General features: G+C 38.5%; 196 protein-coding genes and 2 riboswitches (2 of these 198 running past the window's edge). Of the genes, 117 read left to right on the top strand and 79 right to left on the bottom strand.

What is annotated here, in order from left to right:
- The 6 genes from KYH19_RS08490 to KYH19_RS08515 form a co-directional block, all read left to right on the top strand.
- Nucleotides 1-644, top strand: partial view of a response regulator transcription factor gene (locus KYH19_RS08490; protein ID WP_219078338.1) — the 3' portion only. 28 nt of this gene lie to the left of the window's left edge; the window shows 644 of its 672 coding nt (coding positions 29-672); its start codon lies beyond the left edge, outside the window; it ends in the stop codon at nucleotides 642-644.
- 232 nt (nucleotides 645-876) lie between these two features.
- Complete coding sequence (locus tag KYH19_RS08495; protein ID WP_219078339.1) at nucleotides 877-2,523, top strand: hypothetical protein; 1,647 nt, start codon at nucleotides 877-879, stop codon at nucleotides 2,521-2,523.
- 440 nt (nucleotides 2,524-2,963) lie between these two features.
- A complete protein-coding gene (locus KYH19_RS08500; protein ID WP_219078340.1) occupies nucleotides 2,964-3,515 on the top strand; it encodes a hypothetical protein in 552 nt (183 codons plus the stop codon).
- 446 nt (nucleotides 3,516-3,961) lie between these two features.
- Nucleotides 3,962-5,491 (top strand): DEAD/DEAH box helicase, encoded by a 1,530-nt coding sequence (locus KYH19_RS08505; RefSeq protein ID WP_219078341.1) that lies wholly within the window; start codon nucleotides 3,962-3,964, stop codon nucleotides 5,489-5,491.
- A gap of 656 nt (nucleotides 5,492-6,147) precedes the next feature.
- A complete protein-coding gene (locus tag KYH19_RS08510) occupies nucleotides 6,148-6,600 on the top strand; it encodes a GNAT family N-acetyltransferase (RefSeq protein WP_132400011.1) in 453 nt (150 codons plus the stop codon).
- Between the two features lie 120 nt (nucleotides 6,601-6,720).
- Nucleotides 6,721-6,969, top strand: coding sequence for a DUF3253 domain-containing protein (locus tag KYH19_RS08515; RefSeq protein ID WP_219078342.1), 249 nt, complete (start codon nucleotides 6,721-6,723; stop codon nucleotides 6,967-6,969).
- Between the two features lie 100 nt (nucleotides 6,970-7,069).
- Here KYH19_RS08515 and KYH19_RS08520 read toward each other — a convergent pair whose 3' ends face one another.
- Complete coding sequence (locus KYH19_RS08520) at nucleotides 7,070-7,309, bottom strand: hypothetical protein (RefSeq protein WP_219078343.1); 240 nt, start codon at nucleotides 7,307-7,309, stop codon at nucleotides 7,070-7,072.
- A 476-nt stretch (nucleotides 7,310-7,785) separates the two neighbouring features.
- On the opposite strand from KYH19_RS08520, the gene KYH19_RS08525 reads away from it, so the two are divergent.
- The 3 genes from KYH19_RS08525 (at nucleotide 7,786) to KYH19_RS08535 (ending at nucleotide 9,828) form a co-directional block, all read left to right on the top strand.
- The gene (locus KYH19_RS08525) at nucleotides 7,786-8,661 is read left to right on the top strand and encodes a DUF72 domain-containing protein (protein ID WP_255562596.1); all 876 of its coding nucleotides are present in this window, start codon (nucleotides 7,786-7,788) and stop codon (nucleotides 8,659-8,661) included.
- Nucleotides 8,662-8,775: 114 nt separating this feature from the next.
- The gene (locus KYH19_RS08530) at nucleotides 8,776-9,039 is read left to right on the top strand and encodes a DUF3606 domain-containing protein (RefSeq protein WP_219078344.1); all 264 of its coding nucleotides are present in this window, start codon (nucleotides 8,776-8,778) and stop codon (nucleotides 9,037-9,039) included.
- Between the two features lie 15 nt (nucleotides 9,040-9,054).
- Entirely contained in the window at nucleotides 9,055-9,828 is a 774-nt protein-coding gene (locus KYH19_RS08535) for a DNA-formamidopyrimidine glycosylase family protein (protein ID WP_219078345.1), read from the top strand.
- Nucleotides 9,829-9,955: 127 nt separating this feature from the next.
- Here the strand turns inward: KYH19_RS08535 and KYH19_RS08540 are convergent, their stop codons facing one another.
- Nucleotides 9,956-10,444 carry a DUF4385 family protein gene (locus KYH19_RS08540; RefSeq protein WP_219078346.1) on the bottom strand — a complete coding sequence of 163 codons (489 nt, stop codon included), beginning with the start codon at nucleotides 10,442-10,444 and terminating at the stop codon, nucleotides 9,956-9,958.
- Nucleotides 10,445-10,546: 102 nt separating this feature from the next.
- On the opposite strand from KYH19_RS08540, the gene KYH19_RS08545 reads away from it, so the two are divergent.
- Nucleotides 10,547-11,005: a PA2169 family four-helix-bundle protein gene (locus tag KYH19_RS08545; protein ID WP_219078347.1), complete on the top strand. Its 459-nt coding sequence runs from the start codon at nucleotides 10,547-10,549 to the stop codon at nucleotides 11,003-11,005.
- A gap of 63 nt (nucleotides 11,006-11,068) precedes the next feature.
- Here KYH19_RS08545 and KYH19_RS08550 read toward each other — a convergent pair whose 3' ends face one another.
- Complete coding sequence (locus KYH19_RS08550; protein WP_219078348.1) at nucleotides 11,069-11,623, bottom strand: hypothetical protein; 555 nt, start codon at nucleotides 11,621-11,623, stop codon at nucleotides 11,069-11,071.
- Between the two features lie 120 nt (nucleotides 11,624-11,743).
- Here KYH19_RS08550 and KYH19_RS08555 point away from each other — a divergent pair, with 120 nt between their 5' ends.
- On the top strand, nucleotides 11,744-12,766 hold the full coding sequence (locus tag KYH19_RS08555) for an LLM class flavin-dependent oxidoreductase (protein WP_219078349.1): 1,023 nt from the start codon (nucleotides 11,744-11,746) through the stop codon (nucleotides 12,764-12,766).
- Nucleotides 12,767-12,935: 169 nt separating this feature from the next.
- On the opposite strand, the gene KYH19_RS08560 is transcribed toward KYH19_RS08555, so the two are convergent.
- The 3 genes from KYH19_RS08560 to KYH19_RS08570 form a co-directional block, all read right to left on the bottom strand.
- Nucleotides 12,936-13,160 carry a hypothetical protein gene (locus KYH19_RS08560; protein WP_219078350.1) on the bottom strand — a complete coding sequence of 75 codons (225 nt, stop codon included), beginning with the start codon at nucleotides 13,158-13,160 and terminating at the stop codon, nucleotides 12,936-12,938.
- A 338-nt stretch (nucleotides 13,161-13,498) separates the two neighbouring features.
- The gene (locus tag KYH19_RS08565) at nucleotides 13,499-14,668 is read right to left on the bottom strand and encodes a hypothetical protein (RefSeq protein ID WP_219078351.1); all 1,170 of its coding nucleotides are present in this window, start codon (nucleotides 14,666-14,668) and stop codon (nucleotides 13,499-13,501) included.
- The gene (locus tag KYH19_RS08570) at nucleotides 14,622-15,230 is read right to left on the bottom strand and encodes a hypothetical protein (RefSeq protein ID WP_219078352.1); all 609 of its coding nucleotides are present in this window, start codon (nucleotides 15,228-15,230) and stop codon (nucleotides 14,622-14,624) included. Before KYH19_RS08570 ends, KYH19_RS08565 begins: the two co-directional genes overlap by 47 nt.
- Before the next feature lie 432 nt (nucleotides 15,231-15,662).
- On the opposite strand from KYH19_RS08570, the gene KYH19_RS08575 reads away from it, so the two are divergent.
- The 12 genes from KYH19_RS08575 (at nucleotide 15,663) to KYH19_RS08630 (ending at nucleotide 26,514) form a co-directional block, all read left to right on the top strand.
- Nucleotides 15,663-17,198, top strand: a complete 1,536-nt coding sequence (locus tag KYH19_RS08575) for a hypothetical protein (RefSeq protein ID WP_219078353.1) — start codon at nucleotides 15,663-15,665, stop codon at nucleotides 17,196-17,198.
- Nucleotides 17,199-17,504: 306 nt separating this feature from the next.
- Nucleotides 17,505-18,227, top strand: a complete 723-nt coding sequence (locus KYH19_RS08580) for a hypothetical protein (RefSeq protein WP_219078354.1) — start codon at nucleotides 17,505-17,507, stop codon at nucleotides 18,225-18,227.
- 186 nt (nucleotides 18,228-18,413) lie between these two features.
- Nucleotides 18,414-19,562, top strand: coding sequence for a DUF3800 domain-containing protein (locus KYH19_RS08585; protein WP_219078355.1), 1,149 nt, complete (start codon nucleotides 18,414-18,416; stop codon nucleotides 19,560-19,562).
- A 98-nt stretch (nucleotides 19,563-19,660) separates the two neighbouring features.
- Nucleotides 19,661-20,242: a hypothetical protein gene (locus KYH19_RS08590; protein WP_219078356.1), complete on the top strand. Its 582-nt coding sequence runs from the start codon at nucleotides 19,661-19,663 to the stop codon at nucleotides 20,240-20,242.
- A gap of 1 nt (nucleotide 20,243) precedes the next feature.
- On the top strand, nucleotides 20,244-21,119 hold the full coding sequence (locus KYH19_RS08595; RefSeq protein ID WP_219078357.1) for a ComEC/Rec2 family competence protein: 876 nt from the start codon (nucleotides 20,244-20,246) through the stop codon (nucleotides 21,117-21,119).
- 1,246 nt (nucleotides 21,120-22,365) lie between these two features.
- The gene (locus tag KYH19_RS08600) at nucleotides 22,366-22,644 is read left to right on the top strand and encodes a helix-turn-helix domain-containing protein (protein ID WP_219078358.1); all 279 of its coding nucleotides are present in this window, start codon (nucleotides 22,366-22,368) and stop codon (nucleotides 22,642-22,644) included.
- A 376-nt stretch (nucleotides 22,645-23,020) separates the two neighbouring features.
- Nucleotides 23,021-23,659 carry a DUF6266 family protein gene (locus tag KYH19_RS08605; RefSeq protein WP_219078359.1) on the top strand — a complete coding sequence of 213 codons (639 nt, stop codon included), beginning with the start codon at nucleotides 23,021-23,023 and terminating at the stop codon, nucleotides 23,657-23,659.
- A gap of 63 nt (nucleotides 23,660-23,722) precedes the next feature.
- Nucleotides 23,723-24,097 carry a hypothetical protein gene (locus KYH19_RS08610; RefSeq protein WP_219078360.1) on the top strand — a complete coding sequence of 125 codons (375 nt, stop codon included), beginning with the start codon at nucleotides 23,723-23,725 and terminating at the stop codon, nucleotides 24,095-24,097.
- On the top strand, nucleotides 24,016-24,579 hold the full coding sequence (locus KYH19_RS08615; RefSeq protein WP_255562597.1) for a peptidoglycan-binding protein: 564 nt from the start codon (nucleotides 24,016-24,018) through the stop codon (nucleotides 24,577-24,579). Before KYH19_RS08610 ends, KYH19_RS08615 begins: the two co-directional genes overlap by 82 nt.
- Nucleotides 24,566-25,051, top strand: coding sequence for a hypothetical protein (locus KYH19_RS08620; RefSeq protein ID WP_219078361.1), 486 nt, complete (start codon nucleotides 24,566-24,568; stop codon nucleotides 25,049-25,051). Before KYH19_RS08615 ends, KYH19_RS08620 begins: the two co-directional genes overlap by 14 nt.
- Nucleotides 25,052-25,197: 146 nt before the next feature.
- Nucleotides 25,198-25,785 (top strand): Crp/Fnr family transcriptional regulator, encoded by a 588-nt coding sequence (locus tag KYH19_RS08625; RefSeq protein ID WP_219078362.1) that lies wholly within the window; start codon nucleotides 25,198-25,200, stop codon nucleotides 25,783-25,785.
- A 66-nt stretch (nucleotides 25,786-25,851) separates the two neighbouring features.
- Complete coding sequence (locus tag KYH19_RS08630) at nucleotides 25,852-26,514, top strand: hypothetical protein (protein ID WP_219078363.1); 663 nt, start codon at nucleotides 25,852-25,854, stop codon at nucleotides 26,512-26,514.
- Between the two features lie 123 nt (nucleotides 26,515-26,637).
- Here KYH19_RS08630 and KYH19_RS08635 read toward each other — a convergent pair whose 3' ends face one another.
- From KYH19_RS08635 to KYH19_RS08670, 8 genes are all read right to left on the bottom strand, one after another.
- Complete coding sequence (locus tag KYH19_RS08635) at nucleotides 26,638-27,462, bottom strand: glycerophosphodiester phosphodiesterase family protein (protein ID WP_219078364.1); 825 nt, start codon at nucleotides 27,460-27,462, stop codon at nucleotides 26,638-26,640.
- Nucleotides 27,459-28,751: a metallophosphoesterase family protein gene (locus tag KYH19_RS08640; protein WP_219078365.1), complete on the bottom strand. Its 1,293-nt coding sequence runs from the start codon at nucleotides 28,749-28,751 to the stop codon at nucleotides 27,459-27,461. The genes KYH19_RS08635 and KYH19_RS08640 overlap by 4 nt, the downstream gene beginning before the upstream one ends.
- Before the next feature lie 25 nt (nucleotides 28,752-28,776).
- Entirely contained in the window at nucleotides 28,777-30,249 is a 1,473-nt protein-coding gene (locus tag KYH19_RS08645; RefSeq protein ID WP_219078366.1) for a SusD/RagB family nutrient-binding outer membrane lipoprotein, read from the bottom strand.
- An 11-nt stretch (nucleotides 30,250-30,260) separates the two neighbouring features.
- Nucleotides 30,261-33,713 (bottom strand): SusC/RagA family TonB-linked outer membrane protein, encoded by a 3,453-nt coding sequence (locus KYH19_RS08650; RefSeq protein ID WP_219078367.1) that lies wholly within the window; start codon nucleotides 33,711-33,713, stop codon nucleotides 30,261-30,263.
- Nucleotides 33,714-33,810: 97 nt separating this feature from the next.
- The gene (locus tag KYH19_RS08655) at nucleotides 33,811-34,836 is read right to left on the bottom strand and encodes a FecR family protein (RefSeq protein WP_219078368.1); all 1,026 of its coding nucleotides are present in this window, start codon (nucleotides 34,834-34,836) and stop codon (nucleotides 33,811-33,813) included.
- 93 nt (nucleotides 34,837-34,929) lie between these two features.
- Nucleotides 34,930-35,487: an RNA polymerase sigma-70 factor gene (locus tag KYH19_RS08660; RefSeq protein WP_219078369.1), complete on the bottom strand. Its 558-nt coding sequence runs from the start codon at nucleotides 35,485-35,487 to the stop codon at nucleotides 34,930-34,932.
- A 1,049-nt stretch (nucleotides 35,488-36,536) separates the two neighbouring features.
- Entirely contained in the window at nucleotides 36,537-37,091 is a 555-nt protein-coding gene (locus KYH19_RS08665) for an STM3941 family protein (protein WP_219078370.1), read from the bottom strand.
- 23 nt (nucleotides 37,092-37,114) lie between these two features.
- Nucleotides 37,115-37,345, bottom strand: coding sequence for a hypothetical protein (locus KYH19_RS08670; protein ID WP_132402219.1), 231 nt, complete (start codon nucleotides 37,343-37,345; stop codon nucleotides 37,115-37,117).
- A 334-nt stretch (nucleotides 37,346-37,679) separates the two neighbouring features.
- Between KYH19_RS08670 and KYH19_RS08675 the strand changes: the two genes are divergently transcribed.
- Nucleotides 37,680-38,597 (top strand): GlxA family transcriptional regulator, encoded by a 918-nt coding sequence (locus tag KYH19_RS08675; RefSeq protein ID WP_219078371.1) that lies wholly within the window; start codon nucleotides 37,680-37,682, stop codon nucleotides 38,595-38,597.
- A 90-nt stretch (nucleotides 38,598-38,687) separates the two neighbouring features.
- On the top strand, nucleotides 38,688-39,458 hold the full coding sequence (locus KYH19_RS08680) for a DJ-1/PfpI family protein (RefSeq protein WP_219078372.1): 771 nt from the start codon (nucleotides 38,688-38,690) through the stop codon (nucleotides 39,456-39,458).
- A gap of 131 nt (nucleotides 39,459-39,589) precedes the next feature.
- Here KYH19_RS08680 and KYH19_RS08685 read toward each other — a convergent pair whose 3' ends face one another.
- The 3 genes from KYH19_RS08685 to KYH19_RS08695 are packed head-to-tail and all read right to left on the bottom strand — an operon-like array spanning nucleotide 39,590 to nucleotide 41,544.
- A complete protein-coding gene (locus tag KYH19_RS08685; RefSeq protein ID WP_219078373.1) occupies nucleotides 39,590-40,138 on the bottom strand; it encodes a hypothetical protein in 549 nt (182 codons plus the stop codon).
- Nucleotides 40,139-40,198: 60 nt separating this feature from the next.
- Nucleotides 40,199-40,885 (bottom strand): hypothetical protein, encoded by a 687-nt coding sequence (locus tag KYH19_RS08690; protein ID WP_219078374.1) that lies wholly within the window; start codon nucleotides 40,883-40,885, stop codon nucleotides 40,199-40,201.
- Nucleotides 40,886-40,905: 20 nt separating this feature from the next.
- Nucleotides 40,906-41,544, bottom strand: a complete 639-nt coding sequence (locus KYH19_RS08695; RefSeq protein WP_219078375.1) for a suppressor of fused domain protein — start codon at nucleotides 41,542-41,544, stop codon at nucleotides 40,906-40,908.
- A 160-nt stretch (nucleotides 41,545-41,704) separates the two neighbouring features.
- Here KYH19_RS08695 and KYH19_RS08700 point away from each other — a divergent pair, with 160 nt between their 5' ends.
- The 4 genes from KYH19_RS08700 (at nucleotide 41,705) to KYH19_RS08715 (ending at nucleotide 46,275) form a co-directional block, all read left to right on the top strand.
- Nucleotides 41,705-42,877: a glycoside hydrolase family 88 protein gene (locus KYH19_RS08700; RefSeq protein ID WP_219078376.1), complete on the top strand. Its 1,173-nt coding sequence runs from the start codon at nucleotides 41,705-41,707 to the stop codon at nucleotides 42,875-42,877.
- Between the two features lie 22 nt (nucleotides 42,878-42,899).
- Nucleotides 42,900-44,366, top strand: a complete 1,467-nt coding sequence (locus tag KYH19_RS08705; RefSeq protein ID WP_219078377.1) for a glycoside hydrolase family 30 beta sandwich domain-containing protein — start codon at nucleotides 42,900-42,902, stop codon at nucleotides 44,364-44,366.
- Nucleotides 44,367-44,546: 180 nt separating this feature from the next.
- On the top strand, nucleotides 44,547-45,551 hold the full coding sequence (locus KYH19_RS08710; protein ID WP_132402201.1) for a hypothetical protein: 1,005 nt from the start codon (nucleotides 44,547-44,549) through the stop codon (nucleotides 45,549-45,551).
- Nucleotides 45,552-45,798: 247 nt separating this feature from the next.
- Complete coding sequence (locus KYH19_RS08715) at nucleotides 45,799-46,275, top strand: hypothetical protein (RefSeq protein ID WP_219078378.1); 477 nt, start codon at nucleotides 45,799-45,801, stop codon at nucleotides 46,273-46,275.
- Nucleotides 46,276-46,596: 321 nt separating this feature from the next.
- On the opposite strand, the gene KYH19_RS08720 is transcribed toward KYH19_RS08715, so the two are convergent.
- The 3 genes from KYH19_RS08720 to KYH19_RS08730 all read right to left on the bottom strand — a co-directional run bounded on the left by KYH19_RS08720 (nucleotide 46,597) and on the right by KYH19_RS08730 (nucleotide 50,714).
- Entirely contained in the window at nucleotides 46,597-47,955 is a 1,359-nt protein-coding gene (locus KYH19_RS08720; RefSeq protein ID WP_219078379.1) for a hypothetical protein, read from the bottom strand.
- A gap of 947 nt (nucleotides 47,956-48,902) precedes the next feature.
- Entirely contained in the window at nucleotides 48,903-49,607 is a 705-nt protein-coding gene (locus tag KYH19_RS08725) for a LytTR family DNA-binding domain-containing protein (protein ID WP_219078380.1), read from the bottom strand.
- A gap of 18 nt (nucleotides 49,608-49,625) precedes the next feature.
- Nucleotides 49,626-50,714: a sensor histidine kinase gene (locus KYH19_RS08730; protein WP_219078381.1), complete on the bottom strand. Its 1,089-nt coding sequence runs from the start codon at nucleotides 50,712-50,714 to the stop codon at nucleotides 49,626-49,628.
- Between the two features lie 192 nt (nucleotides 50,715-50,906).
- Between KYH19_RS08730 and KYH19_RS08735 the strand changes: the two genes are divergently transcribed.
- Genes KYH19_RS08735 through KYH19_RS08745 form a run of 3 tightly spaced genes read left to right on the top strand, consistent with a single transcriptional unit; the run spans nucleotide 50,907 to nucleotide 55,222 of the window.
- Complete coding sequence (locus KYH19_RS08735) at nucleotides 50,907-52,130, top strand: serine hydrolase (RefSeq protein WP_219078382.1); 1,224 nt, start codon at nucleotides 50,907-50,909, stop codon at nucleotides 52,128-52,130.
- Between the two features lie 53 nt (nucleotides 52,131-52,183).
- Nucleotides 52,184-53,656, top strand: coding sequence for a serine hydrolase (locus tag KYH19_RS08740; RefSeq protein WP_219078383.1), 1,473 nt, complete (start codon nucleotides 52,184-52,186; stop codon nucleotides 53,654-53,656).
- Nucleotides 53,657-53,716: 60 nt separating this feature from the next.
- Nucleotides 53,717-55,222 carry a PAS domain-containing sensor histidine kinase gene (locus KYH19_RS08745; protein ID WP_219078384.1) on the top strand — a complete coding sequence of 502 codons (1,506 nt, stop codon included), beginning with the start codon at nucleotides 53,717-53,719 and terminating at the stop codon, nucleotides 55,220-55,222.
- Between the two features lie 165 nt (nucleotides 55,223-55,387).
- Here KYH19_RS08745 and KYH19_RS08750 read toward each other — a convergent pair whose 3' ends face one another.
- The 3 genes from KYH19_RS08750 to KYH19_RS08760 all read right to left on the bottom strand — a co-directional run bounded on the left by KYH19_RS08750 (nucleotide 55,388) and on the right by KYH19_RS08760 (nucleotide 63,311).
- Entirely contained in the window at nucleotides 55,388-58,717 is a 3,330-nt protein-coding gene (locus KYH19_RS08750) for a response regulator (protein ID WP_255562598.1), read from the bottom strand.
- Between the two features lie 295 nt (nucleotides 58,718-59,012).
- Nucleotides 59,013-62,918 carry a response regulator gene (locus KYH19_RS08755; protein ID WP_219078385.1) on the bottom strand — a complete coding sequence of 1,302 codons (3,906 nt, stop codon included), beginning with the start codon at nucleotides 62,916-62,918 and terminating at the stop codon, nucleotides 59,013-59,015.
- 213 nt (nucleotides 62,919-63,131) lie between these two features.
- Entirely contained in the window at nucleotides 63,132-63,311 is a 180-nt protein-coding gene (locus KYH19_RS08760; RefSeq protein WP_219078386.1) for a hypothetical protein, read from the bottom strand.
- Nucleotides 63,312-63,968: 657 nt separating this feature from the next.
- Here KYH19_RS08760 and KYH19_RS08765 point away from each other — a divergent pair.
- From KYH19_RS08765 to KYH19_RS08815, 11 genes are all read left to right on the top strand, one after another.
- Nucleotides 63,969-65,471 carry a ferritin-like protein gene (locus KYH19_RS08765; protein WP_219078387.1) on the top strand — a complete coding sequence of 501 codons (1,503 nt, stop codon included), beginning with the start codon at nucleotides 63,969-63,971 and terminating at the stop codon, nucleotides 65,469-65,471.
- Nucleotides 65,472-65,490: 19 nt separating this feature from the next.
- Nucleotides 65,491-67,752, top strand: coding sequence for a hypothetical protein (locus tag KYH19_RS08770; protein WP_219078388.1), 2,262 nt, complete (start codon nucleotides 65,491-65,493; stop codon nucleotides 67,750-67,752).
- Between the two features lie 27 nt (nucleotides 67,753-67,779).
- On the top strand, nucleotides 67,780-69,156 hold the full coding sequence (locus tag KYH19_RS08775; protein ID WP_219078389.1) for a radical SAM/SPASM domain-containing protein: 1,377 nt from the start codon (nucleotides 67,780-67,782) through the stop codon (nucleotides 69,154-69,156).
- A gap of 9 nt (nucleotides 69,157-69,165) precedes the next feature.
- The gene (locus tag KYH19_RS08780) at nucleotides 69,166-70,644 is read left to right on the top strand and encodes an NAD(P)/FAD-dependent oxidoreductase (RefSeq protein ID WP_219078390.1); all 1,479 of its coding nucleotides are present in this window, start codon (nucleotides 69,166-69,168) and stop codon (nucleotides 70,642-70,644) included.
- 989 nt (nucleotides 70,645-71,633) lie between these two features.
- Nucleotides 71,634-72,314 carry a hypothetical protein gene (locus tag KYH19_RS08785; RefSeq protein WP_219078391.1) on the top strand — a complete coding sequence of 227 codons (681 nt, stop codon included), beginning with the start codon at nucleotides 71,634-71,636 and terminating at the stop codon, nucleotides 72,312-72,314.
- Nucleotides 72,315-72,511: 197 nt separating this feature from the next.
- Nucleotides 72,512-72,979 (top strand): BatD family protein, encoded by a 468-nt coding sequence (locus tag KYH19_RS08790; RefSeq protein ID WP_219078392.1) that lies wholly within the window; start codon nucleotides 72,512-72,514, stop codon nucleotides 72,977-72,979.
- Nucleotides 72,961-73,458: a hypothetical protein gene (locus KYH19_RS08795; protein ID WP_219078393.1), complete on the top strand. Its 498-nt coding sequence runs from the start codon at nucleotides 72,961-72,963 to the stop codon at nucleotides 73,456-73,458. The genes KYH19_RS08790 and KYH19_RS08795 overlap by 19 nt, the downstream gene beginning before the upstream one ends.
- A gap of 186 nt (nucleotides 73,459-73,644) precedes the next feature.
- The gene (locus tag KYH19_RS08800) at nucleotides 73,645-74,634 is read left to right on the top strand and encodes a hypothetical protein (RefSeq protein ID WP_132402151.1); all 990 of its coding nucleotides are present in this window, start codon (nucleotides 73,645-73,647) and stop codon (nucleotides 74,632-74,634) included.
- Nucleotides 74,635-74,777: 143 nt separating this feature from the next.
- Nucleotides 74,778-74,993 (top strand): hypothetical protein, encoded by a 216-nt coding sequence (locus KYH19_RS08805; RefSeq protein ID WP_219078394.1) that lies wholly within the window; start codon nucleotides 74,778-74,780, stop codon nucleotides 74,991-74,993.
- Entirely contained in the window at nucleotides 74,971-75,306 is a 336-nt protein-coding gene (locus KYH19_RS08810) for a hypothetical protein (RefSeq protein WP_207908491.1), read from the top strand. Before KYH19_RS08805 ends, KYH19_RS08810 begins: the two co-directional genes overlap by 23 nt.
- A gap of 303 nt (nucleotides 75,307-75,609) precedes the next feature.
- Nucleotides 75,610-76,872, top strand: coding sequence for a hypothetical protein (locus KYH19_RS08815; RefSeq protein WP_219078395.1), 1,263 nt, complete (start codon nucleotides 75,610-75,612; stop codon nucleotides 76,870-76,872).
- Nucleotides 76,873-76,925: 53 nt separating this feature from the next.
- Here the strand turns inward: KYH19_RS08815 and KYH19_RS08820 are convergent, their stop codons facing one another.
- Both KYH19_RS08820 and mnmE read right to left on the bottom strand, forming a co-directional pair.
- Nucleotides 76,926-77,546: a hypothetical protein gene (locus KYH19_RS08820; RefSeq protein ID WP_219078396.1), complete on the bottom strand. Its 621-nt coding sequence runs from the start codon at nucleotides 77,544-77,546 to the stop codon at nucleotides 76,926-76,928.
- Nucleotides 77,547-77,724: 178 nt separating this feature from the next.
- Nucleotides 77,725-79,083 carry a tRNA uridine-5-carboxymethylaminomethyl(34) synthesis GTPase MnmE gene (mnmE, locus tag KYH19_RS08825; protein ID WP_219078397.1) on the bottom strand — a complete coding sequence of 453 codons (1,359 nt, stop codon included), beginning with the start codon at nucleotides 79,081-79,083 and terminating at the stop codon, nucleotides 77,725-77,727.
- Nucleotides 79,084-79,546: 463 nt separating this feature from the next.
- Here mnmE and KYH19_RS08830 point away from each other — a divergent pair, with 463 nt between their 5' ends.
- Nucleotides 79,547-80,671 carry an AI-2E family transporter gene (locus tag KYH19_RS08830; protein WP_219078398.1) on the top strand — a complete coding sequence of 375 codons (1,125 nt, stop codon included), beginning with the start codon at nucleotides 79,547-79,549 and terminating at the stop codon, nucleotides 80,669-80,671.
- Between the two features lie 190 nt (nucleotides 80,672-80,861).
- Here KYH19_RS08830 and KYH19_RS08835 read toward each other — a convergent pair whose 3' ends face one another.
- Nucleotides 80,862-83,504, bottom strand: coding sequence for an outer membrane beta-barrel protein (locus KYH19_RS08835; protein ID WP_219078399.1), 2,643 nt, complete (start codon nucleotides 83,502-83,504; stop codon nucleotides 80,862-80,864).
- 278 nt (nucleotides 83,505-83,782) lie between these two features.
- On the opposite strand from KYH19_RS08835, the gene KYH19_RS08840 reads away from it, so the two are divergent.
- Nucleotides 83,783-86,536 (top strand): glycoside hydrolase family 2 protein, encoded by a 2,754-nt coding sequence (locus KYH19_RS08840; protein ID WP_219078400.1) that lies wholly within the window; start codon nucleotides 83,783-83,785, stop codon nucleotides 86,534-86,536.
- Nucleotides 86,537-86,599: 63 nt separating this feature from the next.
- Nucleotides 86,600-87,604 carry a 2-hydroxyacid dehydrogenase gene (locus KYH19_RS08845; protein WP_219078401.1) on the top strand — a complete coding sequence of 335 codons (1,005 nt, stop codon included), beginning with the start codon at nucleotides 86,600-86,602 and terminating at the stop codon, nucleotides 87,602-87,604.
- Between the two features lie 74 nt (nucleotides 87,605-87,678).
- Here KYH19_RS08845 and map read toward each other — a convergent pair whose 3' ends face one another.
- The 3 genes from map to KYH19_RS08860 all read right to left on the bottom strand — a co-directional run bounded on the left by map (nucleotide 87,679) and on the right by KYH19_RS08860 (nucleotide 90,485).
- Nucleotides 87,679-88,479, bottom strand: a complete 801-nt coding sequence (gene map, locus KYH19_RS08850; RefSeq protein ID WP_219078402.1) for a type I methionyl aminopeptidase — start codon at nucleotides 88,477-88,479, stop codon at nucleotides 87,679-87,681.
- Nucleotides 88,480-88,543: 64 nt separating this feature from the next.
- Nucleotides 88,544-89,155: a Crp/Fnr family transcriptional regulator gene (locus tag KYH19_RS08855; RefSeq protein WP_132402122.1), complete on the bottom strand. Its 612-nt coding sequence runs from the start codon at nucleotides 89,153-89,155 to the stop codon at nucleotides 88,544-88,546.
- A gap of 175 nt (nucleotides 89,156-89,330) precedes the next feature.
- Nucleotides 89,331-90,485, bottom strand: coding sequence for an AraC family transcriptional regulator (locus KYH19_RS08860; protein WP_219078403.1), 1,155 nt, complete (start codon nucleotides 90,483-90,485; stop codon nucleotides 89,331-89,333).
- A gap of 342 nt (nucleotides 90,486-90,827) precedes the next feature.
- Between KYH19_RS08860 and KYH19_RS08865 the strand changes: the two genes are divergently transcribed.
- Nucleotides 90,828-91,007 carry a histone H1 gene (locus KYH19_RS08865; protein WP_057933955.1) on the top strand — a complete coding sequence of 60 codons (180 nt, stop codon included), beginning with the start codon at nucleotides 90,828-90,830 and terminating at the stop codon, nucleotides 91,005-91,007.
- Between the two features lie 86 nt (nucleotides 91,008-91,093).
- On the opposite strand, the gene KYH19_RS08870 is transcribed toward KYH19_RS08865, so the two are convergent.
- A complete protein-coding gene (locus KYH19_RS08870) occupies nucleotides 91,094-91,819 on the bottom strand; it encodes a LytTR family DNA-binding domain-containing protein (protein WP_132402116.1) in 726 nt (241 codons plus the stop codon).
- Between the two features lie 121 nt (nucleotides 91,820-91,940).
- Between KYH19_RS08870 and KYH19_RS08875 the strand changes: the two genes are divergently transcribed.
- Complete coding sequence (locus KYH19_RS08875; protein ID WP_132402113.1) at nucleotides 91,941-92,162, top strand: cold-shock protein; 222 nt, start codon at nucleotides 91,941-91,943, stop codon at nucleotides 92,160-92,162.
- A gap of 369 nt (nucleotides 92,163-92,531) precedes the next feature.
- Here the strand turns inward: KYH19_RS08875 and KYH19_RS08880 are convergent, their stop codons facing one another.
- Entirely contained in the window at nucleotides 92,532-93,800 is a 1,269-nt protein-coding gene (locus KYH19_RS08880) for a C45 family peptidase (protein WP_219078404.1), read from the bottom strand.
- A gap of 243 nt (nucleotides 93,801-94,043) precedes the next feature.
- Between KYH19_RS08880 and KYH19_RS08885 the strand changes: the two genes are divergently transcribed.
- Nucleotides 94,044-95,024 (top strand): helix-turn-helix domain-containing protein, encoded by a 981-nt coding sequence (locus KYH19_RS08885; RefSeq protein ID WP_132402107.1) that lies wholly within the window; start codon nucleotides 94,044-94,046, stop codon nucleotides 95,022-95,024.
- On the opposite strand, the gene KYH19_RS08890 is transcribed toward KYH19_RS08885, so the two are convergent.
- Genes KYH19_RS08890 through KYH19_RS08905 form a run of 4 tightly spaced genes read right to left on the bottom strand, consistent with a single transcriptional unit; the run spans nucleotide 95,005 to nucleotide 98,152 of the window.
- Nucleotides 95,005-95,355, bottom strand: coding sequence for a transcriptional repressor (locus KYH19_RS08890; RefSeq protein ID WP_219078405.1), 351 nt, complete (start codon nucleotides 95,353-95,355; stop codon nucleotides 95,005-95,007). The genes KYH19_RS08885 and KYH19_RS08890 overlap by 20 nt on opposite strands.
- Before the next feature lie 12 nt (nucleotides 95,356-95,367).
- Complete coding sequence (locus KYH19_RS08895; protein WP_219078406.1) at nucleotides 95,368-96,255, bottom strand: heme ABC transporter ATP-binding protein; 888 nt, start codon at nucleotides 96,253-96,255, stop codon at nucleotides 95,368-95,370.
- An 11-nt stretch (nucleotides 96,256-96,266) separates the two neighbouring features.
- Nucleotides 96,267-97,310, bottom strand: coding sequence for an iron ABC transporter permease (locus KYH19_RS08900; RefSeq protein WP_219078407.1), 1,044 nt, complete (start codon nucleotides 97,308-97,310; stop codon nucleotides 96,267-96,269).
- Nucleotides 97,310-98,152 (bottom strand): hemin ABC transporter substrate-binding protein, encoded by an 843-nt coding sequence (locus tag KYH19_RS08905; RefSeq protein WP_219078408.1) that lies wholly within the window; start codon nucleotides 98,150-98,152, stop codon nucleotides 97,310-97,312. The genes KYH19_RS08900 and KYH19_RS08905 overlap by 1 nt, the downstream gene beginning before the upstream one ends.
- 325 nt (nucleotides 98,153-98,477) lie before the next feature.
- Between KYH19_RS08905 and KYH19_RS08910 the strand changes: the two genes are divergently transcribed.
- The 18 genes from KYH19_RS08910 to KYH19_RS08995 all read left to right on the top strand — a co-directional run bounded on the left by KYH19_RS08910 (nucleotide 98,478) and on the right by KYH19_RS08995 (nucleotide 122,424).
- Nucleotides 98,478-99,209: an HmuY family protein gene (locus tag KYH19_RS08910; protein ID WP_219078409.1), complete on the top strand. Its 732-nt coding sequence runs from the start codon at nucleotides 98,478-98,480 to the stop codon at nucleotides 99,207-99,209.
- A 7-nt stretch (nucleotides 99,210-99,216) separates the two neighbouring features.
- Nucleotides 99,217-99,975 (top strand): HmuY family protein, encoded by a 759-nt coding sequence (locus tag KYH19_RS08915; RefSeq protein WP_219078410.1) that lies wholly within the window; start codon nucleotides 99,217-99,219, stop codon nucleotides 99,973-99,975.
- A 30-nt stretch (nucleotides 99,976-100,005) separates the two neighbouring features.
- Nucleotides 100,006-100,971, top strand: coding sequence for a hypothetical protein (locus tag KYH19_RS08920; RefSeq protein WP_219078411.1), 966 nt, complete (start codon nucleotides 100,006-100,008; stop codon nucleotides 100,969-100,971).
- A gap of 87 nt (nucleotides 100,972-101,058) precedes the next feature.
- Nucleotides 101,059-101,646, top strand: coding sequence for a hypothetical protein (locus KYH19_RS08925; RefSeq protein ID WP_219078412.1), 588 nt, complete (start codon nucleotides 101,059-101,061; stop codon nucleotides 101,644-101,646).
- 190 nt (nucleotides 101,647-101,836) lie between these two features.
- Entirely contained in the window at nucleotides 101,837-102,814 is a 978-nt protein-coding gene (locus KYH19_RS08930; RefSeq protein WP_219078413.1) for a DUF5018 domain-containing protein, read from the top strand.
- Between the two features lie 4 nt (nucleotides 102,815-102,818).
- On the top strand, nucleotides 102,819-104,096 hold the full coding sequence (locus KYH19_RS08935) for a S41 family peptidase (protein WP_219078414.1): 1,278 nt from the start codon (nucleotides 102,819-102,821) through the stop codon (nucleotides 104,094-104,096).
- A gap of 44 nt (nucleotides 104,097-104,140) precedes the next feature.
- Entirely contained in the window at nucleotides 104,141-106,504 is a 2,364-nt protein-coding gene (locus KYH19_RS08940; protein WP_219078415.1) for a TonB-dependent receptor, read from the top strand.
- A 26-nt stretch (nucleotides 106,505-106,530) separates the two neighbouring features.
- A complete protein-coding gene (locus tag KYH19_RS08945) occupies nucleotides 106,531-107,097 on the top strand; it encodes a biliverdin-producing heme oxygenase (protein ID WP_219078416.1) in 567 nt (188 codons plus the stop codon).
- Between the two features lie 508 nt (nucleotides 107,098-107,605).
- Entirely contained in the window at nucleotides 107,606-108,229 is a 624-nt protein-coding gene (locus tag KYH19_RS08950; protein WP_255562599.1) for an RNA polymerase sigma factor, read from the top strand.
- A 144-nt stretch (nucleotides 108,230-108,373) separates the two neighbouring features.
- The gene (locus KYH19_RS08955) at nucleotides 108,374-109,492 is read left to right on the top strand and encodes a FecR family protein (RefSeq protein ID WP_219078417.1); all 1,119 of its coding nucleotides are present in this window, start codon (nucleotides 108,374-108,376) and stop codon (nucleotides 109,490-109,492) included.
- 274 nt (nucleotides 109,493-109,766) lie between these two features.
- On the top strand, nucleotides 109,767-113,099 hold the full coding sequence (locus KYH19_RS08960) for a SusC/RagA family TonB-linked outer membrane protein (protein WP_219078418.1): 3,333 nt from the start codon (nucleotides 109,767-109,769) through the stop codon (nucleotides 113,097-113,099).
- Between the two features lie 34 nt (nucleotides 113,100-113,133).
- Nucleotides 113,134-114,624 (top strand): RagB/SusD family nutrient uptake outer membrane protein, encoded by a 1,491-nt coding sequence (locus KYH19_RS08965; protein ID WP_219078419.1) that lies wholly within the window; start codon nucleotides 113,134-113,136, stop codon nucleotides 114,622-114,624.
- A gap of 30 nt (nucleotides 114,625-114,654) precedes the next feature.
- Nucleotides 114,655-115,464 (top strand): DUF4843 domain-containing protein, encoded by an 810-nt coding sequence (locus tag KYH19_RS08970; protein WP_219078420.1) that lies wholly within the window; start codon nucleotides 114,655-114,657, stop codon nucleotides 115,462-115,464.
- Nucleotides 115,465-115,474: 10 nt separating this feature from the next.
- Nucleotides 115,475-116,893 (top strand): PKD-like family lipoprotein, encoded by a 1,419-nt coding sequence (locus tag KYH19_RS08975; protein WP_219078421.1) that lies wholly within the window; start codon nucleotides 115,475-115,477, stop codon nucleotides 116,891-116,893.
- A 171-nt stretch (nucleotides 116,894-117,064) separates the two neighbouring features.
- A complete protein-coding gene (locus tag KYH19_RS08980; protein WP_219078422.1) occupies nucleotides 117,065-118,198 on the top strand; it encodes a TlpA disulfide reductase family protein in 1,134 nt (377 codons plus the stop codon).
- A 24-nt stretch (nucleotides 118,199-118,222) separates the two neighbouring features.
- Nucleotides 118,223-120,091 carry a protein-disulfide reductase DsbD domain-containing protein gene (locus KYH19_RS08985; RefSeq protein WP_219078423.1) on the top strand — a complete coding sequence of 623 codons (1,869 nt, stop codon included), beginning with the start codon at nucleotides 118,223-118,225 and terminating at the stop codon, nucleotides 120,089-120,091.
- Between the two features lie 66 nt (nucleotides 120,092-120,157).
- A complete protein-coding gene (locus tag KYH19_RS08990) occupies nucleotides 120,158-120,745 on the top strand; it encodes a TlpA family protein disulfide reductase (protein WP_219078424.1) in 588 nt (195 codons plus the stop codon).
- A 2-nt stretch (nucleotides 120,746-120,747) separates the two neighbouring features.
- A complete protein-coding gene (locus KYH19_RS08995) occupies nucleotides 120,748-122,424 on the top strand; it encodes a trypsin-like peptidase domain-containing protein (RefSeq protein ID WP_219078425.1) in 1,677 nt (558 codons plus the stop codon).
- 488 nt (nucleotides 122,425-122,912) lie between these two features.
- Here the strand turns inward: KYH19_RS08995 and KYH19_RS09000 are convergent, their stop codons facing one another.
- Nucleotides 122,913-123,113, bottom strand: coding sequence for a hypothetical protein (locus KYH19_RS09000; RefSeq protein ID WP_219078426.1), 201 nt, complete (start codon nucleotides 123,111-123,113; stop codon nucleotides 122,913-122,915).
- Between the two features lie 197 nt (nucleotides 123,114-123,310).
- Here KYH19_RS09000 and KYH19_RS09005 point away from each other — a divergent pair, with 197 nt between their 5' ends.
- Together KYH19_RS09005 and KYH19_RS09010 are read left to right on the top strand one after the other, a co-directional pair.
- Entirely contained in the window at nucleotides 123,311-123,994 is a 684-nt protein-coding gene (locus KYH19_RS09005) for a Crp/Fnr family transcriptional regulator (protein WP_219078427.1), read from the top strand.
- Nucleotides 123,995-124,303: 309 nt separating this feature from the next.
- Nucleotides 124,304-124,897, top strand: coding sequence for a molybdenum cofactor guanylyltransferase (locus tag KYH19_RS09010; protein WP_219078428.1), 594 nt, complete (start codon nucleotides 124,304-124,306; stop codon nucleotides 124,895-124,897).
- A 115-nt stretch (nucleotides 124,898-125,012) separates the two neighbouring features.
- On the opposite strand, the gene KYH19_RS09015 is transcribed toward KYH19_RS09010, so the two are convergent.
- The 7 genes from KYH19_RS09015 to nirB all read right to left on the bottom strand — a co-directional run bounded on the left by KYH19_RS09015 (nucleotide 125,013) and on the right by nirB (nucleotide 135,197).
- Nucleotides 125,013-126,494, bottom strand: coding sequence for a rubredoxin (locus KYH19_RS09015; RefSeq protein ID WP_219078429.1), 1,482 nt, complete (start codon nucleotides 126,492-126,494; stop codon nucleotides 125,013-125,015).
- Nucleotides 126,495-126,497: 3 nt separating this feature from the next.
- Nucleotides 126,498-126,668 carry a nitrate reductase associated protein gene (locus tag KYH19_RS09020; RefSeq protein ID WP_219078430.1) on the bottom strand — a complete coding sequence of 57 codons (171 nt, stop codon included), beginning with the start codon at nucleotides 126,666-126,668 and terminating at the stop codon, nucleotides 126,498-126,500.
- A gap of 193 nt (nucleotides 126,669-126,861) precedes the next feature.
- Nucleotides 126,862-130,410, bottom strand: a complete 3,549-nt coding sequence (locus tag KYH19_RS09025; protein WP_219078431.1) for a nitrate reductase — start codon at nucleotides 130,408-130,410, stop codon at nucleotides 126,862-126,864.
- Between the two features lie 33 nt (nucleotides 130,411-130,443).
- Complete coding sequence (locus KYH19_RS09030; protein ID WP_255562600.1) at nucleotides 130,444-131,811, bottom strand: MFS transporter; 1,368 nt, start codon at nucleotides 131,809-131,811, stop codon at nucleotides 130,444-130,446.
- Nucleotides 131,812-131,845: 34 nt separating this feature from the next.
- Complete coding sequence (locus KYH19_RS09035; protein WP_255562601.1) at nucleotides 131,846-132,241, bottom strand: hypothetical protein; 396 nt, start codon at nucleotides 132,239-132,241, stop codon at nucleotides 131,846-131,848.
- 58 nt (nucleotides 132,242-132,299) lie between these two features.
- The gene (gene nirD, locus KYH19_RS09040) at nucleotides 132,300-132,647 is read right to left on the bottom strand and encodes a nitrite reductase small subunit NirD (RefSeq protein WP_121285009.1); all 348 of its coding nucleotides are present in this window, start codon (nucleotides 132,645-132,647) and stop codon (nucleotides 132,300-132,302) included.
- A gap of 36 nt (nucleotides 132,648-132,683) precedes the next feature.
- A complete protein-coding gene (gene nirB, locus KYH19_RS09045) occupies nucleotides 132,684-135,197 on the bottom strand; it encodes a nitrite reductase large subunit NirB (protein WP_219078432.1) in 2,514 nt (837 codons plus the stop codon).
- Nucleotides 135,198-135,446: 249 nt separating this feature from the next.
- Between nirB and cobA the strand changes: the two genes are divergently transcribed.
- Nucleotides 135,447-136,211 (top strand): uroporphyrinogen-III C-methyltransferase, encoded by a 765-nt coding sequence (cobA, locus tag KYH19_RS09050; protein WP_219078433.1) that lies wholly within the window; start codon nucleotides 135,447-135,449, stop codon nucleotides 136,209-136,211.
- Nucleotides 136,212-136,489: 278 nt separating this feature from the next.
- Here cobA and KYH19_RS09055 read toward each other — a convergent pair whose 3' ends face one another.
- Nucleotides 136,490-137,209: a DUF481 domain-containing protein gene (locus KYH19_RS09055; RefSeq protein ID WP_219078434.1), complete on the bottom strand. Its 720-nt coding sequence runs from the start codon at nucleotides 137,207-137,209 to the stop codon at nucleotides 136,490-136,492.
- A gap of 249 nt (nucleotides 137,210-137,458) precedes the next feature.
- Between KYH19_RS09055 and KYH19_RS09060 the strand changes: the two genes are divergently transcribed.
- Both KYH19_RS09060 and KYH19_RS09065 read left to right on the top strand, forming a co-directional pair.
- On the top strand, nucleotides 137,459-138,310 hold the full coding sequence (locus tag KYH19_RS09060) for an SDR family oxidoreductase (protein WP_219078435.1): 852 nt from the start codon (nucleotides 137,459-137,461) through the stop codon (nucleotides 138,308-138,310).
- A 32-nt stretch (nucleotides 138,311-138,342) separates the two neighbouring features.
- On the top strand, nucleotides 138,343-139,167 hold the full coding sequence (locus KYH19_RS09065; protein WP_219078436.1) for an ion transporter: 825 nt from the start codon (nucleotides 138,343-138,345) through the stop codon (nucleotides 139,165-139,167).
- Nucleotides 139,168-139,214: 47 nt separating this feature from the next.
- On the opposite strand, the gene KYH19_RS09070 is transcribed toward KYH19_RS09065, so the two are convergent.
- A complete protein-coding gene (locus KYH19_RS09070) occupies nucleotides 139,215-139,529 on the bottom strand; it encodes a hypothetical protein (protein ID WP_219078437.1) in 315 nt (104 codons plus the stop codon).
- Nucleotides 139,530-139,695: 166 nt separating this feature from the next.
- Between KYH19_RS09070 and KYH19_RS09075 the strand changes: the two genes are divergently transcribed.
- The 3 genes from KYH19_RS09075 to KYH19_RS09085 all read left to right on the top strand — a co-directional run bounded on the left by KYH19_RS09075 (nucleotide 139,696) and on the right by KYH19_RS09085 (nucleotide 142,984).
- Nucleotides 139,696-140,379 (top strand): DUF4142 domain-containing protein, encoded by a 684-nt coding sequence (locus KYH19_RS09075; protein ID WP_219078438.1) that lies wholly within the window; start codon nucleotides 139,696-139,698, stop codon nucleotides 140,377-140,379.
- A gap of 113 nt (nucleotides 140,380-140,492) precedes the next feature.
- Entirely contained in the window at nucleotides 140,493-142,268 is a 1,776-nt protein-coding gene (locus KYH19_RS09080; RefSeq protein ID WP_255562602.1) for an FAD-dependent oxidoreductase, read from the top strand.
- A gap of 119 nt (nucleotides 142,269-142,387) precedes the next feature.
- The gene (locus KYH19_RS09085; protein WP_219078439.1) at nucleotides 142,388-142,984 is read left to right on the top strand and encodes an FMN-dependent NADH-azoreductase; all 597 of its coding nucleotides are present in this window, start codon (nucleotides 142,388-142,390) and stop codon (nucleotides 142,982-142,984) included.
- 87 nt (nucleotides 142,985-143,071) lie between these two features.
- Here KYH19_RS09085 and KYH19_RS09090 read toward each other — a convergent pair whose 3' ends face one another.
- Nucleotides 143,072-143,434 carry a PleD family two-component system response regulator gene (locus KYH19_RS09090; RefSeq protein ID WP_219078440.1) on the bottom strand — a complete coding sequence of 121 codons (363 nt, stop codon included), beginning with the start codon at nucleotides 143,432-143,434 and terminating at the stop codon, nucleotides 143,072-143,074.
- Nucleotides 143,435-143,726: 292 nt separating this feature from the next.
- On the opposite strand from KYH19_RS09090, the gene KYH19_RS09095 reads away from it, so the two are divergent.
- Nucleotides 143,727-144,041 (top strand): hypothetical protein, encoded by a 315-nt coding sequence (locus tag KYH19_RS09095; RefSeq protein WP_132402316.1) that lies wholly within the window; start codon nucleotides 143,727-143,729, stop codon nucleotides 144,039-144,041.
- A 210-nt stretch (nucleotides 144,042-144,251) separates the two neighbouring features.
- Here KYH19_RS09095 and mnmA read toward each other — a convergent pair whose 3' ends face one another.
- Entirely contained in the window at nucleotides 144,252-145,343 is a 1,092-nt protein-coding gene (gene mnmA / locus KYH19_RS09100) for a tRNA 2-thiouridine(34) synthase MnmA (protein ID WP_219078441.1), read from the bottom strand.
- Between the two features lie 504 nt (nucleotides 145,344-145,847).
- On the opposite strand from mnmA, the gene KYH19_RS09105 reads away from it, so the two are divergent.
- From KYH19_RS09105 to arsB, 5 genes are all read left to right on the top strand, one after another.
- Nucleotides 145,848-148,133, top strand: a complete 2,286-nt coding sequence (locus tag KYH19_RS09105; RefSeq protein ID WP_219078442.1) for a GH92 family glycosyl hydrolase — start codon at nucleotides 145,848-145,850, stop codon at nucleotides 148,131-148,133.
- Between the two features lie 396 nt (nucleotides 148,134-148,529).
- Nucleotides 148,530-148,859 (top strand): helix-turn-helix transcriptional regulator, encoded by a 330-nt coding sequence (locus tag KYH19_RS09110; RefSeq protein WP_219078443.1) that lies wholly within the window; start codon nucleotides 148,530-148,532, stop codon nucleotides 148,857-148,859.
- A gap of 37 nt (nucleotides 148,860-148,896) precedes the next feature.
- Complete coding sequence (locus KYH19_RS09115; RefSeq protein ID WP_219078444.1) at nucleotides 148,897-149,463, top strand: DUF6428 family protein; 567 nt, start codon at nucleotides 148,897-148,899, stop codon at nucleotides 149,461-149,463.
- 19 nt (nucleotides 149,464-149,482) lie between these two features.
- Nucleotides 149,483-149,902, top strand: coding sequence for an arsenate reductase ArsC (locus tag KYH19_RS09120; RefSeq protein WP_219078445.1), 420 nt, complete (start codon nucleotides 149,483-149,485; stop codon nucleotides 149,900-149,902).
- A 1-nt stretch (nucleotide 149,903) separates the two neighbouring features.
- On the top strand, nucleotides 149,904-150,968 hold the full coding sequence (arsB, locus tag KYH19_RS09125) for an ACR3 family arsenite efflux transporter (protein ID WP_219078446.1): 1,065 nt from the start codon (nucleotides 149,904-149,906) through the stop codon (nucleotides 150,966-150,968).
- A 109-nt stretch (nucleotides 150,969-151,077) separates the two neighbouring features.
- Here the strand turns inward: arsB and KYH19_RS09130 are convergent, their stop codons facing one another.
- The 3 genes from KYH19_RS09130 to KYH19_RS09140 form a co-directional block, all read right to left on the bottom strand.
- Nucleotides 151,078-151,929: an SDR family oxidoreductase gene (locus KYH19_RS09130; RefSeq protein ID WP_219078447.1), complete on the bottom strand. Its 852-nt coding sequence runs from the start codon at nucleotides 151,927-151,929 to the stop codon at nucleotides 151,078-151,080.
- 191 nt (nucleotides 151,930-152,120) lie between these two features.
- Nucleotides 152,121-152,954, bottom strand: a complete 834-nt coding sequence (locus KYH19_RS09135; protein ID WP_370630301.1) for an SDR family NAD(P)-dependent oxidoreductase — start codon at nucleotides 152,952-152,954, stop codon at nucleotides 152,121-152,123.
- Between the two features lie 88 nt (nucleotides 152,955-153,042).
- Complete coding sequence (locus KYH19_RS09140) at nucleotides 153,043-153,954, bottom strand: AraC family transcriptional regulator (RefSeq protein WP_193421705.1); 912 nt, start codon at nucleotides 153,952-153,954, stop codon at nucleotides 153,043-153,045.
- Between the two features lie 161 nt (nucleotides 153,955-154,115).
- Between KYH19_RS09140 and KYH19_RS09145 the strand changes: the two genes are divergently transcribed.
- From KYH19_RS09145 to fabF, 3 genes are all read left to right on the top strand, one after another.
- Entirely contained in the window at nucleotides 154,116-154,703 is a 588-nt protein-coding gene (locus tag KYH19_RS09145; RefSeq protein ID WP_255562603.1) for a TetR/AcrR family transcriptional regulator, read from the top strand.
- 204 nt (nucleotides 154,704-154,907) lie between these two features.
- The gene (locus KYH19_RS09150; RefSeq protein WP_219078449.1) at nucleotides 154,908-155,678 is read left to right on the top strand and encodes an SDR family oxidoreductase; all 771 of its coding nucleotides are present in this window, start codon (nucleotides 154,908-154,910) and stop codon (nucleotides 155,676-155,678) included.
- Between the two features lie 217 nt (nucleotides 155,679-155,895).
- On the top strand, nucleotides 155,896-157,146 hold the full coding sequence (gene fabF, locus KYH19_RS09155) for a beta-ketoacyl-ACP synthase II (protein ID WP_219078450.1): 1,251 nt from the start codon (nucleotides 155,896-155,898) through the stop codon (nucleotides 157,144-157,146).
- 404 nt (nucleotides 157,147-157,550) lie between these two features.
- On the opposite strand, the gene KYH19_RS09160 is transcribed toward fabF, so the two are convergent.
- The 4 genes from KYH19_RS09160 to KYH19_RS09175 form a co-directional block, all read right to left on the bottom strand.
- Complete coding sequence (locus tag KYH19_RS09160) at nucleotides 157,551-158,201, bottom strand: YceH family protein (RefSeq protein ID WP_219078451.1); 651 nt, start codon at nucleotides 158,199-158,201, stop codon at nucleotides 157,551-157,553.
- A 103-nt stretch (nucleotides 158,202-158,304) separates the two neighbouring features.
- Nucleotides 158,305-158,601, bottom strand: a complete 297-nt coding sequence (locus KYH19_RS09165; RefSeq protein ID WP_219078452.1) for a hypothetical protein — start codon at nucleotides 158,599-158,601, stop codon at nucleotides 158,305-158,307.
- Between the two features lie 13 nt (nucleotides 158,602-158,614).
- On the bottom strand, nucleotides 158,615-160,501 hold the full coding sequence (locus KYH19_RS09170; RefSeq protein WP_219078453.1) for an OmpA family protein: 1,887 nt from the start codon (nucleotides 160,499-160,501) through the stop codon (nucleotides 158,615-158,617).
- Nucleotides 160,502-160,538: 37 nt separating this feature from the next.
- On the bottom strand, nucleotides 160,539-161,162 hold the full coding sequence (locus KYH19_RS09175) for a 7-carboxy-7-deazaguanine synthase QueE (protein WP_219078454.1): 624 nt from the start codon (nucleotides 161,160-161,162) through the stop codon (nucleotides 160,539-160,541).
- 107 nt (nucleotides 161,163-161,269) lie between these two features.
- On the opposite strand from KYH19_RS09175, the gene KYH19_RS09180 reads away from it, so the two are divergent.
- Nucleotides 161,270-161,605, top strand: coding sequence for a Rieske 2Fe-2S domain-containing protein (locus KYH19_RS09180; RefSeq protein ID WP_132397521.1), 336 nt, complete (start codon nucleotides 161,270-161,272; stop codon nucleotides 161,603-161,605).
- Between the two features lie 99 nt (nucleotides 161,606-161,704).
- Here KYH19_RS09180 and KYH19_RS09185 read toward each other — a convergent pair whose 3' ends face one another.
- From KYH19_RS09185 to KYH19_RS09210, 6 genes are all read right to left on the bottom strand, one after another.
- Nucleotides 161,705-162,124, bottom strand: a complete 420-nt coding sequence (locus KYH19_RS09185) for a PIN domain-containing protein (RefSeq protein ID WP_219078455.1) — start codon at nucleotides 162,122-162,124, stop codon at nucleotides 161,705-161,707.
- A 3-nt stretch (nucleotides 162,125-162,127) separates the two neighbouring features.
- Nucleotides 162,128-162,388, bottom strand: a complete 261-nt coding sequence (locus tag KYH19_RS09190) for a DUF6364 family protein (protein WP_132397525.1) — start codon at nucleotides 162,386-162,388, stop codon at nucleotides 162,128-162,130.
- A 146-nt stretch (nucleotides 162,389-162,534) separates the two neighbouring features.
- Entirely contained in the window at nucleotides 162,535-163,416 is an 882-nt protein-coding gene (locus KYH19_RS09195) for a bifunctional 5,10-methylenetetrahydrofolate dehydrogenase/5,10-methenyltetrahydrofolate cyclohydrolase (protein ID WP_219078456.1), read from the bottom strand.
- Nucleotides 163,417-163,545: 129 nt separating this feature from the next.
- Nucleotides 163,546-165,333 (bottom strand): translation elongation factor 4, encoded by a 1,788-nt coding sequence (gene lepA, locus KYH19_RS09200; RefSeq protein ID WP_219078457.1) that lies wholly within the window; start codon nucleotides 165,331-165,333, stop codon nucleotides 163,546-163,548.
- A 276-nt stretch (nucleotides 165,334-165,609) separates the two neighbouring features.
- On the bottom strand, nucleotides 165,610-167,034 hold the full coding sequence (locus KYH19_RS09205; protein ID WP_219078458.1) for an MATE family efflux transporter: 1,425 nt from the start codon (nucleotides 167,032-167,034) through the stop codon (nucleotides 165,610-165,612).
- 279 nt (nucleotides 167,035-167,313) lie between these two features.
- Entirely contained in the window at nucleotides 167,314-167,733 is a 420-nt protein-coding gene (locus KYH19_RS09210; RefSeq protein WP_219078459.1) for a thioesterase family protein, read from the bottom strand.
- A 112-nt stretch (nucleotides 167,734-167,845) separates the two neighbouring features.
- Here KYH19_RS09210 and KYH19_RS09215 point away from each other — a divergent pair, with 112 nt between their 5' ends.
- The 7 genes from KYH19_RS09215 to KYH19_RS09245 all read left to right on the top strand — a co-directional run bounded on the left by KYH19_RS09215 (nucleotide 167,846) and on the right by KYH19_RS09245 (nucleotide 176,986).
- Nucleotides 167,846-168,049, top strand: a complete 204-nt coding sequence (locus KYH19_RS09215) for a hypothetical protein (protein WP_219078460.1) — start codon at nucleotides 167,846-167,848, stop codon at nucleotides 168,047-168,049.
- A 327-nt stretch (nucleotides 168,050-168,376) separates the two neighbouring features.
- Nucleotides 168,377-168,661 (top strand): 30S ribosomal protein S15, encoded by a 285-nt coding sequence (rpsO, locus tag KYH19_RS09220; protein WP_055913898.1) that lies wholly within the window; start codon nucleotides 168,377-168,379, stop codon nucleotides 168,659-168,661.
- Nucleotides 168,662-168,838: 177 nt separating this feature from the next.
- Entirely contained in the window at nucleotides 168,839-170,974 is a 2,136-nt protein-coding gene (pnp, locus tag KYH19_RS09225) for a polyribonucleotide nucleotidyltransferase (RefSeq protein WP_131031953.1), read from the top strand.
- A gap of 302 nt (nucleotides 170,975-171,276) precedes the next feature.
- On the top strand, nucleotides 171,277-171,948 hold the full coding sequence (rpe, locus tag KYH19_RS09230; protein WP_219078461.1) for a ribulose-phosphate 3-epimerase: 672 nt from the start codon (nucleotides 171,277-171,279) through the stop codon (nucleotides 171,946-171,948).
- Nucleotides 171,949-172,091: 143 nt separating this feature from the next.
- A complete protein-coding gene (locus KYH19_RS09235) occupies nucleotides 172,092-174,512 on the top strand; it encodes a TonB-dependent receptor (RefSeq protein ID WP_219078462.1) in 2,421 nt (806 codons plus the stop codon).
- A gap of 373 nt (nucleotides 174,513-174,885) precedes the next feature.
- Nucleotides 174,886-175,959 carry a 3-phosphoserine/phosphohydroxythreonine transaminase gene (serC, locus tag KYH19_RS09240; RefSeq protein ID WP_121284775.1) on the top strand — a complete coding sequence of 358 codons (1,074 nt, stop codon included), beginning with the start codon at nucleotides 174,886-174,888 and terminating at the stop codon, nucleotides 175,957-175,959.
- Between the two features lie 76 nt (nucleotides 175,960-176,035).
- The gene (locus KYH19_RS09245; RefSeq protein ID WP_219078463.1) at nucleotides 176,036-176,986 is read left to right on the top strand and encodes a D-2-hydroxyacid dehydrogenase; all 951 of its coding nucleotides are present in this window, start codon (nucleotides 176,036-176,038) and stop codon (nucleotides 176,984-176,986) included.
- Between the two features lie 225 nt (nucleotides 176,987-177,211).
- On the opposite strand, the gene KYH19_RS09250 is transcribed toward KYH19_RS09245, so the two are convergent.
- Both KYH19_RS09250 and KYH19_RS09255 read right to left on the bottom strand, forming a co-directional pair.
- Nucleotides 177,212-177,730, bottom strand: coding sequence for a hypothetical protein (locus tag KYH19_RS09250; RefSeq protein WP_219078464.1), 519 nt, complete (start codon nucleotides 177,728-177,730; stop codon nucleotides 177,212-177,214).
- A 234-nt stretch (nucleotides 177,731-177,964) separates the two neighbouring features.
- On the bottom strand, nucleotides 177,965-178,744 hold the full coding sequence (locus KYH19_RS09255; protein WP_121284777.1) for an S-adenosyl-l-methionine hydroxide adenosyltransferase family protein: 780 nt from the start codon (nucleotides 178,742-178,744) through the stop codon (nucleotides 177,965-177,967).
- Between the two features lie 104 nt (nucleotides 178,745-178,848).
- Between KYH19_RS09255 and KYH19_RS09260 the strand changes: the two genes are divergently transcribed.
- From KYH19_RS09260 to KYH19_RS09280, 5 genes are all read left to right on the top strand, one after another.
- On the top strand, nucleotides 178,849-179,808 hold the full coding sequence (locus KYH19_RS09260; protein WP_132397547.1) for a PhoH family protein: 960 nt from the start codon (nucleotides 178,849-178,851) through the stop codon (nucleotides 179,806-179,808).
- A 78-nt stretch (nucleotides 179,809-179,886) separates the two neighbouring features.
- Nucleotides 179,887-180,165: a hypothetical protein gene (locus tag KYH19_RS09265; RefSeq protein WP_219078465.1), complete on the top strand. Its 279-nt coding sequence runs from the start codon at nucleotides 179,887-179,889 to the stop codon at nucleotides 180,163-180,165.
- Between the two features lie 145 nt (nucleotides 180,166-180,310).
- On the top strand, nucleotides 180,311-181,255 hold the full coding sequence (locus tag KYH19_RS09270) for a phosphoribosylaminoimidazolesuccinocarboxamide synthase (protein WP_219078466.1): 945 nt from the start codon (nucleotides 180,311-180,313) through the stop codon (nucleotides 181,253-181,255).
- Nucleotides 181,256-181,298: 43 nt separating this feature from the next.
- Entirely contained in the window at nucleotides 181,299-181,676 is a 378-nt protein-coding gene (locus KYH19_RS09275) for an STAS domain-containing protein (protein ID WP_219078467.1), read from the top strand.
- 70 nt (nucleotides 181,677-181,746) lie between these two features.
- A complete protein-coding gene (locus KYH19_RS09280; RefSeq protein WP_132397555.1) occupies nucleotides 181,747-182,652 on the top strand; it encodes a ribonuclease Z in 906 nt (301 codons plus the stop codon).
- 488 nt (nucleotides 182,653-183,140) lie between these two features.
- Here KYH19_RS09280 and KYH19_RS09285 read toward each other — a convergent pair whose 3' ends face one another.
- The 3 genes from KYH19_RS09285 to KYH19_RS09295 all read right to left on the bottom strand — a co-directional run bounded on the left by KYH19_RS09285 (nucleotide 183,141) and on the right by KYH19_RS09295 (nucleotide 185,917).
- On the bottom strand, nucleotides 183,141-184,094 hold the full coding sequence (locus tag KYH19_RS09285; protein WP_132397557.1) for an MlaD family protein: 954 nt from the start codon (nucleotides 184,092-184,094) through the stop codon (nucleotides 183,141-183,143).
- A gap of 170 nt (nucleotides 184,095-184,264) precedes the next feature.
- The gene (locus KYH19_RS09290; RefSeq protein ID WP_219078468.1) at nucleotides 184,265-185,041 is read right to left on the bottom strand and encodes an N-acetylmuramoyl-L-alanine amidase; all 777 of its coding nucleotides are present in this window, start codon (nucleotides 185,039-185,041) and stop codon (nucleotides 184,265-184,267) included.
- A gap of 12 nt (nucleotides 185,042-185,053) precedes the next feature.
- Entirely contained in the window at nucleotides 185,054-185,917 is an 864-nt protein-coding gene (locus KYH19_RS09295) for an N-acetylmuramoyl-L-alanine amidase (protein WP_219078910.1), read from the bottom strand.
- Between the two features lie 164 nt (nucleotides 185,918-186,081).
- Here KYH19_RS09295 and KYH19_RS09300 point away from each other — a divergent pair, with 164 nt between their 5' ends.
- The 5 genes from KYH19_RS09300 (at nucleotide 186,082) to trxA (ending at nucleotide 192,407) form a co-directional block, all read left to right on the top strand.
- The gene (locus KYH19_RS09300) at nucleotides 186,082-188,652 is read left to right on the top strand and encodes a putative LPS assembly protein LptD (RefSeq protein WP_255562604.1); all 2,571 of its coding nucleotides are present in this window, start codon (nucleotides 186,082-186,084) and stop codon (nucleotides 188,650-188,652) included.
- 4 nt (nucleotides 188,653-188,656) lie between these two features.
- Nucleotides 188,657-189,901 (top strand): competence/damage-inducible protein A, encoded by a 1,245-nt coding sequence (locus KYH19_RS09305; RefSeq protein ID WP_219078470.1) that lies wholly within the window; start codon nucleotides 188,657-188,659, stop codon nucleotides 189,899-189,901.
- A 56-nt stretch (nucleotides 189,902-189,957) separates the two neighbouring features.
- Nucleotides 189,958-191,310: a dihydrolipoamide acetyltransferase family protein gene (locus KYH19_RS09310; protein WP_219078471.1), complete on the top strand. Its 1,353-nt coding sequence runs from the start codon at nucleotides 189,958-189,960 to the stop codon at nucleotides 191,308-191,310.
- A gap of 71 nt (nucleotides 191,311-191,381) precedes the next feature.
- Nucleotides 191,382-191,996, top strand: coding sequence for a hypothetical protein (locus tag KYH19_RS09315; RefSeq protein ID WP_219078472.1), 615 nt, complete (start codon nucleotides 191,382-191,384; stop codon nucleotides 191,994-191,996).
- Between the two features lie 114 nt (nucleotides 191,997-192,110).
- Nucleotides 192,111-192,407: a thioredoxin gene (trxA, locus tag KYH19_RS09320; RefSeq protein WP_219078473.1), complete on the top strand. Its 297-nt coding sequence runs from the start codon at nucleotides 192,111-192,113 to the stop codon at nucleotides 192,405-192,407.
- On the opposite strand, the gene pdeM is transcribed toward trxA, so the two are convergent.
- From pdeM to KYH19_RS09340, 4 genes are all read right to left on the bottom strand, one after another.
- Entirely contained in the window at nucleotides 192,404-193,042 is a 639-nt protein-coding gene (pdeM, locus tag KYH19_RS09325; protein ID WP_219078474.1) for a ligase-associated DNA damage response endonuclease PdeM, read from the bottom strand. The two genes, trxA and pdeM, sit on opposite strands and share 4 nt — an antisense overlap.
- A 72-nt stretch (nucleotides 193,043-193,114) precedes the next feature.
- Entirely contained in the window at nucleotides 193,115-195,592 is a 2,478-nt protein-coding gene (locus tag KYH19_RS09330) for a ligase-associated DNA damage response DEXH box helicase (protein ID WP_219078475.1), read from the bottom strand.
- A 348-nt stretch (nucleotides 195,593-195,940) separates the two neighbouring features.
- Entirely contained in the window at nucleotides 195,941-197,530 is a 1,590-nt protein-coding gene (locus tag KYH19_RS09335) for an ATP-dependent DNA ligase (RefSeq protein WP_219078476.1), read from the bottom strand.
- A 2-nt stretch (nucleotides 197,531-197,532) separates the two neighbouring features.
- The gene (locus KYH19_RS09340) at nucleotides 197,533-198,561 is read right to left on the bottom strand and encodes a ligase-associated DNA damage response exonuclease (protein ID WP_219078477.1); all 1,029 of its coding nucleotides are present in this window, start codon (nucleotides 198,559-198,561) and stop codon (nucleotides 197,533-197,535) included.
- 66 nt (nucleotides 198,562-198,627) lie between these two features.
- Here KYH19_RS09340 and KYH19_RS09345 point away from each other — a divergent pair, with 66 nt between their 5' ends.
- Nucleotides 198,628-198,813: a hypothetical protein gene (locus KYH19_RS09345; protein ID WP_219078478.1), complete on the top strand. Its 186-nt coding sequence runs from the start codon at nucleotides 198,628-198,630 to the stop codon at nucleotides 198,811-198,813.
- Nucleotides 198,814-198,943: 130 nt separating this feature from the next.
- Here the strand turns inward: KYH19_RS09345 and KYH19_RS09350 are convergent, their stop codons facing one another.
- The 6 genes from KYH19_RS09350 to KYH19_RS09375 form a co-directional block, all read right to left on the bottom strand.
- Nucleotides 198,944-201,112, bottom strand: a complete 2,169-nt coding sequence (locus tag KYH19_RS09350; protein ID WP_219078479.1) for a S9 family peptidase — start codon at nucleotides 201,110-201,112, stop codon at nucleotides 198,944-198,946.
- A gap of 98 nt (nucleotides 201,113-201,210) precedes the next feature.
- Nucleotides 201,211-201,858: a DUF4412 domain-containing protein gene (locus tag KYH19_RS09355; RefSeq protein WP_219078480.1), complete on the bottom strand. Its 648-nt coding sequence runs from the start codon at nucleotides 201,856-201,858 to the stop codon at nucleotides 201,211-201,213.
- 23 nt (nucleotides 201,859-201,881) lie between these two features.
- The gene (locus KYH19_RS09360; protein ID WP_219078481.1) at nucleotides 201,882-202,658 is read right to left on the bottom strand and encodes an enoyl-CoA hydratase/isomerase family protein; all 777 of its coding nucleotides are present in this window, start codon (nucleotides 202,656-202,658) and stop codon (nucleotides 201,882-201,884) included.
- Between the two features lies 1 nt (nucleotide 202,659).
- The gene (locus KYH19_RS09365) at nucleotides 202,660-204,639 is read right to left on the bottom strand and encodes a ComEC/Rec2 family competence protein (RefSeq protein ID WP_219078482.1); all 1,980 of its coding nucleotides are present in this window, start codon (nucleotides 204,637-204,639) and stop codon (nucleotides 202,660-202,662) included.
- Nucleotides 204,640-204,749: 110 nt separating this feature from the next.
- Nucleotides 204,750-206,981 carry a helix-hairpin-helix domain-containing protein gene (locus KYH19_RS09370; RefSeq protein ID WP_255562605.1) on the bottom strand — a complete coding sequence of 744 codons (2,232 nt, stop codon included), beginning with the start codon at nucleotides 206,979-206,981 and terminating at the stop codon, nucleotides 204,750-204,752.
- 149 nt (nucleotides 206,982-207,130) lie between these two features.
- Nucleotides 207,131-207,466: a MerR family transcriptional regulator gene (locus tag KYH19_RS09375; protein ID WP_121284799.1), complete on the bottom strand. Its 336-nt coding sequence runs from the start codon at nucleotides 207,464-207,466 to the stop codon at nucleotides 207,131-207,133.
- Between the two features lie 116 nt (nucleotides 207,467-207,582).
- Between KYH19_RS09375 and alaS the strand changes: the two genes are divergently transcribed.
- Nucleotides 207,583-210,195, top strand: a complete 2,613-nt coding sequence (alaS, locus tag KYH19_RS09380; protein WP_219078483.1) for an alanine--tRNA ligase — start codon at nucleotides 207,583-207,585, stop codon at nucleotides 210,193-210,195.
- 86 nt (nucleotides 210,196-210,281) lie between these two features.
- Here the strand turns inward: alaS and KYH19_RS09385 are convergent, their stop codons facing one another.
- Both KYH19_RS09385 and KYH19_RS09390 read right to left on the bottom strand, forming a co-directional pair.
- Nucleotides 210,282-210,791: a hypothetical protein gene (locus tag KYH19_RS09385; protein ID WP_219078484.1), complete on the bottom strand. Its 510-nt coding sequence runs from the start codon at nucleotides 210,789-210,791 to the stop codon at nucleotides 210,282-210,284.
- A gap of 125 nt (nucleotides 210,792-210,916) precedes the next feature.
- The gene (locus KYH19_RS09390) at nucleotides 210,917-211,510 is read right to left on the bottom strand and encodes a hypothetical protein (RefSeq protein ID WP_219078485.1); all 594 of its coding nucleotides are present in this window, start codon (nucleotides 211,508-211,510) and stop codon (nucleotides 210,917-210,919) included.
- Nucleotides 211,511-211,713: 203 nt separating this feature from the next.
- Between KYH19_RS09390 and KYH19_RS24200 the strand changes: the two genes are divergently transcribed.
- From KYH19_RS24200 to KYH19_RS09420, 6 genes are all read left to right on the top strand, one after another.
- A complete protein-coding gene (locus KYH19_RS24200; RefSeq protein ID WP_255562606.1) occupies nucleotides 211,714-211,944 on the top strand; it encodes a hypothetical protein in 231 nt (76 codons plus the stop codon).
- Nucleotides 211,945-212,319: 375 nt separating this feature from the next.
- On the top strand, nucleotides 212,320-213,783 hold the full coding sequence (gene gatB / locus KYH19_RS09400) for an Asp-tRNA(Asn)/Glu-tRNA(Gln) amidotransferase subunit GatB (protein WP_219078486.1): 1,464 nt from the start codon (nucleotides 212,320-212,322) through the stop codon (nucleotides 213,781-213,783).
- On the top strand, nucleotides 213,783-214,895 hold the full coding sequence (locus KYH19_RS09405; protein ID WP_219078487.1) for a TlpA disulfide reductase family protein: 1,113 nt from the start codon (nucleotides 213,783-213,785) through the stop codon (nucleotides 214,893-214,895). Before gatB ends, KYH19_RS09405 begins: the two co-directional genes overlap by 1 nt.
- 103 nt (nucleotides 214,896-214,998) lie before the next feature.
- Nucleotides 214,999-215,688: a response regulator transcription factor gene (locus KYH19_RS09410; RefSeq protein ID WP_029274338.1), complete on the top strand. Its 690-nt coding sequence runs from the start codon at nucleotides 214,999-215,001 to the stop codon at nucleotides 215,686-215,688.
- Nucleotides 215,689-215,918: 230 nt separating this feature from the next.
- Nucleotides 215,919-216,641, top strand: a complete 723-nt coding sequence (locus tag KYH19_RS09415) for an RluA family pseudouridine synthase (protein WP_219078488.1) — start codon at nucleotides 215,919-215,921, stop codon at nucleotides 216,639-216,641.
- Nucleotides 216,642-216,717: 76 nt separating this feature from the next.
- Nucleotides 216,718-218,508: a chloride channel protein gene (locus KYH19_RS09420; protein ID WP_219078489.1), complete on the top strand. Its 1,791-nt coding sequence runs from the start codon at nucleotides 216,718-216,720 to the stop codon at nucleotides 218,506-218,508.
- 122 nt (nucleotides 218,509-218,630) lie between these two features.
- Here the strand turns inward: KYH19_RS09420 and KYH19_RS09425 are convergent, their stop codons facing one another.
- A complete protein-coding gene (locus tag KYH19_RS09425) occupies nucleotides 218,631-220,034 on the bottom strand; it encodes a sigma-54 dependent transcriptional regulator (RefSeq protein ID WP_219078490.1) in 1,404 nt (467 codons plus the stop codon).
- A gap of 111 nt (nucleotides 220,035-220,145) precedes the next feature.
- Nucleotides 220,146-221,393 carry a serine hydrolase gene (locus tag KYH19_RS09430; protein ID WP_219078491.1) on the bottom strand — a complete coding sequence of 416 codons (1,248 nt, stop codon included), beginning with the start codon at nucleotides 221,391-221,393 and terminating at the stop codon, nucleotides 220,146-220,148.
- 85 nt (nucleotides 221,394-221,478) lie between these two features.
- Nucleotides 221,479-221,674, top strand: a riboswitch (cobalamin riboswitch).
- Between the two features lie 95 nt (nucleotides 221,675-221,769).
- Between KYH19_RS09430 and KYH19_RS09435 the strand changes: the two genes are divergently transcribed.
- The 7 genes from KYH19_RS09435 to KYH19_RS09465 form a co-directional block, all read left to right on the top strand.
- Complete coding sequence (locus KYH19_RS09435) at nucleotides 221,770-223,806, top strand: TonB-dependent siderophore receptor (protein WP_219078492.1); 2,037 nt, start codon at nucleotides 221,770-221,772, stop codon at nucleotides 223,804-223,806.
- A complete protein-coding gene (locus KYH19_RS09440) occupies nucleotides 223,803-224,933 on the top strand; it encodes a YncE family protein (RefSeq protein WP_219078493.1) in 1,131 nt (376 codons plus the stop codon). The genes KYH19_RS09435 and KYH19_RS09440 overlap by 4 nt, the downstream gene beginning before the upstream one ends.
- A 9-nt stretch (nucleotides 224,934-224,942) precedes the next feature.
- Nucleotides 224,943-226,058, top strand: a complete 1,116-nt coding sequence (locus tag KYH19_RS09445) for a YncE family protein (protein ID WP_219078494.1) — start codon at nucleotides 224,943-224,945, stop codon at nucleotides 226,056-226,058.
- 34 nt (nucleotides 226,059-226,092) lie between these two features.
- A complete protein-coding gene (locus tag KYH19_RS09450) occupies nucleotides 226,093-227,226 on the top strand; it encodes a PKD domain-containing protein (protein WP_219078495.1) in 1,134 nt (377 codons plus the stop codon).
- A gap of 144 nt (nucleotides 227,227-227,370) precedes the next feature.
- A complete protein-coding gene (locus tag KYH19_RS09455; RefSeq protein ID WP_219078496.1) occupies nucleotides 227,371-228,306 on the top strand; it encodes a PKD domain-containing protein in 936 nt (311 codons plus the stop codon).
- Nucleotides 228,307-228,320: 14 nt separating this feature from the next.
- Nucleotides 228,321-229,424: a DUF5074 domain-containing protein gene (locus KYH19_RS09460; protein ID WP_219078497.1), complete on the top strand. Its 1,104-nt coding sequence runs from the start codon at nucleotides 228,321-228,323 to the stop codon at nucleotides 229,422-229,424.
- Between the two features lie 276 nt (nucleotides 229,425-229,700).
- Nucleotides 229,701-229,895: riboswitch (cobalamin riboswitch) on the top strand.
- A 96-nt stretch (nucleotides 229,896-229,991) separates the two neighbouring features.
- A protein-coding gene (locus KYH19_RS09465; RefSeq protein WP_219078498.1) for a TonB-dependent siderophore receptor crosses the window boundary here: on the top strand, nucleotides 229,992-230,686 show its 5' portion. 1,171 nt of this gene lie beyond the right edge of the window; only the first 695 of its 1,866 coding nucleotides appear in the window; the start codon lies at nucleotides 229,992-229,994; the stop codon falls past the right edge of the window.

Raw genomic sequence — 230,686 nt, forward strand, 5'->3', positions numbered from 1 at the left:
TTGATGACCAGCACTTATTTCGGGAAGGACTGGTTAATCTTTTAAGTTGTAAAGCCGATTACCAGCTGGTGGCTCAGGCAGAAAACGGGAAGGTTTTTTTAGAACAGCTTACCGGCCTGGAAAGCCTTCCTGATGTGGCATTGATTGATATGAATATGCCCGAGATGAACGGGGTTGAACTGAATGCGGTTTTACATAAAGATTATCCTTCGATAAAAGTGATTATACTTTCTGTGCATGGTGAAGAGCGTTATCTAAGTAAAATGATAGAGGCCGGAGCCTGCTGTTATCTGATCAAGAATTGTGAAACCAGCGAATTGTTTTCGGCTATTCATAATACCTATCATGTTGGCTTTCATTTTAATATGGAAACTTTAAATGCGATGCGTAACGCGGCCAAACACCGCAAACAAGGTTTGAAAAGTGTAAACAGTATACCCATTAATCTTTCGGAGCGCGAAACCACCATCTTAAAGATGATCTGCGATGAACTGACCAATATCGAAATCGCTGAAAAACTGTTTATCAGCAGTCGTACTGTTGACGGACACCGGACAAACCTGCTTATCAAAACTGGTTGTAAAAACACAGCCGGCTTAGTCATCTTTGCCATCAAGTATGGCATCTTCGAAGTCAAATTCTAATAGAAAACCCCTTTATTCTTTTCCTGAAACCTATAGACCAGGTGTTTTTACCTGGTCTATAGGTTAAAACACCTGTTTACCAAGCCGGGATATTTAACGCAGAAAAAAACCTTTATTCTGCCTTTACTTTGACATGTCAAACGATTAAAGCGCTTTAATTGAAACTGACAAAGGCAGAAACCGAAAAGCCTTAACAGAGTAGGTAAAATTAAACTCTTAAAAAACTAAGACCATGAATACCGAATTAACCGTTGGATCAGAAGCACCAGAAATTATCGATGCATTGAAAGAGCAGGCAACAACACTTTTGTCATCTGTATTAAAAGAGCCGCTAACAGATTTTGATGCAAGCAATTTAGGAAACTTCCCATACTATTACCTCAATCCTAATAACCTGCAGTTTAATGCTACAACTTATGAATGGATCAGTACTGCTTTAACAGCAAATGCAACTCCTGTAACACTTGGCGAGCCATTTGTTAATATTTATACGCAAGCATTAGCCAGCGTGGGCTATAAGCTGTCGAAAGCTGATCAAGCAGCGCTTAACGCAGCGCAAAAAGCGGCAACCAATCAACAAATGGCACTCTTAACGCTTTGGACATCCATTTATGGCCCGGTAAAAGCCACGAGTAAACAGCAGCCGATAGATATCATTATGAGTACTATTGCAACCACCTGGGCAAGTCCTGCTACCGATCTTTATACGATTCAGAGAACTAAAAATTTGGCTAAATTACTAAACAAAACACCCGCAAGTGGTCAGCCGGTATTACCGGTTTTTGCCAATTACCTGAATGCGCTGGGCAGCAGTATCTCCCTTCAAAACGCAACTACAATGAATACCGGGTACTTAAGCACAGTATTAGATAATGTTCAGGATGCTACTGCTGATAACGGTGGTATGTTATTAGATGATAGTGCTACTACTTATCACCCAGCTTATGCAGTAAGTACGCCATTGTCTGATATCATTAATGGTTTAAGTGCAACCAGTAATAAGATTGAGTTAAACATGACTGTTACCCGTTCCAGCAAAAGTGAGGTGGAAATAAATATTAAGGGTGGAGCACGTTTTAAAATTCCTATCGCTTCTTTTCTCACTTTATCCGTGAACGGAAGTGCGAGTTATTTTTCAGATACGATTGCAACCGCTTCGAATACGATTAGTGTACGTATGACTTTTACAGGTGTTACCCTGGTTAATTATGGACCTGCCTCGTTTAATGTGGCTACTGGTTTAAAATGGTCATGGATGAAACCAATCACTGATGCAATCAGAAATGGTTCTAAAGATGTTTCAGGTTTTGTATTTTCTCCTAAACCGGGTATTGATTTTTCTGAGGGCGGTCCTTTCAGCTTTTTAACAGGAGTTGCCATTAGTAATTATCCTTCTGTTGAAATCACTGTACAAAGTAAATCATATGAGAGTATTAAAGAAACTATTAAACAAACAGTTTCTTTAGGGATCTCGTTCCTGGGCATATCTTTAGGTGGCGGGTCGGAATCTACTTATTCGCATAATGCCAGTTCAAGCAGTTCATCTTCAACAGTGACTATCACATTGGATCCTCCTGCTGATATGATTGCTGGTACAAATGAAAGTTCAAGAGCATGGGTTCTCGGTGCAGAAACCAGTTACCCAGGGGCTGTTCAAAGTAATTTTCAAATTGCTAGTGGATTGGGATACCCGGCTTATCAGCTTTATCAGGATAACACGGGAACTACTTATTGCAGTGCCAAGAAACAAAAAAACCATGCAGCCGGTGCCGCGTTCGTAAAAGCTTGTCTTAAAGCACACCCGGGAACAAGTTGTAGTGGTAAACCATGGCTAAGCAATAGTCAAACTGGTACAATCTGGTCACCTCCTAAAATTTAAAACAGCGTTTATCTAATAGCTGCCTCTTTCCGGGGCGGCTATTTTTATAAATCAGGCCTGCCACACTTAAATGTTGTTTTTTGATTCACAGATAAAAGGATGTACACGAATATAAAATCTGTATTTATCTGTGTGCATCTGTGGTTAAAAATCTTAACTTAATGACATTGGGATAGGGGAGGTTAATCCTGGGGTTTAACGGCCTGCCTAATTTATCCTCTTACAAGGAAGTGCAAATATTCCGGGGCTCACGCCCTTTGCAGGTTACAGGGTTCATGGTAAAAATATCTTTTGTAAACCAATTCCAGACTTCCGTCTCCGGACTGATCAACCGGCCAGGTACTTAAAAGGCCTTATATTTTATATGGTAAAAACTCAAAAACGGCTCAATCTTTGCTCTTACCGAAGCTTAAATTTTATAAGGAAAACCCATTTAGATCATGAACAATTTACAAGCACTATCCCAAAAATCAAGACTCACTATTTTAGTCCTCCTAACCCTTTTTTTCTCCGCCTGCTCCGAAACCCCTGAACGTTTCTTCGACATCGCCATCCTAAACACCAATATGATCAACGATTTTGCCAGCGAAGATCTGGCGCGTCATATTAACGATGAAACGAAAGAATATCCCGATATTCCATCCAGTAAAAAGAAAGGTGACGAAGCTGCAGTTAGCCTCAATAACAAAATATTATACCTCGAACAATCGCTCGAAAAAGTGAAAAAACTTTCAGCTTCAGGAGAAGAAGAAAAAGAAATTAAAGCCCTTTCCCAGCAATTATATGAGCTCGTTATCCCTGTATATAAAAACGAATATCTTACTTACGCTAAATTGTGCGATAGTAAAGGCAGCCAAAGTGCCAAAGATGAAATCATTAAAAATATCGATGAAAAATATGGAGCACGTTTCGAAGAACATTTTAATGCATTAATGGAAAAAGGCAAAGTATATGCTCAAAAGCACAATATTCAGGTAAACTGGGGAGAATAAAATCACTCTTAAAATTAATACATAACTCCATAGCCCAATAATACACTATTACTATTGGGCTAAATTTGTTTAGTAAAACCCTGAATATGGGAAATTGCTGGTTTGATTCTGATTGCTAACTTTTATTTTCTTTTTCGTCATACTCGCCCCACTGTGGTAAAAACCTTAACTTAATTACATTGGGATAGAGGCTGATTTTGGTTCTAAAAAAAAAGGGATAACCAAATTCATGGTTACCCCCAATCTAAATTAACGCTCTCTCAGGCTTTCGCCGGATGTAGGACTCTCACCCCCTACATTACCATATACGCGAAAATATTTTATTTGGTTTTCTGCGATGCAGGTTACAGGCTCATCGCCGATTCCGCGACGCGGTTTATAAATAAAGATTTTTATGATCCCTGCCTGTTTTAAAACTTTCCGCTTGTTTGCATGGTTGTAACACCATGCAAATTTTATCTCCCACGGCTGTGCATGGACCAGCAAAAAAACTATATCCCTATCAGCAGCATGCGATCGAAACCCTGTTTGAAAAAATGCAAGCCGGTGCTGATCAGATACGCTTGCTCTTTCAGCTACCTACAGGTGGCGGCAAAACGGTAATCTTTTCTGAAATTGCCGATCGCTTTATCAAAAAATACGGAAAGAAGGTAATGGTGCTAACCCATCGGCAGGAGTTATGCAAACAGACTTCGCTGGCACTGAAAAATACAGGAGTTTTTAATAAAGTTGTGGACAGCAGGGTTAAACGGATAGCCAAAAAAGATGATTATTATTGTTATGTGGCTATGGTCGAAACCCTCAAACACAGGATCGATGATGGTCTAATCGATACTGGAGGGGTAGGACTTGTGATTGTAGATGAGGCCCATCACAATTCCTTCCACAAACTGCTTAAGAAATTCCCAGGCGCCAGGATAATCGGCGTAACCGCCACACCTTTCTCGGCAGATGCAGCGCTTCCGATGAAAAGCTTTTACAGTGAATTGGTGCTCGGAGAGCAGATCAGTTCACTGATCGAACAGGGCTTTTTGGCAAAGCCGAAGAGCTTTGGCTACGAGGTAGAACTTAACACGCTTAACAGGGGCATACATGGTGATTTTACAGTGAGCAGCTCCGATGAGCTATATTCATCGAAGGTCATGCTCGATCTGCTGATCCATGCCTACAGGGAACACGCTCTTGGGAAAAAGACATTGATTTTTAATAATGGCATATTTACCTCACGAAAGGTATTGGAAGTTTTTCAGCAGTTCGGTTATCCCATACGCCACCTGGATAACCAGACAGAAAATGCAGAACGGATTGAAATATTAAAATGGTTTAAAAAAACAAAGGGTGCGATACTGACATCAGTATCCATATTAACTACCGGTTTTGATGAACCCTCTGTACAATCGGTTATCTTAAACCGTGCTACCACCTCAATTACGCTTTATCATCAGATGATTGGCAGGGGAGCAAGGCGTTTGCCTGCTAAAAAGACCTTCAGTATTATAGACCTTGGCAATAATGTAGAGAGGTTTGGGGAATGGGATGCACCGTTAGACTGGCAGCATGTATATGAAAACCCTGAAATCTATCACCAGATGCTGACAAAGGCCAGTGATGATATCCATCAGATGCCTGCCGAAATGAGGAACAAGTTTCCAAACAGCATAGAGATATCATTCGATGTGCTCGCCGCTTATCAAACAGCAATCGAGAAAGGCGAAAAAGCAAAAACCGTGCTCCGCAATTCTATCAGGCAACATGCAATGATGTGTGCTGATAATGCAGAAACGGTGACTAAGGCGCTTGAATTGGCACATGAACTTGACAAAGAAATCGACTGGAGGATAAAACAATATGGCAAGTGCCTGGGTAATGTTACCAAAAACTATATAAAGTGGTTGGGCAGCGACTATCGTGGCCATTTGCAAGGCCTGATCGAAAAAATAATGTCTAGACGGGCGGTTATGCGTGCAGCAGTATAATCGAAATCGGAAGTAATGGAAGCAGATATCGAAAGCCAGGCCTTGCTTTAATTTTGTAACGCATTTCAATGTTCATCTGCCAGGACCAGATTGCGCCCGAAGAGCGCTGTCTTGAGCAAAGGGCCGGGTGTCATATCTTTCCGGTTCTTTCAGCGGGGGCAACAGTTATCGTAAACCATGGCACTTTGAGGTAGATGATTTTGAGGTATGTTACTAGCGGTTTAATTTGAATGAAATAGGTTTCGAAAACGATGAGGTATTTAGAGGTACTGCGAAATCCAGTGCTTGTACTTCGAAAGCTGATAATCTCCGGAGAATGTTCTCGTTTTAGTATTCCTTCAAACCGGTCAGTGTAAAGCCGCTGTTACAAACTTTAGCTGCTTAAGGATGGTTATTATGGTGATGAAAAAAATTGATTCTTTTGAGTGGCTGTTGATCTGCCTGATACTAGCTACATTTATTGCCGGCATAATGGTCGCTTTAGCACGTAATGATCGCACAGCGGCCATTCCAAATCATTATCCCGTTGTTGCCTTATGCCGTTAGTTGCTGGTTATTTAAGCACGTAATCCATAAATTTACCATTACTTTTACGACCAGTTTTTTAAGCACAATCATAACAGCTCATTTTATCCTTCTACAGTATTATTCTATAAATGACATTACCAGAAAAACATCCTGCATACAATTATCAGGTAAATCCGGATTTAACCAGTATCGACTGGCAACGTGTATTGCAGCTCTTTCAGGAAATTAACTGGAAGCACCGCTTAGCCGAAGAGATAGAAAAAGCTTTCAGGATGAGCACCTCCACGCTTTTTATCTATGAGGGAGAAAAGATCATCGCTTTCGGCAGGGTTATAGGTGATGGAAGGTATTATGCCATGCTGGCTGATGTGGTGGTAGACCCAGCCCATCAGGGCGGGGGACTGGGTAAATACCTGGTCACGGCATTGAACAGCCAGTTGGAAAATTATCATTTTGTAAACCTTAGTGCTGCCCCGGGAGCCGATCGTTTCTATAAAAGCCTCGGGTGGAAAAAACAGACCACTGCCTATATATGGCCCCAGGGACCCAAACAGTTGAGGCAGCATTGCGAAAAGGAATAAAAAGGTTATGCCATTTTATTGTGATACTTCGTATAGCGCCATCTGCGGTTTAAAGGAATCACAATGGCATAATATGTCATGTTGTACTTATATATTCTATAATGAAAATACTTTTATCCCATGAAACAAAGCAGGGAAGATATCTCAAACGCCGTTTTATCCCTCGCCACAACACGTGGACACGGTAAGAGCACGTGCCCATCCGAAATCGCCCGCCGGCTATTTCCGCAAGACTGGCGCAACCAGATGAATGCAGTGCGAGAAGTTGCGATTGATTTGCATAAACAAGGCAAGGTCGTCATCACCCAAAAAGGGAAACCTGTTAACATTGATGAAATCAAGGGACCGATACGCATCAAAATTGTTTGATTCCTTACCTTGCTGTTTGTAAACAAATTTCAGTGTATAGCTACGGGATATGTTTTCAAATCGTCGTGAAGGTTCACCTTAAGTTTGAATGATAAGCCGCTTAACTATGGCCCACCTCAGCAATGTACCCTGGATCTACTGGTTCAGATCGGTCACCTGGGGAGTTTTCAATGTAGGACTGCTCCACATCATTAAGATAATCTTTTAGCATTGATATCCTGTTCAATACCTCTGCTTTTTCCTGCTCGTCGTGACTCGGAGCGCCATCCATTGATTTAAGCGTATCTACGGCGTAATCCATAAACCGTTTTACATTTTCTGAAAGAAGTAATTTTTCCATTGATTTTTTCTATTGCGGCAGCTGTGGCCGGTAATAATACAAATCCGCAGAGGATTGGTTTTAATCTGCTTAAAAAATATACATGTTCATGAACGATACAGGTTCGATGGGTGAAACTGAAATCGGCATGCTCCAGGTCTTTGAAGGCGACATCCTCCAGAAAACTTGATGTTGAAATTTCCATCTTGCTCAAAAGCCAGGTTAAAACCGAATAGCTATTCGGCCGGCATTTCAATAAATATTATATCTATGCCAGCCTGCTTTTAGTTAAGAGAGATTGCGTCGATTTACTTAAGTTTATGTATGAACCATACCACACAAAGGCATAGGGATGAATGTTCAACGGCGAAGTTACCTCCAGGCCAAGGGACGGTTGTTTCAGAAATTTGCTTACCGCTGGTATATTCAGATGGACTTCCTTTTGATTCCGTAAAACCATAGGCTTTGGGTCCTCTTTATTAAAATATTGGATTGCTTTGGCTATTAACGGATTCAGGCTGCCAATAACCTTATGTTTAAAACTTCGGACGAGGTTGTTTTGTTCTGATTTGGCCCGTTCAACAATTTTCTGTCCCGGTTGTTTGGAGAATATGGATATAGCCTTTGAAAACTATTACTCGGGTACCAGCGGGCTACTGTTACCGGTTCCCAATAAATTACACTACCCGGAAGAATTCCAGGAGAAGAGCAGGCTGTGCTATTACGCTTCGCTGATGGATTCTATTGAGATTAATTCCTCCTTTTATAAAGTACCGCAGGCTTCCACGATGAAAAAGTGGGCGGCGGATGTGCCCGAAGAATTTCGTTTCACCTTTAAGCTTTTCAAGGAGATTACCCATAATAAAGACCTGGCCTTTGATCCGGAGGTCGTGTCCAGGTTCTTTTCCGTCATTTCGCATGTTGAGGAAAAAAAAGGTTGTCTTTTGGTACAGTTGCCCCCGAGCGTAAGGATTTCTCATTTTGCGCAGCTGCGCTTTCTAATGTCCGTACTTAGGGATAATGATCCTTTTGTTGAATGGAAGATCGCTTTAGAATTTCGGCATGCCTCTTTATATATCGATGAGGTTTATGAGCTTTTGGAAGAATTTGGGCTTGGTATGGTGATCCACGATAAGTCGCCTGCCAGTTCTCCGGTGAGGGAAAGCCATCCTGATTTTATCTACCTCAGGTTCCATGGTCCGGGAGGAAACTATAGGGGAAGCTACGCTGATGATGTATTGTATGAGTACGCAAGTTACGTAACCGGGTGGCTGTCGGAGGGCAAAAAGGTATTTGTGTATTTCAATAACACTATGGGCGAGGCGCATGCCAACCTGAATATGCTACGACAGATCGTTAGGGATACCTATTAGTATTGGCTGAGCATTTAGCCTAAACTTTTTGGCCCTGAACAATGTTTCATTCCTGCAAATCGGTCAGCTATGGCACTGGACAAATACAAACAAAAGAGCTTAGAATAGATGATTATGGAAGATAACAAGGATAATTTTGATTTCGTGGAAAAGATCCCCGATCCGGATGAGATCATGAAACGCTACCCGATTGAAGATGATTCGGATACGTTGGAGCCTTTCGACGATGGCTCGGAGCACAGAGAAATCAATGCCGATGATCCCGTCGATGTTGCCCGCTGGTCGCAGGAGTTTCAGATTTCGGTAGAAGATCTTAAAGCAGCGATCGTCCTGAACGGAAGTTCGGTAAGGGAGATCAAAAAATATTTGAACGTTTAATCTTAAAAAGTGGTTATGGCTGAACTACCGGACCTGGAAGTATTTGCGCAGATCATCTCGCGCCGGTTCAAGGGAAAGACCCTGGAAGAGTTGGAAGTGAAAGTGGCAAAAAAGCTGAACGTGACTGCCGCGCAGCTCAAGGCAAAACTCGAAGGAAAAAAGCTTTCGAAGGTTTTGCGCTATGGAAAAACTTTGCACTTTCATTTCAATAAGGAAGTTTTACAGGTTCATCTCATGCTTCGGGGAAAACTGGAGGCATTGAAGAAAGATTCGGAGCTTCCGAAATACACCATCCTTGCTTTTCATTTTTCCGGAGGAGAGGGCTTTGTGGTCGTAGATATGTTGCGTGCGGCAACACCTACCTTAAACCCCGACGCGGCCAAGGCACCAGATGCGCTGGAAATGGACGAGGATTATTTTGCCGGAATGCTTTTCAAGAGCAAGAAAATGGTTAAGGAGGTGCTGATGGACCAGAAAAAGATGCGGGGAATCGGTAATTCATATGCTGATGAAATCCTTTGGGATGCCGGGGTATCCCCGTTTTCGGTTAGCTCTGCCATACCGGAAAAAATCGTAAAGAAATTGTTCATGAGCCTGGAGGCTGTTTTGAAAGAAGCCATTGCCGCTATCGCAAAAGAGAATGGAGATGAGCTTCGCGGCGAGCTGCGTGACTTCATGAAGGTGCATAGCGCAAAGATTGAGAAGTCGCCGTCCGGAGCGGCCCTGAAGTCTGAAAAGATTGGCGGAAGGACCAGTTATTATACCGACGAACAGAAATTATATTCCTGAAAACAATCCCGAAAATGCTTAAAGTAACGATCGTATTTACCGTGTAAAGGCAGTTGTTTCGGGGCTTTAAGTACAAGTTTGCAGGGAAACGTTTTGTTTTTCATTGGTTTATACCTGGGCTGCTTTGCTATCCCAGCCGTTTTTTCCAGTCTGCCTTCAGCGATTTGTAGACCGGGTTGGCCTCTGCCAGTTTATAGGCAGTATAGAATATTTCGGCAGACTGTGCTTTTTCTGCCGATCCGGTGCCGCGTTCCAGTGGCTTATAATCTTTGTCCTTGTCGTATTTCTTTCCGCCTTTGTAATTGGCGTACCGCCTGGCGCGGGTGTAGCCCATCTGCAGGTATTTTCTTGCCATGTCTGCCCCCACGAAATCATTTGCCCGGAGGTAATTACTGAACATGCCAAATATCTTTTCACTGCTTTTTTTTGCAACCTCTGGTGTCCTGAACCTCCAGAACTGGCCGATCTCAGATTTATAGGGTTCGCAGATCAGAACGCCTTGTTCGCCCTTGCCAACCCTGTATTTTTCGGGCTTGTCTTTATAATCGATGTCCTGTTTCCACGGGTATTTTTCGCTATCAAAGTCAAGGTATGATGGTTTTCTCTCGGCTGGCATAACTAAGCAACATGTCGGCTTATTGTTATGTTTTTATTACTTGTGGGGTTTTGCTAAAACCTTATAGGGTTGGTTGCTGTTTGTTAATAAAAATCATTCACCATGGAAAACAATCAAGAGATCATTTCAGACCTAAAGGGTTTGGTATCCATCATCAACGATGGAAAAGAAGGATATAGTTCAGCAGCAGAATCCACCGATAATGTGGAGTTAAAAGCAGTGTTTTTGAAATATGTTGCAGAACGTGCCTTGTATGAAAACGACCTGAAGGCTCATCTGGAAAAACATGGCGGGGATTCGGATAACCAGGAGGGTGGAATACTGGGAGCAATTCATAGAACCTGGATCGATATCAAGGAAGCGCTGACCGATAAAAGCGAGACCGCTGTGTTAAGTGCAGTCGTGACTGGTGAAAAGGCAGCACTCGAAAAGTATGACTTAGTCATAAAGGACAATGAACTCCATTCTGACCATTTAAATTTATTGACCACCCAGCGCAACGGTATTGCCGAAGCCTTAAAGGAGATCGAGGTTCTGGAGCAGAAATATTCGGACAAGTAGTTTCGTTTTGCGGAGCTGAAATAGCTGTAACAGCCAGACGTTAAATTATTTTTGAGCGTTAATTTATAAGCGGGAAGGGCCTTTGGTTTTTCCCGCTTTCTTTTTTGCTGGCCTGGATGTTGTAGCGGCGGTTTGCTTAGGCTTTGCGGGTGCAGGAGCTGCACTTTTTGGCGATTTGCTTACAGGCTTTTTTGACGGTCTTTTCTTCTTCCGTGCATTTTTGATGCGGTATTCGAGTAGGTACAACCTGGTCTGCCATTTCCCGATGATGGTGTCGTCGCTTTTTGGAAGACCGGTTGGTTCTAAAAGACCGAGTACATGGGCCAGTTCCCGGGTGCTGTCTGCCTTGGCCTGGTTCTCTTTCAGCCAATCTTGTTGTTTGGTTTCGTAGGATTTCCGGTATTCGGCAATGGCCAGTTTGATAAGCTTCACCTCATCTTCTTTTGATTTCGCTTTGCGCAAAAGCACCATCTGCCTGTTCCATGCGTGGGAATTGGCAGGATCTGTGATTGCAGATTTCCGGTAAAGTTTTAATGCGGCGGCATCATCGCCTGCTCTTTCCAGTTCGAGCGCAGCAGCAAACTGCTCCTTTGACCGTATCTGTTTTCTTCTTGACATGACTGATTTTGGAACAATTAGCCCGGGCTATTGTTTGCTGAAGGGTTGTAGAGGTTATGACTACACGATGACCTTTGCGCTGTAGGAGTAATGGTAACTTTGGATTTAGCAATTCATGAAATGAAGAAAATCGGATTTTTATCGTTCGGCCATTGGTCGGACCATCCCTCATATCAGGCGCGTACCGCTGGTGATACTTTGCTGCAATCCATCGATCTTGCCGTTGCGGCCGAAGAGATTGGCCTTGACGGAGCGTATTTCAGGGTACACCATTTTGCAAGGCAATTGGCATCACCCTTCCCGCTGCTTTCGGCAATTGGCGCAAAAACTTCTAAGATCGAAATCGGAACGGGCGTGATCGATATGCGCTATGAAAACCCCTTATATATGGTTGAGGATGCTGGTGCGGCCGACCTCATCTCTGGTGGCAGGTTACAACTGGGCATCAGCAGGGGTTCTCCCGAGCAGGTAATCGATGGCTGGCGGTATTTCGGTTTCGCACCAAAAGATGGGGAGAACGATACTGATATGGGAAGGCAAAAGGCTTTGGAGTTTCTGGAAAGATTGAAAGGCGAAGGTTTTGCAAGGCCTAATCCAAATCCAATGTTTCCCAATCCTCCTGGACTGTTAAGGCTGGAACCATATTCCGAGGGACTGCGTGACCGTATCTGGTGGGGAGCTGCTTCCAATGCGACTGCCGTTTGGGCGGCAGAGAACGGAATGTACCTGCAGAGTTCTACTTTAAAGTTTGATGAAAATGGAAAGCCCTTCAGTATCCAGCAGGCCGAGCAGATCAGGCTGTACAAGGAAGCCTGGAAAAAAGCGGGACACGATCGCGAGCCAAGGGTTTCTGTCAGCCGTTCAATATTTGCGCTGATGAACGATCAGGACAGGTATTATTTCGGGCAACAGGGAAAAGGGACGGATAGTTTTGGCTATATCGAGCCAACCCAAAGGGCGGTTTTCGGTCGGGGATATGCTGCAGAACCCGATCAGCTCATAAAGGAACTGGCTGCCGACGAGGCGATACAGGAAGCGGATACGGTACTACTAACCATTCCAAACACCTTAGGCGTAGATTACAATATCCATGTGTTATCTGCTATTCTGGAGCACGTTGCGCCCGGACTTGGCTGGAGATAGATTAATTTGATTTTTTTTAAATCTCACAAAACAAATTGCTCGCAATAGCGTTTATATTTAGAGAGCGTTAATTTAGATGAGCGGGAAGAGCCTTTGGTTTTTCCCGCTTTCTTGTTTTATCGTGTATTTACAGCGTAAGAAAAGGACGTTAAGAGCGAGAGCAGGATAGTTAAAGCTTTGGCGTTTGTGGGCTATAATTGGGCACCGGTTGTTGAAACGCTTCGCTAATCATCCCTTTTACTTCATACCTGCTGTTGAATATCAGTTTATCTGATATTTTCACTTTCATAGCGAGCTTCAAAGCGCTTACTGCCCATTCTGCAAGCTTTTTGCTGTCTAACTGGGTGAGTAACTTTTCTGCTAAAACTTCAAGCGTTAATTCCTCCACTGTCATTTATCCAAGATAGAGATTTTGGTGGAGAATATGTTGGAGGCCCAGGTTTATATCTGGCCTGGGAATTATACAATAATGCCAAAGGCAGTGGTGGATAGCGATTTGGCCAAGATTCTGGTAAACCTTTGTTTATTGCTGCAACTGATAAAGCTGTTAGGGGATTATCCGTCTAATATGTGCAGCTTTTAAGCTAAAACCAAACCGCCCACAAAAGTGTCGGTTTGGTTTTTTCGATCCCTGAGCTCAGCGGCATAAAGAATTGAAATGGAATCTCTTTTCCTTCAAAAAATACGGGATGTAAGACCGCACCTTTGGCTGATTACAAACTGTATTTAAGCTCATTTGAAATCGAAAACTATTTCCCATTGGTGATCACCCACCTTCAAGGCCATATCTCTATTCTCTGGGAACAGTTTTTTTGTTGGGTCAAAAGGATTATTGAAGTTAAAATCTTTTGTTTTTTCAAGATCCGCAGGGTCGAGTTTGATTGGAGTCTTAGAGAATTTAAATAATTTGACGATTTTGCGCAGTATCTTAGCCTTGAGCGGTGAACCGGTAACTACCAGTGAATCCGCAATCGGAACCATCGTCATTTCCAATGTGGCCGATTCGGAATCGGACCGTAGTACAGGCAGCAGCTTGATACCAATGTTCGAAAACAGTATATTAATTTTAGGTCTGCGCCCCAGAAACCTCCTTAAATGAACTGAACCTTCTGCACCGATATCCATCGAATTATCACTGTTCAATTTTACATAGTTTAGCTTTACAATGCGATAATGATTTCTGGTTACGTCAAAGTCTTTTTCTTTTTTATCTAAACTAATACGTATTCCACTAGTGCTGTCAAGTGATTTGTTGATGAGGCTTTTTACGAAATCTTCTTTGAAAATGAAAGCTGCAGCATTGACCGGTATACTTTGGTCAACAGCATTATCTATAGCATTCTGGTAAGTTACCCCCACGCTATTTGCATTGATGAAAAGCTTGGTGTTTAAGTGTGCTGTTGTGATATTTAAAGAGGTTAAATCCGATTTTGCAACTTTGGCTTTTGATTTGATTAGATCTGAAAGTTTAAAGGTCTGCGAGAATTTAGAAACAATGGCATCTTGTAGGTAATAGCACAATGTTTCATCCAGTTTAGGTAACAGGTTGTCAACGTCCAGATAGACTAATTTTAATTTTAAGGTTATCGACCCATCACCGTTATCAGCGATGAGTATCTGTGATCTTAATTTTTTAACATTGATAGTAGCAGAGACCCTCATTCCCAATGATGGCTGATTGTGCCTGATTTTGGCATCATTTAGTTCAATAATCAGTGTGTTTGTTTCTGGGTCAAATTTGAGTGTGCCGGATTTAACGGAAGCAATCTGAAAAGGCTTTTCATATGTAGCATTTTTGGTAATCGGTATATCGTCTTGCAAAAGACGAGCTACGATTTTAGGCAATAGGGTAGCATTAACATTGAGGCTTGCAATAGCAGCCCGTTTTGTGTGTTCCGGCATTTTTACCTTGGCTGGAAATCCGTTGGTTGTGAGTAGCAAATACCTCAAGAATATCATTTTGAATATTTGTGCTCTTTACATATAGTCTTTCCAGTTCGGCTATACCATTACTGTTAAGGCTAATGTAGTCAGACATGGCTTTATCTACATTGGGTGGTAAAGTAACCCCCATAGTGGAGAGTGATGCATTTTTTATTTTAATCAGGTTTTCATCTATTGGCTCGGCAATATCCTGGTATAAATTTACCGCTTCAAGCGATATGTCAGAAATCAAGCCATTATTGTCACTGTAAATTTGTATTAACTGGCCGTTAACCTTAGCTGCTTCTCCGAAAAGTTTTGTCGTTAGAACTTTTGCTTCTTCGGGAATAATTTTACCGGTTTCATCCAGTACCTTCTGGACACCTTTAGTGAGCCCTTCGAATGGTTTATTGCCTATTGTAATTTTTGGCTTACTAATAGTCAAGCTTGGTGTTCTCAGTGGTCCAATAGTAATTCTCGGCCATTGGGCTGTTGCATGGACATAAGCGAGCAACAGTAAGAGAGTAATTGTATATTTCATAATTATAGAGTTTGATGAGGGTCAATAACCACCGAATAAGTTCTGGTATTTTTATTTAAATTTCTGTTTATCAGATGTTTGTCAAGAATATTACTAAATGTTAAAATATAAAATACCCGCTATTAGGTATTTTGCTGATTGCTACTTACAATATTGTTTTCAAAAAAGAATTATAGTGACTTCACAGTGCTTTTTTTCGAAATGACCCTTTATTATAGAATTAAATTTTGTTAGAGCGTTCTGTGGAAGCCCGGTTTACCGAAATCTGATTTTTATTTGGCTTTAGTAGAGGCTTTGGGGAGTTTTAGGCCAAGCCAGCTATCTGCCGAAACTGTTGCACCTTTTAAAAATAGGTAGTAAACCTGTAAATAACTTACTCTCAAAATGATGAAATGTTTATATTACGGACATCTATTAATTAATTTCTCATATATGCCTTCAATTGCAAGATTCCACGAAAAAATTATTGACAACCTTATCCAGCGGCGCAAGACTAACCCCAACCTCCATTTTGCACCAAGACAGCGGAACACTAATGGGCGGCTAGCAGCTGGTTATTGGTTTTTAGGGAATGAGTATTATGCATTTGTGAGTCTTTGGAATGGCCGGGACTGGAAGGAGAAGGTTAATTGTATAGGCTTCGTAGTACTGCATAATAAGGTGAACTATATTGAGCTTTCTGCTCAGGGTTGTCCTGAGGTAGTGCCCTTTTTGGAGAAATTGGCTAAACTTGAACCTGGACTAGTCCGGTCGGACAAGAAGAATAAGTGGTTTAAGTATTTTGACAACCATGATTACATGAATAACTTTGATTATTTTGTTGAGGTGTTCAAGCCTAAAGTGGACGCACTGATTGCATCAGAACAGCCGCCTAAAATCTCTGTGATCACGGCGCTTGAATTTTCCTACTTTGGGCAAAAGGCAATTAATGCCCGTTTAAGGCAGGTGGCCTTTGGTCGAGTGAACAAGATTACCCGGCTTTCCTGGAATACCAATTCCTGGCGCTCACCTTCAGGAATTGTAGGTAAATCAAGGAATCAGGATACCCATGAAGGTAAATACGGCTTCGGGTTTGAGGAGTGGCTGTTTGATTTTTCGATGGGGCTTGATGGTTTTAAGTACGGCTTTATCAAGGGTTTTGAGTCTAAAAATGATATCCATGCAGGAAAGATTTACAACGTACATCTATATAGCCAGAACAATCTTGGGAGCTACTTTTTTTTGGGGCATATTAAAGGGGTAGAAGGTATTTCAATGGTTGATTCTGCTGGTATCTATGATAAGTATAAATCCAATGGCTGGTTGGGGGAGATGGAGAAAACACTATTGCAGGTAGAGGCGGATTTAGGAGCGTTCAGAACAGTTGACCCGAAAGTATTTGTAAATATACGCTTTAAGGTAGCGGATGTAGTGCTTCTGGAAGATATGGAGGAACTGGCATGGGATGATGACAATGTGACGACGGACCGGTTTAAGTTGCTTCCATTTAAAGGAAGGGTAGTGGCAAAAGTAGAGCCTTTGGTTGCGCACGAGGATTTAGGTAATTTTAAGAATACCGAGCTCAGGAAAAGGGTCTTTAATGGAGAGCAGGTCTATGATCCCTATCATGATAAAATGCAGAATGCTATTGTTGAACATTTGAGATCGGATCTGCGCTATGGTTATGTTGGTGTTCATATCGAGAAAGGGAGAGTTGATGTGAAAGCGGTAAATGCTACCGGAGAATGGGATTATTTTGAGATCAAGACGGAGAACCCGAAACGTTGTATCCGGACCGCACTTGGCCAGGTGATGGAGTATGCTTATTTCCCTTCTGCGGAGCGGGCGACCCGGATTATTGTAGTGGGGGATACGGAGCCTGATCCTGATACAGTTAGATATCTGGATTATTTGCGCGAGCGTTTTTCGCTTCCGCTTACTTATAGATACTTTAATTTTGAGATAGGGGTTCTATCGGATGATTATTAAAGTTAACATCTTCTTTCTGTTTTTGCCCTTGAACTTGTGACTCAATAATGACAGGCTGTCGTGGATTAAATAAATGCAGTGGCTCTGTGTTATGGATATATTATTAGCTTTTATCGATTAATGTGGTCCAAAGCCATGACTGTACTAATATGTTTGGTATTTTTATTATTAATGCATTGATAATTAGTATATAATTGTGCAAAACTTATATTGCTATTATGTTTAGTTTTCTATAGATTTGTTATAAAGGTTTTGGATTGTAGGATTAATAATGCTTAATTTCTATGCTTTTGTAAAACAAATTATATGGAACAAGCACAGGAAATAAAGGTTGTTAAAGTCGTACAAGATCCTAGAATTTCATTGAAGCAATTTTCTAGATATAACAAGGCTACTGAAAAGGGGAAAGAAAACATTTTAAAGGGTTGTAAGTATCCCAGTGGTTATGTCCCTAGGTTTTATGAGAAGGCAAGGAAGATTGTGTGTGACACTTTGGGGTCGAATTTCGATGATTATGAGTTATACTTTGATCAGTTTGTGAAGCAAGCTGCTGCTCTTAGGAAAGAAGCGATCGAATTTCCATCAGATAAGGATGAATATAAGAATAGAATCTGTTCTGCCAATGGTCTGATGGCGTTTGTTGCTATGGGAAAGCAAATAGTTCCCCTACTTCGCAAGTATGTTCTGAACTCAAATATTTCAAATAGGAGGGATGCCATTCAAATAGAAGGGGTTAAAATAGGGGCGGTAGCTGATATGCTTTTGTTTGAGAATGCAGGCGCTTCACAGGTTGGTTTGTTAAAATTTAATTTTACTAAGGCGCCAATGTCAAGACTCGAGGCTGAGTATATGCTGTATGTTTTAAGAAAGTTTTCGAAGGATAAGTACGGGATCAAGGTTGAATTAAAGGATTGTATTTTGGTGGATGTGTTTTCATCGAAAATATTTATCGCTACAGATGATGTATTTATTGAGGAGCCTGCACGGCTAGCTTGTTTGGATATTAAAGGAAGATGGGTTGGGATTTAGATATTCTATTTCAATGCTTCTAAATGATCATTTATTTATGGAATTTTAATTCCGGAAGAAACTTGGTCGTTAACATGCTAGCAGAATAATAGGCCATCTTAGTTAAGCTTTTACGGTTAACCGTATTTTTATTCTAAAGAAGACCTTTACCTTACGACTATAATTTGTAAAATTAATTCTCTAGCAATGTCAGAAGAAATTATTGAAAATATGGAGGTGGGTGCTGAAGCCGTCCCAAAAAAGAATATAAAGAAAAAACTAACTAAAGAGGAAAAAGAGGCAAAAGCCCTATTCGAAAGAAAGTTGCTTATTGATCGGGTTGCCAGCGGAACCATCTCTACGGTAAAAGACAAAGTAGCTTTTATTCTAAACAACCATAACGAAGCAAGAAATTCCGACATCAAATTAGCTTACATTTTCTGGCGAACCTTCGAGGAGGAGAAACTAGACGGGAAAGAAGACATTTCCGTTGAAACTATGTTGAAGCTAACCAAGCAGATCACTTTGTCTCGATGGCGTGCTAAAATCCAATACGACTACAAACTTTTTCTTGCTGATGAAGATGTACAAATATCTAGGGGGAAACTTCAGGGACAATATAAACGTGAAGCACTGGATCATAAGCCAGCAAATCTTCCTTTGTATCAGGTTTTTATTGATGAGACCGGTAAAAATGAAGAATATCTGTCAGTAGGATCCATTTGGCTACTTGGATATAATCCTGGGCTCATTATCCATTCCATGGAAATTAATGATTGGAAAAAAAGAAAAAAGATTGAATATGAATTCCATTTCAGCAAGTTGTCGAAACATAAACTAGAGGATTATAAAGATTTTTTTAGACTTTTTATTTCTAAATTTCCGGATATCGGCTTTAAGGTCATTGTGTTAAAGTCGAAAGGTTTAGCTAATAAAAATGAAGCAATCGTAGATTTAACATTTCACTTATTGCATAAAGGTATTATTCATGAGCATGAATCTAAAAGGGCTCCACTGCCACGGATGTTACAGGTCAGAATTGATGACGAGGAACTCGGTAGCGACACCTTGAAGCTTGAAAATATCAAAGAGAGAATTAGTGGTCAAAAAGTTGATGGTTTGCATCTGGATGTTTTTGAAGCTGTGTCATCTGCAAAAAATCATTTTATCCAAGCTGTCGATCTCTTTACAGGTGCAGTAAATAGAAAGTTGAATTTTCCAGGCGAACCAAACTTCAAAGATGAGTTTGCGGAATTTATTTTTGACTCTTTGGGTTTCGATATCACGAATTTAGACTCCCCTAGTGAAGATCCGGGCACATCTATAGTATTTAACCTAAGTGCGAAAAATACTTAAGATTAATTCATTATTCTATCAATCGATAACTTTGTCTCAGAAATAAATACTCAGAAATCAGTATTTGATGTCACGGATTTGATCACGAAATTGAGCTTATGAATTTTAAAGCATACGATATTCTCGCATCTCTAATACCTGGTTTTTTAATTCTTTTAGCAGGAATGCAGTTTTTTGAAATTCCCTTCAATAAAGACATGGCTTTACCATATACTGCAGAAGCATTTTTGTTAGGATATATAATAAATGCATTGTCGAGTTGGTTAGAATCTTTCTATTACTGGACATGGAAAGGAAAACCTTCCACTAAACTTCTTAGAGGGGTTGGCACATGGAAAATAAAATTTTATACTGCTGAAAAAGTGAGAACACTTTTGTTAGAAGAATGTTCCACCGAAAATCCAGATATGGATGAACTTTTCAGCTGCGCATTGAGAAAAATCTCAGGAGAAAAAGAAGGTAAAGTCGAGGACCTTAATTCAGGTTATGCCTTTTCTAGAAGTCTTCTTACAACAGGCGTAATAGGTATACCATTTGTATTATATCAACATGCATCGGACATTAGATTTTTTCTTATTCTCTTGCCTTTGTTGTTTGTACTTTGGTTACGAGCAAAACAACGCGCATATTTTTATGCACGAGAAGTATTAAACAGTTATCTTAAATTAAAGCAATTATAGTATGGGAAGAGTAAAAATGAGGGTTTGGGATGTTAAGCACGGTAGTGCTATTTTTTTGAAAACGCCAAACGACAGGATTCATGTAATCGACTTGGGAAGAGGAGATTATTCTGAAAACAGCGATGACCGTAGTCCGCTAGAAACTATAAGATACCATTATGGTATAACTCGGATAAACCACCTAACTATTACCCATCCACATAAGGATCATATCGATGACATCCTAAATTTGGATAACCTTGGTATAAGCGTGAGTGTACTACTGCGGCCGAAATGGCTGAGTAGGGCTGATGTGAATAGTACTATTAACGTTTCAGATAAAGCTAAGTTCGATAAATATTTTAGTATGAACGAAACCTATAACACGAATGTCACAGGAACGATTAACGACATATCTATTCCTCCGAATAATGGTGGTGTCTCGTTCCGTCACTTTAATACGAAGGATCTGCCAAAGAGCAATTTTAATAACCATAGTATACTCACTATTATAGAATTTGAAGGAATAAAGATCGTTGTGCCTGGAGATAACGAATATGATTCACTGGAGGAACTCATGAATCTGGCTGGGTTTGCGGATGCGATCAAGAACTGCGATGTACTAATTGCACCACATCACGGCAGGGAATCAGCATATCACTCAGAATTTGTGCGCACAGCAAATCCCAGGTTGACAATAATCTCTGATGGTTCAGTTTGTGATACCAGTGCAAATCAAAAGTATAGCCAGATAAGTAGAGGGTGGACTATTCATAAGAATGGCGAACAAATCAAAAGGAATTTGTTAACTACTAATTATGATGGGGAGATTTATTTGGATTTTGGGAAGGAAGCTCTTGATGAAAAGCCATTTTTAAAAATAGAGATCAAAAATTGATTTTTGCTCTGTTGAATCTTCCAGAAATTCTACATATATTTCTTTTCCCACATATTCACCTAGCATTAACAGCGATGTAAGAAACCGGTCTTTTTGCCAGAACAGGATAGTCGTTTCCTCTTCTTATTTAACAGCGTATAGCCTTAATGTGCCATTACTGATGAAGATTAGGGGAGAGCTGTATAACTGCGACACCTTAACGGTTTGTTTCTTATTGAACATGCGCTCATGAAGAGAATAGTTCAGATAACATTTTAGCCCATAAGAGGTTTTAAGTAACATTCAATTTTTTTAAAATAGCTTTCATTTTCCATAATATACTTTTAGGGCAAAGAAAGAAGCTTTCGTGCTGTCGTCAAGTTGCTTGCTTAGCAACCCTAACTAAATTTAATGGTGCCTGCTTCTGCCTTTTGTGCTGAAAAGATTTTTTACGGCAATTAGACCAGAGGGTTTTTAGCAAGTAATGAGCATTTGGCCGGTTAAAACGGATGAAGGGAAATGGATATTTAGACAGCTTTGTTTTAACAAAATTGAATATTATGCTGCCTGATTGGGTTGATGGGTGAAATATTTTTAATACACCAAGCTTGCTGCCCGGGCAACCTTCAGATAACTTGCCAGGTATAGGCTAAATTGTTTTATTTGCCTGAATAAGCTGTTTTTTGCCAGGCTCAAATTTTTAGTGTTCCGTTTTTATTGACATTAAACCCGCCTGGCTGCAACAGATTGCCATTTTTGATATACTATTCGATATAAATTGTCGTTATACAGGGCATGGGGCGTAATATATTATGTCTTTAATTGCTGATTAAATTTACGCTTGATGGAAAAACTAACACCAGTTACTTTTTCATCCCTATCAATTAAATTATTTACCAGAGTGCATAAATTTCCCGTTTATGCACGGCAAAACCGCCCACAGCGGGTGGCTTGTATCATTTTTAACCTGGGGCTTATCTGCCTTAGCCGGTGCTACCCATAACTTTGGGGGCATTTGCCCCAGCAATAAATTTGAATTTACATATCTATCATTAACTTGAATATTATTGGGATTGTTAAACAGCTTTTGGTGCTGTTTGGCGCTAAAATTTACAGGTAAAAACCATATTTTCTAACTAATTTCAGCCGCTTCAGTACCATGGGTTTAACCGCCTGAATAACAGCAAGGAAACCTCTTCCGGACCTGGTTGCGGAACGCCTCATCAGCCTTTCGCAAAATGGTTTCGTGTTTTAAATTTTACGCCTTATGAATAACCTTGAAGCACTGGTACAGGTAATGTACAATATCTACCTCGTACTCAACAAAGAACAACTCACCTTTACTTTTATCGATCTCTTCGGCGACCCTGATGCGCAACTCACCCGCCAGCAGGTTAAAGATTACTTAAATATTAGCGAAAGCACCTACAAACGTAAGGTAAAAGATGGCACCTTAAAGCCTGTAAAACTACCTGGTGGCGATCGTTTTTACCTGAAGGATCTGCTGGCCGCCTACCTGGAGAGCCAGCGAAAAGGCCGTATCTGATTACCCCTTCTTTACCTGTTGTTTACCCTTTCTTGGTACCAGGTTAACCCCAGGGTTACCCCATGGTTACCTCGGCTTTACCCTTTGGTTACCTAAAAGGTAAAGCCGGAGGCCGTTTTGGCTGATCAGCTACACCCGTTATGGTTATGCTGCCCTTAAGTTGGCTGCCACAAGTTCCCACGGTTTATGCGCTACGCGCTAATTGTGACGGCTCATTTTAGCTCACAATCCCCGCAAATTGGCTCAATTTAGCTCATTTTAGCTCAAAATGAGGTGATAATGCCGCCAGGCCGCTAGGTTTGAGCATGGATTTAAACATACCGGTATAAACAGAAATCCTTTGATACAAACATTTTTCACTTAAAAAACAAAAATTATGGCAACTTATTCAAAAGGCGCAAATGGCGCATTCTCTGGCAAAGTAGGTAGTGTAATTGGCAGCAACTGGCGCAGCATCGATTACCTGAGGGGCTTACCAAAAAAAAGCAGCAAACCCAGTACCGAACCCCAACTGGCCCAACGTGCTAAATTTGCGCTCGCCGCGCTCTACCTGAGCCCTATTAAGGACATTTTAAACATTGGCTTTAAAGATAAACAGCTGAACAAGATTACAGGTTACAATGCCGCGGTAAAAATCTTCTTAAACCAGGCGGTTGGTGGCAGCTACCCGGATTTTGCAATCGATTTTTCGCAGGTGGTGGTTAGCAGAGGTTCGCTCTCGGTTTTTCATGGCCTTAATGCAAGCCTGCAAGGGGCAGATCTGGTACTGAACTGGCAGAGCATTTTAAACCGCTACAATTCTTTTACTGATGACTCGCTTACCGTAGTGCTTTTTAACGCTACCAAAAGCATGTACCTGGTGTACGAAGATGCGCAGCGCGCCGCAATGACTTACACCGCGGTAATTGGCGCCGGCTTTAGTGGTGATGTTTTTCACGGATGGGCTTTTGCAGCGAATCGTGATACCACGGCCGTGGCAAACAGCCAGTACCTGGGTACCTATACCATTCCTTAGTTTAGTTCATAACCCGCCCAAACCATGCTGTATTGCAGGTTTGGGCTATTTAACAGAAAAGATATGAAAACATTAAAACTGGCTTTAATGGCGCTAACGCCAAAAAGGCAAATACTCGAAAAACTGATGCTGGCCACCATCTTAGTTCTAGGCTGGCTTACCCTCCCTAATTTATTAAGAACCTTCGAACCTACCGCTGCCTTGCTCGATGCAGGTATTTGGCAACTGCTTTTGCTTGGCCTGTTGTGTTATGTGGCCCTAATGCAAATTTCCTGGTGGCTTTTGTACCGCTTTTGGCTCAGCCTTGGCCTGCTTAATTTAACAGATATGGTTTTACGATTTAAACAACTCACATCATGGCAACAGTTAAGATTTTTTTGGGCATCGTTTGCTTTGCTCTTTTTAGCGGGCATAGCCTGCCTGGCCGCTATAACATAAACCAGGCGCCGAACACGGCCATGCCTGATAGGGCAAAGCTGTTGTGCATTGCAAAAAACGAAGTAGGTGTGCGCGAACTTTCCGGACACAACGATGGGCCGCGGGTAGCTGCATACCTGCGTTATACAGGTGTTGAACAGGGCAGCCCCTGGTGTGCTGCTTTTGTAAGCTGGGTTTTCGGCCAGGCCGGCTACAGCGCTCCACGTACACCCTGGAGCCCGGCCTTATTTCCATTCGATAAACGCACCGAACAGATATACCCTGCAGTAGTATTCGGCATTTACTTCAGCCACCTGAAACGTATTGCCCATTGTGGCCTGGTGGAGCGACAGGAGGGCGATTGGCTCATTACCATAGAAGGGAATACCAATATGGAAGGCAGTAGAGAAGGAGATGGGGTGTACAGGAAACGGAGGTCAGTAAAAGCCATCAAATACTTCGCCGATTGGATCAATAAGAAAGGAGTGGATGATGAAAACTGAGTTAAACCTATTGATGGCCTGTAGTATGCTCATTACAGCTTGCGGAAGTTTAAAAAGCAATAAGACGCTGCATACGCAAGAGTTTCAATCGAACAGCTATAACGAGGAAAATACAAATCAGCAAAGTTGGGCAACAAAAAACACCGTTTTGCTTGATACCAGTAACAGCGAATATGTGGTGCAAATTACACCATTGGGGAAATTTTTCTACAGTAATGAAAAGGGATTCGAAGGGATGGCCGAAAAAGTTGTGCTAAGCGGAAAAGGAAGTAAAAGGCAGATCCTGCATCAGCAACAGCAAACCGGGCGTCAGCTGCAGCAACAAAAGCACAGCCTGGAAAACACACAGTTAAAGACGAAGGTTGAGCGCATTGCTAAAAACAGAAAGCCGCGTTTAACCATGATGTGGATAGGGCTGGTAGTGGCACTCGGCCTGGTTTACTGGCTATTGAGAAAATGGCGCTTCGCCTGAATTGTAAAAATGCTCCCTTTAAACAATTTAGGGGAGCATTAATTGCTGGTTTATGTTGTCGCCAGAACCTTTAAACGTAAATGATGTAGTTTAGCACAGATGTTTACCCTGAATACATTAAATTTATTTCAGGCAAAATAACTAAAATGGAGACAGCACATGATGAATATAAACAAGGTTTTATTGACTTTGTAAACAGCCTTAACAATTTGGGAATTGAGGTAGCCACAGTACTGGCGCAGCAATTAGAAACGGTTTCATTTAAAAAAGGCGAAGCGATATTGGAACAGGGAAGTGTATGCAGATATGTCTACTTTATCAATAACGGATTGGTTAAAACTGGTTTTGAAGGTAAGGACCGTACATTTATTATGCGCTTCTTTGCGGAAGGCAACATGTTCACCGTTCTTGACAGCTTTCTTACTCAGCAAGTGGCTGCTTACCAGATACAGGCGCTGGAAAATACTGTGGTTACGCGTATCCCGCGAAAAGCATTGGATGATTTGCGGACGCGTTTTCATTCCATAGAAACTTTTTTCAGCAAACTGCTTGCCATGGCTTCGGTTAATATGATGTCTAGGATTGGCGAGATCTTAGAGGAGCAAGCCTCGGTGCGTTATGGAAACTTCATCAAAGAAAATCCGGATCTGGTACAAAGGATCAGTCTGGGCGACCTGGCCAGTTATTTAGGAATTACCCAGGTTTCTTTAAGCAGAATCAGGGCAGGAAGATAGTTTTTTATCATTTGATAAATTTTCGATGGTGTGGATGGACTAATTTTGATTCATTAATTTAATGTGATGAAGACAAAATTTTCTATTTCGCAAAAGTTGAGCCTGATTATTGCGGATGTGTTTACAGTTGTTGCACCGGTAATGGGTTATTTAGCTATAGGATTACCTCCCGTTATTATTGTGGGTGGATCTGCATTAATCGGACTAGTATGCTGGTATTTTACATATCTTCAAAAACCGGTTGACCCAAAAATTATTTTACCGCTTTTTCTGTTAACGGTGGCCGGTCTTCAAATCCACATTATAGAAGAATATTTAACGGGTTTTGCCCCTGCAATGAGCAGGCTGTTTGGCATTCCATGGACTGAAAAAAGTTTCCTGATGGTTTTTGCATTGGTTGGCCCTGCCATTTATACCCTTACGGCTCTAGGCCTTTATCATCGGGTTCCGATTGCTGGTTTTGTGGCCTGGTTTATTTTTATAGGCCCTGGTGTAGCGGAGTTTACACATTTTATCTTTCCGCTGATTAAGCCCGAATTGAACGCAAGGGCATTGAATCCACTTAGTGCAACCATTGATGGGAAACTGATTGCCAATATGCGCAATTATTACCTTGGTGCTACCGGAACTTATTATTTTCCGGGCATGTGGACGGCAATATTGCCCATGATACCTGGGATTTATGCCATTTATCGTTTATTTAAGTTAAACAGATTGGAAAGGGTATAAAAAAGGCATTTGCATAAGCTACCTTGAGGGACTGGATACCAAAGCCTGCCAAGTACTGACTTGCTTTTAAAAAAAAGAAAAACGGCTCCCTTCTGTAAAAAACAGGGAGCCGTTTAATGCTGATTAGTTCGACCTTATCTTCTTCGCTTTAAGGTATTTGATCAATGCTTCAGGATGATCAGTTTGTAATCCCTGAACGCCGGGTTTTATCGCTTTGTCCCAATTTTCAGGGCTTTCAACGGCGCTTTGCACATCAGGAAAAATACTAATCCCCATTTTTTTTAACAGGGGGAGCAGATCTTCGGCCGGAACACGATCAATTACCTCCAGGGGTGTTTTTGTAAAGACCTCCATCAGCGCTTCCTTTGTGGTAACCGACTGTGCTAAACTGGCTATCAATGGCATTTGGGGTGCAGTTTTTCGCCACGAAGTATAATCATTGTTGTTACCCACATAAACCAGCACCTGGTGCTCCATATTTTCTTTTTTAATGGCGCGGTAGGCTTTTTCCGGTTCGGCCGCTTTAAAATCTAAATAAATATTGACTTTGTTTTTGCAGGCTTTGAGGGCTTCATCAAAACCGGCAATTTGATGTAAACTGCCATCTTTGCCTTTAAGTACAAGTTTTTTTACCTCCTCAAAATCAAGGTCTTTTATTAAACCCTTGCCATTGCTCACCTGGTCTACCCCTTCATTATGCAACAATACCAGCTGCCCGTCTTTTGTTGTCCGCAGATCCAGTTCCACATAGTCGGCCCCTATAGCAATGGCATCCTCAATGGAAGCGATTGTATTTTCTGGCTTGATTAAGTGGCTTCCACGGTGGGCAATCACCATAAAAGCATTTTTGCTTTTAGGTAATGGCCGTAGCGCCTGCTGTGCAGCTACGGTGATCCAGAAACTGCTCAATAACATGATGTTGAATGACAGGCCTGCTTTAATGTTCATGGTTTAGTGTTTTTTGCAGGGTTCAGATCGGTAAATGCTGCAGCATGGTCACGGTCTGCTTTTTTTAACGAAAAAGCATCAAAAAGTTCGCCCGAAGTTTTATAGGCCTCAAATTTAAGGTTGGGTCCATCAACATGGATCACCTGGAAAAGCTGTGTATTTTCTAACGATACATCCATCCATTTTGCACCATCTACCTGGTACATTTTAGGGCCTGCAACCGAAACCAGGTAAACCGGTCCGTTTACTTCCCGTCCTGATAGTCCTCTTGGCAGGTTTTGTCCGCGGCTATAGGTATGGTCGTGCCCCTGTAACACCAGATCGACATGGTATTGGTCAAACAAGGGTTTAAAACGTTCCCTGAATTCCTTATTGTCTCTGCTTTTTGCCGTAGAGAAAATAGGGTGGTGAAAGGTGATCACGGTCCACCGTTTTTTATTTTCTTTCAGTACTTTTTCGAGCCACTCATATTCCGCTTTGGCCGAATTTTCGTCTAATATAATCATTTGTGAATCGAGGGAAATGATACGCATATCCTGGTAATCTACATAATAAACCGATTCTTCCAATCCCTTTGGTCCGTTGCCGGCAAAAGTATACTGTACACCCCAATGTGGATCGAGTACCAGTTTTCTTGTATCATCCCGTACATATTCGTGGTTTCCGGGAGCGGGAAGGCTGGGAATCATGCCATTGATAAAACCACCTCCATAATGCCATTCGCCCCATTCCTGGTCATTATTGGAACGGTTAATCAGGTCGCCGGCATGGATAATAAACCTGGCATCGGGCTGGTGGGAAAATGCCTTACGGATTACGCGAGACCATTTTGAGCGGATGTCGTTTTGTGCATCGCCCAGGTAAATAAAAGAAAATGGTTTATTGTTAACTGATGCCGTGGTAAACTGGAACCACTCGCTCCAATGCTCGCCCGACCCCACACGGTAGGCATAAACCGTTTCCGGTTTGAGCTTGGTAAAAGTAACATGGTGGTATTTGGCGATTTCATAATTATTTCCGCTTCCCAGCAGGGTAGAAGTGGCCTCATAGCTGGTAATGGATTGTTCGAGTGCCGGATTGGAATCTTCGGCCTTGATCTGTGCTTTTGAAGCTTTAATCGTCGTATCGGTGCGCCAGTTAACCGTTTGGCTGGTGGCAGGATCTGCGGCCCAGGTTAAAATTACGCGGTCGGGGAAATGCCCGGGTTTAAAATCCTGGGCATGAGTTTTAGCCCCAACAGCCAAAACAGAGAGTGTAAACAGAAAAAGTGCTTTTATATATAATTTCATTGTTGTAATAATTAAGGAATTTAATTTATTTAAGGGACCACATTAAGGTGTACTGATTATCGGCACCGAAAACAGCAACCGCTTTTTGATAATTAACGCGGTTTTTTGCGCTTTCGGAATCGGGGTAGGTATATCGTTTTGGTATGCCTCTGCCGGCCGCAAGCGGACCGGTAACAAAAGCCGGGTAGCCGGTGCGGCGCTGATCAAACCATCCTTCTGAACCTTTAAACAGCATGGCCAGCCATTTTTGGGTGATCAACTGTTCAAGCGTAGCATCATATTTCACCAATTGCTGGTCATAGTAAGTTTGTGGGGCGGTTATGGCATAACTGCTCATCGATTCTCTGATGCCTTTATAGTACAGCGATTCTGCCGTTTCACCAGGCACGGTAAGTTTTCCTTTTTGTACAGCTTCTGCTAAAATAAAACACTGCTCGGTATAAGTGATCAGGCTGGCTTTTAACAAGGTGTTAGAAGCGCCTCCGTTTTTTCTGAAAAAAGCAGAAGAGAAAACCGAAACATGATCTTCTCCACCGTTATAGGCCGATGGTGCATCAATAGCATTGGGTACGCCAACATATCGGTTCAGATCTACGGTAGCACCAGTGGTACTTTTTACCGGTTCTACCCAAACAGCAAGTCTTGGGTCGGTTCTTTGGATCAACCTGTCTACCAGTTCTTTGCTTACTTTGGTTTTCTGGTAATCGAAATCGATCATCGCCAAAGGCCCACCAGGCCAGCTATAGGCGGCGATATTACCTAAATAGGCCATTTCGGCATTGTCTGCACTGCTTTCGAAGATGGGGTATGCTGTTTTATCATTCAAAATCTCCTGCATCTCGGTAAAGGCCGGTGTATAGTTTTTCGAGATGCGCAGCAACATCCGTAAGCGCAGCGCGTTGGCAAACTTTCGCCAGGCAAGTGTTTTTCCTTTAAACAGTACATCGCCCTTGGCATTTATTTCCTGACTGTTGCCTTTCAATAGCGCGTTCGCTTCCCTTAATTCTTTCAACAAATCGGGATAGATGGCCTGTTGCTGATCGTATTCAGGGTAGATGAGGTTGGCCTCTTTCGATTTTAAGGCCTGCGAATAGGGGATATCGCCATATAAATCGGTAAGGTAACCAAAGTTAAAAGCCTTCATGATTTTACCGATGGCAACATACTGGTTCTCCGAGCGTTTCTGTGCAGTTTCCATAAAGGTTTTATTCACGGCTAAGCGGGCATAAATGTCATCCCAGTCAACCGGTCCCCAGTCTAACAGATCGTAACCGGTATTTCGCACCAGGGTAAGGTAGCGTGCTGCCGAAGCCGGTCTTCTGTCAACCGCATTTTCCTGGTAAGCATAAGCGGTAGAAACCAATACATCCGATAGTAAAAACTCGGTATTGGTGGTTTCAGGTGCATTGGGGTTGGTATTTATTTCTTCAAAATCTTTGGTACAGCTTGTGATTAATGCAAGCAGCACGAAAAGGACTGTGGTATATTTGAATTTCATTTTTGTACAGGTTAAAAGTTACAACTTAGTTTAAAACCGAATGAGCGTGTACCTGGTAAGGTCCAGTGGCCAACGCCGAGTTTAAAGCCTTCGGTAACACTCATGGTTGTTTCCGGGTCATAGCCCAGTCCGTTGGCAGTCCAGGTGTACAGGTTCCGCCCGATAAGTGATAAGGACAGGTTACTGATGGGCAGTTTACCGGTTACTTTTTTGTTGAATACATAGGTTAAAGAAGCTTCTCTGATTTTCAGGAAGGAAGCAGAATACGTTAATCTTTCGTAGTATTTATTATAAGTGTTGTTATAAAAGTCAGAAGCTGCAATAATTACGGTGTTTTGGCTCAGGTTACCATTTGCATCAGCAATATAACCCGGAATAATCATCCCATCGTTCCGCTTTTTGCCTTGCGAATCTGTCCATGGTAAACCACCGGTTTCCGCATCCCTGCCAGCAAGAGTATTATCCGTCAAACCGGCATTGATCAGGCTTTTAACCACGTACGAATAAAAATTACCGCCTTTGCGCCAGTCTAAAAGCACATTTAAGCTAAAGTTTTGATAACTGAAAGTATTGTTAAAACCTACCGTGAAATCTGGATTGTAGTTTCCTACCTTGATGTATTCGGTATTGTTGCGGATATAATGCCCGGTTTTATCCAATAAAGCTGCGCCTGCATTTGGGCCGCTGCTTACTTTGGTATAACTCGGCGTATAAAAATCACCGATTTTTGTACCTTCCTTAATCAGGTAACGGATATTATCCCCGTCGGCACTGCCCATTGAATATTCTTTTAAACCGTCTGATAACGCAATAACTTTATTTTCATTTTTGGTGAAGTTGACATTGGTTTCCCATTTAAAGCGGCCATCAAAAGGAACCGCATTTAAGCCGATTTCCCAACCGCTGTTCTGGATGTTTCCGGCATTGATCAACCGGTTGGATGAACCTGAAGCAATGGTGGTTGGGATATTGATGATCTGGTTCCTTTTGTTTGTTTTATACCAGGTGACATCGATGCCTATGCGGCTTTTAAAAAAGCGCAGGTCTCCGCCAAATTCGTAAGAAGTGGCAATTTCTGGTTTCAGGAAGTTATTTTTGAGGTTGAACTCAATGGTTGCTCTTTTTACATCGCCCCAGTCCTGGTTAAACGGGATGGTATTATACAACTGGTAAGGATCGGTATCACTACCCACCTGTGCCCAGTTGGCCCTCAGTTTAACAAACGAAAGCACATCTGATTTGATCTTGAAGACATCCGTTACAATGGTGCTTAAAGATGCGGAAGGATAAAAGTACGAATTGTTGCCGGCCGGGAGTGTGCTCGACCAATCGTTCCTTCCTGTAAGATCAAGGAAAACCATATCCCTGAACGATACCTGGCCGAGACCATAAACACTATTGATGCGTTTGCGTGAATTGTATTGCGAATTTACGATGGTGCCCGCCTGTGCGTTGGCAATATTGTAAACACCCGGAATACTCAGACTCTCTGTTTTCTGCGCGGTTGACCTGTTGGTCTGATCCATTTGGTTACCTCCGGCAGAAAGACTCAAAGACCAGTCCTGATTTAACAGTTTTTTATAGCTCAGTAAAAAATCGGTATTCTGTTCCTTAAAGAAGGAATTATCTACACCATAACCACCAAATTTAAACCGTTTCGAACTAAAAGGGCGTTTGGTTTCGTGTTCCTCGTTGTACATATCAAGTCCGGTACGTACCATTAAACTTAAGTTTTTAGTGATGTCGTAAACAGCCTGTACATTTCCGGTTAACCGGTTCCTGTCGTAGCCGTTGGTATGCTCATAAGCTACAAAATAAGGATTGTCAGAATCATCTGCTGAAAACTGCTCGATGTTTTCCCGTCCCGGTTTCCAGTAGTTTTTCAGGTCGTTGATGTTCATATTCGGTGGTAGTGAATACAGCATCTGCGTAACACTTTCCCGGTAAGCCGATGGCCTGTTGTCGCTTTTATTGTTAACATAGCCAATATTGGTGCTGATCTTTAATTTAGGATGCAGCACATAGGTGGCAGAAAGGTTAAGCGTATTCCTTTTCAGGTCGGTATTGGGCACGATCCCTTTATTGTTCAGGTTGGTGTACGATAAGCGGTAATTGCCATCTGCATTTTTTCCGGTGATGGAAATGTTATTGGTATAGGTCGCACCGGTTTCATAAAAATCCTGTGGATTATTAGGATGAGATATCCAATCGGTAGCTATTGGTTTTCCGCTGGCATCCAGAGGGCTGTTCCATTGCAGGTGTTTTGTACCTGCATCAAGCCGCGGCCCCCAGGCAGAGGTGGTAGAAGATGCAGGGTCGTCGGTATATTCGCCGCCCCCAAAGGTATGCTGGAAATGTGGGAACATCCAGGCCTGATCATACATGGCATTGGAGTTAAAGTTTATCCCTAAACCCCTTTTGTTTACCGAGCCACTTTTGGTAGTAATCAAAACCACACCACTTCCGGCCCTGCTGCCGTATAATGCGGCGGCACTTGCACCTTTTAATATGGTGATACTTTCTACATCATCCGGACTGATATCTGCAATCGGGCTACCATAATCAACAGATGAGCGGCCAACTTCTGATGTTGCACGGAGCGAATGTGCTACCGGAACGCCATCTACCACAAATAAAGGCTGGTTGTCGGTTGCGATTGATGATTGCCCCCGGATGGTGATAAATGAACTTGATCCGGGATCAGCACCCGTGCTTACCACATTTACACCCGCTACTTTTCCGGCCAGTGAGTTGATTACATTCACTTCTTTTACCGTGTTTACATCACTGCCTTTTACCGTGGCAATGGAATAACCAAGGGCTTTTTCTGCACGTTTAATACCTAAGGCAGTAACCACTACATCGGAGAGGGCTGTTTCATCCGCGGAGAGACTAACCTTTAATTCGGTTTGGCCCTGAAGAACGATTTCTTTGCTTTGATAACCGATCATCCTGAAAATCAGGGTTGCCGATTGATTGGTAACATTGAGGTTAAAATCTCCGTTAAGCCTGGTACTGGTAGTGTTGCTGCTGCCTTTTTCGATTACATTTACCCCGGGTAAGGGTAGCCCTTTTTCATCGGTTACTTTTCCGCTCACGCGGATTGATTTTTTAATAATGACCTGGTTCTTTTCGATCAGGTAGGTAAGCTGCATCGGGGTTAAAATCCGGTTTAATAAGCTGCCCACAGTTTCGTTATCGGCTTTTAAAGCGCTAATGTGCTGTTGCGCTACGGCATCTTTATTAGAATACACGAAATAAAGGCCGGTTTTCTTTTCCAGGGTTTTAAAAAGATCTGTTAAATTTCCCGGTTTTAAACTGATACTTACTTTGGTGTTTAATTGTTGAGCATTTACGGGTGATGCCTGCCCTACAAAGAGCATAATGGAGAGCATGATGTAAATAAGGATAAAAAAACGCATTGCGCTAAAAATTAATTGACCAGTCACTGCTGACTTTTTCATAACTTTGTTTGTTTTAATCTTGATGGGTTAAAATAAAATTTAAAATTTCTTAGCTGCGGCATGCGCCAACATGCTGCAGCTATCTTTTACGGATTGTTTAGTTACATTTACCTCCTTTTATATAAATAGTCTGTTTGTTTATGGTGTAATGGATATCAAATGTGAGCCCGATGGTTTTCATGACCTCGCTTAGCGCCACATTGTCGAATTTTGCTGTGAGTTCACAGTTTTTGAAAGACTGGTCGGTAACTACCTTAACCGCATATTTACGTGATATGATCTGGAATACCTCTTCCATAGGGGTACTTTCGAAATTCATCTTTCCTGTTCTCCAGTCGACCGAGGTTCTGGCATCATCAACGTCTTCGCGCAGCAGGCGGGCCAATCTTACATCGTAAACTGCTTTCTGATCGGGCAGGAGGTGAACTGCAGATGATTGTACGCCGGCAGAATCTCTCGAAACCGCTACCTTTCCGGTAAGTACGGTTACTTCCGGCCGGGAGCCTTTCCAGGCACGGATATTAAAACTGGTTCCCAATACCCTGGTTTGGATCTGCTGGCTTTTGACTATAAAAGGATGAGCAGGATCTCTTTTTACTTTAAAAAAAGCCTCTCCATTGAGTTTAACTGTTCTGATGCCGGCATGTTTCAGGTTTTGCGGAAAGCTGATACTACTGCCTGAGTTTAACCAGATCTCGGAGCTATCCGGAAGCATTACTTTAACAATTTTACCGGGCGCTGCAGTTTTGCTTGTCCACGCTACCTGGTATTCGTTAACCGGCAATGGCTTTTTATCGCCACCCATAAAAAAGAGGAGTGCGCCAATAATTGCTGCAGCCGTTGCCGCCGGCCACCATTTTAATATTTTGAATTTTCTGGCCGGAGCCTGATTGATCTGTTCTTTGATGCCGGCAAAACTTTCCTTCCACAATCCATCATCCGGTAATTGCGCGGTATCCTGCCATAACAATAATACCTCTTCCAACTGCTCCTCATGGTCAGGATCTTTACTTACCCAATCCCTGAGTTTTTTTTCGAGCTGCGCAATTTCAGCTTTGCTGCTGTGCAAATCTTCCTTTACAGCCAAATATTCGAGTACTAATTTCCAGGTTTCCTGATCCATTCCCATGCTTTTGTATCTACAGAGACAAGAAATGCAGGAGCACTACGGGTCGAAACCTGTTAAGTTTGCGTTAAAAAATTATTAAGCGGTGTTTTACCTGAATTCAGCGCTGTTTTGCAATACTTTTTGCTGAAGAAACTGAAAGCCTTTTACCAGGTGGTCTTCAACGGTCCTCACCGATATATCGAGTAAAGCTGCAATTTCTTTATAACTAAAGCCATCAATCCGGTACATATAGAAAATAAGTCGCCGCCTTTCAGGCATCTGATCAATCAGTGCATAAAGTATACGGTTCCGGTCTTTGTTCTGGAAAGCCTGTGACGGTGTTTCTTTCCGATCGATAATTTCCGGGTTTTCTTCTTCACTATCAATATGCAGGAAACTGGCTTTGGGGATTTTATGATAGTTGATAGCGGCATTTTTAACGGCGCGGAAAAGATATGCTTTTTCGTCAGCGATCAGGGTGCTGTTTTTCCAGATGGCTATAAATACATCATTTAGAATGAGCTGTGCATCTTCTATATCCTTTACCAGGTAAATGGCGTACTTTTTAAGCGTGGGGTACATACGGCGATAAAGGTCTTCGAAAGATTTTTCATCAAACCTCTTTTCCTCTTTGTAGTTAAAACCGGCAGTATTGTTTTCGCCCATAAAATTATCGCGTCAAAATTAAAATTCAGAAACGATACGCATATTAACTCAATATTAAATACGCGGGTTATTTTGCGTTCAGGTACTGATGGTCTGAGAAGAAATATTAAGCATTGGACTCTATTTTAAACCTTTTTTTTTAAGGGATATTAGTTAAATTATAGGAACAGGAATTTTTAAACATTCCCTTCGACTCCGCTATCAATGACAGATTTAAAAAATCGTCGTCATTTCGATCCGATGGCTATCGGATGAAGCGCAGCGAAATGGAGAAATCTTTTAATATAGTTCAAAGATTTCTCCACTGCGGTCGAAATGACGCCCCTCCGATGTATTTGAAAAATTCTAACATCTACCATCGACAGACTCCAAAAGAGGTCGTCATTGCGAGGCGCGAAGCTAACCGAACGATTGAGCTCATGAATACCTTTAAAAACAACAGCAAAAATGAATAATCTTAAAGCCCACGCTGTTAGCGATCGTTGTAAGATTGCCTCGTCGGCTGAAAAAGCCTTCTCGCAATGACGTTTATGTAAACAACTGATATTTAGTGTTATTTTTTTGACCATATAAGACATTTAAGTACCATATAAGCTTATATGGTGTGAAAGCCTAATGGATTACTTAATGAATTAGATGTTCTTAGGTGTCTAAGGTGGTTAATTAAACTGCATAGTCTTTAATTTTTACGACTACCTTAGACATCTTAGCTCAATGAGTTTTGCAGGATGCAAAATCTTAAACCTAATACGTTAGAAAGCGCATATAGGACGTCATTCCTATATTTTTCAGGCCACAGACCTGATGGTTACTCGCAATGACGATTCCTCGCCGGAACATAGCTATAGAACCCTCTGTTAATCATATTGATTTTTATAAAATAAATTATCTCTTAGGATGACAATTCTATATTTATTAGACAGCCTCTTACTGCTTTTCGGGCAAATGCTTCCCGTCAAAAGTTATTTATTGAAATCCCAGGAATTCTTCTAAAGGGTGTAGTTAAATCAACCGGCCGTTAAGATGTTTATGAGTGGTTTAATCAGCTCTTATTTGAATTGGTCATGTTGGAGGTGATCACTTCCTCTAAGTGTTTTGCGATAGTCCTGGATTATTGTCAAAAGTTTATTTGCGTTTATATCCAGTTCAGATGCGGTCAGAAAGATCTGCAGGTTCCCCGAGGGATCCTGTATGCCGCTGACCGCCATGGCAGATAGTTTTTTTTGAATGATGGGTATATAATGCGCTGCCCTGCCTACGCTTAGGACCACCAGGGTATCCCATCCGGCTTTCGTGATTGAGATGTCCAGGATGTCTTTCCATGATATCAGGCCTGCGGCCTTGCTCACTGCGGTAACTTCTGAGTATACTCCTTCACTACTGAGTATGAGTAGGGGAGCTGAACGGTTAAGGGAGATCAGCATCCTGATGATGACAATGAGCAGGATAATTCCTAAAACAGCCGACACTCCCCCAAGTTTAGTGGCAATATTACCAGTGAATAATCCGATGCTGTATAAAAATACCGCCACAAGTGCAATCAGGATGCCTGAGCAGATAAAGATGAGCTGCGCTGATTTTTTTTTATTTCTGTAAAATTCCATTTATTATATTTGAATTCAACTGCTTAATGTTGTAGATAGTTCACTTCAAAGCTGCCATACATCGCCATTTCAGCGCTGTGGGATATGACAAGTTTTAGCTTTAATTTTTCTATTACTTCTTTCGCGAAACTGATGCTTCTGTTCAGGTCCTTAATCCCGCGGACTTCAATTCCCCGTGAAAGCATTTTGAACTTTGAGGGTTCGAATTTTTCAATGAACTTTTGAATATCGGTTACTTTTTTGTTATCTGACATATTTTGATTTTTAGTGCTTATAACTTCGAAAAAAGCTTTTTGTTTGCCCTCTTTTTGCACAATGCTTCTTTAAAATCGTCTCATTCTTCGATGTTTTTTTTCTTAACGCTACTCTTTCTCTTTTTATGTATCAATGCTGCAGTGATTTAGGAAGATCACTGAATGCCTGTCAGCATCTTAATCAGGATCTGGCATTTTACAAATAATTTTTTACCAGGCATTTTGAGTTACATATCGCTGCTGTCTGCTGATGAGGACCCGTGTATAATTTGGACTGAGCCTATTGTCCACTATCGATGGAATACACATTATACTAAAACACTAACTTTGGAAAATGAAGCCTAACCGAGTTATATTTTTCATATTTAATAATGTTCACCTTTTAGATCTGGCCGGTGCGGTAACGGTTTTTTACGAATCGGGATGTTGCGGAAAGCAGTATGATATGCGTTACGTTTCGCCATATGACAATCCGGAAAGCTCATCCGGCCTTGGATTTACAAATGTTGAACCGCTCAGTTCCATTCCCGTTAATCAGCACGATATTGTAATTGTAGCCGGAATGGAAATTGAAAAATGGAACAGGGCAGATGACCATCTCTGGATACCCTGGCTGCAGTCTGCTGCAGCAACTGGCGCTACGATATCTTCAATTTGTACAGCAGCCTTTGCCCTTGCCGCCGCCGGGCTTTTAAATGGTCAAAACTGTACTACGCACTGGGCATGGACTACAGCTTTACAACAGAGATACCCTCTGATCAGGGTGATCGAGAATAAATTATTTGTGCAGAGTGGCAGGATTTTTACCAGCGCGGGGATTGCAACAGGGATTGATCTAGCGCTCTACCTTGTTGAAGAGCAGCATGGAGCAGCTTTTGCATGTCTTGTGGCAAAAGATATGGTTGTTTATATGCGCAGGGATGGAATGGAAGCGCAAAATAGCATTTACCTGCAGAACAGGCAGCATATTAACCACCTTGTACATCAGGTACAGGATTATATCACCAAACACCTGCATCAAAAAATAACAATAGGGGAACTGGCTGAGCTGGTCTTTATTAGTCCGCGTAGCCTTACACGCCTGTTTAAATCTGCCACAGGAATCACCATCGGGCAATATATTCAATCTTTAAGGATGGAAAAGGCAAAACACCTGCTTAAAACAGGAGAGAAGGTAGCCTGGATAGCAAAAGAATGCGGTTATAACAGCACTTCCCAGCTGAGGAAGCTGGCTAAAGAAATAAAGGATTAACATATTCCTGATAGATTGGCCGGATTGTGACTATGGCTGTCCTGATTTATTAGCTGTATCCGGTTAATTTTGGATTTAAATAATACGTTTATGAAACAGCTGTTACGCTTAATCTTTATCATTCCCTGCTTCGCATTTTCACAGGTCTATGCAAACACTTATGTATGTCAGCCTTGCAACCGTCCATGTGATAGCGCGACTTACCAGCAGCCCGGTATTTGTACGCAATGCGGGATGAAACTTGTAGAAAAAAAAACATCCTTATTAAAGGATAAACAAATAACGGTCTGCTTTTACCTGTATGATGGGGTAGAGATACTGGATTTTGCAGGCCCGATGGAAGTATTTTCCTATGCAGGATTCAAAATCATCACTGTCGCAAAAACCAAAGCGCCCCTTTTGACACAGGGCATTTTGAAGATTATCCCTGATTACAGTATTAAAGACGCTCCGCAGGCGGATATCTTTGCGGTATTTGGTGGCTCAGATGAAGTGGCAACAAATGATCCTGAAGTTATTTCCTGGATAAAATCCAGGGACAGCGCCACTAAAAGCTATTTTTCTGTCTGCACCGGAGCCTTTATTCTCGGGAAAGCTGGCCTGCTTGATCAGCTTACCGTGACCACTTTTCATAAAAGCATAACCAATCTTCAAAAGGCATTACCGAAAGCTAAAGTACTTGCAAATGTTCGTTATATTGATAATGGCAAAGTAATCACCACCGCAGGAATATCGGCGGGTCTAGATGGTGCGCTGCACCTGGTTGCAAAATTGAGGGGTAAAGAAGTAGCACAAGCAATTGCTAAACAAATAGAATATGATAAATATATACCTGAACAGGGGATGGACCTGTCTCAATAGAAACTGAAGGAAATGTATTGACTTTGTGTTTTTTTGATTAAACTTTTAAGTAGCGTTTTGGTGCAACCTGTATTGAAGTAAAATTTGAACCCGCCAACAGACAGTTTAGGTGAAATGTTAACGCTTAATCTTCATTTTTTAATTAACCGTATGTACTTCGCATTACACTCTTCAATTTTTACATAATAATTCATAACATTACCTGTATTTTGGATGGTAATCTGATTTTTATCCAATATGCCTCCAATCTCTGTTGGTAAAGTTATATCCGGATCAATTGGCTCACCTTCATCATCTAATGTGCCTTCGTTTTCACTCCACTCGATATTTTTCAGCGTAAGATAGTAACCGTCCTTACTTTCGTTAAGTTCTATTTCAGCCTTATCCGCTAAAGTTCTTGTATTGGTAGTTAACTTGTAGACCAGTTGATCTGCTTTGTAGGAGAGCATTAAGGTCATTTCACATGCCGCATCGTCGTTTTCAATCACATAGGTTCCTTCAATCGGAAATATGGTCTTTTTTATGGTCGGTTTTGTTTTAACTACAGTATTAGTTTTTGTTTGCTTAGGCTCAGCATTAACTGTTTTTTCGATTTTCTTTTTGCTTGTATGGTTTGTTTTTTTCTCTTCATTACACGAAATAAAGATCAAAACGCATAAAAGTATTGGTGTTATTTTCATATGGTAGAAGTTTTAGAGGGAGGGAAGATGTGGTGCTTGCTAAGAGGATAAGGTGGCCTGCTAACATAAGAGCCACCATAACTTTAAATAATTGAGTTTGCCATTCTTGAAATAGAATAAAAAAGCATCGTCAGCTGGTGCTTCGAGATAAAATCTAAATCGAACTTCGTCCGGATCTTCTAGCTTTTCCATCTTCGCAAGTGGAAAGGTTTTCCTAAAATCTTCTATTGATGTATTTTGGTTAAGCACAATTTGATGTTTGGGAATCTCAAATGAATTTGATTTGGCAAAAGCAGTATTAATTAACACAATGTGGTTATTCGTATTAAATTCAATGTTTTGTGCAAATAAGGTCGTCACATTCCCTTCGTATTTTTCAAATGTTCCCGACTTTTCGCTTTTGTCACCATAAGTTGCTTTCATCCACTTTTCATCAAGCCATTCAAATGGATCTCCACATTCCCATAGTTCTGTTTTTGAAGAATCGATTTTTTTGTACAACGAGTTAAATTTAGGGCGTGATAGTATCATATGGTGCCCATTAATCAAAACATCTTTGATACTCATGTACCTTTCTTTATAAACGATCGGTTTCTTGGTTTCCCTTCTTTTTAAGAGAACAGGTTGGCCCTGGATTGCTGTTTGTCGTTCATTTTTAGGCTCGCTTTTAGGTTTGCCCTCATTGCGGCAACTAATAAACATTATAGCGAATACGATAAATGAAATGAGTGTTTTAACTGCAGCCATAGTGTTCTATTTTTGAACTTTTAAGTACAGACATTTTTTCTGCCAATTTTTACAATTTCAGTTACATTGTGTTGGTCCAGAAGTTCCAATAACGCTACACCACCGTTTTGGTTTTTAAATTCGAGTTCTTCTTTATATAGCGGAATTAAAGAATAGATGGAAACAGCTTGATTATTTTCCAGTTCTATTTTCGTAAACTCATCTGATATCTCCTTAGAATACGCTAACATTACAGAATTGAATCCTGCGCCTTCGGCAAAAGCTCCATCTTCCTGATAGGTAAACGTGTGACCGAATCCTAGCCAGGTTTCGTCAGGATGCGGCAAAATCATCAGTTGTTTCATTAACCTGATTGGCCAATAGTTGCGCTCATCGCCGAAAGAATCATAATTAAGATTCCATTCTTTCGGAAGTAAAAACATGAGCTCAGCGTAGGGAGACGAATCAACATCCTCAGGCACTTTCATAGGCAAGGCACTCATTCCACAGCTTAACAGGATATGATATGGCCTGTTCTCATTAGCTTTTATAAAGAATATATCTCTATGGATGACCTCTGACTCAATTTCATCAAACACTACAATATCTTCATCATCATCAAAAAACTGGTCTAAGTGATTGTCGACAATCTCCACGCTATTAGGAATAGAATTTTTCATATCGTATAATTTTCGGATTTAAAACTACAGTAAAGCTGCGAATATTACTAAAAACGTTCTATATATGATATATGCAATTCAATAATTATTCACGAAGCGTAGAACTCCCAGATCATTATTATAAATTTACCCATCCGTAACCCATTAATCTGGTTATAATATGAACTTAAAAATAACAATAACGGCGCTAAGCATATTGTCTGTCAGTATAGTAAAGGCACAAAAAATAGATGTTAAAAAAGCATTTGCGTCAGCAGCGAAACAAACAGAAGTATTGATCAGAAATGTAGATTCGGCCAGGAAAGTAAAACCTGATCTGGTTTCACCACGAACTGTAGAAAACGGACAGTTTAAAATGGTGGTGTCGAAAGATTGGACCAGTGGATTCTTCCCGGCAGAATTATGGTATTTTTATCAATATACCAACGACAGGAAATGGCTCGATTTGGCTAAGAAATATACTGAGGATATTAAAAAGGAACAATTTAACACAGGAACGCATGATTTAGGGTTCATGATTTATTGTCCATTTGGAAACGGATACCGTTTAACAAACGATCCGGCTTATAAAGCAGTAATTATTCAGGCGGCAAAATCATTGTCTACAAGATTTAACGTCAAAGCAGGAGTGATAAAATCCTGGGATCATAATGGCGATAAGTGGAAGTACCCGGTCATTATTGATAACATGATGAACCTTGAGCTGTTATTCGAAACCACTAAGTTAACAGGCGATTCATCTTTCTATAAAATTGCGGTAACACATGCCAATACCACGATGAAGAATCATTTCAGATCTGATTTTAGTTCTTATCATGTGATCGATTATGACACCTTAACAGGTAATGTGCGCCAGAAATTAACCGCACAAGGTTACGCTAACGAATCGGCCTGGGCACGCGGACAAGCCTGGGCATTATATGGTTATACCATGTGTTACCGTGAAACTAAAAATAAAGCATATTTGGCTCAGGCTGATGGGGTTGCGGGTTTTATCTTAAACAGTAAAATTACGCCGGCTGATGGCATTCCGTATTGGGATTATAACGATCCTCAAATTCCTGATGTTTCCAGAGATGCATCTGCTGCATCAATTACAGCTTCGGCGCTTTACGAATTGGCAAAGTACAGTATCAATGGTAAAAAATATAAAGCAGCTGCCGATAAAATCTTAAATTCGCTCATCACAAAGTACACCAGTAAAATTGGTGCAAATTATGGCTTTATTTTAGAGCACAGCACCGGGCACCGCCCGGCGAAGTCTGAAATTGATGTGCCGATCAATTATGCCGATTATTACTATTTAGAGGCTTTGTTAAGAAGTAAAAACTAAAATGAAGTTTAAAAAGATAATAATGAAACGAAATCTAAGCATCATATTGATTTTGGCAACGGCATTTAATGTGTCTGCCCAAAACAAAAAAGGGATTAAACCTATACAAACTTATACGGTTGCCAACAAAAAAGTAACGGTTTATACTACAGCAGATAAATCTGAATACCGCATCAGTAAAACAGAAACCTTAAGTTTTGCTGAGCATAAGCAACCTTTTGAAACAGAGCCCTGTATTTTTGTTGATCCAACTGTAAAATACCAAACCCTGGTGGGAATTGGCGGTGCTTTAACCGATGCTTCGGCAGAAACATTTGCAAAGTTATCCAAGAAAAACCAGCAGGAACTTTTAACAGCATATTACAATAAAGATAAGGGGATTGGCTATACTTTGGCACGTACGAATATTGCCAGTTGCGATTTTTCGAGTGGAAGTTATACCTATGTACAGGACAATGATAAGGGCCTTAAAACTTTTAGCGTAGCGCACGATGAGGAATTTAAAATTCCTTTAATTAAACAAGCAATTGCCGCATCAGGAGGTAAATTACCTTTGTTTGTAAGCCCATGGTCGCCACCAGCATGGATGAAAGATAACAACAGTTTAATTCAGGGTGGGCATTTATTGCCTGCATACCGCCAAAGCTGGGCCAATCATTACGTAAAATTTATCAAAACTTACGAGGCGATGGGTATTCCGGTTTGGGGTTTAAGTGTTCAGAACGAACCTATGGCCAAACAGAAATGGGAATCTTGTGTGTTCACGGCCGAAGAAGAACGCGATTTTATTAAAAACTTCTTAGGTCCAACCTTACAGAAATCGGGCCTCGCATCAAAAAAACTAATTGCCTGGGATCATAACCGTGACCAGATTTTTCAAAGAGCCAGTACCATTTTAAATGACAAGGATGCTGCTAAATATGTTTGGGGTATTGGTTTTCACTGGTATGAAACATGGACAGGCAGTGGAATGCAATTCGGTAATGTGAAACAAACACATGAAGCTTATCCTGATAAGGCCTTGATTTTTACCGAAGGATGTAAAGAACAATACGATGTAAATAAACTGGATGACTGGACCTTGGGCGAGCGTTACGGTTACTCCATGATTAACGATTTTAATGCCGGAACTGCTGCCTGGACGGATTGGAATATTCTTTTAGATGAAAAAGGTGGGCCAAACCATGTCGGTAACTTCTGTTTTGCTCCCGTACATGCCGATACAAAAAATGATAAATTGATTTATACAAATGCTTATTATTATATGGGGCATTTTTCTAAATTTATCCGCCCGGGAGCCAAAAGGATAGGAGCAGCATCCAGTCGCGATAAATTGCAATCAACAGCTTTTTTAAATCCCGACGGTAAGTTGGTTGTAGTAGTAATGAATCAATCGGATGATAAATTAAAATACAGTTTATGGATAAAAGGGGAGGCTGCAACAACAACCAGTTTGCCGCACTCTATCACAACATTGGTAGTAGAATAAACGCCAGGAAAAAAACGAAATTGAGCGAAAGTTAATGATACTGGCAAACAAAATTTCGAATCTGACAAAATGTGTTGGTTAACCATTGAACATACCACTCAATTGCCATCAATTTGGTTTTAAGTCGATTATCAGATCAATTAAACAGCATTAAATAAAAGTATTTAACACAACAACTAGATGAAAAAAATCCTATTAGCTTTGCTGGTCGTTGTAAATCTCACCGGGTGTACTGGCGGTCAAACCCAGGTTAATCAAAACCCAGATATCTCGGAAGACAATCTCGCAGATGAAATCTCCAGACACATCAGGCATTATCCTTCGGAAAAGATCTATATGCTGGGCTACTCCAATGACAAGTGTAACATTGACCTGTACGTCAATGGAATTAAACTCTCAAAGGCATTTAACAAAGCTTTGGGCAATTCAGGAATAGAAATCAATCCTTTTCTTTTTCAAAGCGGTAAATGCAAGGTATCCTTTAAAATGTATCCCCTGGGAAAATCAAAGGAATATGACGAGGTATTTAATACGTTTGTAGATGATACCAACCTCAACTTAAGCCTGTTATCTTATGATCTTAAAGATGAAAACGCAGCAGATAAAGAATACATCACTTATACGCTGCCAAAAAAGAAGGAAGAGGTGGCTAAGGGATATTTCAGGGAAAAATTTGACGGTGCCGGAAAGACATTTTTTGAGGATAACTTTGAATTCGATATTGATCTTCCCTATCGCTCGAAACCACCGTTTGAAGATGCCATGGATCTGCGCAAAATCAACAAGTCTGATCTTGAATCTAAATTATTGAAAAAATACCAGGAAGTCTGGAATGTTTATCGCAATAAGGAATACGATAATATTGCAAGGCTTGAATACCATTCGTTGAAAGACCTGTATGTGTCTACCTATGAAAGTAAGGAGAACGTCAGTAAAAATATCAAAACCCTTTTTAAGCAAATCTATAAAAATTCATCTTTTGAAATGCAGCCTATGAAAAAATACAAACTGGCATATTTTGCTGGCGGAAAACTGGCGGCACTGATGATGGATACCAATGATAACCAGTTGCGTGGAAATACAGCATTGTGGGCAAAGGTGAATTATGACCAGGGCATAAGGGCAATATTCTTAAACAGGTATTTCTACATTCCAGCGGGAGAAACAGAATTTAAGGTATATTGATTAAACAAAAAGGTAATTGATAGCCAGATTTTCTGGCCGGAATACTTCAGGTCAACTAACTAACAATCCCTTCTCTTCCCACTTTTAGGGGAACCTCCAGTTGTTAAATATTTATTTGTAGCCTACATACAACATCGGGTTGACAAACTTGTCATAATAAATAGTGCTATCAAAGTATTCCGCCAGAGTACATAACGTATAATAAAATTAATTAAAGCCACATGTACAGGCCTTCAAATCAATTAAAATGATAAAGCATATCTTTTCAATATTCGTTATTTTTATGATTTGGCAGGGAACATATGGCCAGGTCTCGGCACCATATCTCTCTATGAGTTTGGAAGCTAAGGACAATAGCGCCCGTTGGCAGCCTATGCATAAAATGCCGGCTGGCAATTTCACTTTGGAATGGCTAAAATCTGGCGACATTCTTGTTTCATACAATAGAAATGAGGCTCCAACCAAGTACTTAAAGGAAACCAATTTTAGCTCCAAAGAGCTACAAAAACTTGATAAAAAGATTTTGGGTTTTAGCTTAAAGGGAATTTATCTGGATCCTGAACAGCCACCGGAATTTTACTATGTAATCTATTTTAATCCGAAAATGAAAAACTCTATTTTACTTGAATTGCATGCCGTACTTGGCCACGTTGTCTCTGCAACTTATTATTCAGATGAAAAGATAAATCCATTTCAGAACAGGATCTATAGCACTCTTAAATAAACAACACTCTGGCGGAGTATAATTATTGGGAATGTCACTAAAAATGTTTGTTTCCTGCTTTTGATGATTTATTGTATATTTCAGTGAAAGTGGCTGTTCCTTAATTTGATAGCAGGCCCAGCGCTTTACCAAAAGTGGATGATCCCAGCTTAAGCTAAGGTGCTTTAGAGAGTACTTTTATTAAAGAATCTATCTAATGATGCGGCTCTGTTTGCATCAGCATTATTCTTAAACAGCTGCATTGATTATAAAATGGCGGCGATAAAAGTCCAGGTGTACAAGGGGATTTATTTCCAAGAATACTTTTACCTGTAGATTAAGCTAATTAATAAGTTCGATCAGGATACCGCTTATGGTCCAGATACTACATGCAAGCCCAAATAACAGGCAGTACAATACAATATCGATTTCCTTTCTCAGCTTGATCAAAAAGACGGCAACAAACATCAGCGGGCAGGTTGCCATAAAGATGAAAATAATGGTTGCCAGCGTCTCAAAGATATCAGGGCTGTAATCTATGAGCAATATGTTCAAACCCATGTAGGATAGCCAGACAAAAACTGGAGAAAGCAGGCACAATAGCCATTTCCAATATCCCTTGAGCACAAGTTGGCTAGGAGAGGTCTTGCGGTAGTTCTGGCGCAACAAGAGGATAATGCCAAGCATGCAGAGCGCCAGCATTCCAATCTTGATGTAGATATTCCTGATGCTGTCTACCCGGGTATTGATCCCGGTTGAGGAAACCAGCTTAGCATCACGGAACTCCTCAACCCTGGTTCGCTCCCCGTTCACAATGGTCTGCTTCATCACCGCATTGCTCGTGCTATCCCTAAAGGTCCAGATGGAGTCTTCAATGCCCATTTTATAGAATCCTTCAATAATCATCCTACCATTTTTTGTCCTGGTGAATCTGCCCTCCAGCCGCCCGCCTTTAAACCTTAAAGCATCTCTGCCCTGTGGGGTCTCTATGGTCAGCGCAGTGATTTTTCCCGGTGACATCAGGCTCGTACTATCTACTATCTGCCCCCGCGCATCGATATCAAGATCTTTCAGGGAACGGTTCTTGTTATAATCGTCATTCATAACAGGACGGCTGATGTACTGGTAGTTTACCTTAACAACGAGCAACGAATCTTTTCTGTAAAATTCAAATTTATCATAAAGCTTCACGTCCGGAGTTACAGCAGATCGTAAAAGCACATACTGGGGATGGTCAAAAGATTGGAGATACGGCCTCTGGCTAGTGGCGCAGAAGGAGAAAATGGTAACGATGGCGATAAACCCAGTGGCCAGCCGGGGCAATAGAGAGTTACTTATTACTATCTGTTTTCTACCTTTGACATGCAACCAGCCTAGCAACAACACCGGTAAGGCCAGCAAATCGGTAGGGTCAACAGTTCGCTGGAGCGGAAAGAAGGTATTCACCAATTCAATCAATCCGGAGGAATATTCACTTTTCCAGAAAACGAACAGTATGCCGCTTAGGATAAAGATCCAGGATTTAAATTTGGGAAAGAGTGCACACCAAAAAATAGGGAAAATGAACAGTCCACAAAAATCAGACAGTTTACCGGTAAACACATTATGAAAAGTAGCTTTCAGCAGGAAGTCGTTGAGAATCAGTAGCACAAGGCAAAAGATGAAAATCGGCGACAAGAGATTTTTTAAACGGTTATACATGCTTACTGAGGTTGGTTTCTCTATTAATACGGATTAAGCCGTTTGGTAACCTATAAACAGCAAATCTATCAGGGAAATTGCCTTTAAAACATTTTAAAAATTAATTAGCCACGGAAGCACAGAAATCACGGAGGAGATTAAAGTTTTTCCGTGTTTTTCGTGCTTCCGTGGCAAACATAATGCTTAGGCATGCGCAGAAAGAGGAAGAATTATCAGAGGAAAGTTAAAAGCGATTTCCCTGGCAAATCTATCATGCAAATATGTTTTAGGCCTGTTGCAACCATTTCTCTACACCTCTTGTGATATTATAGCTAGGACTAGCTATAAATTTAGAAATCCATGTCTAATAGTAATCCTGAAAATTCTTGTATATTCGGTTATTAACTCCTTATTAAATTTGTTAGATACCGCGGAGTTATCATATAGTATTATGACAGCACCGTTTTCGAAGAAAATAACATTGTTTTTTGTAATTAGTATAATTTCAATACTGGGAATTATAGTTTCCTCCTTAATTATGATAAACCAAAATGTAATGAATGCAAGATTGCAGGGTTGGGTAAACTTACTCTGGTTGCCATTGCCCGTTTTAATAATAATTATTGACAGAATTTGTATTTGGAAATTCGAAGCGAAAAATGTTAACAGAATCCAGTTCTACATTTTGGGAACGTTAATGTTTCTTTTTATCATTAATTTGATTAGACTGCAACTACAATAAGAAATTATGATCACCCATACGTTTTTATCCGCTACGGTAAATGTATGAGATCTACCGGGAGTAGCTATATTGCAATTTAACTACTGGCGCTGGCTCATGAGTTCATTGAATAATTTCTGTCAGCGATAAACAATACCATTAAAGTTGCAGTCATCAAGGTCATTCTTGCTGGTTTGCAAACAATTTTTTGATTATGCTGATGTATCAAGATGTGATTCAGTACCTTTTAATTTAAGTTTGTTATTTTCCTCAGCACATATTCCTTATAGTTAGGCCCAATGGAAATGCTTTTTCCGGCAATTATAATGTCATTTGAGGTAAAAGAAGCAATCTTATTAATGTTAATAATAAATGAACGATGAATCCGGAGTAAGGGTAACGCAACGATATCCGGTTCTAAATCGCTGATTTTGTACTTTATAGTGATAGAGCTATGATCGAAAACGACAACGATATTATCTTTAAGGCTTTCGATATACAAAATATCATCGGTATTCAACCTGTGGTTTCTTAACCCGGATTTTAGAAAAAGGTAACGCTTTTGCGCTGCCATTAAGGCGACAGCTTTATCGGGTTTAACTGACCGTAAATACCGGTCAATGGCTTTAAAAAACCGCTCAAATGTGATAGGTTTGAGAAGATAATCGATGATGTCAAGATCGTAGCCATCTACAGCAAATTCGCGGTATGCAGTGGTAATTATCACGGCGGGCGGATCTTTTAAGCTTTTTAAAAAATCGATACCTGTTATCTGAGGCATTTTAATATCCAGGAACATCAGGTCTATCTGAACAGTTCTTAAGATCTCCAGTGCCTTTACCGCACTCGAGCAGGTAGCCACAACTTCAAAGGCATCCAGTTGAGCGATATGGTTTTGAATCAGTTTAATGGCTAGTGGTTCGTCATCCACTAAAAGACATTTTATTTTCATAAAGCGAAGTTAACTTTGTTAAGTATTTTCCAGATTAATTTCCAGTTGCACTTCAAAAGTGTTTTCAACTCTTTTGACCATGAGTTCATATCTCGATGGATAGATTAGTTCCAGTTGCCGCGTAATATTACCCAATCCTATGCCGCTACCGCCGGCTTCAAGATCTTCCTCTATGCAACTGTTGTTAACCATAAAGCTCAGATGACCATTTCGCATATGGAGTGTGATCGTGATAAAAGAATTACCGGCATCCTCGCTGGCACCATGTTTAAACGCATTTTCAACGAAAGATAGTAAAATCAGTGGTGCGATAGCTGCCTGATTGTCGGTTACATACTCAAAACTAATCTGCAGCCGCTCGTCATACCTAAGTTTTTCCAATTCAAGATAATTCTCAATCAATTTTATTTCCGATGAAAGAGGAACATAAGCGGTGTTGCACCTGTAAAGCACATGATCTAGTATCTCTGACAAACCAGCTATCGATTTTGAGGTAACCGGAGAGTTCATCAGCGACAGCGAATAAATGTTGTTCAGTGTATTGAATAAAAAATGCGGGTTGAGCTGGCTTCGCAAAGCTTTGAGTTCCGTTTCTGCCTTTTCTTTCTCCAGCATTAGCGAACGCTGCTGAACCACGTACTGATCACGGATCAGTTTAACAAAAGCGAATACCCAGGCCGCAGAAAATGATAGGGCAAAATAATGTGTAACTAATTTTGGAAGATCGGATAGTATCTCCCAAAGCGATTCCTGCGCAAAAGGAGGTGTTCTGATCAGCGGTTCCAAAAGGTATATAACAGCGATACGAGAGCAAGCAGAGATGAGGTAGGAACCTGCAATAAAATAGACAACTACCTCAAAATAGTTCTTCGACCCCATTAACTTAGGAATGATGAGGTAAGCTAGAAAATAAGAGGCCAGCATGGTTATTGAGATATAATAAATTTGGCGGTATATAATGCTGTCTAGTTGTCGATATTCTTCAATATCGTACCGGTTCATGAAAAGCAATGCAACTATCAGCCAAAAGATGACGTGTGTTTGAAAACGGTGTGTCAGGCTGAACTTAACGATTCTATCGATTAATGGCATGATCAAATATAGCATATCAGAGGATTATCCCCATTAAACGCGACAGAATAGCGGAAAACCCTCCTGAAAAGGGCAGATTTAAAGACGAAATGTGATATGTGGTCGAATAGCAGTTTCTATACATCCTTTTGACTTTTCTGGCAGAGCTGTGTTGCAGACAAATTATTTTATTCGATTTTCATCGAAGTTTTCAAAGAAATTATCAAGATGAGATCACAAATTAACATCATTACCTTGCTTCTATGCATTAAGATAGGTGCAACGGCCTACGGGCAGCAGGTTAGACAATTACCCATAAAATCCACCAATGCAATTGATAGTGTTATCCTGAAAAAAATGAACAATGCCCATCTGGTAGGCCTTGGTGCAGCCATTATCGTCGACAAGAAATTGGTTTGGTCGAAAGGGTATGGTTACGCTGACAGGGAGAACAAAGTGCCGTTCACCACATCGACAGTCATGAACATAGCATCTGTTTCCAAAACCATTACCGGGGCCTGCCTAATGAAAGCCGTGGAGCAGGGAAAACTTTCCCTTGATGAAGACATCAATACTTATCTGCCCTTTAAAATTCACAACCCTTTCTTTCCGAAGGGGAAAATCACCTTGCGTAACCTGGCCACCCATACCTCCGGCCTGAATGACAGGTTCCCTTTTTATACCTCCGACAGTTTGTATGTTAACGGGAAAGATTCACAGGAAGCACTTGGCGATTTTCTTCGTAATTATTTTGTGCCTGGTGGAACACATTATTCAAAAGAAAATTTTCTCGATCATAAACCGGGTGCGTTTCGTGAGTATTCTAATATCGGCACAGCGCTGGCCGGCTACATCGTTGAAGTTCGGACAGGTAAAAAGCTGAACGACTACAGCAAGGAATATCTATTCAAGCCATTGAAAATGGATGATACGGGCTGGTTCCTGTCCGACATTGACCTGAAAAAGCACGCCCGGCTTTACCAGAAACAGGCGGATAGCAGTATTAAACGGATACCGCTTTACGGACTGACCACTTATCCCGATGGCGGTGTACGTACGTCGGTCAATGATTTGTCCCACTTCTTCATTTGTTTACTGAACGACGGTAAGTTTCAAAACAGACAGGTTCTCCAGGAAAAAACGGTTCGGGAAATGCTCCGGTTTCAGTTCGATAGTGTGCACAAGCCTGAAAATATAGAACCAGCCAAACTAAATTCAGGTATTTTCTGGTCTACCAAGATGGGTGGAAAAAGGATAGGGCACAACGGCTCCGACTTTGGTGTAAGAACTTTTATGCTTTCTGATCTTAAAAAGGAAGTAGCGGTGATCATGTTCATCAATACCTCACTACTGGAAACAGAGGAGGCCACGTTCTTTGGTATCTATAATGAGCTTTATCAATATGGTGTCCAGATGAGGAATAGTAGCTATACAATAAGCAATGGAAATTAGGTTCATTTCCAAAAATTAGAACTTAAATAATTGACAGTAATCAAGTTTTAAAGATGAATCTTAAACTTAGTAAAGCATTCTTTTTACTGACTCTCTTTATGTTTTCATGTGTTGTGCTTAAATCGCAGACAAAGAAAAAGTATTCAAAAGAAGTTGAGAATAAAATAACTCAGGTTGAAAATCATTTGGCCAGTTGGGTAGAAATAGAAAATACATCTAAATGGAATTTGAATGAGCGAATGATTTTTTACAAAATAGAGGGTTTGAGTATTGCTGTTATAAAAAATTATAAACTTGAATGGGCAAAAGGTTATGGCTGGGCTGATTCAGCACAAAGCAGGCGTGTTACCCCTGCAACTCTTTTTCAAGCGGCTTCAATAAGTAAATCTCTGAATGGAATGGGCATGTTAAAGTTAGCACAAGACATGAACATCGATCTAAAAAAAGATATAAATTCCTACTTACATTCATGGAAATTCCCTTATGATTCCATATCGAAAGGCAAGAAGATTACCACTTTGAACTTATTAAGCCATACGGGTGGCATAAATGTTAGTGGGTTTGATGGTTATCAGAAAACTGATTCTATACCGGATATTATCCAGATTTTGAACGGAATTAAACCTGCAAACAGCGATGCAGTAAAGTCTGTTTTTGAACCTGATTTAAAATACAAATACTCGGGAGGAGGAACAGTGATCTCACAATTAATTATCGAGGATCTATCCTGTAAAAAATATGCTGATTACATGGAAAGTAACATTTTAAGACCTATTGGAATGCAAAATAGCTTTTACACGAATACAACATTAAAAAGCAAGTTTAAACTGTTAGCCACAGGTTACAATGGAAACAAGGAAGTGATGATGAAATATCATATTTATCCGGAACAGGCAGCCGCAGGATTATGGACAAATCCAACAGAATTATCAAAATATGTGATTGAAATTCAAAAATCCTTGTTGGGCAAATCAAACAAATTACTTAGTCCGGAAATGACAAAACTCATGCTTACGCCTTATCTTGATAATTCTGCTGCCTTGGGTGTTTTTATTGAAGATAAAGAAGGAACAAAATATTTCAGACATGGTGGCATAAATGAAGGCTTTACCAGTTTGTATTATGGTAGCCTAGAAGATGGAAATGGTGCAGTGGTAATGTGCAATTCTACCGATAAAACCATACTCTATGAAATCATCAACAGTATAGCAACTGTTTATAAATGGAAAAACTTCTACAAGCCTGAATTGAAAAAAGTTGTAAAAATTAACAGCAGTGAATTAAAGAAATATACTGGCAAATATACCTCCAATGATCGGGAGTACATCATTTCACAAGTCAAGGGGGATTTATTTCTAGAGCTATCGGGGCAAAGGTGGCAGCTTTATTTCACTTCTAAAACTGACTTTTTTATGTACCAGGCTCCGGAAATCAACAATCAATTTGTTTTTAGCAATGATAAAATCCAGGGATTTCGAATTAAACTTAATAGCGGCAAAAATATAGTTCTAAAAAAAACAGAATAAAACTTTCGGGATGGTGGTTCCGGTATACTGACTGGGGCTTGAGAGGAAGCCTAAAAATTGTTGTTAAACATATTTGGCCTTAAAGTGTTATCACTTTATCAGCTGAAAATTGTTATGCAGGAAAATAAAGAGCGAAATAATTTTGAGAAGAGGTTTGAAGAATGTGATGAGAAGTTCAACACTATATTTAAACTTACTAGTGTAGCCTCAAAGATTATCCGGTCAGACCTGACCATCTTAAAGGTCAATAAGGCCCTTTGTGAACTGTTGGATTACCCACCCGAAGAAATCGAAGGAACCAAAATTCTGGATCATGCCTGCGAAGAATACGTTGCGCATTGGCATCATCTTCAGGAAATGATCTGGTCTAAGCAGGTACCTTTCTTCAAGCTGCAGGCCTGCCTGTACAGAAGAGACCGCAGCCGCGTGTGGGTTGATGTGACCACCATCCTCTATAACGATCAGGGAGAAACTTTTGGTTTTACCGTTCTGGATGATATTTCCGGATTGAAAGGGCTTGCAGAGAGCCAGAGGCGTTTAAACGTTGCCTTGAAGTATACTGGCACAGCTATCTGGGAACTGGACCTGGAAACTAAAGAAGTTTTCCGTTCCCCCGACCATGATGAAATTTTCGGCTATCCCCAGAGGCAGAAGTATTGGAGCCTGGAAAGCTACTACCCGCACATCGCTGCAAATGACCTTCCGGCATTTAAGGAGGCACTATCAAATATTCAGGATGAAGGAGGTATAGACGTGCAGGTAAAACTGAACAGGTTAGATGGAATGCTGCAATGGCTGAATATAAAAGGTAAGACTGAGACCGGTAAAGATGGAAAGGCTGTGAAACTGATTGGTGTTATTAACGACATCACCAACGACAAAATTATTGAAAGGCATAAAGACGATTTCATCAGTATCGCCAGCCATGAGCTAAAAACTCCGGTTACCAGCTTAAACGGATCGTTGCAAATGTTGCAACGGGATTCGAAAGGGCAATCGGACCGTACCAGGCAGCTGGTTGCCCAGGCAAGCAGGGGGATCAACCGGATCTCACTGATCATAGACGACCTGCTCAATGCCGGTAAAAACTATCGTGATCAGATTGAACTAAGGAAAACAAGTTTCAATCTCTTTACACTTGTTCAGGAAATAGCTGAACTGTTCGCTTCTGCGGATTTCCAGACTGTTACCATAATAGGGGAAGAGGATATCATGTTGCATGCTGACTCAGAACGGATCGGACGGGTGCTTACCAACCTGATCAGTAATGCAGTCAAATATGCACCAACAACCACAGATATAAAAGTTGAGCTCGTTGATAGTGAGAACTACATTAAAATATCTGTCATTGATCAGGGACCGGGAATTATTGCCGAAAAGATTCCCTTGCTGTTCGATCGATATTATCAGGCCGATGAACAACAACATCAGTTCTCCGGGCTTGGGCTTGGACTGTTTATTTCCGCCAATATCGTTCGCAAACATGGAGGAGAAATCGGTGTTGACAGCGTGCCTGGTGAACGCACCTCTTTTTGGTTCACCCTGCCAAAATCAGCAGGAAGTTAGCCCGGTCATCACGGCAATGGAGAGAATTTGGACTTCAGATGCATAAGTTGATTTATATTACTGCTACAGGTAAAGCCAGGGTTATACCATTAACAGAGGGAATATAAAAGAGACTGTCTTGCTCCTTGAATAAATAATTGTATCGTCTCGAATGTGATAGTATCTTTATATTAAATCCTTAATTAATTGTAGTCCTGTCTTTATTTCATGTATGATTTCATACTCCATAGCAGTATAATCCATGTTTTCTTCAATGCGTTTCTCCCAACTCGAAGTTTGTTCTGTAAGCATGATTAAGCCCGCAGTTCCGGCAGTTCCTCTCAGCTTGTGAAGAATTCTCTTTAGCTCTTCGGTATTTTTTTCTTTTACCGCTAATTTTATATTTTCTTTAGCCTGATCAAGCCCTTGTATCACTAAGTTTAAAAATATTACTTTAAAATCATCATCATCACCTACCTGCTCGTTCAGAATATTCATATCCAGATAGGTCTCTGGTTGTGGTGGGTTTTCAGCCAATTCCTGAACGCCAGTGCCAATATGTTTTTTCAGCATTTCCAAAAGATCGTTTTGTCTGAGCGGCTTGGGTAGGAAATCATTCATTCCCGAATCCAGACATTTTTCTTTTTCACCCAATACATTTCCAGCTGTAACCCCAATAATCGGAATTGTGGAGTATTCCGGTAACAGCCGGATTTGCTTAGTAGCTTCTATGCCATCCATTACAGGCATCTGCACATCCATCAACAGCAGATCAAAAAGCTGATCCCGGCATTGTTCCAAAGCCTGCAAACCGTCGGTTGCTTCTACTAACCTTACATCGGGAATCAGTGATTTCATCATTCTGTTATTCAGAACCATGTTCACCGGATTATCATCAACAAGTAAGACAAGAGGCGAAGTCATGAGCAGGGAAGGTTCTTCTGTTTGCAATAGTTTGCGGGCAACTGTCTCTTTTTCTGAACTTTTTATTGCCCTTCGTAAAGTTTTGTACAATTCTTCAGATTTAATAGGTTTAAGCAGAAAATAGGAGTTTTCTTCCTTCCTGAAAGAATTGATCACGTCAAGTTCTTCAGAAGAGGTGTGAAGGATAACAAGAGGTGAGACTTCATTCTGCTGATTAAATAGCTGCTTTATTTTTTCAATTGTTTCCAAACCTGATATAACCGGCATGTGGTAATCTATCAGAATAATATCAAACCGCTCGCCGGCTAGAAGCATCTGTAGCGCTTCCATTCCGTTGGCAGCCTGTGTGGAATCTATATTCTTATAAGCAAGCATATGCTGAAGAATAACCCTGTTTGCTTCGTTATCGTCAACAATCAGAACCTTGTTGATTTTCAGTATTTCATTTTCACTTTGATCAGAAATTTCAAAAGGAATCTCAATATCAAAATAGAAAACAGAACCTTTCCCGAGTTCACTTACCAAAGTAAGATTACTTCCCATATATTTCAAGATGTTATTTGAAATGGTAAGCCCAAGACCGGTTCCTCCGTATTGTTTACTGATAGAACTGTTTTCCTGAGTGAAAGCATTAAAGATATGCTGTTGTTTTTCTACAGGAATACCAATTCCTGTATCCCTTACTGAGAATCGTAATGTTATATTTTTATCGTCTAAATTCAGTTTTTCTACTTTAAGCTCTATCTCACCTTGTTCTGTAAACTTTACAGCATTCCCGAGTAGATTAATCAGAATCTGCTTCAATCGTGTTTCATCGAGACAGATTATATCAGGCAATCCCGGTTCAATATTTAAAAGAAGTTCGATATTTTTTTTCTGAGACTGATAAAGAACTACATTGATGACCTGGCTCACCATGTCGTAAACATTGGCTTTCTCTATTAAAAGGTCCAATTTTCCAGATTCAATTTTAGAGAAATCAAGAATGTCATTAATAATGTTCAGCAGGTTTTCACCTGACTCATTAATGTAATTGAGATACTGCGTTTGTATTTCATTTAACGGAGTTTGAAGCAAAAGATCAGAAAACCCGATGACGCCGTTCAGCGGCGTTCGTATCTCATGGCTCATATTGGCTAGAAACTCTGACTTCGCCTTGCTTGCTGTATCTGCTATTTTTTTAGCATTTTTCAATTCCTCATTTATCCGCACGGCATTTGTAATATTCTGTACGGAAATAATTAAACCTCCTACTTCATCTTCTGTGAGATACCATGGTCCGACTTTAAGGTCGTAGTGCTGAATTTCCTGCTTACCGTCCACCTTTAACTCAAAGTCCCCATTTATGTAGGTTTTACCCAGCAGGGCGTTTTCATAGATTTTTTTTCTTTCTTTGGGAATATCCGGAGATACAGTAAATAGATTATTTCCGATAATATCTACATCATTCATGTTGAATTCTTCTCTCCATTTGTTGCTTACAGAAACATAATTAAGGTCTTTATCAAACATGGCGAGAGGAATCGGAACATCGGTTACAAAAGACTGCATCATGGCTTCCTTTCTGGTAACTTCCAGGAACATTTTCTTGAAGGCATCAATATCCTGAATGATTCCGAAAATCCTGCTGCAGACTTCACCCTCAAATTCTGGAATTCCTTTTACCCTTACCCAGATCGTAACGCCGTCATAACGGACAAGCTGAAACTCTTCGTCAAAGGGAATTCTTTTTTTTAAGGCGCTATCGAAAAGATTTTTCATTCTTTCCCTGCTGTCTTCTTTAAAGAATCCCATGGCGTTTTCTAAATCCGGCTGGAAATTATTTTTTATTTTATGAATTTCTTTCGTACTCTGAGACCAGAACACCTTCCTGGTTTTCATGTTGACTTCCCAGCCTCCCACTTGTGCTACAGCGCTCGTTTCCTCAAGAATTGTTTTCGTGTAAAACAAATCTTTTTCTAATTTATCCCTGCGGATAAGGTCAGATTTTATTTGTGTATAGAAAAAAATTGTAACAACAATGGCTACAACTGCAGAGAAAATGATGAATAAAACTGTCGATTTGGAAGATCGGTTCAGATCTTTATTTTTGATAGCCAGCTGAACTTCCTCATATTTTACAAATTCCTGAACCAATGTACGGCACCTGTCCATAGCGGTCTTGTTTTGTACAAGTTCTTTTGGGGTCATTAATATTCCCTTTCTACGCTTCTCAATTAGCAATACATCTCCATCCATCATCATGTCTGAAGTACGCAAGAGTTTATTGATGAGCTCGATTTGATGTTTGTCTTTAATATTCAGCCTGTTTTTATCAGAAATAAGTACTGGATATTTCCTCAGGCTTTTATTGAAGGGGTCAAGGAAATTTTCCTGACCTGTAAGCTGATATCCTCTAATAGCTGTTTCTGCATCCAGGAGAAGATTTAAAACATCTTTTACCAAACTTATAGATTCCTTACTTTTTAAAAGGCTTTCCCTGTTCTCCATCTGCTTCTGTACGCTCACATAGGAAGCTATAGAACTCGCAATGAGCAGTAATAAACACAGTACGACTCCAATCTGAAGATTTCTTATAATTTTTTTCGGCATCAAAAATTAGTTTAACGGTAATGTAAAATAAAAGTTAATCGTTTATTTATTGACTGAAAACACCAATATTTCCAGCATATTGTTTCACAATTTCTGAGTAGATAAAAACTTATTACCATTTCTGGAAAGAGAAATTCCCCAACAAATTAAAACTATGGAAAATATCTTCTTTTTTAAAATCTATAATATCAATGTGCAGACAAAAGTTTATCGGTAATATGTATAACTATTGCATACGGCTTTTGAAATTATTTTGGTGATAAATATTTAATATTTTAAAAAATTGTGTTATTATTTATACTAAATCTTTTATCAATTGTATTCCTATCGTTATTTCACGTACTATCTCATGCTCCATAGCAGTATAATCCATGTTTTCTTCAATGCGTTTCTCCCAACTGGAAGTTTGTTCTGTAAGCATGATTAAGCCAGCAGTTCCGGCAGTTCCTCTCAGCTTGTGAAGAATTCTCTTTAGCTCTTCGGTATTTTTTTCTTTTATCGCTAATTTTATATTTTCTTCAGCCTGATCAAGCCCTTGTATCACTAAATTTAAAAATACTACTTTAAAATCATCATCATCACCCATCTGCTCGTTCAGAAGATTCATATCCAAATAGGTCTCTGTTTCTGGTGGGTTTTCAGACAATTTCTGAACGGCAGTGCCAATATGTTTTTTCAACATTTCCAAAAGATCGTTTTGTCTGAGCGGCTTGGGTAGGAAATCATTCATTCCCGAATCCAGACATTTTTCTTTTTCACCCAATACATTTCCTGCTGTAACCCCAATAATCGGAACTGTGGAGTATTCCGGTAACAGCCGGATTTGCTTAGTAGCTTCTATGCCGTCCATTACGGGCATCTGTACATCCATTAGAATGATATCAAAAAACTGATCACGGCATTGTTCCAAAGCCTGCAAACCATCGGTTGCTTCTGTTAGTTTTACATCTGCAATCAGTGATTTCATCATCCTGTTATTCAGAACCATATTCACCGGATTATCATCAACAAGCAATACATGAGGCGAAGTGATGAGCAGGGAAGGTTCTTCTGTCTGCAATCGTTTGTGGGCAACTGCCTCTTTTTCTGAACTTTTTATTGCCCGTTGTAAGGTTTTGTACAGTTCTTCAGATTTAATAGGTTTAAGCAGAAAATAGGAGTTTTCTTCCTTCTTGAAAGAATTGATCACGTCATGTTCTTCCGATGATGTATGAAGGATAACAAGAGGTGAGACTTCATTTCGCTGATTAAACAGCTGCTTTATTTTCTCGATTGTTTCCAACCCTGATATTACCGGCATGTGGTAATCTACCAGAATAATATCAAAACGCTCGCCGGCTAAGAGTATCTGAAGAGCTTCCATTCCGTTGGCAGCCAGTGTAGAATCTATATTCTTGTAAGCAAGCATATGCTGTAGAATAACCCTGTTTGCTTCATTATCGTCAACAATTAGAACCCTGTTGATTTTTAGTGTTTCGTCTTCGCTTTGATCAGAAATTTCAAAAGGAATCTCAATATCAAAATAGAAAACAGAACCTTTCCCGAATTCACTTACCAGAGTAAGATTACTTCCCATATATTTCAAAATGTTATTTGAAATGGTAAGTCCGAGACCGGTTCCTCCATATTGTTTACTGATAGAACTGTTTTCCTGAGTGAAAGCATTAAAGATATGCTGCTGTTTTTCTACAGGAATACCAATTCCTGTATCCCTTACTGAGAATCGTAATGTTATATTTTTATCGTCTAAATTCAGTTTTTCTACTTTAAGCTCTATCTCACCTTGTTCTGTAAATTTTACAGCATTGCCGAGTAGGTTGATCAAAATCTGTTTCAATCGTGTTTCATCGAGCCAGATTATATCAGGCAATCCTGGTTCAATATTTAAAAGAAGTTCTATATTTTTTTTCTGAGACTGATAAAGAACTGCATTGATAACCTGGCTAACCATGTCGTAAACATTGGCTTTCTCTATCAAAAGGTCCATTTTCCCAGATTCAATTTTAGAGAAATCAAGAATGTCACTGATAATGTTCAGCAGGTTTTCTCCTGACTCATTAATGTAATTGAGATACTGTGTTTGTACTTCATTTAACGGAGTTTGAAGCAAAAGATCAGAAAAGCCGATGACCCCGTTTAAAGGAGTTCTTATCTCATGACTCATATTGGCTAAAAATTCAGACTTGGTTTTATTGGCAATATCTGCCATCTCCTTTGCATTTTTAAGTTCTTCATTGATTTTTACCGACTCCGTAATGTTTTGTGCAGAAATAATAATTCCACCCGTAACCTCATCTGACAGATACCAGGGACTTACCACAATATTATAATGCTGTATTCCTTCTTTATTAGGAACTTCTAAAGCCATGTTACTATTTATGTAAGCTTTACCTCCGAGTGCATCTCTATATATTTTCTTCCTTTCATCCGGTACATTGGGTGAAACAGTAAACATATTTTTTCCTATAAGATCTATATCATGCATCTGGAACTCATTTTTCCAGCTGCTGCTTACCGAAAGATAGTTGAGGTCTTTATCGAACATTGCTACTGCGGTAGGAACATATGTTACAAATGACTGTAGCATTGCTTCTTGTTTGGCCAGTTCTATATAAATGTTTTTGAAGGTATCAATATCCTGGATGATACCGAACATTTTTGTACAGACGCCATCTTCGAATTCGGGTATTCCTTTCACCCTCACCCATATTGTCACTCCATCATTACGTATCAGCTGAAATTCTTCATCATATGGTATTCCTTCCCGCACAGCTCGCTCAAATAATGATTCTACTTTTTTTCTGCTTTCTGTACTGTAAAATCCTAATGCATTTTCAAAATCAGGCTGAAATGCCTGGTCTATTTTATGTATTTCTTTAGTAGATTGCGACCAGAAAACAGTATTGGTTTTAAGATTGACTTCCCAACCTCCGACCTGTGCTACCGCACTTGTCTGTTCTAATATTTTCTTAGTGTACAGTAAATCCTTTTCAAGAGACATTCTTTCTGTAACATTTAAAGCTGTACTTACAACGTATGGCATTCCCTGTGGGTCAGTTTCTACCAGATTATGATACATCCAGATCATTTCTTCTCCTTCCTTAGATTTTAGGATCATAGTTCCAAGATCTTCTTTATTGCTATTGATCCTTTCAAGATACTGAGCAAGTAAAGGCCAGTTCTTTTGGGGAACGAGGTCTTTTAAATTCAATTTTTTGACTTCTTCTGCCGAATATTGAAGTGTTTTTCTTCCTTTTTCATTAACTGAAAGGATATTTCCTTGCATATCATGCATGCTCATTAAGCCAATCGCATTTTCAAAAAAGCTTCTAAAGCGGCGTTCTGAACTTTCAAGTTTTTGTTTTTCTTCGATCTGTTGGGTAATATTGATGCCGAAGCAGAAAATCTCAGAATTGTTTTGGTTCTGTTTTAAAGACCACTCTACTATAATCGCTGAACCATCACTGATTTTTGTGGAAGTAGAAAATGTAACTTCCTCCTGAACATCAGGCAGCCTTTTTATGAGTAATTGCAATTCATTATTATGTTCACCTAAAACGTTTAAAAAATTCTGATCGGGAGTTTTTGTTTTATTAAACAAGAAAACCTTTTCGAAGGCAGGATTAACATCCTTGAGCATAAAGTTCTTATCCAGAACACAAATCAGATTATTGGAAATATTGAAGATTTGCTGAAAGTATTCCGCTTCAATCTCTTTTCTTTTTCCCGTCAGCAGATTGGTAACAGCACTTCCAATTTTTTGCAGAGCAGTCACTTGCTTTTGTGTCAAGGTTTTAGGTTCATAGTCAATAACGCATAGGGTTCCTAATGTAAATCCTTCATCATCTATCAGAGGAATTCCTGCATAAAAGCGAATTCCTCCTGCTAATATCAGGGGATTATCGAATGATCTTTCGTCTGCTAATGTATCATTGATGATTACAACATCACCACTTGCAATCGTATATTGACATAAAGTACTTTTTCTGTCTACAGAATTAAAATCAAGGCCTATGCAACTTTGGATCACCTGCGTTTCACTTTCCATCATAGCGATGAGTGCAGCCGGACAATCGGCAATAAGTGCAGCTGTTTCTGCAAAAATATCTAACTGTGGATCTTTTTTCAACTGTAAAAGGTCAAAAAACTTAAGCTTATTAATTCGTCCGTCTTCGTTAGCAGGAACAGGGTATTTATCCATATAGTAGCGTATTCTTTTAGAAATGATATTGGTTTTCTTAGGCTTAGAACTTAATTATTAACTAATATTTGATGATGTAAATAAAATTCCAAATTACAAATTATTTACACTTAACGGTAACTCTTTATTCCAGTAGTATTCCATGCTTTAATTGTTCAATGGCCGTAATCGGAGACGATAGTAATGATTGAATTTCATAACACAACAATTATTTCATATTCCTTTTCTAATCTTCAAATTTTGTAGTTTAAGCATTACACCAGTTTTGGCATATTTGATGGAGTTGTTGATCAGGTTGAGGACGATTTTTTCAATCACTTGTCTGTCGAACCAGATATCGGCAGAAAGATTTTCTTTTTCTATCGTAAAATTGATCGACTTTTTGGTCGCCATTTCCGAAAACTCTTCGGCTACTTCATCAATAAAAAGATTTAAGTTCCATTTACTACATAAGCTTCAAAGCACCTGGTGCTGTTTTTCTGAAATCCATAATTCGTTAATGAGCATAGTAAACGGTAGGCATTGTAATAGCTTTGGCAACTTTCCTACGTATCTTCTTTCAGCACACGCTCAAGCGGTCCTAAAATATCGATATTTGTATCTTATATGTTACGTTTATATAACTTCTGTTAGTTGTATTATTATATTAAAAATACTACATTAGATCTTCTAAATAATACAAAACATCTTCTCAAATATGCTCTCTTATCTAAACAACCCAGCCGCGTATCTACCGCGCGCTATGTGGGCCCCGCAATACTACTATGAGAATGATTTTAATCACTCGCTAAAGGATTTAATTCTCTCTGCTAATCCTATGGCGAGGAATGGGAGTTGCTATAGCCGAAAAAGATCGTTCTGTTTCGTGAAGGACTTAACGGCTTAATGATTACAGTATACAGTACTATACACGCGGTCTGGTTTGAAAGAAGCTTGGGCTGTCCAAATATCTTAATGTCTATCTAAAGGATTTTTTAAGTTCATTTTTTCTGGATATTCAGAGGGCATGGACATCTATATTATAAAATTTTAACCTCTAAAAATAATACCATGCAAAACAATTTTGAAAGATTTTTAAAGCCTGTGTTTCAGTTGGCCGAAAGCAACCGGACGGCGTCTGTAATGAGGTCTCAGGGAATTAAAAGTTTCCAGGCAGTTGAAACAGGTAGTTCTTCAGATCTGCAAGATCCTAAAGACCTGAAAGTCGAAATTCCATATGAATTTAATGCCAAGGATTATCTCTCGTTTCTGCTTTATATCAATGCTGAAATTGAACATGGATTGATGCTGCAGTACCTATATGCGGGCTATAGTATCGGAGGCTCGAAAATACCTGAGGAATATCAGCAAAAGGTGAAAGGGTGGCAGGACATCATCCTTGGGATCGCTAAGGAAGAAATGGGACATTTTATTTCTGTTCAGAATGTATTGAAGCTTATCGGTGCACCCTTAAACTTCGGCCGGATGGATTATCCCTGGGATACGCCGTTCTATCCATTCCCATTTAAGCTGGAGCGACTTACCTTAGATTCACTGGCCAAATACGTCTATGCAGAATCTCCTGAGGAATGGATCAACAGTGATGATCCGATTGCTAAAGAGGTGAAGGCAAAAGTATATAAGGATACAACTGATCCGCACCGGGTAGGTGCACTGTTTGCAGTGATCCTAAGCCTGATCAATGATAGTGAGCAGATCCCCGATGATCTTTTTCAGGCAAATACCTATCCCTTTCAGGCAAAATTTGATGAGTGGGGACGCGGTTATACCGGAGGGCAAAGGGGTAGTTCGCACACGGGTCCGAAGGGAGCACCTGATGTGCTTGTTGCTCCTCTGACCTGTAGGGATGATGCCTATGCTGCGCTATTGGAAATATCCGAACAGGGTGAGGCACCGACTACCGAAGAAAACGCGGGTAAGCCTTCACACTTTGAACGTTTCTTATTTGTTTACAAAGAGCTACGTGAACTGGAAAATGAAATAGGTGGTTTATGGGAACCCTCAAGGAATGTGGCCACTAATCCTTTTATCGCAGAGCGGGAATCTGATGATAGTTTAGAATCGTCTAAGAACGTCGGTACAGATTATCAGAAGGATGCGATAACTAATCCTGAAGCCAGGGCGTGGGCCCATCTTTTTAATGTGCGTTACAGGATGTTGCTGAATTATCTTGCCCACAGTTTTCTATTGGATAACGGTTTTAACAATAACGGCGCTACCTCTCCAAGAGCTACGATCATCAATGCCACCTTTGGTGAAATGTACAACTTAAGGAGTATATCCAACGTACTCGTTCAGACGCCACTGAATCCACCTGGAACGGATGATAAAATGGCAGGGCCACCTTTTAGTATTCCCTATACACTTGATTTACCGATGGGAGAGGCGAACCGATGGCGTGAACATCAGGACCTGATTGATGCAAGTGAAACCATTATCGTGAGTCTTTTGCCATATGTTTCGCCTCCAAACCTTAAATATCTCCATGTGTTAAGGGAAGCAGACCAGGGACTTTCTGCAATTATAAAAGAACTTATTTCTACCTCTAAATAATAACCTAAATTTTATTGTTATGAAAATTTTAGCGCTTCGCATTCTTCCTCCGATCGCCATCGGACGTTTAGGCTCTTCTAAAGTTCCCCTTTCCGCATACGATCTGGGCCTTTCGCAGGAAAAGCCGCTCGACTTCAGAAATATTCTCCCAAAACAGACTTTTAGCGTTGATCCCGTTTCAGGAAAGATTACAGGTGAACTGCCCAAACAGATTAGTTTTAAAGATGTACCTTCCAAAGGTTCGAAAGAAGGCAAGATCCATCCGGTTGCTCCCTTTCTTGAAGTTTTTGCACTTACTGATGAAGATGGGGACAAGCTTGTGCCCTTAACTGAAACCTTGCTTGCAAAAGCTGGAATGAGCTTAGAGGATATCACCTGGGATGTTGAAGTGGGGAATATTAAGATTTATAGAAGGACCGGAAAAGAAGGGGATAAGATCTATGCAAAGGTTTTTGGTATCAATAGCCATGCTGCCCAGCCGTTGCTAGGTAAGAGTGAAAACTTCCTTCCCGGAAAAACCTTGCCATTGGGATCGGTACAGTTTATTTCGCCTACAGATGAATTCCCGGAAATTAGATTCCGTTTTACCCCTGGGGCTGGAAAAGTATATGGTTCCAGTCGTTTTAGAAATGAAAGCGCAACAAAGCTGGACCAACCGGATCCGATCATCACTTCTGACGATCTTGTGATCTACGATAAAGATAAAGGCTGGAGGGGATATTGTGAAAAAGGTGTAGGTGAACCCACCTATACCAACCCTGCACAGATATTTGCAGGCTATTATCTTGCCAATAATGATAGGATCAGCTGGGGTTACCTGGATGATGAATGTGATGGTTTTGTTTCCGTTCACTTAAAGGATAAAGACCGTACGCTCACCGCAAGGGCACATATAAGTGCAGGCCCTCCGGCATTTGCACCAGATACGTTACCGGTGCGTGTGGTTTCTGACGAGCTCGAACAGATCCTGCTCGGACCAGAAGTTAAGGGTGAAGTTGATATTGAAGAGGCGGAAGAAATTGTAAGACGGGCGCTGGAAACGATCAGGCTGATGAATACCAGTGTGATGAACGGAAATTCTTTTGAGGGCATACAAAATGCAGCCAGTACAATGGTGAGGCAGAATACCAATGACTTTGGGCGTCTTTACGAGCCGATCATGGCCACATCAATTGTAGATAACCTTGCTTTACGCGCCCTCCATGAAAGGGTATTCGGTGGACTCAGTACCGGCGCTGCAGCGTGGTTTGCCGATGCGCTACGCCGTCCTGAAGAAATCGGTGATCTATCAAGCGCAACATTGCGTAAGATGCCGGCACTCATGCGTGGAGCTGATGGACGTTCGTTAACACTCACACACAGACAGATCAATTTAGTAATCCAGGCTGCTGCTGGCGCACTGTTCAAGGATAGCCAGCCAGCAGGAGAGGTAGATAGAACTCCTCTAAAAGATAAAGCCCTCCAGGCGGCTAACCTCACTGCGCAGCTACATTACCTCGGTGAGGGAAATCCTTTTTCTATTTTACCAAGAGCAGCGATTTCAAATTGTTTTCCTGGACTGGAATTTGATTTCAGGAATCTTTGGCGCCGCGCATTTGATGGAATTGTCCTAATTGAGAACAACAATTACGTTATCGAAGCTGACCCGGCGTTCGAACACCTGAAAGACTGTCGCCTTGTTGCCATAGATCATAAGCCGACAATGGTTGCGACCTCTGGTCCGGTGTTTCCAGGAGGGGACAGCGTTCCCCTGATCACTGCAGCCAATCCCAACGGAGTTTCATTTATGGAGTGGTCAAATTCTATGGCGCAGGTCCTGCAAAAGCAAGGGCAGGAAGTGGTTTGCCATTTTACTGTCGGACCTTCCAAAACAGAAGTTGTTGCTTTGGAAAAAGACCTTGATAACGAAAAACTTTATCAAAAGGTGAGCCTGAAAGTGAACCATTTCTTTGAGGCCGATACCAGTGTCTTTTCTGAAGAAATTATCAAACCGGGCGAAATGACTCAAGGGCTTTGTGCGCCATGGCAGAACGATTACCGTGAATGCGCCTGCTATTATTGGGCGGCCAGCCGACCGGATTTTGTAAATGTGGTACCTGATGAAAAAGGACTCAGTGCCGGCGACAATTGGATGGCGAAAAAAAGAACGGGCGAATATATACTGGATAACAGGACAGATTCGCGTCTATTGAGTTATGATGACCTGTTCAGGAACTGGGAGGGTGAGCTAAGTTTCATCATCAAAGGAAACGATGCCACCGGAACAAATCAGGAACAGTAGATATATCTATAAAAAAAGCAGATAATTATGTCAACGCTTATACAAACAGATTCTCCTGCAGGCAACATAGCCAACAGGATGGCGAAAAAAATTGCTGCCGAATCCGGGCCAGCCTCTCCACAGGTACATCTGGTTAGAGGTGGGCAGCAAACGCAGCTGTTGGTTACCAATGGGACAATGCTCTACCAAATTTCTTCTCAGACTGAGGAAGAGTTCCGTGTGCTCTTGGAATCAAAAGATGAAAAAAGCCTTAAAAACAAGCTGGTGGATATGGGGCTTGATGCGCCGCCGAAAATAGATGACGAGCCATTGAAAAGCCCAAGAATTTATGCCCTTTCATTGGCCATAGCCCAAAAATGTAATATGGGCTGTACCTATTGTTATGCCGATCAAGGTGGCTTTGGTGGCGCGATGAAAAGCATGCCGCTTGATGTTGCCACAAGATCTATCGACTTACTGCTTAAAGACTGTCCGGAAAATGGCAAGGTACAGCTCACTTTCCTTGGTGGGGAACCCTTGCTGAACCGCAAAGCCATAAGGGCCGCAACGGTATACGCAGCCGGGAAAGCGGCTGAAAAAAATATTAAAGTTGGGTTTTCCATTACCACCAACGGAACACTGCTGACCGCGGATGATGCCGTTTTTTTTGAAGAACATGCTTTCTCGGTTACGGTCAGCCTGGATGGGTTAAAGGAAAGTCATGATGCACAGCGACCATTGAAAGGCGGTTCGGGTACCTACGAGCAGATCATGGAAAACATCAGACCGTTGCTACAGATCCAACGGAAAATGCAGGTGTCGGCCAGGGTAACAGTTACCCCTGCTAACCTCAACCTGTTGGAAGTTCTTGAAGAGTTTGTCGAAATGGGCTTCCATAGTGTGGGTTTTTCTCCACTGCTGAATTCCAGCAACGGAAAAGGCGAAATGGATGAAAAAGATCTTGAGAAACTGCTTGGGGCTATGATTGCCTGTGGACTGCATTTTGAAAAGAAAGTACTCCAGGGCGAGCGTTACCCTTACCTTAATATGGTTAATGCCCTCAAAGAAATAGATAAAGGTACACACCGTCCATATCCATGTGGTGCGGGCGCAGGGTACATGGGGGTCTCTGCTGATGGAGAACTTGCCGCTTGCCACAGGTTTGTTAATGAACCGGGTGGACGTATGGGCGATATTGTAAACGGTATTGATGCAGAGCTGCAGAACGGCTGGCTGGAATCAAGGCACGTCCACCGGCAGTCTCCATGTAACCAATGCTGGGCCCGCTATCTCTGTGGAGGAGGTTGTCATCATGAAGTGCTCGATAAGGGAAGAAATGCCTGTAATTATATCCGGGGATGGCTGCATTATACTATTCAGGCCCATGAGCGCATTTCAAGGTTGGCGCCAGGCTGGTTCAGTTAAGCTATTTTTATGGCAAACATTGAACTATTTGATGCAGTAATCATAGGAGGAGGGCCTGCCGGAAGTTGTGCAGCTTTGCGGTTGCTTGAGCTTGGACACCGCGTGGCATTGGTTGAGCAATATATTTTTCCACGTCCGCAGATTGGGGAGTCGTTGTCTGCAGGCGTACGGAATATTTTTGATTATCTCGGTGCAGGCCATCTGCTAAACGGGCGTGGATATATCGATGGGCTGCCCGCTCAGGTGATCTGGGAGAATGCCAGAGAGAGGAAGGTTGAGCTTAGAAAGCACGGTGACAGCATTATGGTAGATAGGGGGAAACTCGATTACGATATGCTCCAGTTGGCGGTTTCAAGAGGGCTGGTTTTGTTCCAACCTGCAAAACCCGAAACTTTCAAGCAGGAAGGGAATCATTGGAAAGTGGTAATTAGGGTGGGAAATGAGCATCGGGAGCTCAGGACAATTTTCGTGCTGGACTCAAGGGGAAGGAGTGGGAGCAAATTGACCGATAAGATTATTACGGCACCGCCCATGGTTGCACTTTATGCAAACACCAGTAGGATTTCGATGCCGGCAAGTACCTTGATAGAGGCGCAAGAAGACGGTTGGTTATGGGGATCACCTTTGCCAGGTAAAGGGTTTAGGATGATGGCTTTTTTTGCCCCAGAGGATCTTCGGAAAGGAAATGCTGACAAACTTTTTAGAAACAGGATATCTTCTTCGGTATTGTTCCATGATGGACTTAAAGATCTTGAGCCTTCTGTCACCAGAAGCTGCATGGTACTAAACTATAGTCACAATCAGCCATGGGACAACAATTACATCAGGATCGGGGAAGCTGCTTTTACGCTTGACCCCCTGTCTTCTACAGGTGTTGAAAAGGCAATGCGTTTTTCACTGCAAACGGTGATTGCTGTAAATACCATACTCAGCGCTGGCGATACCGAAATTTCCCGGACCTTTTTTGAAGATCATATAGCGGAGTCGATGGGTCAGCATCTAAAATGGACAAGTGCATATTACCAGAGTGCATGGCCCAAAAGCAACAACGTTTTTTGGAAAGAAAGATCAAAAGTGAATATCTCAGCCCAGGATACGCAAACTGCCTTCCACCAAAAACTTACGCTCAGGTTAGACAAAATCACTGCTAAAAAAAAGAACGATGCCATAGCTGGAGGAGTGTGGCCTGTGGAGGCGATAGATCAGTTTTGGTATAAAAAAATAAGGCTTTCACCTCAGCTTACCTATGTTAAGACGATATGTGTAGAAAACGACCGGCTCCAGTTGAAGGACGCCGTTAAACATCCAGCTATTGATAGAGAAATAGCCTACATCGATAACCTGGCAATTTTTCCCTTGATCTGTGGAATACAGGGAACCGAAACTTTAGGGGAACTGATTTATTCCTGGAGTCAGAAAATATCCTTTGAAGAAGCCAGGAATATTACAGTCCGGCTGTGTAATCTTGGTCTAATGGAATTAAGCTAAGGGCTGTCGGATATTGTGAACGAGATCATAGTAATTATTAAGGCAGTGAAGTTTAGATAATTGATTGGAGGTTGAAAAGCAGACAATCTGAAAAAACAAACCTGCAGGAATAACCTAATAAAACTTCATAAAATATGGCTTAACGATGTCTATAAAGCAGGTTGATCCGTTATTAATCTCCAAAAAATACAAAAATGAAATGTTACAAGATGATTAAACATTAAATTTTAACAATATTTATAATTAAATTTAATAAAGCTGAATGCCTACAACTGGCCCGGGAAGAGAATTAAAAATGTTTTAGATGTCCGTAAATGCTATTTTGAAAATAAGAAATTCTAACATCAGAAAAGTAATTACATTATATACTATTACATCCTGCCGATTTTAAATAGATGCCAGTACAAGAAATGGAAAGAATTATATTTAAGTTTTGGTTAAAAAACATTTTAATAAGTATTGCTTTATTCATTACTTATAGAATAGTAATTGCAGAAACAGATCACGCTGATGGTAATTTTCTTGATTGGATTTTACAAATTTTAGATATACTATTGAACTTAGTGTATTCATTGATATATCTAATTGCAATGGTTTTTTGTTCGTTTGCAATTTTTCTAAATCTGATAGATAAAATTAGAAATAATCTTTATCTATCATTATTAACATTTTTAGGAATCCCCTTATTTTATGTTATTTTTATCATTATAGCCATATTAACTGACAATCTTTTATACAAAAATACTGTTACTGTATTCAGAAATATTTTAGTTTTTTCAATAATTTATCTCTTTTTTACAACTTTAGAATTTTTAATATTCAGAAAAAGAATTAATAAATTCCGAACTGAATGACAAAAACTAAGGTTTTTGAGTCAGGCGGGCTGATTGCAAAATTTAACAGTAATTTTTCGATCAAACCATAGCTTTTGTGCTATGATTGTCCGCTCCAAAGTAAAGGCCCGAAACGTTGGCTGATGTTATAAAAATATGAGACCTGAAAAAGAATTTGCTGTTACAGCTTGTAAAGAATTAGAAGAGAAATTATCTATGTACGGTTTTAAAACTTTATCTAAAGGATTACTTTTTAAGCGAAAACTTAACCGTGACATTATACAAGAAATTGCTTTCCAAATAACTTCCCATTTTGATATTATTGTTCATATATCAGTAACATCTGAAATAGTAAAACAATGGAATAAAGACAACTTTGAAGACGAAAGTGGTATTATGGTAACAAAACAATTAGGATATTTAACACCATTCCAAAATTGGAAAACTTGGAATATTATGAAATCTGAAATTGCAAAAAAGCAATTTAAGGAAGAATTCTTATATCAAATAGAAGAATACATATTACCATTTTTTGAAAAGTTTAATAATATCAATTTACTTATTGAAGAGCTTATAGAAAATAATGGTTCTTGGACAAATTATGATAAAAAAGTGCAAGTATTGCCAATAGAAACAGTTTTAAGTTATAAAACTGTTGAAGATGGACAGCGTTTACTCAATAACTTCCTAAAAGGGAACGTTACATACCTTAAACAAATTAGGAAACATAAATTGCACGAAATGATAGAATTTAATTTTACATATTCAGAATTTTTTGGAGCAATTGAATTTAAAAAAGCATCCAAAAAAGGATTAACATTAAATGAAATCAGCTAATAAGGATTTTTCCTCAGGCCGGCTGAATGCAAAATGCAACGGTAGCTTTTCTAATTTAACTTTAATAATAATATCGACTATTGTACTTCGATTTGACTTCGTAGCACTTAAGTCTCCCATCCGGAGCAAAGCCCCAAAATGTTGTATGCTATACTAAAAGATCGCAATAGACGAACACACCTAAATAAAAGCAAAAAATGAACGAACTAATAAATAATTGCTTCCTATATTTAATAATTATAATTTCCCCTTTTACATCTGTCTCTTGTCAAACCAAAAAAGAAAAAGATTTTGTGCAATTTGTTGTGCAACCTGTAGCAGAAATTGGAAAATCTATTGATTTTACTATTCATTTCGAAGAAAAGCCAGATAGTATTTGGAGTAGTAATACGGAAATTAATGGCTTGGAATTGACCCATAAATTAGATGGGACATTATCAATAAATGAGATTGAATTGACGGGTGACAACGATAAAGTCATTAAGACATTTTATTCTTCTTATACCTATGCAAAACCTACAAAACTTGGTAAAATTGAATTCCCTATTTTATCGGTAAGATATAAAGGGAAAGTATATAAAACTTCGCCGTTTTCTATTAATGTGGTGGATAAAATTAAAATCGGCCAAGATGCCGTACAAGTAATTTGGTCCACCAAAAAATAACATATAATGAAACAGACACCATCAAAATCAGTCTTTACGAATATTCAAAATTTTCACAAACAGAAAGAACACATCACTCTCCTAAAAACCTTTCGCTGACAGGAAAGGAAGACAAAATAAATGTTAGTGCTACAGAAACCATCGACAATATTGCAGGAATAGATGATTTTGAAAAATTGATTGACCAAAAATTCGAAATTGTAAATGTTGATTGGAATATGTTAAATGGCAGAAAATCAATGGAAAAAGTAGAGAATGAACTTTTTATTAAAACGTTAATTTTGGAATTAAGTCTTCTATCAAAATCAAAGGGAACATTTCAAATAGGACCAAGTAATTACGATTTTTTCATCCACAAAAGTAATACGGACTATTTCAATAAATTTGTTCCTAATGACAAAGGAAGTTATAACGTAACTGAAGATGGTTCGACAAGATTAAAAATAAAATCGAATACATTAACAATCAAAATAGAATAAGGTACAATATACAACAAGGGTTTTGCATCAGATGGTTTGATTGCAAAATTCAACGGTCGTTTTTCATTTGAACTTTAGTAATAATATCAACATTTGTGATTCGATTTATCGCCCGAAAGCAAAGCCTAAATCGTTGGTGGTAATTCTCTTACCGACCGCATCTAACAAAATAACGGAGAAATAATAATGAAAATATACAGACTGCTTTTCTTTTTAAACTTTGCACTTCTTTTCACGGGTTGTAATGGACAAAATAAAAACACAAAATCGGAAAAAGATATTTATGCAATCGGAAACGTAATAAAGCATTTCACTAAAGAGCCACATTACGGAGCAACTATTTACACTAATAATTGCTCGTTTGAAATTCTAATTAACGATATCCCAATTATTAAATACAAAGATAATTCTGGAGGAGGTTTGGCAGGTTCGTATTTCCCTCTTAATTGGGATATTACTAAAGCTGGAAAACAAAAAATAACTGTTCGTTTATCTCCAGGCTTCAATCAAACTACCAAGTCAATGTATCCAACTTTAATGAAAAATTCGGGTGTTAAAATTGAAATTGTAAAAACATACATCGTAAATAAAAGTTGGGGGGATGAAGAAGAAGTGAAAAATTACACAACGCCTCAAAATATAATACAGGGTAAAGAAGTAGCAACTTTTGATGGAAAAGATTATTTTGAAGACAGTTTTGAATTTAATGCAGATGTTCCCTATCACATCAATAATTTGGATAATGCAGAAGTTTTAAACACCACGGATAAAGGCAAATTACAAGCTTTGGAAAAGGAAGTGGTATCAAAATATAATGAAATAAGAGACCTATATTTAAAAGGTACAAAAGATGATTTAGCAGATGCTTTTTATAACACAGAAAAAAGATTTTCCCAGCAATTATATCAATCTTCAGCTGAAATTAAATACCGATGGGATAACGATTATCAATTCAGAACTGATGCCAATTTAGATTTTTTTGATTTGAAGCCCATAGAAAAACACAAAATGACTTTTTATGCCAACGGAAAAATAGTTTGTTTAGAAAAAATAAATAATGAAAAATCTGCGTTATGGGGAGGCTTTAAACGAAAAGATAAAGATGTTGGGACTACGACGTACATTCAACTCTATCTTTATAGACCAAAAAACAGCAATAAACTCGAAGTGTATTAAAATTCACTTTCGTCGATCTTCTGTTTTTAATCCTTGCCTTGTAAGTTACGGATAATTCCCTGATCAATGCCACAAATCCCATTAGCGTTAACCTGATAGGGGCAGGGGGAACAGGTTCAAAAGTGCTGACCGCCCTGATGGAAATGAATTACAGCCTCAATGAGTTGGGACATGCTGGATTAGCCGTTCGGTTATGGGATGATGATATTATTTCGGATGCCAATTTAGGCAGAAAGTGTTTTGCCGAATGTGCAACAGGGCTGTATAAATCTGTTACATTGATCAATCTGGCAAACAGATGGTCAGGAACCAACTGGAAAGCGGAATGCAGAAAGTTTGCCAAAAAGCGTTTTAGGTAAATTACCGGATCACGCTTCTGCGAGCATTTATATTTCTTGTGTAGATACGGTTGCTGCACGATTTGAGATTGCCGAGATTATACAGGAGATTTCCTATGGCAGGTTCTACCATAACCAACCAAAATACTGGATGGATTTTGGCAATAGCAAAAATACGGGGCAGGTACTCCTGTCAACGGTAGGAGAAATTAAACAGCAAAAATCTGAACAATATGAAACCGTTGCTCAGCTTCCATTGGTAACCGAAGAGTTTGGCGACTTTCTCAGTCAGTCGGAAATAACTGATGATACACCAAGCTGTTCATTAGCTTAAGCTTTGGAAAAGCAGGGTTTGTTTATCAATTCTACACTGGCACAGATGGGATACTGAATTGGTTAGATGTTTAGCCTGGGAAATGATAAATCGTTAACTTTAGTAAAAAAAAACAATGGTCGCCAAAGACGAACGGAGCAAGGTGGGAGCTTATGGAAGAGGGAATATTTTCGGACAAGGGAGATGCAGGATATAAAATTATTTAGATTTATGGTGATGTGTTAGTCACTTTTTGGAAATAGCAATGGGATAGGATACATAATGACACAGATGATATGAAAGCAATAGATAAATCAGCCAATAATGAAACTAAATAATAATAAATTTTCTACAGTAATCAAAGCGCTTATATTAGCTAATACGTTAGTAAGTTGTAATTCAAATAGCCAAAACATGCAGGAAAATAATAAAGAGGTTGACAAGTTTAATTCCTCGGAACTATATCCAAATAACAAAGTTGCATTTACTAAAAGTGGCGAAAAGACTGTTTTTTACAATGCTGCAAACGAACATTTGATTTATGCAGAAATTAATCATAAAACCAATCATTATCAAATTGATGATATCGATTTATTTCCGGTTAGAGATTTATTTCAAATTAATGATTTCACCTATTTTTTACCCAAAAAATATTCGACTTTTTATAAATATCCTATAGGTCAAAGCGGCACAGCAGGTGGAGATTTTTTTACGACTCTAGAATTCAATGAATTAGGATTGATAAAAAGTATTGATAAAAATCTTCCGGATTCTCATCGAAAATATACCTATAGATACAATAAATTTGCTCAGTTATTACGGGTTTTTGAAAATAAACTCCTGAACAAGACGTTATTGGAAAATAAATATGATGAAAATGGGAGGCTTATTTTTCAGGAGAAAAATGATGAAGAATTACAAGCAAAAAGAGAGTTCATCTACGGAAAAGAAGGCAGAATTTTAAAAGAAAATATCAAAGAAAAAAAAATTGCTCCTAATGGACGAATTATAAGTGACCTGACATATACACTGAATTATGAGTACAATAAATTAGGGCAAATCAGCAAAAAACAGAGCCAAGATTCTAATTTTGTTGAACAATTTCAATACGATTCGAATGGAAGGATTGTAAATTTTGTTAAATATTATGGAGAAATTGACAAAGATGATTCAAATAAACTGATTAATTATTTTATAAAAAAAATATATAGCTATTCCAATGAGCAGATTTCATCAGAAACAGTTTATGAATATCATTTGGTGAATGCCTCTGTTCTAATCAATAAAAATTGGCAACTGTTGAATATTGAACAACAAAGAAAGATGGCTGGGGAAAAATTGAATGATAATAACGAGATGCCCACTACGGAGATTGAGAGATTATACAATTATAAAGAAAGTGGAGTCACTATCAACGTCAATCATTCTAATTTTTCCAATAGAGTTCTTGAAGGTAAATCAAAATTTAAAAAAGAAGTATTTGATTCTGAGACTATTAAATTTTCATTTGATAATTCCGGAAAAATCATAAAAAAGGAGACGACAGGTAAAAATGGAGAAACTTCTGTGGAAACTTATTCATATTAAATGATTAGCATTGATAAGTCTTTAAGAATTTTAGATTCATCAATAAAAACGTATTATCTTCCAGAAATTTCGCCATTTGAAAGAATGGTGAATTTTTCTTTCAGTGATTTTTTCAAAGTTTCAAAATTGATGTTATAAACGTTTACGGTCATATTATTCTCAATTATAAAAGATTCGTACGTTTTTTCTTCCGGCATACTGTGACCAACAGATTTTCTGGCTATGATTTTATTATTACTCACGGTAATGATCTCCTGAAAAGTAGAATCGCCTTCAAGATCTAAAACATAAATTTTAATACCATTATTTAATTTTGAATCGATCTCAAAAATATTAGTTGGAATGTCTTCAGATTTGTTGCCGAGAAGTTTCGATATTTTTTTAAAATTGATTTCATCTAATTTCGGATATATCTTCTCGCAATCTGGAGAGCTCTGTTGCAGACATACCGCAGTATATTTCTCAAAATCAAAAGGCAAAGAAATTGTCTGACTATCTTTTACAGAATCCTTTATTATAACATTCTTCGATTTTGAAAGCATGTCTTTTGAAGCTGTGACAACATTTTCTTTTTTAGGTTTTTCAGCAGATTTAGAATGTTCCTGGCAGGAAGTGAATATAATTACTAACAGAAAAGCTGAGATCAATTTATACATAGAACTATCGATTTTCACAGGTTTTTATTTAATTGTTTAATCTCTCTTTTTTAAGAATTTTGAAAAAAAATAAAAATGAGGAACAAATGGGGAACAAAAAGAAACAAATCAAGGCAAAATAATAGAATAATAAATAAAATAAGAATATTTACAACTACCTCTTATTCAGCTATATAATTGTTTTTATTATGATGATTTATTTGCCGATACAAAACTTCGTAAATATATTCTCCAGCAAATCATCAGTAGTTACCGTACCGGTTATCTCACCAAGATAATGCAGCGCCTGTTTAATGTCCATTGCTAAAAAATCGGAGGTAACCGGATTATCTACATTGGCCAAAACATTTTGTAAAGCATGTTCTGTTTGTTTCAACGCTTCTACATGGCGGATATTGGTTACCAGGGTTTCGCTGGTATTAATGTGGTGCAAGTTAACCTGCTCCAGTAAAGTATTTTTTAATTCATCGATGCCCTGTTTCTCTTTGGCAGAGATAAAAACAACATCTAAAGCTTCGAAAGCTTTACGTTGCGCATCGGAAAGGAGATCAGCTTTATTGACTAAAATTAAATAGGGGATAGCCAATTGTGCCAAACCCAGGATCTGCTCTTCAATTTCTGATGTACTTTGAGCGGCATCGGCCATATAAATGATCAGTTTAGCCTGTTTCATTTTCTCCAGGGTGCGTTCTACTCCTAAAGCTTCGATTATATCAGCTGTATCGCGGATTCCGGCGGTATCGATAAAACGGAAAACAATGCCGCCTATGGTGAGTTCATCTTCAATGGTATCGCGTGTGGTGCCGGCAATGTCAGAAACTATAGCGCGTTCTTCGTTCAGGAGGGCATTTAACAAGGTAGATTTGCCTACATTGGGTTTGCCTGCAATCACAATTGGAACCCCATTTTTAATTACATTTCCCATTTCGAAAGAAGAGATTAAACGTTGCAGAACATAATTGATCTTGTTCACCAGGTTTTTCAACTGCTCACGATTGGCAAATTCTACATCCTCTTCGGCAAAATCAAGTTCTAGTTCGATCATCGAAGCAAAATGGATTAACTGTTCGCGTAATCCTTTTAATTCATTGGCAAAGCCACCGCGCATCTGTTGCATGGCCACATCATGCGAAGCTTTAGAATTGGAGGCAATTAAATCGGCAACAGCTTCTGCCTGACTCAGATCGAAAGCCCCGTTTAAAAAAGCACGTAAAGTAAATTCGCCGGGTTTGGCGGCACGGGCACCTTTGCTGATTAACAAGTTAATAATTTGTTGGATAATGTAGTTAGAACCATGGCAGGAAATTTCTACCACGTTTTCTTTGGTGTAGGATTTAGGAGCAACAAATAAACCCGCTACCACTTCATCCACAATATGATCGCCATCTTTAACCAGACCGAAATGTAAAGTATGTGAGGCCTGTTTTTCTAAATCTTTTCCTGCAAATACGGCATTGGTAAGGGAGATGGCCTCTGGACCAGATAAACGGATCACGCCAATGGCGCCAGAACCTGAAGGAGTGGATAAAGCAATAATAGTATCTTGATTGTTCATGTGCGGTAATAAAGCTGCAAAAATAAGGCTAATCTGTGGGTATATGGTGTAAGGGAAGTAATTTTTTTGATCAATGGTTAATCGGTTAACGGTTAAAACTGGTTAATTGATGCCAAACGCCAAGCTTCTAACCAACTACCAGCCCCTTGACCCGCTACCATTGAAGGACTATCAATGGACAGACGCTAATAGAATTGTCGTCATCTCGACTGAAGCGCAGCGAAATGGAGAGATCTATTTAGCTAGATTTACTTCACAGAGTCTTCAGGCTATCGACTGCGTTACAATCCGCTCGAAATTACGGTAACTAGGGAGTTTTTATGCAATAAATTATCTCTCAGGATGACTTATTGAAAGAGTCAATTAATTGACTCCGAATGCCCAACTCTCACCCCCCTCAACTAATTATTTAAAACATTTTAACATTGGCTGTGTTTAAATTTCAAATCAGAATAAGCTTTTTATGACGAATAATTTACCCCTAACCGTAAAACGATCGATAGAATTATTGGGGCTAATGGCCATTGCAGCCGTGATGGTAATTGGTCGAGATATTATTATGCCGATATTGATGGCTTTTTTCATCAGCATCATGCTGCTTCCATTGTATCGTTTTTTAAAAAGAAAAAAAATACCCGAATCGTTAGCCATTATCTTACCAATTTTATTAGTGGCCCTGTTTGTCGCATTAATTATTTGGTTTTTTTCGAACCAGATTGGCATTTTGGTTAAAGATTTCCCTCAGATAAAGGCAAATGTAACACAGCATATCAATTCTTTAAGCGATTGGATCAGCCGCATTACCCATTATGACGATAAGCAGCAAAAAGCATTTATACAGACCAAAAGCGACGATTTAATGAATATGGGCACCTCGCTTGCAGGCGGTGCTGCAGTTACTTTAAGTGGCATTTTTGTATTTATCGGGTTGTTGCCTATTTATATTTACCTGATGCTTTTTTATAAAGACATTATATTGCGCTTTATCTTTATGTGGTTTAAAGCAGACGACCACCCGAAAGTGAAAGGAGCGATTTATGAAACCGAATCGATTATTAAAAGTTACCTAATCGGACTATTAATTCAGATCACCTATATGACTATTTTATTGGGCGGCATACTGATGTTAATCGGTATAAAACATGCCTTGTTAATTGGGGTAATTTTTGCCATATTAAACCTGATTCCTTACGTGGGTGCCTTAATTGGTAACTTAATAGGGGTATTGTTAACACTTACATCTTCGCAAGAGTTATGGCCGGTGCTTACGGTTTTAGGGGTAATTGCTTTTGTTCAGTTTTTAGATAACAACATCCTTATGCCGCGTATTGTGGGCTCTAAAGTAAAAATTAATGCTTTATTTTCCATTCTCGGGGTATTTATTGGCGGCAGCATAGCAGGTGTTTCGGGGATGTTCCTGGCACTACCTATTGTGGCTGTTCTCAAAATTATTTTCGATCGTACAGAATCATTCAAGCAATGGGGGGTATTACTTGGAGATGAACGCCCGGCTAAAAGTCCGATGACCTTCCCTGTTTTTAGAAAGAAAAAAGCAGTGGCGACCAAATCGGGAATAGAAAAAGGATAGTGATGGGAAATGTAAGATGGATGATGTGAGATGTAATGAGTTCTGCACGATCAGCGTAATCTGTGGGAAATAGTTTTAGGTGATGGAAAATATAAAATGTCATTAGTTCTGCGGTAATCAGTGTAATCTGCGGGAAATAATTGGTGAACAGGTTCCTGACAGATTAAGAAGATAGCAAATGATATTTAACTTAACTACCAAATTTACGTACCCTATAAATGAGTGATAACATGAAATACCTGCCCAATCGGTTAACTTGTCTGTCAACAATTACGTTATCGAACACATCTCTTGATATGCCTGAATTCTGATCAAAAAGATCGAATCCTTCTACCCGGATGGCGGCCATATCATTTTTCATAAACTTATATTCCATCGATAAACGAAGCAATGTTGGATTCCGCACCGCACCATTGTCAAAACCTGAGTTAATCTGTTTGGTGAAATCGTAGCCCACGGTAAGATCCTTAAAGAAATAATTGCGGCCTTCTATGCCACATTCAAAACGATTGGATTGGCGGTCGGTAAAAGTATCATTCGAGTACTTGGTCAGGTTTTGAGAATAAGCGGTTTCTATTTCAAAATTGACAATATCTTTTAAATCTACCCGAAACTCCAGTTCCTGTCGCCACGATAAGTTTTGCGCTTCAATCCGCGCATCATCCGTAAAAGTAATGTTGTTGTTCAACTGACCAGAACCAGAATAACCAATGGTAAACTTTCGCTCGGCTGAAAGTGGTTTGCTGATATCGTAATCGCCCTGCAGCGTGTAATATCCGTCTGTGTTAATGTAGCTGGTAAGCTGATTTACGGTACCCGGTACACGCTGTTTAGTCGTTACAATCCTGTCGTTGGTACGCTCATACTTAAAATTTGCCTGGATCACTTTCCCTGCGTTCCAATCGGCTTGTTTATAATGTGCATTAACACTTTGTATAAATTCTGGCTTCAGGTTCGGGTTTCCTGTAACTACATTCTGCAGGTTCGAATTGTCTGATATCGGCTGCAACTGCAAAAATCCGGGTTGGTTGTTTCTTCCCCAATAATTCACATCAAACGATTGCTGGTTAGAAAACTTATACGAAAACCGGCCAGAGGGGATGACGTTAAAAGTACGGCTAACGGTTTCAATATTGGTGCTTAAATTTTGTCCCTGAAGTAGGGTAGGCTGTACGTTAAGGCCCAGGGTGTAGTTTAGCTTTTCGCCGATATACCGGTAATTCAGTCCCACTTTATTAGTGATAAACTGATAATCGTAAATATTGCTCAGGTTAGGGTTGAGTAGCTGTTTGCCATTAGCAACATCGTAAGCATCTCTCGAATTATTGGTCGATGATCGGTTCCAGTTGTAGTTTACCTCTAAAAAAGTTTTTTTCCAAAGCGGCTCCATGTATGATACACCAGCATTTAATCCGAAATTTCGGTTATCCTGGTTGTTCAACTGGTTCTGTAAAACAGAATCTGCCGCATTGTTGTGTGTATTGATGTACTGATTAAACACATCCTTATAGTTTTCTCCGTTTGAATAGTTAAAGCTTCCCCATGAAGTAATGTTGCGGCCCTTTTTCTCAAATTTGTGGTTAAAAAAGAAATTGGTACGCGCATTGATATTTTTAGAAGTATTAAAGTTTGTACTCTGCCTGTTGGTCGCTAGCGTATCCAGGGTAATATCCGAGCCTCCCGCACTATTTCCGCTATTGTTGCTGTAAGAGAAATTTGGCGAAATTTTCAGGTAGTTCATCGTATCAATTTTGTATTCGAGATTGCCTCCAAACCAGTGGTTGTTATTATTGCTTCTGCTATTACTATTCGCATTTTCGAGCTGGTTTATGGGATTTTGACCTGCATCCTGTAAAACACTCTGTGTATAGGTAGAACTAACGGTATTGTTCTTATTATTGTTAAAATTATAAGCCGCATCAGCAGAAAGTTTGGTGCTGAACTCGTTTTTATAATTAATCCCCAGGGCATTTCTGGTATTGATGCCGTCACCACCGCCACCACGCATATTGGCATTGGCTGACGTTCCGTCAAAAGAAATTTGTCTTTCTCCCTTCATGCTGTTTCCCCTAATGCTGGTATTGTAACGGTCTGAATTGCCAACTCCGGCTGATGCACGTGCAAAATATCCCTTCTTTTTATCTTCTTCAATGGTCAGGTTCAGTACCTTTTCCGGTTCTCCTGTTTTAATACCTGTAAGTTTGGCCTGATCGCCATAATCATCAATGAACTGCAGGTTTTTGATGATATCGGCAGGCAGGTTCTTAATCGCTGTGGCTACATCGGTTCCAAAAAAATCTTTTCCATTAACGCGAATTTTGGTTACAGGTGCTCCCTGGCTGGTTACATTACCATCTTTATCTACCTTGATGCCGGGCAGTTTTTTCAGCACTTCATCTATCGCATCACCATCTCTTACCGGAAAAGCTTTCGCGTTAAAACTCACCGTATCTTCGGTTACTTTTACCGGTGGGACCCCTGAGATTACCACACCATCAAGCGTGTTCGAAGAAGGCTTAAGTTTAATGTCGGTAATATTCAGAAGCGCGCCTTTTTCGATAAGGTATTGTTTAATAAAAGTATCGTAGCCGATAAAGGCAGCTGATAAAGTAAATTGTCTGGACTTGATTTTACTCAAAATAAATGTCCCATCAGGATTGGCCGAAGTGCCAATGCTATCGTTACCTGATTTAATCCGTACCACCGCACCAGGCAACGGCAAACCAACTGTATCCAGAACAATTCCCTTTACAGTATAATTTTGTGCGTAACTGTTTGAGAAAATACCTGCAAAGAACAGGAGTAACAAAAACGTTTTAGTAAAAGCCCTCATTGAATGTATTTGTGTGTGGCATAAAAATACGGCACAGGACGATAACCCTGTTCAGCGTAATCAACATGTTACTGATTTTGGTTGTTTCAGCTTTCTTTCCCCGGGCTCAGCCCAAACGCAGATTTAGGTTCTTGCGCGATGATATTTAAGGTGGAATTTTACAGCTGTTAAGGTTACTTAAGTTTAGGCAAATGTAAAATGCTGGTTATCTTATCGCATCTAAATGCAAATTCTATTATCTTGTGAATCAGCTTACTAATACTAATGCCAGATAGATCATGATCAAAAAACTAATACCATTATTGTTGCTGTTGGTTTCTTCTGCCAGCTTTTCGCAGGAAACGACCAAAACCTTTCTTTCAGGAAGAGATAAAGACCATACCGTCCAATGGGACTTTTATTGTACCGCTGGTCGTAAAAGCGGTATCTGGACTAAAATACCTGTACCATCGAACTGGGAATTACAGGGTTTTGGAAGTTACAACTATGGGCACGATAAGGTTAAAGCCAGCGAACAGGGCATTTACCGTTATGAATTTAAGATCGGGAAAATAACCGGGAAAAAAGTATTCCTGGTTTTTGAAGGCGCGATGACCGATACCAAAGTAAGTATTAATGGAAAAGTGGCAGGTGATGTGCACCAGGGCGGTTTTTATCGTTTTAAGTACGATATTACGACGCTGTTAAAACCTGAAACCAATAATTTACTGGAAGTTACGGTTGATAAGGTATCAGCAAATGCATCGATTAACAAAGCTGAAAGAACGAGTGATTTCTGGGTTTTTGGTGGTATTTTCAGGCCCGTTTACCTGGAAACAGTTCCAAACAAATTTATAGAAAGAGTTGCCGTTAATGCTAAGGCAGATGGGAGCTTTCAGCTTGATGTTTACGGGCAGAATTTAACTGCCGAAGATATGCTTGAAGCTCAGGTAAAAAAAACAAATGGCGAAAATGTAGGCAAAGCATTTGCTATAAAGGCGAATGGCTCGAACGATGTACAAACCTTGAAGGCTACTTTCTCCAATCCTTTACTGTGGAGCAGCGAATTCCCTAACTTATATCAAGTGGTGGTACGGATCAAAAATAAACAGAAGATTGTGCATCAGATAAAACAAAAATTCGGTTTTCGTAGCCTTGAACTCCGTAAGGGCGACGGCTTTTACGTTAACGGCTCGAAAATGATTTTAAAAGGTGTTAATCGCCACAGCTTTTGGCCCGAAAGCGGACGCACACTCAGTCGCGAGGTGCATTTAATGGATGTGAAGTTGATGAAAGAAATGAACATGAACGCTGTCCGCATGTCGCATTATCCGCCGGATGCAGAATTTTTGGATATTTGCGACTCCTTAGGTCTATATGTAATTAATGAATTAACGGGCTGGCAGGCAAAATACGATAACACTGTTGGGCACAGGCTGGTAAAAGAACTTGTCATCAGGGATGTTAACCATCCGTCTATTATTTTCTGGGCCAATGGCAACGAGGGTGGTTTTAACACCGACCTGGACAATGATTACGCCCTTTATGATCCGCAGAAACGTACGGTAATACATCCCTGGGAGAAATTTAACGGAACCGATACCAAACACTACCCCGATTATAATTATATGGTAAATGCAGCGACTTCCGGACAGGAAGTTTTCTTTCCTACTGAATTTATGCATGCATTATATGATGGTGGTGCCGGTGCCGCTTTAGACGATTTCTGGAACCAAATGCTTATGCATCCGCATGGTGCCGGTGGTTTTATCTGGGCACTGGTGGATGAAAACGTAATCAGGACAGATAAAAATGGCATTTACGATGGTGATGGTAACCATGCTCCTGATGGAATTGTTGGTCCACATCGCGAAAAAGAAGGCAGTTTTTATGCCATAAAAGAGATCTGGTCTCCGGTTTTTATCGATCTGCCTAAAATTGATGGTAATTTTAAAGGTAAAATCGCTGTGGAGAACCGCTTCAATTTTACCGATCTGAATAAATGCACGTTTAAATGGAAATTGGTGAGTTTTCCATCGGCTAGTGCAAAAGGAACAAAAGCGATTATAAACGCCAGCGGCACAACGGTTACCAAACTTAAGCCTGGCCTAAAAGGTACACTTGATCTGGCTTTGCCAAAATCGTGGACAAAAAGTGATGCCTTATATTTAACTGCATACGGGGCTGACCAGAAAGAAATATTTACCTGGAGCTGGCCTATCAAAACACCCCGTTTAATGGTATCGCGGTTGGATGCGACTGGCTCTGGTGCAGCAGTAAAAGCCGAAGAAACGGATCAGTTACTCCTGATTAAACAGGATGGCATTAGCTATTATTTTGATAAAACAACGGGGTATCTGGAAAAAGTGGTTAAAGGCATTACAGTTATTTCTCTATCCAAAGGCCCGGTATTGGCTGGTGTAAATACTGAATTGATAACATTTAATCATAAAGCAGAAGGAGCAAAGTATATCGTAGAATCTGACTACCAGGGAGCTGGCAATTTGCATGCAAAGTGGACATTTGAAACCGGAAAGCTGGCTAAACTCGAATACCAATTTAAGCAACAGGGCGATGCTGATTTTATGGGCATTACGTTTAATTACCCTGAAGATAAAATTACAGGGATGAAATACCTTGGCCGCGGACCTTACCGGGTTTGGAAAAACAGGTTAAAAGGACAACAGTTTGGGGTTTGGCATAAGGATTACAATAATTCAATCACAGGCGAAACCTGGGGCTACCCAGAGCTTAAAGGTTATCATGCTGAAGTGAACTGGGTTAAGGTAGAAAATAAGGAAGCGCCATTTACGGTTTACATACCCGATGAAGATACCTATCTGCAAATGTACAAACCTGCCCGTGAAGCTGCAGCATTAAAGAACAACAATGTAGAACCCGCCTTTCCAGAAGGGAGCATTAGCTTCTTAAAAGGCATTAGTGCCATTGGTACCAAGTTTCAGTCAGCTTTATTAATGGGACCACAAAGCCAAAAAAACAAAACTGACGGTAAAACTTTTAAAGGAACTTTATTATTTGATTTTGAAAAATAAGTGTTTTGACTCCTAAGTTAAAACAGCACAGCAAAAAACTATTTAATCCGTATTTTTAACGATATGAAGATTGTGTTTTTTTCTGCGAAGCCTTACGACCGTGAATTTTTTGAAAGCTGTAATAAACAGTATAATTTTGAATTAGAATTTTGGGAAACCCACCTGGGTCCTCACATTGCCGACGCGATAAAATTAGGTACGGATGCTGTTTGTGTATTTGTGAATGATAAACTAACGGCTGATGTTATAGCCATATTGGCACAAAAAGGGGTGAAAATTATTGCTTTGCGTTGTGCAGGCTTTAACAATGTGGATCTGAATGCGGCCAAACAATATGGGATCCGGGTTTGCCGCGTTCCGGCTTATTCGCCACAGGCCGTTGCAGAACATGCAGCAGCCATGTTGCTTACCTTAAACCGTAAAACCCATAAGGCTTATAACCGTGTACGTGAACAGAATTTTTCGCTCTCAGGTTTAATGGGTTTCAATCTTTTTGGCAAAACAGTTGGCGTAATCGGCACAGGGAAAATTGGTGCCGCTTTCTGTAAAATTATGCTTGGTTTTGGCTGTACTGTACTGGCTTCTGATCCTTTTGTGAATAAATCATTACAAAGTGGGGGAGTAATATATTTGCCTTTTCACGAAGTGATAAAAGAAGCCGATATTATTTCGCTGCATTGTCCCCTTACACCTGAAAACCATTATCTGATTGGATCAAATAGCTTATCAGCGATGAAAAAAGGTGTTACGCTAATCAATACAAGCAGAGGCGGATTGATTAATACACGTGAAGTGATTGATGCACTAAAAACAGGGCAACTTGCAGCGCTGGGAATTGATGTATATGAGCAGGAAGAACAACTCTTTTTTAAAGACCTTTCCGGGAGTATTATTGGAGATGATGATATTCAGCGACTAATCAGCTTTCCGAATGTTTTGCTTACCGGGCATCAGGCATTTTTTACCGAAGAGGCCTTAACAGAAATTGCAGAGTCTACACTAAAAACGGTAAAAATATTGTTAGATGATCATGCTGAGGAGATCGTCTCAGAAGCAATACTGGTATAACAAGATAGATGGTTACATGGAGTTTTTTGAGAGGCTGGTCTGTCCAAAATCTCCATGCACCCATTATATGCTATTTAGTAGTAAGAAGTATTGAGGTTGCTGTTCTGCTTTTCTGCGGCCTCGATAGGTGCATAATTAGAAAGAATAAGTGCTTCTCCCTTTTTAACACATACATCATGTTCAAAATGAACGGATGGACTTCCATCCGCTGTTCTGATGGTCCAGCCGTCTTCATCCAGAAACACATCTTTTTTACCCATATTGATCATCGGTTCTATGGCCAATACCAGATTTTCTCTTAAGAGTAAACCATTACCTTTTCTTCCATAATTTGGAACCTGTGGGTCTTCGTGCATCTCTTTACCTAAACCGTGGCCTACCAGGTCTCTTACTACGCCGTAACCATGTTTTTCGTTATGGTTTTGGATGGCTGCACCAATATCGCCGATGCGTTTGCCCACAACGGCTTCTTTAATTCCGAGAAAAAGCGATTCTTTAGTTGTTTTTACCAGGTTTAATACCGCTGCTGATACTTCGCCGATGATAAAGGTATAAGCATGATCGCCGTGAAAACCGTTTTTTATGGTACCTACATCTACCGAGATAATATCACCATCTTTCAGTTCATCTTTAGTTGGGAAACCATGTACAACCACATCGTTTACCGAAGTGATAATATGAAAAGGAAAGCCATTATAGTTATAAAAGGAGGGTACTGCGCCATTATCCAGTATAAATTCATTGGCTATTTTGTCAATTTCTAGGGTGGTAATGCCTGGCTTTAATATTTTAGCTACTTCTGCAAGGGTATTGCTCACCAGCAGGGCACTGATTTGCATCAGTTCTACTTCTTCATTGGTTTTATATAAAATCATTGCTGCAAATTTAGTAAAAGAAGCGGAAATGAAAAAGACGAAGAGTTGAATGTTCTGCGCTAAATTAAGAGCACAACCGGTATTCAGGTGTTACAACTTTATTTCTGATTCTGCTCATGGTTTCTATACGCACCCCCAGGTAACTGGCCAGATAACACTGCGGTATCCTATTGATATCCAAACCGCTTTCCTGTAATTTGCGGTACCTGCCGGTAGCTTTGGGTATCCGGGCAAGGATAGCCCTTTCTGATGCAGCATAATACTGAAGTGCCAATAGCTTTCTGTCGATGAGGTTGGACTCCGGATATTTCGTATACATTAAATCGATTAAAGTATAGGGAATGCAGATGAGTTTACAATCTTCCAGGGCCTGGAGATATTCTATAGAATAACCGGGCTGCTGATCGGGATGGCGTATAGCACCTATTAACTCATTTTCGAAGCTAAACCAGGTGCTGATCTCTTTTTTACCATCGCGCACAAAGCCACGCACAAGACCATCGACCAAAAAATACAGAGAAGAATTACTATCTATTGGAGAGAGAATGTGTTTGTTTTTTTTGATACGCATGAGTTTGCAAGACCTTTCATATTCGGCTTTAAAAGTATCAGATAAAGGATAGAATTGCTCAAGATAATCGAAAAGCGGGCGTAAAAATGATGCTGTATATGGCATGGTTAAGACTTATTTTGATTTAAAAAAAGATTTAAGCATACTCATTTGAAAAAGCCGTAATGCCTGTCATAATCTGAAACCAAAGGTATCTTGTATTTTAGCGTGCACTAAAAAATAGGACAGTTATAGCCTCTAACGATACGATCGTTAGACTAAAAAAAGGCGTTATGACAGGTTAATGGCTTAGTTCCTGTGCGAAATAGGCAGTTGGCATTAATCCTGTTTCTTTTTTAAATGCATTATAAAAAGTAGCCACGCTTTTAAAGCCAGATTCAGATGCAATTGCTTCGATGGTGATTTTATCTGATTTTAAGGGATACTGTTTTAAGAAATGATTAACCCGGTAACTGTTTATCCAATCTCTGAAATTTTTTCCAATATGTTTGTTTATGACGAAAGAGCAATGGTGAATCGGGATGTTGAGTTTTGCGGCCAGATCAATAATCTGGAAATCGTGAAGCAGATAAAGCTGTTCCTCCTCCATTATTTCTTTCATGGCAAGGGCATAGTCAGAAAGTTGTGCATCTATGAGATTATTTTTTTTTACTGTTGTTCGGTTAGGTTTTGGAGCTTCTGCTATCAGGGGAATTAAAATTGCATCAGTTTCTGTTTTCAGTACTGTGGGTTTTTTAGTCCAGTCTACCGCTACCAGTAGATAGCCATAAAAAATATACGGCCTGTGAAGCGCATATACTAAAATAACTAACAGGGCTAAACAATTGACCACAACAAACGAAGCGTTAACATATGGGATATGTAAGTTTCTTAAAATGATAGGTGCCAGGGTAAATAACTGGAAGAAGGTAGCAATCCTAAGAAAAAAGATGATCCACGTCCTGCTTTCGGCTTCGAGCAGCTGTTTTGGTTTGTTTTTTAGACGCAGTACAACAATCCACGTGGCGCATAAATAAGCCATTACCAATACTGGCCTGAATAAGTAATGGAAATATGGCGGAAAAAGACCACTTCTTTCTTTCAGTGAGAAGTAACCGTTTTCGGCCAGTTGGCTACCTATCAACTCCCAATTGAGTGCAGTAGAAAAATGCCAGGGGATAACATGGATAATGGCCAGTAATGCAGGCAAAAAATGGAGCCATTCTATTTTTTGTAAATTTTTACGATCCTGTAGAAACCCTGTGATGTAGAGATAAAAGCAGGCTGGGGCAGCATAATAGAATGGAGTAAAAGTTTGATGAAAAAAGGCTAAGGTATTGGGCTGGCCTGATTTAAAAAATAATGAAGTTAATATTTGACCAAATCGGGCAAAAAATATAACCGAAAGGAAAATGTTTAACAGTTTATTCCCCTTTTTTGAAAAAAAAAGATGCATGGAGAATAAAAGCAAGAATAAACAACTGGTACTAATGAGAAGGTTTAAAGACTGCATATTTCCAGCCAAGATAGAACATAATTGCTGAATTAAATTTCCTAACTGTAAAATTTTTTATGTTAAATGGGCCATCCGTAAAGGTCTAAAAATGAGGACGTATATGTTAAAAATAAGGCATGAGTAACTGCCTTTGTCTAGATATTTCATGCTGTTTACAATAATGATTTGCCATAAACGTTTGTTTAATTTATAAAAAGCAATAGTTTTGCGGCTCGTTTATTGTTAGCGGAAAGTAATATTGTTTAATTAATGGATGTTTACCATCCCTATAAAAGAAAAATTATGGACAAATTTAAAAAAGTGCAAGATCTAATCTCTTCTGTAGAAGCAGACGTAACTAAATTTTATGATGGCGGTAATGCTGCAGCAGGTACACGTGTACGTAAAGCAATGCAAGACCTAAAAGTTTTAGCCCAAGAAATTAGAGCTGAAGTAACTGATAAAAAAAATAGCGCTAAATAATTTATTTCGCTTAAAAAGAAAGCCCTTCTAGTTTTAGAAGGGCTTTCTTTTTGGCTTTTATTTTAATTTTTGTGCGGCTTAAATGTCTATTTGTTACGTTTACTCGTAATAAGTTTATCGGTAAAAAAGTCACGAAAATCATTGTAGTAAAGATCGCCCACTGTAAAGCTGGTATGATTAGAAAGCGTTACCCTCGTTCCTTCAACATGTAAAATATGATTGATGGAAATAATATACCCCCTATGTAGTTGTATAAAGCCTTTTTCTATATTGAGCTGCTCTTTAACATCTTTCAAACTTAAATACGCTATAATTACTTTTTCTTTTGTATGGATTTTGATGTAGTTATGGAAACTTTCAAAAGCTATTATATCTGCATATCGTACCAAAACAGCTTTATGTTCCTCAGATTTATTTTTGACGAAAAAATAAGCTTCCTGCGCAATATCTTCTGTTTCATCTTCAAACATCCGGTTTACGGTTAAAGCAAATTTTGCATAACCATAAGGTTTAAGCAGATAAGCATCTGCTTCTGCTTCAAAGGCTTCAAAGGCATATTCCTCATGAGAGGTAGTAAATATGAGTTTTCTGGTTTTGGAGCGGATTGCTTTAGAAAGTTCAATGCCCGAAATCTGAGGCATTTGAATGTCCATAAATATTACATCTACCTGATCAATCTTTTTCAGTTCTTTCAAGGCTGTCATTGGGTCAGTATAACTAGCCAGGAGTTCCATATTCGGTGCATCCGCTATATATTTTTCAATACCCGAGATTGAGTTTTGTTGGTCATCAATGGCTATGCACCTAATCATTTGTTAATCTTCATTGTATATATAACGAATTTACACCTTTTTATACCGAAAATAAAACGATTTATCCCGTTTCATCTCAAATTTTGATGATAGTGGCTAATTTAATGAAAAAAGGACGCTTATGAGGTACACTGGGGTAATTAAATGGTATAATCCGGTAAGAGGTTTTGGATTTATTGCACTTAATGATGGAAAAGAAATGGTTTATGCAGATAATCAGAAATTAATAGGGATTTACCGTCCTGCTTTACTTGTAGGAACAAAAGTTCGTTTCAATTTGGAACATGGACAACTAGGATGCCAGGCTACCAATATTATAGTGTTGGATATTGAATCTGAATAATATTTGCACCTATCTGTAATGAAAACAGACCGATCTGTGTAACCTGGTTCACTAAAGTTAAATCAAATGCGATCTTTACTATCAATAAAAACAAAATTTGATTCTTGTCGCAATTTTTAGCTGAACTGCACATCAAAAATATTTACATCTACCTGTCAAATATGTAATTAACCCTCTTCCTATCTAAACAGACAAGTTCTTTTAGATAGGATTTTTTTTTCGGATTGCGGTTGGTTATACATTCACAACGTTACCTGATAATTAATGCTGAAATTAAGTCACCGTACTTAGGTATCAGGATAAGTTGCTATTAAAAATCAGCTGTCTTAATTTAAAAGCAATGAGTACTTTTAACTTAAAATGATTTTCCTACAAAATAGCCAGCATTTTCTTTGATCGTGTAAATGATATCGGCCAGGCATCGGCGCTGCTGGCTGCGGCTATTGCATAATATTCTTTGGCCTGAGTCTGATTGCCTTGAATAAGCCTGACATAAGCACTTAACTCATATATGAAATTCTTTAATTTGAGATCTATTCCCTTTTCAGTGCCTAAATAATCGAATATTTCTGCAGCTGCATTTATACGTTCATCATTAAAATTTTCTATTTTAAAACCGCCGGGCATTGCGAACCAGTATTCCCAAATTCCACCCTGGGCATGCTTATTATATCCGTCTTTAACAAGTTGGATACCCACTTCTAATAGGGTGCCGTTGATTGTACTATCCTTCGTCATCATTTTACCCAGATCCAAATAACGGTTTATGGTAGGGCGTAATCCTTTTTGCTTGATCTCATCCAACATCATTTCTTTCCTGTACATGGGTTTATCGCTCATCAAAAACTGTTCATAGGCAAAGCTTGCAGGAAAATGATCGCTTATTTTTTCTAACCGGTAACCTTTCGCCAGTTCTTTTCTTAAATCAATTACATAAGGGTGTCCAAAGTCGTGAAAATGATATACAGTAATGATGCCCCGTTTAAGATCGTAAATGTTACTGTAAATAGTAGATAGTTTTCCTTCTTGTCGGGTACGGTTTAAAATATCGCGAAAAAAGGGAACACGTATAGTTTTTGCCTCTTTTAGCATCTCTTCTGAAATATCATACCTCCGGCAGGAATAGTTTTTAGTTTTTACCTTGCTGATATCAAAATTTGTATTGATCTGATAATACCCTGATTTGGGTAATTTAGTACCCGCATTAATGATGATCGAATGGCCAAGTGCATCTGCAATTAACACCTGCGAACTGATTGCGTAATCGTATTTTTCCAGATAAGCCAAAGCTTCCTTTACAGTTTTACATTTGCCGAGAATTTCAAAAAAAAGATCTCCTTTATAGATGTTTTTAGGATGATATTTAGCAGGATCGATATTTTGTGCGGTAAAATCGTAAAACAGGCCATATTCATTCATGGCCGCCTGTGCTTGCAGATCAGGGAGTCCAAAACAAACCGAACCATACCTTTCTGCGGTTTTAGGGTTAAACCACATTCTTGCAAAGCCCATGTAATCATCTTCATTGGCTGCAGCAAATACTTCTCCTTTTAATGCACATGAAATTACTGTGCAGGCTTGGCTGGGTTTAAATAAGATGGAGATGGCGATAACTGCAAGCGTTATTATTTTCTTCATTTTTAAATTTTCTTTAATGGTGCTAAGTTTATGCCATTAAAGAAAGTATTGCTCTAAAGTTATTTCTGGCTCTCTTTTTAGAAAATCGAAACAAAACATGTCCATAATTGAACGGTTTCCGTTCGAAAACGAACAGAACTGAATCAACATCTTCTTCATCAATAATGCAGAATAATTACTCTTATTTAGAATTGATATAAATAATATTGTTATATTTGTTTTTAACATTAACCCAGACCGGAAATGATTGTAAAGGCAAGAATAGAGCATCAGAAAGATTTTCTGTTCATGGAAGAAATTCCAGATAAGTATGTTCCCGATCACCGATTATCCGAAAAATCAATAACCATTAAAGATGCTCCGGTAGGCATTAAAAATTATCAGCTCTCTACCAATGGTCTCTTTTTGGTGCATTCTGAAATGAAATTTGATGAACCTGCCAGGATCCTTACCGAGGTAGAAGGAGAAGCCATTACCTGTCAGTTTATTTTTAGCAATAAAAATGGTTCTGGCGCTACCGGTAAACAATCGGCTAAATACGGCCGGAGCAGGCATAATATCCGCTATATCCCCTCGGCAAAAGAAGCTTACGATGTCAAGCCAGATGTAGAATTTGTATATTTCTTAATTGTACTCTCTAAAGATTACTATTTGCGTTTAGTCGATTTGTACTCTCCATTGCATGAGCAATTTGTGCAGGAGATTGAAAAAGGGATATCGACCTCTTTTGCCGAACACGATCTTTTTATGACACCAGAAATGCGCAGATCAATCGATGCGATTGTTACCTGCAGGCAGGACGGAGAATTGAAACGCCTGTTTACCGATGCCCGGATTACCGAATTGATTATGTATCAACTGGAACAATTTAGTCAGCATATTCAAGGCGGTAAAGAAGCGCTACTGGATCGCGATATTCCAAAACTCGAAGAAGCCAGGGAGATTCTGGAACGCGATTATATTGATCCACCAACCCATAAGCAGCTTTCTAAAATGATCTTGCTTAATGAGTTTAAATTGAGAACAGGTTTTAAAAAATATTTTGGCAGTACCATATACGATTTTGTAACCCGTTTAAGAATGGAAGAGGCCAAAAGATTGATTTTAGAAGAAGGCAAAAATATGTACGAGGTAGGTGTAAACGTCGGTTTTAAACATCAGGCCAGTTTCACCAACGCTTTCAAAAAATACTACGGCATTTTGCCTAGTGATGTACGGCTCTGATCTTATACAGAATTAGTCTCGATCCTGTACTTTGCGCTTCGGCTACACCTGCTGCTTCCATTAGCTTTAGGTTGGTATATACACAACCAATGCTGATGGGTGTTTTATCTTCCTTAAGCATTAGCCAAAGCGATTCGGGATGAATAAAATCCCTTACCTCCATCAGTTTAAACGCAATCCATAATCTTTTTTCGGAAAAGGCAAGGCGTTTTAATCTACAATAATCATTTATTGTTTTTAAAAGTGTTTCTTTAAATGCGTCGGTACAGGCTGAATTTGGTAACTGGCCAATAGTTTGTGCGGTATTAAGTAGTTTTTGAATGTTTTCCATAGGTAGGGGAGATTAAATCTTTACAGATTGGAGGTTGATTAATTCATCGGTTTCGATAGTTTTTAACTTATATATAGGTTGTTGTGTCGTTTTCATATTGCTGTTAAATTTTCCGGCATCGAGCTTAACTTCCTTTGGCACAATAACCGTTTTTAGACTGCTTTGGTCTGTATAGGCCTGTGCATGGATGCCAAATGCGGTATACAAATGCTGTGGGGTAAGTACCTGTACAGGTGTTCCATCCCACCATTTTCTACCATCTTTTAAAATAACAATGCGGCTGGCATACTGCGCGGCCAGGTTAACTTCATGCAGCACAACAACAACCATGTAACCCTTTTTTGCCATGGCAGCAGCTATAGCCAGGGTTTGGTGCTGAAATTGAAGATCCATATTATTGGTCGGTTCGTCCAGGAGCAGTACCGAATCTTTATTGTTCCACAATTGGGCCAGTACCCTTGCCAGGTGTACCCGTTGCTGTTCACCTCCTGAAAGGCTTAACATCGATCGGTCTGCAAGATCAGTTAATCCGCAGATTTCCATCGTTTCGGAAAGGGCCAGTTGATCATTTTTTGCCGATGATAAACTTTTAAAACCATAACGGCCCATCATCACGATTTCTTTCACACTAAAGGCCATGGTAATAGGATTGTGCTGTTGCAGATAAGCCCTTTTGGTAGCCAACGTTTTTCGTTTGTAATCCTTAATATCTGCTCCATATAACATAATCCGCCCGCTATCAGGCTTTCGTTCACCAGAAAGCAAGCGCATTAAGGTAGACTTCCCCGCACCGTTCGATCCTAAAAGCGCAACCATTTCGCCTGGCCTGATACTGAACGAGATATCTTTTAAAAGTGGCCTGTTATTTAATTTATAGCTGATGGATTCTACTCTGAGCATAAACCGATTATTTAATTAACTAATTTCTTTTTGTCTTTAATGAGGATATATAAAAATATGGGCGTACCCATTAAAGCAGTAACCACGCCAATCGGCAATTCGATCGGTTGCACAATCAATCTCGAAACCATATCAGCCAATGTAAGCACCAATGCACCCATTAATGCCGAAACAGGAAGCACAAAACGATGATCTACTCCGCCCAACAAACGGGTAAGGTGGGGGATGAGCAGGCCAATAAATCCAATAATTCCCGAAACGGCAACAGAAGCACCAACAGCCATGGTAGCCAATACCACCACCAATATTTTAATGCGGTTCGGGTTTAAGCCGATCAATTCTACCTGATTTTCTCCAATGGCAAATAGATTTAAACCTTTGGCTAAAAATGGGAGCCCGATTAAAGGGATAAGTACAAAAGGAAATAAGCAGCTTACATTTTGCCAGGTTGCCCCGCCCAGGCTGCCCATCATCCAGAAGGTAATGCTCCTGAGTTTTTGTTCATCGGCCAGGTAAGTAACCAATCCGGTTAAAGCGCCTGCCATTGCATTGATGGCAATACCCACGAGCAACATGGTCGAAACATTGGCCTGTCCATTGATTTTGGAAAGATTGTACACCAACATAGCCGTAATACCTGCACCGGCAAAAGCGCCAAAGGCCAAAAGGTAATAACCCAGCAGCTGACTCAAACTAGAAAATAAAATTGTTTCGAAAGCAATAATCAAAACCGCCATTAACGATGCCCCAGCCGATATACCTACCAAACTGGGTTCGGCCAATGGATTCCTGAATATTCCTTGTATGGCTGCTCCAGAAATGCCCAAAGCAGCACCAACCAGTACACCCATTAAGGTGCGGGGCAGCCTGATCATCATAATTACCCCTTCATTTATACCATGATCGGCACTGCTAAAAACAGAAAATCCCATGGCATGGGTTAAGGTATCAATCACTTCTTTTATGGGAATGCGCATGGCACCTAAGGCTAAGGAAAAACAGATGGACACCAATAAACCTACACTCAGGCAGGTATAAATAACAGTTCTTTTCATTACAAAATACGGTTATTTAGTGCTTTAATGGCTTCTGGCAGTCTATTGCTAAAGTTGATCAGCAGAGGTCCGTTCATTTCTATGATCTTTTTATTTTTTCCAGCATTGGTATAACTTACACCAGGGAGATCTAAAAAGGCTGCTCTTCCGCCTAAACTGCTTAATCCGAAATCGAACATTAAAATCACATCCGGATTGCTTTTAATCAATGCTTCGGTGGTATAAGGTTTAAAATCGCTAAACTCCAGAATGGCATTTTTGCCTCCGGCCAGTTTAATAATCTCATCTATGCTGCTGCCTTTGCCGGCTACATTCATGGTGCCAACGCCACGTGCATAAATAAATAAAACCTTCGGGCTTTTGCTGCCCTTTTTTAGCTGACTTAAAGTGGTATTGATGTTACTTTCTGTTTTTTGTGCCAGTTGTTCTCCTCGTGCCTTATCGCCAATGGCAGCAGCAATTTGCCTGATAAATTTTGTTGCGCCCTGAACAGAAAATTCCTGACGAATGGTAACCACCCGGATACCCAATGATTTAAACTGATACAGGTTTTCTTTAGAAAAATCTCCTTCAGGTACCAAGATAAGATCTGGACGGTAAGCGGTAATACTTTCAACAGAAAAAGACCGGTTTCTGCTCACTTTAGGCAATCTGTTGATCTCTTCAGGCGATACACTGGTTACATCAGTAGCCAGAATATTCTTGCCATAACCCAATGCATTTACGGTTTCACTAATGGCACTGCTTAAGGTAATGATACGCTTCGCCTGTGCAGCAACATATTGCGTAGCACTAAAAAAAGAAACGATAATCAATACAATATAATACTTTTTAATCCTCATGTAGGCGATGGTTATAGGAACAAAAAAAGTGTTTAATTAATCTAAATACAAGTAATTGGGCAAGCAAGATATTTAGCCCGGATGCAATTTTTAAAACCTATTTAGATTTTCTATTTTATTATTCATCTGTTTTTCAGTTGTTTATGATTTATTTTGAAGGAGGTAATTCATAAGACTTAGTTAAAACCGGTGATAAATAATACGCTTTGAACAAAAGAAAATACGGATTGAACAAAATAAAATACGGATTGAACAAACCATTTATGGTGGTTAATATGGATGTTTGCAATATTATTATTTAGAATGATTAAAAATAATATCCGTAATGAAGTATATAAAACATAGCCAACCAGTAAAGAGAAAAACAGTTTTAGCTCTTGGTTTTTTGTTATTGGTTCTCTCGCTTGGTTCTTGCAAAAAAGATGAGCCCGATCCAAACGAAGTTTTACAGGACGGTAAGAGTATTGTGGTAACCGATCTGGCTGGCGATACACAGGCAGCCATGGGCAATGGAACGCCGGGCAAAGAAGTACGTGCATTTTATACTTTTCTTTTTCGCTTTAAAGATCAGAAACAGATCTGGATCCGTAATGCAGCTGATTCTGCACAATGGCTAAAAACAAAAGACTGGGACCTCGCCTTTACCGGTCCCTACAACAGCGAGGTTTATGTAAATGATAAAGATTATCAATTTAACCCTGGTTATGGCGGAACTGCGAAAAGTGCAGTTGTAATGCTTGAGCAAAGTTACGACACCGTTAATCAGGCACCTTCTGATCAGGCTTTTAGTGTGAGCGAAGTAACTAAAATCGGCTGGGCATCGTCCGCAACCTCATACGGATGGTTTTTCTATAGCCTTAGTTCGCATATTATGCAGGCTATACCCAACCGCACCTACGCCATTAGGTTACCTGATGGTAAATATGCCAAACTACAATTAATCAACGCCTATAAAGGCAATCCTCCCAGTGTTACTGATTTAAACTGGCCTGCGCCTTATTATACTTTTAAATATTACGTACAGCAAGATGGAAGCAAAAATTTACAGACCAAATAATTGAAAGATGAAGAATATTACTATAATAAATAAAGCGCTGTTTAAATGGGCATCAACCTCTTTGGTACTGGCTGTGATCTTTACGGGATGCAAAAAAGATGAGATTATTTCTCCTGAGCCTGGAAAAGAAACACCGATCAAAACAGAGGGCGGTACAGCATATTATAAATTACAGCGTATCGAAAACCTTGCTGTAGAAACGGATGATGCCAATCCAACCGTACCACCAACAGCTGTGCTGTTCAGCCTGGAAACAAAAGAAATAGTGCCCTTGCTATATGCCAAAACAAATCGTTGGGATGTTGGCTTTAACGGCCTTTATAATAGTTTTTTAAGTCCTAACAACGGTCAGTCATCAACAAGTTTAGGATCGGGAAGCACAGGTTCAGGCGCTATTGCCATTTTGGAAAAACCATTTGACCAGGTAGTTGATGTGCCTGCAGATGCTGCATTAAGCATCAGCAAATTTATTGGAACCGATAATGAAGGCGATTTTGGGGAAGGCATTGGTTGGTACCTGTACGATTTTGGAGGCACCAAAAGGGGAGACGGCAGTTATGATAAACAACATGTGGCTTATGCCATGCCCGAGAAAAGAACGATTATCATCCGTACGGCCAAGGGCGATTATGCCAAGATTAAAATGATCAGTTGTTATAAAGATGCTTTTACTGCCGATAAATGGTTCAGAACAACACCGCACATGTATTTCACTTTTGAATACGTCATTGTGCCAAAAGGAAGTACCAAATTCGAAATCAAATAAAACCACAAATAAATTAATACAAGTATTAAAATGAAAAATAAATTAATGCAACTGCTTTGCCTTTTATTAACAGTTGCTACGCTTGCCGCCTGCAAAAAAACAATTGGTCTGGACCCACTTCCGGCAAATAAAATCACCGAGTTTAAGGTTGCCGTATCGGATGGAAACATTTTCGGTGCCATTGATGAAACTGATAAAACCATTACACTTTACTTACCTTATTATTATGAACTGGATGTAATCGAACCTGCAATCAAACTTTCGGCAGGAGCTAAACTGAGCGAAACGCTTGCACCGGTAGACGTATTAAATACCCAAAAGACCTACACTGTTTTAGGTGCTGATCAAAGTACTTCAACCTATAAACTGATTATCAAACTAAATCAGATCTCGCCTTTGGTATTAACTGAATTATCAATTGCGGCTGCAACCTATACGATAGCCATTGGTACTTATGATATAAGAGTTCAGGGTAATTTTAATGTTTCTGACCTTAAAAAGATCAAAGCCTTTTTGGTTGATAAAAACGATAAGGAATATGAGTTAACGCCTAGCATTTCCCTTGGAACGCCAGGTGTATCGGTAGCCATGATAGGTGGTGTTAAGACCTATACTTATGGCTATCTACAGGTTCCACAAACTTTAGATGTCGGAAATTATAAGGTAAGGGTAAAAGTACAGGCCTTAACCGCCGAAATGAAGTATCCGGTAAAGGTAGTTTATGGCAGGCCAGGGATAAATTATGGGCCTGTTACGGTAAAACAGGGCGAAACATTTAAAATCGTTACGGGAGGGATTGTATTTAACGACTTTAATGAGTTTTATATTATGGTTAACGGCCAGAAAACGCTTTTGCCTATTGTTTCCTACAACCGTACAGAGGCTGTAATCCGCGTGCCTGATACCGTTCCACCAGGAGTATATACACCAACAGCATCTTTTGGTACCTGGCCATTATCAACCCTAAACTGGTCTGTTACCGTAACTGCAAAATAACAGCCTGTTTACCATTCAATCATGAAAAACGATTCGGGAGATTATTCCCATTTATATAATAAAATCATAAATCTAAAAAAAATGAAAATGAAATTTTTAAAACTTACGTTCGCAATTGCAACTTTAGCCATATTAGGAACCGCTTGTAAAAAAGAAGCCGTTCAACCAGATAACAAACTTGCTTTACAAAATACAATTGCGTTAATCGCCGTTGGCGCTACTGAAGCGGGTGTAGTAACCAATTCATCAACTTCGCCTACTTCCTGGACTGCCGTTGGTTACGACTTATTGAACAATGTTGTTGCAAGCTCTGGAAACCAGGTTAATTTCGACAGCAACTTTAACGGAAACATTACCATCGCTGGAACAAATAGCCTTGGTTATTACGATTCTCCTTCTGTAACCAATGTTACCGGTATTACGTTAACCGATGTTTCTTCGGTTACATTGGGTGCAATTAGCACTTTGGGTAGCAATAGTACAACTGTAGTTGGGTGGTATAATTACGACCGCGTTAACCGTACCATTACTCCTGTGTCTCAAAGATATGCTGTTGTAGGTAACGGCTCAACAATTGCCGGTTCAACCAGACTTTATATAGTTCAGCTTGATGGCGTAACTACATCCGGCACTTACAATACTACTGTAAACTTCCATATTAAGAGATTAAAATAAGGATTAATTCACCAAGGGATTTCCTGAATTAAATTGATTTGAAAAAGGGGCGAAAACACGACTAGCCGCCCCTAAAAATCATAAATAAAACCCAAATAAGGGAATAATCCCGAATCGTTTTAAAAATATTAGCCTTGGGTAAAGACCATATTTGCGGGCTCTAAAAATGCAAATCTAACAATAATTGATTATGAATACAACATATAAACGCTTCTCTGCCAGCTCATACTGCCTTTTGCTTTTTTGCTTGTTAAGCCTGTTTAGTGCCTGCAAAAAAGAATATGAAGATTTTCCTTATGCCGACATTGTAAGCTTTACCGTAAAAGATACCAACGGTGAACCAATTAAGGCTGTAATTGATGAAAAGAACCTCACTATATATTGGCCATCAAACCAGTCAGTACCCGATAATATTGTGCCCGTAATTGTGGTATCAGAAAGGGCTACTGTTAGTCCATCATCAGGACAAACAGTAGCTTTTAAAGAAACGACCAGGTTTGTGGTAACTGCACAGAATGGTACTACTAAAGAATATGTAATTAAAAAGGTTGTAAATCAGCCACTACTTAAGGTTGATATCACTGGTGGGATTTCAGTCTACAATGCCAAAAATTTTGCAATAAAAGGTAGAAATATTATTATAAGTGGTGATAATGTTATTGCTGATAAAAATCAGACCAAAGTTTACCTGATCAACACAGCTAATAACAGTGAAAAAGAGTTAACAATTGGAACACTGAGCCCAATAGCTGTAAATGTAACATTAGATACCACGACACCAGATGGTATTTATAAACTAAAGGTTGTTTCAGGGCAAAGAACTGTGCTTATAGAACGGACCTTTGGCATAACTGCCGGCTCTCCTTTTATAAGTGCTCTTGAAATGACTGCCATAAAAACTACCTTAAAACCTGGAGAAGAATTTACACTAAATGGGGAAAACAGGATCGAGTTGATTAATAAGTTTTCAATTCGAAATGTAGCCAACAAACAGTTTTATGATCTTACGGTCAAAGAAGCTAAAACTGGTCAATTAATATTAAAGGTGCCTGAAAGCCTGCCTATTGGTCAATACGATCTGTTTATCTATAATTATCCTGCGGGAGAATATTATGCAGCGGGTACCGGATCAGATTATTTTGATGATATCATTACGATCATAAAATAACAAGGTGCAACAACAAATAAAGATATATTTCGCGCTTCTCGTGCTGATTCTAATGGGAACCTCTGCCTGTAAAAAAGCACAGGTTTTCATTGGTGATGCGGAAGAAATTGTTTCGCCTACAACGGGAACGCGTAACCAGTTTACGCTCGATTCTATTTTTCTATATGCCAAACAGGTATACTTATGGAATGAGGTACTGCCGGGTTATGCCGAATTTAATCCAAGGCAAAAATATGAGACGATCAGTTCTGATATTACAGCTTTTCGAAAGGAATTGTTCGATATTTCGCAGCTTAAAATAAATCTTGCTACTGGTAGTCCTTACGAATTACCTGTTTACTTTGAAAATCCAAAATATTCGAATCTCCAGTTGGGGAGGAGTTTACCAGGTACAAGTGCTGAGGTCGTAAACCCAGGCACAGCTATATTAGCCAGTAAGCTCATTGCAACTGGTAGTGTGCAGGTTGCGTATATCGCTTTGGGTTCATTCCCTAAGTTAAGTACAACCAAAGCAGCCCTGGATGAAGCATTTGCAGATCTGGCAAGCGCGAATCCAAAAGCCATTGTAATCGATCTAAGAAGCAATGGTGGAGGTTATTTAGAAACTGCTGAATATATAGCCAATTTAATTGTTCCCGGTAGTTTGAACGGAAAGGTGATGTACAGTGAAGTATTTAATTCTGCCATGCAGAATGGTAGCGTTCCGATATTAAAACACCAGCCGTATTTAGATGCTAATGGGAAAACTACCCTCTATAATGGCCGTAATGCGACCATGGCCGATGTAGATTATTCTGTTGCTGGCAATACCTATAAATTCAGTAAAAAAGGGAATTTGCAAAGTATCCAATCCGTTTATTTTATCGTTTCAGGCAATACCGCCTCGGCCAGCGAAATGCTGATCAGTTGCCTAAAACCTTATTTTGATGTGAAACTCATCGGAGAGAAAACCTATGGCAAACCTGTAGGCTTTTTCGGGATCAATATCGATCAGTACAGTCTTTACCTCAGCAGTTTCCTGATTAAAAATGCCAATGGCTGGTTTGATTATTTTACAGGTATGCAGCCAGACGTAATGATAAAAGGAGTAGATTATCCGGTTTTGGGTGATCCGGATGAGTTGTGCCTAAATGCCGCACTTTCGCTGGTTACCGGAACCAGAACACTAACCGCAAGCAAGCTGGCCACAACAGGCAAAATAGCCAATGTTAAAGCTGACTTTTTACGGGTAAATAATGTAGAAAGTGTGATGCTTGAAAACAGGTTACGATTAAGAAAATAAACAGGAAGGGATAAAACCTGGTACTATAACAACAAAAATAAAACATGTTTAAACCATCCGCCATCATATTTTTCCTTGTGTTTTTCCATTTAACGGTTGCTGCACAAGATTATGGAAGTTTAAAAGGCAAGGTTACTGATGAGTTTGATAAATCTTTACGTGGTGCAACTGTACGCTTGGAGCCTGACGGGCATAGCACCGAAACCGACGCCAAAGGAAATTTTAGTTTCAACAAGATATTTACCGGTAATTACAACATTACCGTAAGTATGGTCGGCAAAATCAATCATCTAGCCAATATTAAAATCGGTTCTGTGGCTGCAAATAACTTAATAATTAAACTATCAGAAGATGAACGAGAACTTAACGAGGTTGCCGTATCCGAAAACCGTGCTGCTCCAGATCACTTGTTAAAGTTAGAACGCAGTGCAATGCCTGTGACGGTAATTAGCCGACGAACCATCGAATTAATGGGCAGTAGGAGGTTAGATGAGGTATTGAAAGAACAGACGGGGATTGCCATAGTAAACAACATTGGTGGTGGCGCAAGGTCGGTTGGTGTACAGATGCAAGGTTTTAGCAGTGAATACATTATGATATTGATCGATGGTCAGCCAATGGTTGGCCGCAACAGTGGTAATTTTGATCTGTCCAGGATCAGTGTTTCCAATATCGAAAGGATTGAAATTATTAAAGGTGCATCCTCCTGTCTCTTTGGAAGCGAGGCGCTCGGCGGGGCGATTAATATCGTAACCCGCTATGGCGCTTTACAGCCCCAGGCATCGGTTGCCGCAAATTATGGAAGATTGAATATTGCAGATATTACCCTTGAAGGAGAAACGCCATTTGCCTCGCAAAGAGGATCGGCCAATGTATCTGCAAATTATTACCGTACTGATGGTTTTAATACCAATCCTAAATACATTCAACAGGGTACCACTGCACCGCCTTATGATAATTATGCTTTGCAGGGGAGAGTTCGTTACCGCTTAACGCCAAAAAGTACGATTGGTTTTAGTGGTCGCTACGGACTACGGAAATCATTTATGTCGAAAGATTTTGGTTTGGGCATTATTTCAGGCGACAGTCAGGACGAGCAGGATTTAAACCTTTCGGCCACATTTGACCATAACTTTAGTTCGGGTTTGCGTAGCATGAGCCGTTATTATTATACCAATTTCCGGTCAGACCAAAGTGTAGATTGGCAACAGACCAAGAGCTCCATTACAAAAGATATTTTCGCACAGAACTTACACCGTTTCGAACAGCAGTTTGCCTATGGTGTAAATGATGAACTTAAATTCACCGGCGGTTTGGGTGGCAGTATCGAAAGTATGAATGATGTTTCGCTAACCAATCCAGCTTCAGTAAGTTCAGGTTTTGCTTTTCTTCAGGGCGATTGGCAACTCACTAAACAATTGGGGATGGTTGCAGGGTTGCGTTACGATTTAACCAATACCTACGGGAGTAAACTTAACCCCAGTTTAGGCCTGCAATATAAAATTATCCCGACTTTAACCTTTAAGGCCGGTGCAGGCACAGGATTTAAAGCACCCGATTTTAAATCGAGGTACCTTGTTTTTTATAATCCTGCAGCAAATTACCTGGTTATTGGGAATGAAGTGTTGAGGCAAACGCTAAATCAGCTGCAGGCTCAGGGACAGATTAGTGAGATCAGGCCATATCTGTTAAACCAACTTGATCAAAATTTACAAGCAGAAAGAAGCACTTCGTTAAATTTAAGTCTGGAGTGGAAACCCAAAGAAAACATAAAAGTAGAGGCAGGGATTTTTCACCACGCCTTAAGAAACCAGATCAACAGCATTCAGGTAGCTACAGGCAGCGGAAACCGGAATATTTACACCTATCAAAATCTTCCCGAGGCCGTAAATAAAGGTATAGATCTCTCTTTTTCCATTAGTCCGGTTAAAAATTTAGAATTGAGTGCAGGTTATCAATACCTCAGTGCGAAAGATTTAAGCGTAATTGATAGCATTAAAGCCGGGCATTATCCTTATAACCAGAATATCCACGATGCTGCAACCGGAAACTCTTATGCACCAAAACCTTCTGATTATTGGGGGATAGAGAACCGATCGCGTCACATGGCCAATTTTAAAGCTTTTTATAATTACCGCCCCTGGGATGCCAGCCTAAACATACGCATAAATTACAGGGGTAAATATCCTTTTGGCGACCGTAATGGAAATCAGTTTATCGATAGGTACGACACCTTTGTTAATGGCTTTTTTATGTTTAATGCCGCTTTTGAAAAGAAATTAATGAAACAGCATTTAAGTATCAGACTTACGGCAGATAACATTTTTAACTATACCGACCAGTTAATGCCCGGACAGCCAGGGTGCGTACTGCTGGCTGGTTTAACGTACCGACTATATAAAGATTAAATTTTAAACACTATAAATTACAAAACATGTTAAGTACAAATATTAAAGAGGCTACAAAAGCCGAACACCAGAATTTAGAGAAACAGGTTGTTTTAAAGCTGAAAGCAATCAGAAGCAATGAGGACTATGCAGATTTATTGAAACATTTTTTTGCGTACTTCAGCCACATTGAAGAAACGATTAAGCCTTTTATCACGGCATCCGTTCTACCTGATTATGCCCAGCGTAGAAATTCGGCCTATATTAAAGCTGATATTTTAGAACTCGGTGCAGATATCACTGATCTTCCATTTACAACCGTACCAAAAATTGAAAATGCCGTACAGGCTTTAGGTGCATTATATGTATTGGAAGGTTCAATTATGGGTGGAAGCATTATTGTTAAAATGCTCGAAAAAGGAGGGGTAACCAAAGGTGTCTCTTTCTTTTCGGGGTATGGAGAAGCTACTGGCATGATGTGGGGCAATTTTATAGCTGTTTTAAATGCACAGGCAAAAACAGAGCAAGAAGAACAAGAGGCTATTGTTGCAGCAAACGAAACCTTTAAACATTTTGCTTATGTTTTCGAAAAAGAACGGGTAGGTACGGTTTAATACAACGTGATTAAGTTAAGTCCTTCAGGCACGAGTAGAAATAATAATTTAACCACAGATAAAAAAGATGGACGCAGCTATCAAATCCGTGTTGATCTGTGTGTATCTGTGGTTAAAAATTTTTAATCCATAGGTCAACGACTCGTCGGCCAAAACCAAATATTCACCATCGTCTATTGGTTTTTGAGTTGAAAGATAAGCCTGGATTGCACGTGCTATTTTTGCAGCGGGCATCAGGCTTATCTGTTTTATGTTTAACCACAGATAAAAAGGATGGACACAGCTATCAAATCAGTGTTGATCTGTGGTTAAAAACTTTTATTCCATCTTTCGATATCTCACAGACCGGATCCCAATATTCGCCTTCATCTATCTGTTTTATGACTGTTTTTGTTTACGAAACCTTCCTGAATTGCTAAATTCCTTTTTTCACAGATAAAAACCGCTATATCCATGTAAAAAGTTACAACTTTCAAGAGATAAGTAAGATATACGCTGATACAAGCCAATGAAACCGATTGTATTTGTATTATCTTTGTTTATCTCTATGCGTGTTTACCGTTCATATTCTGATAGCGAATTGGCATACTTGTTAACTCAAGGTGATGAGCTTGCTTTTACTGAAATTTACAACCGCTTTTATGGCTTACTTTTTATCCATGCCAATAAACGCTTAAATGATGATGAAGATGCAAAGGATGTATTACACCAGTTGTTCGAATCACTTTGGGTTAAACGTTTACAGGTAGCACCAGACGGTAATTTATCAGCATATTTATATACAGCAGTGCGCAACCGTGTACTGGATGTGTTTGCGCATCAAAAAGTAGAAAGTAAATACGTTGATTCTTTGCAGGATTATATAGATCAGGATCATGTGGCTACTGATTATATGGTGCGCGAAAAGCAAATGGCATTACTAATTGAGCAAGAAATTGATGCTTTACCGTCAAAAATGCGCGAAATATTTATTTTAAGCCGTAAAGAAAACAAATCACATAAAGAAATTGCGCTCGAATTAGGGCTTTCTGAGTTAACGGTCAAAACACAGGTTAAAAGAGCACTCCGAATTCTTAAATCGAGGTTAGGAGTAGTTATTTATGTTGCTTTCCTTTTAAAAACCTATAGGTAATCTGCCAAAAAAGGCCTAAATACAGACTTTTCTCTTTAAATTAAGCGGTATTGAAAATATTTTTGAAAAAAAATAATTTTCGATACCCCCAAGGCTATAGCTTCGCCGTATATATATTAACCAACCAAACTAGATTTCTTTGTAATGGAGAAAAATGCAAAAAAGCTTTTAGATAAATACCGTTCAGGCCATTGTACGCCAGAAGAAATCGCTGTTGTAGAAGCATGGTACCTTCAGTTGCCTTTCCAAAAAGAGGCTCCTGATCATTTACTGATCGAAACCAGTAAAGAAGAAGTATGGAATCGGTTAAAACCAGGAAGACAATCTGTAAAATTGGTTACGGTTAAGCGCATTACGATAGCGGCCAGTATTATTTTATGCTTTAGCATAGGTCTCTATTTTATAACAGGTCGTAGTACTCTTCCAGTAACAGCTAAAACAGAATTAAAAGATATTCTTCCAGGTGGAAATAAAGCGATGTTAACACTGGCCGATGGAACGGTGGTAAATCTGGACGATGCTAAAAACGGTCAGATTGCGAGCCAGAGCGGTATCATCATCCACAAGACTAAAAATGGTCAACTCGAATACATCATTAAAGAAATTCCAAATGCCCCGGTTACAGGCTCCAACACCATTAGCACGCCCCGTGGCGGACAATACCAGGTAAGCCTGCCCGATGGAACAAAAGTTTGGCTTAATGCGGCTACAACCTTAAAGTATCCTTATGCCTTTGCAAAAAACGAAAGGGTAGTAGAACTTAATGGCGAAGCTTATTTTGAGGTTTCAAAAGACCATACCCGTCCTTTTAAGGTAAAAACAGATGCACAAACCGTTGAAGTTTTAGGTACGCATTTCAATATTAACGCCTACAGGGATGAAGCTCTTGTTAAAACTACACTTTTAGAAGGTGCAGTAAAAGTGAGCAATGCCTCTGGTACTATAAACCTGCACCCGGGAGAACAATCGAAGCTAAATATAAACACAGCTAAATTAACGCTCAATCAGCAGGTTGATATTGACAAAGAAATGGCCTGGAAGAATAATATTTTCTCTTTTGATGATGATGATCTGCAAAGTATTATGCGGCAGATTTCGCGTTGGTATGATGTAGATGTCGTTTATCAGGGCAAAATTTCAACAGAAAAATATATCGGCGACATTCCTAGAAATAGCAACCTGGCAGAGGTATTTAAAATATTGGAATTTAACGACGTTCATATTGATATAAAAGGCAAAGTGCTTACCGTAACAAGAAATTAAACAAGAATGTCTTTCTTTAAACAGCCGGAAAAATCAACCAACCAATTTACAAACTAACTAAACTTTATGATGAAAAAACTACCAGAAATTTAGCATTCTACCTTAAAAAAAACCGAAAGCGCGACAACGCTTCCGGTAGAAATTTGGACAAGCAGCTTGCTTCGAAACCCAGCTGCTATTTTTTAACCTCATTCATTACAAAGGTATGAAATTAACTACCCTTTACAACCCCGTGTGCGACATGCGGAGGGTAAAGATTAAATTTTTATTGGTCATGAAATTGACTACGATTTTACTACTGGTTGGCGCCTTACATGTTTCGGCAGTCACCTTCTCGCAAACCGTAACGCTCTCTCGAAGAAAAACCTCACTTAAACAAGTTTTTAAGGAGATTAAAAAGCAGACAGGCTATTTTTTCTTTTACAAAGGACAATTGCTACAGGATAAGCCAGACGTAATGGTCGAGTTCAATAATACATCATTGGCAGATGCTTTGAATGCTTCTTTGAAAGATCAAAACCTGAGCTATAACATTGTTAACAAGACCATCGTGATCAGCCGCAAAGAGAATTTACCTATTGTTGCAGCAGGTTTAGCGGTAAAAATTGAGGTTAAAGGTGTTGTTGCTGATAAAGCTACGGGTGAAACCCTTCCGGGGGTTAGTGTTTCCGTTAAAAATGGTGCAAGTGCAGGCATCACCAATGATAAAGGCGAATTCAAAGTCAATGTTGACGAAGGAAGCATTTTGGTTTTTAGTTATGTGGGCTACGACTTGTTTGAAATCAAGGTTACAGGTACTAAAACGTTAAACGTTAAGCTTACCTCTAAGATGACCCAAATGAATGACGTGGTGGTTACAGGTTATCAAACGATTAAAAAAGATAACTATACGGGTAATGCGGTTACGATATCCGGTGATCAGCTGAGAAGGGTAAATCCACAAAATTTGCTTCAAAGTATCGGAACTTTCGATCCTTCATTTAAACTGATCGATAATAACCTGGCAGGCTCCAATCCTAACAGGATTCCTTCTATCAATGTTAGAGGAGCTTCTGCGCTGCCAAGCGGCGATGGGCAGGTGTTAAGAAGAGATGATATTCAAGGTAATGCGAACATGCCTGTTTTTATGCTTGACGGGTATGAAGTAAGCGTGCAGAAAGTATTTGATTTGGATGTGAATAGAATTGCATCGGTTACCTCATTAAAAGATGCAGCTGCAACTGCAATCTACGGTTCGCGCGCCGCCAATGGTGTAATTGTGATTACCACTAAAACACCTTTAGAAGGGAAATTACGGGTGGAATACAACTACGAGTTAAACCTTACCGCTGCAGATTTAAGTGATTATCAGGTTTTAGATGCTGCTGAAAAACTAGATTATGAAGTTTTGGCAGGATTATATAGTTCTTCTAAACAGCAAGTTTCTCAAGATCAGCTTGATGAAATTTATTACCATAAAAAAGCCAATGTTGTTGGTGGTGTGAACAGTTATTGGTTATCGCAACCCTTGCGTAATACCATAGGACATAAACATGCTATAAACCTGGATGGAGGTTCGCAGGCATTCCGGTATAATGTAAATCTTCGTTACCAAACCAGGCCGGGAGCAATGAAAGGCTCGGCAAGGGATCAATATTCCGGTGGAATGAGCTTTCAATACAATGTGAAGAAACTCCAGTTCAGAAATGAATTGTCTATAACGCAGGTAGGTGCTGCCGAATCTCCTTATGGTGATTTTTCGAGTTATGTAAGAATGAATCCTTATTATCCATTGAAAGATGCCAATGGCATGGCGATGAGGATTTCGGATGTATATGAAAAACAAGACGGATCCAGAGAATATGTTTTTAATCCATTATTTGACGCCAGTTTAAGCAGCTTCAATAAATCTAAATACACCGAAATTATTGATAACCTTTCTGCCGATTTAGAAGTGGCAAAAGACCTGAGGTTAAGGGGCCAAATGAGTGTAACCACGCGATCAAATACAGATGACGTATTCACTTCTCCTATGGCAAACAAATTTTACCTCTACAAAACAGATAAAATAGATGAAAAGGGAGAATATATGAATAGGGAGATGAAAGAAACCTATTGGGATAGTAATATCAGGCTAACCTGGTTAAAGCAGATTGGTGGCAATTATTTTAACGCTTTGGTAGGTGTAAATGCCCGTACAGAGCTGCGCGATCAAAAAGAATTTACCGCTATTGGATTTGCTAACGATCGTTTTACCAGCATAGGATTTGCCAAGGGCTATGCCGAAGATGGAAAACCGCAAAGCAGGCTAGAAAAAGCTCGTTTGTTTGGTTCATTTTTTTCGATGAACTACTCCTATAAAAACCGGTATCTGATGGATGGAACCGTGCGTATTGATGGTTCTTCAAAATTCGGCGTAAACAATAAACTGGCTCCTTTTTGGTCGTTCGGATTAGGATGGAATGTACATCAGGAGGAATTTCTGAAGGGTAATCCTGTAATTAGCCAACTCAGGATAAAAGCCTCTACGGGTCTTACCGGTTCGGTAGAGTTCGATCCTTATTTATCAAAAACCATTTATAAGTACAATACAGGAAACTGGTATTCATCTGGTATTGGTGCTGGTGTAAACAGTTATGGAAATGAAAACCTCGGATGGCAAAAAACAAGAATGACCGATATTGGTATCGACATTGGGCTTTTTAAAGATCGGGTAATGATTATGCCAAGGATATATAAGAAGTTTACCAAAGACATTTTAGCCGATATCACTTTACCTCCGTCAACAGGCTTTTTATCTTATAAAGAAAACCTTGGCGACATGGAAAACAAAGGTGCGGAGTTGGGGATAACCGTAGATGCCTTAAGAAGCAAAGACTGGTCGGTAAATCTGAATGCGAATATGGTTACCAACAGAAATAAGGTGGTAAGGATCTCTAACGCATTAAAAAAATACAATGACAGGGCAGACGAACTACAATCTTTAAAGCCGGGCGACGGTGGCTACAGGGGAATTCCTTTGCTTAGATTTAGCGAAGGGCAACCATTTAATGCCATTTATGGCGTACGTTCATTAGGTATAGATCCGGAAAATGGCCGTGAGCTTTACCTTAAAAAAGATGGTACACTTACATATGATTACGATAAGAGAGATTATGTTGTAATCGGCGATCCTAATCCTAAAGTGAGCGGTTACTTTGGTGGAACGGTTAACTACAAAAGGTTTAGCTTGTATGTGCAGTTTCAAACTTATTTCGGTGGCGATAAATACAACCTGACCCTGGTAGAACGTGTTGAAAATGCCGACCCAAGATATAACGTTGATAAACGTGTATTTGAAGAAAAGTGGAAGCAGCCAGGCGACCTCTCTTTTTATAAAAATATAGCTGATAATGGCGAAACGGATGTAAGCTCACGGTTTATCCAGCCTGATAATCTGATCAACCTTCAATCAGTCAACTTTTCTTATGATATGAATAAAAAAATCGCGTCAAAATTATCGATGTCGAGTCTCATGTTTCAGGTAACGGCAAATGACGTGTTGCGTTGGTCATCAGTAAAAGAAGAAAGAGGAATTAATTATCCATTTACCAGGAGTTTAACCTTTTCTGTCAGAGCAGCTTTCTAAGCTATATTATTTAACGAATTTAAAATATAAAAATATGAAGATTAGATTGTTAATCTGCCTCATCTTAATAACAGGATTGTTTAGTTCCTGCAAGAAATGGCTTGAAGTTGAGCCGGAATCAGAAATAGCTGCCCCAGTTTTATTCAGTACAGAAAATGGCTTTATGGAAGCCATAAATGGTGTGTATAACCGCAGTACAGAATCAGATCTGTATGGTAAGGAGCTTACATTTGGTACAACAGAAGTATTGGCTCAAAATTTTTCGATGCGTGAAGACGGACAGGATTACAGACAAACCTCATTGTATAATTACAAACATGGCGAGTTTATCAAACGCAAGGATAAAATATGGGCTGGTTTATACAATGCAATTGTTAACTGTAACCTGATTCTGGAAAATGTAGATGCAAAAAAGAACATTTTTAACGGCAACAATTATGCTATTGTTAAAGGAGAAGCGCTTGCCTTAAGAGCCTATTTGCATTTCGATCTGTTGCGTCTTTTTGCTCCTTCTTATCTGAAAAATCCTACTGCAAAAGGAATTCCTTATGCTAACAAATACACGAAAGAGATTACACCGGTTTCCAGCGTATCAGAAACCATTAATCTGATCATCAAAGATTTGGAAGAGTCTAAACAATTATTAATCGCAGATCCGATTCGTAGTGCCGGTTATATTGTAAATTATCCCTTAGTTACTGATACGCTGAAAAATACAGAAGAGAAGAACTCAAGTCTTTTCCTGCAAAACAGAAGGCACCGCTTAAATTATTATGCAGTATGTGGTACGCTTGCCAGGGTTTATCTGTATAAAAACGATAAAGTTAAAGCCTTACAAAATGCTAAAGAGGTAATCGACTCAAAAAAATTCCCATGGACAGCAAAAAGTGATTTTGAGGCATTCGAAGATTCGAAGAAAGATCGTATTCTTTATAAGGAACTTGTTTTTGGATGGTATATACCAGGTTCTGCAAAAGAGATAAAAGACAATTGGTTTCGAAGTGGTACCAGTGGATTTTATTTGATTGAGGATGCTGCAGATTATATCTATGAAAAGGCGACAGCCGGAGCAAGTGATTCCCGTTATAAATACTGGTTGTCTGCTACCTCCAGTCAATCGTCAAGATCTTACGATATCGTTAAATACCGCAGAAATCCCTTAAGTACCGAGGCTGGTGCAAATTTACATTACCTCATGGCTCCTGCGATCAGGCTTAGTGAGATGTATTACATCGCTGCCGAGTGTTCTTATGCAAATAATCCCACGATCGCAGTTAATTACCTTACACAGGTTCGTGAAGCGAGGCAAATAGGTGATCCTTTGACCATAAACAACGAAGAAGATTTATTAAAAGAACTGCTTAAAGATGCCCGTAAAGAATGGTTAGCAGAAGGCCAGTTGTTTTATATGTATAAAAGGCTCAATAGGGGTATTGTAGGGCAAACCGGTGTAATTATCCCGGCTTCCGATAACATTTTCGTGCTTCCTCTTCCTAACGACGAGGTTGTTTATGGTGGCAGATAAAACAGTTTGAAATTCTATTAATAGCAAATTATGAAAATATACATATTAATATCCGCAATCATTTGCCTTGTTTCTTGTAAGAAAGCAGAAGAGATGCGTTTTGATCACAGTGCTAATGTTTATTTCGACATTTATAATGGAGATAAAGACAGTATCGTAAGAACCTTTGCCTATAATCCTACACGGGCTCAGGACACCGTGTGGCTACCGGTACGTTTATCTGGGATCAGAACAGACGCAGAGCGGAAATTTAGTGCGCGGGTAGATACTGATTCCTCAACTGCCACTCCGGGAGTTCATTATGAAGCTTTGAAAGCTCAATATTCAATCCTTCCTAATAATGGATTAGGATACATTCCTTTGGTGATTTATAATAAGGATAAGGAACTTGAAAACAGATCAGTTTCAATACTCATCAAATTAACCGGTACGCCAGATCTGGGCATCGAAAATCCTTACCTGATTAGAGCTAAAGTAGTGTTCTCCTCCAAATTGGAAAAACCAGGCTGGTGGGATAGCTGGCCGCTTCCTCCTTATTCGAGAACCAAACATGAGTTATTTATTCTGGTAACCGGGCAAACCTCCCTCACTACCGACGGACTTGATGCACCGAAAAACCTGTATTATATAGGCTTATTAACCACGATGTTAAATAATCCATTTAATTGGGTAGCCAAAAATGCAGCGAAAGGCTATGTAATTGAAGAGGTAACTGCAGGTAATACCAATAGCTACTATTTCTATAACAAGAGTAATCCGTCTAAAAAAACGCTTTTGAGGAAAAACATACAGAATGGTAAATATTATTTTATAGATGAAAATGGCAATGAGGTTATTTAATTCGAAGAACATGAACATTAAAAAATTAATATTATTAATAGTTGGCGTGGTTTCTTTAGCCGCATGTCATAAAGACTTGGGTAATTACGATATCGATTTACCTATAGAGCCTAAATTGGCCAACCTTGATTCTGTTTACACCGCAAGTGTTGGGGATAGTTTGATCATCAAACCAAAAATAGAAGGAGCAGATGCTGCTAATATCGAACTTCAATGGAAAATTAGTGTGATGGAAGGGAATGATGTTCTCTATACCGGACCAGCTCTAAGAATTATATTTGGTTTGCAGGCTAAAAGATATTCTGCACGCCTTACTGTATTTAATAAGGCGAATGGAATGAAGTATTTCCATAATTTTTTTGTCGATGGCGGAACCGAATTTGCCAGTGGTACAACGGTATTGAGTGTCGAAAATGGGATCACGCAATTTTCATTTGTAAAGCCAGATGGTAGCGTGCAGGCACGTTTGTACAGGGCTATGCAGGGGAAAGATTTGCCTGTAAACCCCACAAATTTATTTCTGCTAAAAAATATATTTACAAATAACCTATTGGGATACTGGATCATTACAAAAAATGGTGGGATCAGGTTGGAACCGAATACCATGCAGGAAGAACCGAAATACCCTAATACTCTTAAAGATAACTTTTTTACATCGCCAGATGATTTGGAGGTGGGTTCTCTGATCTCGCATCCTCAAGGGGTAATGATGGGCGTTGTAAATGGTAAATTTTACGGCGGAACAACAAGCACCTGGGACCAGGCAGCTACTTATGGAATGTTCGGCTTACCTGCTGATGGTGATTATGAGTTGGCTCCGTCTTTTGTGATGAGCTTTACGCAAACGGCTACTTATTTTATTGGCTTCGACAAAAACAGAAAGCAATTTGTCAGGATCAATCTTTATGGAGCACCTGTTTATTTTGGTACCCAATACTCCGTTACTACAACAACTGCCTTCGATCCTTTAAATGTGGGGATGGATCTTGTTCATTTGGAGCAACTTAATAACGCAGATTGTTTCGCCTATTGTAAAGGAACTGATGGAAAGATTTACGAATTAAAGTTCAATGTTCAGTTTAACGGGCCATTTACCTTTACGCCTCAACATAAACGTCTTTTTGTCCGTCAGGAGCTAATTAATGAAAATACTAAATGGAGTGGCGCTAAAAACGGGGTAATTTATATTGCCAATGGCAGTAAGGTTTATCGGTATAATCCTGTAAATGAAGAACTCAGGGAACTGGCTACCAGCTTTAGCGGCAAAACGATCACGATGCTAAAATTGAGCGAAGACGAGGAAACCTTAATGGTAGGAACAGAAGAAGCCGTTTCTTTCCTAAATATTGCTACAGGCATGAACGGCGTATTCCTCAAAAAGATTGAGGGTATTCCAGGTGCTCCTGTAGATATCGCAATCAGAAAATAACCTTAGTCCATAAGGCTGTCGCATAAATATAGAATTGTCATCCTGAGCTTGTCGAAGGAACTGCTTAAAAGGCCTTACATGGCGTTTCGACAGGCTCAACGTGACAAATTCGATTGAATTACAATTAATGATACAGCCTCATGAAAATTATAACCATAAAAAAACATACAAATGAAAATCATAAAATTAGCAGTATTGGCCTTTTTGTTACCAGCTTTAAGCTGGGCACAGGCACCAAATTTTAGTTTAACAGGCAAAATAGGTTCGCTGGGTGCACCAGCGATGGCTTATATTGATTACATGGATAACGGTGTAAGTCACGAAGATTCAGTAGCACTTGTTAACGGAAGTTTCAAATTTACCGGAAATATTTCTGGCAATGCCTACGCCCGTATGGCATTGGATCATACGGGTGGGGGTAAAGGTAAGGCCGTTTATACCGGAGATGTGATTTACTTTTATTTCGGTAAAGAACAGGTAACGATCACTTCAAAAGATTCTCTGGAAAATGCTGTTTTTGCTGGCTCGAAAGTTTATCAGGAATATGATGCCTATAACAAAGCCATCGGTGGTACTATTATGGCGCTTACCAAAGCCGTTAATATCGATTTTAACCGTGGTACACCAGATCAGCAAAAAGATACCGCTTACATGAAGGCAGTAGATCTGCGTTTCAGAAAAAATATCCAGAACCGAACAGAGAAACAGTTTCAATTTGCAAAAGAACACCCAACATCATACTTCTCTTTAGTGGCACTTTCAGAAGCTGCCGGAAGCAAGGTTGATGTAGCCAAGGTTGAACCGCTTTTTAACGCCCTGAACAAAGTTTATCGCGAAACCGATATGGGTAAAGAACTCGCTCAGCGTATTGCTGCAAGCGGCATTACCGCTGTTGGAAATGTTGCACCGCTTTTTACACAGAACAATGTAGTAGGCAAGCCGGTTTCATTAGCCAGCTTAAAAGGAAAAGTAGTTCTGGTTGAGTTTTGGGCAAGCTGGTGTGGTCCGTGCAGGGCTGAAAATCCGAACCTGGTCAAACAATATCAAACCTACAAGGATAAAGGCTTCGAGATTATTTCAGTTTCATTGGATAATGTAAAGGAACGCTGGTTAGAGGCGATTGAAAAAGATGGCTTAGACTGGATTCATGTTTCTGACCTGAAAGGATGGAACAACGAAGTCGGCCGTTTATATGGCGTACGTGCAGTACCTGCAAGTTTTCTGGTAGATGCGCAAGGCAAAATTATTGGCAATGGCTTGCGTGGCGAACCTTTGAATAAAAAGCTTGCTGAAATATTCAATTAGTTACTGGCGGATAAACTATAGGTAATGAAAAGAATACTAACGGCATGCCTGATGCTGGTTTCTCTGCTCACTTTTGGGACTGAGAAATATCGGGAGAAAATTGCATTAAAGGTTTTGTATGTGGGCTATAATCCCGATAAGCCGATGCCAAAAAATGTAGTTTATTATTCAACTACCCCAGCGGTTATCGAAAAAATTTACAAAACCAGAATGGCAGATTTTAAAGCCTTTTTGGAACAACGTTTTACAGAAGTTAAAGTGGTAGATGTGGCTGAATACAAGGTAGAAATGTCTAATGAGGTTGATGTAACGCTGATGGATGCCGGTCCGGTTAACATGCCCGCAAACTTTAGTCGCCCGATGGTTTTAATGCATGCCATGGCTCCTAACGTTGGTTTACCTTTAGGTTTAAAGTTCGATTGGTATTGCCAGTGCCTGGATGATGAAGCCCTGAACATCAAAACCAATCATCCCATTTTTAATACGCCAAATGCTGTAAAACTAACCATGGTGAAAAAACCGACTCCAGGTTCTTTTTTTAATGGTCATCAGGGCATTGGTACACCAAAAGTAATGGATATGTGGCAGGTGGTAAAGCAAGGCTTTTCTTCAAAAGAACCTTACCTGATTGGAATGGTTTCTCATGGCGAAGGATTTAATGATTCGCCTGACGCTGAGTCTATTTCAGGTGGTGTTTGCCTTAAAAATGCCGAAGCAGTGGCTTTAGGTCGTCAGGGGAATTATTTTATGTGGGGTTTTGCAGGCTCTCCTGATTATATGACAGACGAGGCCAAAGATGTTTTTGTAAACACCATCTGTTATATTAAAAAATTCGATCGTCTTCCGGCTATTGTTAAAAAAGTGCAGATCGAAACCCGGAGCGGCATAGATGAACTAATCTATCGGTTAAGCAAAGATCTTTATAACCAGGCCATTGTTTCAAGAAGGGAAGGCAACCTTCGTATGCTGAAAATGCAGCAGGAATTAAAGGATAAAAAAGCAAAAGGCGAAGATATTGGTCATGGCAACGAAATGTTCTTAAAAATGCCCATAACCAATGATACACAATCATTTGAGGATTATGTAAAAGGTTATGCCGGCGATAGTTTATTCACCATTTATGGTACTAATATCAATCTCTATCATAAGTATTATCGTCAAAATTATGAGTATTTCTATCCTTCAGGCGTGTATACCCTTCGGTTAGATCTTGATGCACAAAAACTGGGTATTTCTAACCGTAAAGTAGCGCTTTTAGATAAATGCATAAGTTTATTAGAAGCCGGCAAAGAAGTGGCGATGGCTCAACGCTTGCTCGAACGTTACACCACTGAAAAATTCAGCAAAGCAACTGAATGGAAAAATTGGCTCAATTTAAACCGTAATAAGCTCTTCTATACCGAATCTGGTGGCTTCAAATTTATGGTCAATACTTATGGAAAAAGTCTTCCTATTAGCCAGCAACAAAGTCACCAATTGCCAAAAGCGATTATAAGTGATGAACCGACCACAGCCGATCCGGTTGCGGTTTCGGCAAGGTTTATTCCGGGCAATGGCAATAAAAAAGACAGTTTGCTTATCGAAGCCAAAATTTTAAAAGGCTGGCATATTTATGCTTATGTATCCAAAGATAATCCATTCGTGGTAACCGAAACCCGCCTCGAACTTCCTGAAGGCGTAGTAGCTGATCAGGAATGGAAAACTACAGCAGCTATTCCATATCCGGGCAATGAGGGCATGTTTATTTTTGAAGGAAAGGCAAACTTTAGGATAATGGTCGATTACAGCAAGGCAAAAGCCGGTACTAAAATTAGATGTGGACTTTACTATCAGGTATGTGACGAAACCAAATGTTATCCACCGAAAGAAAAGATATTGGAGATACTCATTTAAGCTATCTATGCGCTCGGCATGGCCGGTAAAATGGCCTTGCCTTTTTTTTAACCTTTAACTTAAAATATGAAATCTTTTTTGAGGCTTTGCATCCTGGCTTCTTTGTGTCTGTTTGCACGTATTTCTGTATCGGCGCAAACAGCTGTAAGCAACACTGATTCCTTGCACAATAAACTTTTATCAGAAATGATTGCTGTGCCTGCACCTAATTTTACCTTAAAAGACCTTGACGGAAATGTGGTATCGTTAAAAGGCCTGAAAGGAAAAGTAATTGTACTCGATTTCTGGTCGACATGGTGTGTGCCCTGCAAAAAATCTTTTCCTGCAATGCAGTTAGCCGTTAATACCTATAAAAATGATTCAGCTGTAAAGTTTTTATTTATCCATACTTGGGAAACCACCAAAACATCCGTTGAAGATGTAAAGAAATACATTGCACAATCAGGTTTTAATTTTCAAGTGCTGATGGATCTGAAAAATGAAACAGGCCGAAATGCCGCAGTTGAAGATTATGGCGTAAGTGCCATTCCAGCAAAATTCATCATTGACAAAACAGGTAATATCGTATTTAAACTTACCGGATTCACCGGAACCGATGCCAATGCACTCGAGGAAATTTCTGAGCGGATTACATTGGCAAAAAATCATAAGTAATCATGAATAATTATATCAAGGGAATTTTGATAACGGTGGTGATGCTACCCGGATTAAATGCTGCTGCACAAAAAAAGCAGGTAGCCAAATTCCAGAAAACCATAACCGAAGCCGTTAAAAAAGCATATCCCGCAAGTGTAAGGATGTGGGGTTTCGATGTGCAGCAAAACCAAAGAACCAGTGCGCAGTTTAGCGGTGTGGTAGTTAGTGCAGACGGTTATATCTTAACGGCAGCACACACCATTTTACCTAGTAAAAACTATAAGGTCTTTTTTCCTGATGGCCGCGAATGTATTGCCCTGGCTTTAGGTAAAATAGACAATAAGGAGACGCCAGGCATTCCAGATGTAGGCATGATGAAAATTACCGATAAAGGCACCTATCCATTTGCTGAGATGGGCTATTCTGCAAGTTTGGTTAAAAATGAACCTTGTATCAGTATTTCATATCCCGAAACCTTAAATCAAACGCTGCCAACATTAAGGTTAGGAAATATTGCAGAAGTGAAAAATGAATATGGCTTTATTCGCTCCACCTGCAAAATGGAACCAGGTGATTCTGGCGGACCTTTATTTGACTATTATGGCCGAGTTATCGGGTTACATAGTGCGATTGATGTTTCCGAAGAAATGAATTTCGAAATTCCCGTTGACCTTTATCGCGGCTATTGGACGGCTTTAAACAGCGAAAGACTTTATACGGCTTTCCCGGAAAAGAAGGATAGTGTGAAAACAGATCCCTTGTCTTTGCTATTGCAGAGAGAAAGTAAACAAAAGGCTTTACATCCTGATTTTGATCTGTCAACGCCCAAAAATAGCTGCTTTTCGATCAAAAGTATAATTAAAGGAAAATCCCAGCATATTTACGCCACTTTATTGAATGTTAATATAGCAAATGGAGCTAAAAAACAGTTTTTGTTGACTAAAAACACGATGGTTGGCGAGCAAATGCAATGTGAGATTAATGGAGTTGCCGTGCCAATCAGGTTAATTGGAAAAGATCAGGAAAATGACCTGGTTTTATTCGAACTTGAACAGCGGATAACCGGTGGGATTGATTTAAATATCTCTGATAGCAATAGTGTTAAAATAGAGATGGGTAAACTTCTTTATAGCATTGATCCCTCAGGCAAAGTGATGCATAGTGTTTTGGGGAGTACACTATTTAATTTGCCTAAAATTAACAGTCAGCCTTATTTGGGCGCAATGGTAGTTTATAGTTCCAGTCCCATTCAGTTTTCGTTAATTAAAAAAGGCAGTCCGGCAGAAAAAGCAGGTATAAAAGTTGGCGACGAACTGATTAGCATTAATGGAAAAACGATGAAAAAGGCTAGTGAATTTGCACCAGAAATACTGAAATACTGGGCAGATGACGAGCTTACTTTAGAATGGCAAAATGCTTCGGGTAAGATGAGTAAAACACTAAAACTAGAAGGAAGGGGGCAGTCAGTATTTAATCATCCGGCAGAGAAATTTGAAGGCGGGAAATCAGGCCGAAGAGACGGCTTTAATGCGATTTTTACGCACGATGCCGCCATTAAAGCAAACGCCTGTGGATCGCCTGTTTTCGATTGGGAAGGTAATTTTTATGGGATCAATATTGCCAGGTATAGCCGGACAACTACTGTTGTGATGCCGAAGAAAACAATCGCTGAGTTCATTTTGAAGAGTATTCAATAGCTTAGTTTTTCGCCACGGAAACACAGAAGTCACAGAGTTTCTAATGGTCGGTGTCTCACCGACCATTGCTTAGTATCTATTGCCTAACATATTTCGGTCAGTGAAATACCAACCGATAAGGACTGCCCAAACCGAAGTGCGCTACACCTGCATTTCTCAACAATACATGATGCATTTTTTGAAGCGCATTGCCTGTGCTAGTATTAAAGTTGCTTCCCGTGCTTCGCTATATCCCTTCGCTGCGCTTTGGGGATGCCGCTATGCCCGGGGCTAAGCACGCTTTTTCTGCAAGGAATCTATTGCTTAAAATTCAAAGGGCCTGAATGAATTTTTCTAGTGGTCGATGTCTCACCGACCACTGCTTAGGATTTGTTGCCGAACATATTTCTGTCGGTGAGACACCGACCGATAAGGGCTGCCCAAACCGAAGAGCACTGCACCTGCTTTTCAAAAAGTGGTGTGTATGAAAGGGCCTCTTTTTTTAATCTTTACAATTTTACTCTCTTTGCTTTTGGTTCTGGTTTTTCAGGTAATTGTATCGATAAAATCAAATCAATACTTTCCGAATTGATTTCATAATCGGCTGCAATTTTTTCCCATCTTTTTAATTCTGATTGTAAGGTTTCAATTTCCTTACCTAATGATTCGATCTTATTCTGGATTGATTTTCTAACGTTTGTATTTGCCATAACACAAAATTATGATTTGATGGCATATCTTTAAACTTCTTTGTTGCAAGCGTGTATATAAAAAATGCTAAGTGTTCTATTTCAGCGAGTTTTATTCTTATAAAATTTTCAACAATAGTGAAGAATCGCCGAATTTGTATGGTATAGCATAAAATTGTGCAATCATTTCTTATTTTTACCCAACATCCCTGATAAACATGAAGAAAAACAATAGCTGCGATCTTAAAACCTGTTTTATGTGCCAACTCACATTAAAAGAATGGCATCCTGCTATTGAAGGTCATAAACGGAATTTTATTGCAAAAAAAGGGGAGGTGATTATCAAAGAAGGCGATCCTGTTAGTGGTGTTTATTTTGTAACTTCAGGCAATGTGAAAGTGCATAAACAATGGGGCGATAAAGAACTGATTTTACGCTTTGCAAATGATGGTGCCATAATCGGACATCGGGGAATTAGCAGCAATACTTCTACCTACCCAATCTCAGCAACGGCTTTAGAAACCACTAAACTTTGTTTTGTAGATATCGAATTTTTTAAAACCACCATAAAAGTAAATCAAGAATTTGCCTATGGTTTATTAATGTTTTATGCAGATGAACTGCATGCTTCGGAAAAGAAAATGCGTAATTTGGCTTTAATGTCGGTTAAGGGAAGACTTGCAGTAGCCATTTTAGGATTGCGGGATCAGTTTGGACTAGACGAAGAGGGATTTTTAAATCTGGCTTTAAGCCGTCAGGATCTGGCTGCCTTTACCGGTGCAACTTATGAAACCGTTTTTAGAACTATGAATGAGCTACTCGCTGAAAAATTAGTGGTAGTTAATGGAAAGCAGATCGGCATTTTAAGCGAAGCTGGATTAATAGATTTGAGTAGTAAATAATTAAAGTTTATACTTTTTAATTTTTTAAAATTCTCTGTTGTCACACTGAGGGTTATTAGTTGTTTAAAATCAATATGAGTGATAAAAAAATTTTAAAGAGGTGAGTCGATTAGAAGTATCGTCATCTCGACCGTAGTGGAGAGATCTTTAAATTTGAACTATGTTAAAAGATTTCTCCATTTCGCTGCGCTTCAGTCGAAATGACGGCGATTTTTTAAATTTGTTATTGGTAGCGTAGTCGAAGTGTCTTTGCAAAACGTTTATTTTGTTCGGCTTAACTGATAAATAGTTTTTAATTATTGATATGATATGTTGGGAATCGTTTTATGTGGTGGACAAAGTTTGCGCATGGGTACTGATAAAGGCTTGCTTAACCATCAGGATAAACGTTGGGCGCAGGTTGCGGCTGATAAATTGGGATCGCTTGATCTCCCTGTAAAGTTTTCAGTTAATCCATTGCAGCAACTCACTTATTCGGGTTATTTTGGAGATCAGCAGCTGATTGTCGATAATTCCTCACTTGATGTTAGTGGCCCATTATTGGGCGTGCTTTCTGCACATTTATCAAATCCTGAAGAAGATTTTTTTTTATTGGCTTGCGATATCTTATTGATGGAAACCAGGTTGTTGGAAAAACTTATCCATTCAGCCAAAGCTGATGGTACTTTCGACTCCTATATTTTTACCAAAGACGGGGGGCAGGAGCCTTTATGTGGGATTTATAAAGCGGAAGGGTTAAAAAAAGTCATCTTTATGCTTCAAAACAATGCACTTGTTAAACATAGTATGAAATACGTATTAGGCAATTTACGGGTCAGCGAAATAGCTGTCGAAGACCATGATTATCGTTATTTTCGTAATTTTAACTCGCAAGAGGAGATAAATAGAATAACGTCACCCTGATCCGATATCTATCGGATTCATTTCAGGGGCTTATTGTAAGAAAGATGCTGAAACAAGTTAATCATAATGATCGAGTTGATAAGCGTTTAGAAACAAATAAATTATTGCTTCAGATTTACAATAGTTGTAATACTGATTGATCTATTTTAGTGAAATTACTTTTCTCTCCTTCGCAAAGTGTACAGCAATAATCATCCGGTAAATCTTTAAATGCCGTACCTGGATTAATGTTATTTTCAATTTCCCCGAACTGTTCGTTGTACACAGTTAAACAATTGTTACATTGATATAAAAAAGTGCCAACTTTTATTGCGGTTTCTTCTGTTTGGTTGTTCTGTTTTTGTTTCCCTGTTTTAATCGCATTTAAACGGTATTTGTAAAATTTAAATATAGCCCGTCTGAGTTGTTCTGGCAGTAAAAAACTTGGATTGCTCCGGCTAAAGATTTCGCCCGTACGCTCGTTGGGGTTAAAGTCTTTCGCACACAAAATATCATAAACAGGGAACAGTTTCATGCCCAGCAAATTAATAAGATGACTTTTCAGGATCAGAATGCTACTAAAAACCTCACTTTTTTTGCGGGTTTTAATGCCAAAGCAAATGCCAAAGGTTCGGGTATCATCAATGTTTAAATGTTTAACCAGTAAGCTTTTTAATGCTAAACCTTCGTTGCAGTTATCTTCAACCTGAAAATTTAGCTCGTTGGCCGCATGCCGCATATTAATCTCATATTCTTCGAGCAGGGCGTTCCAAAGTTTTTTATCTTTCTCGTCTATCCCTTTTACAATAATGGTTTTCCAGGATGTACAGCACAATTGACCGAGTTTGGTATCTAAACAAAGCTGACAAAGTTTTTTTAAAAATGCGATGCTGAACAGTTCATCGCGCCTGTAAATACCCAACCAGTATTTGTTGTTGTAGCGGTTCAAACCCTCGTAATAAGGCAGGTTGAATGAAGAAAGGGAAACTGTATTTTCTGCGGCTTTAAGAATAAAATTGCCTTGGTCTAAAAGGGAAAAAAGATCTTCGCCATTAGCCAAAGTATTATCCATAAAACGCGTTGGATGATTTTTGATAATGGTTTCTAAGCCCTTAGTTACCTGAGCAATGTGGTTAGTATAACAGAGTTTATTCCACTCGTAGATTACATTGGTTTTAGGAAAGCGGATAATCAGGTGCCAGTAATGTTCTGAATGTGAAGAGGCAATCCAGTTAATATTCCCCGTTAACATGGGCGTGAAACTCTGGTCGCTGTCGCAAATATTCACTTTTACTGAAGGTTTAAAATCGATGTCATCCAGAATATCTTTATATACGCCTTCAGTAAGCCAGGTTTTACGGATAAAAATTTCTTCGGCCGGATATGAGCTGATGATGTTGGGGAAATTATTGCTGTCTATTTCATAATCGATTCCAAGTTTATCCAATTCACCCGTAAAGATGTCAATATTGTAAGTTGTATTGTCAATCAATAACTGCTGACGAAGGCCAAAACGAACATATTGAATTCTTGCTTTTGTTGCCGCAACCAGAATGTTGTACAGATTGCCCGGTGATATAATCCCGCCCGGGAAATTAATAATAATGTTTTGATACATGGCTTAACGATTTAGAAATCCAAATTCGATTATTGCTTTAGGCGGCATCCATTTAAAACGCACGATCGTAGGGATGCAACGCACATTCTCTTCAATAAAATCTTCTTCGAACTTAAAGTATTCAATCCCTTTAAGGTTTTTAAATTCTGAAGGAGTGAGTTTTATTTTCATCATGTTGTTTTTAGTTTAATATTCTTTAACCATCTATCGTCATTCCCGCGCAGGCGGGAATCTTAATGCAACCTACAAACCTTCCGTGGCATTACGATTCCCAATCAGGTTGGGAATGACGATACCCAGTGCCTTACCACTTCGACTCCGATTTTTTTCCAAAACTTATTCTCAGGATGAAGAACCAAGTTTATAACTATTCTATTAAAGCAGGTTTTGCTTCTGTCTTAAGCACATTTACAAAAGAGTCTAAAATTGCTTTTACCTCTGGTCTGCAACTCCCACAGCCCATTCCAGCACCTGTGAGCTGGCAAAGTTGCAAATGATCTTTGCAACCGTCTTTTATTTTGTTGATCAGATTGCCCTCACCAACATTGTTGCAGCTACATACTGTTTTGCCAACAATGGGTTCGGTTGTTTTCCCACTTCTTAACAGTTGGAGTCGCTTTTCGCTCAACTCCATTTTACTTTCAATCAGGTTCCGAAACTCCAAAAACTCACTCTTATCGCCAATTAATATCGCTCCAACCAGCTTATCGTTGTGTACAATACATTTTTTATAGTAACGTTTGGCTTTGTCTATAAAAACAATTTCCTCATAGGTAGGGTCGTTATTCGGTATTTCTACCAAACCTAATGAACAGAGTTCTAAACTGTGCATTTTGAGGATATTCATTAGCAAACTTCCTTGGTAAAATTTTGCAATATCTCCGCACAGAAACCGCGCTACAATTTCGCCCTGTTGTTCTGCTGCTGCAGTAATGCCATACATCTGACCTTTGAATTCTGCAATTTCACCAATGGCATAAATGTCCTTTTCATTGGTTCTCAGGTATTCGTCAACCACAACACCTCGTTTGCATTCAATTCCTGCTTCTTTAATCAGTTCGGTGTTTGGGACAGTACCTATGGCAATTACTAACGATTCACAATCGAGCAATAAACCGCTTTTTAAACGCAGACCCGAAATGCTTTTTTCACCGATAATGCGGTCTACCTCATCGTTATAAAAGATTTCAATGCCTTTACTAATCAGTTCTTCGTGCAGTAATTGACTGCCTAATGCATCTAACTGACGTCCCATTAATCTCGATATCCGTTGAATAATCGTCACTCTTGATCCGGTTTCAGCCAAAGATGTAGCCAATTCGATCCCTAGTAAACCACCGCCTACAATCACTACTTTTCCATTTGTAGTATCAATATGTTTTTTAAAGCTGTCGGCGTCATTTCTGCTTCGCATGGTAAATATGCCGTTTAGTTTCGGGAGATCTTTAAGTACAAAAGCCCTGCTTCCTGTGGCCAGAAGCAGAACGTCGTAGTGGTGGACTTCTCCGTTGCTATCGGTAACTGTTTTATTTTCTTTATCGATTTTATCGATACCTAAACCTCGGTGTAGTTTTATCTTATAGTCTGTTTCCTCACTGTCACTCATTTTAATGAGATTATGCCAGGGTAAAGTGCCGATAATATAATCGGGGAGAAGTACCCGGTTGTAAAAAGGGAAATTCTCTTTACTAAAGATCTCAATATCGTCTTCGGTATTTAAGGCCCTATAGCTTTTAACAAAACCACAGGCTCCAGCGCCAGCACCAATCACAATAATCTTTTGCCGGGCTTTTTTATACAGCTTTACTTGTACAGCACTGAATTTGAAATCAGGTTCTTTGCTTTGTGGGTCAACAAGGTTATTGGTGAGGTTATTTACCCGGTTTAAATCACTTTTTAAAATTTTGCCCCAGTGCATGGGCATAAAAACTACTCCGGGTTTAATGTCTTCAGAAAATTTTGCTTTTACACATACATTTCCACGTAAACTGGAAATTTCGATAACATCATTATCGTTAATGTTCCGGGTTCTGGCATCAATCGGGTTAATTTCTAAAAAAGATTCACTGATGTGCTGGTTCAGTTTATTTACCTTACCTGTTTTGCTTCGGGTATGCCATTGGTCTCTGATTCTTCCCGTGGTTAAAATCAATGGATGTTCTGGCGTTAAAGCTTCCGATTGGTTCTGATCATCAAATGATAAAATATTGGCTTTTTTATCAGGTGTGTAAAACTGATGATCGGTAAATAATCTGGCTGTTCCAAATGCCCTTTCTTGCTTTGGGTAAGGCCATTGAACGGCTCTTTTATCTTTTAAAATTTCATAATTAAGTCCGCTGATATCAATATTAGTTCCTTCCGTAAGGCCCGCATGTTCATCATATATTTCGCTTGCATTTTTAAAATCGAAACCATGAAAGCCCATTTTTTTTGCAAACCGGCAGATGATTTCCGAATCTGGCAGCGCTTCTCCAGGTGCTTCGGTAACTTTGCTGAGGTAAGAAATATAACGCCCAGCGTTGGTCATAGTGCCTTCTTTCTCAACCCAGGCTGCTGCTGGTAGAACTACATCAGCATATTTTAATGTTTCTACAGTATTGCTAATGTCTTGAACAACTACAAATTTTGCTTTTTTTAAGCCTTCTTCTGCTACGCGAACATCGGGCAGGCTGATTAAAGGGTTAGTGCATAAAATCCATACTGCTTTCAGTTTACCGGTATTCAGCTCATCGAACATTTCGGTTGCAGTTAATCCGGGTTTAGACTGTATAGTACCCAAGGGAATCTGCCAGAATTTCTCAACCTCATTACGATGATTTTCATTGCCTAAAACACGGTGTGCGGGTAACAAATTGCTTAAACCGCCAACTTCACGGCCGCCCATGGCATTGGGCTGTCCGGTAAGCGAAAAAGGACCGCTTCCAGGCTTGCCAATATGACCTGTAATCAGGTTCAGGTTAATTAGCGAAAGATTCTTATTCGTGCCAACAACACTTTGATTAAGCCCCATCGTCCACATGCTGATGAAACCTTTTGCATTACCGATGTAAGATGCAGCTAAACGGATGTCACTTTCTTTGATACCACAAATAGTTGCTGCCTCTGCCAAGGAGGTGGAAAAAACGGTAGCCTGGTATTTTTCGTAACCATTAGTGCTGTTGATGATAAAATCAGCATCAATTTTTCCATCTTCAATCAAACATCTTCCAATGGCATGGTGAAGGGTAATATCGGTACCCGGATTAAGCTGTAAATGAACATTGGCAATTGAGCAGGTTTGTGTTTTACGGGGGTCGCTAACAATAATTTTTAACTCAGGATTTTTCTGTTTAGCGGCTTCAACACGGCGCCATAGGATAGGATGGCACCATGCTGGGTTTGCGCCTGCAACAAAAATACAATCGGCAATTTCAATATCATCGTAACTAATGGGTACTGTATCTTCACCAAGACTCATTTTATAACCAACAACCGCACTGCTCATACATAAGCGGCTGTTGGTATCGATATTATTACTACCGATAAATCCTTTAATTAATTTATTTACTACATAATATTCTTCTGTTAAACATTGTCCGCTGGCATAAAAAGCAACGCTGTCAGGACCGTGTTTTTTAATTAATGCTTTAAAAACGGCTGCTGTTCTTTCCAATGCAGTATCCCAGCTTACCCTTTGGAGGGGCATGTTTTTATTGTAGCGCATTTCGGGGTAGAGTAGCCTGTCGCTTTTGTCATTTGCTGTATAATGAAGATTCATGCCTTTACTGCACAACAACCCTTTATTTACAGGATGGTTTTTGTCTCCTTCAACAGTTATCCGCTCATGGATATCTTTATTTACCACAATACCACAGCCCACCCCGCAATAACAGCAGGTGGTTGTTTTATTCGGCGATATATTTTTTTCTTCTTTCAAATGATCGGCTTGTATAGTAGATTTTGTTAGTCTTTATTTGCCAGGGGTAAGCACGAGGTCTTCTATTTGTGATGTTTTTTGTGCCATAACGGTTCTGAAGATGAATACTGCCACGCCAATTCCGAGAATAATAAAACCAAGTAGTGTAAAAGCACTGGTATAATCGATCAGATCTTTTTGAACGTTAAGGCCATTTTCGATTACATTTTTAGAAGCATGACTGGCTTTGGCTTTAAACATAAAAGCAATAAGCATGGCTCCGATATTTCCGCCAGCACCTACAATACCAGCTACACTGCCAACCGCAAGCGGATTAATGAAAGGAACAAGACTATATGTTGCGCCATTGGCCATTTTTAAACTTAATCCGAAAACAAACATCATGAAAATGGCCATACCGATATTGCCCGATTTTGCGAACCAGATTAAACCAACCCCTTCCACCAAAAGCAATAAAGCAAGTAAAAGTGTTTTGCCATCAAATCCCCAGGTTTTACCAATTTTATCGGCAACAATTCCGCCCAATGGCCTGGCAAAAATATTAATCCAGCCAAAAATACCTGCAACCATACCCGCTATAGCTATAGTTGCACCAAACGAATCAGTAAAAAAGATCGGGGCAAAGTTATCTACCGTAATTTCTACACCAAAACATGCTGCGTAGGCAATGGTTAAAATCCAGGTGCGATAATCTTTGGCTGCGATTAAAAAGGTGTTTTTAGTGCTTTTTATGCTTTCATCTTTTAAATCCTTAAAATCTCCTTGTGGGCTATCTAAAGTATAGCGGTGATATAAAAAAGCACAGATCAAAAGCATTACACCCGGAAATATCATGGCATAACGCCAGCTGTCTTCTGTACTGCAAAAGCCTAGCGCGGTAATGCCTGATGCAATTAAAGGCATAAATAAATTGGCTGCGCCACCACCCGCGTTACCAAAACCACCTGCTGTTGCATTTGCGGTTCCCTTAATATTGGAAGCAAACATAATGGAAGTGTGAAATTGGGTGATTACAAATGAAGCCCCAATTACGCCAATGGCCAGGCGGAAAAGTAAAAATGAAGTGTAAGAATGACTGGTTCCGATCAATAGTACGGGAATGGCGCAAAGCACCAGGAGCCAGGTGTAAATCAGTTTAGGACCAAATTTATCAATCAATCTTCCGATGAGTAAACGGGCAATTATGGTAGCCGATACGGAAGCAATTTGGATATTACCCACCTGATCTTTGGTAAGATGAAGTTGCTCTCTCGCTATCTTCATTAAAGGCGCCATTCCGAACCAGGCGAAAAAACAGAAGAAGAAAGTTAACCAGGTAATATGAAAGGTTTTCATCTGAACACCTTTAAGCGAAAATATATTAAGGTTACCAAGCGGTTTAGTTGTAGTATTCTGTGTCATAATGGTTGATGTAAGCGTGATAAATTGATTTCTGTTAAAATTTATAGCCTAAACCTACACCAACGTTCCACTCACCATTTTTGACTGCAGTTTTAGGATTATAGTATAAGGGTACTTGTAAGGCTACATGCCGAAATGCCGTTGTTAATCCAAAGCCAAGGTTAGGGGTGAGGGCAGCATTTTTTGGCGCGCCGGCAGCTACTTTATCTTCTTTAATACGTAAACTTGGAAGTAACCCTAGTAAAACTGTGTAAGGTTTTTTGCTGAATTTTATGCTTGGACCGGTACAGTTTATAAAAGCACCATGATCCACGTAACCGGCAACGATAGTTCCATCGAATAAAACGGCTTTAGTTTGCGATTTAGCAGAAAAAAAGAACAAGGTAAGTGCAAGGCAGCCTGTCATGGCTACATAATTAGAAATTTTCATGTCGGTTTGGTTTAGGTTAAATCTTTATCCGGTAAAGTTTAAATCTTAAGGGGTCAGGTTAAGATTTTGGCGTAGTGCCAATATAAACAGTTCCGTTTTCTACCTTTACAGGATAGGTTTTTATGGCGCATTCGTCGCCGCTTAAACATTCGCCGGTACTCAATGAGAATGTTTTTTTGTGAAAAGGGCAGGCTACCTTAGGTTCATCGGTAGTGGAGCCAATCATTCCACGGCTCAATGCCATTTGCTTTTTGTGCGGGCATTCGTTTTGCGTGGCGTACCACTCATTTCTCCTGGTGAAATAAAAAAGTGCAATCTGATCTTCACCATGTTTTACGCAAACGCCACCGTTCTCAATGGCATCCTCGACTCGGCAGGCCGCCAGCCAATTTGATTGTTCATTCATCATTTAGGGGTTTATTAGGTTTGTAAAGGTTCTTGATTAAACTGTTTTCCATTCAGCGGTTCTCTTTTGCCCACGCATTTCAACAAATTCTATAGTTGGGTCTTTGTCTTCAGGTGCATTTACAAAATGAGAGAATCTTTTTCTTATGGCAGGGTTTTCAACGGCTTCTTTCCACTCACATTTATAAGAGGCGATTAAATTCTCAATTTCATTTTCCCACTGGGCTGCCATGCCTAAACTATCGTTTGTAATTACATTCCGTAAGTAATCTATTCCGCCATCCATTTTATTCAGCCAGGTTGCGGTTCGGGTAAGTGGATCTGCTGTTCGGATGTAAAACATCAAAAATCTGTCGATGTATTTAATGCAGGTTTCACTATCGAGATCTGTTGCCAGTAAAAGGGCATGTTGAGGCTTGCTTCCACCATTTCCGCATACGTATAAGTTCCAGCCTTTTTCGGTGGCAATAATGCCAAAATCTTTACTTTGGGCTTCTGCACATTCCCTGATACATCCACTTACCGCTGATTTGAATTTATGCGGTGCACGGATACCTCTGTACCGCTCTTCTATTCTGATGGCAAAACTCACGCTATCATGCAAGCCAAATCTGCACCAGGTGCTTCCTACGCAACTTTTAACTGTTCTTAAGCCTTTTCCGTAAGCATGCCCGCTTTCAAAACCTGCAGCAATTAATTCCTCCCAGATAACAGGAAGGTCGTTTAGGTGTGCACCAAACATATCTATCCGCTGGCCGCCTGTAATTTTGGTGTAGAGGTTGTATTTTTTAGCGACCTCGCCAATTACAATCAATTTGTCTGGTGTAATTTCTCCACCCGGAATCCTTGGTACTACAGAATATGAGCCACCTTTTTGAATGTTGGCCAGAAAACGGTCGTTGCTATCCTGAGCTACGTCGTTTCCTTTTTTAAGAATCATTTCGTTCCAAAGACTGGCAAGGAGTGAGGATACCAGCGGCTTGCAGACTTCGCAACCATCATTTTTACCCAAAGCATCCAATACTTCGTCGTAACTTTTTAGTTCATGAATGTGAATGAGGTCAAAAAGCTCTTGCCGGCTATAATTAAAGTGCTCACAGATTACATTTTTGATGTATTTACCCTGCGATTTTAAAGTATGACTCATTAAATCTTTCACCATCGGCAAACAGCCGCCACAACCTGTGCCTGCTTTGGTACATTTCTTCAGGTCATCAATATTTTCGCAAGAGCCGTCTGCTACTGCAGAACAGATATCGCCTTTACTAACACCTTCACAACTGCATATTAATGCACTATCTGGTAAACCTGTAATTCCCGCTCCGCCTGCAGATTCACTGCCTCCACGCGCACCCAATATCAGTTCTGCCGGATCTTCTGGTAAAACAATTTTGTTATTAGAGGTTTGCAACAGCAGGTTATACGCTGTTGCATCTCCAATTAATATACCTCCTAAAAGGTATTGCCCGTCATTACTAACATTTATTCTTTTATAAACTCCTTTGTGTTTGTTTTCGAAGATGATGGTGCGGCAATCCGGCTCGGTGATAAAATTATCACCAAAACTGGCTACATCGATGCCAATCAGTTTTAGTTTGGTACTCATATCAAATCCTGTGAAGGTTTTGTCGCCTTCACAAAGGTTCGCAGCCAGCACTTCGGCCATTTCATAACCCGGAGCAATCAAACCATAAATCATTCCGTCGTATAAAGCACATTCGCCAATAGCAAATACAGCCGGATCGTTGGTTTGCATTTTTTCGTCAACCACAATACCACCACGTGGACCAACCTCAATGCCGCAGGCTTTCGCTAGTTCATCGCGTGGTTTTATGCCCGCAGAGATTACCAGCATATCAACATCTAAAGCGGTATCATCACTAAACTTTAATGCAGTAATACGGCCATCACCTTCAATGCTTGTGGTGTTTTTATTTAAATGGATCTGTAAACCTAAATCTGCCAGCTTTGATTTAAGCATGTCGCTACCAGCAGCATCAATTTGTCGCGGCATTAAACGTGGCGCAAATTCAATAATACTGGTTTTTTCAATCCCCAGATCTATCAATGCTTTAGCGGCTTCTAGTCCTAATAAACCTCCTCCTATAACTGAAACTGTTTTTGACTTTTTTGCATAACTACTAATAAGGTCAAGATCTTCTATAGTACGGTAAACAAAAACACCTTCTTTCTCAATTCCGGGGATGTTAGGAACAAATGCGCCAGAACCCGTAGCAAAAACAAGGATATCGTAGCTATAATCTAAACCATTGGCGGTGTAAACTTTTTGAAGATTGCGGTCTATTTTAGTAACCGGGTTGTTAAGAAATAGGGTAATATTTTGTTCCAGATACCAGTTTTCTGTAGAAAGGGAGAGGTCGTCGGCGGTTTTGCCATTAAAATATTCACTTAAATGAACACGATCGTAAGCCCTAAGGGGTTCTTCTCCAAAAACAATAAGATTAAAAGAAGAAGTTTTTGACCTAAGCTTTTCGCAGAATTTATATCCCACCATTCCATTTCCTATTACGATTATTTGTGGTTCTTTCATAAATCTCAAGGTGTTTAGTGTTTTTTAGTTTCTGTTGGCTGTTTTTATTCCAGATTATTTGTTTTGATGTTTTTTATCATCAAATAATCATGATTAAATTATATATTTTAATATTTATATGATTTTTGATATACAAATATATATTTTAATTACTTAAAAGTTAATAAAGAATGATTTTTATCATAAAATATTTAACTTTTTAATAAATTTTCATCACTTTTATATTTAAATAGTTAAATCATTAAAATTATGAATCAAAAAACTACTGATTTTGGACTTTTTATAATGGGCGGAGGTCCTGGAGACCCGGAATTAATCACAATGAAGGCGTTTAATGTATTAAAAAGAGCAGAAGTTATTCTTTATGACAACTTAAGTAATGAAAAATTGCTCGAAATTGCTCCTACAGCCTGTAAAATGATCTATGTTGGTAAACAACCTTATGGAAAATATACCCCACAAGAGAAAATAAATGAATTAATTGTCGAAAATGCCCAAAATTACCAGGTAATAGTGCGTTTAAAGGGTGGAGATCCTTTTATTTTTGGTAGAGGATTTGAAGAATTGATTTATGCGGAGACCAGGGGGATTAAATGTCATTACATTCCAGGTATAAGTAGTATGCAGGGCGCAGGTTTTATCGATGTGCCTTTAACACACCGTGGAATTAGTGAAAGTGTTTGGATCCTTACCGGAACCAAGAAGGATGGAAGTTTAACCAACGATTTAAAATGTGCCATGAAAAGTTCGGCTACAGTAGTGATATATATGGGTATGAAAAAAGTTGGCGAAATTTCTAAAGCCTATTGCGATGCGGGTATAGGTGACATGCCTGCTGCAATTATTCAGCACGCTACCTTACCCAATCAAAAACAAGTAGTATGTTCGGTGCAGCATTTACAGGAATCTGCAGAACAGGCGGGTTTAACTTATCCGGCCATTATTATCATTGGTAATGTGGTGCAGGCTAAAGCTTATGCGAGTCTGAACCAGGCAGAATTGTTGTCAGCGTAAATAGATTCATTAGTTCAATTGTCATTGGTTTAACGGGTTAATTAATGCCAAAAGCTCAAACGCAGGCTTATTTCGTGATAAACAGGAGCTTATAGCAATTTCTAAAATCTTAACTTTCTTAACTTCTTAATGGTCAGCTAATGGCGTAAGTGCTTAAATTGGTTAATTGACTCCCAGCTCCAACTAAACAGCCCTTCGACTCCGCTCAGGGTGACTAATCTAAATAATCTACTCAAGACTTTGGACTACAGACTGAGGACTTCGGACTGAATGCTAACCTAAAAATATTTATCAAGTGTTAACCCGTAAGTGAGGTTCAAGTTTTCGCTCCTGGTGATATTCAGCTTATTATAGTTTAATGCTGTAGTTAAACTAATCCACTTGCGAAGTTTTAACCCAAGAGTTGCCGATGAACGGATAATGTAATCACCTTTTCTGGAGAAGGAATTCTGCAAAAAATGATTCCCGTCAATGGTAATCAGGTTTTTGATTATAAAATGATATTGTAACCTTAATGAATTCCGATAAGTGTGGTAGCTATCACCTACAATTAAGCTACTTTGATCAAATAATACCCCATCACTCAGGTTGATATAAGCATTGGGTTTATCTAATACGCTATAGGCGATGCCTCCACCAGCCAGCAATTGATTTTTTAATTTTAAAGAATAACTTGTATTGTAATTCACTAAACCCCAATAATAAAAATGAGGGAAGGTTTTATACAGGTTAAAATTTAAGGTAGTAGAAAAATCGTTATTGGTTAAACTGTTGTTCTGTTTACCATAAAGCCAGGCTGAAGTAGAATTCAATACGAAACTTTTCTTTTTAAGACCAAAATTTAGTGCATTATTCAACAAATAGGCACGGTCTTCATTGGTTCGGTTAATCGATCCGGTTGAAGTAAGCAGAACATGGTAATTGGTACTATCAGCATATTGAGCAAAGGATTTCGCATAAAAAGAGCAGAATAAAAGTGATAGCAAAACAAACTTCATAAATAATTTAACATCAACTGCCCCTAATATGTTTAGCCTGATTTAATTTAGATCGTACCATTTAGTAACAGAAATATATTCAATGGTTCCAGGTTATTTCATCCTTTTCATTTTTATAACCTGCAGATATCAGTTCGATCCGGAGTTCTTCTTGAACATTCATCTTGCTCATTTTCGATTTATAAAAAACTTTGCCGGTGCATGCTTGTTTATTGAACAGTTGAATAAGTTTTAACTTGAAATTGAAGTATGAAAACTCAAAAAACACCTGCTAAACAGAATAACCAACCAGGCATAGAAGCTAAGATGGATCCAAGACCAGAAGTAATTAAAGCAAATTATAAGGGAGCAGGAAAATTGAATGATAAGGTCGCATTGATTACCGGTGGAGATAGCGGCATTGGCCGTTCAGTAGCAGTTCATTTTGCAAGGGAAGGTGCTGATGTAGCCATTGTTTATTTAAATGAAGATATTGATGCTAAGGAAACCCGGAAAATGGTGGAGGCTGAAGGTAGAAACTGTTTATTAATTAAGGGCGACGTTAAAAAGCCTGCATTTTGTAAAAAAGCTGTCGAAACAACCGTCAAAAAATTTGGAAAGATCAATATTCTGGTCAACAATGCGGGAATGCAGGTTCCTCAGAAAGATCCGAAAAAGATTGACGATAAACAGCTGGAAGATACATTTCGCACCAACATATTTGGTTATTTTTATTTTGCTGATGAAGTATTAAAGCATTTTCAGGCAGGAGATGCGATTATCAATACCACTTCAGTAACGGCTTATCGCTCTTCGCCAAACCTGATCGATTATTCTTCAACTAAAGGCGCAATAACATCATTTACCCGTTCACTCGCTACAAATTTAGCCAAAACAGGGATCCGTGTAAATGCGGTGGCACCCGGACCAGTGTGGACACCACTCATCGTGTCTACTTTTGACGAAAAAAAGATCAAATCTTTTGGGAGTGAAACGGCAATGGAAAGGGCAGGACAACCCTCAGAACTTGGACCATCTTATGTTTTCCTGGCCTCAGATGATGCCTCTTTTATTACCGGACAGGTAATACATGTTAATGGTGGAGAAGTGGTAAATGGGTAATTTCTGTTACCTTTAAAACTCCTTGAAAAATTATGGCATCAGATTCACCTAAAGATTGGCGTTTTAAACTACACGAAGTTATTTACGAATCGAATACACCTGCGGGTAAAGCTTTTGATGTTGGGTTATTAATTGCAATATTTTCAAGCATTATTGTGGTAATGCTTGATAGTGTTGTTGGTATTCACCAACATTATGGTAAGCTGTTCAATGTCATGGAATGGATTTTTGCCGCACTCTTCACCATCGAATATATTTTAAGGTTGGTGAGTATCCGCAAACCAATCAGGTATGTCATCAGTCCTTTGGGTATCATAGATTTGATTGCCTTATTACCATCTTACCTAAGTATATTTTTTATTGGCGCACAATCTTTGTTGGTTTTTAGGGCGTTAAGATTGCTGCGTGTTTTCAGGATTTTCAAACTGGGACATTTTTTAACAGAAATTAATTTCTTAACCCAGGCCTTAAAAAACAGTGTTCGAAAAATCAGTATCTTTCTGTTAACGGTTTTAACCATCACCGTAATTCTGGGCTCGATTATGTATTTGGTAGAAAAGCGGGAAAATGGGTTCTCAAATATTCCAGAAAGTATTTATTGGGCCATTGTAACCATCACTACTGTTGGTTATGGCGATATTTCCCCTATTACGCCATTAGGTAAATTTGTCGCCTCTGTAGTCATGTTGATCGGTTATGCTATTATTGCTGTACCCACAGGTATTATTACCCATGATATCGCTATGGCTGCAAAACATAAAAAAGAAATGCCAGAATCGTGTCCAGGTTGCAGTAGGGAAGGGCACGATAGTGATGCCCTGTTTTGTAAATATTGCGGATCATCTCTGTTTAAATAAAAATGCCAGACTATTAAAATCTGGCATCTTTAACGAAAATTATTGGTTTATAACATTTCACTATCTTCCTCATCATAAGCATTTGGATCTTTATCCAGTTCTTCTATATCTGATTCATTATAGTCATCTGTTTCTGTTTCAGCATCGTCATCTTCTTCTTCGTCTTCCGGACCTTCAATTTCTTCATTTAATTGTGTGCCTTCACCATCAGCATATTGCACTTCATCCTCTGTATATTCATTATCTTCAGATGACTCAGGAGTAGCATGACCATCGGCTGCATTTCCTTCCGAACGGTTGATCTGGAACTGTTCGATGTTTTGAATTTCTTCTTCTGGTTGATTGTTTTCTAGATTTTCCATAGCATAAATATTTTCTTATAAGAACAGGTTGAAAACAGATTAGGTTTAGGTAAAATGTAAATTATTAATCCCTATACGTTGTAAGTTTTAGGCAGTCAATATTTTCCCTAAACCTTTTTACTTGTTAACAGGTTTTATTAATGTATTTACCTTTAATTAATCTACAATGAAAAACCATTTCAATACCAGGAAAATAGCTTTAGTAGGAATGATCATTTCAACAGCGTCGTTTAATGCATTTGCAAAAGCAGAATGGCATTATACAAGATCATTTGATTACATCCAGCAACAAGATAGTTTAACCACTGCACAATTTTTGCAACAGGCGACTATTGCCGGAATGAAAGAGGTATCAACCGGTAAACTTGCGGCAGAGAAAGCAACAGATAAAAAGATAAAGGCATTTGGCCAAATGATGGTTGATGATCACACCAGGGCAAATGAAGAATTAAGGGCATTGGCGAAAATTAAGAAAGTAAATTTACCAATGAGCATGCCGGAAGGTGAACTACGACCAGATGGAAGGGTAGATTCGGCACCTGACAACATGCGGGATACCTCAAGAACCAAAAATGCCGGAGGTGAAGCAGGCAATACCGGACTGGCAAAAAAACCCACGAATGGTGCTACTGAAGCTGACGTGACCAATGCGATTGAAAAATTGAAAAGCTTAAATGGGGCTTCATTTGATAAAGCTTATGTTGATATGATGATTGCCGATCATCAAGATGCAGTTTCTTTATTTGAAAAGGCAACGCAGTCTACGGATGTGGAGGTTAAAGCATATGCGAATAAATATTTACCAGTATTAAAAAAACATTTAAAACGGATTCAAGCCCTGGCTAAATAATAGTTTTAAGTTATTTAGCATGGTAAATTTTGCCCTTATGCTATAATAAAATCGATTTATACTGGATTTGCAAGTTTAAATAATTAATATATTTGTTTAAACCTAACCAATATATGTTGCCAGCAAAAAGTTTTTCAGATGTAGGATTTTTAGTCCTTTCACAACTAGAAAGTGAAACCCAATATGCAGAAATTTATAGTAAATGCTGTAGGTTTTGTTTGCAGATGCTCCTCATACCAACGAAGAAAATTGTCTTGTGCTTTATAGCCTTATGCTCAATCTTTTTTACGGCTTATGCTAAGCCAAGAGCGCAACACTATCAGGCAGATATTGTAATCTATGGTGGAACATCAGCCGGTATAATTGCAGCCGTACGAGCTGCAAAGATGGGTAAAAGCGTTATCGTAGTTTCACCCGATCGGCATTTAGGTGGTTTGTCATCTTCAGGGTTAGGTTTTACCGACACGGGAGACAAATCAGTAATTGGTGGCCTTGCCAGAACATTTTATCAGAAAGTTTATCAGCATTACCAGCAATCTGGAGCCTGGGAATGGCAGAAAAAAGAAGAATATGGCAATAAAGGACAAGGTACACCTGCTATTGATGGGAAAGATCGGACCATGTGGATTTTCGAGCCTCATGTTGCTGAGCAGGTTATGGAAGACTTTGTCAAAGAAAATAAATTAAAAATTTACCGCAATGAATGGCTGGAGCGAAAACAGGGGGTAAAGATGAAAGATGGCAAGATTATCAGTATCAAAACCTTATCCGGCAAAATTTTTAATGCAAAAATGTATATCGATGCCACTTATGAAGGCGATTTAATGGCTGCAGCTAAAGTAAGCTATCATGTGGGCAGGGAAGCAAACCATACCTATAACGAGAAGTGGAATGGGGTACAGGCGCTGGTTTTTCAGCATGGGCATTATTTTAAAAATAATACCGATCCTTATCAAATTCCCGAAGATAAAACAAGCGGCCTGTTACCAGGTATTTCTACTGATCAACCTAGGCCGAACGGAACGGAAGACCATAAAGTTCAGGCCTATTGCTACCGGATGTGCCTGACTGATCAACCAGAAAACAAAATTGAATTCCCGAAACCAGACCGCTACAATGCCAGGGATTACGAGTTGCTGTTAAGGGTATTTAGCACTGGCTGGAATGAGCTTTTTAATAAATACGATCCTATTCCGAACCATAAAACAGATACCAATAACCACGGACCATTTAGTACCGATTTCATCGGAATGAATTATGCCTATCCTGAGGCAGACTACACAAAGCGCAAAGAAATTATTAAAGCCCACGAAAATTATCAAAAAGGATTAATGTACTTCATGGCCAACGATCCGCGGATGCCCGAAAAAATTCAGCAACAGGTTAGAAAATGGGGTTTGGCAAAAGATGAATTTAAAGATAACGGAAACTGGCCCTATCAGCTTTATGTACGGGAAGCCCGGAGAATGATAGGAGATTTCGTAATGACGGAGAACGAAGTGCTCGGCAAAAAAGAAGTGCTAAATCCGATAGGGATGGGGTCTTATGCCTTAGACTCTCACAATGTACAACGGTATGTAACCGCTGAAGGATATGTGCAAAATGAAGGCGATATAGGGGTGAACGCACCGAAACCCTACAGTATTTCCTATCAGGCCATTGTGCCCAGGAAAACCGAATGTAAAAATTTATTGGTACCCGTTTGTTTGTCATCATCACATATTGCGTACGGATCTGTACGGATGGAGCCTGTATTTATGATCCTGGGCGAATCAGCTGCTACTGCTGCCTCTTTGGCAATAGATCATAAAGTCAATATTCAGGATGTAAATTATAATGAATTAAAAAACTTGTTGTTAAATCAAAAGCAGTATTTAACGCTTAAATAGGCCCTTTTTTATGGAAATGAAATTGCTACTATACCAAAGGATAGCGCTATCCTTTGGTATAGTAATAGCTTTTTGATACTTCGTATCTATAATTTTGCCAGACATAAAAAGGCAAAAAAATGAAAATATTACATCTAATATCAAGCCCGAGGGGTGAAGCATCTTTCAGTATTAAATTGGGAAATGCAATTGTTGAAAAATTACAGGCCGCAAATCCTGGAAGCACTTTAACTACACGCGATCTTACCAATACCCCATTTCCCCATTTGGAAGAGGTACACATCAATTCTTTTTTTACACCGCTAGAAAATCACACGGCAGAATTTACGGAAGCGATAAAACATTCGAATGAGGCTATTGCCGAACTTAAAGATGCTGACGTGATTGTAATCGGTGCACCGTTGTATAATTTCGGCATTCCTTCTACTTTAAAAGCATGGATCGATCATATTGCACGTGTCGGTCAAACATTCAGCTACTCAGAAAAGGGCCCTGAAGGTTTGGTAAAAAACAAAAAAGTATACCTGGCGATTTCTTCCGGTGGTGTATATTCAGAAGGACCGATGAAACCTTATGATTTTACAGAATCTTATTTAAGATCCGTTCTTGGTTTTATGGGCATGACCGATATTACCGCATATCGAGCAGAAGGCGTAAGCATCCCGGATTTAAAGGAAGTGGCTTTGGATAAAGCAATCGAAAGTATATCAATTTAGATGGTTAATTAGTCATTAGTTCACTGGCCATTAGTAAAATTAAATAATCGACTAAAGACTGTGAACTAATGACTTTGAATTAAAAGATTACGCTGCTAAATATTTATCAACCCTGCTGGCAAAATCATTCAGATCAAAAGGTTTATTGATAAAATCTTCTGCATCACATTTGGCCTTCACTGCGTTCAAGTGGTTATTGGCCGACATCATCATAACCGGAATATCATGTGTTTTAATATTTCGCTTGAGGGTATTGCAGATGTCCAGCCCGTTTCCATCTGGTAACATAATATCAAGAATTACCATATCTGGCAGATGTTTACTCATTTGAAGCCAAAAATCGTTGGAATTAGGGCAGGTCTTTACCTCATAAAGTTCTTCGATCAATAAAAATTCGATGATTTCCCTGATACTCGGATTGTCTTCCACTACATAGATGCACTTTTTCATAAGCTCTACTTTTATTATATGGATAACTTACCTAGCTATCAGATGTTTAAGATAGTTATACACAATATAAGAGTTATTAACCTTCATCATCGCCCGTGTCATGCATTTCTATAATTTTCATGTTGACTAAAAAAAATATAAAAATAAATTTTGATACTAATTTTTTTAGTATAGATTTGCTTTTGAAGTGACAGAATACAAAGAATTTTAAGATAACTCTTTGTATTTAAAAGATGATTTTAAACAAAAAGCTTCTAACTTGGTTTTGTTTGCTGATATATTTATTTTTTATATGACCGTTACCGTTTTAGCCATATTCGAAACAGATTTTAGACCAGATCTTTCATTAGGTAAAATCATGAATGAAAGATTGAGAGTTGCTGCCGCAGATTTACAGGATATCCATTTGCAGCATTTACAAGCCATTGGGCAACGTAACGACGATCTGGTGGTGTATATCAGTTACAACCCAAAATATAAGATTAAATGGCGTGTTGTTAACGATGTGCCGGAGGATGTAGAAAACTTCGTAGCGCAAACCTGTGGTAATTTAGGCTACATCCATTGGAAAACAGCTTCTGTTAATGTTTTTAAGGGAAGTGAATAGTTATGAAATACTTTTAAAAAAAAGATCGTCATCTCGCCTGAAGCGCAGAGGAATGGAGAGATCTATCTAGACAGATTTTGCTTCGCAGAACCTTCGGATTCTCGACTGCGTTGCCCCGATGGCTATCGGGGCCGCTCGAAATGATGACCGCTTAGATATAGAGTCGCAACCTTATTATATTAATGCTCAATAAGAAGAATTGACAATCTATTAAACTAAAAACCCACCACCCAATAGATCATTTCCTTCGTAAAATACCGCGGATTGACCTGGTGCTATTGCTGAAACATTATGATCGAAAACCACACGCATTTTATCTTTTTCCTGCACAATTGTACTTAACATACCCGCATCTTTATAACGGATTTTGGTAATCACATCATTCATTGGCTCTTCAATGCTCGCATATTTTATCAGGTTAATGTTGCGTACCATAGCTTCGCGGCGTTCAAGCTCCTCAGCTTTACCTAAAACTACGGTATTGCTCTCAGGCAGAATCTGCGTTACAAACATAGGCTCACCAAAGGCAACACCTAAACCTTTACGTTGCCCGATGGTATAAAAAGGATAACCTTTATGTTGTCCAACAACCATTCCATTACTTAAAATGAAATTTCCGCCGGCTACTCTGTCTTCTAAATCCTCTACTTTATGTTTTAAGAAAGCCCTGTAATCGTTATCCGGCACAAAGCAGATTTCGTAACTCTCCGATTTTTTGGCCAGTTCCTCTTGCCCCATATCTAAAGCCATCTGTCTGATATCAGATTTTGCAAAGCTGCCCAATGGGAATTTAGTTCGCGAAAGGTTCTCTTGCGAAACACCCCAAAGTACATAAGATTGATCCTTATTTTCGTCTTTTCCTTTTGAAATTACATAACGACCGCTGTCTTGCTGACGGATGTTAGCATAATGCCCGGTTGCAATAAATTCGCAATCCAGTTTATTGGCACGTTTTAAAAGCGCTTCCCATTTAATGTGTGTATTGCATAATACACATGGGTTAGGCGTTCTTCCGGCAAGATATTCGTCAACAAAATTATCGATTACATAATCGCCAAATTCATCCCTGATATCAAGGATATAATGCGGAAAACCATAGTTTACAGCAAGTGTACGGGCGTCGTTAATACTATCTAATGAGCAACATCCAGTTTCCTTACTGCTACCACCAGAAGTAGCATAATCCCAGGTCTTCATAGTTAAGCCAATAACCTCATAACCCTGCTCATGCAACATTACAGCCGCTACCGAACTATCAACCCCGCCACTCATGGCAACCAGAATCCTACCGTTTTTACTCATCTTAAAAATATTGGATGCAAAAATAAGGTTTATTTAGCTGAAATTATTTAAAGCAAGTCAGTTACTTGTAAAAAGCGGTTCCTAAATTGCTTAAGCTTATCACTTATATGTACTAAAATGGCTTAGGTGGTCAATATTTTTTTGAAAACGAGTGGTACGTTGTTAATGGGAGATGTTAGTCCTGCTATCCCTTCAAGTCCAACGAGCGAGGACTTGGAGGGAGAGCAGGTTTATTCAACAACGTCTGTACTTATAAATTAAAAGAAGTCAAATTTAAAATAACACGGTGCAATAACTTGACTTCTTTGGCAATGAAAAAGAACACGCATAAACCTCGCAGGTTTTAAAACCTGCGAGGTTTGAATTACAATAAGTTGTACCTTCAAGCCTATTAAATGTATTTTTTATTTTACTTAAACGTTTTAGTTTTATGTTTTATGCATATTTGAAGATAAATTAATACCTTAGAATTTTCAACAAAACAAGCTAAATTTTAAAACAGATATGATTAAAAAAATTATCCTGCCTTGTCTTTTGCTATCAGCCCTTATTACTTCGGCACAACAGAACCTGGTGCAGTATGTTAAGCCCATTATTGGTACATCTAAAATGGGGCATACCTATCCTGGCGCAACAGTTCCATTTGGCTCGGTTCAGCTAAGCCCCGAAACAGATACTTTATCCTACGAAGTAAACGGAAAATACAATGGCGATGTATATAAATATTGTGCAGGTTATAAATATGAGGATAAAACCATTACCGGCTTTAGTCATACACATTTTAGTGGTACGGGGCACTCGGATTTAGGTGACTTTTTGATTATGCCTACGCAAGGTAAATTACAATTGAATCCTGGTACGGCATCAGATCCAAAAGGTGGTTACCGTTCTGCATTTTCTCATGCCAATGAGGTTGCAGAGGCAGGTTATTACAAAGTGAAATTGGATGATGATAACATTACCGCCGAATTAACCTCAACCACAAGGGTAGGGATGCATCAATATACTTTTCCTAAATCGGATCAATCGCATATTATTTTGGACCTGATGGCTGGTATTTACAATTACGAAGAAAAAACCGTGTGGACTTACGTTCGTGTTGTGAATGATACGCTAATTACCGGTTACCGTCAAACCAATGGGTGGGCGAGAACCAGAACAGTTTATTTTGCAATGAGTTTTTCTAAACCTTTTAAAAGCTATGGACGTAAAAGTTACGATGCTAAACAGGCTTACAGAGGTTTTTGGGGAAAGTTTAACCAGGAACAGAACTTCCCTGAAATTGCAGGCAAGAAGTTAAAAATGTACTTCGATTTCGATACCCAAGAAGGAGAGAAGATTAAAATTAAATTTGCGCTATCGCCAGTTAGCCAGGAAAATGCTTTGCAGAACATGCGTGCAGAAATTTCTGGCTGGGATTTCGAAAAAGTGAAAGCTCAGGCACAGACTACCTGGAATAAAGAATTGAATAAAATCCAGGTAACAACCTCAAATGATAATAAAATAAACTTTTATACTGCTTTATACCATGCTTTTATCAATCCAACAACCTATACTGATATTAATGGGGAGTATAAAGGTTTAGACCAAGGGGTACATAAAGCTGAGGGCTTTACTAATTACACAACATTCTCACTTTGGGATACTTATAGGGCCTTACATCCATTCTTTAATATTATACAGCCAGGCCGAAGTAATGACATGGTAAAATCGATGATGGCACATTATGATCAGAGTAGTTTACATATGTTGCCGATCTGGTCGCATTATGCCAACGATAACTGGTGTATGAGTGGTTATCATAGTGTTTCTGTAATATCTGATGCGATTATTAAGGGCACCTATAATGGCGATGCAAACAAAGCATTGGATGCCTGCATTGCAACAGCAAAACACCGTGACTATGAAGGAATTGGCTATTACATAGATAAGGGTTATATCCCTGCAGAAAAATCGGGCATTTCAGTTTCAAACAACTTAGAATATTCTTACGATGACTGGTCGATTGCACAATTGGCTAAGAAATTAAACCGTATGGATGTTTACGACGAGTTTATCAAACGTGCTAACAACTGGAAAAACAACTACGACAGTGCATCTGGTTTTATGCGTCCGAAACTGGCAGATGGAACATTTAAAAAACAATTTGACCCAAAAGATACCGAAGGACAAGGCTTTATTGAAGGTAACAGCTGGAACTACAGTTTCTTTGTTCCTCAAGATCCGGCTTCGCTGATTGAAATGATGGGCGGCAAAAAGAAATTTGCAATGCGTTTAGATACTTTATTTACGATGCATTTACCTGATGAGTTTTTTGCACATACAGAAGATATTACGCGCGAAGGTATTATTGGTGGATATGTGCATGGTAATGAGCCTGCACATCATATCGCTTACCTTTATAACTGGACCGACCAGCCATGGAAAACACAGGCGCAGATCCGCCACATCCTAAACATGCAGTACAAACCTACTGCTGATGGTTTGGGTGGAAATGATGACTGTGGCCAGATGAGTGCCTGGTATATGTTTTCTTCGTTAGGTTTTTATCCGGTAGCACCAGGTTCTGATGTATATTCTTTAGGCAGTCCTTTGGTTAATAATGCTGTAATTAATTTAGAGAACAGCAAAACATTTACTGTTGAAGCCATCAAACAAAGCGATAAAAATGTATATGTAGAAAAAGTTTTATTGAACGGCAAAGAAATTACCGATCATAAAATTAAACACTCAGATATCACCAACGGTGGAAAGCTTACTTTTTACATGAGCGCAAAACCCAAGAAATAGCGATACATCCATTTAGAATTTAACCGCTGACTAATTTTTGGTCAGCGGTTTTTTTTGTTTACCCTTCGAATGTCGTCCTTTCGAGCGAAACAGATAGCTATCGGGTGCAACATAGTCGAGAACCCGAAGGCTCTGCGAAGCAAAATTTATCTCGAGATAGATCTCTCCATTTCACTGCGTTCCAGTCGAGATGACGATACTTTTTATTAAATTCTCTGCATTTATAACGGAGTGAAGGCAAGAGCCATTGTCGACCAAATTTTCGTGTTTTCCTTGCCTCTGTAGCAAAAAAACACACCAATTCTTTCTCTAGATAATCTGTTTTTGATGAAAGCCTATAATTAAAAATAAATTTTGGTACCTGATTTATTTATCGCAATATTGCGATGTAAAATTATGGGACTTACCAAAACAGAAATCTTTACTGAAGAACAGAACCAGATGGCAGCCTTATTAAAAGCGATGGCACATCCTGCGCGGATTGCGATTCTTCAGCGTATCCTTAAATCGAATACCTGTATCTGTGGTGATTTGGTTGAAGAACTTGGCTTAGCTCAGGCGACCATTTCTCAGCATTTAAAAGAACTTAAAAATGCCGGTATTATACAGGGAACCATCGAAGGGGTGAGTATATGTTACTGCATAGAACCTAAAACCTGGAAGTTATTACAAACACAGCTAGACGATTTCTTTGCCTCATATAAAGGCGAACAAAACTGCTGTTAAAATTTTTTATATAAATCAATCGTTAAATTGCAATATTATGATCAATACATCTTCGACAACATGGAGCAGCTTTAAAGCTCAACTTCAACAACATCCAGAATTGCTATTCCAGTTTCAATATGCTCCGGGTAAATGGGTGAATGCCAATTATCACATCACTGAAATTAAACAGGCACCGATTGTTTCGGTAGATTGCGGAGGAGTGATGAACGCCTGGACAGAAATTATAGTACAGTTATGGGAGCCCACTGAAGACGAAGAGGGTAGAGCCATGCAAGTAAAAAAAGTATTATCTATCATTAACATGGTAGAAAGCAAACTTCCGCTAAACCCCAATGGAATTGTGAAAATTGAATTTGGCAATTATGCGTTCGATACCAGGCAGATGTTTCCAGGTGAATTTAAAATTGACGGCGAGAACCTGATTTTGGATCTAACACCTGATGCTACCCAATGTAAAGCAATTAACCGTGGCGGTAGTTGTGGTACTACCGCAGCAGGTGAAGAATGCTGTGCACCTGCTCAGCCTGTAAAAAGAAAAATCAAGTTGGTTAACCTCGCTGCTGATCAAAATAATTGTACACCAGGCAGCGGTTGTTGTTAAGAATTTAAATTTTAAAATAATGAAAAAAGTATTGGTGCTTTGCACCGGAAATAGTTGCAGAAGTCAACTGGCAGAAGGATATTTAAAATATTTCGCTAAAAACAAAGCTAAAATCTACAGCGCGGGTATCGAAGTTCATGGCGTTAACCCAAGGGCGATAAAAGTAATGGCTGAAGATGGAATCGATATTTCAGGTCAAACCTCTAACAATATTGAGGAGTATTTTGATGTGCCTTTCGATTATGTGATTACTGTTTGCGACCACGCGAAAGAAAGCTGCCCATATTTCCCAACACAGGCCATAAAACTACACCATAATTTTCCCGATCCTGCAAAAGCGGTAGGTAGTGATGAAGAAATCATGGCTGAATTTAGAAATACGAGAAATCTCGTAAAGGTTTATGTGGAAGATTTTGTAGACAAAAACCTAAAAGGCTAATATGTCAGTAAACGTTTGTGCACCGGCAGCTCAAAGAAAACAACTAAGTTTTTTAGACCGTTATTTAACAATCTGGATTTTTTTAGCCATGTTATTAGGCGTGGGCGTGGGCTTTTTTTTTCCATCATCAGCGGTCTTGATCAATTCATTTTCGAGCGGGAGTACAAACATTATTTTGGCCATCGGATTGATCCTGATGATGTATCCTCCTTTAGCAAAAGTTAAATATCAGAATTTAGGTGAAGTATTTAAAAACGTAAAAATATTAAGCACATCACTCGTTTTAAACTGGATAATCGGACCAATTCTGATGTTTTTCCTGGCAATTATCTTTTTACATGGTTATCCTGAATATATGGTTGGTTTAATTATGATCGGTTTAGCCAGGTGTATTGCCATGGTGGTGGTTTGGAATGAACTGGCCGATGGTAATCGCGAATACGCTGCAGGCTTAATCGCACTGAACAGTATTTTTCAGGTATTGCTTTATAGTGTATTCGCCTATTTCTTTATTACCATTTTGCCTCCTTTATTCGGCTTAAAAGGCTTGGCTGTATCAATTTCTATTGTAGAGATTGCAAAAAGTGTGGGTATTTACCTGGGCATTCCATTTTTAATGGGCATTTTAAGTCAAAAAATACTGGTTAAATGGAAAGGAGAAGAGTGGTTCCGCTCAATTTTCATCCCAATGATTTCTCCGATAACCTTAATCGCGCTGCTTTTTACCATTGTGGTAATGTTCAGTTTAAAAGGAGAATTAATTGTGCACATCCCAATGGATGTGCTGCGAATTGCCCTGCCATTGGTTATTTATTTCGTGGTAATGTTTGTGATCAGCTTCTTTGCTGGCAAATATTTTGGTGCAGATTATAGCAAAAGCACCGCTATTGCATTTACGGCTACAGGCAATAATTTTGAGCTGGCAATTGCTGTGGCCATTGGTGTATTTGGAATTCATTCTGGACAGGCTTTTGCTGGGGTAATCGGTCCGTTGGTTGAAGTACCAGCTTTGATTGCGTTGGTTAACGTGGCAAAGTGGTTTAGGAGAAGATATTTTGAATTATAAGATATAATCGTCATCTCGACTGAAACGCATTGAAATAGAAAGATCTATCCAGACAGATTTCTCGACTTCGCTGCGCTTCGCTCGAAATGACGACTATTTTATGTTCATACTAAGCTCCAACCTCGTCAAAATTGGTGGCAGTAGCCAGATATTTCCAATTCGCCATATCCCTTTGTACATCTGCAATTTTTGCATCAGCTACCTGATAAGCATCAGAGCCTAAGAATAAATGAAGCGGTGGATTTTCACTTTTTGCAGCTTCAATAATCACCTTAACTGCTTTGGCCGGATCGCCTGGCTGTTGATTATTGATGTCGTTTTGATGTGCCGCTTGCGAGTCACGTACCTCTTTATAAGCATCAATTGGCGAACCTGGTACTGCTAACGATCCTTCTGTAAGAAACGCTGTTCTGAAATAGCCCGGCTCTACAACTGTTGCTTTGATACCTAGTGATTTTACTTCAGCCGCTAATGACTCCGTAAAGCCAACTACTGCAAATTTTGTGGCACAGTAGATTCCGAAGCCAGGGAAATTCCCAGAAAATCCACCAATAGAGGAAATATTGAAAATATGACCCGATTGTTGTTTCCGCAATTGAGGAAGCACCTTCCTTATTACATTTAACGAACCAAAAACATTTACATCGAAGTTTTGGCGCGATTCTTTATCGCTTAACTCTTCCAACGCACCAAGCATGCCATAGCCTGCATTGTTTACCACAACATCTACCTGACCAAATTTACTAATTGTTTGACTCACTGCAGTCTCTACACTTTCTTCATTGATTAAATCAACACTTAAAGGTAAAAAGTTTTCTTGTTCACCAACTGCGTTGATTAAATCGTTTAAATTTCTTGAAGTTGCGGCCACATTAATGCCGTTTTTTAATAATGTTTTTACTAGGGTTAATCCCAGACCTTTGGACGCGCCTGTTACAAACCAAACTTTTTGATTTTCCATGATATTTTTTTTTAGAATGAAATGAATTGATAAAGCTGTATCATAAAATAACACTGTCATCCTGAGCCTGTCGAAGTACATCCCATAAAACTTTTTAAGGCGTTTCGACAGGCTCAACGTGACAAATTCTAGTGAAATTAGGTTTATGATACAACCTCTTTTTTGATTGCTAAATCGCCATTAGCTAATGATTAATTGTCAAAATCTGTCGAAATCGTGATGGCTTTCCAGTCTTTGAACTCTTTTGTTAAAGTCTCTATCTTCGTGTTTGCCCTTTGAAAAGCATCATTTCCCAATAGTAAATGTATCGGTGGATTAGGCATACTGGCCAGCGAGATCATGGCTGCAGCAGCTTTTTCCGGATCTCCAACCTGTTGGCCATCCATTTTTAAATATTTGGAATGGATGGCCCGCACTTCTTCATATTCGGCAATTGGATTTGCTGCCAACATCAACGAATCAGCGGTTAAGAAACTGGTTCTGAATGCGCCAGGAGCCACAACAGTTACTTTTATACCAAATTCTTTAAGGTCTTCGGCCGATACTTCTGATAATGCAATCACAGCCGATTTTGCTGCTGCATATACTGCCCAGCCGGTTGCGCCAGCAATACCTGCAATTGATGCGATATTAATGATATGCCCCGAATGTTGTGCCCTTAAATAAGGTGAGGCTTTTCTGATGACATTTAATGTTCCGAAAACATTTACATCAAAACTGTTGCGCGTTTCTGAATCACTCAATTCTTCAATACTGCCTCCGATGCCGTAACCTGCATTATTAATCAAAACATCTATTCTTTCGAATTTTGCAATGGTCGCTTTTATTGCGTCCTCCACACTTTGTTCGTCGGCCAGGTTAACAGCCAGTGGAAGGAATTTTCCCGTATCTGCATTTACAGCTTTTTTAAGTTCATCAATATTCCTTGAAGTAGCCGCAACAGATTGGCCAGCTTTCAGCAATTGATTTACCAAACTTAATCCTAAGCCTTTTGAAGCTCCGGTAATAAACCAAACTTTTTTCATGCCCATAATTTTCTTTTTTTTCTTAACACAAAATTACAGTACAAATGGCTTCAGCTTATTACGTTAATCAAACTTATGATTACGAAATTCAAACAATCCGATAAGAAGTAGGGGTATGGTTGGTCAGTTTTTTAAAAAAGTTGTTAAAATGGGTAGGTTCCTCAAATCCCAGGCAATAACCTATTTCTGATATATTCCAGTCCGTATGCTTCAGTAAAGCCTTTGCTTCACTCAATAAACGATCTGTAATATAGTTTGTGGTGGTTTTACCAGTAGTTTCTTTAATGGCCCGGTTTAAATGGTTTACATGTACCGAAAGTTGTGCGGCATAATCTTTGGCCGAGCGCATGGTAAGCCTTTGCGTGGTAGTTTCAATCGGAAACTGGCGTTCCAGCAGCTCTGTAAATACAGAAGTAATCCTGGTATTGGCGTCGGTATGCTTGAATAAACTTTCTGATGGCTGAGTTTTTAGAGCAAAGTGGGTAATTTCAGTAATGTAATTCCTAAGGAGATCGTACTTATACACATAATCGGTGTTGATTTCATCAAACATTTTACCGAAGATAGCCTCTATCTGTTTGTCCTGCTGCTCATTTAAAAAATATGCAGGTTTTCCCCCAGGCGTAAACATGGGCAGATCACCAATGTTTCCACGGATCTTTTCCTTAAAAAAAGCTTCAGTGAAAATGCAGAAATAACCCGTTACTTCACTTTTATTGCCAGTGGCGAGTTCCCAGGTATAAGGTACCAACGGATTAAAAAAAATGAGTGCAGTGCCATTAATTTCGATACTCTTATCGGCATAATGGTATACATTATGACCACGGGTAAGGCAGATCTTATAATAATCCCTTCGGTTATAACTCATCGGTTTTGAGTCGTCCCTTAAACAATCTTCCAGTTTAAAAACGTTAAAGTGTCCAACACCGTTTTGTAAATTATCGGGCAGGAAACTAAATTTATTCTGATAAAAGTCTTCAATGCTTTCTGGTTTGTTCATAAATCAAAGTTACAAAATTCAAACGTAAAACAAATAATGCACTTTTTCTTTAGTATACATTAATTGATAATAGCTTCATGCGAAAAGGAGATTCTGGTGATAAAACAATTTGGAATTAATATACCGATTGGTATATATTTGCATCGTCAATTCAGAACAATATGACCAAAGCAGAAAAAACGAGAAATTTCATTGTAGAGAAAACCGCGCCGATTTTTAATATGAAAGGTTATGCAGGTACTTCTTTAAATGATATCACTGCTGCTACAGGCTTAACTAAGGGGAGCATTTATGGCAACTTCGCCAATAAGGATGAAGTGGCCTTAGCAGCTTTTGATTATAACCTGAAAAATGTTTCATCAACGATAGACGTTGAAATGAATAGGCAGAGTAGCATAAAGGATAAACTTTTAGTATACATTAGTATTTATCAAAAATTTATGGATGGCTCACTATCAGAAGGAGGTTGCCCGGTTTTGAATACTGCAATTGATGCTGACGATACCCACCCCGAATTGCGGGGAAGAGTACTAAAAGCTGTTTTAGATTGGAAAAACAAAATTTCCAAACTGGTTGAAGCCGGCATTGCCAGTAAAGAGATCAATCCAGATCAAAATCCTAAACAGATTGCTTTAACCATTATCGCAATGGTAGAAGGGGGCATAATGATTTCGAAGCTGACCTCAAAAACAGAATATTGGAACCTCATTATGGGCTCACTAAAAAAATATGTTGAAAGCCTCGGCTAAAAATTTTTAACTAAAAATATACCGATTGGTATTTTACAGAGTAAATAACTAGAATAATAACTTGGGAATATCCCATTAGAGGAGCAAAGGAAGCGCTACAGATGAACGGTATTGATTATCTGAAGCCATGAGCGGTCATAAATTTCCGCTGACTCATGCCCTGAGTACTTGTTTAATCTTAAAATTTTAAAAAAAAATATAAAAATGAAAACTTCACAAAATACCGTTTTATTGATCGGCGGAACAGCTGGCATCGGTTTAGAAATCGCAAAACAATTAACAGCTTTGGATAACCACGTAATTATTACCGGCAGAAACCAGGAAAGGCTGGATGCAGCTGCTGCATCATTACAAAATGTAACTACTATTCTTTCTGATGTGAGCAAAGCTGAAGATGTGGATCAATTGGTAACCCGAATCAAAGCAGAATTTCCTCAATTGAATATTGTGATCAATAACGCTGGAAGAGCATTGCTTTACAATTTAGCCGATCTAAAGCAGGATGCTTTTGCTCACGCAGAAGATGAAATGTTAACCAATTACCTGTCCATCATCAGGATTAATCAAAAGTTATTACCTGTGCTAAAACAGCAAGAAACTTCAGCTATTGTAAACGTTTCATCTATCGTAGCGTACGTTCCAGGGATCACTCTACCCACTTATGCAGCAAGTAAAGCAGCACTACATTCTTACAGCACTTCGTTAAGATTGAGTTTAGAAGAGACCTCCGTAAAAGTATTCGAATTAATGCCACCATTGGTTGATACCGAATTTTCAAAAGAAATAGGAGGACATAACGGAATTAAACCTTCGGTTGTAGCCGATGAGCTTTTGGCCGCTTTAGCTAATGATGAATTTGAAATTAGGGTAGGTGATACGGCTAAAATTTATGAACTGTTCAGGCAGTCGCCAGTTGATGCTTTAAATGTGATGAATGCAGATAGAAAAGCCTGGATCGATTCTGTTGAGCAATAAAATGATATAGCAGGAAAGCAAAAGAAATTGTTGTTTCCATTTAGATGACTGTTTTGAATATAGGAATTGTTACTTTCGCGCCATTAAGTGTAAATCCTGTGTTTACTCAATCTTAATGAAACGATAGGGCCTTTGTAGCTATTCCTGCTATATTAAAATACCTTTTGGATAGTTAACGGTTGATTTTATCCAGGGGAATTGACTAAAAAACAATAAAATGAAAAGAGTAGTAGTAACAGGTTTAGGTGCGATAACCCCGCTTGGCAATACTGTTGAGCAATTTTGGCAACAAATATTAGCTGGAAAAAGTGGCATTGGCCCAATTACAAAATTTGATTCGAGTAAATTTAAAACGCAATTTGCAGGTGAAGTAAAAGATTTTAATCCTGAAGAATACCTGGAGAAAAAAGAGATTAAAAAGTACGACCTTTTTACGCAATATGCTATCGGCTCGAGTGATCAGGCGATAAAAGATGCCGGATTGGATTTTAGTACCATGAATGATGGGCAATTGGCAGAAGTTGGGGTAATCTGGGCAACCGGAAACGGTGGTATCGGTACTTTTGAATCGCAGTTGGAAGAATTTCATGCCGGAGATGGAACACCGAGGTTTAACCCTTATTTTATCCCGAAAATGATCGTTGATATTGCTGCCGGCGCCATTTCTATCCGTCATAAATTACGTGGACCAAATTATTGTACAGTATCGGCTTGTGCATCGTCTAATACCGCCATTATTAATGCTTTTGATACCATTCGTTTAGGTAAAGCAAACGTAATGATCGCAGGTGGTTCTGAAGCAGCCTTAACCAAATCATCTGTGGGTGGATTTAATGCCGCCCAGGCGCTATCAAAAAATAACGACGATCCTCAGGGGGCTTCTAAACCTTTTGATAAAGATAGAGATGGTTTTGTGATGAGTGAAGGCGCAGGTGCTTTGGTTTTAGAAGAGCTGGAACATGCTTTACTGCGTGGTGCACATATTTATGCCGAGATTGTTGGTGGCGGAATGGCCGCTGATGCCTATCACTTAACCGGAACACCTCCAGATGGAATCGGTGCGGCCCTGGGTATGACTAAAGCTTTGAAAGATGCCGGAATTACTGCCGATAAAATCGATTATATTAATGCGCATGCTACTTCAACAGGATTGGGTGATTTGAGTGAGCTGCAGGCAATTAACACTGTTTTTAAAGGATTGCCGGTTGTGATTGGCGCAACAAAATCGATGACAGGTCATTTACTTGGAGCAGCAGGAGCGGTAGAAAGTGTAATCAGTATTTTATCAATCAGAGATAATGTGGTGCCACCTACCATTAATACTAAAAACCTGGATGAAAACATTCCAAAAGGATTGAATTTCGTGCTAGGAGAAAGTATTAAAAAAGAGATTAACTACGTTTTAAATAACACTTTTGGTTTCGGCGGACATACCGCCAGTACTATTTTTAAAAAGTATGAGGCTTAATTGATTTTATTATTCCCAGCTTAATTATGGATTTTATAAAGTGTTTGGTTAATCGCCAGGCACTTTTTTTATGGCCGTAGTTTTTCCTGCCATCATTTTCTCTGTCATTCTGAACGCAGTGAAGAATCTTTTAATAATAGAAAGTTTTCTGTCAGTGCTTTTCCAAAGTTGCAACAAAGGAATGCAGAGATTCTTCGTTATACTCAGAATGACAAAATCCTCTATACTCGTCACACTAGTTTTTAATAGTTTTGCCACGGAAACACAGAAGCACGGAAACTTAATTTGTCATGGGTCTTCGACTACACTCTATACTGGTCTTAGCGTCTCGCTAAGACATTAGTTTTTTGCCACGGAGACACGGAAAATTAATTTGCAAGGGTCTTCGACCAGGCTCAGAAAACCTACTTATCCATCAACAAATTAACCAACTCTTTTAATTCTTCAATTTCCAGTTCTAATTTTTCTATTCTGTTTTCCAGTTCAGTAGGATCAAACTGCGATGCTGCCATAGTTTCAGTTTCCGTTTCGATAGGGGTTTCAGCTTGTTCGCCTAAAAGATGAACAAAACGAGCTTCCTTCTGACCAGCCTTCCTGGGCAGTTGTTTTACAAAGGCAGGTTCTTCATCTGATAATTTTTGAAGCTGTTCTAAAACTTCTTCTATACTTTCAAATTCATATAATCTTCCCGAATTGCTATTAATTTCGCCTGGTGTTAACGGTCCGCGTAAAAGTAAAAGACAGATTATAGCCAACTCCGAAGGTAATAAAGGATAAACAATGGCTAAATTATGTTTGTATTTAGTTGCGCGGCTTGAACCACCTGTAGCAGTGGATATTAAACCTTTTATTTTAAGTTGGTTTAACGTTAAAGTTATGGTCTCCTCATCGTAATTTACCACAGGATTTCTCGAACTTTTTTGGTTACATGCAGCCGTTAAACTATTTAAAGTCATTGGGTAATAATCGGGCGTGGTGCGGCTTTTTTCTATTAATGCGCCTAAAACACGCTGCTCTTCTGCTGATAAATCGGGTAGTGGTTTTACATCGTCCATATTATAAAAGTATAAATTGGTTAAGCATTTTGAAAATTATTTTGCTAACGATTTGTTTATAGAGAGTTACACAAAATATTGTTCCAAAGAGAAATTCTAATTTCTAAAACTTCTTATTCTTTGAAATTTTAAGCACATTTTTAATATGCTCAGCAACCGCTGCGCTTTGAATATTTTCTCCGGTTTCGATATACCGATTTACAGGCCCCTCACAATTAAGACAAAAACCTCTCAAAATAATATCATTCAATTTATTTAAATAAGATTTATAATTTGTAATGGTTGCTGTCTTTTTGCAAGTGCTACAATACGAATTTTCTAGTATAATATTGAGGTGCTTGTATTGCTCCAACATTATAATTTCTATATCGTAATCTTCAATTTCAATCTCTTTTTCCATAAATAAAAATGTACTATATTTTAGTAATCACAAACGACGTTCTACGGTTATTTTTTCTCCCCATTTCAGTTTTATTATCAGCAATCGGTTTATTTGCCCCAAAGCCCTTAAAGGTAAGCCTTTTTGCATCAATACTATTTTTGATCAAGTATTCGTAAACAGCATTGGCCCTGTTAAAAGATAACTTTTCATTCAATTTATCATCACCAACATTATCAGTATGCCCCTGAATTTCAATCTGTACTTTTTCATTTTGAGTCAAAAAATCAATAAGCAGATCCAATTCACGGATAGAGGCAGGTAAAAGATTAAATTTATTGGTATCGAAGAAAATGTTTCTTAAGGTTACATTTCCTCCTTGCTTTATTTTTTCAATGTAAACTTCAATCTGGTAAGGTTTATTAATGTCCCCAGCTTTGAGCTCAAAGTTTTCAGAGTAAAACATGTAGCCTTCTGCATTTACATTAAACAAATAATTACTTCCTACAGGCATTACAGCTAAAAATTGACCAGTTTCTGGATCGGTATAATCATCGAAAACAGTTTTATCGGCTTTCAGATCTACAACCTGAACGTTGCTTTCGATCGTTTTTTTAGTATCCAGGTCTCTTACAATTCCCTTCACATAAGATACCTTTAGCGGTTTAGCTATTTCAGGGATGCCAAAACTGTAAATATCCTGCATGCCATAACCAGCTTTTAAGTTTGATGAAAATAATCCTGAATTGCCATTGGCACTCACTACCAAACCGCTTTCATCTTCGAAAGAGTTGATTGGATAACCGATATTAATTGGCTTTTGCCACTTGCCTTCATTATCCATTCTGCTATAATAAATATCTTTATTCCCGAAACCTGGCCAACCATTAGAAGAAAAATACAAAGTTTTACCGTCTACGTGCAGAAAAGGGGTGTTTTCATCGAAAGCAGTATTGATCTCTGGACCGAGATTAATGGCTGGTCCCCATTTGGCATCATCGGTAATGGTACTTTTCCATATATCATAACCACCATACCCACCAGGCCGATTACTAATAAAATATAAAGTCCGTCCATCGGGGCTTATTGCAGGTTGTGATTCCCAAAATTCAGAATTAACGGGCTGACCAACATTATAAGGCTCACCCCAATCTTTCCCCTCACGGTGAGAAACATAAATATCACACCTGCCTAAACCATCTGGTCGGTTGCATCCTGTAAAAAACAGGTATTTCCCATCAGGCGAAATGGTTTGGGCACCTTCATTGTACTTAGTCGTATTAATCTTGCTTGACAAGGGAGTAGCAATACTCCATGAATTATTTTTAAGCTGTGACGTCCAGAAATCTTCATTTCCATTAACCTGGCGGGTAAAAACAAGGGTTTCGCCATCAGCAGTTATTGCAGGAAAGTATTCCGCATCGGTTGTATTTACAGCATCACCTAAATTTGTCGGACTATATTTTACCGGTTTCTTTATTGCAATAGCAGCAAAATCGCAGTCTAAGAGATATTTTTTTGCTCTTCTCGCTTGATCAGATGAAGAATCTTGCATCAAAAAATCACTAAAATGCTGTTTTGCTTTTAAATAATCCTGTGTGGCAAATTCTGTTTCTGCAAGGTTATAAATAACTTCGGGATCCACCGCTTTATTAATTAATATTGCTTTTTCATAAGCAGTTCTGGCCTCCTGATATTTCTTTTGTGCCTTGCAAACGCCGGCAAGCAGTATGTAAGCATTTTGAAATAAAGGATCAGCTTCAACAGCACTTTTTAAAGCCTGTTCTGCTGAGGGATAATCTTGCTTTTGAATAAACGGATTTGCTTTTTCGAAAAAGTTTTGTGCTTTTTTATTACCCGAAATCTGAGCAAACGCATTAACACTGAATAAGCTCAATAATAAGAATAGACAAAACCTCATACATTAACATTGGTTATTAAAGCTAATGTAAAATAATTTAAGGAATATTTAAAAACTTGTGTGTTTGCAAAGAAATCTCCCATTTAGGATTAGCCATTACATACTCAATAATTAGCGGCGTAATTTCTGCCGACTTAGACCATTCTGGCTGAAGATATAATTTACAGGTAGGAGATACCATTGCGGCATATTCTTCTGCCCATTTAAAATCACTTTTATTAAAAACGATAACCTTCAATTCGTGTGCAAATGGTGTAATATCTGGCCTTGGTGCTTTGAATTTCTTTGGCGACAAACAAATCCAATCCCAATTTCCGGAAAGTGGGTAGGCACCAGACGTTTCTATAAAGGTAAGGATACCTCTTTCTTTTAATTTGTTGGTTAAATAATCAAGATTATAAATTAAAGGTTCACCACCGGTAATTACAACAGCTTTACCTGGAAATTTATCGGCATTTTCGACAATAACATCTGATGAGGTAAGCGGATGCATTTCGGCGTCCCAGCTTTCTTTAACATCGCACCAGTGGCAACCCACGTCGCAGCCTCCTAAACGGATAAAATAAGCTGCTTTACCAGTATTAAATCCTTCACCCTGTATAGTATAAAATTCTTCCATTAAAGGAAGTAATGTGCCGTCTTCTGGTATTTCTTGTTTCATTTTTGAGGATGCAAATATCCTAAAAAAATATGGTGATGCTGTTCCTCTTTTGAAATTTAATAGAAAGATGAAACAAGAGTGATATTTATTTGCAGTATTTTAGCAGAATGAAGTGGTTTAAGGCGCTAAATAAGAATCAAATTCCTCAACCTGATACAATTAAAACAATTGAGCTTGCAGGAAAACAGATCTGTCTGATCAATATTGATGATAAAATTATTGCAACCCAATCTCATTGTCCACATGCTGGTGGCCATTTTAGTGGTGGCTGGTGCAAAAACGGAAACCTGGTTTGCCCAATCCATCGATATGAATATAGTTTAACTACAGGCAAGGGAGCCGAAGGACAGGGCGACTATATCAATATCTATCCAACTGAGTTACGTGAAGATGGTCTCTATATCGGTTTTGAAGAAAGCTGGTGGAGTAAACTTTGGGGATGATCTATTCCCGTCAGGCTGAATTTATTTCAACACCTCTTTAATTAAGCCCTGAAATAAATCCTATAGCTACCAGATCAGAGTGCCGAGTCTATTATAAAATCAATTTAGCAAATATCTTTTAAAAAATTCCTGACAGTTCAAAATTTCAATTTCTGAGAAATAAAAATCTTCAATATCTTCTGTGATAATACACTTACAATTAACAGATTTGGCAGCATAATATTCTAAACCATCTTCAAAATCGTGAATTGATTTGTTCGACAAGGTATCCAAAACACTTTTTGATGAATTTCCTGCAATCTTAATATGCTGGCAAAGCAAATCAATTTTCTGTTTAGCCAAATGTGATTTATGTTTTTTTTCAGCAAAATAAAATGCTATAGCTAAACAAAGTGGAGAAGTATAAATATCAAAATTTGGATGCGATGCTAAACTTAAAATTCTCGACGAGTAGATATAAAGCGGATATTCCTTATTCAATACAGAAACAAGAACATTCGCATCTAAAAATATCTCCATCGATTACTTTTTAGAAGAAAAAAATTCATCTTTTGAATCTTTACGGTTTGGCTTTGGCGTTTTTTTATACTCTACTTCACCCTCAGCAACCATACTCACCCAATCCGAAATGGGAAAGTCTTCTAAAGATTTGTACTCTTTAGCAGTAACCTGTGTTAATAGATGCTCTACTAGGCGAGAAAGACTGATGTTGTTTTCGGCAGCGTATTTTTTTGCCCTATCAACTACGTTTTGGTTAAAGCTTAATGTTAGTTTAACATCCATTGTCTTGTTGTTTTATAAAACAAACATACAAAATACACGTATAATTTAAAAATAGTATACGTAAAAAAAGCAGTTCAAATATATGAACTGCTTTTGTTTTTTGTTTTGGACTTTGTCTTAGACCTTCTGTCTTTAAGCCCTCAACGTTAAGAGTATATTTCTTTCCTGGCTGATGCCAATGTATTTTTTAATAAGCCAACAATCGTCATTAAACCAACACCACCTGGAACAGGCGTGATGTAAGAAGCCTTAGGCGCCACATTTTCAAAATCTACATCTCCAAATAACTTAAAGCCAGATTTGGTTTCTGTAGAAGTTTCCCTGTTGATACCTACATCTATAATGATAGCGCCAGGTTTTACCATATCAGCCGTAACAAAATTCTTTTTACCAATTGCGGCAATCACAATATCTGCTTGTAAGACCTGCTCTTTTAAATCTTTAGTACGTGAATGGGTAAGTGTTACGGTACAGTTGCCTGGATTTGCGTTACGGGCCATTAAAATGCTCATTGGGCTACCCACAATGTTACTGCGACCAACAACAACACAGTGCATTCCAGTTGTGTCGATGTCGTACTCTTGCAACATCAATAAAATACCATAAGGAGTTGCCGGAATAAAGCAAGGTAGGTTACGCATCATCCTCCCCAAATTTACAGGATGGAAACCATCTACATCTTTACGATAATCGATCTTTTCAGTTACTTTTTCCGGATCAATATGTTTAGGTAAAGGCAACTGAACTATTAATCCATCCACATCATCATCCTGATTAATTTCTTCAATTTTCGCCAATAATTCTGCTTCAGTTACCGAGTTATCATATCTATGTAGTGATGATTTAAAGCCAACTTTTTCACAGTTTTTCATCTTACTGGCCACATAGGTTTCGCTGCCGCCATCGTTACCAACCAAAATGGCAACCAGGTGTGGCTTGCGACCGTTTTTATTTAAAAATTCAGCGGCTTCTTCCGCAATTTGAACTTTAACTTTCTCTGATACGTATTTACCGTCTAATAATTTCATTTTAAAAGTATCGGGTAGTGAGTACCAAGTATCAAGACCAAATGGTCTACTTGATTGCTCTTTATAATTTTAACTATTATTTAAATTTGCGAGAATCTTGATACCTGATACTTGTATCTTGATTCTATTTTAATCCAATTTCAAAACTGCCATAAATGCTGTCTGTGGAATTTCTACGTTACCCACCTGACGCATACGTTTTTTACCTTTTTTCTGTTTTTCCAATAACTTACGTTTACGGGAAATATCACCACCATAACATTTAGCCGTTACATCTTTACGTAAAGCACTAAGCGTTTCGCGGGCAATAACTTTAGCTCCAATTGAAGCCTGTATTTTAATCTCGAATTGTTGACGAGGGATTAATTCTCTTAATTTCTCGCAAATTTTCTTTCCGAAATCGTAAGCGTTGCTTCTATGGATTAATGAAGATAAAGCATCAACAGGTTCATCGTTTAACAATAAATCCAATCGCACTAAATCAGATTTACGGTAACCGATTTGGTGATAATCAAACGAAGCGTATCCTTTAGAAAGTGTTTTTAACCTGTCATAGAAATCGAATACGATCTCGGCCATTGGCATTTCGAAAACCAACTCAACCCTGTCTGAAGTTAGATAGGATTGATTAATAATCGATCCTCGTTTTTGGATACAAAGCGACATTATCGGACCAACAAAATCAGACTTGGTAATAATGTTTGCTTTGATGTAAGGTTCTTCAACCGAATCCAGTTTACTTGGATCTGGCAAATCAGATGGATTATTTACGATAAACTCGTCACCTTTTGTCGTGTGTGCAATGTACGATACGTTGGGAACCGTTGTAATTACCGTCATATCGAACTCACGCTCTAAACGCTCCTGGATAATCTCCATGTGCAGCATTCCTAAGAAACCGCAACGGAAACCAAAACCAAGTGCCGCAGAACTTTCCGGCTCGAAAACAATAGAAGCGTCGTTCAGCTGCAACTTATGCATCGCCTCACGCAGTTCTTCAAACTCATCAGTATCTACAGGGTAAATACCAGCAAAAACCATTGGCTTAACCTCTTCGAAACCCTGAATGGCATCTAACGACGGTCTGGCCACAGTTGTAATCGTATCACCAACTTTTACCTCTCTGGCTTCTTTAATACCGGAAATAATGTAACCCACATCGCCAGTTTTAACTACACTACGTGGCGCCATATCCAGTTTCAAAATACCAACCTCATCAGCCAGATATTCTTTGCCTGTATTGATAAATTTTACTTTATCACCTTTTTTAATCTCGCCATTTACCACTTTGTAATAAGCGATAATCCCTCTGAATGAGTTAAAAACAGAGTCGAAAATCAACGCTTGCAAAGGTGCTTCCGGATCTCCAACAGGAGCAGGAACGCGGTCTACGATGGCCTGAATTATATCAGGAATCCCTAAACCTGTTTTACCAGACGCAGGAATAATATCTTCACGTTTACAGCCAATTAAATCAATAATCTGGTCTTTAACTTCCTCAGGCATAGCCCCAGGCAAATCCATTTTATTTAAAATCGGAATAATTTCAAGGTCGTGCTCTAAAGCCAGATATAAATTGGAAATAGTCTGGGCCTGAATTCCTTGCGAAGCATCTACAATCAATAATGCCCCTTCACAGGCTGCAATAGAGCGAGAAACCTCGTACGAGAAATCTACGTGTCCTGGCGTATCAATCAGGTTAAAATTGTACTCAATATCACCAACCTTATAGTTCATTTGTATGGCATGACTTTTAATCGTTATGCCTCTCTCACGCTCTAAATCCATGTTGTCGAGCAATTGCGCCTGCGCCTCACGCTGCGAAATCGTCGCTGTATATTCTAATAACCTATCAGCCAGGGTGCTCTTACCATGGTCAATATGTGCAATAATGCAAAAATTACGTATATGCTTCATCTTTGCGCAAAGATATGTTTTTTAAGGTAATTTTTAATCTAGAAAATATCCACCCCAAGCACTTTGATTTGAAAAGCAAATACAGTGGCTTTTCGGTTACAGTAGTCCTGCTTTCCACTTTACTCCATTGCATTGCGTGTTCGTTCCAATCAGGTTTATTAACCATCTGTAATAATTCTTTTGAAACGATTTATTATCCGGTGCTTAAATTAACAACAGAATAAACACTGATCATATTCAACTAAGTAATTCAACTGTGCCTATCTGAGGTAAAAATTAAACCATCGTTTTCTTCCATTTACCTTTTTTAAATAAGAAGTAAGCAGCTACAGCAATTCCAGCTTCTGCCGTTGGTATAGCAATAAAAACTCCGGTTGGACCCATTTCTAAATATTTCGCTAAGAAGTAAGCCAAAGGAATCTGGAACAGCCAAAATGCAAAAACATTAATTTTTGTAGGCGTCCAGGTATCGCCAGCACCATTAAATGCGCTGCTAAATACCATTGCCGCTCCATAAATCACAAAACCGAGGCTCATAATTTTAAGGGCCTTACCCGCAATAGCTATCACCTTTTCATCTGAAGTGAAAAATGCAGCGAACAAATGCCCACAAGTAAGAAAGAGTACACTTACTACCGCCATAAAAATCAAAATATATTTTAAGGTTTGGAAAACGGACTTTTCAGCACGATCTATGTGGCCAGCACCCAAATTTTGACCAACCAAAGTCGCGGCTGCATTGCTTAAGCCCCAGGCTGGTAACATAAAAAACATCATGAGTCGTAGTGCTGTTTGGTAACCTGCCGATCCCGTATCACCACCAGTAGTGGCAACCAGTTCTGCTAAAAACACCCAGCTGCAGCTTGCAATTACAAACTGAAAGATGGCGGGAGCGGCAATCTTAACAATTGCTTTAATCTGCGTAAAATCTGGAATAAAATGGCTGATGCGTATCTTAAGCGCATTTTTACCGCTAAATAAATTGTACACCTGGTAGCTAACACCCAAACCACGACCAATTGTGGTTGCAATTGCAGCGCCTGTTAAACCAAATGCAGGCACAGGTCCAAAACCGTTAATAAAAATAGGGCAGAGGATGATGTTGGCAATATTGGCGATCCATAAACTTCGCATTGCGATTGCCGCGTTACCAGCACCTCTAAAAATTCCATTAATCAAGAATAGAAGTACAATTATGATACTTCCGCCCATCATAATGCGGACGAATGCGATACCTTGCTCAGCAGTTTCAGCTGAAGCCCCCATGAGCAATAGAATATCACCAGCGTAAATTAACCCCAGGATACTGATTATTATGTTTACGAAAACAGCTATCACAATGGTTTGCATTCCAGCCTTTGATGCCGCTTCTGGATTTTTTTCGCCAATTCTACGTGCAACCACAGCAGTTGCAGCCATACTTAAGCCAATGGCTAATGAATAAATAATGGTTAAAACCGATTCCGTTAAACCAACGGTCTGTATAGCATGACTACTATTTTCCAGGTGGCCAACAAAATATAAATCAACCAAAGCAAAAACCGATTCCATAGCCATTTCCAACATCATGGGAATGGCCAATAAAATAATGGCGCGTTTTATACTAATGGAAGTGAGGTCAACTTCGTGACCTTTTAAAGACTGGATTAGAATATCGAAAAATGACGATAGTTTGCCCTGCGCCTTTGTAGACTGTGACATATAATAAAAATAAATTGTGATGTATAAACCAATGATACGCGGTTAAGCGTACATATCTAAAATTGAAATGGAGGGAATCCTCAGTTACTTAAAACCTCAAACGGATTGCAGATACTATCATGGCTCTGTTCTTTTTGATAAAGCAAAGATAGCTAAAATTTTGAATTGTCAAGTTTTGATGACCAATTTTCAAGGGATTGATTAAATTTTGCGATTTCTTTTTACCACGGAAACACGGAATCCACAGAATTATAATCCTTCTAATCTGTGTAATCAATATTAAATACTATAGGCCTTAATCATTTCTTCGTTAACTTTTGTCCCTCTACCGGTATTTAAATCAATTAGTACGTAATCAAAAATACCATCTGAAGCCACTTTGCCCGTTTTATGATTAATAATTTCGAACTGAACAGAGCAGCCTTTATCATGCATGGTTAATATACCTGTGCGTATTAACATCAAATCGTTCATTAAAAGTGGGCGTTTGAAATTAATATCGACGTGACTTACTACCCAGCCTAAACCTTGTTTGGTAAAATGCTCCCAGGGCATACCGTAGAATTTTTCCATTTGCTCGTAGCGGGCTGCCAGTACATAATCCAGGTATTTGCTGTTATGTACGTGATTAAACATATCGATATCATCCGGACGGACGCGTAATTCGCTTTCGAAAATGCTGTATTGATTCTTTTCCAAGGGTTGATGTTTTCAGCAAAAGTATAAATAAAGCTTGATTGTAAAGTATTGCTTACTAAATGTGGAAGAAATGTAAAGTATTACTTGCTTTTTTTTGTATTTTTGATATGAAATGGGAAAACTCAAATTATATGATGTCAATACTCCACGCGAAACAATTGTTGAGGAACGTGATGCTATTTATTTGAGCCGTACCCCAGAGCAGCGTTTTTTTTGGGTTCTGCAGCTTAATTACATTTCGGTTACCATGAACGGCGGCAAGCCATTAAAATCTCCGCAAGGCAAGGGGCTTGTAATCCGTAAGCCAACCATATAATATCTTTTGATAAAGAAGTAACAGTTTAATCTTTATTCTGATAATTTAATTTTTAATCTTTCCTGTGCGATCGTCATACAGTGAGATTAGTTTTTTAGTCAAAAGCATTAAAATATTAGCGATTATAAGTCTCAAGTCTTCATTTCGAGCGAAGCTAAATCAGTCAAGATAAATCTCTCCATTTCGCTATGCTTCAGTCGAAATGACGACTTTTCTACAGACTTATCTGATACATGTTAATAAAAAACACCACTTGTTTTTAACCAAAAATAACCTTATCTTTGCGCCACAATTAATTAATTTTTATTGCTTTAATATTATTCAAGAATGTATTTAAGTCCAGAGAAAAAAGCTGTAATCTTCAAAGAGCACGGCGAAGTAGAAACCAACACGGGTTCTGCAGAAGGTCAAGTAGCGTTATTTACATACCGTATTGCGCACTTAACAGAACACTTAAAGAAAAATCGTAAAGATTTCTCTACTCAGTTGTCACTTCAAAAATTGGTAGGTAAACGCCGCGGTATTTTGGCTTACCTATACAAAAAAGATATTGAGCGCTATCGTGCTATCATCAAAGCTTTATCGCTTCGTGATATCATCAAACAAAAATAAGCGCAAGTTTATCATTAAAAGCCATTCTTCAGGGAATGGCTTTTTACTTCCCTGTTAATTTTTTTAACGGGTTTTATTATAGATAGGCTTTTTTAATCCTATCTTCGTTTGCAAAAACAAAAACATATATAAACAACGGTGTGTAGAAAGAGGAAAACACACCATAATTCTAATTAAATGAATGTAATAAAAAAATCGTTCGATTTGGGCGATGGCAGAATTGTAGAAATTGAAACTGGTAAACTGGCTAAACAGGCTGATGGTTCGGTTGTAGTTAAAATGGGCGATACGATGTTGTTAGCAACAGTTGTATCTACTGTTGGTGCTAAACCAGGTACTGATTTTTTACCATTATCGGTTGATTATCAGGAGAAATACGCGGCTACAGGCCGTATTCCGGGAGGCTTTTTACGTCGTGAAGCAAGATTATCTGATTACGAAGTATTAATCTCTCGTTTAGTAGATAGAGCTTTACGCCCAATGTTTCCAAGTGATTATCACTCTGATACACAGGTAATGATTTCTTTAATCTCTGCTGATAAAGATATTATGCCAGACTGTTTGGCAGGTTTAGCGGCATCTGCTGCATTATCAGTTTCTGATATTCCTTTCAACGGTCCGATTTCTGAAGTACGTGTGGCTAAAATTGATGGTAAACTAATTATCAATCCTAAAGCCAGCGAATTAGAACGCGCAACTTTAGAGTTTATGGTTGCTGGTTCAGCTAACGATATAGGCATGGTTGAAGGTGAGTGTGATGAAATTCAGGAAGACGAAATGGTTGAGGCTTTAAAATTTGCACACGATGCAATTAAAGTTCAATGTGCTATTCAGGTTGAATTAACAGAGGCGACAGGCAAAACGGTTAAACGTGAATATAACCACGAAGATCATGATGCTGATTTAAAAGCTAAAGTTTATGCTGATACTTACGATAAAGTTTATGCTGTAGCAAAAGCTGGTGGCAATAAAGATGTTCGTAAAGAAGGTTTCACTGCAATCATTAACGAATTCTTTGAAGCAATGCCAGAAGATACTGCAGATTTAACTAAAGCAATGGCTAAACATTATTACCATGATGTTCAGTACGATGCGATCAGAAATTTATTGTTAGATGAAGGTATCCGTTTAGATGGTCGTAAGACTACAGAAATCCGTCCTATCTGGAGTGAAGTTGGTTATTTACCTGCTGCTCACGGTTCGGCTGTATTTACACGTGGCGAAACTCAATCTTTGACATCGGTTACTTTAGGTAGTAAAGATGATGAACAAATGATTGATGGTGCTTTCTTTAATGGTTACAACAAATTCTTATTGCACTATAATTTCCCTGGTTTCTCAACTGGTGAGGTTAGACCAAACAGAGGCGCTGGCCGTCGTGAAATTGGTCACGGTGCTTTAGCACAACGTTCATTGAAAAAAGTATTGCCTCAAGGTGAAGCTAATCCTTATACCATCCGTATTGTTTCTGATATTTTAGAATCTAACGGTTCTTCGTCAATGGCAACTGTTTGTGCTGGTACATTAGCATTAATGGATGCTGGTATTAAAATCAAATCTCCGGTTTCTGGTATCGCAATGGGTTTAATTACCGATGAGAAAACTGGTAAATATGCAATCCTTTCTGATATTTTAGGTGATGAAGATCACTTAGGTGATATGGACTTTAAAGTAACCGGTACTGAACATGGTATCGTTGCTTGTCAAATGGATTTAAAAATCAATGGTTTATCTTACGAAGTTTTAACTAAAGCTTTGTTACAGGCTAAAGAAGGTCGTTTACACATCTTAAACGAGATGAAGAAAACCATCAGCTCACCTAACGAAGATTACAAACCGCACGCTCCACGTATTGTTTCTTTAACAATTGATAAAGAATTTATCGGTGCAATTATCGGCCCTGGAGGTAAAATTATCCAGGAAATGCAACGCGAAACCGGTGCATCAATCTCTATCGAAGAAGTTGATGGTAAAGGCATTGTAGAAGTATTTGCAGATAACAAAGCGGCTATCGATGCAGCAGTTACCCGTATCCGTAATATTGTAGCTAAACCAGAAATCGGCGAAGTTTACCAGGGTAAGGTAAAATCGATTATGCCATTCGGTGCATTTGTTGAGGTTATGCCAGGTAAAGATGGTTTATTACACATCTCTGAAATTTCATGGGAACGTTTAGAAACCATGGATGGTGTATTAAAAGAAGGTGATAAAATCGAAGTTAAATTGTTAGACATCGATAAACAAGGTAAAATGAAACTTTCCCGCAAAGTTTTATTGCCAAGACCAGAAAAACCAGCTGCGCCACAAGCGTAAAACAAGTCCGAAGTCGGGGAGACCGGAGTCGGAAGATATTAAGATCAGCCCTTTCAGTGTAAAACTGAAAGGGCTTTTTACTTCTAAATCGAATTAATACGCTTCGTCGTGCTGAATTTATTTCAGCATCTTTGTTTCTAACTTAAAAATTTTCACAGTTCTTTTGTAACTTGCATCATACCGTCATGTTGATCCGATAGCTATCGGATTTATTTCAGCATCTTACCTACTCATAAGTCCCTGAAATGAATTCAGGGTGACGGTCGTTTTAAAATGTTACTTTAATACTAAGAGATCATTAAATGAAATACATCATTGCCCCGTCCATACTTTCTGCCGATTTTGGCAATTTACAACGCGATATTGAAATGATAAACCAAAGTGAGGCCGATTGGTTCCACGTTGATGTGATGGATGGTGTTTTCGTGCCGAATATTTCTTTTGGTTTCCCGATAATGGCTGCTGTAAAAAAACATGCTATCAAACCTTTGGATGTACATTTAATGATTGTTGAGCCGGATAAATATGTCGAGGATTTTGCGAAAGCAGGAGCTGACCGCATCACCGTACATTACGAAGCCTGCACGCATTTGCATAGAACGATTCAATTAATAAAAGCTTCTGGTTGCAAGGCTGGTGTGGCCTTGAATCCGCATACCCCGGTAACTTTATTGCAGGATGTAATTGAAGACCTGGATCTGGTATTGATTATGTCGGTTAATCCGGGTTTTGGCGGGCAGGCGTTCATTCATAATACTTATAAGAAAATTAAAGATTTAAAAGCCTTGGTTCAAGGTGTAAACGAAAACTTGATTATTGAAGTAGATGGTGGTGTGGGTTTACAAAATATTGCAACATTAGTATCAGCAGGTGCCAATGCTTTTGTAGCCGGAAATGCAATTTTTGCAACGGATAATCCGACTGAAACGATTGCCAAAATGAAAAGCTTGACAACGAATGCTGTAAGCATTTAAGTTTTTAACAATAGATAAAAAAGGATAGACACAGATTGGAATGTTTTCAGGATTCTACCGTTACTTACCTTTTTGAGAAATAAAGACATCCGTGTTTATCTGTATGCATCTGTGGCTACTTTAACCAAATCTCTACGCGTAAAATGCTCAAATTTAGGCTCATCCTGCTTCTTTTAATTGTCGGTTGCAGTTTTGCTGTAGCGCAGCCTTTAGTTAGGGTTTCGGGGATAATTTATAGTGATGAAAAGTTGCCATTATCTCAGGTTACTGTTATTGTTCTTGGACAAGCGCAATCAACTGTTACAGACGAATTTGGTGTTTATACCATTTATTCAAAATCGAAAATATTTAGCATTAAATATTCGCTTTTGGGTTATCAACCCCAAACCATAAAGTTTAATGAGCGCTCTGGGGCAAGGATTATCAAACAAGTAAACTTAATCGCTAATATTAATGAATTAGAGCAGGTTAACATCACCAATAAACAGAATCAGCTAAGTAACACCACTACCATAAATATTGCAGATGTATCCTCCATGCCATTGGTTTCTGGTAATTTCGAAAGCATGCTCAAAACACTGCCTGGTGTATCTACAAATAACGAACTAAGTGCCCAATATAGCGTTCGGGGAGGCAATTTTGATGAAAACCTTATTTATATTAACGATGTAGAGATTAACCGTCCAGTGCTGATCCGCAACGGACAACAAGAGGGGCTGAGTTTTATCAATTCAGACCTGGTCAGTAAAGCAAAGTTCTCTGCCGGTGGTTTTGAAGCGAAATATGGCGATAAACTTTCTTCTATTTTAGATATCAGATACGATAAACCTGACAGCAATCAAACTACTTTTAGCACCAGTCTTTTAAATACCTCTTTAACTACAAAAAGGATATTTAAAAACAGCTTTTTATTGGCTGGGTTACGTTATAAAAATAATTCGAGTGTGCTGATTAAACAAGATGAGCAAGGTAGTTATAGTCCTAATTTTGCCGATGCCCAGTTACTTTATCAATACGATTTTTCGCCGAAATTCAATATCAGTTATTTAGGAAGTTTTAACCTTGGGCAGTTTAAACTGGTACCTACAAACAGAGAAACACAGTTTGGAACTTTAAGCACTACATTAAGGTTAAATGTAGATTACACCGGACAGGAGATTGACGATTACCAAACCTTAGGTAGCGCTGTTACCGCAACATACTCGCCAGAACCAAATTTGGTCATCAAGTTTATCAATAGCTATTTTAACACCATTGAAAGGGAACGTTTTGATATCAACGGCCGCTATATTTTTGACGAAGTGGATAATAACTTTCCTGGAGAGAATTTTGGACCGATAAGTAAAAACAAGGGAATTGGCAGCTATTATAATTATGGAAGAAATAGTTTAAATACCCAAATTTTTACTGCTGAAATTAAGATCGATCAGAATTTTGATAACCATGTTTTTTCCTGGGGCTTAAAATTCGACAAATCCTTATATAAGGATCAGTTAAACGAATATAATTATACCGATTCTGCTGGGTATATCATACCCAATAACTCCAAAAACATTTTTTTGCAAAACGTAATTAATGTAAAAAACAATCTTGATATCAGCAATTATAGCGCATACATCCAGGATAGTTACTCACTTTCAGGTTCTGCAGAATTACAGCTGGGAGCGAGGTCGACTTATAGCTCTTTAAGTAAACAATTACTGATCAGCCCGAGGATATTGATCGCCTATAGGCCAAATTCGAACAATAAGATTCTGAGGTTTTCTGCAGGTGTATACAAACAACCACCATCATACCGTACCATACGCGATTTTTCCGGGCAATTAAATATCAACCAAAAAGCGCAAAGTTCTTATAATACTTCGCTGGGTTATGAATATGCCTTTGATGCTTTAGGAACAAGGTTAAAGTTTACTTCAGAAGCTTACTTTAAATATTCAGATCGCTTAATTCCCTATAAAATTGATAATCTAAGGATTAAGTACCTGGCGAACGAAGTATCGCGTGGTTACGCTTATGGTGCTGATTTCAGCATTGGTGGCGAGTTTGTTAAAGATTTGGTTTCTTATTTCAGAATGTCGGTAATGCATGCCAATGAAGATATTATTGATGATAGTTATGTCCAAAATGGAACGACAATTTATCCGGGCTATTTAAAACGTCCTACAGATCAACGCCTGAATTTTTCCATATTTTTTCAGGACAGGCTTTTGAATAGTCCGACATATAAGGTTCACCTTAATGCACTTTATGGTTCGCGTTTGCCAATTGGACCATCGCAAACACCCAGGTATTTAGATAAGTTTTACATTCCATCTTACAAGCGGGTTGATATAGGATTTTCGAAGGATTTTTTAGATGATGCAGCTATACATAAACCAAAATTTCTGGATAGAAATTTTAATGCTGTAATTCTGTTTTTTGAGGTTTTTAATATGCTCAATCTCAATAATACCGTTTCTTATCTCTGGCTAAAAGATGTAGATAATGTACAATATGCCATACCAAATTATTTAACCGGCCGGCAGTTTAATTTAAAGTTAATTGTGAAGTTGAAAAACTAAGTTTAGTCCTAAAAGGCTTTTTAATTCTTCCTGTCAACTTAATTGTAAATCGTTAATTGAGAATTACTAACTGATCCGGGAGAATCATCAATTTTTGGAAACCCCGCGGGATAATTAGGGTAATTTTCAGATCGTATTATCTTACAGAGCTTGTATTGGGAGCTGATTTGCTACATTTAAAACCTAACAGGTTTACGAATATAACTGGTTCGTTTCGTCTCATTTCAATAAAACGATTTAATTACAAAAACTGCAATAAATCAATCAATTTCATGCTTTTTTTTAACAAAATTTAATTTTTTAGATGACGATTTTATGGGCATAACTGCTTTAAAAATTTTACATTTACTGCCGTAAAACATTATATAATAAGATGAAGCATAATTTTGGCGCAGGCCCTTGTATTTTACCTCAAGAAGTGTTTAAACAAGCAGCTCAGGCTGTTTTAGATTTTAACGATGGATTATCAATTTTAGAAATTTCGCACAGAACAACCGAATTTGAGGCAGTTGTTGCTGAAGCTGATAAGTTGGTAAAAGAATTATTAAATGTGCCGTCGGGTTATTCCGTTTTATTTTTACAAGGTGGTGCAAGTTTACAGTTTGCGATGGTTCCGATGAACTTATTGGGCGATGGACAAACAGCAAGTTATTTAGATACTGGTGTTTGGGCAACCAAAGCATTAAAAGAGGCTAAATTTATCGGCAATGTGAATGTAGTTGCATCGTCTAAAGATGCGAATTATACGTTCATCCCGAAAGATTTTGAAATTCCTGCTGATAGTGCGTATTTCCACTATACTTCAAACAATACTATTTATGGAACAGAGCTTTTCGAAGTACCTAAAACCGATGTTCCTGTAGTTTGCGATATGTCATCAGATATCATGAGCCGTGTAATCGATGTTTCTCAGTTCGATTTAATTTATGCCGGAGCGCAAAAAAATGTTGGTCCAGCCGGTTTAACCATTGCTATTGTTAAAGATGAAATTTTAGGTAAAATTGACCGTAAAATTCCATCAATGTTGAACTATCAATCGCATATCGATAACGGTTCAATGTATAACACACCTCCGGTTTTTTCTATTTATGTTGCATTATTAAACCTTCGTTGGTTAAAATCAAAAGGCGGTGTTGCAGAAATTGAAAAAGAAAACAAACAAAAAGCTGAAGCACTTTACAGAGAGATCGATCGTAATCCATTGTTTAAAGGAACTTGCGCAGTTGAAGACCGTTCCAGAATGAACATTTGTTTCGTAATGGAAAATTCAGAATTGGAAAAACCATTTTTGAAATATGCAGAAGAACAAGGTATTGTGGGGATTAAAGGCCACAGAAGTGTAGGTGGTTTCCGCGCTTCGATGTACAATGCCTTGCCAATTACAAGTGTTCATGCTTTGGTCGAGGCCATGCAGATATTTGAGGAACAACAAGCAAAAGCAAATTAATTAAATTTTAACCACAGATGATTAATGCGATTATTTAATCGGTGTAATCAATCAAATCTGTGCAATCATATATACAATGATTAAAATATTAGCAAACGATGGGATTGATCCCATCGGAAAAGAATTATTAGAAAAAGCAGGTTTCCAGGTTGATACAGAAACCATTCCTCAGGATAAATTAGCCGAGGCTTTGAAAAACTACGATGCCATTACTGTTCGTAGCGCAACAAAAATTAGAAAAGAATTAATTGATGCCGTTCCGAATATCAAATTAATTGGTAGAGGTGGCGTTGGCATGGACAATATCGATGTAGAATATGCACGCAGTCAGGGTGTTGCAGTGGTAAATACACCAGCTGCATCTTCATTATCTGTTGCTGAATTGGTTTTTTCACATTTATTTACCGGTATCAGGTTTTTACAGGATGCTAACCGAAAAATGCCTGTTGAAGGCGCTACACAATTCAATAACCTTAAAAAAGCTTATGCTAAAGGAACTGAGTTAAGCGGCAAAACCATCGGTATTATTGGTTTTGGTCGTATTGGTCGTGCAACTGCAAAAGTGGCTTTGGGTTTAGGTATGAATGTATTGGCTTACGATTTATATCCATCTGAATCTGAAATTACTTTAGAATTCCAGGGTGGAAAATCAGTAAGTATCCCAATTAAAACGGTTTCCCTAGATGAAGTAATTACAGGAAGTGATTTCTTTAGCTTACACACTCCATTTGCCGATAAACCGATTTTGGGTGCAGCAGAATTTGCTAAAATGAAAAACGGTGTTGGTATTGTAAACTGCTCACGCGGTGGAACAATTGATGAACCGGCTTTAATTGAAGCCTTAAATTCAGGCAAAGTTTCTTTCGCGGGTTTAGATGTTTTCGATAATGAACCAACTCCATTGGCAGAAATTTTAACACACCCTAAAATCTCATTGACACCACATATTGGTGCATCAACCAACGAAGCACAAGAGCGTATTGGTACGGAATTGGCTACATTGATTATTGAGCATTTTAAGAAATAATAATATTTTAAACCTCGCAGGTTTTAAAACGGCGCAGCCCTCAATGAGGCCGTTGAAAACATAAATACCCACGAATTAAACCTGCGAGGTTTTCTAAACTAGTCCAACGCATTCGTTGTAACCCAATACCGATAGCCCAATATCGCTTTCTGAAAAGTAGTAAGCTTGTTCGGATCTTTTTTATACAAGCTTGGCAGAACAGCCTTGTTTATCTTCGCTAAGATTTTAAACAGTCCTTTTTTCATACCTCTGTAGTTTTCTGTTGAAGAAATAAAATCCAACTGCCATTATTAAAATCAAAAAGACAATGATGTAGGTTGATAAACCTCCTTTATTTTTTTTCTCTAAATCTTCCTTAAGCTGTGCATTCTGATCCTGTAATTTTTTAATGGTTTGCATATAACGTTCTATGCGTTCCTGTGAATTATCTGCCACAGCTACTTTCTGTTGGTTCTGCAAATCTTTATAATCCATTAAGACTTTCAGTTCTTTGAAAATATTGTTGTCGGTTAAAACCACCTGACGGAGAATTTCATTTGAATTTTTGATGTCTTTCTTCGTTTGCCACCCAAAAATGCCTGAACGCTGCGCTAAACTTTCATCATACTGCCCAAATTTTGCACTTCGCTCTTGAAGCAGTGAATTTACTTTAATGCGTTGTGCTGCATAAGCGGCAGTATCCTGTTGTGCAAAAGCCTGGACACTAAATAAGATAAGCGAGAGGAGATAAAAATATTTCTTCATGTGGATATAAACGCGAAAAGGGTAGAAGTTGTTTTGTTGGTTCATTGGTTCGGTCGTCATTAGTTCATTTGTAATGCAAAGTTCCCAAAATATTCGTCATCTCAACTGAAGTACAAAGGAACGGAGAGATCTATCAGGAAATAAGTTCGACAATGGATTTCTCCATTTCGGTCGAAACAATAATTTCTATATGGATTTTTCCGCTTTAGTCTTTTATCTTTGGTCTTTTCGCTTTTAAGAATGAAATTCAACCCGTACAATATCACCAAGATGTAAGCCTAATAATCCACTTGCCTTTCCTTTGTTAATGGCAATTTCCAAATGATTACTAATGCCGAACAGACAAAGTTTTTCGCCTTCCGGCACTTCATTATAGTGCCAGCTTAATTGTGTAATGGTTTCACTTTTTCTAAAATAAAGCGTAAAATCTCTGTTCTTCTGTATTTTGGTAAAAAGATCTTTGGTGATATTGGTAATCACATTGCAAAAAGTATCAATGTACACTACACTTCCTCGGATCACATCCCGCTCAATTACAGGGTGTAAAAGCATCTTCTGTTCAATCTCTGCTACAGGTAAACCGATGTCTTTCAGTTTGCCACCTTTGGCCAGATGTGTTGCTGCTTTAACAAAAATATCAACCAAGGGGAAGTGGAGATACTTAAGATCCTGCATAATGTTCAGCTCTACCACATCTTCAGGAACATCATCAAAAAGAAGAGAGAAAATGCCATTGTCAGCCCCTACAAAAAAGTGATCACGGTGCTTAACAGCAATATATTTGGTGTTTTCGCTGTACACAGAATCGATGCCGATTAGGTGTACCGTATTCTTCGGAAAGTAAGGATAAGCATTTTTTAAAACGAAGGCAGCGTACGAAATATTGAATGATGGAACCTCGTGGGTAATATCAACTAAATTAACATTAGGCATAAGACTCAACAGACTACCTTTAAGGGCACTCTGGTAAAAATCTTTTGAACCTAAATCTGTTGTTAAAGTAATTATCCCCATTAAAAATTCATTATTATTGCTTATTCTTGTGTACAGGCCTAAGCGTCTGCAAATATTCAAATTTTAATTAATAATACCCCGATAACTTTTTAAAATACTACAGTTTGAACGAATTAAAATTAACCCTGGATACCGTAAATCCTGCTCACTTTTGGGGGCCGAACAATGAGAATTACGAAATGATTAAAGGCGCTTTCGCAAAGTTAAAACTAGTTGCGAGAGGTAGTGATGTTAAGGTTCTCGGTGATGAACAGGAACTTAAGGCTTTCGAAGAGAAGTTTAACCAACTGATTGCGCATCTTGAAAAATATAGCTCGCTAAGCAATAATGATGTAGAAACAATATTAGGTGCAAAGGCAGCGGGCGTTACAAAAAAAGATGTAGAACAACCAACAGGTGGCGGAGGAGAAGTGATTGTTTTTGGTACAAACGGTCTGTTGGTAAAAGCAAGAACTGCAAATCAGCGTAAAATGGTAAGCAGTATTGCTAAAAACGATATTCTGTTTGCCATTGGCCCTGCCGGAACTGGAAAAACATATACTGCAGTAGCACTAGCAGTTAGGGCTTTAAAAAACAAAGAGATTAAACGCATCATTTTAACCAGGCCGGCGGTTGAGGCAGGAGAGAACCTGGGGTTTTTACCAGGCGATTTAAAGGAAAAAATCGATCCGTATTTACGCCCGCTATACGATGCATTAGATGATATGATCCCTGCTGAGAAATTGAAATTCTACATCGAAAACCGTACAATAGAAATTGCACCCCTGGCATTTATGCGGGGCCGTACCTTAGATAATTGCTTTGTGATTTTAGATGAGGCTCAAAATGCCACCGATATGCAGTTAAAAATGTTTTTAACCCGTATGGGACCAACTGCAAAATTTATCGTTACCGGTGATGTTACACAGATCGATTTACCTAAAAAACAAATGTCGGGCTTATTTAACGGCTTAAGGATTTTAGAAGATATTAAAGGTATCGATATTATTTATTTAAGTGGAGAGGATGTGGTGAGACATAAATTGGTGAAAGATATCTTAAAAGCTTACGGTGATATTCAATAAATGGGAGATGTAAGATGGAAGATTTAATTCTTTTAAAACATCATCCATCTTACATCAATATATCTCACATCATAAATTATGGAAATTATTAATTTAGAAAATGATTTGAAGCTTTCTTTTGAAAAATTGCCTCATGCCATTAGATTAATCGTTTCAAAGGATAAAGAAGAATTGGTTTGTCGCAAAGAAAAGCTGAGAAATCTGTTTGCTTTTACCAAACTAATTAAAGCGCACTTTTTTAAAGGACGACTTCAGTTATGTAAATCTGATGATAACATTGCTATTCTGTTCAAAAATGAAAATATCGGTGCCATTTCAGCAGAAAGCTTTAAACAAGTATTAAATAATTTGAAATAAAAAAACTCGCAATCCATCAACTGCGAGTTTTTTTATAATATTTTATCATCGGACCTCCGACTACGGTCTTCGGACTTTTTATTTAATATTAACCAGAGACTACATTCTATGGACTTTCACACTTTTTTCCTATTTTTATCCCCTCATGAAAGCACTTAAAGAAACTCATTTCAATTTTCCAAATCAAAGTAATTTTTACAAGGGTAAAGTCCGCGATGTATACACTATAGCCGACCAGTTTATGGTAATGGTAGTATCTGACCGTATTTCTGCTTTTGATGTCGTATTGCCTGAAGCCATTCCATTTAAAGGACAGGTGCTGAACCAAATTGCAGCTAAATTTTTAGCAGCTACTCAGGATATCGTTCCCAACTGGGTTTTAGACGTACCAGATCCAATGGTTACCATTGGCCGTATCTGTGAGCCATTTAAGGTTGAAATGGTAATTAGAGGTTACTTAGCAGGTCATGCATGGCGTGAATATAGTGCAGGAAAACGGTCGGTATGTGGCGTTTCTTTGCCTGATGGATTGAAAGAAAATGATAAATTGCCTCAGCCCATTATTACACCAACAACCAAAGCTTCAGTTGGGCATGATGAGGATATCTCAAAAGAAGATATTTTAGCCAAAGGCATTGTTTCCATAATAGATTACGAAAAGTTAGAAGAATATACGCATGCCTTATACCAAAGGGGAACTGAGATTGCTGCAAAAAGCGGATTGATTTTAGTTGATACGAAATACGAGTTTGGTATGGCTGATGGTGTAATTTACCTGATCGACGAAATTCATACACCAGATTCTTCCCGTTATTTTTATGCCGATGGCTATCAGGATCGCCAGGATAACAATGAACCACAGAAACAACTTTCAAAAGAGTTTGTAAGAAAATGGTTAATTGAAAATGGTTTTCAAGGAAAAGATGGACAGGTTATTCCAGAAATGACACCGGAAATTGTAAATTCAATTTCAGAACGTTACATTGAACTTTATGAAAAAATTGTAGGGGAGACCTTTATAAAAGCTGATGCTGATGCAATTTCAAGCCGCATTGAAACTAATGTTTTAAAGGCTTTAGAAACACTTTAAATTCGAAAGAAATTTATACATTAGTACCATAAAGATTAGAGAGATGAAATTTTCAGTAGATAAACACGATAAATATGTAACCTTAAAGTTAGAAGAACATAAGTTTACAAATGACAATGCCCCAGGTTTAAAATCAGAGTTCTATTTGCTTAATGCAGGGGGATTTAAGAACATCATTGTTGATTTAAGTTATGTTACAGAGTGTAATGATGCACAGGATTTAAGCTGCTTATTGGTTGGCGACAGGCTTTGCAAATCGGCAGGCGGATTATTTATTGTAATCGGAATTAATGATGAGCTGGCATCAATTATCGAATTATCAAACATATTTCAATCTGTAACGTTTGTTAATACAATAGATGAAGCTACTGATTTTATCTTTATGGATGAGTTAGAGAAAGAGTTTAGAGGCGCTAAATAACAAAATATTTAAATAACATTCCGGCCTCGTAGTTTCTAAAGATCTACGAGGCTTTTTATATCTTATCATGATGAAATTTGAAGTTACAATTTTAGGAAGCAGTTCTGCAACTCCTGTATTTAACAGGAATCCTTCTGCACAACTGTTAAATTGTAATGAAAAATATTACCTGATTGATTGTGGTGAAGGTACACAACAACAATTGGCTAAATACAATCTTAAAGCAGCCCGTATAGATTATATTTTTATCAGCCACTTACATGGCGATCATTACTTCGGTTTAATCGGATTGCTCTCCAGTTTGCATTTGAATGGCAGATCAAAACCCATGCAGATATTTGGTCCCAGACCTTTATTGGAAATTTTAGAGATCCAGTTTAAATATTCTGATACCATGTTGAGGTATCCAATTGAGTTTTTTCCAATCGAAGCCGATCAGTCAATACAGATATTCGAGAATAACGATTTAATAGTTAAAACCATTATTTTAAATCACCGTATCCCTACTACAGGCTTTATCTTTCAGCAAAAGAAACGACAACGTAAATTAATAAAAGAGAAGACTGATGAAGTGCCCATGGCTTATTATACGGCCTTAAAAAAAGGAATTGATGTAGAACTGCCCAATGGCGATATTTTGCGCAGTGAAGATTACACTACCGAACCAGATGCACCGCGATGTTATGCCTATTGCTCGGATACCTTGTTTGATGAAAGCTATTTTGCGACCATTAAAGACTGCGATACTTTGTACCATGAAGCCACCTTTATGCACGACCTATTGGACAGGGCTAAAGAAACACATCACACTACCGCTTTACAGGCAGCAGAGGTAGCAAAGATTAACGGAGCGAAGAAATTACTCATCGGCCATTTTTCTTCACGTTACAAAACCTTACAAATGCTTTTAGAAGAAGCACAGTCTGTTTTCGAAAATACGGAGTTAGCTGTTGAGGGAAGGACCTTTCAACTTTAGGGATTTTCATCTTTTTTACTGCAACGCGCGTAGAGAATACATAAAGATTCGCAGAGTTAGTTTCAAAGCAAAAGTTAAATACAATCTGCTTATATCCATGAGGCCCCATAACAAAAGTTTTTACCATGGATTACGCAAATCACGGCAAAACTAATTCTATTATTGGCTCTATATTTTCCATTTTTACCACAGGACACACGACGAAGTGTAAATTATCTTAAAGTAAAGTGTAGCTAATGATGATGTGCAATCTGTTTCTATCTTCTTAAATCTGCGGGAACCCAATAGAAAATTTCCCCGCGGATTACGCAAATTGCCGCAGAATTAATTCCGTCAATTTTAAATTCGTTTAAAGATTATTCATTGCATTCAGGATGACAAAGAATTGAACTAATCAATTTTACGTGTCATAAAAACATTCATATAGAATTGAACAAAAAAAGCCTTACAATTTAAAACTGTAAGGCTTTCACATTTATAAAAATTAATTACTTATCTTTTTTATTGCCACCTCCAAATACAGAGAAGTGAACATAACGCTTAGGATTGGCTTTTAAATCAATCATTAATTCATCAAGATTTTTTGAAGCATTATTTAAATTCTGATACATTTTATCGTCGTTTAGTAACAATCCTAAACTGCCTTTTCCACTTTTAATTCCAGAAATTACGCTTTGTAAATCAGCAATAGCATTGTTTGCGTTATCTAAAGTCTGTTTAAAGTTAGCAGCAGCAAACTTATCGGTAACGGTATTAATATTAGTCAAAATATCACTTATCTTTTGGTTGTTGTTATTTAAGTTTGCAGTAATGCCTTCTACATTCTTAAAGATAGCTTCAATACGTTTACTTTCCGAACCTACTAAACCATCAACTTTTTTCGAGGTTGTTTCTAACGAAGCTAATGTACCCGCAATGCTATTAAAACTTTTATCAACGTTTTTCTGAAAGTTAGGGTTCAGGATAGAATTGACACTACTTAAAATAGAATCCATTTTACCGATTATTAATTCCGCTTTCTTTTGAACTGGCTGTACCTGCTCCATTAAACCTTTTTCTACATTAGCATTTAAGGTAAAACCATCTTCAGCCATTTTTTTAGAGTTACCTAATGACATTACAATAGCCTTGCTACCCAAAAGATCTGTACCTTCTAAGCGCGCAATACTGTTTTCGGGAATTTCGTACTTGCTGTTTACGCTTAACGTAGCAATGATACTGCCGTCTCCCTGTAGCTCCAATTTAGCTACTCGGCCGATCTGATAACCATTAATTAGGATAGGTTTTGATACAGTTAAACCGTCAACCCTCGTATATTTTGCATATAATGTAGTTTCACTTGAGAAAATTGAATTTCCTTTTAAAAAATTATATCCAATTATTAATAAAGCAATGGCAAATGCAGCTAAAATACCTACTTTGGTTTCGTTCTTAATCTTCATGAGTGTTTTATTTAATGGCTACAAGTGCTGAAATATGTTTTCTTCACTTGTTAGAGCGTATTATTTTTTTATTGTGCTAAACCCTATAAATACATAAAGGCGGCACTATTTGTTTGGTATCTGATTTATATTTTTTTCAAAGTTAAAATAACTATCATTTATAATGACACTTATTTAACCTCAATATTTTTTTTGTATGTTTTTATTGCTTCTAAAATAGAATTGGCGATCTCGTTCTGCCCATTTTGCGAATTAATATATTTTTCTTCCTCTGTATTCGAGATAAAACCTACTTCTGTTAAAACTGCAGGCATCCCACAGCGTTGCAACACCAAAACACCCTGTTCTTTAACACCGCGGCTAAATCGTTCATCCCGTTTGACGTAACTATTCTGTACTAATTTGGCAAATTTAATGCTTTTGTCTCGAAAGGTATTTTTTAAAAGCGATAAAAGAATAAAACTACTTGGGTCACTTGGGTCATAACCATCATACTTACTTTTGTAGTTCTTTTCCAATTTAATATCGGCATTCTCGCGTATGGCTGCATCTTGTTCCTTTAACCTGTGCGATCCTGCAACCAATGTTTCTACGCCTTTAATATGTTTGTTACCCGGAGGCATTGAATTACAATGTACGGATATAAAAAGATCTGCTTTAGCTTCGTTCGCTATTTCGGCCCTTTTGTATAAATCGACATCTATATCTGTTTTACGTGTGAAAATTATCTTAATTTCAGGCATTTCCTCTTTTAATAACGCACCTAGCTTTAAAGCAACCTTTAGCGAAATATCTTTTTCTTTCGAAAAACTACCGGAGGCACCAGGTTTTCTTCCACCATGACCGGGATCAATAACTATTGTTTTGATCTTATAACCTTGCGCGGGGACTTTTTCAACAACGAGTAACGAAAATAAAAGTATTGTAATCAGAAGTTTAATCTTCATGCATTCGGGATATTAAAATGATGTTTCGGCGATACGTTTATAATTTTTAATCGCTTTAATAATGCCACTCACAATTTCATTTTGTCCTTCAGGAGAGTTCATATAGTCTTCTTCTTCCGGATTACTCACAAAACCTATTTCAGTTAATACGGCAGGCATCGCCGCACGGGCCAAAACGGCTAGGCTTTTCTCTTGTACGCCCCGGTTGATCCGGCCAGCATTAATATATTCCTGTTGAAGCATTGAAGCAAACTTTAAACTTCTCTCTCTATTGGTTTGTTTCATTAAGGATAACATAATGTCACTTTCAGGGGTATTTGCAATAAAACCCTCATAGTTTTTCTGATAATTCTCTTCCAGAAACATGGATGCATTTTCCCTTTTGATCACTTCATCCTGCTCACCTAAACGGCGTGTTCCAGACACGAATGTTTCTGTTCCTCTTGTTGAAGTACTCTTAGAGGTAACCGTTCTGTAAACAGGTACTTTTCTACCCCGTACTTTTTTATAATAATCTACCACTCTTGATACCCTAACAGGCATATCATTTAAGTGAATGGAAATAAATAAATCGGCCTTTGCATTATTGGCAATATTGATACGCTCATATAAAGGAATAAACACATCCGACTCGCGGGTATAAATCACTTTAATATCTTTCAAACTATCCTGAAGCGCCCGGCCAAGATTTAATGCGGTTTTAAGTGCCACATCTTTTTCCTTAGAATACACTCCATGGGTTGCACCATCTTTACCACCGTGACCGGCGTCGATCACAATTGTTTTAATTTTATATTCCTGTGCAAATGCCTGATTATCAAATGAATTTGATAACACTAAATAAATAATAATTGTTAAAATGGATTTAAGATACATCAATGGTATATTTTTCACTAATTTTGAACGTTTTTGATTAAACATCGGTGCAAAAATAACATTCAAACACGAATTTGAAACTCCTGAAGAGCTCTATTTTACTAATATCTGTCATTTTATTAACACTTGTTGTTGGTAAAGCTAACGCATTTTCTCATTTTTCATTGCAACAAATCATAAAGCAAGACACAACCAAAAAGGATACGACTAAAAAGACAGGTAAAAATAACAGCAGTATCGACCAGAAAGTAGAATACAAAGCAGAGGATTCGGTAAAAATGAGTGCTGATAAAAGTATTGTCTATTTATATGGAAACGCAAGGGTGGTATATGGTGATTTTGAGCTAGATGCGGCTTTTATCAAATATGATAAAAAGCAAAATTCTATTTTCGCCCGTGGTGTTAAAGATGCAAAAACTGGTAGATATACCGGGAAACCAATCTTTAAATCAGGAGCCGAAGGAACTGCCATAGCCGATTCTATTTTTTACAATTCAGAAACAACCCGTGCCAAAGTATATGGTGTTTTTTCGGAGCAGGAAGGTGGTTTCTTCTCTGGCGGACAGAGTAAAAAGCAAATAGATGATGAGTTGCACATTAAAAATGTAATGTACAGTACCTGTAATCTTCCGCATCCGCATTTTGGATTAATGATTTCTAAAGGGGTAGTAACGGAAAAACAGATTATTACCGGCCCAGTTTACATGATTATTGAAGACATTCCTACTTTCCTGGGGCTGCCATTTGCATTTTTTCCTAAACCAAACAAACGAACATCAGGCGTAATCCTTCCTACACCAGGAGAAGATGCTACAAGGGGGTTTTTCTTACAGAATGGTGGTTATTATCTCGGATTAAACGATTATTGGGATGCTAAACTTTTAGGTTCTATTTATACCAACGGCTCTTATGAAGCAAGCGTACTGAGTAATTATACCAAAAGATATAAATACAACGGTAATATCAACTTAGCTTACTCTAGTTTCAAAGATGGTTTAGAAGGTACTGAAGCTTTTAGAAATCCCACCAAAAACTTTAGTATTAACTGGAGCCATAGCCAAAATGCAAATGCCAATCCTGGTACTACATTTAGCGCCAGTGTAAGATTGGTATCAACAGGAAGAAAAGGATACTATAAAAATACTGCTGCTGGTGCCAGCTATGATATTAATACGATTGCAACCAATTCTACAAGTAGTAGTATTAGTTATGCCAAGGCTTATTCGAACGGTATGAATTTCTCTTTGTCTGCATCAAGTGATCAGACTTTAAGTACAAGAGCAATATCGCTTAGGTTACCTGAAATGACTTTCAACGTGCCTACATTTAACCCATTTAGTTCTAAAAATGCAGTTGGAGAGCAAAAGTGGTATCAAAAAATTACAGTTGGTTACAGCTTACAGGGAACAAACCGAATTGATACTTTTGACAGTTTGCTTTTTCAAAATGATGGCTTAAAACGTTTAAGGAGTGGTTTTTCGCATAGTATTCCAATAAATATGTCTTTCACAGCTTTGAAATATCTTAACTTTAGCCTGGGCGGTACCTACAACGAAGTTTGGAATTTCCAGAGTGTAAACAGAAGATATACCAGTTATGCCGATAATACTTTTTCATTTAGAGAAGATACTCTTAGTGGCTTTAAAAGAGCAGGTAGTTACAGTTTGTCAACCAGTATGTCGACTAAAATTTACGGAAGAAGAGATTTTAATCCGGCTGGTAAGATACAGGCAATGAGGCATGTAATGACCCCAAATGTATCTTTCTCTTACTCCCCGGATTTTACCAAAGCAGGAGCAGGGCCTTTTAGACCCGCAATAAACCAGGATGGGAATCAAATTTATATCAGCGGGCAACCTTTAAAATATTCTATTTTTGATGGTATGGCACAGCCAGGCTCTTTTGGCGGCCCTAACGCATCTATTGGTTTTGGCCTGGATAATACCGTCGAACTAAAGGTGAGGAATAAGAATGATACAACCGGAACAGGCTCAAAAAAGATTCCAATCATCCAGGGTTTGAGTTTTAGTGGTTCGTATAATTTCCTGGCTACATCCTACAAATTATCAACTATCGGCTTTAGTGGCAGATCTCAGTTTACTGATAAACTGGGGATTAACTATAACGGAACTTTAGATCCTTATACGCTGGGAGCAGATACTATACCAGGTTCTACACGACAGATCAGACAAGACCGTTATTTCTGGCAAAGTGGTAAATTTTTACCGCGCCTGGCTAACTTTGGCTTCTCATTCGATTACAGTTTAAATCCGGAAGCATTAAAGCGTAAGAATGAGGCTAATGACAAATTGGGGGAGGCAGCCAACAAAAAAGGCTTGACCGATATACAGTCTGAGCAATTGGCGGCTATAAGTCGTGATCCGAATGCTTTTGTTGATTTTAACATTCCATGGAATTTCTCGTTTTCATATAGTTTTCAATACTCAAATGATGGAAACAACAATACAATCTCGAATACATTAAACTTTAATGGTGATGTTAATTTAACACCGAAATGGAAGGTTACTTTTAACTCAGGTTACGATTTTAAAAACAATGGCTTAACCCCAATGAATTTAGCAATTTACCGCGATTTACATTGCTGGGATATGAGTGTAAACTGGGTTCCATACGGTGCTTACAAAAGTTATTCTGTTACTATAAAAGTTAAGGCTTCGATATTACAGGATTTGAAATTGAGCAAAAGACAGGGTTTTTACAGCACATACCGATAAATTTATGCTAGCCGAAATAATTACCATTGGTGATGAGATTCTCATTGGCCAAATCGTTGATACCAATTCTGCCTGGATGGCTAAACAGTTAAATTTAATTGGCGTTTCCGTGAAGCAGATCACCTCAGTTTCTGATGATGAACAACATATTTTAGAAGCCCTCGAACTTGCCGAAAAACGAGCAGACCTTATTTTAATTACCGGTGGCCTGGGCCCGACCAAAGATGATATTACCAAAAAAACTTTGGCAAGGTATTTTAATATGGGCTTTCGTAATGATCCTGGTGCATTGGAAATGGTTCGTCAGATTTTCGAAAAATACAAACGTCCGTTATTGGATATCAATATTCAGCAAGCCAATGTTCCTGATGGTTGTGAGGTGATTGTAAATAAAAATGGTACTGCGCCTTGCATGTGGTTTGAACAAAACAACACCATTTTTGTATCCATGCCAGGTGTGCCTTACGAGATGATGTACCTGATGGATGATGAAATTCTGCCCAGAATTACAAGCAGGTTTAAGTTGCCCTTTATTGTTCACAAAACCATACTTACGGCTAATATAGGCGAATCATTTCTAGCCAAAGAGATTGAGGAAATTGAAGATAGCTTACCGGCGCATATCAAACTGGCTTATCTACCAAAATTAGGGCAGGTACGTTTACGTTTGTCAGCCAAGGGCGATAATGAAGCAGAATTGAACAAAGAGGTTGAGGTTTACGCTAAACAGATTATATCAAAAGTGAATAAGTTTGTGGTAACCGATGAAGATATTCCCCTTGAAAAAGCGATTCTGAATCTCATGAAAAGTAAAGGACTTACTTTATCGACAGCAGAAAGTTGTACCGGTGGATACATTGCACATTTAATTACGCAACATGCTGGTTCTTCTTCGGTTTATTGGGGCGGGGCAGTAGCCTATGCTTACGAACTTAAAGAATCTATTCTTGGTGTAAAAGAAAGTACATTAAACTCATTTGGTGCCGTAAGTGAGCAAACTGTAACAGAAATGGCAGAAGGTGCAATCAAACATTTTAAAACCGATTATGCCATTGCCGTTAGTGGCATTGCTGGTCCGGGGGGTGGAACAGAAGATAAACCGGTTGGTACAGTATGGATTGCAATTTCTTCAAAAAACAAAACTGTAGCTAAGGTGTTTAATTTCAGTAACAAACGAATTCAAAACATTGAACGTTCTGCTGCATCGGCATTGGCCATGTTATTAAATCTCCTTAAAGAAACAGTTTAGAAAGAATAAAAACTGTATTTTTGTAGCGTTACCAATATAAAATACTGTAATTTAATATGGCTCAATACGAACTATTGTTACCAAAAATGGGTGAGAGTGTTGCGGAAGCAACGGTGATTAAATGGGTAAAACAACCAGGTGATTCTATTGATTTAGATGATACCATTCTGGAAATCGCTACTGATAAGGTAGATTCTGAAGTTCCATCTCCGGTTGCCGGTAAATTGGTGAAACAGTTATTTGCTGCAGATGAAGTTGCCCAGGTAGGTGATGTAATTGCCATTATTGAAACCGAAGGCGGAGATAACGCTACAACTAAAGCTCCGGTTGCAGAAAAACCAATAGCTGAAGAAAAAATTGAGACTATTCCAGGTATTGAACAACTACCATCAGAAAATACTAACGTAGCAACTGATTTCAGCGCGTCTGAACGCTTTTATTCCCCTCTGGTTAAAAGTATTGCTACTCAGGAAAATATTTCATTAGCTGAGTTAGATGCAATTAAAGGCTCTGGTGCTGACGGACGGTTAACTAAAGATGACTTGTTAGTATATATCGCTGATAAAAATAATGGAGAATCCATTTCAAAAACTAAAACAGTTGTTTTAACGCCACCTGCTCCACCAACAAGCCAAATAGTAGAAAATAAAGTAAGTTCAGCACCGGTTGTAAATAAAACCTCAACAACCAGTGTGAGTGGTGGCGACGAAATTATTGAGATGGACAGGATGCGAAAGTTGATTGCCGATCATATGGTAATGAGTAAAACCACTTCTCCGCATGTTACTTCTTTTGTTGAAGCCGATGTAACCAATATGGTTTTATGGCGTAATAAAGTAAAAAACAGTTTCGAGAAGCGTGAAAATGAAAAAATAACGTTTACTCCAATATTTGTAGAAGCAGTTGCTAAAGCGATAAAGGATTTCCCGATGATCAATGTTTCAGTTAATGGAACACAGATTATCAAAAAACGTGATATCAATATTGGTATGGCTGCTGCTTTACCAAGTGGAAATCTAATTGTTCCGGTAATTAGAAATGCTGATCAGTTAAATTTAGTCGGTTTAACCAAAGCAGTTAACGATTTAGCTGCAAGGGCCAGAAACTCTAAATTAAAACCTGATGAAACGCAAGGTGGAACTTTTACATTAACCAATGTAGGTAGTTTCGGAAATGTAATGGGCACGCCAATTATTAACCAGCCACAGGTGGCAATTTTGGCAGTTGGCGCCATTAAGAAGAAGCCTGCAGTGTTGGAAACCGAGCACGGTGATGTGATTGCGATCAGGCATATGATGTTTTTATCATTATCGTACGACCACAGGGTTGTAGATGGTTCTCTTGGAGGGATGTTTGTGCGGAGAGTTGCAGATTATTTAGAAAGCTGGGATTTGAATAGAGAAATTTAATCAGTTTGCAGTTTTCAATTAAAAATTTTCAGTTGGCTTGATACCAACAATTACCAGTTTAACAATTAAGAATGTTAGCGTCAAATTTAAAATCGATAGTTTCAGATAATATATTGCATGCCAAATGGTTAAATACGTTATCTTATATGGAAAATGCAGGTGCAAAGAAGATTTCAGCTTCTGAGCATAAAGAAAATGTAAACCTGATTATTCTTAAACATGCTGCAGAAGAACATCGTCATGCTTATTATTTAAAAAAGCAGATTTCGAAGATTGACGAGACGCTTTGTAAAACTTATACCAATGCCGAGCTGTTATCTCCAAACCAAACAAAATACTACTTACATGCTTTAGATATTGCGGTTTGCCGTTATTTAAAAGCTGTATTTAATCTTTCTGGTTATGACTTAAAATTCGCAGCGTATTTATTTGTGACTTATGCCATTGAAGTGCGAGCAGATGAGCTATATCCAATTTATCAGGCCGTTTTAGATGAAGCTAAAAGCAAGGTGAACGTAAAATCGATTATTTTGGAAGAAGAAGGGCACCTTGAAGAAATGATGAATCAACTGGTTAGTTTTTCTGACGATTGGGAAAATCATGCAGCTGAAGTAATCAAAATCGAAAAAGCTTTGTTCGAAGATTGGGTTGCAGCCTTAGCTGCAGAATTGCCGATAAGCGCTTAAATAATCGCTGATTGTCAGAGCGAAAATACATTAAGAAGTCAAGTTTTTAAAACTTGACTTCTTTGGTTAAAAACCAATCCAATTTTTTGTTGTTTCTAAATAAAAGCAAATATCATGGCTAAGTTTTCAGATTTAATTAACGGTGATAAGCCTGTATTGGTAGATTTTTTTGCTGAGTGGTGCGGTCCTTGTAAAATGATGAAACCGATCTTGGAACAATTAAAATCGCAGGTGGGAGATTCTGTTTCTATCATAAAAGTAGATATTGATAAAAATCAACCAGCCGCTTCGTCTTTCAATGTTCAAAGTGTCCCTACTTTAATTCTGTTCAAAAAAGGAAAGCAGGTATGGAGGCAAAGTGGTGTTTTACAAGCTTCGCAATTGAAGCAGGTGATTGATACTCACTCTTAAACTTCTACCACGCTTTTTGGCGTAACTGCAAAAATACGTTCGTTTGCTTTTGGATAAACCGCGTAAAGTCCTGTAAATAAACTAAAAGCAGGTAAAACAGCATAATCGTTTCCAAAATAGAAACAAGGAAATTTTAATCTTTGTTTAGCTTTGCCTACAATAGTTACACCGGGATGGATATGACCACTGATAGGATATAATTCTTCCTCAGTGCAATTTGGCGCATCATGGATAAAACAAAAAGGGCCCAGACAGAAGCTAGTCTCATGTATTTCGATGTTCATTGCAGCATAATTCGCATGCGAAAGACGGTCGTGATTTCCCTTTACCAATAGAAAGTTAAGTTCTTGGTATTGTTTTCTCCATGCTAAAAATTCATCAATATCTGTATTTAAACCATGATGGAACATATCGCCATTAATCAGTAACGTTTTAGGATTGTACTGTTTAATCAATAAACTTAAACGTTGAAGATCGGTTTGCGCAATGGTAGCAGGTACTTGCAAACCAGCCTGACGGAAGTGTGCGGATTTACCCAAATGCAAATCGCTTATAGCTAAAAGCTGATGTTTGGGTAAAAACAAAGCCCTTTCCTTATCTAAAATCAATTCTTCACCCTGGCTTGTAATGGTCATTTATTTTATGCTATTGTCATCCTGAGCTTGTCAAAAGATCTTTTAATTTCGACAGGTTACAAGAAGATGTATTTATTTAATTTTCTCGGATTCGGCTTTCATCCTTACAATCCGTTGCTCTAATTCTTCCGAACTCATATTTTCGCGCAAACTGTCTACTTTAATAGGAAAGGACAGCGGTGTAAAACTTTTCGGATTGGTGATAATAATCGCTCCATTCTGAATTCTTTCTAAAGCGGCTGCCAATCTTGGCTCTTCCAGTTGCTGGTAAAAAACCTCATCGTATGACTGTCGCAAAAGTAAATTATGTTTATCGTAATCGCTAAAAACATTAAAAAACAGACCAGCAGATGACTGGAGGTGCTTATTGGCTACATATTTGCCCGGATAGCCCTGGAAAACCAGTCCTGAAATGCAGGCAATATCCCTAAATTTCCTTCTTGCCATTTCAGTTGAATTGATGCTCAGCGTAATGTCTTCGGTTAAGTTCTTAGGTGAAAAAACCTCGTAGGCAATCGATTCGTCCATCGGGATTTCTGTCTCACTTAAAAGCTCAAAACCATAATCGTTCATGGCAATAGAAAAACTGATGGGTAGCAGTTTACTTAAACGATACGCTACCAGCGCTGCTAAAACCTCATGCACCAAACGTCCTTCAAATGGATAGGCAAAGAGATGAAAACCTTCTTTATTGTTGATCAGTTCAATTAATAATTCATCGTTTCTAGGTACATGAGAACGTTTTTCTTGCAATAAAAATAGCGGGTAAACAGAGTCCAATTCCTCATCCTGATGGGTTTTATCCAACGCCTCATTATATTTTTTTCTTAAAACTGATCCTAAATTGGAAGATAGGGGTAAGCGGCCGCCATTCCAGCTCGGCGAAATCGCATTTTTTTGCTTGCTCACCCTTACCACAACAGTCATATCTTTTACCTGAATAAATTCTAAAACCCTGCCCGCCAAACGAAAATTATCTCCGGCTTTTAAACGGGTAACAAAATATTCTTCCACCATGCCAATGTAACCGCCAGAAATGAATTTAACTTTCAGCATCGCATCACTTACGATAGTTCCGATATGTAACCTGTGTCGCATGGCCAATTGCCTGCTCTTCACTTTCCAAAGCCCATCCTCATCCTTAACTACCTTTTTAAATTCGGTATAGGCACTTAAACTATCTCCTCCAGAGGTGATAAATTGCATAACCCAGGTCCATTCTTCAGGAAGGATAAGTTTAAAAGCATGTGTATTTTTAATTTCTTCATAAATAACTTTATCATCAAATCCGTCGCCTATGGCCAGCGTAACTAAATACTGAACCAAGGTATCAAATACCATAATAAAAGGCTCACGGCTTTCTATATTGTTTGTTTTGGCTGCTTCTTTAATCGCTGCCGCTTCCACCAGTTCTAATGCATGGGTAGGTAAAAAATATATTTTAGAGATTTCATGCGGGGAGTGGCCAGAGCGACCCGCTCTCTGCAAAAACCTGGCAACACCTTTTGGCGATCCTACCTGAACAACCGTATCAACAGGCTTAAAATCTACTCCTAAATCCAACGAGGAAGTAGCAATAACAGCTTTAAGCTGTCCCGTATGTAAAGCATCTTCAATCCAGTTACGAAGCTCAAAATCTATCGATCCATGGTGTATGGCAATCCTCCCGGCCAGTTCCGGTTCGATATTCAACAAATGCTGGTACCACATTTCCGATTGTCCGCGGGTATTGATAAAAATTAAGGTCGTTTTACTTTTCTCGATAATGGGTAAAAGCTTATAAGCCAGTTTTAAGCCTAAATGCCCAGCCCAGGGTAATGTTTCGATGTCATCAGGTAAGATTGATTTAATCTGGATTTTCTTTTCTAAATCAGCTTTAACAATGATTCTTTTGGCTTCTGGGTTTGGCTCTAATACATCCAAAGCTTCATCAATATTTCCAATGGTTGCTGATATCCCCCAAATCCTTAAAAACTGTTTTTTTTCAAGCTTTTGTAAGCCTTTAATTCGAGAAACGGCTAACTCAACCAGCACACCCCGTTTACTGCCCAAAAGTTCATGCCATTCATCCGCCACAATGCATTTAAGATTTCGGAACAGGGTTGAAGAACCCTTTTGTGCCAGTAACAAATGCAGGCTTTCCGGGGTAATCAATAAAATCTCCGGCATCGATTTTTTCTGCTGCAATTTTTCTGCCTGAGAGGTATCACCATTGCGTACACCAACGTGCCAATCTAATTCCAATTCCAATAAAGTTTCGCGCATGGCCCTTGCAATATCTTTGGCCAAAGAGCGGAGCGGGGTAATCCAGATTAACTGCAAACGATCTTTAGCTTTTTTGTTATTTGCTTCTGAGGCATTTAAAGCTTCAATCACTACTGCTAGAAATAAAGAAAATGTTTTCCCAAAACCTGTAGGCGCATTTACCAAACCGCTGTAACCATCCAGGTAATACTGCCAGGCATCTTCCTGAAACTGAAAAGGCTTACGTTTATTGGTTTTTAGCCAGGCTTTTATCTTTTTATAACCTTTGGTTTTGGTTTGGTCCATGCGCAATTTATTTCCTTATAGGTTTTATATTGATAAGTTTTAGTTTTTTGAAAAGCAATAATAGTAGTCTTTCGGTTACAGCAGCCCCGCCATACGCTTTACCTTTTTTGCGATTTTTCTTTTAACATTAATATATTCCAGCAAAAAAGGGTGCCGCTCCTGTCGGGTTTAAAATCGCAAGGCATACCTAAGTAAGCTAAACCTGACAGTAGCGAGCATCCCGATTTTTTCTATCGGGATAAAGCGAATGGCAGGACTTTCGGTTCAGATGCACACAGAAACCTGCTTTTCTAATAACAATTCTATTAAATCTCCCTCGGTCTGTGAGAACACAGACCATGAATCGCATTACAAGGTAGATTGCAGCAACTGCCTCAAGTCTTCCAAAGTATTAATTTCATCTGCTTTTTTATCTTTTCGCCAACGCAATATACGTGGAAAACGTAAAGCTAAACCTGCTTTATGCCGTTTACTTTCAGCAATTCCTTCAAAAGCAATTTCGAAAACCAGTTCAGGTTTTACCGTACGTACCGGTCCAAATTTTTCAATTGCATTACGGGTTACGAACGAATTTACTTCTTTAATTTCCTTATCTGTTAAGCCCGAATAGGCTTTTGCAATCGTGACTAAGTTTTCGCCATCACGAACCGCAAAAGTATAATCGGTAAAAAAGTTAGCCCTTCTGCCACTTCCTTTTTGCGCATAAATCATTACCGCATCAACAGTGTAGGGATTGATTTTCCATTTCCACCAATCGCCCCGCTTCCTACCACTATGGTAATGAGAACTCAATTTTTTTAGCATGATCCCTTCGCTATTGATCGATCTCGAAGTTTGTCTTAAATCAGCCAATTCTTCCCACGAACTGCAATTGATTACCGGAGATATTATCACCGGACTTTCATCTAAATCACCAATTAGCTGCTCTAATATTTTTCGTCTTACGCTTAATGGTTCCTCTCTGAAATCTTTGGCTTCATATTCTAAAATATCATAAACAAAAAAGCCAATAGGAGCATCTTCAAGCTGTTTTTTATTGATCGTTTTACGGTTTAAGCGTTGTTGTAATGTACTGAATGATAACACCTTTTTATCTTGCACAGCCAGTATTTCGCCATCCAAAACCACGCCATCAGGCAAAACATCGATCATAAAATGCAATTCAGGAAACTGTTCTGTAACCAGTTCTTCTCCACGGCTCCAGATAAAGAGCTCTCCATTCCGTTTTACAATCTGTCCGCGGATACCATCCCATTTCCATTCGGCCTGCCATTCAGAAATAGCTCCCAGTTTTTCAGGTTCCTGCTCTAAGGCATATGCGAGGCAAAAGGGGTAAGGCCAGGAATTATCGGTATTTACGTGGATACCATTGATCAGCTCATGAAAGGTAATTTCATAAGGATTCCATTTACCCATGATGCTGTGCATAATCTGGGCACTATCTAAACTACTCTGTTTAGCCAGTGCGTTCACCAGCATTTTATTGGAAACACCGATCCTGAAATTTCCAGAAATTAATTTGTTAAAAATAAAACGTTCCTGTGTTTCGAGTTTATTCCATGCATTTAAAATAAATTCTTTTTTGGTTTCATCATCCTTACCTTCCAGATCGTGCAAGTCTTCAACCCATTTATGCAATTGAAAATCAGAAGTATTTTCGGCAGGTGGCAATAACAGCGCGATGGTTTCACTTAAATCACCAACATTGGCATAACTTTCGGCAAATAACCATTCTGGCGTTTCAGTAATGTCTATCGCCCAGTATTTAAGCAAGGCTGATTTAATTGGCCTTTTAGGTTTTTTGCCTGTAAATAACGCAATAACCCATACCTTATCTTTATCATCTGCATAGTTAAAATAATCAACCAATGCCGCAATTTTATCATTGGTTTTATTGCTCAGTTCGAGCTGCTGGATCAATTGGGCAAAACGTTTCATCTTTACTTATTTTCGTTTTGATCAACCAAATCTACTTTATTTTCTTCATCGTCTTCTTGCCCAAACTTGGTTAACACTTCAGCAGCTTCTATGCCTACATCATTTAAAAACCGGCTAAAAGCAGCTGTAAAACCATGTGTAACGTATACTTTTTCTGCGCCTGTTGCGGTAATAGCTTCCATTAAACCAGGCCAGTCTGCATGGTCGCTCAGTGCAAAGCCTGCATCAGCACTTTGCCAACGGCGATGCGCCCGAACTTGCATCCAGCCGGAGCAAATACCAGTTACCGGATGGGTTAAATTTTTGATCCAGCGGCTATCCCGCATGGCAGGTGGTACAATTACAATACCTTTCTGCAATTCATCTTTAGTGGTTTCAGGAGTAATTCGGATAGTTTTGGGAAGATTTACACCTGCATCAATAATTACCTCATTCAGGTTAGCAATACTGTTATGTACATAAATAGGGATATCACCAGCCAGGTTTTTAATTAAACGTTGTGCTTTGCCTAAACTATAGGCAATTAATACACTTGTTTTTTGCTGTGTAATATTATCACTTATCCAGCTCCTGATGCCATTAAAAACAATTTCTTGCTTTTGCCATTTGTAAACAGGTAAACCAAAAGTACTTTCAGAAACAAAAGAATGACACTTTACAGGCTCGAAAGGTGTGGTAATGCCATCATCCTCAATTTTATAATCACCAGAAATAACACAAATTTCACCTTTATAAGCTAAACGTACCTGAGCAGATCCGATAATATGTCCTGCAGGGAAAAATGAAATATTCACTCCATTACGGGTAATGCTTTCTCCATATTCCAATGTTTCTACATTTAAATCTTCGCTGATCCTGCGTTTGATGATAGGCTTTGTTAAGGTATGGCAGAGATAGTATTTATTTCCAAAACGAACATGATCACTATGTCCGTGCGTTGTAACTGCGTAATCAACAGGCCACCAGGGGTCTACATAAAAATCGCCTTGTTTACAATAAATCCCTCTTTTGGTAAATTCTATTAATGCCATAGCTAGTAAACAATAAATTTATTGATTAGTTTTTAAATCAAAATCGGCTAAAAAACCGATAATTTAATGGTAAATAAATCTGCTAATGTAAGTTTGGGGATTGGTTTAGGGGATATTAAAAACAGAAGAAAAAAGCTTTCAGAATCAAGTGGAGATGCATTCATTTACTCTGGTGCAGCCTTTGATGGTTTAAAACGGTCTAAAAATAATTTAGCCATTAAAACTGCCTATCTTAAAAAAAATCTTAAATAATAATACTTAATTAAATGGTTTTTACAATGAAACAGTACATTTAAAATTACATGATTGTCATTCCAATACTTACTTGCATCCAATATTTATCGCATAAAAAAAGCAGCCCGAAAGCTGCTTTTTTAAATTTCTATCTTGCTCCCGGAGGGCAGTTTTCTTTTAAAAACTTGGTGTAGGTTAACGATAAATGCTCGCTTGTTCCTTCACCTTCTGAAATACTGTGTGTACGGTTAGGATAACTCATCAGTTGAAAAACCTTTCTGTTTTTAATCAGTTCATTGATCAACATTTCGGCATTCTGATAGTGTACGTTATCGTCGCCTGTACCATGGATATACAATAAATTTCCCTTTAAGTTTTTAGCATAAGTAACAGGAGAACCTTTAACATACGCCTCTTTACTTGGGAAAGGGGTACCCATATAACGCTCCTGATAAATATTATCGTAGGTTAATTGATTACCAACCGCTGCAATTGCAATACCTGTTTTATAAATTTCCGGATATTGGAACATCAGGTTTAAGGTAGACGAACCGCCACCGCTCCAGCCCCAAACGGCTACACGGTCTTTATCCATAAAAGCGTTGGTTGCCAATAGTTTTTTGGCTGCCATGGCCTGATCGCGGATGTTAAGCACGCCGATGTTTTTATAAATGCTTTTACGCCAAGTGCTTCCCTTTGGTACAGGGGCACCTCTATTATCCATTGAAATATAGATATAACCATCTTTGGCCATATCGCCAGCGTATAAAAAGTTTCTTCCGGCGCCATAAGTATCTGCTGCTGTAGGCGAAGCAGGTTCACCATAAACATAAAATACAACTGGGTATTTTTTAGCAGGATTAAAATTATCAGGTTTTTTCATCCAGCCATCCATTTCAATGCCATCTTCAGTGGTTACTTTGAAAAACTCAACTTTGTTTTTAGCCGATTCCTGTTTTGATAATTGGGTAGTAATGCTTCCATCCATCGTAAATGGATTACCTGTAGTAAAGTTCATCCACTCGGTAATTGGCCTTACGATTGAACTGTTATACGTATGACGGGCAAAAGCAGCATTTGGGGAAATATCATAATTATGCGTTCCAGGTAAAACAGAAGGGGTAACCTGCTCTAATTTACCTTTGCCATCTAACTTCGTTTTAAAAAGATATTTCTGAGTGGCATTTGTTGGTGAAGCAAGGAAATAAACCATATTGTTTTTTACATCAATCAACTTCACATCAATTACATCATAGTTACCCTTTGTAACCAATGTTTCTTTTTTTCCATCAATACTGATTCTATACAAATGGTTCCAACCGTCTTTGTCTGATACGATGGTAAATTCTTTATTGTCGTTTAACCATTTCCATTCATCTTGCGCATCAATCCAGGCTTTTGCCTTTTCAGTATAAACCGCTTTTGCATCTCCGTTACTGGCATTGCAGATAAACACTTTACTTTCGTTCTGCTCACGGTTAAGCTGTTGTAAAATAATGTTGTTACTGTTTGGTACCCACTGCATGCGTGGAATGTAATGCTGGATATTATCGCCCGGAACGTTTAACCAGTTTGTTTTCGCAGTGGCGATATCAACTATACCAACTTTACAAACCGAAGGATTTTCGCCAACTTTTGGGTACTCAACCGGAATGGTATACGGATAAATCGAATCAGTATTGTTGATCATCAAAAAGTTTTTGATCTTGGTCGCATCAATTTGCCAATAAGCAATAGATTTCCCATCCGGACTCCACCTAAAACCATCACGACAATCGAATTCCTCTTCATAAACCCAATCAAAAGTACCATTGATCATGCGGTCTGTGCCATCAGTGGTTAAGGCTTTAGCACCAGTTCCGTCAATATTTTCTACATATAAGTTGTGTTTGCTTACATAAGCTACTTTACTTCCATCGGGCGATAATTTTGCAAACATTAAAGATGATGCAGGTTTATCTTTTCCAATCTGGGTAATCTTGTTAGCGGTTAAATCTGCCAACCAATAATCGCCACGGGTATCATAACGCCAAACTTTTTTACTGTTGGTGTAAATTAATGCTTTTGTACCATCATCCGACAATTGGAAACTTCTTACCGCAATGGCATTATCTTTTCCTGCTGGCGTTAATAACGTTCTGGAAATAATTGTTTTTTTGTCGCTTTTAGGGAGGGTAACCGAAATAATTTCTCCGCTTGCAATCTGGTAGTAGGAGTTACCATCTTTTGCCCAGTTGATGCTTTGGGCTTTTGCATCAATTAGCGTACATATTGCGATGCAGGCAATTGATAATTTGAGTGATAAGTTTTTAATCATATATAATTTTGGGGCATAAAAAAAGCTTTTTAACTTTTCGGCTAATTTAAATAAAAAGCCGGCAGTTAAAAAGCCGTAAATTATCTGGAATTGTTTAATTATTCACCACCACCTTGCATGGCTTTCAATTCTTCCATGGTTACTACTTCGTAACCGGCAGGAATTTCAGTGCTAATGGCACCAACTTTGGCTTCAGAAAGAGATTTTAGTACCAGGTCTGAATTTACGCCATTAATTACTGCAGAATATTTTACAGGAAGTGCACCTAAGCCTTTAAAGAAACCACCATTGGTAATTGAAGCAATATCAACATCTTTTGTTGCCCATAATTCATGAGCTCCACCCTTATCGTCTTTGTAAGTATATTTTTCAGCACTTAATCCAGCAATTGTTTGTTTTTCACCAGTTGCTTTATAATCAGAATATTTTGGCAATAAAGCTTCCTGTGCTTCTGTTTCTGCTTTGCTCACCTTTACTGCAAACTGTTTTTGAGCTACGGGAACGTCAATTAATAATAATCCGGTTTTATCTGCCGTATTTGAAATAATGTTAACCATGGCAGGGCCATTTTCAATTTCTATTTTGGTTAAGTTACCATTAAATTTAGTTTTAACGTCTGTTGTTGCACCATTAGCGGTTACAGCAAATACCAAAGTACCTTCAGCAATTTTCTTTTGTGCATGGGCAATTATAGCAGTACTGACTAAGATTAAAGCTACGACGCTTGTTTTGATTGATTTGAACATGTTTTTATTTTAGTTTTAGTTTTTTACCAGTTAATTTTCTCTTTATTTAAAAATGAAGAAATTCCTTTTTTAAAATCCTCACTCTCGCGTACACGGGCATTTATCTGTACCGCAATCTCCAAACTCTTTTCTAAGTGTGGATTAACAGTTTGGTTAATCAGTTGTTTCGTAATCATTAATGAATTACCTGAACTCTCCTTGCACAAACTTAGTGCAAATTCTCTTGTTTTTTGATGAATATCGGATGAATTTGTTACAAAATTTATCAAATTATATTTTAATGCCTGCTCTGCAGAGAAAATTTTTCCAGTTAGTAAAATTTCCTTGACGATGGATTCGCTCACCTTTTGTTTTAAAAAACAAGAAACTATAGCGGGTACAAAACCAATTTTCACTTCAGTATAGCCAAAATTACTTTCAGGAGTAGCAAAAATAATATCACATATAGTCGCTAAACCACAGCCACCGGCAATGGCATGGCCTTCAACCTGGGCAATAACCACCTTTGGTAAGTAATAAATGGTTGTAAATAGTTTTTTTAAATGATTAGAATCAGCTACGTTTTCTTCAAATGTATTGTGCTGTAATTGCTGAAGATATGCTAAATCGGCGCCAGCACTAAATGAGTCACCGTTTGCATTTAATATGACAACTTTTACCTGGTCATCTTCTGATGCTTTTATAAACGCAGCAGTTAATTCAGCGATTAGTTGAGGGTTTAACGCATTTCTTTTTTCAGGCCTGTTGATTGTTATTGTTGCTATTCTTTCAGCAACCTGATATAAAACCAGATCTTCCATATTATTGGCTTATTTGCACCAAATATGCTTTATTTTTCTTTAAAACATGTACATCTTTATCATTATTCTCCATGTGCTTCTTTAGGATCTGAATTTTATAATCCTTATTAGAGGCATCGATTATTGCAGTTTTATATTTTACATCAACATCCATTTTGGCTAAATTAAATTTAGTATTTCCGCTTAACCAGATACTTGAAAACGTAGCCTTTCCATTTATCTTTTTATTGTTCAGCTTTTCGTCAATCAAAAGCATCCTATATTGAAAAAAGGCAATCTGGTTGTTCTTTAATATAAATTGTCCCAAAACGGTGTCTTTCTTGAAATCAATAATAGATATCTTATTTAACTGTAATTGAGCTAATGCTGGTTGAATAGAAAAGGCATAGTTTTTATCATCACTATTTATATCTGAAATTAAAATAGCTTCTTTTCCATTAATAAATGCAGCAGCATAATTTTTTCTTAAGGAAAAGAAAATGATTTTCCTCTGTTGGAAAACCTTTAAATCATCGCGTAAAATCAAAAGTTGATAACAAACAAATAAAAATAAAGAAGAGAACAAAAGTTGTTTGTTAAGTTTTGTCAACGCATAAATAAATAATCCTAGCGAAAGGCTCAACAAGACAAATTCAGGCAGGTTAATCCATATTGATGAAAAGCTGGCATAAGGCAAATTGGCAATCCATTTTAATACCGCATTCGTAAAGTTTATTATCCATTCGAAAATCGGTGCCAGAAACCCGAAAGACGGAATTAATACCACAATCCCTAAATACATCATGAATATTAATGGGATCGTGATGAAAAGATTAGCAAAGAGAAAGTAAAATGGAAATTGATAAAAATAGTAAATACTTAATGGAAATGTGACTATTTGTGCCGCTAAAGACATGGATGTGAAACTCCATAATTTATCTATCCAATTATGTTCAGTATAAAGGAGATTGTAGATTTTCGGCTGAAGATAAATTAGTCCAAATACGGCCAGATAGGAGAGTTGAAATCCAACATCCCAGATTAAAAATGGATTGTAAACGAGTTGACAAAATGCAGAAAAGGCTAAAACATTATAACTATTGGTTTTCTTTGATAAAACTTTTGCCGTTATTAAAATACTGATCATTATGGCTGAGCGAACCACAGAGGGCGATAATCCCGTTAACAAAGCATATCCCCAAATCAAAGTACAGAGGAGTAATAGTTTCAATATTCTTAACGCACTGTTCTTATTCAAAAAGAAAAACATAAAATCTAAAACAACATAGATAATAGCTACATGTGCTCCTGATACCGATAAAGCATGAATGGTTCCGGTTTTGGAATAGGCCGATAAAGTTTCTTTGCTTAAATCCGCTCGGTAACCTAAAATAAGGGTAGAGGCCACAGCAAAAGCTTCATCACTTTTAATTAATGTTCTGTATTTTGCAACTTGTTTTTCTCTTAAGTTTAAGGCCATCTTTATAATCGAATTACCAACATTTTTTTTGGTGCTAACAATATGGTTCTGATCTATAAATGCCTGATGATAAATATTCTGACTACCTAGCCAGGCCTTAAAGTCAAATTCTGCAGGATTGTATGGCGGTTCCACTTCAGTATAGCTAACCGAAATCATCATTTCGTCTCCATACTTTAGTTGGATAGGTTTAAGGCTGTCTAATTTTACAGTAAGCAGCATTTGTCCCGATAAGCTGATCTGTTTACCTTTTAGATATCCAGATCTTACCTTTGCTTTAAAACGCACAATATTGCCATTTTGCTGAGGCTCATTGTTAACCCAAACTTTTAAATAATTGCAATTGGTTTTTGCAAAGTAATTTTGGTTTAAACTTTCGTTATTAAGCAGGCAAAACAAACTGCCAAGGTTGAAAAAAAGTATGTAAATCAAAATACCAACTGCACCTTTGTAACGATAGATATTGAATCTTTTATAAGTAACGTTTAAAAATAAAATGCTCAGTAAAACAACAACTAGCATTAAGTTCAACCATTTAATATATGCTAACGCCGGGAAGAAATAAAAAATAGAGACGCCCAAAATAAAAGGAAATAGGATCCTGACAAAAATATACTCCGTCTTAAACATATTTAAAATTGATAGCGTACTTGAACTTTCATTTCCGATTTTTTATTACCCTTAATTTCGTCCAGATAAGTACCTACTGTATTTACGTCCTTATAAACAAATAACCCATATCGGATCCATACATTTAATTTTTTAACTATATTGTATTTCAGGTTGAGGTAGGTTCTGAAACCTCTTCCATTATACAATCCAAAAGCAAAACTGTATAAAACATCATCTTCATATGCATAAATTCTACTGTTGTAACTCGCCGTATTGAAATAGGCAAATCTTACATTGCCGGTTAGCTTAGCGAACATTGGCGAATAGTCAATATCCTGATAAATGAGATAGCCAAATTCCCTGTTTGCACTTCCTTTCTTATATTGAGAAACCTCTATCCGGTTTTGAAAATGCCAATTCTTGTTCAGTTGCCAATTTGCCTCTGTCCGGTAACCTTTTCTTTTAACAGGGTCTAAAAAATTTACGGGAACATCCAGATCTGTATTTTGTTGTTTATTTTCTGATTTAAATCGAACTAAAATTTTAAGGGTTTTGCTTGGTGTATAAATTGCCTGGGCTAAAACTTCGTAACCCTTTGAAGGCTCATCAACACGGTATTTTAACCAGGGGAACCGAAATAAATCACCATAGAAAGAAAAAGCCCAATGTTTATTCGGGTTAACATTTAAGCCGGCATACAATCCCTTTTCATTTACGGCTTCGGTTGATTCGGATACTGCCTGATTAAAGAAACTGTGGTAATCTTTAGCATAATTGCGATAAGTTAAGGCTGCAGAAACCGATGAAGACAAACTAATGAGTACACCGTTAATATAGGCAAAGCCACCACCCAAACCTTTTGCTCCTTCACCATAGAGGTACATGTTTTTATAGGTATAATTATAATATAAACCTAAATTAGTTAACGATTTACCCGTGAAACTATACCGATCGTAAGCTGCAGTTTGCGTAATAAAACGATTCTTATAATTGGTATGGTAAGCAATTGCACCAATAGTGAGTTCGTTTTTAGCATATTGAACCGTTGTGCCAAATACACGCTGTGCCAAAACACCTCTATTCTTAATCTCAGTAGGCGTTCTATGCAATCCAGTTTGATTAATAGTAGACTGAACTAAATTTCCTTCAGCATCTAACTTTTGACTCGCATCAAGATTACGGAACGAGATAAAAGGAGTAATATCTACATTCTTAAATAAATTAATCGTTGCGGCAGCGCCTCTAAAAAAGGAATATTCGTTTGTAGAATTATAAGGCCTTAAACCCAAATCTTTTTTAGCTACACTGGTTACATCAGGTCCTTTGCCAAAAGAAAAACCCGACCATAAAGTTAAGCCCTGACCAAATTGTTGTGTATAATCGCCAACTACCAATTTTTTTAATTTACCTAATTTGAATAGTGCAATATTTCCTGAATAAAAATCGAAAGGCTTACCGATAAATTTTTCTCCGGCATCTTTATCTAAAGTTATGGCTGCCGATAGAATTGAACTGTATTGATACCGGTATCGCATCTGAAATCGCTCTGGCGAACCTAAATACCTGTTGCCTGGTAAATCAGTATAACCTCGTTGTTTTTGTAAAGTTTGTGCTAAACGCATCATCAGGTCATTTTCACCAGCATGTACCAAGTTTTTAAAACTAAGCTGTTCATATTCTGCAATATTGGTTAATGTTACAAATGGGAGCAGCATTTGAATCGTTTTAACATCAAAGCCGGCAATGCTTTGTAATTCAAGCACATCCGCAAGCGGACCATTTTCCTTTAAATGTGTAAAGAAATTACCAATCTGTAATGGAGAGAGGAATACCAAAGTATTCAATTCTTCTACCGAAGTGCGATTCAGGTTAATTGGGTGTTTCCGATATTTCTCCAAAACATCAACCAACTCGGTCATATCGTAATCATCCGGAAGGTTTTCAGCCATGCTTTCCAAAATATCACGTATAGTTGTTTCCTGTGTGTTAGTTTGGGCATTTGCCATAAATCCAACCATGACAAAGGCAACAGTTAAAAACTTAAATGCATAACCACTTCCAGTTATAAATTTATGATAAAAGTCAGTTAGCCATGAGATGATCAGATCCCGGCTAAGGAACAGGATATCTCTAAAGGAATTTACTTGCGACAGCCTACTACAAAATAATGCAGATAAACCGACACCCAAATGCTTTTTGGGAACTAAAAAATGAGAAAAAGGGACAGGCAACAATACATACCATATTTTCATAAGCAGAGTTTAAACTGGTTAATAAAAAATAGGGTGATTTTGTATTGATGATCCTAATATAGGGAAATAATTAAAAAACTACAAGAAATGTATTTTTTTAATTACTTAAATGAATGCAAAGAGATTTACATTATAATAGTACTGCTTACCTAAAGTTCTTCTGCTAGGTTTACTAAAAAACTTTTCAGTTTTTCTAATGAATCAATAATCTTTTGATTCTCTCTAACACCTGTTTTATTGTTCTTCAAATAATCTTTGGCACCTTTTAATGTAAAACCTTTTTCATCAACCAGGTTGAAAATAATTTTTAGGTTTTCAATGTCTTCTGGTGTGAAAAGGCGGTTACCTTTCTTGTTTTTTTTGGGTTGGAGAATATCGAATTCTTTCTCGTAAAAACGGATCTGCGATGCGTTGACATTAAACATTTCAGTCACCTCACCCATGGTATAATACATTTTATTAATGTCTCTTTCTTTATACGGCATATTTTGTAGTTGATTATGAGTGTTTTATATCGTTTAATTAAAGTATTCAAATGTAGCTCGATTTTTCCTTATTAACGCAATAAAATTTTAATTTTGTTCCTTCCAATAATATTGAAATGACAGCAAAAGAGATTAGACAGGCATTCCTTAGTTTTTTTGAATCGAAACAACATCATGTTGTTCCTTCAGCACCGATTGTGGTTAAAAACGACCCCACTTTAATGTTTACCAATGCGGGTATGAACCAATTTAAAGATTTATTTTTAGGGGAAGCCGCTATAAAATATTCTCGTGTTGCTGATACCCAGCGCTGTTTACGTGTTTCGGGCAAACATAACGATCTGGAAGAGGTGGGGATTGATACTTATCACCATACCATGTTCGAAATGTTGGGTAATTGGAGTTTCGGCGATTATTTCAAAAAAGAAGCCATTGCCTGGAGTTGGGAATTATTGACTGAAGTTTATAAAATCCCGAAAGAAAAATTATATGTTACCTATTTCGAAGGCGACGAGAAAGAAGGCCTGGAAAAAGACCACGAAGCCTATGACCTTTGGAAACAATATGTGGATGAAAGCCATATTTTACCTGGAAATAAAAAAGACAATTTTTGGGAAATGGGCGATACCGGTCCTTGTGGGCCATGCTCTGAAATCCACGTAGATTGCCGTACCGACGAAGAAAAAGCATTGATTGATGGTGCTACCCTTGTAAATGCAGATCATCCCCAGGTAATCGAAATCTGGAATAATGTATTTATGCAGTTTAACCGCTTAAAAGATGGTTCATTGCAAAGTTTACCAGCTAAACACGTTGATACCGGAATGGGTTTCGAACGCCTGGTACGTGTTCTACAGGAAAAAACCTCTAACTACGATACCGATGTTTTTCAGCCAATGATTCAGTTTATTGCGGAGAAATCTGGAATTAAATATGGTACCGACGAGAAAACAGATATTGCCATGCGCGTAATGGCCGATCACATCCGTGCAATTTCATTTGTTATTGCCGATGGGCAGTTACCTTCTAATAATAAAGCAGGTTATGTCATCCGCAGGATTTTACGCCGTGCCGTACGTTATGCTTATACGTTTTTAAACTTTAAAGATCCGTTTTTGAATCAACTGGTTCCTTTATTGGCTGAGCAATTTAAAGGTGTATTTGATGAACTGATTTCGCAACAGGATTTCGTTCAGAAAGTAGTACTTGAAGAAGAAGTTTCTTTCTTGAGAACCTTATCTACAGGAATTCAACGTTTTGAAAGATACCAGGCTACTGGCGGTATGGTTGAAGGAGCTTTTGCCTTCGAATTATCAGATACTTTTGGTTTCCCGATCGATTTAACTGAATTAATGGCTAGAGAAAAAGGCTGGAGCGTTGATCTGGTTGGATACGAACAGGCGTTGAAAAAGCAAAAAGACGATAGCCGCGCGGCAACAGCCATAGATACAGGCGATTGGATTATTGTAAATACTGATGAGCAAAGCGAATTTGTTGGTTATGATGATTTAGAAATCGAAACGGAAATTTTAAAATACCGTAAAGTAAAAGCCAAAGGTAAAGAGCAATTTCAAATTGTTTTACGCCAAACACCTTTTTATGCCGAAAGTGGTGGTCAGGTAGGGGATACCGGTCGTTTAGAAGATCATAGCCGCCAGTTTTGGGTAGATATTACCGATACAAAAAAAGAAAACGGACTAACGGTTCACTTTGCAGATATTTTGCCCGATAATTTAGAAGGTAAATTTTGGGCGGTTGTAGATGAAGATAAACGTGTTTTAACGGAAGATAACCACTCGGCTACACACTTATTGCACGCTGCCCTTAAACAGGTTTTGGGTAAACATGTTAACCAGAAAGGTTCGTTGGTTAATGCAGATTACCTGCGTTTCGATTTTTCTCACTTTGCTAAAGTTACAGACGAGGAATTAGCACAAATTGAGGTAATTGTGAATCAGAAAATCAGACAGAACATTAAATTGAAGGAACAACGTAACGTTCCTTATCAGGATGCCATTGAAAGTGGTGTAACGGCTCTGTTTGGTGAAAAATATGGCGATTTTGTTCGTATGATTACTTTTGATGATCATTTTTCTAAAGAACTTTGCGGGGGTACACATGTAAAAGCTACAGGGCAGATCGGTTCTTTCAAAATTGTTTCTGAAAGCGCCGTTGCCGCAGGTGTTCGCCGTATTGAAGCCATTACCGCTGATAAAGCAGAGCAGTTTTTTTTAGATCAAAGAAAAGAATTAGGACAGTTAAAAGCTTTATTAAACGGGAGCAAAGATTTATCAGCTTCTGTCCAGGCTTTATTGGATGAAAATGCAAAACTAAAAAAGGAGATCGAAAAATCGACAATAGAGCGTGTAAATACTTTAAAACATGAAATTGTTCACCATGTAAGAGGAATTAATGGAATCAACCTGATTGCAAAACACATCGATCTGCAAAGTGCCGAAGCCATTAAAAACCTGGCTTTTTCTTTGAAAGATATGATTGATAATCTTTTCTTAGTGTTCACAACAGAAATTGATGGTAAACCAGGAATAACGGTAATGCTTTCTGATCACCTGGTGACGAAAGGATTAAATGCTTCAAATATTGTTCGCGAATTGGGCAAAGAAATTCAAGGCGGTGGAGGTGGACAGCCATTCTATGCTACAGCAGGTGGTAAAAATCCAGCAGGCTTAAAGGTTGTTTTGGAAAAGGCAGAAAGTTTTATTCCTTAAGATCGTTATTGCCAGGAGAAATGACGAATTAATCTTATTAACAGATATATCCATAAAAAAAGAGGCTAAACGCCTCTTTTTTGGTTTTAATGTCTGCCATGACCATGTTTTTCGCGGTGTCCTCTGGAGAATAAACCAGGATTTCCCCTTCTGTCATAATATCTGTGATCTACATGATGAGGTTTATAATGATTTTTTGGACCGCGAAATCTGATTCTATCGCCACCACCGTATGATGATCGGTAATAGTTATTACGGCTAACATAGGTTACCCTATGTGTGTTATAATTGCGATATGGACTGTTTCCATACATTATAACTTTACGCCCGTGATGTAGATCGTAACCCCGATACCTGGCTGGTAAATATCTTGATCTTGTCCATCGGTTGCCATTTAAATAAACAAACTGCCTTTGTGGAACATAATAATAAGATTGTACTTCTGGTAGATAATAATAATTAACGTTTTGGTAACCTGCAGGAACCCAGTTTGGTTGACTACCAACATTTACACTAATATTTACCTGAGCGTTAGATTGATTAGATGTTAAAGCCACGATACCTAAAATCGCGGAAATGATGAATAGCTTTTTCATAATAATCTATTTTATTTGTGTGTACTTCAATAATTCAAATGCTGTGCCAAAACTTCTATTGTAACAGACATATAAAAAAAAGGAGCCTCTTTCGAAACTCCTTTAACCACAACTAAATATTAATTTTAATGGCGTTCATGATCACGGCCTTTTCTGTTATCTCTTTCCGGGCGGTTATCTTGACCATTGTTAAATTCGGGACGGCCATTATTTTGAGCAGGTCTTATTACGTTTTTTCGCACTACACGATTAGGGCGGTTATCGATAACAGTAACATTTCTTGCAGGCCTTTGGTTATAATTTGGATGTCCTTTTACAACATAATACTTCGTATCTCTACTATCCCTGATAATGGCTTGACGGCCACCATAGTTTTTATATTTACTATACCTGGTTACGTATATATTATTTCTTAAGTAAGGTTTAGGTTCGTTGATTACCACTTTATAAGCGCGGTATAAATCAAAGTTCCTGTATTGGGCGGGCAAATTGCTTACCCAAACCCAACGTCCGCCGTTAGGATAAATGTATTGTGCAGTAGGCACATAATAATAGGCATTTATGTCAGGAAAATAATAATAGTCTACATGATTATATCCTGTTGGACCCCAAACTGGCTGAGCACCGATATTGATATTTAAGCTAACCTGTGCTTTTGCATTGTTGATGCCGAATAATGAAACCATCAGTACTGCGGCAAATAAAACTAACTTTTTCATAACTTTTTAATTAAAGGTTTCTTTTGTGTTTGGTTAGATAGACTACAATACTTGGTTGCAGTTTAATTATAGGATCCCCTTTAACATTTTTTTAACTATTAATATAACTGAGTAATTTTACTCAACATATTGAGTAAATTATTGAAATACATGTAACTTATTTATGTTTAGCACTTTATGAAAAATTTTGATTAATCAAATTGATGATTCTAAATCAACAAAAACTAACTGAATCATTAGCCGGAAGATTCGAATTAACTTATTTAGGGCATTGGAGTTTTGCTGAAATGGAAAGTGCTTTTGGTTTTACTGCCAAACAATATGTATGGTTTGGTGGTTACTCAGCTTCTGCAGGCTTAATTAACGATGAAAAGCGGTGGAAAAACTATGTCTCTAATGCATTAATAGAAACCAGTATTCGAAAGATATTTTAATGCTAACCCGTGTAGACAAACCTGCTTTAATGAAACGTTTGTTTGCATTGGGTTGTCTGTAATCTAGCCAGATACTGTCTTTCAACAAAATATTAGGCCAACTTTCTGATGCAGGTAATACCACAACATTATCGCATTATTTAAAATTAATAGATACAGCGGGTTTGCTGGGGGGTATTGAAAAATTTGTTGCTAATGTAATCCGTAAACGTTCATCCAGTTCAAAATTCCAGGTGCATAATAATGCTTTGGTAAGCCTTTTTTAACGAAAGACTAAATAATAACTATATTTGGCACATTAATACTTAGCCATAGATTAAATCTGTATTGAACTGTAACCTTTGGTTAATAACTTATAACAATAAGAAGCTTTAAATGCCTTTACAAGAAACAAGCCCCCAAACTGTTTTCGAACTCGTTTCAGGATTAGAGATCCACGTTCAGTTAAATACAAATACGAAAATATTTTCTGCTGATAGTGCATCTTTTGGGGCTTTACCTAATCAAAATATATCTACGGTTTCGTTGGCATTGCCTGGGGCATTACCTAAGTTAAACAAAGAAGTAGTAGCCAAAGCAATCCGTATTGGTTTAGCTTTAAATTGTACCATCAACCAGATCAATCATTTCGACCGGAAAAACTATTTCTACGCCGATTTGCCAAAAGGATATCAGATTACTCAAGATAATCAACCAATCTGTGTTAATGGTTTTTTGGAACTTCAATTGGCAGATGGGTCTATCAGGAAAATCGGAATCAATCGCATACATCTGGAAGAAGACGCTGGAAAAAGCATTCATGATCAGGACGATAACTATTCTTTGGTTGACCTGAACCGTGCAGGTGTGCCATTAATAGAAATTGTAACCGAACCCGATATTCGCAGTTCGGAAGAAGCTTCGGTATTACTGAGCGAAATCAGGAAACTGGTAAGGCATTTAAATGTAAGTGACGGTAATATGGAAGAAGGCAGTTTACGTTGCGATGCCAATATTTCTATACGTCCGCAAGGCACTACTGAATTTGGAACCCGCTGCGAAGTAAAAAACCTAAACTCAATGCGTAACGTACGTAGAGCAATGGATTTCGAATTTGGCCGTCAGGTAGAAGTGATTAGCAATGGAGGAAGGATTATTCAGAGCACATTGAATTTTGATGCTGACAAAGGCACTACGTCACCAATGCGTACTAAAGAAGAGGCGAACGATTATCGCTATTTTTCAGACCCTGATTTACAACCCATTCATATTTCAGATGATTGGCTGGCAGAGATCAAATCATTGATGCCCGCTTTGCCAAATGAAATTTCAGAGCAATTGATTGCCGATTTTGGAATCAGCAAGGCAGATGCAGCATTATTTGCAGAGGATTTAGATCTTCTGGTTTATTTTAATACATCCAAACCGGTTGTAAATAATAAAAAAAGCCTGATCAATTGGTTAATCGGTCCAATAAGGGCTGTTTTAAACGAAAAAAGGATTGGCATTACCGATTTTAAAGTAAAACCTGAGCAGCTAGCGGAGGCAATTAATTTGGTTGATGATAAAAAAATTACCCAACAGATTGCAATTCAACAATTATTGCCAGCTATTGAATCAAAGGAAAATGCAAACGTTACCCATTTAGCGCAATCATTAAACTTACTTATTTCTGAAAATGGAGACGAATTAAGTGGTTTTATTGATGAAGTGTTAAATAAATACCCTCAACAGGTAGAAGCGTACAAGAAAGGTAAAAAGGGCGTTTTAGGTTTGTTTGTTGGTGAGGTAATGAAACTAGCCAAAGGAAAAGCCGATGCTAAAAAATTAAATGAATTAATACTTGAAAAACTGAAATAATGAGACTAAAACAATTGAGCCTGATCATGCTGATCGCGATTGCCTTCACTGCATGTAAATCTAAAGATAGCTTTACGATTGACGGAACTTTCCAAAATCCGGGTAAGGAGAAGAAAGTATTTTTATACGGCATGCAAAATAGCAATATGGTTGCAATCGATTCAACTAATTTATCAGAAAAAGGTGAATTTAAATTCATCCGTAAAACTCCATCAGTCGATTTCTTTAGGGTATCAGTAGGTAACCATGAGTTTATGTTAATTGCAAAAAATGGCGATGAAATTAAATTAGAGGCTGATTTGGCTGATAAAACCATGGCGTATAAAATTTCAGGAGCGAATGAGGTAGAAAAATTATCAGAACTGAATGCCATTAGAAATAATTTTGCGAAACAGGTAGAAAAATTGCAGGCCGATTTTGAAGCAAAAGTGGCAACACAACCTCAAAACAGGGCTGCTGTATTAGAATCAATGAAACCTCAGTACGAATCTTATATCAACCAATTGAATACACAGATTATAAAATTTGCTAAAGACAATAAAGGTACGCTAGCTAGTTTCTATGCCATGAATACTTTAAGTCCGCAAGAATTTGAAGGAGAACTGGTGAAATTTGCCGATGAAGTTAAAGAAGAAATTAAAGGTAATGCTACGGTTGATGCTTTTGTAAAACAGATGGCGCTTTTAAAGGCTGTTCAGGTGGGGCAGGTTGCTCCGGCATTTACCATTAATACAGCAGACAATAAACCGGTAAGTTTATCAGATTATAAAGGGAAATATGTGCTGATCGACTTTTGGGCATCATGGTGCCAGCCTTGCCGTCAGGAGAATCCGAATGTAGTTAAAGTTTACAATAAATATAAAAATAAGAACTTTGATATTATTGGCATTTCGTTAGATACTGATAAGGCTGCATGGTTAGGAGCAGTAAAAGCAGATGGATTAACCTGGACACATGTATCAGAATTAAAAGACTTTAACGGCGAAACGGTAAAAAAATATCAGGTACAAGCCATCCCAACTTCTTATCTGGTTGATCCTGCTGGAAAAATAGTAGCTAAAAACTTGCGTGGCGACGAACTGGAAGGCTTTTTAGCTAAAACGTTACGTTAAAAAAAATTCCATGTTAAACTAATTTAAGTAATTAACAATTTCTTAACTTAGACTTAACTAAATATTGCATCATAGACACTACTTTCGTAACAAATATTTAACTATGAACAACGCAGGTCAGAAAATATTAATTGTTGATGATGAACCAGATATTCTGGAGCTTATTGAATATAATCTTAAAAAAGAAGGTTATCAGGTTTTCACAGCTACCAATGGCCAGGAAGGAATTACTGTTGCGAAAAAGGTACATCCGGATTTGATTATCCTGGATATTATGATGCCTAAAATGGATGGGATTGAGGCTTGCCGTTTAATGCGTGCAATACCCGAGTTTAAGAATACATTTATGGTTTTCTTAACCGCCAGAAGTGAAGAGTATTCAGAAATTGCAGGTTTTAATGTAGGTGCTGATGATTATATCGCAAAACCAATTAAACCACGTGCTTTAGTGAGCCGTATAAATGCTATTCTAAGAAGAAATACTGGTACGGAAGAAGTATCTGAGAACAAATTGGAAATTGGAGATTTAGTAATCGACCGTGAAGCTTATTTGGTTTTTCAAGGCGGTAACAAAGTGGTATTGGCCAAAAAAGAATTTGAGCTTTTGTATTTACTGGCGTCAAAACCAGGAAAAGTTTATACACGCGAATCGATCCTAAAAAATATCTGGGAAGATTCAGTAGTGGTAACTAATAGGACTATCGATGTTCACATTCGTAAACTTAGAGAAAAATTAGGTGAAACTTATGTATCAACCGTAAAAGGAGTAGGTTATAAGTTTGAGCTTTCTTAAATTATAAAAGCTAAAGGTATTAAGCCGTTCTGATCAAACATCGGGGCGGCTTTTTTTTGTTTTTCATTTCTACTGCTGTAGAAAAAATTGATGATTCAGATTTCTCCATTTCGCTGCGCTTCAGTCGAAAGGACGATTACCTGCGCTGGCAATATGAATAAATTAAGGACAACGTCGACTGTAAGAAAAAATAAAATCGTACTTTTGCGCTTCATTAATTACAGCACAGCTTGAAATTTCCAAATTTTAAAGACCTTATTCTTTTCGAAGACAACGATTTTATTGTGATCAATAAACCTCCATTTTTAGCCTCGCTTGATGAGCGTGGCGGATCGGGAGAAACCAATGTATTGCGCTTAGCTAAACAATACAGTGATGATGCACAGGTTTGTCACCGCTTGGATAAAGAAACTTCTGGTGCGTTAATTATTGCTAAAAACCCTGAAGGTTACCGTCATGCTTCTATGCAGTTCGAAAGAAGAAAGGTGAATAAAACCTATCATGCGGTAGTAGACGGACATGTTATTTTTGACAAGCTAACAGTTGATTTGCCCATTTTAAACGATGGCAATAAAAACGTGACCATTGATAGGGTGGAAGGTAAAAGAGCAGAGACTATCTTCGACTCATTAAAATACTACAAACACTATACTTTGGTGGAATGTAAGCCAATAACAGGCCGTATGCACCAAATTCGTATTCACCTGGCTACGCAAAGAGCAGCCATTGTGGGTGATGATATGTATAAAGGTAAACCTGTTTTTCTTTCTTCAATTAAAAGGGGGTATAAATTAACCAAAGGTGAAGAGGAGCAACCAATCATGAAACGTTTTGCTTTACATGCCCGCCATTTGGTTTTTAAAGGACTTAACGATCAGGATATTGTGATCGATGCACAATACCCGAAAGATTTTGCAACATTAATTAAATTATTGGATAAATTTGATGCATAAAAGAAGCCTTTAAATTGGCTTCTCCCTTTGTTTTTGTTACTTTTGGGCATCGCCCTCTATTTAAAAAAACAATAGAATGTACATCAGATTTGTAAATTACCTTGATAAGATTAACCAATACCGAAAATCTAAAATATCAAACCGTAATTTCTTAGTTATCCTTGCCGTAATTGTCGGGATTTTGGCCGGATTGGCTGCCGCTGCTTTAAAAAGTTTAACCCACCACATCGAAGAATTTCTTCAGTCTGATTGGCATTGGAAATACAAATACTACCTGTATTTTATTTTTCCGATGATCGGTATTTTATTAACCGTACTGTACATCAAATACTTTATCCGTAAAACGAAGTTCGAAACAGGATTAACTCCTTTACTTTATGCTATTTCGAAAAAATCGAGTAAGGTAGAAGCACACAATATTTATTCACAGATCATAACTGCAGCAGTTACGGTAGGTTTTGGTGGCTCTACAGGTTTGGAAGCACCTATTGTAACCAGTGGGTCAGCCATTGGATCCAATCTTGGCCGTGTATTGGGTTTATCGTACCGCGAAATTACCATGCTAGTGGCTTGTGGTGCAGCCGCTGGTATTGCAGGAGCATTTAATAGCCCTGTAGCGGGAATTGTTTTTGCCATTGAAATTCTATTGCCCGAATTTACCATCCCTGCATTTATCCCACTTTTATTATCCGCCGCAACAGCAGCAGTAGTTGCAAGACTATTTTATACCCAGCAGCTTTTCTTTTTGGTTACAGAAGGCTGGAAAGTTAATGCCTTGTTTTACTATGTCATCCTGGCTTGTTTTATTGGTTTATTCTCCATCTATTTTACCAAAGCCAATTATGCTGTAAAAGGATTATTTTATAAAATAAAACATCCTTACACTAAAGTGGTTGTAGGTGGTTTGATGTTGGGAGCTTTGGTATTTCTATTTCCAACACTATATGGTGAAGGATACATTACCATAAAAGGGTTATTAAAAGGCGATTATAATACCGTAATTAACAACAGTATTTTTGCCGATTATAATACCATTCCGGCTATAGTAGTGTTGTTTTCTTTGGTAACCATTTTCATGAAGTCCATAGCGACTTTGGTTACTTTAGGTGCTGGTGGTAATGGAGGTACATTTGCACCCAGTTTAATTATGGGTGGTTTAATCGGGTTTATATTTGCTTACGTGGTGAACCTATCAGGAATAGCACAGCTTAACGTTTCTAATTTTATTGTGGCTGGTATGGCTGCTGCTTTGGGCTCCATTATGCATGCGCCTTTAACAGGTATTTTTCTGATCGCTGAAATTACGGGAGGGTATATTTTAATGGTGCCATTGATGATTACCACTGCAATTTCTTACGCCATTAACCGCAGCTCGCAAAAACACTCTATTTACACGAAAGCACTAGCCGATAAAGGAGAACTATTATCTCACGAGGATAAGGATACCACTGTTTTAAACCAGATGAAACTGAAATACCTGATCGAGAAAAGTTATCCTCAGTTAAAGATGAATGATCTGATTTCCGTTAAAATGAATGAAATTTTGCAATCGCATAAAAATATCTGTGCGGTTACCGATGAACTGGGTGATTTTAAGGGGATTATTTATATTGAAGAGTTATTTAATGAGATGATCAACCATCCTGATAAAGGAAATTTAATGGCTTCTCATTTGGTTCAGTCTGCACCGAATACCATTAAAGAAAATGATGAACTTAAAATGGTACTAGAAAAAATGGAACAAGATAACGTATGGATTTTACCGGTGTTAACCGCACAGAATCAATATTTAGGTTTTGTTTCTAAAGCAGCTATCTTTAATAAATACAGGGCATTGCTGATGAGGCAAAATGATTATATGGGATAACCCCTAAATCCTATGATATCGCCATTTCGACCGTAGTGGAGAAATCTATTAGCAAATACTTTAATAGATCTCTCCATTTCGCTAAGCTTCAGTCGAGATGACGATTTGTAAATTAGTTCAACTTACTCAGCTCTCTTTAAACCGAACTTTTCAATTTTACTATATAAGTGACTTCTTTGGATATCTATTTCATCAGCTGTTTTTGATACATTCCAGTTGTTTTTTTCCAGCTTGAATTTGATGAATTCGCGTTCCGCATAATCTTTGTAATCCTGAAAATTATTAAACGAATCGAAAGAGGAAGCCAGGTTAGATCCGCCAGCACCCGCAATCTGTGTACTGGTTGCGGCGCCAATATTTGTACCACCGCCTGGATTAGCAAAGGCACGTACATCATTTTCGGTAATAACCTTATCGCTTAAAATAATCAAACGCTCAATCATGTTGTGTAACTCACGTACGTTACCTGTCCATGGTAAAGCCTGCAAAGCCGCCATGCCACCTTCATTTATCTTCTTAACCGGCATTCCATAATCACTGCAAATGCTTTCTAAAAAGTTTTGGGCAATAACAGGAATATCATCAGTACGCTCTGTTAAATGCGGAACGTGGATATTGATTACATTTAATCGGTGGTACAAATCCATACGGAAATTACCATCTTCAATTTCTTTTAATAAATCTTTATTGGTTGCTGCTAAAACACGAACGTTTACTTCAATTTCCTTTTCACCACCCACACGCGAAATTTTATGCTCTTGCAAAGCACGTAGAACTTTTGCCTGGGCAGAGAGGCTCATATCGCCAATCTCATCCAAAAATAAAGTTCCGCCGTTGGCCAGTTCAAATTTACCGATACGTTGTTTAACAGCAGAGGTAAAAGAACCTTTTTCGTGACCAAACAATTCACTTTCAATTAATTCTGAAGGAATAGCAGCACAGTTTACTTCGATTAAAGGACTGTCGGCACGGTTCGATTTCTCGTGTAACCAACGCGCTACCAGTTCTTTACCGCTACCATTTGCACCGGTAATTAATACACGGGCCTCGGTAGGAGCAACACGCTCAATGGTTTCCTTAATTTTAGAAATGCTTTCAGATTCACCTAAAATCTCGCGGGTTTTACTTGCTTTACGCTTTAAAACCTTGGTTTCAGTAACTAAATTTCCACGGTCTAAACCATTACGTACAGTGATCAGTAAACGGTTTAAATCAGGTGGTTTCGAAATAAAATCGAAAGCTCCTTTTTTGCTGGCTTCAATGGCAGTTTCAACTGTTCCATGACCAGATATCATAATAAAAGGTAAGTCTGGCTTGATAAGCTGTGCCTGTTCAAGCACTTCCATACCATCCATCTTATTCATCTTGATATCGCAAAGAACCAAATCGAAATTTCCTTTTTTGATCATTTCGAGGCCGTCGATACCGTTGTCGATATCTTCAACATCATAATTTTCATATTCGAGAATTTCGCGTAAGGTACTCCTTATCGCACGCTCATCGTCAATTATTAATAATTTAGCCATTAGAGATCTATTCTTTAATTTTTGAAATGCGAATATATTATTTTTTAATTAATGTATAGTTTTTTATACAATTTATACGCAATAAACTTGATAAGGCTTAAACATTTAATCTCAATAGGAATAATCGAGTTTAAATTTGCTCAGATCTGGTTGATGCAATTTCTTGCGGTTTAATTCCACTTCATAAATGCTTTTGCCCAGGTTTTTCATAAACGGAAAACAAACTGTTTCGTATTCATATTTGTTATCGTTAAAAATTCCATCTTCGTTACTTTGAACAACCGCAGTTAGAAAATATTCAATTCCGTTTTTAAAGTCAACAAAATAAGAGTTGTCGATAATGTAGCCATAGCTATCGCCGTATTTATTAAAAATCCGGATGTTTGGATCTGGTGTTACCTGCGCTCTTCCATAATATAACATTTTAGCATAAGTAGGCCAGAATTCTTTAGAATTGTATTTAGGATAATCGCTCTCTGTTGGATATTTGCTCATATAGGTGTAGATGAGCTTATAGTCTTCAGGAGTAAGTTTAAATCTCTCTTTAACAGGAAATGCTTCAGGAAAGATCAGTTTCTGCATTAGTTTTTGCTGATCGTTGATGGCAAAGGCATTTTTTCCTTCTAAACTAAATGGTTTATTAACCAGTTTATCTGTACTATCTAAATAGCCTTTACCCATTACCAGATTGGTCAATTTCAATTCATATTCTTTTGGATCGTACTGTGCAGGTTGATCATACACTAATTTATCGCCATTATAAAACTTAATGGGATTGCTATGTCTGGCCGGTTCTCCTGTATCGCCAATGGCCAGGCGGTTTAAAATACGACTATTATTTAACCCGTTAGCTTTTAGTTTTTCATTAATTTCTGCTCTTCCAATAAATTCAAATAAGCGGTTAAAGGCATCATTATCGCTGGTAAGCAAAATCTTTTTAATATAATGTGCTATTGATGGAAGTTCGCTTTTAGCACTCGTATCTGTTAAAACCTTTGTTTGATCTTTAAACGCACTATCTGTAATCATTGTACTATAAGGCGTTAAGCCGGTACTTTTCAAAAGGTTCACTTTTTCAATAGCAAAAATGACTGCAGCAAGCTTAACCGTACTGGCAGGATAAAAATAATGGTGAGGATCTAAATTATAACTAAAGGTTTTAAAGGAGGGTTTATTCTTCGAATCACGGTTTATTTGGGTATAAAGAATCTGAATCTGGTTTTTATCTGGATGGTTAAGTACAGCTGAAAAAAGTGCAGGCTTGCTTTCCATTAGCTTTTTTAGAAAAAGAGTATCGGTTTTTTTTGCCATAACAGATAAGCTGATCAATGAAAATACAATAATTAAAATCCTTTTCATGGGTGGAAATTTGATTCCTAATTTAGCTTTTTCTGTTAGAAAGACTGTCTTCCATTCATGCATTTTACATATTGGTTAATTTTGTTACTTTTGCAGCGCTTTTGGTTTCCGGTTTTACACCCGGAATTAAAAGGGAATACAGTGTAAATCTGTAACTGTCCCGCAGCTGTAAGCTCCTTAACGGATTTCCAATCAATTTGCCACTGTCCCGACACGTCGGAATGGGAAGGCCGGAAAACCGGGAGTAAGTCAGAAGACCTGCCTTAGCATTATATTTCATAGCTTTCGGGGATTGAAGCTAAGGAGTGATGTACTTACGTATTCGTATTTTCATTTCTTTTCTATCTGTTGGCTGTGGGTTAAACTCACAATCAAAATGACACAAAAACATTCTGCCAATGCGGGCAAAATGCAGTTTTTTCTATTTTCTTCCATTTTATGGACAGGATTTTTATTGCCTTTAAATACCTGGGCACAAACTGACAGTATCAAAAAAGCAACTCAGCTGAAAGAGGTTCAGATCAGGGAGTACCGTTTAACTGAGCAAAGCAAATCACCAACACCGCTTCAGATCTTATCGGGCGAAGATCTGAAAAGAATCAATAGTTTATCAGTGGCTGATGCCATCCGTTACTTTTCGGGTGTACAATTGAAAGATTACGGTGGAATAGGTGGTTTAAAAACGGTAAATGTTCGAAGCTTGGGCACCAACCATACAGCAGTTTTTTTAGACGGCATCCAGATTGGCAATGCACAGAACGGGCAGGTAGATTTAGGGAAATTCTCGCTCAGCAATCTCCAAGAAATTGCTTTATACAGCGGGCAAAAACCTGAATTGCTTATTCCAGCTAAGGGTTATGCTTCGGCTAGTAGTATTTATTTAAAAACCAAAGAACCTGATTTCGAAGGAAACCAGCGACAACAAGTTGAGCTGGGTTTAAAAAGCGGATCGTTTGGATTAATCAATCCTTCTTTAATTTATCGCAATAAAATTAACGAGAATTTAATTGCCAGTATCAATACCGAATATATACATGCCGATGGGAAATATAAATTCAGGTATACCAATGGCGTTTTTGATACCACTGCGGTAAGAAATAATGGTGATGTAGAACGTTTCCGTTTACAGGCCGCATTGTTTGGCAAATTTAGAAACGGAAAATGGCATGCCCAGGCTTATTCATTTTTATCAGATAGGGGGTTACCAGGAGCTATTGTGGCCAACAGATTCGATTTTACGCAAAGAATCTGGGACCGCGATTTCTTTATCCAGGGGAGCATAGAGAAAAACCTATCCGATAAATTCAGCATAATTGTAAATGGAAAATACACTTATGTTTATCAGCGTTATTTAGATCCTGATTATGTAACCACCACTGGCTTTTTAGATAACCGCTTTAAAGAGCAGGAAGCTTACTTATCTGTATCGGGAAAATATAAAATCAGTTCGGTTTGGGAGGTGGCTTATGCATCTGATTATACCTTTCAGACTTTGGATGCCAATATTTATCGTTTTCCTTACCCAAGCAGGAATACTTTTTTAAATGTGTTAAGTTCATCTTTAACACTAGAACAGCTCACTATCCAGGCAAATGTATTGAGCACCACTGTAATTGATCATGTAAAGTTATATTCTTCAGCGGGTAACAAGCAGGTTTTTAGTCCAACGGTAATGCTTTCGTGGAAGTTTTTAAAGGATCGGGACATCAGGGTCAGGGCATTTTATAAAGACATTTTCAGGATGCCTACTTTTAATGATCTGTATTATACTTTTATTGGTAATACGCTTTTAAAGCCTGAATACACTAAACAGTATGATGTTGGTATAACCTATTTCAAAAACTTCAAAAATCAGCAATTAAAGTTTATTGATATCCAGTCTGATGTTTATTTCAACCGGGTAAAAGATAAAATTGTGGCACAACCAGGTGCAAACCTGTACCGCTGGATTATGTACAATATCGGTTTGGTCGATATTCATGGTTTGGAAATCAATGCCAAAACCGCATTTGAGCCTTTTACCAATCTACTGGTTAATGTTGGACTGAATTACACTTATCAAAAAGCAGTCGATGTGACTTCAAAACAGGAGGAAAATTATCAGGATCAGATTCCTTATATCCCCGAAAACAGTGGTTCATTTTTAGCACGCATGGATTGCCAAAACTGGCATGCAAACTATGGCTTCATATACACAGGTTTCCGTTATAATCAAAAGGCAAACAACATTTATAATTACATGGAGCCCTGGTACACCCATGATGCAGCCATTGGTTATGAGTTTAAGCTAAAAAAAGGAAGTATCAATATCAACTGCGAAGTAAATAACCTGCTTAACCAATACTACGACCTAATCCCAAATTTCCCAATGCCGGGTAGAAATTACAGGCTAACGCTAAATTATAAATTATGAGGCCTTTAAAATCTAAGATATATATATTGGTTTTATTGTTGGCTATTTGCGCCTGTAGAAAAGATCCCCAGCCTTTGCCTTCGGAAATTAGCAAGGTAGAACCAGAGCCAACTTCTGCCATTAAAGGTTTTTACCTGGTTAACGAAGGCAATATGAACATGAACAAGGCCTCTTTAGATTATATGGACCTGGTAAATGGCATTTATACCCGAAACTTATATAATGAGGTAAACCCAGATGTAACCAAAGGTTTGGGCGATGTGGGAAATGATATTGGATGTTATGGTAGCAAGCTTTATGTAGTGGTTAATGTATCGAATAAAGTTGAGGTGCTGAATGTGAAAACGGGAAAGAAAATCGGACAAATCAATATCACCAATTGCCGTTATATCACTTTCAATAACGGCAAAGCTTATGTAAGTGCTTATTTAGGTAAAGTTGGCGATCCGAAGGCACCGAATGGAATTGTGGCCGAGATAGATACCGCAGCACTCAGCATAAACCGTAATGTTGAAGTTGGCAGACAGCCAGAAGAAATGGCCATTATTGGTAGTAAATTGTATGTAGCCAATTCTGGTGGTTATAGTCCGCCGGATTATGAGCATACCGTATCGGTAATCGACCTACCTAGTCTTAAAGAAATTAAACGCATTGAAGTTGCCATTAACCTGCATCGTATAAAAGCTGATCGTTATGGGGACTTGTATGTGACCTCACGTGGTGATTATTATACCATCCCTTCAAAGCTTTTTGTAATTGATACCCAAACCGACCAAATTAAAAAGGTATTCAATATTGCCGCTGGTAATCTGGTTATCGATGATGATTACGCTTATATCTATAGTACAGAATGGAACTATATAGCGGGTAAAAATAACATTAGCTATAACATGATCAACATAAAGGACGAAACGATAATGGACCGCAAATTCATTACGGATGGTACTGAAAAGAACATTAAAATCCCTTACGGAATTGCGGTTAACCCTACCAGTAAAGATGTATATGTAACTGACGCTAAAGATTATGTTACGCCCGGAAAATTACACTGTTACAGCCCGGAAGGCCGCCTGAAATGGTCGGTTACTACTGGCGATATCCCAGCCCACATTGCATTTATAAATTAAATATATACCATGAGCAAATTTTACAAAAAACACATTTTAATTATCCTCGCCGCAACGGCTGTGTCTATTTCTGCCTGTAAAAAGGATAGATCAGAGATAGTGGAAAAAAAACAGATCATTACAGACACCAAAGGGATTTATATGCTTTGCGAAGGATTGATGGGGAATAATAACAGTGCCATTTCCTATTATGATGTAGCAACCAAAACTGCAGTTGCCGATTATTACAAACAGGTAAATGGCGTATCGTTAGGAGAAACCGCAAACGATTTAGAGCAATATGGCAGCAAAATGTATTGCGTCGTAGCAGGTATTCAGGGTACAAAACAATCGTTTTTGGATATTATTGATATTAAAACCTGTAAATCACTAAAAAGAATTCCATTCAATTCGACCACTGATGGTTATATCCCAAGGTTTGTAGCTTTCTACAAAGATAAAGCTTACGTTTCGAGATATGATGGAAAAGTGAGCCGTATCGATACCGCATCGATGGCTGTTGATGGTGAAATTACCTTATCGGAAGGACTTGAACAACTGGCAGTAGCTAATGGCAAGTTATATGTGTGCAATTCTTCACATCCTTATTATCAGAACGGAGCAAAAAACAAGGTATCAGTAATCGATTTAGCAACCTTTACCAAAACGAAAGATATTGCCGTAAACAATAATCCCGTAAGGATACAAGCGGCCGATAATGGTGATTTGTTCGTGGTATGCTGGAATGACTATATCATTAATAACAATCCATCATTGGATAGGATCAGCAGCGCTACGGATACCAAAATTGCATCTTACAATTATGATCTGGGTGCTATTGCCATCAATGGATCAACAGCTTATCTATCTAAAGATATTTACAGCAGCCCTGATATTAAAGCCCTTAATACCACTAGTGGCGCCTTAGGTGCAAGTTTAATTACTGATGGGCAGGTTATTAATACCATTTATGGAATCACCATTAATCCATTCAGCAAAGAGGTTGTGGTTGCCGATGCCAATAACTACAACAACAGCGAGGGTCTTACTTATTGCTTTGGGACGGATGGAAAAGTAAAGTTCAGCTTTAAAACTGCAGGTTTGCCGCAACATGCCGTATTCAATTACAATTATAAATACGAATAATAAAAGTATCCAAAAAATAAATAATCAATAACACATGAAAAAAACTTATCTAATAGTAATGCTCGGTATTGCAACCCTGATCTACAGTTGTAAAAAAGACACTGAAGTTGCACCAGATGTTAACCTCACCATTAAAGGAGAAACAATGACATCAAAAGTAAATACCAAAATCGCTTTTGCTGCCGGAACTAACAATGGCATTGAGTTTAATCACCAATGGAAGTTGGATGGTAAAGTGGTAAGTAATGTCTATAATTACGATTTTACGCCAACTAAAGCCGGCACTTATGTTATTGAGTATACCGCAAGTAATAACACTGGATCGTTTGCTCACAAATACACAGTAACTGTTCCGGTTCCGGTGGTAGAAATTACACCGAATAGCACCAAATATATCACTGCTGTTTTCGAATACCTCCCAGCACCTGGCCAGTTTATTAATGAGAATTTGGGTAGCCTGGCTGGCGCACAAAAAATTATTGGTGATGTAAACAAAACCGGTCTCATCAGCTTAGGAGGCTTTGGTGGTTATGTTATTTTTGGCTTCGATCATTCTGTAGTGAATAATGCAGGCGCAGATCTGGCTGTTTACGGTAATCCGATCGGAGGTACAACGCCATGGGCTGAGCCGGGGATTGTAATGGTAAGCCAGGATGTAAACGGTAACGGAAAACCTGATGATGAATGGTATGAACTGGCTGGTAGCGAATACAATAACCCATTAACCATTAAAAATTACGAAATCACTTATACCAATCCAAAAGGCTTTGCCAATGTAAACTGGACGGATAACCAGGGTAACAGCGGTACTTATGATGTAAACAACTTCCACAAGCATAATTTCTACCCTGAATTTGCGCCTGATCAGGAAAAACTAACTTTAAAAGGAACTATGCTTCCATCTTCTTGGGGTAAAAACGGCGGTATTTTCATTAACAGTGCATTTGCATGGGGTTATACGGACAGCTGGTCTATCGATGATGATTATGCCACTAAAAGATATAACAGTTTTGATTTAGATTGGGCAGTTGATAAAAATGGAAAGAAAATCGCTCTAAATACCATCGATTTCGTGAAAGTATACACCGGACAAAGGGAAAAAGGAAATACACTTTTGGGCGAAATATCAACCGAGGTTAAAGGTGCTATGGATTTAGGTATAAAATAGTATCGATCAAAACAGGATTAATGCAATCTTAATTCAATTCAAGAAAATGGCCAAAGAATCGTAGGACAACAGTTTGAAGGGCAAAGATTAAATTCTTAGCAATATCAACTTCTGTCTTCCGACATCTGCCCCGGACTTTAAAATATGAAAACAAAATCTATTATCAGCTTAATGCTTTTATCAACTGTACTTTTCTCATGTAAAAAGGAAAGTGCAGTTGAAAAAGATGGAACGGGAGAAAAGCCTGTTGCTAATCAATCTCCTTATTTAAACAAAATATACGAATTCAAACAAGCTCCCGGGCAGTTTACCAACGATCTGGTTAAAACGGACATATTGATCGGTAGCGCTGGCAATGGTCTGGTTTCACTTGGCGCTTATGGTGGTTTTATCGTATTTGGTTTCGATCACAGTGTGACTAATGCAGCCGGTGCCGACCTCGGTATTTATGGCAACCCCTTAATTGGCATGGATATGGAATTCTCGGAGCCCGGCATCGTGTGCGTAATGCAGGATCTAAACAAAAATGGATTGCCTGATGATGTTTGGTATGAACTTGCCGGAAGTGAATACAATGCCTCACCGACCATCAAAAATTATATAATCACCTATTACAAACCCTCAAAAGTAACGGATGATGTACGCTGGACGGATAATCAGGGTAAAGAAGGCTTTGTGCTGAGAAACCAGTTTCATGCGCAGGATTATTTCCCTTCATGGGCAACTACAAACGAAATTTCTTTCACCGGAACTTTGCTTAAAAATACATTGAACCCTGGAGAAATCATCACCAATAAACCTTTCGCATTTGGCTATTCTGATAATGGATCGAGTGAGTACATCGCTTTGCAGGAATCGCTGGGGAGAGGATATAACACCTTCGATATTGATTGGGCAGTAGATGCAGCCGGAAAAAAAGTAAATCTCACCGCTATCGATTTTGTAAAGGTATATACCGGCCAGAATAGCAATGGAAATCCTTTCAGTCCGGATAATGATAATGAGCGGTCGCGCTATTTAGGCGAAATCTCAACAGAATTTGGCGGAGCGGTTGATCTTAAACTTTTAAAAAATAAATAACACAATATATTATAATGAAACAATTGAACTTAAAACAGCTTCTGATAGGGGCATTAGTTTTAACTACCGGCTTATACGCTTGTAAAAAGGACAGTATAGAAAACCTGCAGATAGATCCGGTTGTAGGTAAATACGAAAATGGCTTTTTTGTAATTGGGGAAGGTTCTTATGGCCAAAATTCGGGCGCAGTGAGTTTTTACCGTTATGGTGATGATACCCTTAATATCAGGGCTTATGAAAAAGAAAATCCAGGTAAAATACTATCAAATGCTGCCAAAACCAGTACGTTGCAGTTTGCTTCGGTTATTAACGGAAGTATTTATTTAATGTGCAAGGTAAATGGCCCGATTGTAAAAATAAACGAATACACCTTAAAAGAAGAAGCAAGATATGTACAGGAAGCCAGCAACTGGATAAGTATTATACAGGTTGATGGAAACAGGGGATTGGTGAGTGCAAACGATGGTGTTTACCAGATTGATCTGAACACATTAGCCGTACAAAATAAACTGACTTCAGTTGGTGCAGTGAATACCGGCGACATGTGGAAAAAAGGCGATTACATTTACCTGTTGCAGAGCAATGGTGCCAAAATTGTATCCGCTAATAATTATTCACTAATTAAAAGTTTCTCCGGTATTAACAGAGGTTTTGCTCAAACACCTAATGGAAAAATTTGGGCATCTACGGGTAGCAGGTTAATTGCCATTGATAATAACTTAGATACAGCAGGTATAGCATTACCTGTGTCAATAGGAACATTTGGATTGGATGCACCGACCCGCATTACCTCATCAACAAAAGAAAATGCCGTTTTCTATCACTCAGGAAAGGCAATTTATAAATACATTGATGGTGATAAAACATCGCTATCGCAGCCATTTATTAATATAAGCGAAGATCCTTTTATGGTTTACGGAGCCATCCGTTACGATAAAAACAGAGATTATATCGTAGTAAACGGAATTCAAAATTATGGGGCAGCTGCTACCGTAAACTACTTATTGATTTATAATGCATCTACAGGTGCATTGGTTAAAAGAATTAAATACGGTGGTGATGGCGTTACTACCGATTTTACAAAGATATTTTTTAATGATTTAGCAATCTTTCATTAAAATTATTACGCCTCAAATGTTAAAGGTCTGCAAATCATTGCAGGCCTTTTTTATGAAGCTTGATTTTATACTATAAGCCCTCATTTATAAACCTGGTAGTAGCTGTAGCCTCCGGTTTCCACCGAGCTATAGCGAATAACGGAAATGGCGTTTCCCAGCATTACTGAAAATGCTTTTCAAAGGAAAATTTTAATTCTAAATATTCTCCACTATTTCATAAAGATAGAGCAACCTAATAGACTTATTAAACTGCTTTTGGCTCTCCACTCTTTTTACTACCTTTGCGGCGCTTTTGGTTCCCGGCTTACAACCGGGATTAAAAGGGAATACAGTGTAAATCTGTAACTGTCCCGCAGCTGTAAGCTCTGTAACGTTTTTCAATTCTTAAGTCACTGCCCAATTAACTACTGAGCGGGAAGACGGAAAAAACGGGAGTAAGTCAGAAGACCTGCCTTTAGCGTTTAATTTCATAGCTTTCGGGGATTGAAGCTAGGATTGAGATATTAACGTTGTTCGTATTTTCATTTCCTTTTCTAATCTGTTGGCCGTGGGCAAATCCACAATCAAATGAACAAAAAAAGAATGCTAACTGTAGCCAGTTTAGGGCTAGCACAGTTAATGATTGGCCAGGTGGCTAATGCTCAAACTCAAGACAGTTTGCAGCTTAAAGATGTTGTAATTTCTGCAACTAAAAATGACCAGAAACAATCCCAGACCGGAAAAGTGGTCACTATCATCAGTCGCGAAGTATTAGATCGCAGCAATGGCAAATCATTACCCGATTTATTAAATGAACAGGCTGGTATCATCATCAGCGGAGGAAACAGCAACCAGGGAAAAGATAAAAGTATCTTTTTCAGGGGATCGGGCAGTGGTTACACTCTGGTATTAATAGATGGTATTATACAGAATGATCCTTCAAGCATTAGCGGAACCTTCGATCTACGTCTGTTCTCCATTGACCAGATCGATCATATCGAGATTTTAAAAGGTGGTCAGTCTACCATTTACGGATCAGATGCCGTTGCAGGCGTAATCAATATTGTAACTAAAAAGGGTGGACCTAAAGGAAATACCATTTACGGTGTAGCCAGTGCAGGCAGCTTCGAAACTTACAAAGGAACTATCGGTTTAAATGGTGGTGTAGAAGATTTTTCTTACAATATTAACTACACGCATTTTAAAACTGATGGTATTTCGGAAGCCGTTGCGCCAGTTGGAAGTACAGCCATGTTTGATAAAGACGGTTTTAAAACAGATGG

This window comes from Pedobacter sp. D749, from assembly GCF_019317285.1.
GTDB lineage: Bacteria > Bacteroidota > Bacteroidia > Sphingobacteriales > Sphingobacteriaceae > Pedobacter.

Bases quoted from the DNA above. Each gene is read 5' to 3' on its own strand.
- KYH19_RS08495 (WP_219078339.1), top strand. From the start codon at position 877: ATGAATACCGAATTAACCGTTGGATCAGAAGCACCAGAAATTATCGAT.
- KYH19_RS08500 (WP_219078340.1), top strand. From the start codon at position 2,964: ATGAACAATTTACAAGCACTATCCCAAAAATCAAGACTCACTATTTTA.
- KYH19_RS08505 (WP_219078341.1), top strand. From the start codon at position 3,962: ATGCAAATTTTATCTCCCACGGCTGTGCATGGACCAGCAAAAAAACTA.
- KYH19_RS08510 (WP_132400011.1), top strand. From the start codon at position 6,148: ATGACATTACCAGAAAAACATCCTGCATACAATTATCAGGTAAATCCG.
- KYH19_RS08515 (WP_219078342.1), top strand. From the start codon at position 6,721: ATGAAACAAAGCAGGGAAGATATCTCAAACGCCGTTTTATCCCTCGCC.
- KYH19_RS08520 (WP_219078343.1), bottom strand. From the start codon at position 7,309: ATGGAAAAATTACTTCTTTCAGAAAATGTAAAACGGTTTATGGATTAC.
- KYH19_RS08530 (WP_219078344.1), top strand. From the start codon at position 8,776: ATGGAAGATAACAAGGATAATTTTGATTTCGTGGAAAAGATCCCCGAT.
- KYH19_RS08535 (WP_219078345.1), top strand. From the start codon at position 9,055: ATGGCTGAACTACCGGACCTGGAAGTATTTGCGCAGATCATCTCGCGC.
- KYH19_RS08540 (WP_219078346.1), bottom strand. From the start codon at position 10,444: ATGCCAGCCGAGAGAAAACCATCATACCTTGACTTTGATAGCGAAAAA.
- KYH19_RS08545 (WP_219078347.1), top strand. From the start codon at position 10,547: ATGGAAAACAATCAAGAGATCATTTCAGACCTAAAGGGTTTGGTATCC.
- KYH19_RS08550 (WP_219078348.1), bottom strand. From the start codon at position 11,623: ATGTCAAGAAGAAAACAGATACGGTCAAAGGAGCAGTTTGCTGCTGCG.
- KYH19_RS08555 (WP_219078349.1), top strand. From the start codon at position 11,744: ATGAAGAAAATCGGATTTTTATCGTTCGGCCATTGGTCGGACCATCCC.
- KYH19_RS08560 (WP_219078350.1), bottom strand. From the start codon at position 13,160: ATGACAGTGGAGGAATTAACGCTTGAAGTTTTAGCAGAAAAGTTACTC.
- KYH19_RS08565 (WP_219078351.1), bottom strand. From the start codon at position 14,668: ATGCCGGAACACACAAAACGGGCTGCTATTGCAAGCCTCAATGTTAAT.
- KYH19_RS08570 (WP_219078352.1), bottom strand. From the start codon at position 15,230: ATGAAATATACAATTACTCTCTTACTGTTGCTCGCTTATGTCCATGCA.
- KYH19_RS08575 (WP_219078353.1), top strand. From the start codon at position 15,663: ATGCCTTCAATTGCAAGATTCCACGAAAAAATTATTGACAACCTTATC.
- KYH19_RS08580 (WP_219078354.1), top strand. From the start codon at position 17,505: ATGGAACAAGCACAGGAAATAAAGGTTGTTAAAGTCGTACAAGATCCT.
- KYH19_RS08585 (WP_219078355.1), top strand. From the start codon at position 18,414: ATGTCAGAAGAAATTATTGAAAATATGGAGGTGGGTGCTGAAGCCGTC.
- KYH19_RS08590 (WP_219078356.1), top strand. From the start codon at position 19,661: ATGAATTTTAAAGCATACGATATTCTCGCATCTCTAATACCTGGTTTT.
- KYH19_RS08595 (WP_219078357.1), top strand. From the start codon at position 20,244: ATGGGAAGAGTAAAAATGAGGGTTTGGGATGTTAAGCACGGTAGTGCT.
- KYH19_RS08600 (WP_219078358.1), top strand. From the start codon at position 22,366: ATGAATAACCTTGAAGCACTGGTACAGGTAATGTACAATATCTACCTC.
- KYH19_RS08605 (WP_219078359.1), top strand. From the start codon at position 23,021: ATGGCAACTTATTCAAAAGGCGCAAATGGCGCATTCTCTGGCAAAGTA.
- KYH19_RS08610 (WP_219078360.1), top strand. From the start codon at position 23,723: ATGAAAACATTAAAACTGGCTTTAATGGCGCTAACGCCAAAAAGGCAA.
- KYH19_RS08615 (WP_255562597.1), top strand. From the start codon at position 24,016: ATGGCAACAGTTAAGATTTTTTTGGGCATCGTTTGCTTTGCTCTTTTT.
- KYH19_RS08620 (WP_219078361.1), top strand. From the start codon at position 24,566: ATGATGAAAACTGAGTTAAACCTATTGATGGCCTGTAGTATGCTCATT.
- KYH19_RS08625 (WP_219078362.1), top strand. From the start codon at position 25,198: ATGGAGACAGCACATGATGAATATAAACAAGGTTTTATTGACTTTGTA.
- KYH19_RS08630 (WP_219078363.1), top strand. From the start codon at position 25,852: ATGAAGACAAAATTTTCTATTTCGCAAAAGTTGAGCCTGATTATTGCG.
- KYH19_RS08635 (WP_219078364.1), bottom strand. From the start codon at position 27,462: ATGAACATTAAAGCAGGCCTGTCATTCAACATCATGTTATTGAGCAGT.
- KYH19_RS08640 (WP_219078365.1), bottom strand. From the start codon at position 28,751: ATGAAATTATATATAAAAGCACTTTTTCTGTTTACACTCTCTGTTTTG.
- KYH19_RS08645 (WP_219078366.1), bottom strand. From the start codon at position 30,249: ATGAAATTCAAATATACCACAGTCCTTTTCGTGCTGCTTGCATTAATC.
- KYH19_RS08650 (WP_219078367.1), bottom strand. From the start codon at position 33,713: ATGAAAAAGTCAGCAGTGACTGGTCAATTAATTTTTAGCGCAATGCGT.
- KYH19_RS08655 (WP_219078368.1), bottom strand. From the start codon at position 34,836: ATGGATCAGGAAACCTGGAAATTAGTACTCGAATATTTGGCTGTAAAG.
- KYH19_RS08660 (WP_219078369.1), bottom strand. From the start codon at position 35,487: ATGGGCGAAAACAATACTGCCGGTTTTAACTACAAAGAGGAAAAGAGG.
- KYH19_RS08665 (WP_219078370.1), bottom strand. From the start codon at position 37,091: ATGGAATTTTACAGAAATAAAAAAAAATCAGCGCAGCTCATCTTTATC.
- KYH19_RS08670 (WP_132402219.1), bottom strand. From the start codon at position 37,345: ATGTCAGATAACAAAAAAGTAACCGATATTCAAAAGTTCATTGAAAAA.
- KYH19_RS08675 (WP_219078371.1), top strand. From the start codon at position 37,680: ATGAAGCCTAACCGAGTTATATTTTTCATATTTAATAATGTTCACCTT.
- KYH19_RS08680 (WP_219078372.1), top strand. From the start codon at position 38,688: ATGAAACAGCTGTTACGCTTAATCTTTATCATTCCCTGCTTCGCATTT.
- KYH19_RS08685 (WP_219078373.1), bottom strand. From the start codon at position 40,138: ATGAAAATAACACCAATACTTTTATGCGTTTTGATCTTTATTTCGTGT.
- KYH19_RS08690 (WP_219078374.1), bottom strand. From the start codon at position 40,885: ATGGCTGCAGTTAAAACACTCATTTCATTTATCGTATTCGCTATAATG.
- KYH19_RS08695 (WP_219078375.1), bottom strand. From the start codon at position 41,544: ATGAAAAATTCTATTCCTAATAGCGTGGAGATTGTCGACAATCACTTA.
- KYH19_RS08700 (WP_219078376.1), top strand. From the start codon at position 41,705: ATGAACTTAAAAATAACAATAACGGCGCTAAGCATATTGTCTGTCAGT.
- KYH19_RS08705 (WP_219078377.1), top strand. From the start codon at position 42,900: ATGAAACGAAATCTAAGCATCATATTGATTTTGGCAACGGCATTTAAT.
- KYH19_RS08710 (WP_132402201.1), top strand. From the start codon at position 44,547: ATGAAAAAAATCCTATTAGCTTTGCTGGTCGTTGTAAATCTCACCGGG.
- KYH19_RS08715 (WP_219078378.1), top strand. From the start codon at position 45,799: ATGATAAAGCATATCTTTTCAATATTCGTTATTTTTATGATTTGGCAG.
- KYH19_RS08720 (WP_219078379.1), bottom strand. From the start codon at position 47,955: ATGTATAACCGTTTAAAAAATCTCTTGTCGCCGATTTTCATCTTTTGC.
- KYH19_RS08725 (WP_219078380.1), bottom strand. From the start codon at position 49,607: ATGAAAATAAAATGTCTTTTAGTGGATGACGAACCACTAGCCATTAAA.
- KYH19_RS08730 (WP_219078381.1), bottom strand. From the start codon at position 50,714: ATGCTATATTTGATCATGCCATTAATCGATAGAATCGTTAAGTTCAGC.
- KYH19_RS08735 (WP_219078382.1), top strand. From the start codon at position 50,907: ATGAGATCACAAATTAACATCATTACCTTGCTTCTATGCATTAAGATA.
- KYH19_RS08740 (WP_219078383.1), top strand. From the start codon at position 52,184: ATGAATCTTAAACTTAGTAAAGCATTCTTTTTACTGACTCTCTTTATG.
- KYH19_RS08750 (WP_255562598.1), bottom strand. From the start codon at position 58,717: ATGCCGAAAAAAATTATAAGAAATCTTCAGATTGGAGTCGTACTGTGT.
- KYH19_RS08755 (WP_219078385.1), bottom strand. From the start codon at position 62,918: ATGGATAAATACCCTGTTCCTGCTAACGAAGACGGACGAATTAATAAG.
- KYH19_RS08760 (WP_219078386.1), bottom strand. From the start codon at position 63,311: ATGGCGACCAAAAAGTCGATCAATTTTACGATAGAAAAAGAAAATCTT.
- KYH19_RS08765 (WP_219078387.1), top strand. From the start codon at position 63,969: ATGCAAAACAATTTTGAAAGATTTTTAAAGCCTGTGTTTCAGTTGGCC.
- KYH19_RS08770 (WP_219078388.1), top strand. From the start codon at position 65,491: ATGAAAATTTTAGCGCTTCGCATTCTTCCTCCGATCGCCATCGGACGT.
- KYH19_RS08775 (WP_219078389.1), top strand. From the start codon at position 67,780: ATGTCAACGCTTATACAAACAGATTCTCCTGCAGGCAACATAGCCAAC.
- KYH19_RS08780 (WP_219078390.1), top strand. From the start codon at position 69,166: ATGGCAAACATTGAACTATTTGATGCAGTAATCATAGGAGGAGGGCCT.
- KYH19_RS08785 (WP_219078391.1), top strand. From the start codon at position 71,634: ATGAGACCTGAAAAAGAATTTGCTGTTACAGCTTGTAAAGAATTAGAA.
- KYH19_RS08790 (WP_219078392.1), top strand. From the start codon at position 72,512: ATGAACGAACTAATAAATAATTGCTTCCTATATTTAATAATTATAATT.
- KYH19_RS08800 (WP_132402151.1), top strand. From the start codon at position 73,645: ATGAAAATATACAGACTGCTTTTCTTTTTAAACTTTGCACTTCTTTTC.
- KYH19_RS08805 (WP_219078394.1), top strand. From the start codon at position 74,778: ATGAATTACAGCCTCAATGAGTTGGGACATGCTGGATTAGCCGTTCGG.
- KYH19_RS08815 (WP_219078395.1), top strand. From the start codon at position 75,610: ATGAAACTAAATAATAATAAATTTTCTACAGTAATCAAAGCGCTTATA.
- mnmE (WP_219078397.1), bottom strand. From the start codon at position 79,083: ATGAACAATCAAGATACTATTATTGCTTTATCCACTCCTTCAGGTTCT.
- KYH19_RS08830 (WP_219078398.1), top strand. From the start codon at position 79,547: ATGACGAATAATTTACCCCTAACCGTAAAACGATCGATAGAATTATTG.
- KYH19_RS08835 (WP_219078399.1), bottom strand. From the start codon at position 83,504: ATGAGGGCTTTTACTAAAACGTTTTTGTTACTCCTGTTCTTTGCAGGT.
- KYH19_RS08840 (WP_219078400.1), top strand. From the start codon at position 83,783: ATGATCAAAAAACTAATACCATTATTGTTGCTGTTGGTTTCTTCTGCC.
- KYH19_RS08845 (WP_219078401.1), top strand. From the start codon at position 86,600: ATGAAGATTGTGTTTTTTTCTGCGAAGCCTTACGACCGTGAATTTTTT.
- map (WP_219078402.1), bottom strand. From the start codon at position 88,479: ATGATTTTATATAAAACCAATGAAGAAGTAGAACTGATGCAAATCAGT.
- KYH19_RS08855 (WP_132402122.1), bottom strand. From the start codon at position 89,155: ATGCCATATACAGCATCATTTTTACGCCCGCTTTTCGATTATCTTGAG.
- KYH19_RS08860 (WP_219078403.1), bottom strand. From the start codon at position 90,485: ATGCATCTTTTTTTTTCAAAAAAGGGGAATAAACTGTTAAACATTTTC.
- KYH19_RS08865 (WP_057933955.1), top strand. From the start codon at position 90,828: ATGGACAAATTTAAAAAAGTGCAAGATCTAATCTCTTCTGTAGAAGCA.
- KYH19_RS08870 (WP_132402116.1), bottom strand. From the start codon at position 91,819: ATGATTAGGTGCATAGCCATTGATGACCAACAAAACTCAATCTCGGGT.
- KYH19_RS08875 (WP_132402113.1), top strand. From the start codon at position 91,941: ATGAGGTACACTGGGGTAATTAAATGGTATAATCCGGTAAGAGGTTTT.
- KYH19_RS08880 (WP_219078404.1), bottom strand. From the start codon at position 93,800: ATGAAGAAAATAATAACGCTTGCAGTTATCGCCATCTCCATCTTATTT.
- KYH19_RS08885 (WP_132402107.1), top strand. From the start codon at position 94,044: ATGATTGTAAAGGCAAGAATAGAGCATCAGAAAGATTTTCTGTTCATG.
- KYH19_RS08890 (WP_219078405.1), bottom strand. From the start codon at position 95,355: ATGGAAAACATTCAAAAACTACTTAATACCGCACAAACTATTGGCCAG.
- KYH19_RS08895 (WP_219078406.1), bottom strand. From the start codon at position 96,255: ATGCTCAGAGTAGAATCCATCAGCTATAAATTAAATAACAGGCCACTT.
- KYH19_RS08900 (WP_219078407.1), bottom strand. From the start codon at position 97,310: ATGAAAAGAACTGTTATTTATACCTGCCTGAGTGTAGGTTTATTGGTG.
- KYH19_RS08905 (WP_219078408.1), bottom strand. From the start codon at position 98,152: ATGAGGATTAAAAAGTATTATATTGTATTGATTATCGTTTCTTTTTTT.
- KYH19_RS08910 (WP_219078409.1), top strand. From the start codon at position 98,478: ATGAAGTATATAAAACATAGCCAACCAGTAAAGAGAAAAACAGTTTTA.
- KYH19_RS08915 (WP_219078410.1), top strand. From the start codon at position 99,217: ATGAAGAATATTACTATAATAAATAAAGCGCTGTTTAAATGGGCATCA.
- KYH19_RS08920 (WP_219078411.1), top strand. From the start codon at position 100,006: ATGAAAAATAAATTAATGCAACTGCTTTGCCTTTTATTAACAGTTGCT.
- KYH19_RS08925 (WP_219078412.1), top strand. From the start codon at position 101,059: ATGAAATTTTTAAAACTTACGTTCGCAATTGCAACTTTAGCCATATTA.
- KYH19_RS08930 (WP_219078413.1), top strand. From the start codon at position 101,837: ATGAATACAACATATAAACGCTTCTCTGCCAGCTCATACTGCCTTTTG.
- KYH19_RS08940 (WP_219078415.1), top strand. From the start codon at position 104,141: ATGTTTAAACCATCCGCCATCATATTTTTCCTTGTGTTTTTCCATTTA.
- KYH19_RS08945 (WP_219078416.1), top strand. From the start codon at position 106,531: ATGTTAAGTACAAATATTAAAGAGGCTACAAAAGCCGAACACCAGAAT.
- KYH19_RS08950 (WP_255562599.1), top strand. From the start codon at position 107,606: ATGAAACCGATTGTATTTGTATTATCTTTGTTTATCTCTATGCGTGTT.
- KYH19_RS08955 (WP_219078417.1), top strand. From the start codon at position 108,374: ATGGAGAAAAATGCAAAAAAGCTTTTAGATAAATACCGTTCAGGCCAT.
- KYH19_RS08960 (WP_219078418.1), top strand. From the start codon at position 109,767: ATGAAATTGACTACGATTTTACTACTGGTTGGCGCCTTACATGTTTCG.
- KYH19_RS08965 (WP_219078419.1), top strand. From the start codon at position 113,134: ATGAAGATTAGATTGTTAATCTGCCTCATCTTAATAACAGGATTGTTT.
- KYH19_RS08970 (WP_219078420.1), top strand. From the start codon at position 114,655: ATGAAAATATACATATTAATATCCGCAATCATTTGCCTTGTTTCTTGT.
- KYH19_RS08975 (WP_219078421.1), top strand. From the start codon at position 115,475: ATGAACATTAAAAAATTAATATTATTAATAGTTGGCGTGGTTTCTTTA.
- KYH19_RS08980 (WP_219078422.1), top strand. From the start codon at position 117,065: ATGAAAATCATAAAATTAGCAGTATTGGCCTTTTTGTTACCAGCTTTA.
- KYH19_RS08985 (WP_219078423.1), top strand. From the start codon at position 118,223: ATGAAAAGAATACTAACGGCATGCCTGATGCTGGTTTCTCTGCTCACT.
- KYH19_RS08990 (WP_219078424.1), top strand. From the start codon at position 120,158: ATGAAATCTTTTTTGAGGCTTTGCATCCTGGCTTCTTTGTGTCTGTTT.
- KYH19_RS08995 (WP_219078425.1), top strand. From the start codon at position 120,748: ATGAATAATTATATCAAGGGAATTTTGATAACGGTGGTGATGCTACCC.
- KYH19_RS09000 (WP_219078426.1), bottom strand. From the start codon at position 123,113: ATGGCAAATACAAACGTTAGAAAATCAATCCAGAATAAGATCGAATCA.
- KYH19_RS09005 (WP_219078427.1), top strand. From the start codon at position 123,311: ATGAAGAAAAACAATAGCTGCGATCTTAAAACCTGTTTTATGTGCCAA.
- KYH19_RS09010 (WP_219078428.1), top strand. From the start codon at position 124,304: ATGTTGGGAATCGTTTTATGTGGTGGACAAAGTTTGCGCATGGGTACT.
- KYH19_RS09015 (WP_219078429.1), bottom strand. From the start codon at position 126,494: ATGTATCAAAACATTATTATTAATTTCCCGGGCGGGATTATATCACCG.
- KYH19_RS09020 (WP_219078430.1), bottom strand. From the start codon at position 126,668: ATGATGAAAATAAAACTCACTCCTTCAGAATTTAAAAACCTTAAAGGG.
- KYH19_RS09030 (WP_255562600.1), bottom strand. From the start codon at position 131,811: ATGACACAGAATACTACAACTAAACCGCTTGGTAACCTTAATATATTT.
- KYH19_RS09035 (WP_255562601.1), bottom strand. From the start codon at position 132,241: ATGAAAATTTCTAATTATGTAGCCATGACAGGCTGCCTTGCACTTACC.
- nirD (WP_121285009.1), bottom strand. From the start codon at position 132,647: ATGAATGAACAATCAAATTGGCTGGCGGCCTGCCGAGTCGAGGATGCC.
- nirB (WP_219078432.1), bottom strand. From the start codon at position 135,197: ATGAAAGAACCACAAATAATCGTAATAGGAAATGGAATGGTGGGATAT.
- cobA (WP_219078433.1), top strand. From the start codon at position 135,447: ATGAATCAAAAAACTACTGATTTTGGACTTTTTATAATGGGCGGAGGT.
- KYH19_RS09055 (WP_219078434.1), bottom strand. From the start codon at position 137,209: ATGAAGTTTGTTTTGCTATCACTTTTATTCTGCTCTTTTTATGCGAAA.
- KYH19_RS09060 (WP_219078435.1), top strand. From the start codon at position 137,459: ATGAAAACTCAAAAAACACCTGCTAAACAGAATAACCAACCAGGCATA.
- KYH19_RS09065 (WP_219078436.1), top strand. From the start codon at position 138,343: ATGGCATCAGATTCACCTAAAGATTGGCGTTTTAAACTACACGAAGTT.
- KYH19_RS09070 (WP_219078437.1), bottom strand. From the start codon at position 139,529: ATGGAAAATCTAGAAAACAATCAACCAGAAGAAGAAATTCAAAACATC.
- KYH19_RS09075 (WP_219078438.1), top strand. From the start codon at position 139,696: ATGAAAAACCATTTCAATACCAGGAAAATAGCTTTAGTAGGAATGATC.
- KYH19_RS09080 (WP_255562602.1), top strand. From the start codon at position 140,493: ATGTTGCCAGCAAAAAGTTTTTCAGATGTAGGATTTTTAGTCCTTTCA.
- KYH19_RS09085 (WP_219078439.1), top strand. From the start codon at position 142,388: ATGAAAATATTACATCTAATATCAAGCCCGAGGGGTGAAGCATCTTTC.
- KYH19_RS09090 (WP_219078440.1), bottom strand. From the start codon at position 143,434: ATGAAAAAGTGCATCTATGTAGTGGAAGACAATCCGAGTATCAGGGAA.
- KYH19_RS09095 (WP_132402316.1), top strand. From the start codon at position 143,727: ATGACCGTTACCGTTTTAGCCATATTCGAAACAGATTTTAGACCAGAT.
- mnmA (WP_219078441.1), bottom strand. From the start codon at position 145,343: ATGAGTAAAAACGGTAGGATTCTGGTTGCCATGAGTGGCGGGGTTGAT.
- KYH19_RS09105 (WP_219078442.1), top strand. From the start codon at position 145,848: ATGATTAAAAAAATTATCCTGCCTTGTCTTTTGCTATCAGCCCTTATT.
- KYH19_RS09110 (WP_219078443.1), top strand. From the start codon at position 148,530: ATGGGACTTACCAAAACAGAAATCTTTACTGAAGAACAGAACCAGATG.
- KYH19_RS09115 (WP_219078444.1), top strand. From the start codon at position 148,897: ATGATCAATACATCTTCGACAACATGGAGCAGCTTTAAAGCTCAACTT.
- KYH19_RS09120 (WP_219078445.1), top strand. From the start codon at position 149,483: ATGAAAAAAGTATTGGTGCTTTGCACCGGAAATAGTTGCAGAAGTCAA.
- arsB (WP_219078446.1), top strand. From the start codon at position 149,904: ATGTCAGTAAACGTTTGTGCACCGGCAGCTCAAAGAAAACAACTAAGT.
- KYH19_RS09130 (WP_219078447.1), bottom strand. From the start codon at position 151,929: ATGGAAAATCAAAAAGTTTGGTTTGTAACAGGCGCGTCCAAAGGTCTG.
- KYH19_RS09135 (WP_370630301.1), bottom strand. From the start codon at position 152,954: ATGAAAAAAGTTTGGTTTATTACCGGAGCTTCAAAAGGCTTAGGATTA.
- KYH19_RS09140 (WP_193421705.1), bottom strand. From the start codon at position 153,954: ATGAACAAACCAGAAAGCATTGAAGACTTTTATCAGAATAAATTTAGT.
- KYH19_RS09145 (WP_255562603.1), top strand. From the start codon at position 154,116: ATGACCAAAGCAGAAAAAACGAGAAATTTCATTGTAGAGAAAACCGCG.
- KYH19_RS09150 (WP_219078449.1), top strand. From the start codon at position 154,908: ATGAAAACTTCACAAAATACCGTTTTATTGATCGGCGGAACAGCTGGC.
- fabF (WP_219078450.1), top strand. From the start codon at position 155,896: ATGAAAAGAGTAGTAGTAACAGGTTTAGGTGCGATAACCCCGCTTGGC.
- KYH19_RS09160 (WP_219078451.1), bottom strand. From the start codon at position 158,201: ATGGACGATGTAAAACCACTACCCGATTTATCAGCAGAAGAGCAGCGT.
- KYH19_RS09165 (WP_219078452.1), bottom strand. From the start codon at position 158,601: ATGGAAAAAGAGATTGAAATTGAAGATTACGATATAGAAATTATAATG.
- KYH19_RS09170 (WP_219078453.1), bottom strand. From the start codon at position 160,501: ATGAGGTTTTGTCTATTCTTATTATTGAGCTTATTCAGTGTTAATGCG.
- KYH19_RS09175 (WP_219078454.1), bottom strand. From the start codon at position 161,162: ATGAAACAAGAAATACCAGAAGACGGCACATTACTTCCTTTAATGGAA.
- KYH19_RS09180 (WP_132397521.1), top strand. From the start codon at position 161,270: ATGAAGTGGTTTAAGGCGCTAAATAAGAATCAAATTCCTCAACCTGAT.
- KYH19_RS09185 (WP_219078455.1), bottom strand. From the start codon at position 162,124: ATGGAGATATTTTTAGATGCGAATGTTCTTGTTTCTGTATTGAATAAG.
- KYH19_RS09190 (WP_132397525.1), bottom strand. From the start codon at position 162,388: ATGGATGTTAAACTAACATTAAGCTTTAACCAAAACGTAGTTGATAGG.
- KYH19_RS09195 (WP_219078456.1), bottom strand. From the start codon at position 163,416: ATGAAATTATTAGACGGTAAATACGTATCAGAGAAAGTTAAAGTTCAA.
- lepA (WP_219078457.1), bottom strand. From the start codon at position 165,333: ATGAAGCATATACGTAATTTTTGCATTATTGCACATATTGACCATGGT.
- KYH19_RS09205 (WP_219078458.1), bottom strand. From the start codon at position 167,034: ATGTCACAGTCTACAAAGGCGCAGGGCAAACTATCGTCATTTTTCGAT.
- KYH19_RS09215 (WP_219078460.1), top strand. From the start codon at position 167,846: ATGGGAAAACTCAAATTATATGATGTCAATACTCCACGCGAAACAATT.
- rpsO (WP_055913898.1), top strand. From the start codon at position 168,377: ATGTATTTAAGTCCAGAGAAAAAAGCTGTAATCTTCAAAGAGCACGGC.
- pnp (WP_131031953.1), top strand. From the start codon at position 168,839: ATGAATGTAATAAAAAAATCGTTCGATTTGGGCGATGGCAGAATTGTA.
- rpe (WP_219078461.1), top strand. From the start codon at position 171,277: ATGAAATACATCATTGCCCCGTCCATACTTTCTGCCGATTTTGGCAAT.
- KYH19_RS09235 (WP_219078462.1), top strand. From the start codon at position 172,092: ATGCTCAAATTTAGGCTCATCCTGCTTCTTTTAATTGTCGGTTGCAGT.
- serC (WP_121284775.1), top strand. From the start codon at position 174,886: ATGAAGCATAATTTTGGCGCAGGCCCTTGTATTTTACCTCAAGAAGTG.
- KYH19_RS09245 (WP_219078463.1), top strand. From the start codon at position 176,036: ATGATTAAAATATTAGCAAACGATGGGATTGATCCCATCGGAAAAGAA.
- KYH19_RS09250 (WP_219078464.1), bottom strand. From the start codon at position 177,730: ATGAAGAAATATTTTTATCTCCTCTCGCTTATCTTATTTAGTGTCCAG.
- KYH19_RS09255 (WP_121284777.1), bottom strand. From the start codon at position 178,744: ATGGGGATAATTACTTTAACAACAGATTTAGGTTCAAAAGATTTTTAC.
- KYH19_RS09265 (WP_219078465.1), top strand. From the start codon at position 179,887: ATGGAAATTATTAATTTAGAAAATGATTTGAAGCTTTCTTTTGAAAAA.
- KYH19_RS09270 (WP_219078466.1), top strand. From the start codon at position 180,311: ATGAAAGCACTTAAAGAAACTCATTTCAATTTTCCAAATCAAAGTAAT.
- KYH19_RS09275 (WP_219078467.1), top strand. From the start codon at position 181,299: ATGAAATTTTCAGTAGATAAACACGATAAATATGTAACCTTAAAGTTA.
- KYH19_RS09280 (WP_132397555.1), top strand. From the start codon at position 181,747: ATGAAATTTGAAGTTACAATTTTAGGAAGCAGTTCTGCAACTCCTGTA.
- KYH19_RS09285 (WP_132397557.1), bottom strand. From the start codon at position 184,094: ATGAAGATTAAGAACGAAACCAAAGTAGGTATTTTAGCTGCATTTGCC.
- KYH19_RS09290 (WP_219078468.1), bottom strand. From the start codon at position 185,041: ATGAAGATTAAACTTCTGATTACAATACTTTTATTTTCGTTACTCGTT.
- KYH19_RS09295 (WP_219078910.1), bottom strand. From the start codon at position 185,917: ATGTATCTTAAATCCATTTTAACAATTATTATTTATTTAGTGTTATCA.
- KYH19_RS09305 (WP_219078470.1), top strand. From the start codon at position 188,657: ATGCTAGCCGAAATAATTACCATTGGTGATGAGATTCTCATTGGCCAA.
- KYH19_RS09310 (WP_219078471.1), top strand. From the start codon at position 189,958: ATGGCTCAATACGAACTATTGTTACCAAAAATGGGTGAGAGTGTTGCG.
- KYH19_RS09315 (WP_219078472.1), top strand. From the start codon at position 191,382: ATGTTAGCGTCAAATTTAAAATCGATAGTTTCAGATAATATATTGCAT.
- trxA (WP_219078473.1), top strand. From the start codon at position 192,111: ATGGCTAAGTTTTCAGATTTAATTAACGGTGATAAGCCTGTATTGGTA.
- pdeM (WP_219078474.1), bottom strand. From the start codon at position 193,042: ATGACCATTACAAGCCAGGGTGAAGAATTGATTTTAGATAAGGAAAGG.
- KYH19_RS09330 (WP_219078475.1), bottom strand. From the start codon at position 195,592: ATGGACCAAACCAAAACCAAAGGTTATAAAAAGATAAAAGCCTGGCTA.
- KYH19_RS09335 (WP_219078476.1), bottom strand. From the start codon at position 197,530: ATGAAACGTTTTGCCCAATTGATCCAGCAGCTCGAACTGAGCAATAAA.
- KYH19_RS09340 (WP_219078477.1), bottom strand. From the start codon at position 198,561: ATGGCATTAATAGAATTTACCAAAAGAGGGATTTATTGTAAACAAGGC.
- KYH19_RS09345 (WP_219078478.1), top strand. From the start codon at position 198,628: ATGGTAAATAAATCTGCTAATGTAAGTTTGGGGATTGGTTTAGGGGAT.
- KYH19_RS09350 (WP_219078479.1), bottom strand. From the start codon at position 201,112: ATGATTAAAAACTTATCACTCAAATTATCAATTGCCTGCATCGCAATA.
- KYH19_RS09355 (WP_219078480.1), bottom strand. From the start codon at position 201,858: ATGTTCAAATCAATCAAAACAAGCGTCGTAGCTTTAATCTTAGTCAGT.
- KYH19_RS09360 (WP_219078481.1), bottom strand. From the start codon at position 202,658: ATGGAAGATCTGGTTTTATATCAGGTTGCTGAAAGAATAGCAACAATA.
- KYH19_RS09365 (WP_219078482.1), bottom strand. From the start codon at position 204,639: ATGCTAGTTGTTGTTTTACTGAGCATTTTATTTTTAAACGTTACTTAT.
- KYH19_RS09370 (WP_255562605.1), bottom strand. From the start codon at position 206,981: ATGAAAATATGGTATGTATTGTTGCCTGTCCCTTTTTCTCATTTTTTA.
- KYH19_RS09375 (WP_121284799.1), bottom strand. From the start codon at position 207,466: ATGCCGTATAAAGAAAGAGACATTAATAAAATGTATTATACCATGGGT.
- alaS (WP_219078483.1), top strand. From the start codon at position 207,583: ATGACAGCAAAAGAGATTAGACAGGCATTCCTTAGTTTTTTTGAATCG.
- KYH19_RS09385 (WP_219078484.1), bottom strand. From the start codon at position 210,791: ATGAAAAAGCTATTCATCATTTCCGCGATTTTAGGTATCGTGGCTTTA.
- KYH19_RS09390 (WP_219078485.1), bottom strand. From the start codon at position 211,510: ATGAAAAAGTTAGTTTTATTTGCCGCAGTACTGATGGTTTCATTATTC.
- KYH19_RS24200 (WP_255562606.1), top strand. From the start codon at position 211,714: ATGATTCTAAATCAACAAAAACTAACTGAATCATTAGCCGGAAGATTC.
- gatB (WP_219078486.1), top strand. From the start codon at position 212,320: ATGCCTTTACAAGAAACAAGCCCCCAAACTGTTTTCGAACTCGTTTCA.
- KYH19_RS09405 (WP_219078487.1), top strand. From the start codon at position 213,783: ATGAGACTAAAACAATTGAGCCTGATCATGCTGATCGCGATTGCCTTC.
- KYH19_RS09410 (WP_029274338.1), top strand. From the start codon at position 214,999: ATGAACAACGCAGGTCAGAAAATATTAATTGTTGATGATGAACCAGAT.
- KYH19_RS09420 (WP_219078489.1), top strand. From the start codon at position 216,718: ATGTACATCAGATTTGTAAATTACCTTGATAAGATTAACCAATACCGA.
- KYH19_RS09425 (WP_219078490.1), bottom strand. From the start codon at position 220,034: ATGGCTAAATTATTAATAATTGACGATGAGCGTGCGATAAGGAGTACC.
- KYH19_RS09430 (WP_219078491.1), bottom strand. From the start codon at position 221,393: ATGAAAAGGATTTTAATTATTGTATTTTCATTGATCAGCTTATCTGTT.
- KYH19_RS09435 (WP_219078492.1), top strand. From the start codon at position 221,770: ATGACACAAAAACATTCTGCCAATGCGGGCAAAATGCAGTTTTTTCTA.
- KYH19_RS09440 (WP_219078493.1), top strand. From the start codon at position 223,803: ATGAGGCCTTTAAAATCTAAGATATATATATTGGTTTTATTGTTGGCT.
- KYH19_RS09445 (WP_219078494.1), top strand. From the start codon at position 224,943: ATGAGCAAATTTTACAAAAAACACATTTTAATTATCCTCGCCGCAACG.
- KYH19_RS09450 (WP_219078495.1), top strand. From the start codon at position 226,093: ATGAAAAAAACTTATCTAATAGTAATGCTCGGTATTGCAACCCTGATC.
- KYH19_RS09455 (WP_219078496.1), top strand. From the start codon at position 227,371: ATGAAAACAAAATCTATTATCAGCTTAATGCTTTTATCAACTGTACTT.
- KYH19_RS09460 (WP_219078497.1), top strand. From the start codon at position 228,321: ATGAAACAATTGAACTTAAAACAGCTTCTGATAGGGGCATTAGTTTTA.